Annotated in this window: 215 protein-coding genes, 3 tRNA genes and 3 pseudogenes (2 of these 221 running past the window's edge); 109 read left to right on the top strand and 112 right to left on the bottom strand. The window is 68.8% G+C overall.

Annotated elements, in window-relative coordinates; translation table 11 throughout:
* On the bottom strand, positions 1-209 hold the 5' end (the start) of the coding sequence (locus QNO12_RS11475) for a TetR/AcrR family transcriptional regulator (RefSeq protein WP_257503365.1). The gene continues 340 nt to the left of window position 1, outside the view; only the first 209 of its 549 coding nucleotides appear in the window; the start codon lies at positions 207-209; its stop codon lies beyond the left edge, outside the window.
* A gap of 74 nt (positions 210-283) precedes the next feature.
* Here QNO12_RS11475 and QNO12_RS11470 point away from each other — a divergent pair, with 74 nt between their 5' ends.
* The gene (locus QNO12_RS11470; RefSeq protein ID WP_257503364.1) at positions 284-1,171 is read left to right on the top strand and encodes an alpha/beta fold hydrolase; all 888 of its coding nucleotides are present in this window, start codon (positions 284-286) and stop codon (positions 1,169-1,171) included.
* Between the two features lies 1 nt (position 1,172).
* On the opposite strand, the gene QNO12_RS11465 is transcribed toward QNO12_RS11470, so the two are convergent.
* The 3 genes from QNO12_RS11465 to QNO12_RS11455 all read right to left on the bottom strand — a co-directional run bounded on the left by QNO12_RS11465 (position 1,173) and on the right by QNO12_RS11455 (position 4,878).
* Positions 1,173-2,813, bottom strand: a complete 1,641-nt coding sequence (locus QNO12_RS11465; RefSeq protein WP_257503363.1) for a DNA repair helicase XPB — start codon at positions 2,811-2,813, stop codon at positions 1,173-1,175.
* Positions 2,814-2,874: 61 nt separating this feature from the next.
* The gene (locus QNO12_RS11460) at positions 2,875-4,608 is read right to left on the bottom strand and encodes a helicase-associated domain-containing protein (RefSeq protein WP_257503362.1); all 1,734 of its coding nucleotides are present in this window, start codon (positions 4,606-4,608) and stop codon (positions 2,875-2,877) included.
* A complete protein-coding gene (locus QNO12_RS11455; protein WP_257503361.1) occupies positions 4,609-4,878 on the bottom strand; it encodes a multidrug ABC transporter ATPase in 270 nt (89 codons plus the stop codon). It lies immediately after the preceding gene.
* Between the two features lie 109 nt (positions 4,879-4,987).
* Between QNO12_RS11455 and QNO12_RS11450 the strand changes: the two genes are divergently transcribed.
* Together QNO12_RS11450 and QNO12_RS11445 are read left to right on the top strand one after the other, a co-directional pair.
* Positions 4,988-5,371, top strand: a complete 384-nt coding sequence (locus QNO12_RS11450; protein ID WP_257503360.1) for a cold-shock protein — start codon at positions 4,988-4,990, stop codon at positions 5,369-5,371.
* A complete protein-coding gene (locus tag QNO12_RS11445) occupies positions 5,355-6,032 on the top strand; it encodes a DUF3027 domain-containing protein (protein ID WP_257503359.1) in 678 nt (225 codons plus the stop codon). Before QNO12_RS11450 ends, QNO12_RS11445 begins: the two co-directional genes overlap by 17 nt.
* A gap of 166 nt (positions 6,033-6,198) precedes the next feature.
* Here QNO12_RS11445 and serC read toward each other — a convergent pair whose 3' ends face one another.
* Positions 6,199-7,314 carry a phosphoserine transaminase gene (gene serC, locus QNO12_RS11440; RefSeq protein WP_257503358.1) on the bottom strand — a complete coding sequence of 372 codons (1,116 nt, stop codon included), beginning with the start codon at positions 7,312-7,314 and terminating at the stop codon, positions 6,199-6,201.
* 211 nt (positions 7,315-7,525) lie between these two features.
* Between serC and QNO12_RS11435 the strand changes: the two genes are divergently transcribed.
* The 3 genes from QNO12_RS11435 to QNO12_RS11425 all read left to right on the top strand — a co-directional run bounded on the left by QNO12_RS11435 (position 7,526) and on the right by QNO12_RS11425 (position 10,212).
* Positions 7,526-8,227: an iron-dependent transcriptional repressor DtxR gene (locus QNO12_RS11435; RefSeq protein WP_257503357.1), complete on the top strand. Its 702-nt coding sequence runs from the start codon at positions 7,526-7,528 to the stop codon at positions 8,225-8,227.
* A 256-nt stretch (positions 8,228-8,483) separates the two neighbouring features.
* On the top strand, positions 8,484-9,383 hold the full coding sequence (locus tag QNO12_RS11430; RefSeq protein ID WP_257503356.1) for a M23 family metallopeptidase: 900 nt from the start codon (positions 8,484-8,486) through the stop codon (positions 9,381-9,383).
* A 331-nt stretch (positions 9,384-9,714) separates the two neighbouring features.
* Positions 9,715-10,212, top strand: a complete 498-nt coding sequence (locus tag QNO12_RS11425) for an HNH endonuclease (RefSeq protein WP_257503355.1) — start codon at positions 9,715-9,717, stop codon at positions 10,210-10,212.
* A 6-nt stretch (positions 10,213-10,218) separates the two neighbouring features.
* On the opposite strand, the gene QNO12_RS11420 is transcribed toward QNO12_RS11425, so the two are convergent.
* Positions 10,219-10,719 (bottom strand): MarR family winged helix-turn-helix transcriptional regulator, encoded by a 501-nt coding sequence (locus tag QNO12_RS11420; protein ID WP_257503354.1) that lies wholly within the window; start codon positions 10,717-10,719, stop codon positions 10,219-10,221.
* A gap of 39 nt (positions 10,720-10,758) precedes the next feature.
* Here QNO12_RS11420 and QNO12_RS11415 point away from each other — a divergent pair, with 39 nt between their 5' ends.
* The 8 genes from QNO12_RS11415 (at position 10,759) to QNO12_RS11380 (ending at position 20,712) form a co-directional block, all read left to right on the top strand.
* Complete coding sequence (locus tag QNO12_RS11415; RefSeq protein ID WP_257503353.1) at positions 10,759-11,694, top strand: EamA family transporter; 936 nt, start codon at positions 10,759-10,761, stop codon at positions 11,692-11,694.
* Between the two features lie 190 nt (positions 11,695-11,884).
* Positions 11,885-12,457 (top strand): cysteine hydrolase family protein, encoded by a 573-nt coding sequence (locus QNO12_RS11410; protein ID WP_257503352.1) that lies wholly within the window; start codon positions 11,885-11,887, stop codon positions 12,455-12,457.
* 90 nt (positions 12,458-12,547) lie between these two features.
* Positions 12,548-13,243, top strand: coding sequence for a DnaE2-dependent mutagenesis accessory factor ImuA' (gene imuA', locus QNO12_RS11405; RefSeq protein WP_257503351.1), 696 nt, complete (start codon positions 12,548-12,550; stop codon positions 13,241-13,243).
* Position 13,244: 1 nt separating this feature from the next.
* Positions 13,245-14,801 carry a DNA polymerase Y family protein gene (locus QNO12_RS11400; protein WP_257503350.1) on the top strand — a complete coding sequence of 519 codons (1,557 nt, stop codon included), beginning with the start codon at positions 13,245-13,247 and terminating at the stop codon, positions 14,799-14,801.
* 33 nt (positions 14,802-14,834) lie between these two features.
* Positions 14,835-18,326 carry an error-prone DNA polymerase gene (locus tag QNO12_RS11395; protein WP_257503349.1) on the top strand — a complete coding sequence of 1,164 codons (3,492 nt, stop codon included), beginning with the start codon at positions 14,835-14,837 and terminating at the stop codon, positions 18,324-18,326.
* A gap of 64 nt (positions 18,327-18,390) precedes the next feature.
* Positions 18,391-18,708, top strand: coding sequence for an ArsR/SmtB family transcription factor (locus QNO12_RS11390; protein ID WP_257503348.1), 318 nt, complete (start codon positions 18,391-18,393; stop codon positions 18,706-18,708).
* Positions 18,708-19,268 carry an SRPBCC domain-containing protein gene (locus QNO12_RS11385; RefSeq protein WP_257503347.1) on the top strand — a complete coding sequence of 187 codons (561 nt, stop codon included), beginning with the start codon at positions 18,708-18,710 and terminating at the stop codon, positions 19,266-19,268. The genes QNO12_RS11390 and QNO12_RS11385 overlap by 1 nt, the downstream gene beginning before the upstream one ends.
* Positions 19,261-20,712 carry an MFS transporter gene (locus tag QNO12_RS11380; RefSeq protein WP_257503346.1) on the top strand — a complete coding sequence of 484 codons (1,452 nt, stop codon included), beginning with the start codon at positions 19,261-19,263 and terminating at the stop codon, positions 20,710-20,712. The genes QNO12_RS11385 and QNO12_RS11380 overlap by 8 nt, the downstream gene beginning before the upstream one ends.
* A gap of 151 nt (positions 20,713-20,863) precedes the next feature.
* On the opposite strand, the gene QNO12_RS11375 is transcribed toward QNO12_RS11380, so the two are convergent.
* Positions 20,864-21,271, bottom strand: a complete 408-nt coding sequence (locus QNO12_RS11375) for a hypothetical protein (protein ID WP_257503345.1) — start codon at positions 21,269-21,271, stop codon at positions 20,864-20,866.
* Between the two features lie 108 nt (positions 21,272-21,379).
* Here QNO12_RS11375 and QNO12_RS11370 point away from each other — a divergent pair, with 108 nt between their 5' ends.
* Positions 21,380-22,345: an NAD(P)-dependent alcohol dehydrogenase gene (locus QNO12_RS11370; RefSeq protein ID WP_285177958.1), complete on the top strand. Its 966-nt coding sequence runs from the start codon at positions 21,380-21,382 to the stop codon at positions 22,343-22,345.
* Between the two features lie 69 nt (positions 22,346-22,414).
* On the opposite strand, the gene QNO12_RS11365 is transcribed toward QNO12_RS11370, so the two are convergent.
* Positions 22,415-23,578, bottom strand: a complete 1,164-nt coding sequence (locus tag QNO12_RS11365) for an ROK family protein (RefSeq protein ID WP_257503343.1) — start codon at positions 23,576-23,578, stop codon at positions 22,415-22,417.
* A gap of 148 nt (positions 23,579-23,726) precedes the next feature.
* Here QNO12_RS11365 and QNO12_RS11360 point away from each other — a divergent pair, with 148 nt between their 5' ends.
* From QNO12_RS11360 to QNO12_RS11340, 5 genes are all read left to right on the top strand, one after another.
* On the top strand, positions 23,727-24,767 hold the full coding sequence (locus tag QNO12_RS11360; protein WP_257503342.1) for a sugar ABC transporter substrate-binding protein: 1,041 nt from the start codon (positions 23,727-23,729) through the stop codon (positions 24,765-24,767).
* 92 nt (positions 24,768-24,859) lie between these two features.
* Complete coding sequence (locus QNO12_RS11355; protein WP_257503341.1) at positions 24,860-25,855, top strand: ABC transporter permease; 996 nt, start codon at positions 24,860-24,862, stop codon at positions 25,853-25,855.
* On the top strand, positions 25,852-26,619 hold the full coding sequence (locus QNO12_RS11350; protein WP_257503340.1) for an ATP-binding cassette domain-containing protein: 768 nt from the start codon (positions 25,852-25,854) through the stop codon (positions 26,617-26,619). The genes QNO12_RS11355 and QNO12_RS11350 overlap by 4 nt, the downstream gene beginning before the upstream one ends.
* 53 nt (positions 26,620-26,672) lie before the next feature.
* Positions 26,673-27,539, top strand: a complete 867-nt coding sequence (locus QNO12_RS11345) for a sugar phosphate isomerase/epimerase family protein (RefSeq protein WP_257503339.1) — start codon at positions 26,673-26,675, stop codon at positions 27,537-27,539.
* A complete protein-coding gene (locus QNO12_RS11340; RefSeq protein WP_257503338.1) occupies positions 27,532-28,245 on the top strand; it encodes a nucleoside/nucleotide kinase family protein in 714 nt (237 codons plus the stop codon). Before QNO12_RS11345 ends, QNO12_RS11340 begins: the two co-directional genes overlap by 8 nt.
* Positions 28,246-28,281: 36 nt before the next feature.
* Here QNO12_RS11340 and QNO12_RS11335 read toward each other — a convergent pair whose 3' ends face one another.
* Genes QNO12_RS11335 through QNO12_RS11325 form a run of 3 tightly spaced genes read right to left on the bottom strand, consistent with a single transcriptional unit; the run spans position 28,282 to position 30,725 of the window.
* Positions 28,282-28,929: a response regulator transcription factor gene (locus tag QNO12_RS11335; protein ID WP_257503337.1), complete on the bottom strand. Its 648-nt coding sequence runs from the start codon at positions 28,927-28,929 to the stop codon at positions 28,282-28,284.
* Positions 28,926-30,062, bottom strand: a complete 1,137-nt coding sequence (locus QNO12_RS11330; protein ID WP_257503336.1) for a sensor histidine kinase — start codon at positions 30,060-30,062, stop codon at positions 28,926-28,928. The genes QNO12_RS11335 and QNO12_RS11330 overlap by 4 nt, the downstream gene beginning before the upstream one ends.
* Before the next feature lie 9 nt (positions 30,063-30,071).
* On the bottom strand, positions 30,072-30,725 hold the full coding sequence (locus QNO12_RS11325) for a DUF2306 domain-containing protein (RefSeq protein ID WP_257503335.1): 654 nt from the start codon (positions 30,723-30,725) through the stop codon (positions 30,072-30,074).
* A gap of 108 nt (positions 30,726-30,833) precedes the next feature.
* On the opposite strand from QNO12_RS11325, the gene QNO12_RS11320 reads away from it, so the two are divergent.
* A tRNA-Arg gene (locus QNO12_RS11320) sits at positions 30,834-30,905 on the top strand.
* 218 nt (positions 30,906-31,123) lie between these two features.
* Here the strand turns inward: QNO12_RS11320 and QNO12_RS11315 are convergent.
* Both QNO12_RS11315 and QNO12_RS11310 read right to left on the bottom strand, forming a co-directional pair.
* The gene (locus QNO12_RS11315) at positions 31,124-32,254 is read right to left on the bottom strand and encodes a site-specific integrase (protein WP_257503334.1); all 1,131 of its coding nucleotides are present in this window, start codon (positions 32,252-32,254) and stop codon (positions 31,124-31,126) included.
* Positions 32,255-32,660: 406 nt separating this feature from the next.
* Positions 32,661-35,087 (bottom strand): GmrSD restriction endonuclease domain-containing protein, encoded by a 2,427-nt coding sequence (locus tag QNO12_RS11310; protein WP_257503333.1) that lies wholly within the window; start codon positions 35,085-35,087, stop codon positions 32,661-32,663.
* Positions 35,088-35,184: 97 nt separating this feature from the next.
* Between QNO12_RS11310 and QNO12_RS11305 the strand changes: the two genes are divergently transcribed.
* The 3 genes from QNO12_RS11305 to QNO12_RS11295 are packed head-to-tail and all read left to right on the top strand — an operon-like array spanning position 35,185 to position 41,569.
* Positions 35,185-37,248 carry a type I restriction-modification system subunit M gene (locus QNO12_RS11305; RefSeq protein ID WP_257503332.1) on the top strand — a complete coding sequence of 688 codons (2,064 nt, stop codon included), beginning with the start codon at positions 35,185-35,187 and terminating at the stop codon, positions 37,246-37,248.
* Positions 37,245-38,456, top strand: coding sequence for a restriction endonuclease subunit S (locus QNO12_RS11300; RefSeq protein WP_257503331.1), 1,212 nt, complete (start codon positions 37,245-37,247; stop codon positions 38,454-38,456). Before QNO12_RS11305 ends, QNO12_RS11300 begins: the two co-directional genes overlap by 4 nt.
* A complete protein-coding gene (locus QNO12_RS11295; RefSeq protein WP_257503330.1) occupies positions 38,453-41,569 on the top strand; it encodes a type I restriction endonuclease subunit R in 3,117 nt (1,038 codons plus the stop codon). Before QNO12_RS11300 ends, QNO12_RS11295 begins: the two co-directional genes overlap by 4 nt.
* A 346-nt stretch (positions 41,570-41,915) precedes the next feature.
* On the opposite strand, the gene QNO12_RS11290 is transcribed toward QNO12_RS11295, so the two are convergent.
* From QNO12_RS11290 to QNO12_RS11280, 3 genes are all read right to left on the bottom strand, one after another.
* Positions 41,916-42,626, bottom strand: a complete 711-nt coding sequence (locus QNO12_RS11290; protein WP_257503329.1) for an HNH endonuclease family protein — start codon at positions 42,624-42,626, stop codon at positions 41,916-41,918.
* Between the two features lie 154 nt (positions 42,627-42,780).
* Entirely contained in the window at positions 42,781-44,142 is a 1,362-nt protein-coding gene (locus QNO12_RS11285; RefSeq protein ID WP_257503328.1) for an AAA family ATPase, read from the bottom strand.
* A 188-nt stretch (positions 44,143-44,330) separates the two neighbouring features.
* On the bottom strand, positions 44,331-45,503 hold the full coding sequence (locus tag QNO12_RS11280; protein ID WP_257503327.1) for a restriction endonuclease subunit S: 1,173 nt from the start codon (positions 45,501-45,503) through the stop codon (positions 44,331-44,333).
* A 1,368-nt stretch (positions 45,504-46,871) separates the two neighbouring features.
* Between QNO12_RS11280 and QNO12_RS11275 the strand changes: the two genes are divergently transcribed.
* From QNO12_RS11275 to QNO12_RS11265, 3 genes are all read left to right on the top strand, one after another.
* The gene (locus QNO12_RS11275; RefSeq protein ID WP_374761041.1) at positions 46,872-49,517 is read left to right on the top strand and encodes an AAA family ATPase; all 2,646 of its coding nucleotides are present in this window, start codon (positions 46,872-46,874) and stop codon (positions 49,515-49,517) included.
* A 463-nt stretch (positions 49,518-49,980) separates the two neighbouring features.
* Entirely contained in the window at positions 49,981-51,159 is a 1,179-nt protein-coding gene (locus QNO12_RS11270) for a hypothetical protein (protein WP_257503325.1), read from the top strand.
* Positions 51,160-51,227: 68 nt separating this feature from the next.
* Entirely contained in the window at positions 51,228-53,201 is a 1,974-nt protein-coding gene (locus QNO12_RS11265; RefSeq protein ID WP_257503324.1) for a hypothetical protein, read from the top strand.
* A gap of 108 nt (positions 53,202-53,309) precedes the next feature.
* Here the strand turns inward: QNO12_RS11265 and QNO12_RS11260 are convergent, their stop codons facing one another.
* Positions 53,310-53,489, bottom strand: a complete 180-nt coding sequence (locus tag QNO12_RS11260) for a MerR family transcriptional regulator (RefSeq protein ID WP_257503323.1) — start codon at positions 53,487-53,489, stop codon at positions 53,310-53,312.
* A 119-nt stretch (positions 53,490-53,608) separates the two neighbouring features.
* Between QNO12_RS11260 and QNO12_RS11255 the strand changes: the two genes are divergently transcribed.
* Positions 53,609-54,238, top strand: coding sequence for a hypothetical protein (locus tag QNO12_RS11255; RefSeq protein WP_257503322.1), 630 nt, complete (start codon positions 53,609-53,611; stop codon positions 54,236-54,238).
* A gap of 86 nt (positions 54,239-54,324) precedes the next feature.
* Here QNO12_RS11255 and QNO12_RS11250 read toward each other — a convergent pair whose 3' ends face one another.
* The 19 genes from QNO12_RS11250 to QNO12_RS11160 form a co-directional block, all read right to left on the bottom strand.
* Complete coding sequence (locus tag QNO12_RS11250; protein ID WP_257503321.1) at positions 54,325-54,711, bottom strand: type II toxin-antitoxin system VapC family toxin; 387 nt, start codon at positions 54,709-54,711, stop codon at positions 54,325-54,327.
* Positions 54,708-54,974: a type II toxin-antitoxin system Phd/YefM family antitoxin gene (locus tag QNO12_RS11245; protein ID WP_257503320.1), complete on the bottom strand. Its 267-nt coding sequence runs from the start codon at positions 54,972-54,974 to the stop codon at positions 54,708-54,710. Before QNO12_RS11245 ends, QNO12_RS11250 begins: the two co-directional genes overlap by 4 nt.
* A 546-nt stretch (positions 54,975-55,520) precedes the next feature.
* Complete coding sequence (gene fgd / locus QNO12_RS11240; RefSeq protein ID WP_257503319.1) at positions 55,521-56,531, bottom strand: glucose-6-phosphate dehydrogenase (coenzyme-F420); 1,011 nt, start codon at positions 56,529-56,531, stop codon at positions 55,521-55,523.
* Positions 56,528-57,085, bottom strand: a complete 558-nt coding sequence (locus tag QNO12_RS11235) for a YybH family protein (protein WP_257503318.1) — start codon at positions 57,083-57,085, stop codon at positions 56,528-56,530. Before QNO12_RS11235 ends, fgd begins: the two co-directional genes overlap by 4 nt.
* Positions 57,075-57,989, bottom strand: coding sequence for an alpha/beta fold hydrolase (locus QNO12_RS11230; RefSeq protein WP_257503317.1), 915 nt, complete (start codon positions 57,987-57,989; stop codon positions 57,075-57,077). The genes QNO12_RS11235 and QNO12_RS11230 overlap by 11 nt, the downstream gene beginning before the upstream one ends.
* A gap of 144 nt (positions 57,990-58,133) precedes the next feature.
* On the bottom strand, positions 58,134-58,685 hold the full coding sequence (locus QNO12_RS11225) for a TetR/AcrR family transcriptional regulator (protein ID WP_257503316.1): 552 nt from the start codon (positions 58,683-58,685) through the stop codon (positions 58,134-58,136).
* A gap of 66 nt (positions 58,686-58,751) precedes the next feature.
* Positions 58,752-59,963 (bottom strand): M20 metallopeptidase family protein, encoded by a 1,212-nt coding sequence (locus tag QNO12_RS11220; RefSeq protein ID WP_257503315.1) that lies wholly within the window; start codon positions 59,961-59,963, stop codon positions 58,752-58,754.
* A gap of 92 nt (positions 59,964-60,055) precedes the next feature.
* Positions 60,056-60,997, bottom strand: coding sequence for an ABC transporter ATP-binding protein (locus QNO12_RS11215; RefSeq protein WP_257503314.1), 942 nt, complete (start codon positions 60,995-60,997; stop codon positions 60,056-60,058).
* Positions 60,994-61,779, bottom strand: coding sequence for an ABC transporter ATP-binding protein (locus QNO12_RS11210; RefSeq protein ID WP_257503313.1), 786 nt, complete (start codon positions 61,777-61,779; stop codon positions 60,994-60,996). Before QNO12_RS11210 ends, QNO12_RS11215 begins: the two co-directional genes overlap by 4 nt.
* Positions 61,776-62,381 (bottom strand): ABC transporter permease, encoded by a 606-nt coding sequence (locus QNO12_RS11205; RefSeq protein ID WP_374761043.1) that lies wholly within the window; start codon positions 62,379-62,381, stop codon positions 61,776-61,778. The genes QNO12_RS11210 and QNO12_RS11205 overlap by 4 nt, the downstream gene beginning before the upstream one ends.
* A 266-nt stretch (positions 62,382-62,647) precedes the next feature.
* Positions 62,648-63,667, bottom strand: a complete 1,020-nt coding sequence (locus QNO12_RS11200) for an ABC transporter permease (RefSeq protein ID WP_257503311.1) — start codon at positions 63,665-63,667, stop codon at positions 62,648-62,650.
* Between the two features lie 87 nt (positions 63,668-63,754).
* Positions 63,755-65,362 carry an ABC transporter substrate-binding protein gene (locus QNO12_RS11195; protein WP_257503310.1) on the bottom strand — a complete coding sequence of 536 codons (1,608 nt, stop codon included), beginning with the start codon at positions 65,360-65,362 and terminating at the stop codon, positions 63,755-63,757.
* A 103-nt stretch (positions 65,363-65,465) separates the two neighbouring features.
* Positions 65,466-66,443 (bottom strand): LLM class flavin-dependent oxidoreductase, encoded by a 978-nt coding sequence (locus QNO12_RS11190; protein WP_257503309.1) that lies wholly within the window; start codon positions 66,441-66,443, stop codon positions 65,466-65,468.
* The gene (locus QNO12_RS11185; protein WP_257503308.1) at positions 66,440-66,940 is read right to left on the bottom strand and encodes a nuclear transport factor 2 family protein; all 501 of its coding nucleotides are present in this window, start codon (positions 66,938-66,940) and stop codon (positions 66,440-66,442) included. Before QNO12_RS11185 ends, QNO12_RS11190 begins: the two co-directional genes overlap by 4 nt.
* A gap of 11 nt (positions 66,941-66,951) precedes the next feature.
* Positions 66,952-68,079: an SDR family oxidoreductase gene (locus QNO12_RS11180; protein WP_285177954.1), complete on the bottom strand. Its 1,128-nt coding sequence runs from the start codon at positions 68,077-68,079 to the stop codon at positions 66,952-66,954.
* A 10-nt stretch (positions 68,080-68,089) separates the two neighbouring features.
* Positions 68,090-69,007 (bottom strand): DUF1028 domain-containing protein, encoded by a 918-nt coding sequence (locus QNO12_RS11175; protein ID WP_257503306.1) that lies wholly within the window; start codon positions 69,005-69,007, stop codon positions 68,090-68,092.
* Positions 69,004-69,801, bottom strand: coding sequence for an alpha/beta fold hydrolase (locus tag QNO12_RS11170; RefSeq protein ID WP_257503305.1), 798 nt, complete (start codon positions 69,799-69,801; stop codon positions 69,004-69,006). Before QNO12_RS11170 ends, QNO12_RS11175 begins: the two co-directional genes overlap by 4 nt.
* Positions 69,798-70,334 (bottom strand): hypothetical protein, encoded by a 537-nt coding sequence (locus QNO12_RS11165; RefSeq protein WP_257503304.1) that lies wholly within the window; start codon positions 70,332-70,334, stop codon positions 69,798-69,800. Before QNO12_RS11165 ends, QNO12_RS11170 begins: the two co-directional genes overlap by 4 nt.
* A gap of 180 nt (positions 70,335-70,514) precedes the next feature.
* Positions 70,515-71,012, bottom strand: coding sequence for a YybH family protein (locus tag QNO12_RS11160; protein WP_257503303.1), 498 nt, complete (start codon positions 71,010-71,012; stop codon positions 70,515-70,517).
* A 236-nt stretch (positions 71,013-71,248) separates the two neighbouring features.
* Between QNO12_RS11160 and QNO12_RS11155 the strand changes: the two genes are divergently transcribed.
* A complete protein-coding gene (locus tag QNO12_RS11155) occupies positions 71,249-71,575 on the top strand; it encodes a LysR family transcriptional regulator (RefSeq protein ID WP_257503302.1) in 327 nt (108 codons plus the stop codon).
* Between the two features lie 591 nt (positions 71,576-72,166).
* Here QNO12_RS11155 and ald read toward each other — a convergent pair.
* Positions 72,167-73,264, bottom strand: coding sequence for an alanine dehydrogenase (ald, locus tag QNO12_RS11150; RefSeq protein ID WP_257503301.1), 1,098 nt, complete (start codon positions 73,262-73,264; stop codon positions 72,167-72,169).
* A gap of 140 nt (positions 73,265-73,404) precedes the next feature.
* Between ald and QNO12_RS11145 the strand changes: the two genes are divergently transcribed.
* Positions 73,405-73,878, top strand: a complete 474-nt coding sequence (locus QNO12_RS11145) for an Lrp/AsnC family transcriptional regulator (RefSeq protein WP_257503300.1) — start codon at positions 73,405-73,407, stop codon at positions 73,876-73,878.
* A 263-nt stretch (positions 73,879-74,141) separates the two neighbouring features.
* A complete protein-coding gene (locus tag QNO12_RS11140; protein WP_257503299.1) occupies positions 74,142-75,101 on the top strand; it encodes a hypothetical protein in 960 nt (319 codons plus the stop codon).
* Positions 75,102-75,153: 52 nt separating this feature from the next.
* Here QNO12_RS11140 and QNO12_RS11135 read toward each other — a convergent pair whose 3' ends face one another.
* The gene (locus tag QNO12_RS11135) at positions 75,154-75,768 is read right to left on the bottom strand and encodes a TetR/AcrR family transcriptional regulator (protein WP_257503298.1); all 615 of its coding nucleotides are present in this window, start codon (positions 75,766-75,768) and stop codon (positions 75,154-75,156) included.
* Positions 75,769-75,945: 177 nt separating this feature from the next.
* Between QNO12_RS11135 and QNO12_RS11130 the strand changes: the two genes are divergently transcribed.
* From QNO12_RS11130 to QNO12_RS11120, 3 genes are all read left to right on the top strand, one after another.
* The gene (locus tag QNO12_RS11130) at positions 75,946-76,959 is read left to right on the top strand and encodes an NAD(P)-dependent alcohol dehydrogenase (protein WP_257503297.1); all 1,014 of its coding nucleotides are present in this window, start codon (positions 75,946-75,948) and stop codon (positions 76,957-76,959) included.
* Between the two features lie 94 nt (positions 76,960-77,053).
* Entirely contained in the window at positions 77,054-77,536 is a 483-nt protein-coding gene (locus QNO12_RS11125; RefSeq protein WP_257503296.1) for a DUF6326 family protein, read from the top strand.
* A 161-nt stretch (positions 77,537-77,697) separates the two neighbouring features.
* A complete protein-coding gene (locus tag QNO12_RS11120) occupies positions 77,698-78,393 on the top strand; it encodes a hypothetical protein (protein ID WP_257503295.1) in 696 nt (231 codons plus the stop codon).
* Between the two features lie 255 nt (positions 78,394-78,648).
* Here the strand turns inward: QNO12_RS11120 and QNO12_RS11115 are convergent, their stop codons facing one another.
* From QNO12_RS11115 to QNO12_RS11105, 3 genes are read right to left on the bottom strand one after another with little or no spacing between them, the layout of a single operon-like run.
* Complete coding sequence (locus tag QNO12_RS11115; protein ID WP_257503294.1) at positions 78,649-81,090, bottom strand: GAF domain-containing protein; 2,442 nt, start codon at positions 81,088-81,090, stop codon at positions 78,649-78,651.
* A 12-nt stretch (positions 81,091-81,102) separates the two neighbouring features.
* Positions 81,103-81,783, bottom strand: a complete 681-nt coding sequence (locus tag QNO12_RS11110; RefSeq protein ID WP_257503293.1) for a response regulator transcription factor — start codon at positions 81,781-81,783, stop codon at positions 81,103-81,105.
* Positions 81,784-81,787: 4 nt separating this feature from the next.
* Positions 81,788-82,147, bottom strand: coding sequence for a response regulator (locus tag QNO12_RS11105; RefSeq protein ID WP_257503292.1), 360 nt, complete (start codon positions 82,145-82,147; stop codon positions 81,788-81,790).
* A gap of 136 nt (positions 82,148-82,283) precedes the next feature.
* Here QNO12_RS11105 and QNO12_RS11100 point away from each other — a divergent pair, with 136 nt between their 5' ends.
* From QNO12_RS11100 to QNO12_RS11090, 3 genes are read left to right on the top strand one after another with little or no spacing between them, the layout of a single operon-like run.
* The gene (locus tag QNO12_RS11100) at positions 82,284-83,123 is read left to right on the top strand and encodes an alpha/beta fold hydrolase (RefSeq protein ID WP_257503291.1); all 840 of its coding nucleotides are present in this window, start codon (positions 82,284-82,286) and stop codon (positions 83,121-83,123) included.
* A gap of 27 nt (positions 83,124-83,150) precedes the next feature.
* Complete coding sequence (locus QNO12_RS11095) at positions 83,151-84,050, top strand: alpha/beta fold hydrolase (RefSeq protein ID WP_257503290.1); 900 nt, start codon at positions 83,151-83,153, stop codon at positions 84,048-84,050.
* 25 nt (positions 84,051-84,075) lie between these two features.
* Positions 84,076-84,840, top strand: a complete 765-nt coding sequence (locus QNO12_RS11090; RefSeq protein ID WP_257503289.1) for a DNA-3-methyladenine glycosylase family protein — start codon at positions 84,076-84,078, stop codon at positions 84,838-84,840.
* Here QNO12_RS11090 and QNO12_RS11085 read toward each other — a convergent pair.
* From QNO12_RS11085 to QNO12_RS11075, 3 genes are all read right to left on the bottom strand, one after another.
* Positions 84,736-85,125: a DUF302 domain-containing protein gene (locus QNO12_RS11085; protein WP_257503288.1), complete on the bottom strand. Its 390-nt coding sequence runs from the start codon at positions 85,123-85,125 to the stop codon at positions 84,736-84,738. The genes QNO12_RS11090 and QNO12_RS11085 overlap by 105 nt on opposite strands.
* A 33-nt stretch (positions 85,126-85,158) precedes the next feature.
* Positions 85,159-85,539: a cupin domain-containing protein gene (locus QNO12_RS11080; RefSeq protein ID WP_257503287.1), complete on the bottom strand. Its 381-nt coding sequence runs from the start codon at positions 85,537-85,539 to the stop codon at positions 85,159-85,161.
* A gap of 443 nt (positions 85,540-85,982) precedes the next feature.
* Positions 85,983-88,745, bottom strand: a complete 2,763-nt coding sequence (locus tag QNO12_RS11075; RefSeq protein WP_257503286.1) for a helix-turn-helix transcriptional regulator — start codon at positions 88,743-88,745, stop codon at positions 85,983-85,985.
* Between the two features lie 352 nt (positions 88,746-89,097).
* Between QNO12_RS11075 and QNO12_RS11070 the strand changes: the two genes are divergently transcribed.
* From QNO12_RS11070 to QNO12_RS11060, 3 genes are read left to right on the top strand one after another with little or no spacing between them, the layout of a single operon-like run.
* On the top strand, positions 89,098-89,679 hold the full coding sequence (locus tag QNO12_RS11070) for a small multidrug efflux protein (protein ID WP_257503285.1): 582 nt from the start codon (positions 89,098-89,100) through the stop codon (positions 89,677-89,679).
* A gap of 9 nt (positions 89,680-89,688) precedes the next feature.
* On the top strand, positions 89,689-89,835 hold the full coding sequence (locus tag QNO12_RS11065) for a hypothetical protein (protein WP_257503284.1): 147 nt from the start codon (positions 89,689-89,691) through the stop codon (positions 89,833-89,835).
* A gap of 14 nt (positions 89,836-89,849) precedes the next feature.
* Positions 89,850-90,482: a hypothetical protein gene (locus QNO12_RS11060; RefSeq protein WP_257503283.1), complete on the top strand. Its 633-nt coding sequence runs from the start codon at positions 89,850-89,852 to the stop codon at positions 90,480-90,482.
* Positions 90,483-90,505: 23 nt separating this feature from the next.
* Here QNO12_RS11060 and QNO12_RS11055 read toward each other — a convergent pair whose 3' ends face one another.
* On the bottom strand, positions 90,506-90,943 hold the full coding sequence (locus QNO12_RS11055; protein WP_257503282.1) for a VOC family protein: 438 nt from the start codon (positions 90,941-90,943) through the stop codon (positions 90,506-90,508).
* A gap of 92 nt (positions 90,944-91,035) precedes the next feature.
* Between QNO12_RS11055 and QNO12_RS11050 the strand changes: the two genes are divergently transcribed.
* A complete protein-coding gene (locus QNO12_RS11050; protein ID WP_257503281.1) occupies positions 91,036-91,551 on the top strand; it encodes a hypothetical protein in 516 nt (171 codons plus the stop codon).
* A gap of 26 nt (positions 91,552-91,577) precedes the next feature.
* On the opposite strand, the gene QNO12_RS11045 is transcribed toward QNO12_RS11050, so the two are convergent.
* Together QNO12_RS11045 and QNO12_RS11040 are read right to left on the bottom strand one after the other, a co-directional pair.
* Positions 91,578-92,339 carry a YidC/Oxa1 family membrane protein insertase gene (locus QNO12_RS11045; protein WP_257503280.1) on the bottom strand — a complete coding sequence of 254 codons (762 nt, stop codon included), beginning with the start codon at positions 92,337-92,339 and terminating at the stop codon, positions 91,578-91,580.
* Positions 92,340-92,439: 100 nt separating this feature from the next.
* Complete coding sequence (locus tag QNO12_RS11040) at positions 92,440-92,724, bottom strand: DUF6412 domain-containing protein (RefSeq protein ID WP_257503279.1); 285 nt, start codon at positions 92,722-92,724, stop codon at positions 92,440-92,442.
* 160 nt (positions 92,725-92,884) lie between these two features.
* On the opposite strand from QNO12_RS11040, the gene QNO12_RS11035 reads away from it, so the two are divergent.
* The 5 genes from QNO12_RS11035 (at position 92,885) to QNO12_RS11015 (ending at position 95,713) form a co-directional block, all read left to right on the top strand.
* Complete coding sequence (locus QNO12_RS11035; protein ID WP_257503278.1) at positions 92,885-93,925, top strand: lactonase family protein; 1,041 nt, start codon at positions 92,885-92,887, stop codon at positions 93,923-93,925.
* Positions 93,926-94,010: 85 nt separating this feature from the next.
* Positions 94,011-94,199, top strand: a complete 189-nt coding sequence (locus QNO12_RS11030; RefSeq protein WP_257503277.1) for a hypothetical protein — start codon at positions 94,011-94,013, stop codon at positions 94,197-94,199.
* Between the two features lie 155 nt (positions 94,200-94,354).
* A complete protein-coding gene (locus QNO12_RS11025; protein WP_257503276.1) occupies positions 94,355-94,624 on the top strand; it encodes a hypothetical protein in 270 nt (89 codons plus the stop codon).
* 66 nt (positions 94,625-94,690) lie between these two features.
* Positions 94,691-95,191 carry a DUF6804 family protein gene (locus tag QNO12_RS11020; protein ID WP_306820810.1) on the top strand — a complete coding sequence of 167 codons (501 nt, stop codon included), beginning with the start codon at positions 94,691-94,693 and terminating at the stop codon, positions 95,189-95,191.
* Between the two features lie 312 nt (positions 95,192-95,503).
* Positions 95,504-95,713, top strand: a complete 210-nt coding sequence (locus QNO12_RS11015; protein WP_257503275.1) for a hypothetical protein — start codon at positions 95,504-95,506, stop codon at positions 95,711-95,713.
* A gap of 38 nt (positions 95,714-95,751) precedes the next feature.
* Here QNO12_RS11015 and QNO12_RS11010 read toward each other — a convergent pair whose 3' ends face one another.
* Positions 95,752-96,855: an alpha/beta hydrolase gene (locus QNO12_RS11010; protein ID WP_257503274.1), complete on the bottom strand. Its 1,104-nt coding sequence runs from the start codon at positions 96,853-96,855 to the stop codon at positions 95,752-95,754.
* Positions 96,856-97,014: 159 nt separating this feature from the next.
* Between QNO12_RS11010 and QNO12_RS11005 the strand changes: the two genes are divergently transcribed.
* Together QNO12_RS11005 and QNO12_RS11000 are read left to right on the top strand one after the other, a co-directional pair.
* On the top strand, positions 97,015-98,619 hold the full coding sequence (locus tag QNO12_RS11005) for a glycosyltransferase family 2 protein (RefSeq protein ID WP_257503273.1): 1,605 nt from the start codon (positions 97,015-97,017) through the stop codon (positions 98,617-98,619).
* Positions 98,620-98,868: 249 nt separating this feature from the next.
* Entirely contained in the window at positions 98,869-99,069 is a 201-nt protein-coding gene (locus QNO12_RS11000; protein WP_257503272.1) for a hypothetical protein, read from the top strand.
* Between the two features lie 47 nt (positions 99,070-99,116).
* Here the strand turns inward: QNO12_RS11000 and QNO12_RS10995 are convergent, their stop codons facing one another.
* Positions 99,117-100,289: an epoxide hydrolase family protein gene (locus QNO12_RS10995; protein WP_257503271.1), complete on the bottom strand. Its 1,173-nt coding sequence runs from the start codon at positions 100,287-100,289 to the stop codon at positions 99,117-99,119.
* A gap of 76 nt (positions 100,290-100,365) precedes the next feature.
* On the opposite strand from QNO12_RS10995, the gene QNO12_RS10990 reads away from it, so the two are divergent.
* The gene (locus tag QNO12_RS10990; RefSeq protein ID WP_257503270.1) at positions 100,366-100,476 is read left to right on the top strand and encodes a DUF1731 domain-containing protein; all 111 of its coding nucleotides are present in this window, start codon (positions 100,366-100,368) and stop codon (positions 100,474-100,476) included.
* Between the two features lie 40 nt (positions 100,477-100,516).
* Positions 100,517-100,834 carry a hypothetical protein gene (locus QNO12_RS10985; RefSeq protein ID WP_257503269.1) on the top strand — a complete coding sequence of 106 codons (318 nt, stop codon included), beginning with the start codon at positions 100,517-100,519 and terminating at the stop codon, positions 100,832-100,834.
* Here QNO12_RS10985 and QNO12_RS10980 read toward each other — a convergent pair.
* Both QNO12_RS10980 and QNO12_RS10975 read right to left on the bottom strand, forming a co-directional pair.
* Positions 100,803-101,321: an ATP-dependent endonuclease gene (locus QNO12_RS10980; RefSeq protein WP_257503268.1), complete on the bottom strand. Its 519-nt coding sequence runs from the start codon at positions 101,319-101,321 to the stop codon at positions 100,803-100,805. The two genes, QNO12_RS10985 and QNO12_RS10980, sit on opposite strands and share 32 nt — an antisense overlap.
* Before the next feature lie 65 nt (positions 101,322-101,386).
* Complete coding sequence (locus tag QNO12_RS10975) at positions 101,387-103,141, bottom strand: NAD(P)/FAD-dependent oxidoreductase (RefSeq protein WP_257503267.1); 1,755 nt, start codon at positions 103,139-103,141, stop codon at positions 101,387-101,389.
* A 107-nt stretch (positions 103,142-103,248) separates the two neighbouring features.
* Here QNO12_RS10975 and QNO12_RS10970 point away from each other — a divergent pair, with 107 nt between their 5' ends.
* From QNO12_RS10970 to QNO12_RS10960, 3 genes are read left to right on the top strand one after another with little or no spacing between them, the layout of a single operon-like run.
* Positions 103,249-104,400: an NAD(P) transhydrogenase subunit alpha gene (locus QNO12_RS10970; protein ID WP_257503266.1), complete on the top strand. Its 1,152-nt coding sequence runs from the start codon at positions 103,249-103,251 to the stop codon at positions 104,398-104,400.
* Positions 104,400-104,714 (top strand): NAD(P) transhydrogenase subunit alpha part 2, encoded by a 315-nt coding sequence (locus tag QNO12_RS10965; protein WP_257503265.1) that lies wholly within the window; start codon positions 104,400-104,402, stop codon positions 104,712-104,714. The genes QNO12_RS10970 and QNO12_RS10965 overlap by 1 nt, the downstream gene beginning before the upstream one ends.
* Positions 104,711-106,090 (top strand): NAD(P)(+) transhydrogenase (Re/Si-specific) subunit beta, encoded by a 1,380-nt coding sequence (locus tag QNO12_RS10960; protein WP_257503264.1) that lies wholly within the window; start codon positions 104,711-104,713, stop codon positions 106,088-106,090. The genes QNO12_RS10965 and QNO12_RS10960 overlap by 4 nt, the downstream gene beginning before the upstream one ends.
* 62 nt (positions 106,091-106,152) lie before the next feature.
* Here QNO12_RS10960 and QNO12_RS10955 read toward each other — a convergent pair whose 3' ends face one another.
* On the bottom strand, positions 106,153-106,497 hold the full coding sequence (locus tag QNO12_RS10955) for a histone-like nucleoid-structuring protein Lsr2 (RefSeq protein ID WP_257503263.1): 345 nt from the start codon (positions 106,495-106,497) through the stop codon (positions 106,153-106,155).
* A gap of 239 nt (positions 106,498-106,736) precedes the next feature.
* Positions 106,737-107,594, bottom strand: coding sequence for a LuxR C-terminal-related transcriptional regulator (locus QNO12_RS10950; protein WP_257503262.1), 858 nt, complete (start codon positions 107,592-107,594; stop codon positions 106,737-106,739).
* Positions 107,595-107,903: 309 nt separating this feature from the next.
* Between QNO12_RS10950 and QNO12_RS10945 the strand changes: the two genes are divergently transcribed.
* Positions 107,904-108,251, top strand: coding sequence for a DUF485 domain-containing protein (locus QNO12_RS10945; RefSeq protein WP_257503261.1), 348 nt, complete (start codon positions 107,904-107,906; stop codon positions 108,249-108,251).
* Positions 108,248-109,870: a monocarboxylic acid transporter gene (locus QNO12_RS10940; protein ID WP_257503260.1), complete on the top strand. Its 1,623-nt coding sequence runs from the start codon at positions 108,248-108,250 to the stop codon at positions 109,868-109,870. The genes QNO12_RS10945 and QNO12_RS10940 overlap by 4 nt, the downstream gene beginning before the upstream one ends.
* A 65-nt stretch (positions 109,871-109,935) precedes the next feature.
* On the opposite strand, the gene QNO12_RS10935 is transcribed toward QNO12_RS10940, so the two are convergent.
* Positions 109,936-110,457, bottom strand: a complete 522-nt coding sequence (locus QNO12_RS10935; protein WP_257503259.1) for a methylated-DNA--[protein]-cysteine S-methyltransferase — start codon at positions 110,455-110,457, stop codon at positions 109,936-109,938.
* 271 nt (positions 110,458-110,728) lie between these two features.
* Between QNO12_RS10935 and QNO12_RS10930 the strand changes: the two genes are divergently transcribed.
* Together QNO12_RS10930 and QNO12_RS10925 are read left to right on the top strand one after the other, a co-directional pair.
* The gene (locus tag QNO12_RS10930; protein ID WP_257503475.1) at positions 110,729-114,349 is read left to right on the top strand and encodes an AAA family ATPase; all 3,621 of its coding nucleotides are present in this window, start codon (positions 110,729-110,731) and stop codon (positions 114,347-114,349) included.
* Positions 114,336-114,515, top strand: a complete 180-nt coding sequence (locus QNO12_RS10925) for a hypothetical protein (RefSeq protein WP_257503258.1) — start codon at positions 114,336-114,338, stop codon at positions 114,513-114,515. The genes QNO12_RS10930 and QNO12_RS10925 overlap by 14 nt, the downstream gene beginning before the upstream one ends.
* Before the next feature lie 26 nt (positions 114,516-114,541).
* Here QNO12_RS10925 and mscL read toward each other — a convergent pair whose 3' ends face one another.
* Genes mscL through QNO12_RS10910 form a run of 3 tightly spaced genes read right to left on the bottom strand, consistent with a single transcriptional unit; the run spans position 114,542 to position 115,947 of the window.
* Positions 114,542-114,967: a large conductance mechanosensitive channel protein MscL gene (gene mscL / locus QNO12_RS10920; protein ID WP_257503257.1), complete on the bottom strand. Its 426-nt coding sequence runs from the start codon at positions 114,965-114,967 to the stop codon at positions 114,542-114,544.
* 34 nt (positions 114,968-115,001) lie between these two features.
* Complete coding sequence (locus tag QNO12_RS10915) at positions 115,002-115,334, bottom strand: FmdB family zinc ribbon protein (RefSeq protein WP_257503256.1); 333 nt, start codon at positions 115,332-115,334, stop codon at positions 115,002-115,004.
* 16 nt (positions 115,335-115,350) lie between these two features.
* Positions 115,351-115,947, bottom strand: a complete 597-nt coding sequence (locus QNO12_RS10910; RefSeq protein ID WP_257503255.1) for a 5-formyltetrahydrofolate cyclo-ligase — start codon at positions 115,945-115,947, stop codon at positions 115,351-115,353.
* 95 nt (positions 115,948-116,042) lie between these two features.
* On the opposite strand from QNO12_RS10910, the gene galU reads away from it, so the two are divergent.
* The 5 genes from galU (at position 116,043) to QNO12_RS10885 (ending at position 119,276) form a co-directional block, all read left to right on the top strand.
* Positions 116,043-116,930 (top strand): UTP--glucose-1-phosphate uridylyltransferase GalU, encoded by an 888-nt coding sequence (galU, locus tag QNO12_RS10905; RefSeq protein ID WP_257503254.1) that lies wholly within the window; start codon positions 116,043-116,045, stop codon positions 116,928-116,930.
* Positions 116,931-116,953: 23 nt separating this feature from the next.
* A complete protein-coding gene (locus QNO12_RS10900) occupies positions 116,954-117,583 on the top strand; it encodes a GNAT family N-acetyltransferase (protein WP_257503253.1) in 630 nt (209 codons plus the stop codon).
* A gap of 56 nt (positions 117,584-117,639) precedes the next feature.
* A complete protein-coding gene (locus QNO12_RS10895) occupies positions 117,640-118,527 on the top strand; it encodes a large exoprotein (RefSeq protein ID WP_257503252.1) in 888 nt (295 codons plus the stop codon).
* Between the two features lie 22 nt (positions 118,528-118,549).
* Positions 118,550-119,158, top strand: coding sequence for a flavin reductase family protein (locus QNO12_RS10890; RefSeq protein WP_257503251.1), 609 nt, complete (start codon positions 118,550-118,552; stop codon positions 119,156-119,158).
* Between the two features lie 42 nt (positions 119,159-119,200).
* Positions 119,201-119,276 (top strand) — tRNA-Ala (locus QNO12_RS10885).
* A 44-nt stretch (positions 119,277-119,320) separates the two neighbouring features.
* Here the strand turns inward: QNO12_RS10885 and QNO12_RS10880 are convergent.
* The 4 genes from QNO12_RS10880 to QNO12_RS10865 all read right to left on the bottom strand — a co-directional run bounded on the left by QNO12_RS10880 (position 119,321) and on the right by QNO12_RS10865 (position 124,387).
* Positions 119,321-120,496: an IS481 family transposase gene (locus QNO12_RS10880; protein WP_257524820.1), complete on the bottom strand. Its 1,176-nt coding sequence runs from the start codon at positions 120,494-120,496 to the stop codon at positions 119,321-119,323.
* Positions 120,497-120,688: 192 nt separating this feature from the next.
* A complete protein-coding gene (locus tag QNO12_RS10875; protein ID WP_257502236.1) occupies positions 120,689-121,129 on the bottom strand; it encodes a pyridoxamine 5'-phosphate oxidase family protein in 441 nt (146 codons plus the stop codon).
* A 103-nt stretch (positions 121,130-121,232) separates the two neighbouring features.
* On the bottom strand, positions 121,233-122,309 hold the full coding sequence (locus QNO12_RS10870) for a Glu/Leu/Phe/Val dehydrogenase family protein (RefSeq protein ID WP_257502237.1): 1,077 nt from the start codon (positions 122,307-122,309) through the stop codon (positions 121,233-121,235).
* 179 nt (positions 122,310-122,488) lie between these two features.
* On the bottom strand, positions 122,489-124,387 hold the full coding sequence (locus QNO12_RS10865) for a heavy metal translocating P-type ATPase (protein ID WP_257502619.1): 1,899 nt from the start codon (positions 124,385-124,387) through the stop codon (positions 122,489-122,491).
* Positions 124,388-124,549: 162 nt separating this feature from the next.
* Between QNO12_RS10865 and QNO12_RS10860 the strand changes: the two genes are divergently transcribed.
* The 3 genes from QNO12_RS10860 to QNO12_RS10850 all read left to right on the top strand — a co-directional run bounded on the left by QNO12_RS10860 (position 124,550) and on the right by QNO12_RS10850 (position 126,310).
* Positions 124,550-124,930: a VOC family protein gene (locus QNO12_RS10860; protein WP_257502238.1), complete on the top strand. Its 381-nt coding sequence runs from the start codon at positions 124,550-124,552 to the stop codon at positions 124,928-124,930.
* A gap of 30 nt (positions 124,931-124,960) precedes the next feature.
* Entirely contained in the window at positions 124,961-125,437 is a 477-nt protein-coding gene (locus QNO12_RS10855; protein ID WP_257502239.1) for a YbaK/EbsC family protein, read from the top strand.
* A 69-nt stretch (positions 125,438-125,506) separates the two neighbouring features.
* Positions 125,507-126,310: a methyltransferase domain-containing protein gene (locus QNO12_RS10850; RefSeq protein WP_257502240.1), complete on the top strand. Its 804-nt coding sequence runs from the start codon at positions 125,507-125,509 to the stop codon at positions 126,308-126,310.
* Positions 126,311-126,403: 93 nt separating this feature from the next.
* Here the strand turns inward: QNO12_RS10850 and QNO12_RS10845 are convergent, their stop codons facing one another.
* The 4 genes from QNO12_RS10845 to QNO12_RS10830 are packed head-to-tail and all read right to left on the bottom strand — an operon-like array spanning position 126,404 to position 131,583.
* Complete coding sequence (locus QNO12_RS10845) at positions 126,404-128,338, bottom strand: glycogen debranching N-terminal domain-containing protein (protein WP_257502241.1); 1,935 nt, start codon at positions 128,336-128,338, stop codon at positions 126,404-126,406.
* On the bottom strand, positions 128,335-129,237 hold the full coding sequence (locus tag QNO12_RS10840) for a carbohydrate ABC transporter permease (RefSeq protein WP_257502242.1): 903 nt from the start codon (positions 129,235-129,237) through the stop codon (positions 128,335-128,337). The genes QNO12_RS10845 and QNO12_RS10840 overlap by 4 nt, the downstream gene beginning before the upstream one ends.
* The gene (locus QNO12_RS10835; protein ID WP_257502243.1) at positions 129,234-130,328 is read right to left on the bottom strand and encodes a carbohydrate ABC transporter permease; all 1,095 of its coding nucleotides are present in this window, start codon (positions 130,326-130,328) and stop codon (positions 129,234-129,236) included. The genes QNO12_RS10840 and QNO12_RS10835 overlap by 4 nt, the downstream gene beginning before the upstream one ends.
* A 1-nt stretch (position 130,329) precedes the next feature.
* Positions 130,330-131,583 (bottom strand): sugar ABC transporter substrate-binding protein, encoded by a 1,254-nt coding sequence (locus QNO12_RS10830; RefSeq protein WP_257502244.1) that lies wholly within the window; start codon positions 131,581-131,583, stop codon positions 130,330-130,332.
* Between the two features lie 199 nt (positions 131,584-131,782).
* Between QNO12_RS10830 and QNO12_RS10825 the strand changes: the two genes are divergently transcribed.
* On the top strand, positions 131,783-132,805 hold the full coding sequence (locus QNO12_RS10825; protein ID WP_374761025.1) for a LacI family DNA-binding transcriptional regulator: 1,023 nt from the start codon (positions 131,783-131,785) through the stop codon (positions 132,803-132,805).
* Here QNO12_RS10825 and QNO12_RS10820 read toward each other — a convergent pair.
* Positions 132,792-133,580: an IclR family transcriptional regulator gene (locus QNO12_RS10820; RefSeq protein WP_257502246.1), complete on the bottom strand. Its 789-nt coding sequence runs from the start codon at positions 133,578-133,580 to the stop codon at positions 132,792-132,794. The genes QNO12_RS10825 and QNO12_RS10820 overlap by 14 nt on opposite strands.
* 61 nt (positions 133,581-133,641) lie before the next feature.
* Here QNO12_RS10820 and hutH point away from each other — a divergent pair, with 61 nt between their 5' ends.
* The 3 genes from hutH to hutI are packed head-to-tail and all read left to right on the top strand — an operon-like array spanning position 133,642 to position 138,070.
* Complete coding sequence (gene hutH / locus QNO12_RS10815) at positions 133,642-135,186, top strand: histidine ammonia-lyase (RefSeq protein WP_257502247.1); 1,545 nt, start codon at positions 133,642-133,644, stop codon at positions 135,184-135,186.
* Complete coding sequence (hutU, locus tag QNO12_RS10810) at positions 135,183-136,841, top strand: urocanate hydratase (protein ID WP_257502248.1); 1,659 nt, start codon at positions 135,183-135,185, stop codon at positions 136,839-136,841. The genes hutH and hutU overlap by 4 nt, the downstream gene beginning before the upstream one ends.
* Positions 136,838-138,070, top strand: a complete 1,233-nt coding sequence (gene hutI / locus QNO12_RS10805) for an imidazolonepropionase (protein ID WP_257502249.1) — start codon at positions 136,838-136,840, stop codon at positions 138,068-138,070. Before hutU ends, hutI begins: the two co-directional genes overlap by 4 nt.
* A 25-nt stretch (positions 138,071-138,095) precedes the next feature.
* On the opposite strand, the gene QNO12_RS10800 is transcribed toward hutI, so the two are convergent.
* The 6 genes from QNO12_RS10800 to QNO12_RS10775 all read right to left on the bottom strand — a co-directional run bounded on the left by QNO12_RS10800 (position 138,096) and on the right by QNO12_RS10775 (position 143,194).
* Positions 138,096-138,566: a SixA phosphatase family protein gene (locus tag QNO12_RS10800; protein WP_257502250.1), complete on the bottom strand. Its 471-nt coding sequence runs from the start codon at positions 138,564-138,566 to the stop codon at positions 138,096-138,098.
* A complete protein-coding gene (locus tag QNO12_RS10795) occupies positions 138,563-139,450 on the bottom strand; it encodes an arginase family protein (RefSeq protein WP_257502251.1) in 888 nt (295 codons plus the stop codon). The genes QNO12_RS10800 and QNO12_RS10795 overlap by 4 nt, the downstream gene beginning before the upstream one ends.
* A gap of 116 nt (positions 139,451-139,566) precedes the next feature.
* On the bottom strand, positions 139,567-139,914 hold the full coding sequence (locus tag QNO12_RS10790) for a gamma-glutamylcyclotransferase family protein (RefSeq protein WP_257502252.1): 348 nt from the start codon (positions 139,912-139,914) through the stop codon (positions 139,567-139,569).
* A gap of 65 nt (positions 139,915-139,979) precedes the next feature.
* Positions 139,980-141,251 carry a DUF445 domain-containing protein gene (locus tag QNO12_RS10785; protein ID WP_257502253.1) on the bottom strand — a complete coding sequence of 424 codons (1,272 nt, stop codon included), beginning with the start codon at positions 141,249-141,251 and terminating at the stop codon, positions 139,980-139,982.
* An 18-nt stretch (positions 141,252-141,269) separates the two neighbouring features.
* A complete protein-coding gene (locus QNO12_RS10780; RefSeq protein WP_257502254.1) occupies positions 141,270-142,442 on the bottom strand; it encodes an acyl-CoA dehydrogenase family protein in 1,173 nt (390 codons plus the stop codon).
* Complete coding sequence (locus tag QNO12_RS10775; RefSeq protein ID WP_257502255.1) at positions 142,439-143,194, bottom strand: alpha/beta fold hydrolase; 756 nt, start codon at positions 143,192-143,194, stop codon at positions 142,439-142,441. Before QNO12_RS10775 ends, QNO12_RS10780 begins: the two co-directional genes overlap by 4 nt.
* A 102-nt stretch (positions 143,195-143,296) precedes the next feature.
* On the opposite strand from QNO12_RS10775, the gene QNO12_RS10770 reads away from it, so the two are divergent.
* A complete protein-coding gene (locus tag QNO12_RS10770) occupies positions 143,297-143,722 on the top strand; it encodes a pilus assembly protein CpaE (RefSeq protein ID WP_257502256.1) in 426 nt (141 codons plus the stop codon).
* A gap of 46 nt (positions 143,723-143,768) precedes the next feature.
* Here QNO12_RS10770 and QNO12_RS10765 read toward each other — a convergent pair whose 3' ends face one another.
* Positions 143,769-144,974: an MFS transporter gene (locus QNO12_RS10765; protein WP_257502257.1), complete on the bottom strand. Its 1,206-nt coding sequence runs from the start codon at positions 144,972-144,974 to the stop codon at positions 143,769-143,771.
* Between the two features lie 358 nt (positions 144,975-145,332).
* Between QNO12_RS10765 and nrdH the strand changes: the two genes are divergently transcribed.
* Genes nrdH through nrdF form a run of 4 tightly spaced genes read left to right on the top strand, consistent with a single transcriptional unit; the run spans position 145,333 to position 149,219 of the window.
* Positions 145,333-145,566, top strand: coding sequence for a glutaredoxin-like protein NrdH (gene nrdH / locus QNO12_RS10760; protein ID WP_257502258.1), 234 nt, complete (start codon positions 145,333-145,335; stop codon positions 145,564-145,566).
* A 14-nt stretch (positions 145,567-145,580) separates the two neighbouring features.
* Positions 145,581-146,051, top strand: a complete 471-nt coding sequence (gene nrdI, locus QNO12_RS10755; RefSeq protein WP_257502259.1) for a class Ib ribonucleoside-diphosphate reductase assembly flavoprotein NrdI — start codon at positions 145,581-145,583, stop codon at positions 146,049-146,051.
* Entirely contained in the window at positions 146,033-148,192 is a 2,160-nt protein-coding gene (nrdE, locus tag QNO12_RS10750; RefSeq protein WP_257502260.1) for a class 1b ribonucleoside-diphosphate reductase subunit alpha, read from the top strand. The genes nrdI and nrdE overlap by 19 nt, the downstream gene beginning before the upstream one ends.
* Positions 148,193-148,241: 49 nt before the next feature.
* Positions 148,242-149,219 carry a class 1b ribonucleoside-diphosphate reductase subunit beta gene (gene nrdF / locus QNO12_RS10745; RefSeq protein ID WP_257502261.1) on the top strand — a complete coding sequence of 326 codons (978 nt, stop codon included), beginning with the start codon at positions 148,242-148,244 and terminating at the stop codon, positions 149,217-149,219.
* Between the two features lie 200 nt (positions 149,220-149,419).
* On the opposite strand, the gene cls is transcribed toward nrdF, so the two are convergent.
* The 4 genes and pseudogenes from cls to QNO12_RS17025 all read right to left on the bottom strand — a co-directional run.
* Entirely contained in the window at positions 149,420-150,898 is a 1,479-nt protein-coding gene (gene cls, locus QNO12_RS10740) for a cardiolipin synthase (RefSeq protein WP_257502262.1), read from the bottom strand.
* A 332-nt stretch (positions 150,899-151,230) separates the two neighbouring features.
* On the bottom strand, positions 151,231-152,220 hold the full coding sequence (locus QNO12_RS10735) for an SGNH/GDSL hydrolase family protein (protein WP_308495358.1): 990 nt from the start codon (positions 152,218-152,220) through the stop codon (positions 151,231-151,233).
* 313 nt (positions 152,221-152,533) lie between these two features.
* Positions 152,534-152,701, bottom strand: a pseudogene (locus QNO12_RS17030) (hypothetical protein); the annotation flags it as partial.
* Between the two features lie 212 nt (positions 152,702-152,913).
* Positions 152,914-153,003, bottom strand: a pseudogene (locus QNO12_RS17025) (TetR family transcriptional regulator); the annotation flags it as partial.
* Between the two features lie 215 nt (positions 153,004-153,218).
* On the opposite strand from QNO12_RS17025, the gene QNO12_RS10725 reads away from it, so the two are divergent.
* A complete protein-coding gene (locus QNO12_RS10725) occupies positions 153,219-154,259 on the top strand; it encodes a serine hydrolase domain-containing protein (RefSeq protein WP_257502265.1) in 1,041 nt (346 codons plus the stop codon).
* Between the two features lie 38 nt (positions 154,260-154,297).
* Here the strand turns inward: QNO12_RS10725 and QNO12_RS10720 are convergent, their stop codons facing one another.
* Positions 154,298-155,665 carry a glucose-6-phosphate dehydrogenase gene (locus QNO12_RS10720; protein ID WP_257502266.1) on the bottom strand — a complete coding sequence of 456 codons (1,368 nt, stop codon included), beginning with the start codon at positions 155,663-155,665 and terminating at the stop codon, positions 154,298-154,300.
* A 155-nt stretch (positions 155,666-155,820) separates the two neighbouring features.
* On the opposite strand from QNO12_RS10720, the gene QNO12_RS10715 reads away from it, so the two are divergent.
* From QNO12_RS10715 to QNO12_RS10705, 3 genes are all read left to right on the top strand, one after another.
* Entirely contained in the window at positions 155,821-156,000 is a 180-nt protein-coding gene (locus tag QNO12_RS10715) for a hypothetical protein (protein WP_257502267.1), read from the top strand.
* Positions 155,997-156,740: a hypothetical protein gene (locus tag QNO12_RS10710; protein WP_257502268.1), complete on the top strand. Its 744-nt coding sequence runs from the start codon at positions 155,997-155,999 to the stop codon at positions 156,738-156,740. Before QNO12_RS10715 ends, QNO12_RS10710 begins: the two co-directional genes overlap by 4 nt.
* 69 nt (positions 156,741-156,809) lie before the next feature.
* Positions 156,810-157,769: a Dyp-type peroxidase gene (locus QNO12_RS10705; protein ID WP_306820666.1), complete on the top strand. Its 960-nt coding sequence runs from the start codon at positions 156,810-156,812 to the stop codon at positions 157,767-157,769.
* A 6-nt stretch (positions 157,770-157,775) separates the two neighbouring features.
* Here QNO12_RS10705 and QNO12_RS10700 read toward each other — a convergent pair whose 3' ends face one another.
* On the bottom strand, positions 157,776-158,144 hold the full coding sequence (locus QNO12_RS10700) for a UBP-type zinc finger domain-containing protein (protein ID WP_257502269.1): 369 nt from the start codon (positions 158,142-158,144) through the stop codon (positions 157,776-157,778).
* A gap of 196 nt (positions 158,145-158,340) precedes the next feature.
* On the opposite strand from QNO12_RS10700, the gene QNO12_RS10695 reads away from it, so the two are divergent.
* Entirely contained in the window at positions 158,341-160,914 is a 2,574-nt protein-coding gene (locus tag QNO12_RS10695; RefSeq protein ID WP_257502270.1) for an ATP-dependent Clp protease ATP-binding subunit, read from the top strand.
* A gap of 90 nt (positions 160,915-161,004) precedes the next feature.
* Here the strand turns inward: QNO12_RS10695 and QNO12_RS10690 are convergent, their stop codons facing one another.
* Positions 161,005-161,745 (bottom strand): EI24 domain-containing protein, encoded by a 741-nt coding sequence (locus tag QNO12_RS10690; RefSeq protein ID WP_257502271.1) that lies wholly within the window; start codon positions 161,743-161,745, stop codon positions 161,005-161,007.
* An 80-nt stretch (positions 161,746-161,825) separates the two neighbouring features.
* On the opposite strand from QNO12_RS10690, the gene QNO12_RS10685 reads away from it, so the two are divergent.
* Positions 161,826-162,290: a DUF3817 domain-containing protein gene (locus tag QNO12_RS10685; RefSeq protein WP_257502272.1), complete on the top strand. Its 465-nt coding sequence runs from the start codon at positions 161,826-161,828 to the stop codon at positions 162,288-162,290.
* A 14-nt stretch (positions 162,291-162,304) separates the two neighbouring features.
* On the opposite strand, the gene QNO12_RS10680 is transcribed toward QNO12_RS10685, so the two are convergent.
* The 5 genes from QNO12_RS10680 to QNO12_RS10660 form a co-directional block, all read right to left on the bottom strand.
* The gene (locus QNO12_RS10680) at positions 162,305-162,676 is read right to left on the bottom strand and encodes a VOC family protein (protein WP_257502273.1); all 372 of its coding nucleotides are present in this window, start codon (positions 162,674-162,676) and stop codon (positions 162,305-162,307) included.
* A gap of 80 nt (positions 162,677-162,756) precedes the next feature.
* Positions 162,757-163,224 carry a heme-binding protein gene (locus QNO12_RS10675; protein ID WP_257502274.1) on the bottom strand — a complete coding sequence of 156 codons (468 nt, stop codon included), beginning with the start codon at positions 163,222-163,224 and terminating at the stop codon, positions 162,757-162,759.
* 1 nt (position 163,225) lies between these two features.
* Positions 163,226-163,483 (bottom strand): DUF6510 family protein, encoded by a 258-nt coding sequence (locus QNO12_RS10670; RefSeq protein WP_257502275.1) that lies wholly within the window; start codon positions 163,481-163,483, stop codon positions 163,226-163,228.
* A complete protein-coding gene (locus QNO12_RS10665) occupies positions 163,483-164,265 on the bottom strand; it encodes an FAD-binding oxidoreductase (protein WP_257502276.1) in 783 nt (260 codons plus the stop codon). Before QNO12_RS10665 ends, QNO12_RS10670 begins: the two co-directional genes overlap by 1 nt.
* The gene (locus QNO12_RS10660) at positions 164,262-164,852 is read right to left on the bottom strand and encodes a molybdopterin-dependent oxidoreductase (protein WP_257502277.1); all 591 of its coding nucleotides are present in this window, start codon (positions 164,850-164,852) and stop codon (positions 164,262-164,264) included. Before QNO12_RS10660 ends, QNO12_RS10665 begins: the two co-directional genes overlap by 4 nt.
* Positions 164,853-164,958: 106 nt before the next feature.
* Here QNO12_RS10660 and moaA point away from each other — a divergent pair, with 106 nt between their 5' ends.
* Together moaA and QNO12_RS10650 are read left to right on the top strand one after the other, a co-directional pair.
* Positions 164,959-166,026 (top strand): GTP 3',8-cyclase MoaA, encoded by a 1,068-nt coding sequence (moaA, locus tag QNO12_RS10655; RefSeq protein WP_257502278.1) that lies wholly within the window; start codon positions 164,959-164,961, stop codon positions 166,024-166,026.
* Positions 166,019-166,264, top strand: a complete 246-nt coding sequence (locus QNO12_RS10650) for a MoaD/ThiS family protein (protein WP_257502279.1) — start codon at positions 166,019-166,021, stop codon at positions 166,262-166,264. The genes moaA and QNO12_RS10650 overlap by 8 nt, the downstream gene beginning before the upstream one ends.
* 20 nt (positions 166,265-166,284) lie before the next feature.
* Here the strand turns inward: QNO12_RS10650 and QNO12_RS10645 are convergent, their stop codons facing one another.
* The 4 genes from QNO12_RS10645 to QNO12_RS10630 are packed head-to-tail and all read right to left on the bottom strand — an operon-like array spanning position 166,285 to position 169,988.
* Entirely contained in the window at positions 166,285-166,707 is a 423-nt protein-coding gene (locus tag QNO12_RS10645) for a molybdenum cofactor biosynthesis protein MoaE (protein ID WP_257502280.1), read from the bottom strand.
* A complete protein-coding gene (gene moaCB, locus QNO12_RS10640) occupies positions 166,700-167,689 on the bottom strand; it encodes a bifunctional molybdenum cofactor biosynthesis protein MoaC/MoaB (protein WP_257502281.1) in 990 nt (329 codons plus the stop codon). The genes QNO12_RS10645 and moaCB overlap by 8 nt, the downstream gene beginning before the upstream one ends.
* Positions 167,686-168,876, bottom strand: a complete 1,191-nt coding sequence (locus tag QNO12_RS10635) for a molybdopterin molybdotransferase MoeA (RefSeq protein ID WP_257502282.1) — start codon at positions 168,874-168,876, stop codon at positions 167,686-167,688. The genes moaCB and QNO12_RS10635 overlap by 4 nt, the downstream gene beginning before the upstream one ends.
* A gap of 20 nt (positions 168,877-168,896) precedes the next feature.
* Positions 168,897-169,988 (bottom strand): ThiF family adenylyltransferase, encoded by a 1,092-nt coding sequence (locus tag QNO12_RS10630; RefSeq protein WP_257502283.1) that lies wholly within the window; start codon positions 169,986-169,988, stop codon positions 168,897-168,899.
* 122 nt (positions 169,989-170,110) lie between these two features.
* Here QNO12_RS10630 and QNO12_RS10625 point away from each other — a divergent pair, with 122 nt between their 5' ends.
* The 5 genes from QNO12_RS10625 to QNO12_RS10605 all read left to right on the top strand — a co-directional run bounded on the left by QNO12_RS10625 (position 170,111) and on the right by QNO12_RS10605 (position 173,906).
* Complete coding sequence (locus QNO12_RS10625; RefSeq protein ID WP_257502284.1) at positions 170,111-170,524, top strand: DoxX family protein; 414 nt, start codon at positions 170,111-170,113, stop codon at positions 170,522-170,524.
* Positions 170,514-171,140, top strand: a complete 627-nt coding sequence (locus QNO12_RS10620) for a hypothetical protein (RefSeq protein WP_257502285.1) — start codon at positions 170,514-170,516, stop codon at positions 171,138-171,140. Before QNO12_RS10625 ends, QNO12_RS10620 begins: the two co-directional genes overlap by 11 nt.
* A 70-nt stretch (positions 171,141-171,210) precedes the next feature.
* The gene (locus tag QNO12_RS10615; RefSeq protein WP_257502286.1) at positions 171,211-171,627 is read left to right on the top strand and encodes a DoxX family protein; all 417 of its coding nucleotides are present in this window, start codon (positions 171,211-171,213) and stop codon (positions 171,625-171,627) included.
* A 39-nt stretch (positions 171,628-171,666) separates the two neighbouring features.
* On the top strand, positions 171,667-173,190 hold the full coding sequence (locus QNO12_RS10610) for an ATP-dependent DNA ligase (protein ID WP_257502287.1): 1,524 nt from the start codon (positions 171,667-171,669) through the stop codon (positions 173,188-173,190).
* Entirely contained in the window at positions 173,187-173,906 is a 720-nt protein-coding gene (locus tag QNO12_RS10605; RefSeq protein WP_257502288.1) for an NAD-dependent deacylase, read from the top strand. Before QNO12_RS10610 ends, QNO12_RS10605 begins: the two co-directional genes overlap by 4 nt.
* A gap of 18 nt (positions 173,907-173,924) precedes the next feature.
* Here QNO12_RS10605 and QNO12_RS10600 read toward each other — a convergent pair whose 3' ends face one another.
* From QNO12_RS10600 to QNO12_RS10550, 11 genes and pseudogenes are all read right to left on the bottom strand, one after another.
* On the bottom strand, positions 173,925-175,058 hold the full coding sequence (locus tag QNO12_RS10600; protein ID WP_257502289.1) for a class I SAM-dependent methyltransferase: 1,134 nt from the start codon (positions 175,056-175,058) through the stop codon (positions 173,925-173,927).
* A 93-nt stretch (positions 175,059-175,151) separates the two neighbouring features.
* Entirely contained in the window at positions 175,152-176,420 is a 1,269-nt protein-coding gene (locus tag QNO12_RS10595; RefSeq protein WP_257502290.1) for a sugar ABC transporter permease, read from the bottom strand.
* Positions 176,417-177,223 carry an ATP-binding cassette domain-containing protein gene (locus QNO12_RS10590; RefSeq protein WP_257502291.1) on the bottom strand — a complete coding sequence of 269 codons (807 nt, stop codon included), beginning with the start codon at positions 177,221-177,223 and terminating at the stop codon, positions 176,417-176,419. Before QNO12_RS10590 ends, QNO12_RS10595 begins: the two co-directional genes overlap by 4 nt.
* Positions 177,224-177,307: 84 nt before the next feature.
* Positions 177,308-178,393 carry a sugar ABC transporter substrate-binding protein gene (locus tag QNO12_RS10585; protein ID WP_257502292.1) on the bottom strand — a complete coding sequence of 362 codons (1,086 nt, stop codon included), beginning with the start codon at positions 178,391-178,393 and terminating at the stop codon, positions 177,308-177,310.
* A 307-nt stretch (positions 178,394-178,700) separates the two neighbouring features.
* Complete coding sequence (locus QNO12_RS10580) at positions 178,701-179,960, bottom strand: sugar ABC transporter permease (protein ID WP_257502293.1); 1,260 nt, start codon at positions 179,958-179,960, stop codon at positions 178,701-178,703.
* A pseudogene (locus QNO12_RS10575) lies at positions 179,957-180,760 on the bottom strand (ATP-binding cassette domain-containing protein); the annotation flags it as partial. The gene QNO12_RS10580 and the pseudogene QNO12_RS10575, both read right to left, overlap by 4 nt.
* 150 nt (positions 180,761-180,910) lie before the next feature.
* Positions 180,911-182,005 (bottom strand): sugar ABC transporter substrate-binding protein, encoded by a 1,095-nt coding sequence (locus QNO12_RS10570; RefSeq protein ID WP_257502294.1) that lies wholly within the window; start codon positions 182,003-182,005, stop codon positions 180,911-180,913.
* A gap of 7 nt (positions 182,006-182,012) precedes the next feature.
* Positions 182,013-183,200, bottom strand: a complete 1,188-nt coding sequence (locus QNO12_RS10565) for an ROK family transcriptional regulator (RefSeq protein ID WP_257522888.1) — start codon at positions 183,198-183,200, stop codon at positions 182,013-182,015.
* 60 nt (positions 183,201-183,260) lie between these two features.
* On the bottom strand, positions 183,261-184,499 hold the full coding sequence (locus QNO12_RS10560) for an NYN domain-containing protein (RefSeq protein ID WP_257502296.1): 1,239 nt from the start codon (positions 184,497-184,499) through the stop codon (positions 183,261-183,263).
* Between the two features lie 62 nt (positions 184,500-184,561).
* Positions 184,562-185,545, bottom strand: a complete 984-nt coding sequence (locus tag QNO12_RS10555) for a Gfo/Idh/MocA family protein (protein ID WP_257502297.1) — start codon at positions 185,543-185,545, stop codon at positions 184,562-184,564.
* Positions 185,542-186,891, bottom strand: coding sequence for an O-acetylhomoserine aminocarboxypropyltransferase/cysteine synthase family protein (locus QNO12_RS10550; protein WP_257502298.1), 1,350 nt, complete (start codon positions 186,889-186,891; stop codon positions 185,542-185,544). The genes QNO12_RS10555 and QNO12_RS10550 overlap by 4 nt, the downstream gene beginning before the upstream one ends.
* A 101-nt stretch (positions 186,892-186,992) precedes the next feature.
* Between QNO12_RS10550 and QNO12_RS10545 the strand changes: the two genes are divergently transcribed.
* Positions 186,993-187,847, top strand: coding sequence for a sulfurtransferase (locus QNO12_RS10545; protein WP_257502299.1), 855 nt, complete (start codon positions 186,993-186,995; stop codon positions 187,845-187,847).
* A 138-nt stretch (positions 187,848-187,985) separates the two neighbouring features.
* Here the strand turns inward: QNO12_RS10545 and QNO12_RS10540 are convergent, their stop codons facing one another.
* Entirely contained in the window at positions 187,986-188,927 is a 942-nt protein-coding gene (locus QNO12_RS10540; protein ID WP_257502300.1) for a quinone oxidoreductase family protein, read from the bottom strand.
* A 27-nt stretch (positions 188,928-188,954) separates the two neighbouring features.
* On the bottom strand, positions 188,955-192,983 hold the full coding sequence (hrpA, locus tag QNO12_RS10535; protein WP_257502301.1) for an ATP-dependent RNA helicase HrpA: 4,029 nt from the start codon (positions 192,981-192,983) through the stop codon (positions 188,955-188,957).
* A gap of 46 nt (positions 192,984-193,029) precedes the next feature.
* On the opposite strand from hrpA, the gene QNO12_RS10530 reads away from it, so the two are divergent.
* Entirely contained in the window at positions 193,030-193,866 is an 837-nt protein-coding gene (locus QNO12_RS10530) for an aldo/keto reductase (protein ID WP_257502302.1), read from the top strand.
* Between the two features lie 70 nt (positions 193,867-193,936).
* Complete coding sequence (locus tag QNO12_RS10525) at positions 193,937-195,787, top strand: thioredoxin domain-containing protein (RefSeq protein WP_257502303.1); 1,851 nt, start codon at positions 193,937-193,939, stop codon at positions 195,785-195,787.
* Here the strand turns inward: QNO12_RS10525 and QNO12_RS10520 are convergent.
* Entirely contained in the window at positions 195,784-197,343 is a 1,560-nt protein-coding gene (locus QNO12_RS10520) for a dolichyl-phosphate-mannose--protein mannosyltransferase (protein ID WP_306820683.1), read from the bottom strand. The genes QNO12_RS10525 and QNO12_RS10520 overlap by 4 nt on opposite strands.
* 53 nt (positions 197,344-197,396) lie before the next feature.
* On the opposite strand from QNO12_RS10520, the gene rsmI reads away from it, so the two are divergent.
* From rsmI to QNO12_RS10505, 3 genes are all read left to right on the top strand, one after another.
* Positions 197,397-198,215 (top strand): 16S rRNA (cytidine(1402)-2'-O)-methyltransferase, encoded by an 819-nt coding sequence (gene rsmI / locus QNO12_RS10515; RefSeq protein WP_257502305.1) that lies wholly within the window; start codon positions 197,397-197,399, stop codon positions 198,213-198,215.
* A gap of 109 nt (positions 198,216-198,324) precedes the next feature.
* A complete protein-coding gene (metG, locus tag QNO12_RS10510) occupies positions 198,325-199,902 on the top strand; it encodes a methionine--tRNA ligase (RefSeq protein ID WP_257502306.1) in 1,578 nt (525 codons plus the stop codon).
* A 93-nt stretch (positions 199,903-199,995) separates the two neighbouring features.
* Positions 199,996-200,889 carry a TatD family hydrolase gene (locus QNO12_RS10505; protein ID WP_257502307.1) on the top strand — a complete coding sequence of 298 codons (894 nt, stop codon included), beginning with the start codon at positions 199,996-199,998 and terminating at the stop codon, positions 200,887-200,889.
* A gap of 136 nt (positions 200,890-201,025) precedes the next feature.
* Here the strand turns inward: QNO12_RS10505 and QNO12_RS10500 are convergent, their stop codons facing one another.
* Entirely contained in the window at positions 201,026-202,489 is a 1,464-nt protein-coding gene (locus QNO12_RS10500; RefSeq protein WP_257502308.1) for a sugar porter family MFS transporter, read from the bottom strand.
* A 129-nt stretch (positions 202,490-202,618) separates the two neighbouring features.
* On the opposite strand from QNO12_RS10500, the gene rsmA reads away from it, so the two are divergent.
* Both rsmA and QNO12_RS10490 read left to right on the top strand, forming a co-directional pair.
* On the top strand, positions 202,619-203,458 hold the full coding sequence (rsmA, locus tag QNO12_RS10495; RefSeq protein WP_257502309.1) for a 16S rRNA (adenine(1518)-N(6)/adenine(1519)-N(6))-dimethyltransferase RsmA: 840 nt from the start codon (positions 202,619-202,621) through the stop codon (positions 203,456-203,458).
* Between the two features lie 119 nt (positions 203,459-203,577).
* Entirely contained in the window at positions 203,578-204,501 is a 924-nt protein-coding gene (locus QNO12_RS10490; protein ID WP_257502310.1) for a phosphodiesterase, read from the top strand.
* On the opposite strand, the gene QNO12_RS10485 is transcribed toward QNO12_RS10490, so the two are convergent.
* Positions 204,449-206,029 carry a stealth family protein gene (locus tag QNO12_RS10485; protein ID WP_257502311.1) on the bottom strand — a complete coding sequence of 527 codons (1,581 nt, stop codon included), beginning with the start codon at positions 206,027-206,029 and terminating at the stop codon, positions 204,449-204,451. The genes QNO12_RS10490 and QNO12_RS10485 overlap by 53 nt on opposite strands.
* 158 nt (positions 206,030-206,187) lie before the next feature.
* Here QNO12_RS10485 and mgrA point away from each other — a divergent pair, with 158 nt between their 5' ends.
* The 7 genes from mgrA (at position 206,188) to QNO12_RS10450 (ending at position 211,901) form a co-directional block, all read left to right on the top strand.
* Positions 206,188-207,255, top strand: a complete 1,068-nt coding sequence (gene mgrA / locus QNO12_RS10480) for an L-glyceraldehyde 3-phosphate reductase (protein ID WP_285177918.1) — start codon at positions 206,188-206,190, stop codon at positions 207,253-207,255.
* Positions 207,252-208,175, top strand: a complete 924-nt coding sequence (locus QNO12_RS10475) for a 4-(cytidine 5'-diphospho)-2-C-methyl-D-erythritol kinase (protein ID WP_257502312.1) — start codon at positions 207,252-207,254, stop codon at positions 208,173-208,175. The genes mgrA and QNO12_RS10475 overlap by 4 nt, the downstream gene beginning before the upstream one ends.
* Before the next feature lie 176 nt (positions 208,176-208,351).
* Positions 208,352-208,672 carry a DUF427 domain-containing protein gene (locus tag QNO12_RS10470; protein ID WP_257502313.1) on the top strand — a complete coding sequence of 107 codons (321 nt, stop codon included), beginning with the start codon at positions 208,352-208,354 and terminating at the stop codon, positions 208,670-208,672.
* Between the two features lie 42 nt (positions 208,673-208,714).
* Positions 208,715-209,536 carry an ABC transporter ATP-binding protein gene (locus QNO12_RS10465; protein ID WP_257502314.1) on the top strand — a complete coding sequence of 274 codons (822 nt, stop codon included), beginning with the start codon at positions 208,715-208,717 and terminating at the stop codon, positions 209,534-209,536.
* Positions 209,533-210,216 carry an ABC transporter permease gene (locus QNO12_RS10460; protein WP_257502315.1) on the top strand — a complete coding sequence of 228 codons (684 nt, stop codon included), beginning with the start codon at positions 209,533-209,535 and terminating at the stop codon, positions 210,214-210,216. Before QNO12_RS10465 ends, QNO12_RS10460 begins: the two co-directional genes overlap by 4 nt.
* Positions 210,213-210,950 carry an ABC transporter permease gene (locus tag QNO12_RS10455; protein WP_257502316.1) on the top strand — a complete coding sequence of 246 codons (738 nt, stop codon included), beginning with the start codon at positions 210,213-210,215 and terminating at the stop codon, positions 210,948-210,950. The genes QNO12_RS10460 and QNO12_RS10455 overlap by 4 nt, the downstream gene beginning before the upstream one ends.
* Before the next feature lie 33 nt (positions 210,951-210,983).
* Positions 210,984-211,901: an ABC transporter substrate-binding protein gene (locus QNO12_RS10450; RefSeq protein WP_257502317.1), complete on the top strand. Its 918-nt coding sequence runs from the start codon at positions 210,984-210,986 to the stop codon at positions 211,899-211,901.
* Positions 211,902-212,003: 102 nt separating this feature from the next.
* Here QNO12_RS10450 and QNO12_RS10445 read toward each other — a convergent pair whose 3' ends face one another.
* The 4 genes from QNO12_RS10445 to QNO12_RS10430 are packed head-to-tail and all read right to left on the bottom strand — an operon-like array spanning position 212,004 to position 216,085.
* Positions 212,004-213,785: an ABC-F family ATP-binding cassette domain-containing protein gene (locus QNO12_RS10445; protein ID WP_257502318.1), complete on the bottom strand. Its 1,782-nt coding sequence runs from the start codon at positions 213,783-213,785 to the stop codon at positions 212,004-212,006.
* A 41-nt stretch (positions 213,786-213,826) separates the two neighbouring features.
* Complete coding sequence (locus QNO12_RS10440; RefSeq protein ID WP_308495359.1) at positions 213,827-214,054, bottom strand: hypothetical protein; 228 nt, start codon at positions 214,052-214,054, stop codon at positions 213,827-213,829.
* Positions 214,051-215,553, bottom strand: coding sequence for an SDR family NAD(P)-dependent oxidoreductase (locus QNO12_RS10435; protein ID WP_374761026.1), 1,503 nt, complete (start codon positions 215,551-215,553; stop codon positions 214,051-214,053). The genes QNO12_RS10440 and QNO12_RS10435 overlap by 4 nt, the downstream gene beginning before the upstream one ends.
* Positions 215,554-215,587: 34 nt before the next feature.
* Positions 215,588-216,085: a MarR family winged helix-turn-helix transcriptional regulator gene (locus QNO12_RS10430; RefSeq protein WP_257502319.1), complete on the bottom strand. Its 498-nt coding sequence runs from the start codon at positions 216,083-216,085 to the stop codon at positions 215,588-215,590.
* A 102-nt stretch (positions 216,086-216,187) separates the two neighbouring features.
* Here QNO12_RS10430 and QNO12_RS10425 point away from each other — a divergent pair.
* The 7 genes from QNO12_RS10425 (at position 216,188) to QNO12_RS10395 (ending at position 224,537) form a co-directional block, all read left to right on the top strand.
* A tRNA-Gln gene (locus QNO12_RS10425) sits at positions 216,188-216,259 on the top strand.
* Between the two features lies 1 nt (position 216,260).
* Positions 216,261-217,733 carry a bifunctional UDP-N-acetylglucosamine diphosphorylase/glucosamine-1-phosphate N-acetyltransferase GlmU gene (glmU, locus tag QNO12_RS10420; RefSeq protein WP_257502320.1) on the top strand — a complete coding sequence of 491 codons (1,473 nt, stop codon included), beginning with the start codon at positions 216,261-216,263 and terminating at the stop codon, positions 217,731-217,733.
* Positions 217,708-218,742, top strand: a complete 1,035-nt coding sequence (locus QNO12_RS10415) for a ribose-phosphate diphosphokinase (protein WP_257502321.1) — start codon at positions 217,708-217,710, stop codon at positions 218,740-218,742. Before glmU ends, QNO12_RS10415 begins: the two co-directional genes overlap by 26 nt.
* Positions 218,743-218,758: 16 nt before the next feature.
* On the top strand, positions 218,759-221,461 hold the full coding sequence (locus QNO12_RS10410; protein ID WP_257502322.1) for a cation-translocating P-type ATPase: 2,703 nt from the start codon (positions 218,759-218,761) through the stop codon (positions 221,459-221,461).
* Positions 221,462-221,553: 92 nt separating this feature from the next.
* Positions 221,554-222,045 (top strand): FMN-binding protein, encoded by a 492-nt coding sequence (locus QNO12_RS10405; RefSeq protein WP_257502323.1) that lies wholly within the window; start codon positions 221,554-221,556, stop codon positions 222,043-222,045.
* Positions 222,046-222,054: 9 nt separating this feature from the next.
* Positions 222,055-222,969: an FAD:protein FMN transferase gene (locus QNO12_RS10400; protein ID WP_257502324.1), complete on the top strand. Its 915-nt coding sequence runs from the start codon at positions 222,055-222,057 to the stop codon at positions 222,967-222,969.
* Complete coding sequence (locus QNO12_RS10395) at positions 222,966-224,537, top strand: FAD-dependent oxidoreductase (RefSeq protein ID WP_257502325.1); 1,572 nt, start codon at positions 222,966-222,968, stop codon at positions 224,535-224,537. The genes QNO12_RS10400 and QNO12_RS10395 overlap by 4 nt, the downstream gene beginning before the upstream one ends.
* On the opposite strand, the gene QNO12_RS10390 is transcribed toward QNO12_RS10395, so the two are convergent.
* From QNO12_RS10390 to QNO12_RS10380, 3 genes are all read right to left on the bottom strand, one after another.
* Positions 224,524-225,975, bottom strand: a complete 1,452-nt coding sequence (locus tag QNO12_RS10390; protein ID WP_257502326.1) for a sensor histidine kinase — start codon at positions 225,973-225,975, stop codon at positions 224,524-224,526. The two genes, QNO12_RS10395 and QNO12_RS10390, sit on opposite strands and share 14 nt — an antisense overlap.
* 131 nt (positions 225,976-226,106) lie before the next feature.
* Positions 226,107-226,841: a response regulator transcription factor gene (locus QNO12_RS10385; protein ID WP_257502327.1), complete on the bottom strand. Its 735-nt coding sequence runs from the start codon at positions 226,839-226,841 to the stop codon at positions 226,107-226,109.
* Between the two features lie 77 nt (positions 226,842-226,918).
* Positions 226,919-227,649, bottom strand: partial view of an SDR family oxidoreductase gene (locus QNO12_RS10380; protein WP_257502328.1) — the 3' portion only. Its footprint extends 259 nt past the window's final position; the window shows 731 of its 990 coding nt (coding positions 260-990); the start codon falls outside the window, past its right edge; the stop codon is at positions 226,919-226,921.

Here is a 227,649-nt window from a genome sequence, read left to right as displayed (position 1 = left end):
GCCGCCTGGGCGAAGTCTCTGCGCTCGCTCTCCGCGATCCAGGCGATCACACCCGCGAGCAGGGCATCCCGGGTGCGGAACCAGTTAGAGGTCGATCCTTTGGGCAGTCCGGCCCGCTCGTCCACGCGCGCGTGGGTCAGCGCCCGGATGCCCTGGTCGCCGATGAGCGCGACGGCCGCGTTCAGGGCTTGCTCTCGTGTCCTGCTCACCCGCTCACTTTAGGTGCGGCATCCCCACTACAAAAGTAGTGACACGTCACTACGGAAGTAGTATTCTCGCTGCCATGGGCGAGCAGAGGGATACCGCGGCCATCCTCGAACGAACCGTGCCGGTGCGGGGGCTGAACGTGCACGTGAGAGAGGCGGGTGCCGGAACGCCCCTCTTGCTGCTACACGGCTTTCCGCAGAGCTCTCGCGAGTGGGTGGGCACCGTGCCGCACCTCGCGCCGCTGGGTCGCGTCATCGCGCCGGACCTGCGCGGGTCGGGTCGGACCGATGCCCCGCGCGGATCGTACGGCCCGGACGCGCTGAGCGAGGACGCGGTGGCGCTGCTGGATGCGCTCGGGATCGATCGCGCCGTCGTGGTCGGCCACGACATCGGGGCGCTGACGGCGTTGTCGCTGGCGGTCCGGAGCCCGGAGCGCGTCTCGCGCCTGGTCGTGCTCGCGGTGCCGCCCTTGTACCTGCGCATGACCGGGTCGATGCTGGGCAGCGCGAAGCACCTGTGGTTCCAGTACGCGCTCGCCACGCCCGGGCTGGGCCCCCGACTGCTCAGCGGCGGTGGGCAGCGGCTGCCGCGGTGGCTGTTCTCGGCGTTCGCGGGTCCGGCGGGTGGAGTGCAGGCAGTCGATGTCGAGGACTATCTCGCCGCCCTCCGCGACCCCGACCGGGCCTGGGCCGGGTCACGCGTGTACCGGCAGCTCGTGCTTCCGCTGTTCCTGCGCATCGTGCTGGGCAGGTACCGCACCCGGCTGCCGGCGATGCCCACCCTTGTGCTGCTGGGGGAGCAGGACCGGATTCTGCGCAGGGACGCCCTGGCGGGCGTGGAGAAGTACGCAGCGGACGTGCGCGTCGAAGAGGTCGCCGCGGCCGGGCACTTCCTGGTGGACGAACAGCCCGCCGAGGTCGCACGTCGCATCGCCCGGTTCGCAGGGCTGACCGGGGCCGGGTGAGTCAGGCCGCGATCGCGTGCGCGTCCAGAATCGTGTAGCTGTAGCCCTGCTCGGCCAGGAAGCGCTGGCGGTTCTGCGCGAAGTCCTGGTCGACCGTGTCCCGCGCGATCAGGGTGTAGAAGCTCGCGGTGCGACCGGACTCCTTCGGCCGCAGCAGGCGTCCGAGCCGCTGCGCCTCCTCTTGGCGTGACCCGAACGAGCCGGAGACCTGGATGGCGACGGATGCTTCAGGCAGGTCGATCGAGAAGTTGGCGACCTTCGAGACCACCAGCAGCGTGATCTCCCCTTCGCGGAACGCGCCGTAGAGCCGCTCCCGCTCGTCGACCGGCGTCGCGCCGGTGATCTGCGGGGCGTCGAGGGCCTCGGCGAGGATGTCGATCTGATCCAGATACTGCCCGATGACGAGGATCCGCTCTCCGGCGTGCCGCTCCACGAGCTGGCGGACCACGCCGATCTTGGCGTGTGCGGTGGCGGCGAGCCGGTAGCGCTCGTCGTCGGCGGCCGCTGCGTACTCGAGGCGGTCGACGGCGGGCAGATCCACGCGGACCTCGTAGCACGCGGCGGGGGAGATGAAGCCCTGCGCCTCGATCTCCTTCCATGGGGCATCGAACCGCTTCGGCCCGATCAGACTGAACACATCGCCCTCGCGTCCGTCCTCTCGCACGAGTGTCGCGGTCAGCCCGAGCCGGCGGCGCGCCTGCAGGTCGGCGGTCAGCTTGAAGACGGGCGCGGGCAGCAGGTGGACCTCGTCGTAGACGATCAGGCCCCAGTCCAGCGCGTCCAGCAGAGCGAGGTGCGCGTACTGCCCGGACCGCTTGGCGGTGAGGATCTGGTACGTGGCGATGGTGACCGGCTTGATCTCCTTCATCTGCCCGGAGTACTCGCCGATCTCCTCCGCGGTCAGGGAGGTGCGCTTGAGCAGCTCGTCGCGCCACTGGCGCGCGCTGACCGTGTTGGTCACCAGGATCAGCGTCGTCGTCTTCGTGTCGGCCATCGCGGCGGCGCCGACCAGCGTCTTGCCGGCACCGCAGGGGAGCACGACGACGCCGGATCCTCCCTCGGTGAAGATGTCGACGGCCTGACGCTGGTACGGGCGCAGCGACCAGCCGCTCTCATCGAGCTCGATCGGGTGGGGCGTGCCGGGCGTGTAGCCGGCGAGGTCCTCGGCCGGCCAGCCGATCTTCAGCAGCTCCTGTTTGATCTGCCCGCGCGCCCAGGCGTCGATCACGAACGACTCCGGCGAGGGGCGACCGATCAGCAGGGGCTGAATGCGCTTGTTGCGCGACACTTCGGTCAGGACCGCCGTGTCGGTCGCGGTCAGCAGCAGCCGGCCGTCCTCGTCGCGTTCGATCGTCAGACGCCCGTAGCGTCCCACGGTCTCGCGGATGTCGATGGACACCGATGGCGGCACCGGAAAACGCGACCAGCGCTCCAGCGTGTCCAGCATGTCCTCGGCGTCATGGCCGGCGGCGCGGGCATTCCACAGGCCCAGCCTGGTGATGCGGTAGGTGTGGATGTGCTCGGGCGCGCGCTCGAGCTCCGCGAAGATGGCGAGCTCGTGGCGCGCCGATTCCGCGTCCGGGTGCGCGACTTCGAGAAGCACAGTGCGGTCGCTCTGCACGATGAGGGGGCCGTCAGCCATAAGGATCGATTCTAGCCGGGCAGCGGTGCCATCGGCTCGCGGTGGTGTGCGGGAAAGGGGCTCAGGGTGCGGGGCGCACGCTGACGATGCTCGAGACCGGAAGGGTGCGCTCCACGTCGGCCCCGCGATCGCGACCGCGCAGGCGGCCGCCGCCCAGCCCGGAGGCCTCGAGCGTGAGTGAGCGCTCGGTGCCGTCCGGCATCCGCACCACCACGATGATCGCGGTTTTCAGGCGGACCGCCTGCTCCAGTTCGCGGCCCAGCCACGCGGCGTCCGCGTCGGTCTCGTGTCCGGCGCGGAGGGCGCCGATCAGTCGTGCGTACACGTCGCGCGGTGCCGCCTGTGCCGCCGCCTGCGCGGCGCGCGCGCGGCGATGCAGCGATTCCGGGGCACCCTCGCCGTCCAGGGCGACCACCGGATAGCGAGCGTCCGCGAGCGACCAGTACACCGAGTCGCGGGCGGCCCGTGAGGTGAGCTCGTGACCGTCCCGCACGAAGCCGAGTGGCCGCAGCGCCTGGTCGACCAGGATCGTGTCGCGCAGGCTCGGGTCGGTGGCTTCCAGGCGGGTGCGGCCGGATGCCGCGTCGGTGCGCACCCGGATCAGCCCGTGCCGCGCAGCCGTGCTGTCGATGAGGTAGTCCAGAGGCTGTGGGATGCCGGTCAGCGAGATCTCGCGCAGGAAGGAGCGGATGGACTCCGCCGTCTCACCCTCGGTCATGCCGGCGCCGAGCGATTCGGTGCTGAACCGGTACGTGGATGCCTGGGCGCGGGATTCCCGGACGGCGATGGTGCGCAGGCGCAGGTCCAGCGCGGGTGCCAGCGGACCCGGGGCGATCGCGGTCAGATCCGCCTGCAGATAGACCCGGTCGATCTCGGCCGGGAGGTGCTCAGCGAGCGTCTCGGTGTCGGGGTCTGCACCGGCGCGCAGGGAGGACGTCCATGCCAGCTCGGTGCCGGCCGGCGTGATCAGACCCCACATCTCGGCGATGCGACGCAGCCGCGCTGCGCGCTCGGTCCACTCGGTGTGCAGCGGGTAGGCGGCCGACCACGTGTCCGGAGGTCGGAACCCGCCCTCCGGGGTGCGCAGGCCGGGGGGAAGCGCCTCGCGCAGTCCGACTGCGACGATCGACCAGCGGCGAGTGGTCGTCGCCTCGAGCCACTCGGTTCCGGCGTCGGTGACGACCCACTCGCGGCCGACCGGCACCACCAGGCCGCCCGCCTCGGCGGCGGCGACCAGGTCGTCGATGTCCTCTGCGGAGCCCAGGACACCGGCATCCGTCAGCCGCCGGCGATCGACGGCGCTCACGGCACCGGTGCCGGTGCGAGCCAGCGGCGTGTGCAGTCCCGCGAGCAGGACGTCCGCGAGGATGCCCACCGTTGTGAACGCGCGCTCAGCCGCCGCTGCGGCATCGGCGGGGTCGGCACGGGCAAGGTCGTGCTCGGGCTCGGCCACGAACGCGTCAGGACGCGCCGCTGCCAGCGCCCGCACCCGCGCGGTGACCGCGCCGTAGGGGACGGCGTTCTCGCCGACGAGGGCCAAGGACTTCAGCGGCTCCTCCTCGTGCGCGTCCACCGGTGTGCCCTCGAGGGCTTCGGCGAGCGATACCAGCGCCGTGCGGGGGAGCCGGGCGATGGCGCGCTCCAGGGACGTGGAATCCAGCATCCCCGCGGCCGCGTCGAAGAAGTCGTGCCATGACGCCGCCGGTGCCACACCGCGCTCGGCGAACGTGCGAGCCAGAGCATCGTCGTCGGTGGACGCGAGGCGGATGGCGAGTGCCCGCTCGTCAGAGACCATTCAGTTCCCTCGGTTGGCTCGCGCCCTTCGCACGAAGGTCATGATCAGCAGCGCCACGATCATGAGAAACGCGACGGGAAGGGCGATCAGCGGGAGCAGGGCCACCACGGGCCAGACGCCCTCGGTGAAGTCGGTCACGCCTGCCGGTCGCGCGATGATGACCGCGAAGAAGCAGCCGATCGACAGGACCGCCAGACCCAGCGACATATAGGCCAGAATGCGGTCGAGGCGGCGAATCGGGATGTCCCCGCCTGGGGTGCTCGTACTCATTGGAGTCAGCCTATCGGGTGTCGGGCGTGCCGTAGGCTGTGGGCAGGGCCGATCGGCTCGGGTTCCGCCATGCCCATCGCACGAGGGCGCACGACACAGCGAGGTTTCCATGCCCACCGGCAAGGTCAGGTTCTACGACGAGGAGAAGGGGTTCGGCTTCATCGCGTCCGATGATGGCCAGGACGTCTTCCTGCATGCCACCGCCCTTCCCGCCGGCGTACCGGCACCGAAAGCGGGCACCCGGCTGGAGTTCGGCGTGGCCGACGGCAAGCGCGGACTGCAGGCGCTGTCCGTGCGTGTCCTGGAGGCCCCGCCGAGTCTGGCGAAGCGGGCGCGAAAGCCCGCGGACGACATGGCGATCATCGTCGAGGATCTCGTGAAGCTGTTGGACGGCATCGGCGGCGATCTGCGTCGCGGTCGCTACCCCAGCGGCTCCCACGCGAAGAAGGTCGCGGCCGTGCTCCGCAAGGTCGCCGATGAGCTTGACGCCTGAGCCGATCGACGAGACGACGGCACGCGAGCTGGCGCTCGCCGCGCTGCGTGAGATCACGCCCGCCTCGACCATCGGAGAGCTGGCCCAAAGCACCGTCCACGAGGACGGCGTCCTCACGCTGCGCTTCGATAACCGCATGCAGGGATACCCGGGCTGGTTCTGGACGGTGAGCCTGGCGCAGGTCGAGGACTCCGCACCGACGGTGCTCGAAGTCGAGCTGACTCCCGGCGAGGGCGCGCTGGTCGCACCGGATTGGCTGCCGTGGGCGGAGCGCCTCGCCGAGTACCAGGCGACGCAGGCTGCGCTGGCCGCCCAGGGCCTGGCCACGGACGACCTCGTCGTCGCCGACGAAGATGACGAAGACGATCTCGACGACGTCGACGACCTCGATGCGTCGGACTTCGACAACGACGGCTCGCCCATCCTGCATTCTGGGGACGTGGACGGCGTCGACATCGACGAACTCGCCGATGACGAGGACGACTCGGATGACGACGACGACTCGGATGACGAGGACGACTCGGATGACGACGACTCGGATGAGGACGAGGACTCGGATGACGAGGACGACTCGGACGAGGACGACTCGGACGAGGATGATGACGACGACGACGACGAGTCGGATGCGGAATTCGCGAAGCTGAACCGCTCGCGGTCGTGAGGCGGTAGGCGGCTCGGGGTACGGCGCGCGTTGCGCCCTGCCCGACCGCCGGGGCCTTGCGCGACCACGGGTTCGGCTCGTCAGGAGAGGTCTCGATACGGGCGCGGTGCGCCCTACTCGACCTTGACCCGGTTCGCGTCAACGCTTCGCATTGACCCGAACCGCGTCAACGAACCGCGTCAAGCACGAAGTCGATGCAGCGGATCAGCTGCCGGACATCGTCGGGCTCGATCGAGACGAACGTGGCCACGCGCAGCTGGTTGCGGCCCAGCTTGCGGTAGGGCTCGGTGTCGACAATGCCGTTCGCGCGCAGGGTGGCCGCGATGGCTGCGGCATCCACCGAGTCGTCGAAGTCGATCGTGACGACCACCGGCGAGCGATCCGCCGGATCGGCCACGAAGGGGGTCGCCACCTCAGATGCCTCTGCCCAGTCGTACAGTGCCTTCGATGACTCGTGGGTCCGCTGGTCCGCCCAGGTGAGCCCGCCGTTATCGAGGATCCACTGCAACTGCTCGTCCAGCAGGAACAGGGTGGTCAGCGCCGGCGTGTTCAGAGTCTGGTTCAGGCGGGAGTTGTCCAGCGCGTTCTTCAGGCTGAGGAACTCCGGGATGTACCGGCCGGATGCCGCGATCCGCTCGATCCGCTCGATCGCGGCGGGGGAGACGACCGCGAACCAGAGGCCGCCGTCGGAGCCGAGGTTCTTCTGCGGGGCGAAGTAGTAGACATCCGCCTCGCCGGCCGCGAAGTCGATGCCGCCCGCGGCGCTCGTGGCGTCGATGACCGTCAGCGCGCCCTCGTCGCCGGCGACCCGCGCGATGGGCGCGGCGACGCCGGTCGAGGTCTCATTGTGCGGCCACGCGTACACATCGATGCCGCTTACCGGCTCGGCTGTAGAGCGGGTGCCGGCCGGCACGGTGCGGACATCCGGCGCCTCCAGCCACGGAGCCTTCGCGGCGGCGGCGAACTTGCCGCCGAATTCGCCGAACACCAGGTTCTGGCTGCGGCGCTCGATCAGGCCGAAGGCCGCGGCATCCCAGAACGCTGTCGAACCGCCGTTGCCGGCGATGACCTCGTAGCCCTCCGGCACGCGGAACAGATCCGCGAGGTGCGAACGGACGGCGCCGACCAGGTTCTTCACCGGCGCCTGACGGTGCGAGGTCCCCAGCAGGGCCGCCCCGCGGGTGAGCAGGCCCTCCAGCTGCGCACCGCGCACCTTGGAAGGGCCGCAGCCGAATCGTCCGTCGGCGGGCAGCAGATCGCTCGGAATCACGAGGTGGGGCATCCTCCGATTCTATGGTCGAGAGCACCGCCGCCTTTGTCGCCGTGTCGTTCCGGGACGTGTGAGGCCCTGTCCCGGTTGCGATCACGGCCCGACTCCGGGCTCCGACCGCGAGGAGCCGACGGACGCTCCGCGCGGCCGCGCCGCCGTCGGCCGTGACCTGCGCAGGACTGGATAGGCTGGTCTTGCCCTATTTCCGCGTCTGCGAGGCATGATGACCGACCTGATCGACACGACAGAGATGTATCTGCGCACGATCCTCGAGCTCGAGGAGGAGAACATCGTTCCCCTTCGTGCGCGCATCTCCGAGCGACTCGGTCACTCGGGTCCCACCGTGTCGCAGACCGTGGGGCGTATGGAGCGCGACGGGCTGGTCGTCGTCTCCGAGGACCGCACACTCGAGCTGACCGACAGCGGACGGCAGAAGGCCGTGGACGTCATGCGCAAGCACCGCCTCGCCGAGCGGCTCCTGTCGGATGTGATCGGACTGGACTGGGCCTACGTGCACGAAGAGGCCTGTCGCTGGGAGCACGTCATGAGCGAGCAGGTCGAGCGTCGCCTGGTCGAGCTGCTCGGCCACCCCACCGAATCTCCCTACGGCAACCCGATCCCAGGCCTGGACCAGCTCGGCGATGTGCCGGCCAAGACCTTCGAGCAGGGTGTCATCGGTCTGGTGCGGCGGCTCAATGCCGAGGGCGGACCGATCACCGGCACCGTCCGCCGCCTGGCCGAGCCGGTGCAGGTCGACCCCGAACTGCTCCAGCAGCTGAAGGCGGCCGGCGTCCTTCCCGGTGCGACCGGCGACTACCGGTACAGCGAGGGGTACGTGCTGGTGCAGATGGACGGCAGCGACGAAGGTCTGGAACTGCCCGTCGAGGTCGCCTCGCACATCTTCCTCGTCGACGACCCCCGCTGAGGTCGGTGGCCGTTCCGCCGGCCGGATGAGGGCTTTGGGAGCGGTTGCACACGCCCAGAACCTTGCCAGTTCCGCAGCGTGACATATTCGTTACCTTCAGGTAGCGTGGGGGAGTCCACAGGCGAGAAGCCCGCCGTCGGACGCCACACGGATTGCCTCCCCGGCTCGTCGTCCGCGTGGTCTCACCCGCATCGTGCCCCGACATCGAATGCTGACGAGCCAGTGCCTTTATGGTGCGGAGGCGCCGGAGGAACTATTGGCTGAAGAAATACACTCGCCCGCGAGCGACCCCCAGCGCGCAGAGACCAGTCTCACGCGACGCGACCGCGGACGAACCGGCGCACTGCCGGGAACCAAGACAGCGGCGGCCCGCCGCCCGAAGAAGCAGCGAGCCGCTCGAACGGCACCTGCGGGTCGCGCCTCCGGCAAGAAGGCCGGACCCCTGCGCAGTCTGGTGATCCTCAGCATGGTCGGCGGGCTGATCGCCACCGTTGCCCTCCCCGCCTACGGCTCCTGGCGCCCCGAGGCCGAGGCGGTCACCCTGCAGCAGGTCGCCGCCGACGACGCCCAGTCTCTGCTGGTCGCCTCGGACTCCACCGGAGCAGCGCTCGCCCGCGAGAGCTATTCGGCGACGACGCAGGAGGAGATCGATCAGCGCAAGGCCGAAGAGGCCGCCGCTGCGGCCGCCGCGGCCCGCGCGCGTCTGACCTCGACCGTGTCGGCCGGACTCCCGGTCAACATCGCCCTCGTCTCGCCCGGTAGCGGCGAAGTGCGCTGGCCCCTCCTGAACTTCACCCTCGGTCGTGGACTGTGGGATTCCGGCTATCACCAGGGAGTCGACCTGCTCGCAGCGGGCGGCACGCCCATCTACGCCGCCGCCGCAGGCGTGGTCAGCGTCTCGCAGGAGAGCTATGGCGGCTACGGTGTCGCCGTCACGATCGATCACGTCATCGGCGGACAGTCGGTCAACACGCTGTACGGCCACATGACCTACGGCAGCCGTCAGGTATCGGCGGGACAGTACGTCCAGGCCGGTCAGATCATCGGCCTGGTCGGCAGCACGGGCAGCTCCACCGCCAACCACCTCCACTTCGAGGTGCACATCAACGGCGGCGTCGTCGACCCGTGGGCGTGGCTTCAGGCCAACGCCGGCTGAGCCCGCTCGGCCCGCGCCGAGCCCCGCGTTCCCCGACACGCCCCGACGCGTTCATCCGCTCCTGCGACCCCGCCGCGTTGGGCGTGCGTTAGCCTGAAACCCGACGCTGAAAGAAGCGGAGGGCGCCGATGGACCGCACACCACGCATCCGAACCATGGATGCGATTGGACGCCATGTCCTTCGGCATTGCACGATTCACTGCCGCGGCTCTGCCGTGGCGCCGAGGCGCTGTCTGTAGACAGCGTCTTTTTTCATGCCCCTGCGCACCTCGAAACGTCTCCGTAAGTCGAATCACCGGGAAGCCGTCCCGGCCGTTCGAGAGGATGAGGAATGCGCACTCTGGTGCTCAACGCGGGCTACGAACCGCTCGCCGTCGTGTCGTTCAAACGGGCGCTCGTGCTCGTGATGAACGAGAAAGCCGTGGTCGTCGAGCATGTCGACGGTGATCCCGTCTGGGGTGCGCGGGGCCGCTACGACCGCCCCGCAGTGATCCTGCTCACCCGCTACGTGCGGGTACCCGGTGGCGGGCACGTCCCGGTCACCAGACGGGGAGTGTTGCGCCGAGACGCGCACCGCTGCGGATACTGCGGCAAAGCGGCATCCACCATCGACCACATCCTGCCGAGATCCCGGGGCGGTGCCGACTCGTGGGAGAACCTCGTGGCCTGTTGCCTGCGTTGCAACAACCTCAAGGGCGATCGCACGCCGCAGGAGATGCGGTGGGACCTGCTGATCACCCCGCGACCGCCGCGCGGAGTGCAGTGGACGGTGCGCGGCACGGATCGTACGGATCCGTGCTGGGAGCCCTACCTCGCCCTGGCCGCCTGAGGCCGCTCAGTCGTCACCGAGCACCCGCAGCCAGCGCTCCAGCAGCCGTTCGAGCCGGGCCGCGTCTGCGTGGCCGATCCCGTCGAGCAGGCGGTGCTCGTTGGCCATGTGGGCGGTGAACGCGGCGTCGATCGCCTCGACCCCGTCGGGGGTCAGGGCGATGATGCGCTGCCGTGCGTCGACGGATCCGGCCCGGCGCTCCACGAGGCCGCGCTCCACCAGCCGGTCCACCCGCTTGGTCAGACCGCCGCTGGTGATCATGGTGTGATCGGCCAGGTCTCCGGCACGGCGCGCATAGGGAGTGCCCGAGCGGCGGAGCGCCGCCAGCACGTCGAAGTCCGCCTCGGTCAGGCCGTAGCGGGAGTACACCGCCGCCAGTTCGTCGGTGAGGATGCGGGCGAGCCGGTGCAGGCGCCCGATCACGCCCTGCGGGGACGGATCGAGGTCGGGGCGTTCCCGCCGCCACTCGGCCTGGATTCGTGCGACGCGGTCGGGGGCGGCATCCATAGGGGAAGGATATCTTGCCAGTAAGATAAACTCTCTTCCGTGGAAAATAAATTCGCGCGGATCGGCTGGATGCTGGTGACGGCGTTCGCGCCGATCGCCTGGGGGAGCAGCTACGTGGTGACCCGCCAGCTGCTGCCGCCCGAGTCGCCGCTGTGGGGCGGACTGCTGCGCGCGCTTCCGGCCGGGCTCATCCTGCTGCTGATCGCGCGCCGCCTGCCCACCGGGGCGTGGTGGTGGCGGTCGATGATCCTGGGCGCGTTGAACATGGGCGGCTTCTTCGTGCTGATCTACATCGCCGGTCAGCGACTGCCGTCCAGCCTGGCCGCGACGCTGATGTCGATATCCGCGGTCGTGATGACGCTGCTGGCCTGGGCGATGCTGCGCCAGCGTCCCCGGCTGATCGCGCTGATCGGCGCCGCGGTGGGGCTGGCCGGAGTGGCCGTCATGCTCGGGCTGGGCGGGGGTCCGGTTGACCCGTGGGGTGTGGCCGCGTCGCTCGGTGCGATGCTCGCATCCTCCTTCGGCTACATCCTCACCGCGCGCTGGGGCTCAGCGGTTCCCGCCGTGACGATGGCGTCCTGGCAGTTGGTGGGCGGCTCCGCGCTGCTCATCCCGTTCGCCATCGCCTTCGAGGGCCCCCCGCCCACGCTGACCCTCTCGTCCGCGGCGGGTTTCGCGTACCTTGCGGTGATCGCCACGGCCGTGGCCTACGTCGCCTGGTTCACCGGACTGCGCCGTCTGCCGGCCGGCGTGGTCGGCGTGGTGGGACTGCTGAACCCGGTCACCGGAGTCGTACTCGGCGTGGCGCTGGCCGGCGAAGTCTTCGGCCTCGCCCAGGGCGTCGGCCTCGTACTCGTGCTCGGCGGCATCGTGCTCGGCTCGTTGCCGCCCGTTCGCCGGCGTATCCGGCCTGCGCCGCTGGTCGCCCAGTCGCTCGCGACGGCGCCCATCGCGCTCGCGACTCCTCGCCGGTAGCCGCGCTCGCTGCCTTGGCTCTCGCCGGTAGCTGCCTTTGCTCCCTCCGCTCGCCTGTCGCGAAGTGCGGGGCGTGTCGGCGTGTCGTGACAGGTGAGCGGGGGTAAGGGGATGCCGCGCGGATCGGTGGGCGGCGGAGCGGGAGCTGCGACGCTCGCGGGGCGGGGCGGGGCGTGATGGGATGGGTGTCATGACCCGGGCTCTTCTCGTGATCGACATGCAACGCGCCTTCGACGACCTGGACTTCTGGGGCGCCACGACCAACCCGGACTGCGAGGCCAACGTCGCCGCACTGATCGACGCGTGGACGGGCGCGGGGGATCCGATCGTGGTGGTGCGCCACGATTCGACCTCGCCGCTCTCGCCGCTGCATCCGGACAGCCCCGGCAACGCCCTGGTCGACCCGGTGGCGCGGGTCGAGCCGGCGCTGTCGGTGGCCAAGAGCGTCAACTCGGCGTTCTACGGCGAACCCGACCTGCAGGCGTGGCTGGGCGCACAGGCGATCCGCGAGCTGGTGATCTGCGGCATCCAGACCAACATGTGTGTGGAGACGACCGCGCGCATGGCCGGCAACCTCGGCTACGACGTGACCGTGGTGGTGGATGCCACCCGGACGTTCGACCTGCGAGCGGATGTCGCTGGCCTGGGCGTCGTGACCCGGACGGCTGCCGAGCTCATGGCCACCACCGCGCTGGACCTGCAGGCGGGCGGGTTCGCGAAGATCGCGACCACCGCCGAGCTGATCGGCGATAATCGAACATAATGCACGGTTCGCCCGCTTTCGATGTCGGAAGGCGGCGGTAGCGTTCCTCACGACATTGACCCACTAGAACATCTGTTCTAGCCTGTGGGAGTGAGGGCAGCTGTGCGGAGCGAGGTGCATCCCGAGGGCGATGTGGTCCGTCTGCGCGCCCAGCTCGAGCGGGTGCAGGGGCGGCGGCTGGATGCCCCGGTGCTGCCGGTGCACCCCGCCCTCGCCACCCTCCTGCCCGGAGGCGGCCTCCGGCCGGGATCCGCGTACTCGATCGCGCCGTCCTCATCGCTCCTGTTCGCCCTGCTCGCGCAGCCGTCTCAGACCGGGTCGTGGTGCGGTGTGGTCGGCATGCCGCAGCTGGGCACCGAGGCGGCGGAGCGACTGGGAGTGGACCTGACGCGCCTTGTGCTCATCCCCGATCCCGGATCCCGCTGGCTGGCCGTGACCGCCACCATCGCGGAGGTCCTTCCGGTCGTGGCCGTGCGTCCGTCCGGACGAGCCTCCGACGGTGACATCGCCCGTCTTGCCGCCCGGTTGCGCGACCGCGGTGCGGTTCTTCTCGTGCAGGGCCCGTGGGCGCAGGCCGAAGCATCCATCGGTGTCGCCGACCCCGGCTGGACCGGTCTGGGGCGGGGGCACGGCTATCTGGCCGGACGCGAGCTGACGGTGACGGTGACGAGCAGGCGCACGCCCGTTCCCCGGCGCGGGCGGATGCTGCTGCCGAACGTCGACGGCGCGCTCGTCCCGACGCGGCCACCGTCGGTGTCCTACGTGCCCCTCGAGGCGGTGGGCTGACATGCGCGCCGATGCTCCGGTCCGCAGCCTCGTGCTGTGGTTCCCGGACTGGCCGGTTACGGCACTGACCCGGGACGGCTCCCTGCCCGAACCCCTGGACGCCGCGCTGCCGATCGCGGTGATGGAGCACAACGCCGTCGTGGCGTGCTCGGCTTCGGCGCGCGCGGAGGGCGTGCGGCGCGGACAGCGTCGGCGCGATGCCCAGGCCCGGTGTCCGCGGCTGACGGTGGTCACCGCCGACCCGGTGCGCGATCATCGTGTCTTCGCGCCGATCGTCGCCGGAATCGAAGAGCGTGCACCCGGCGTGCAGATCGTGCGCCCGGGGCTGTGCGCCCTGCGCGCCCGCGGACCTGCCCGCTACTACGGCGGGGAGTCGGAGGCCGCGCGCGTGCTGCTGAGCGCTCTGCGGGACCTCGGACTGGAAGGCACCCGGGCGGGCATCGCGGACGGGCCGTTCACGGCGGAGCAGGCGGCGCGAATCGGCGCGACCGCCGCGGACCCGGTGTTCTTGGTGCCCTCCGGCGGGGCGGCGGGCTTCCTCGCGCCGCTGCCGATCGCGTCTCTGGAGGATCCGGAGATGGCCGGGCTTCTGGCCCGACTGGGTGTGCGGACGCTCGGGGATTTCGCCGCGATGGAGGCCGACCGGGTTCGCGAAAGGTTCGGGGAACGCGGCATCCGCCTGCACGAGCTGGCGGCAGGGCGCGACTCGCGCGCCGTCGAGCCGCGGGTCCCACCCCCCGAGCTGCACCGCGAGGTGGTGTTCGAACCGCCGCTGGAGATCGCCGAGCAGGTCGCGTTCGGTATGCGGATGGCCGCCGATGCGTTCATCGCGGGTCTGGGCGCCCTCGATCTGGTGTGCACCGAGCTGCGGGTCGAGCTGGCCGGGGATCGGGGTGAGCGCAGCGAGCGGGTCTGGCTGCATCCCGGATCCTTCGACGCGGCATCCGTCGTCGACCGGGTGCGGTGGCAGCTGGGGGAGGCGGCCGGCGAGATCGGCAGCGGAGTCGCCCGCGTGCGGATCGAGCCGGCGGCGGTGGATGCCGTATCCCACCACGCCCCCGCCATCTTCGGAGCGGGCACCGACGAACGGGTGCACCACGCGCTCTCGCGCGTGCAGGCGATGCTGGGGCATCGCGGAGTGCTGACCCCGGCGATCGGCGGCGGACGGTGGCTCGCCGAGCGTCAGGTGCTCGTTCCCTGGGGAGACCGGGTCGTGCTGGCCAAGGAGCGCGCACGACCCTGGCCGGGGAGCCTGCCCGATCCGCTGCCGGGAACGGTGTTCGCCACGCCCCTGCCCGTGGAGGTGTCCGCCGAGACCGGAGCGACGGTCGGCGTCGACGAGCGCGGGCGCGTCACCGATGCGCCGGCGATGCTGGTGGAGAGCGGGCGACGGCGGGGGATCGAAGCGTGGGCGGGGCCGTGGCCGGTCATCGAGCGGAGCTGGGATGCCGCGCGCTCCCGCCGCGCGCATCGGTTCCAGGTCGTGGACGCCGACCAGACCGCGTGGCTGCTGGTCTGCGAGAACGACCGCTGGACCGCCGAGGCCCGCTATGACTGAGACCCGTAGGCGCGCGATGACAGGGCCCCGCTGATGGGCTTCAACAACCCGTCCGTTCCCTGGTCGGAGATGGAGCGGCTGCTCAGCGACAAACGCCGCCCGGGCAGCCCGCCGGCGAACGCCGACGGGGGTGACAGCCCGGCATGGTCGCGCAAGCGCGGTCCGTACGTGTCGCAGCAGATCGCCCGGCCCGACGACCCGATTCCCTATGCGGAGCTGCATGCCCACTCGTCGTTCTCGTTCCTGGACGGCGCCTCCTCTCCCGAAGAGCTCGCCGAAGAGGCCGAGCGGCTGGGGCTGCATGCCCTCGCGATCACGGATCACGACGGCTTCTACGGCATCGTGCGGTTCGCCGAGGCCGCCGAGTCGCTTCAGGTCAAAACCGTCTTCGGGGCGGAGCTCTCCCTCGACCTGCTGAAACCGCAGAAAGGCGAGCCCGACCCGGCCGGGTCCCATCTGCTGGTCCTGGCCCGCGGAGAAGAGGGCTACCACCGCCTCGCGGCCGCGCTCACGCACGCGCAGCTGAACGGAGCCGAGAAGGGGCGGCCCGTCTACGACCTCGACGAGCTTGCCCAGCAGTCCGGTGAGGCCTGGGCGGTGCTGACCGGATGCCGCAAGGGCTCGGTGCGTCGCGCGCTCGCCGAGCGGGGACCGGATGCCGCGGCATCCGAGCTCGATCGGCTCGTGACCCTGTTCGGAGGGGATGCCGTGCACGTCGAGCTGATCGACCACGGCGGACCCCTCGACACCCGCGACAACGACCTGCTGGCGGCGATGGCCGCCGAGCGGGGACTGTCCGTGCTGGCCAGCAACAACGTGCACTACTCCGTGCCGCAGCGCCAGCAACTGGCTGCCGCGGTGGCTGCCGTGCGCGCCAACCGCGGCCTGGACGAGCTCGACGGGTGGCTTCCCGCGCACGACGGCGCGCATCTGCGCTCCGGCGCGGAGATGCACGAGCGCTTTCTGCGCTACCCCGGCGCGGTGGCGCGGACCGTGCAGCTCGCCGACGAACTCGCCTTTCCGCTGCGGCGGGCAAAGCCCGCCCTGCCCAAGCAGGAGGTGCCGCCCGGACATACGCCGATGTCGTGGCTGCGCCACCTGGTGTGGGAGGCGGTGCCCCGCAAGTATCCCGACCTGGCGCCGAAGGATCGCACGCGCATCGAGAAGGAACTCGGTGTCATCGAGATGAAGGACTTTCCCGGCTACTTCCTGATCGTGCACGGCATCGTGCAGGAGGCGCGGCGCCGCGGCATCCTGTGCCAGGGCCGTGGTTCGGCCGCCAACAGCGCCGTCTGCTACCTGCTGGATATCACGGCGGTCGACTCGATCGCCTATCAGCTGCCGTTCGAGCGGTTCCTCTCCTCGTTGCGCGATGAGGAGCCCGACATCGACGTGGACTTCGACTCGGACCGCCGCGAGGAGATCATCCAGTGGGTGTACGCCACCTACGGGCGGGAGCGGGCGGCGCAGGTCGCGAACGTCATCCAGTACCGGCCGAAGAACGCCGTGCGCGACATGGCCAAGGCGCTCGGACATTCGCCGGGACAGCAGGATGCCTGGTCCAAGCAGGTGGAAGGATGGGGCGCCTCGCTGGAGACCGGGCCGGACCACGACATCCCCGACCAGGTGATCGAGTACGCCACCGAGCTGCTGAAGGCGCCGCGGCATCTGGGCATCCACTCCGGCGGAATGGTGCTCACCGACCGTCCCGTCGGCGAGGTCGTGCCCATCGAGCACGCCCGCATGGAGAACCGCACGGTGATCCAGTGGGACAAGGACGACGCGGCCTGGATGGGACTGGTGAAGTTCGACCTGCTCGGCCTGGGGATGCTGGCCGCCCTGCAGTACTGCTTCGACCTGATCGACGAGGCGACGGGGGAGCGGTGGGAGCTGGCGACCATCCCCAAGGAGGAGAAGGCGGTCTACGACATGCTGTGCCGCGCCGATTCGATCGGCGTGTTCCAGGTCGAATCCCGCGCGCAGATGGGACTGCTGCCGCGCCTGCAGCCGCGGAAGTTCTACGACCTCGTCATCGAGATCGCGCTCATCCGGCCCGGTCCGATTCAGGGCGGCGCGGTGCATCCGTTCGTGCGGCGCAAGCTCGGCTACGAGGAGGTCACCTATCCGCATCCCAAGCTCAAGCCGGTGCTGGAGCGCACGCTCGGAATCCCGGTGTTCCAGGAGCAGCTGATGCAGATGGCCATGGCCGTGGGCGAATGCTCGGGGGAGGATGCCGATCTGCTGCGTCGTGCGATGGGCTCCAAACGCGGGGTGGAGCGCATCGAGTCGCTGAAGGAGAAGCTGTACGCCGGCATGGCGAAGAACGATCTGGTGGGGGAGGCGGCCGACGCCATCTACGCGAAGATCCAGGCGTTCGCGAACTTCGGCTTCGCCGAGTCCCACTCGCTGTCGTTCGGACTGCTGGTCTACGCCAGCTCGTGGATCAAGCTGCACTACCCCGCGGCTTTCCTGGCGGGGCTGCTGCGTGCCCAGCCGATGGGCTTCTACTCACCCGCGACCCTCAGCGCCGACGCGCGGCGCCATGGGGTTGAGGTGCGTCGACCCGATCTGCTGCGTTCGGGTTCGCAGGCCGTGCTCGAGCCGGTGGACGTCGAGGGGGCGGCCACCGGCGGCTCGGCCGAGGGATCCGGTGGTCGAGTAGCTGCCGGCGCAGCCGGCGTATCGAGACCCGGAGGCGACGCCGACCGCCCCGCACCACCGACGGGGCTCGACGCCTGCACCCACCGCGTGCAGCCGCCGGTCGGGCTGTTCGACCGGAACGAACCCGACGAGTCCGCCGCGCACCGCCGCGACGGCCGGTTCGCGGTGCGGCTCGGGCTGGCCGCGGTCAAGGGCATCGGCGAGGCGGTCGCGGACCGGATCGTCGCCGAACGCGATCGCGGCGGCGCCTACCGGGACCTGCGCGATCTGGTGCGGCGGGCGGGGGTCACCCAGGCGCACCTGGAGGCGCTGGCCACCGCGGGGGCCTTCGACTGCCTCGGGCTCAGTCGGCGGGAGGCGATCTGGCTCGCCGGCTCCGCGGCGCTGGACCGCGCCGAATTCCTGCCCGACTCGGTGACCTCGGTGCAGCCGCCGCTGTTCACCGACCCGACCAGCTACGAGCAGCTCGCCAGCGACCTGTGGGCGACTGGCATCTCCACCGATGATCACCCGATGACGCACTACCGCGCGGGTCTGGATGCGCGGGGCGTGCTGACCTCGAACGAGCTGCGCGAGCACGAGGCCGAGCGCCGGGTGGAGGTCGCGGGGCTGGTCACCCACCGGCAGCGGCCGGCGACAGCATCCGGAATCACGTTCATGAACCTCGAGGACGAGCACGGCCTGGTCAACGTGATCTGCTCGGTCGGAGTGTGGAACAGGTATCGCCGCGTCGTCCGTGACGCCCCGGCGTTGATCGTGCGGGGGATGCTGGAGCGCTCCGTCGAGGGAGTCACCAACCTCGTCGCCGACCGGTTCGAGGACCTGCGCGTCGGGGTCGAGCATCGTTCCCGCGACTTCCGGTGAGGGGAGCGGACTGCGAGGTTCAGCGTCCTTGACATGTGACCATTAGGTCACATATTCTCGTCGCGTGACCGACGATCTCGTTTTCCGTGCGCTGAGTGACCCGACCCGCCGGGTTCTCCTCGATGCCCTGTTCGCCCAGGACGGGCAGACGCTGGGCGAGCTCGAGGCCGGCCAGGAGATGACCCGCTTCGGTGTCATGAAACACCTCAAGGTGCTCGAGGAGGCGGGACTCGTCGTCAGCCGCCGGAGTGGGCGGCAGAAGCTGCACTTCTTGAATCCGGTGCCCATTCGACTGATCCACGATCGCTGGATCAGCAAGTACACGCAGCCGCACGCTTCGGCGTTGGTCGAGCTCAAGAACGAACTGGAGGGATCCGCATGATGGACGAGCGCGAAGGAACCGACGTGGCGCCGCGGCTCACGGACGCCGACGTCCAGAGCGTCAGCACGACCACCCAGCACGTCTACCGGGTCGAGATCGAGGCGACGGCCGCACGCATCTGGACGGCGATCACGGACCCGGAGTGGACGGTGCGCTACGGGTACAGGGGTGCGGTCCAGATGGAGCACCGCGTGGGGGGCGAGTACACGGTGCATAAGCCGGAGGGTCTGCGGATCCAGGGTGACGAGGGGCCGCTTCCGGCGCCGGAGGTGCTCATCACAGGAGTCGTGACCGTGTACGACCCGCCACGGCGGCTGAGCGTTCTGATGCGCTTTCTCGTCGACAGCGAGGCCTCAGCGGAGCCGGCCACGCATGTGCGCTACGAGGTGGATCAGCTCTCCGCCACCCGGTGCTCGCTGACGATCGTGCACGATGTCGAGGGGGCACCCCGACTGGCCGCCGTCGTGAGCGGTGAACTGCGTGACCGCGGCGCGGGGGGCGGGCATCCGTTCCTGCTGCGGGAGCTCAAGCGGCTCCTGGAGAGTCAAGACGATGTCTGATGAGAGCACGCACACCGATTCGACGTCGCAGATATCCCCGCACCGGTGGAGGGCGCTTGCGCTCCTGGCCAGCATGCAGTTCCTTCTCGTGGTGGATCTGACTGTCGTCAACATCGCGCTGCCGCGCATCGGGTCAGACCTCGACCTCGACCCGTCCGGCCTGGTCTGGGTCGTCGACGCGTATGCCCTCACCGCAGGGGGACTGCTGCTTCTGGGTGGCCGAATCGCCGACCTGGTAGGACGACGACGCATCTTCCTCATCGGCGTGACCGTGTTCGCTGCCGGCTCGCTGCTGGCAGGTGTCGCTCCGGCAGCCGGGTGGCTCGTCGCCGGCCGGGTGCTGCAGGGCGTCGGCGACGCGCTCGCCGCTCCGGCGGCTCTCGCGCTGATCGTCGTTCTCTTTCCCGACGGTTCGGAGCGGGCGAAGGCGATCGGTGTCTGGGGTGCGCTGGCGGGAATCGGCGGCGTCACAGGCACCGTCATCTCGGGAGTGCTGACGCAGTTCGCGTCGTGGCGCCTGGTCTTCCTGATCGCGCTCCCCGTAGCCGTTACGGTTCTCGCGCTGCTGCCGCGCGTCGTCGTCGGTGAGAGTCGGATGCGGAGCGCAGTCCCGCCGCGATTCACCGGCGTCGCGGCGGGCACGGTGGGGCTCGCGTCGATCGTGTTCGGCCTGGTGCAGGCATCCACCGAGGACTGGTCATCGCCGAGCGTCTTCCTGCCGCTGATCGCGGGTGCGGTGCTGGTGGGGGTGATGGTGCTCATCGAGCGTCGGAGCCCGGCTCCCGTCATCCCCCTTCGGTTCTTCACCGATCGTGTGCGTCTCACGGCCAACGCGGTCACTCTGGTCAACGCGGGCGCGTTCGTCTCGTACCTCTTCGTACTCAGCCTCTATGTGCAGCGAACGCTCGATTACTCGGCGCTCCAAGCCGGGCTCGCCTACATCCCCATCGGTCTCGCGATCGGAGCCGGTCTCGTGGCGGCGAACGCCGTACTGCCCAGAATCGGGCTGCGCACCACGTTCGCCCTGGGCTGCGCGGTGACGGCGATCGGTCTCGTGGTGACGGTGCTGAGCCTCGGTGCCGATGCCGCGTACGTGAGGGATGTGCTCCCGAGCATGGTGATCGTCGGGCTCGGCCAGGGCATTCTTCTGCCGACCATGACCAACGCGGCACTCGTGAGAGTCGACGGCCAGGATGCAGGCCTCGCCTCGGGGGTCCAGGTGACGATGAGTCATCTGGGCGGCGCCCTCGGACTCGCTGTTCTGATCACTGCCGCGGCACGGCGCAGCAACGCCGAAATCACCGATGGTGCTGCTGCCGACGGCGCTCTGCTGGCCGGCTATGCCACTGCGCTGAGCATTGCAGCAGTGGCGATGCTGACAGCATCCGTCGCCGTCCTGTTGCTCGCCGGCCCGGGAAAGAGGCGCGTCGCAGCGACGCGATGAGATGGGGCGGATGAGTGAGTACCCGCGTGCGCGAAAGGTCGCCGTGTGCGAGTTGGTGTCACGAGACGGCGTCGCTGAGAACCCCGCGGGGTTCTTCACCGAATGGGACGACGAGGTCGTGCTGCCGTGCGAGCCGGAGGAATCGCGCCGGTCACAGGCCTTCGCGGAGGAGATCGTCGAACGGCGCGATCGGGATGATGCCGTTCGCGGCGGCGGCGAGGAGCGGATCTTCGGTGATCAGCACGTCGGCCTGCAGGGAGGCGACGGCGAGGTACTCGGCGGGCGCGGTGTCGTCCAGACCGAGCCGCGTGGCGATCTTCCACGCCACGCCCCGGGACACGCGGTCGCCGAGCAGGCGGATCTTCAGCGAGGCGAGCTGTTCGAGCTGCCCGCGCACGCTGCGCTCTTCGAGTGTGCCGTCGCGCACCTCGGCGTACAGCAGTGACAGCACGTCCGATCGCAGTGCGGCCGGGCCGACGAGCTTGTGCCGGTCGCCGATCGCGGCGTCTTCGCGGATGATGCGCAGCGCTGTGGGTGCGTCGATGCCGTATCTCGTCATCCGTCCATCGTGGCACCGGGGTCAGACGCCCGTCAGTTCCACATCGGCCCGCCGGGTGCAGGCGTACGCTGTGGCCATGTCCCTGCGTCCTGCATGGTCGGCCCTCCGATGAAGGCCGTGGTCTACGACCGCTACGGGCCGCCGGAGGTACTCCGCATCGCGGACATCCCGATGCCGGCGCCGCGCGCGGGACAGATGCTCGTGCGGGTGGTCGCGACGTCGGTGAACCTCAGCGACTGGGAGGGGCTGCACGGGTCTCCCGCGTACGCGCGCTTCGGTGGACTGTTCGCGCCGCGCCGACGGATCCTCGGTTCCGATATCGCGGGCGTCGTCCACGCCCTGGGCGTCGGCGTCACCGGGTTCCGCGTCGGCGACCAGGTGTACGGTGACAACCTGCAGCTGATGGGCGGGTTCGCCGAGTACGCCGTGGCGGACGCGGCGATGTTCGCGATCAAGCCTGCCGAGCTGTCGTTCGCGCAGGCATCGGCGCTGCCGCAGTCCGGGGCGATCGCGGTGCAGGCCGTCGCGCGGGCGCAGCCGGGCGGGCGGATGCTGGTCAACGGCGCGGGCGGCGGAACCGGCGCGTTCGCGCTCCAGCTCGGCACCGCGGCCGGGCTCGAGGTGACCGGTGTCGACAACGCAGGAAAGCTCGACTTCATGAGGTCGCTCGGCGCCGCAGAGGTCATCGACTATCGCGCTGAGGATTTCACCCGGCGTGGACCCTATGACCTGATCGTTGATCTGGTCGCCCGGCGTTCGGTGTTCGCGTACCGCCGCGCCCTCGCCCCAGGTGGGACATACCTGATCGTCGGCGGGACCATGCGCGCGCTCCTGCGCGTGGTCACGATCGGGGCGGTGATCGGGGCGGTGACAGGACGGCGCCTCGGGGTGCTCGCGGTGAAGCCGGGACCGGCGCACTTCGCGCCGCTCGCGGAGCGGTGCGTCGCGGGCGATGTGCGCATCCCCATCGATCGGATGTTCTCCCTCGACGAGGTGCCGCAGGCGCTGGCCCACGTCGGAGAGGGGCGGGCGCTCGGCAAGGTCGTCATCGCCGTCGATCCTCGGTTCGAATGAGAACCGGCAGGACAGTGAGCTCCAGCTCGGGTCCGTCGGCGCTGCGCGGGCGCGAGGCGATGCCGTGGGTCAGCTGCGGACCGCGGGGCGGCGGATGACGGCCTCCAGCGCGGAGGGTTCGAGCACCGTGTCGCTCGCGATGAGGGCGAGGCCGATGACACCCGCCAGCGACCCGAGGGTGGAGCGCGCGACGATGAGATCGCGGGTGACCAGCGGTGTGGCGCGCTGATAGATCCGTTCGCGGATGCCGGCCATCAGGATCTCGTCGCACTCGGCCAGGAGCCCGGAGAGGGCGATTGCGCGCGGGTTGAGGATGCTGACGAGGTCGGCGATGGCGTCGCCGATTACGCGCCCGGCTGCGCGTACCTTGCGGACGGTCTCGATGTCGCCGCGCGCGACGAGGTCGACGATGTCGCGCACCCCTGAGGTGCGGATGCCGATGGCGGCGAGTTCGCGCTGCAGCGCCCAGCCGCCCGCATAGGCCTCGACGCAGTCGAAGCTGCCGCAGCGGCACTCCCGCGGCTCGGGGTCGGTGATGACGGCGCGGGTGTGACCGATGTCACCGGCGGCGCCTTTGTCGCCGCGGATGATCTGTCCGTTGAAGACCAGCCCTGCCCCGATGCCGGTGCCGAGCTTGAGGCCGATGACGTTGTCGAGACGGCGGACGCGGGCCTCGGCGACGGCCCGGGCGTTGGCGTCGTTCTCAACGATGACGGGGGCGGTGGAGAAGGGGGCGAACCACTCCGCGATGTCGAATCCGTCCCACCCGCTCATGATGGGCGGGTTGACGACGCGGTGCGCGGCGAACTCGACGGGACCGGGGACTCCCACCGCGATCGCCCAGATCTCGGCGACATCGGGCAGTTCGCTGAAGGCTTCGAGTACAGCTGAGAGCACCGCTTCCGGGCCCTCCCACACATCGATGCTGCGCTCGACGGATGCCAGGGCCGCGCCGGTGAGGTCGCAGACCGCGGCGGTGAAGCCGGTGGCGCCGATGTCGGCGCAGAGGATCGCCGCCCGGTCGGCGCGGAACTCGAACCTGCTGGAGGGGCGGCCGCCGGTGGACTCGCCTCCCTCGATGGGGGTGAGCAGGCTCGCCGCAGTCAGGGCGTTGAGGCGGTGATTCACGGTCGATCGGGAGAGGCCGGACAACGTCATCACGTCCGTGCGGCTCAGCGCTCCCCGCTCGCGGAACAACGCGAGGATGTCACTCTCGTGGGAACCGACCTCCATGTCAGCCGCCTTCCTCTGTCGTGGCTTACGCCCACTCTAGTGAATGGATGACGGAAAGTGTGCAGACTTTTGTGTTGACCAAACACGAAAGCATGAGTACATTGAGGTGATCGGCACGCAGTGGTGCCCCTAACCTCGAAGGACACTGATGTTCAGCACAGCTCCTCGGCGCCGACTGGTTCTCCTGGCCGCGCCTGTTGCGGTCCTTGCGCTCGCTCTCGCCGGATGCTCGTCGAGCCCCAGCGCAGACTCGACCTCCGGAGACGGCGCGACCAAGATCGCCGCGGTCATCAAGGGACTCGACAATCCGTTCTTCCAAGCGATGGAGGACGGCATCACCGAGACCGCCGAAGCCGCCGGAGTCGATGTCACCGTGCAGGCCGCGGCTGACATCGGCGACACCACCGGTCAGGCCGACAAGCTCACGACGCTGTCCGGCCAGGACTTCGGCTGCTTCATCGTCAACCCGATCAGCGGCACCAACCTGGTGCAGTCGCTCGCGCCGATCGCGGCCGCGGGCAAGCCGATCATCAACATCGACCAGCCGATCGACGAGGATGCCGCGGAAGCCGCGGACATCACCCCGGCGACCTATATCGGCACGGACAACGAGGCCGCCGGCGAAAAGGCGGGCGACTACATCGCGAGCCTGGTCGACGCGGGTGGGGAAGTGGCCATCATCGGCGGCATCTCCGGCGACGTGACCAGCGCCGCTCGCGTGGACGGGTTCAAGGACGCCGTCGAGGGCGCGCTCGAGATCGTGCAGGAGGATGCGGCGGACTGGAAGCGCGAGATCGCGCTCACCAAGGCGACCGACATCATCGCCGCCAATCCCGACATCGTCGCCTTCTTCGCCGCGAACGACGACATGGGCCTGGGCATCGTCAAGGCCGTGGAGAACAGCGGCAAGACCGGGGAGATCGTCGTGGTCAGCGTCGACGGCAACCAGGACGCGCTCGAGTCCGTCGAGGCCGGCGGGCTCGCGGCCACGGTCGCGCAGTACCCGTACGCGATCGGCTCGCTCGGCGTGCAGGCCTGCCAGGTGGCACTGGATGGCGGGGATCTTCCCGACGACATCGAGTCGCCCACCGCCCTCGTCAACGCCGACAACGCCGCGGACGCGATCGCGAGCTTCCCGCAGCCGTTCGAAGGCTTCGACAACCCACTCGCCGACCAGCTCGACGAATGAGGCCTCCCGCGCATCTGGGCCGCACGCTTCGCCCGGATGCGCGGGACAGCCCGCCACCACTCCGTCACACTTCCCGAAGAGACAGGCATGCCGTGACCACGCCATTGAAGACGACGACCATCGAGGTCCCTCCCAAAGGGCTCCGCACGGTCGCGAACGACGCCAAGCATCTGAGCTTCTGGGCCGAGAACGCCGCTCCGGTGGGGCTGGTCCTACTGGTGATCGTGTTCGCGACCCTCAGTCCCACCTTCCTCACCCTCGGCAACATCCAGGCGATGCTGATCGCCGCCGCCATCCTGATCATCCTCGCCGTCGCCCAGTCGTACGTGATCACCACGGGTGGGATCGACCTGTCGATCTCGGCGACGATGACGCTCGGGGCGGTCGGGTTCGGCCTCTCCTGGCAGGCCGGCCTCGGGTTCTGGCTGTCCGCCCTGATCGCGATCGCCTCGTCTGGGCTCGTCGGCCTCGTCAACGGGCTGCTCATCGCGAAGGGCAAGGTGACCGACTTCATCGCGACGCTCGGAACCCTCTCGGTCGCCACCGGGCTGGCGCTCATCCTCACCAGCGGAAAGCCCATCTCCATCACCAGCCTCGACCTGCTGTGGCTGACCACGGGGACAGTCTGGATCTTCGGGTACCCGTTCCTCATTGCCGCCGTGATCGCCGTGATCTCCTGGTTCGTGATGTTCCGCACCCGCTTCGGCCTGCACGTGCAGGCCGTCGGCGGAAGCGAAGAGGCTGCGGTCGCCAACGGCGTCAACGCGCAACGGGTGCGCATCGCCGTGTACCTGATGGCCGCGATGCTCGCCGGCCTCGCCGCCATCCTCCTCGTCGCCCGCGTCGGTGCCGCCGAGCCGGCCATCAACACCGGCTATCTGCTCAACTCGATCGCCGCCGTGGTGCTCGGCGGCGTCGCCCTCACCGGCGGGCGCGGCAAAATCGTCGGCCCGGTGCTGGGCGCGCTGCTGCTGACCGCGCTCACCAACGGGCTCACGCTGCTCGGGGTCTCCCAGTTCTACCAGCCGCTCGCCGTCGGACTCGTCGTCGTCCTCGCGGCCCTTCTCACGAGGTTCCAGAACAAATGACCAACGAAACCGCGGTCGGGAACGACAAGGTCTTCACCGCCGCCAACATCACCAAGTCCTTCGGCGGGGTGCATGCTCTGCGCGGAGCATTCATCACGATGCGCTGTGGCGAGGTCACCGCCCTCATCGGCGACAACGGCGCGGGCAAGTCCACGCTCGTCCGATGCATGTCCGGCATCCACCGCCCCGATTCGGGCACGATCACCCTCAACGGCGAACAGGTGCATTTCGACAGCCCACTCGCCGCGCGCGAGCACGGCATCGAGACCGTGCAGCAGAATCTCGCGCTCGTGGAGGATCTCACCGTGTGGCAGAACTTCTTCCTCGGGCGGGAGAAGACCCGGGGGTTCGGGCCGTTCCAGTTCCTCGACCGCAAGGCCATGCGCGCGACCGCGCAGGAGCTCGTCTCCGACCTGGCGGTGAACGTCCCGCCGGTCACCGCCCGGGTGCGGCGCCTGTCCGGCGGTCAGCGTCAGGCGGTCTCGATCGCGCGCGCGGCAGGCTGGGGCGGGTCGATCGTCATCATGGACGAGCCAACGGCCGCTCTCGGGGTGCAGGAGACCGCCCGCGTCGAGAGCATCATCCGCAAGCTCAAGGAGCAGGGCGTCGCCGTGCTGCTGATCAGCCACAACTTCGACCAGGTGCTTCGGCTGTCCGAGCACGTGTGGGTGATGCGCGGCGGGCTCACCGTCGCCGAGAGGCGTGCCGCAGACACCGACGGCGACGAGCTGGTCGCGCTGATCACCGGCGCCAAGGCCGCGTGATCGCCATCCGTTCGCCCGCCGTCCGACCACCATCCGCAGAAGGAATCCCACCTATGCCCATCAATTCGCTCGGCGTGCACGCGCTCGTCTTCTCCGGAGGGACCACCCCCGACGAGATGACGCGGATCATCGATCAGACCGCCGCGGCGGGCTACGACATCCTCGAACTGTCTTTGCACGATGCGGCCCGCCTGGACGTCGCGGACGCGCGGAAGAAGCTGGATGCTGCGGGCCTGGGCATCGTCTGCTCCCGAGGTCTCGCGTTCGAGGCGGATGTCTCGAGCGACGACCCCGAGGTGGTGGCGCGCGGTGCGAAGCTGCTGCAGGACTCGCTGCAGGTGACGCGTGACCTCGGCGGCACGCACTTCACCGGCGCGCTCTACAGCGCGCTCGGCAAGTACGGTCACGCCCTGACGGCGGCGGGTCGCGCGAACGTCGTCTCGACCCTCAAGGACCTCGCAGTGGAAGCCCAGGGCAAGGGCATGACGCTGGGGCTCGAGATCTGCAACCGCTACGAGACGAACGTCATCACCACCGCGGCGGACGCCCTGCGCCTGGCCGACGACATCGGATGCGACAACGTCGTGATCCACCTGGATACCTACCACATGAACATCGAGGAGGATGATTTCAGCCGGCCGGTGCGTCTCGTCGGAGACCGTCTCGGGTACGTGCACATCGGCGAGAATCACCGGGGATTCCTCGGCAGCGGCCACCTCGACTTCACCGAGTTCTTCCACGCGCTGGCCGACATCGATTACACCGGTCCGATCACGTTCGAGTCGTTCTCCTCGGCCGTCGTCTCGCCCACGCTGTCGAACGACCTCGCCATCTGGCGCAACCTCTGGAACGACGGTCCCGCCCTCGCGCGGCATGCGCGTGCCTTCATGACGAATCATCTCGAGGCGCAGCGTGTCTGAGCAGGGGAGTGGCTTCGCTGTGGCGGGTCCGCCGGGGCACGTGCTCGACAAACTGGTGCGCCGGATCGAGAACGCGGTCATTCCCGGTGCCCGCTATCTGCTGGGTGTGACCGGCAGCCCGGGCAGCGGCAAGACGACGCTCGCCGTTGCGCTCGTCTCGCGCATCAACGAGCGGCGTCCGGGGACCGCGGTGCACCTGCCGATGGACGGATTCCACCTCGCCAACGCGACGCTCGACAGGCTAGGCATCCACGATCGCAAGGGCGCCATCGAGACGTTCGACGGGTGGGGGTTCGTCGCGCTTCTCGACCGGGTAGGTACTGAGACGGACCACACCGTGTACGCGCCGTGCTTCACCCGCGTCGTCGACGAGGGTGTGGCCGGCGCGATCGCCGTTGAACCGCACGCGACGACCGTCGTCGTGGAGGGCAACTACCTGCTGGCAGATCGGATGCCGTGGGCTGGCGTCCGGGATCGCCTCGATGCCGTCTGGTTCTGCGCGACACCGGCGGAGGAGCGCGAGGCTCGTCTCGTAGACCGGCACACGCGGCACGGCCGGAGTGTCGAGGCGGCGACAGCGTGGGCCCGGGAGGTGGATGGCGCGAATGCCGTGCTGATCGAGGCTTCGCGCAATCGAGCCGACCTCGTGCTGTCGGGGGTGACGGGATTGCCGCTGGCGGCGTCGAGTGAGATCAGAGGGCTTTAGACACCCGGCGACGTGCGCAGGGGTGTCGGGTCGGTTTCAGACCCGGTGCGTCTCATATGCCCACATCGCCGCCTCGACGCGGTTGCGGGCACCGAGCTTGAGCAGGATGCTCGCCAGGTGCGCCTTCACGGTGCCGAGACTGACGAACAGATCGGCGGCGATCTCGGCGTTGGTGCGGCCACGGGCGACGGCGCTCAGCACCTGCTCTTCGCGTGGGGTCAGCGGGTCGCTCGGGGTGGCGGCAGAAGCCCGGGGCGCGGCATCCGCGAACGCCGCCAGCAGCCGCACCGTGACAGCCGGATCGATCAGCGCGTCACCGGCGGCGGCCGCTCGCACCGCATCGGCCAGCAGAACCGGCCCGGCGTCCTTGAGCAGGAAGCCGTGCGCGCCGGCCTTCAGCGCCGCGTGCACGTACTCGTCGAGGTCGAAGGTCGTGATCACGACGATCGCGAGCGGATCCCGAACGGCAGGGCCGGCCAACTGGCGGGTGGCCTCGATGCCGTCGAGGTCGGGCATCCGGATGTCGAACAGTCCGACGTCGGGTCGCAGTTCGCCGGCCAGGCGCACCGCCTCCCGGCCCGTCGTCGCCTCGCCGACGACGGCGATGTCCGGCTGCGCGTCCAGGATCAGGCGCAGGCCGGTGCGCACGACTGGCTGGTCGTCGGCGATCAGTACCCGGATCATCGGGTGGCGCTCGCCGTGGGCAGATCCGCCGTCACGGTCCAGCCGCCGTCGGGGTCGGGGCCGGCGATGCAGGTGCCGCCTAGCAGGGCGGCGCGCTCCTTCATCCCCTCGATGCCGAATCCGGAGCCGGCAGCGGAGGCGGGCAGGCCATCGTCATGGATTCGGATGCCGATGCGGTCGGTGCTCGCGGTGACCGTGAGTTCGATCAGGGAGGCCCGCTGCGCGTGGCGGCGGGCGTTGGTGACCGACTCCTGCGCGATCCGGTAGGCCGCGTTCAGCGCGGTTGCCGTCGCGGAGTCGAGCTCGCCGTGGAGGGCGAGGGTCACGGGTGGCTCGCCGTCGCGATTGGCCAGCGCACGCAGCTCGGCGACTCCGGCGGTGGGGGAGCGGTGTGCCGGGGTGTCGTCGCGGAGGACGCGCACCATCGATCGCATCTCCCGCAGGCTCTGGCTGGCTTCGTCCTCGATGACGCGCAGAGCCTCGTGCGCGGGGGCCGGGTCGGTGCCCGCCGTGATCAGGCCCGCCTGGGCGCGCAGGAGGATGGCCGAGACGTGGTGGGCGACGGTGTCGTGCAGATCGCGCGCGAGGTGCTCGCGCTCCTCGAGGCGCACCTGCGCAAGGCGCTGCAGGCGGGCGGCGGCGCGGTAGCGCATGGCCGCGCCGAGTGAGACGCAGACGCCGACGACGGCGATGCCGCCGATCACGTTCTGCAGATCCGCGGCATCCGCCAGGAAGGTGCGCACCATGCTGAGGAGGATGACGGTTCCGCCGGCGAACAGGTGCCGGCCCGACCCCCACCGCACGAGGGCGTAGGTGAGCACGAGCATCGCGACGAGCGCGTAGCTGTCGGTGGGGCGCACTCCGGCGATCTGGCGGACCGTGTCCATCACCACAAGCGCGCCGAATGCGAGGACCACCATCGGCCCCGGGTGGGTGCGCCGCGACAGCAGGGTGGCGATGAGTCCGAGCTCGAGGACTAACGTGGGCCAGCGCCAGGGCAGATCGGGGCGGAGGAGGGCTTCGAGCATCGCCCCGAGCGCCAGGATGCCGACCAGCGCCCAGTCCCGCCAGACCCGGGCGGGCGCGCCGGGCGCCGCCGGAAAGTCCCAGGCTCTGCGCAGGATGCGGGTCACGGCTGAATCCTATGAGGTGGGACGTCGGCGGATGATCCACTCCGCGACGGCGAGGTTGAGAATCCACCCCGCCGTCATCGTGATCGTCTTGGCCGTCGCATCCTGCGCACCGACTGCCAGCACCCACGGCAGTGTGGTGAACACCTGCGTGCCTGCGGCGATGCCGATGGCGTACGCCCGGATCATCCAGGCACGATGCATGGCGAAGTCGCGCCGTAGGACCGTCGCGACTCCCAGCGCGATCGCGGCGACCATGCCGAGGCCGAACACCCACCGTACGAGGGGCAGCAGGCCACCGTCAGTCGCGGGGAGCGCGTAGAACGCCGTCATCCACAAGCCTGATAGGGCGGCGACCAAGCCCATTGGGACCAGGATCCGTCCGCTGAGGCGGTGCCATCGTGGATGCCGACGGCGGAAGCTCGTCTGAAACTGGAAGGCGCCGAGCAGGCAGTAGGTGGTCGAGCCGACGATGTGAAGGATCACCGGCAACGGCATCCCGACGAAGCGGGCGTTGTCGGGGGTGAGTTCCACGCCGGTCGCGAGGGACGCCACGCGGGAGGCCCCGGCGACCACGGGGACGAGGCTGAGAGCGACCAGCCCGAGGGGAATGAGCCAGTCACGGGTGCTTCTGACTCGGGTGGTGCGGGCGAGGGTCTCGGTCATGCCTTGATCGTCCCGGTGCCGGACGAAACCCACATCGGCCGAACGGCCAGTATTGAGGCGGCCGCTTCGTCGGGGAGCCTGCGGCATTCGGCTAAACTGACCCGGCCAGCCTCTGTAGCTCAATGGAAGAGCAGTTCCGTCCTAAGGAAACGGTTGGGGGTTCGAGTCCCTCCAGGGGCACAGTGATTTTTTGCCCCTGACCAGGGATTCTTTCCTTGGTCAGGCCACAGAAGTCGCGTTTTTGCCCACATTTTGCCCACATTTTGGAAACTGCGAGGGCCGGTTCGGGGCAGAAACGAACGCCTTCGCGGGGCTTCGTCGGCCGTCGCGGAACGCCGAAATCGACCATTTTCGACGTCGCGTGCCTCGTCGGAAAACTGAGCAATCTGCTCTCTGGGTTACCGCGGACGCGCGTACCGGGTCTGAGGACCGGTCGGCAGGGCTACGAGCGGCATCGCGTCGTTCAGTCTCGCTGCCACAGCATCCAGATCGTCGTCGAAGAGGTCTGCGTAGGTGTCCAGTGTCATCGCCGCTGATGCGTGCCCGAGCATTCGCTGCACAGCCTTCACGTTCGCGCCCGAACTGATCGCCAGCGATGCGGCGGTGTGACGGAGGTCGTGCGGAGTGAGCCGAGGGATCGACGGATCAAACTCCTGCGCGCGCCGCACCGCGTTCGCGAACCACCCCTTCTCGCCCGAGTTACGCATGTGATTGACTCCGTCGCCGAACAGCAGACCCTCCGGACCCTTGCCGGCGCACGCCTGCTCGATCATGGGAGTGAGACGCTCGGGGTAGGGGACCGAACGACGCTCCTGCGTCTTGGGCGTGCCCACGTGGATCTCGTAGGCGATCATGACGGCGTTCTCCTCGATGACGAAGCGCCGACGCAGCCGGTTCACGCTGCGCACCCGCAACCCCGTCGCCTCACCCCAGCGCAGACCGCAGTACGCCAGTGTCAAGACGAGCGTGGGATGTGCCGAGCACGCTGCCAGCGTCGCCACCTGGTCATGTGAAAGGTAGACGCGGCGCTTGCCCGGCCCGTGCCGAGGGAGGTTCCGGATGTGGCGGGCCGGATTGCTTGCCAGGCGACGATCGTCGATGGCGACGTCGACGATGCCGGCCAGGACCCCCAGCGCGCGAAGGACGACTGTGCGCGACTTCCGCGTCGCGAGATCGGACACCCAATCCTGAACCTCGGAGCGTCGGATCGACCAGATCTCCCGATCTGCCCACGTCGGCGCGACGTGGTTCTTCCACGCCTGCTCGAGCGTCATGTAATAGGACGGCTTCGACATCGGCGGCTGCTTCGATCTCAGCCAGCTGTCCGCGAACATCCGGACCGGAACCCGGGATGACGACGGATCGATGTACTCGCCTTTCGACTTCGACACCGTGACCATGGAGAGGTACAGCTTCGCTTCGCGCATTGTCGTGAAGCCGCGCTTCTCCGCCTGCGTGAGATCAGGCTTGCGATAGCGCACGCGGTAGCGGCGGCCCTTTGTCGTTTCGTACGGGGCGATGCTGCCCATCTCGACCTCCGCTCGTGCCGGCTTGACATCACTATGGGGCCAGTGTCGGACACGGGTCGGATGCCGTCAACGGTGCCGACGACAGATGGGGATAGATGACGGAAGACGTCATCAATTGCCGTTGGGGTGGAGGGGCGCCCTCCGTCCGACGCCGAGAGTGTAGCGATCGGTCGCGCCTCCGTTCTCTCCGCTCACTCCTTGCAGACTCCGCGTTGGCGCGCTCCGCTTAGCAGCCGTTCGACGACGAGCACTGCGCCGCGCCCGATCGCTGAATCGCTAATTGTCAGAGCGAGGGCGAAGACTGAATACCGGCGGAATGTGATGCACCGCGCGTCCGCCAGAGCGGGCGATTCGCCCTCGGCGGCCTGCCGAGGAGAAGGGGATGGCGACAGGCAGACGGCCCCTCTCACTGCTCCGTCAGCAACTCGGCGAGTTCGTCTGCCGTGAGTTCGTGCTCGCGCGAGGCGCGCCCTGCCTGGAATAGGACGCCTTCCGCAGCGAGCCTTTCCGTCGGGTCTCCGCCGGCCTCACCGTCCGACCATCGGAACCCCCCGGACACACGACCGTCGCTCGTGAGAACGCGATACGCGTGCGTGCACTGTTGACAATCGGCGACATGTGCCCCGAGCGGCTGGGCAGCCGTGCCGATGACTTCAGCGAGGGCCCCGTACGTGGTCCAGCGACCCGCCGGGATTGCCTCGAGGATCGCGTGCAGAGGAGCCCAGTCGAACCGAGGTGCGGAGACTGGTTGCCCACGGTGAATAGCGCGTAGGTCCTCGAGAAGACGACCGTCGGGTAGGAACCAGAAGTACCACCCGTTCACCGCTCTGCCGAGTGCGAAAGCGCCCGCTCCGGAGGGAGTCGCGAAGACTTTCTCTCCAATGCGCAATCTGCCGTCTTCCCCTACGACCGCCTCAAACTTGGCGGGATCGCCATGACGGGGTCGAAGCCGAGTGCTGGCCGGAAGCGCCCCACTCTTGACTAGGTCGCGAATGGTCACCTCCGCACTTGCACGAGATTGCGGATCAGCGATGGCTCCGGTGTGGCCCGGTGATACCGGCCAAATGGCGAGCAGCGCGTCCGTGAGCAGGTCGGTCCGCGCGTCGATCGTCGACTCATCCCAATCCGCTCCTTCGACTGATTTCAGAAGTCGACTCGTAAGAAGGAGGGTGTCGTGTTCTTGGAACGCTTCGCGCTTCACCTTCCAAGGCCCGTTCGAGACCTTCGAATTCAGACTCGTTGTCAGGAGCGTCAGATTTCCGAGTCGATGGATGTGGTCCGCGCGAATCGAGGCGCCTGCCTCGTCGTGCACCGGCCAGTTGTCCTCCCACTTCTGCGGAAGGACGTGCTCGATGGGATATCCGCGCCGGGGAACCTGTGGCTGGTTGGTGAAGGAGCGAAAACGGTTCTCCACTGCCTCGAAAATCGCGCGGAGGCGACCCCGATTGAAGCGCCGGTAGACCGGGTCTGTGCGTAGCGCCTCGCGAAGCTCGTCGTCTCCCGGCCAGTATGTGCTCGCTCGGTTGAGTCGCTCGAGGTGAGAACAGACGCGACTCTCCAGTTCCTCGGCCGCGGCGTCGCGGTTCGCCTTGATCACATCCGCGACGATGCGTCCGAGATCGGAAGTTGTTAGACGCAGGAGCAACCGGCGCATGACCCAGCTCTCAAGGATCGCGATCACAGCGTCCGCGACAGGTTGGGGAATCCCGAGACCGGGCTCGTGAAGCCAGATCATGGCTGGCTTCAGGACTTCGATTGAATTGGTTCGCATGCGGTACATGCACATCTCGACCGGCGGTAGCTGCCTGTCGGACTGCTCTGAATGGCGCGTCCACGCTTCGTATAGGTCGGCCTGACTCTTGATAACGGGAAGCAAGACCCTCAGTGGTGTGTCGGATTCATGCTCGACGTACGTCTTGAATCTGGCGAAAGTCGAGAGCGGGCTTATCTCTTCGCCGGCACGCGATGCCAGCCATTGGTTGAAGAACAGCGAACTCCGGCTAACGAAGTACCGGCCAACGCTGACCTCGCGCTCCCAGAAGTCGGTTTCGAACGGCCAATGCTCCGTATGTGCCGTTGCCGTGTCCACTCCCTCCTGCGCTAGCTTCTGGAAAACGAAGTTGCGGATGAGATCTGCCGCGGACAAGGGCGTACCTCGCGCGTTGAGCGTCTCAAAGATCTCCTGCGAATTCTCGCCGGCCGTCAGCGTGATCGTTACGAGGTGAAGCCCTTGTTCCAGCACGCTGACGAGTGCACTCGCGCGCGTGGACCGTTCTTCGGGGATCGCCTCGTCCAACCAGGTGCGGCACGCCCCTACGAAATACGCATGCGCCTGGACAATCCTGCTGCCGGAATGCCGCAACGATCGGTGATCGACAGGCGGTTCCGCGTTCATGACCTCATCAAAGGCCATCGCGTCGCGATTGGTATGCCGAAGCTTGAGTGGACTTTCGCCATCTGCGACGAAGATTGGTTGGTTGTGTGTGAGGTTGGCCAACCGACCCGACAGTATGTCCTCGCCGTACTCATCGAGGACGGCGCCGGCTGCATCCATCAGGAGCTGCAGGGTAGTGAGGCGTTGCTGACCATCAATCACGTTGCTCGCCGGGACTGACCCGTGCGCCGCCTCTTGCGTTTGAAGCACTACGGCACCGAGAAAGTGCGAAGCGGCGGACTGGGAGCCAAGCCTCAGCTCGGCCATCCGCCGAACGTCCTGCCAGAGCGGCGCCCACTGATCATCCTCCTTCCACACGTACGGACGCTGATAGATCGGCACAACAAGATGCTGCGGCAGCCCAAACACCTTCATCGGCGTCTGTAGGTCAGGTTGCATTCTCACATTCTGTTCTACGCCGCGGCCGCTGAGACAACATTCAATACGTCCAGACACGCGCCCAGGGCGTTCGCGGCAGCCCCTGGGCTAAGCCAGGATGAGATTGCCGGCATCCGTGTATGCCTACCTCTGTACCTACTACGCGGCAGGAGTGCCCCTCGTGGTCAACCACGTCAACTTCATCTGGAGTATCGCCGAGTCGCTGCGCGGCCCGTTCAAGCCGTCGGAGTACGGCTCGGTGGCGCTCCCGTTCACGGTGCTCCGCCGGCTCGACGCCGTCTTGGCCGACACGAAGGCAGCCGTCCTTGAGGTCGCGCCGACCGTCGCCGGCGCTCCCGAAATGCTCCAGACGATCAAGCTAACCGGCGCGTCGAGGCACCAGTTCTACAACACGAGCCCATTCGACTTCGCCAAGCTCGTGGCCGACCCGGCCGATCTCCGTGCGAACCTCTCGTCATACCTGGCTGGCTTCTCGCCGAACGTCCGCGACATCTTCGAGCGGTTCGAGTTCGACAAGACGCTGAACAAGCTGGCCGAGAAGAACAAACTGTTCGTGGTGACGGAGAAGTTTGCGCAGGCCGACTTCCACCCGCGCACGGTCAGCAACATCCAGATGGGCCTCGTGTTCGAAGAGCTCATCCGGTTCGCTAACGAAAAGTCGAACGAGACCGCCGGCGACCACTACACCCCGCGTGAAGTCATCGCGCTGATGGTGCAGCTGCTATTCGCAGTCGACGACGACGCGCTGTCGAAGTCGGGCGTGGTGCGCTCCATCTACGACCCGACCGCCGGCACCGGCGGCATGCTGTCGGTCGCGGACGAGTACCTGCGGAAGATGAACCCGGGCATCCAGCTCAGCCTGTACGGGCAGGACTACAACGACGCCTCGTACGCGATCTGCAAAGCCGACATGGTCATCAAGGGCCAGGACGTCGACAACATCGCCCTCGGCGACACCCTCACCGAAGACCACTTCGACGACAAGAAGTTCGACTACGGCCTCTCCAACCCGCCGTTCGGCGTCGACTGGAAAGACCAGCGCGCCTACGTCGACGACGAGCACACCAAGCTCGGCTTCAACGGGCGTTTCGGACCCGGCACACCCTCGGTCAGCGACGGCGCGATGCTGTTCCTGCTGCACCTGGTGTCGAAGATGCGCAAGCCCGAAGATGGCGGTTCCCGGATGGCGATCGTTCTGAATGGATCGCCTCTATTCTCCGGCGCCGCCGGCGGCGGGGAGTCGAACATCCGCAAGTGGCTGCTAGACAACGACCTCGTCGAGGCGATCGTCGGGCTGCCGAAGGACATGTTCTACAACACCGGCATCTCCACCTACATCTGGGTGCTGACCAACCGCAAGACCGCCGACCGCAAGGGCCGGGTGCAGCTGATCGATGGCCGCGATATGTTCACCAAGCTCCGCAAAGGCCTCGGGTCCAAACGCAACGAACTCTCCCCGGAGAACATCGAGACCATCGTCGGCCTGTACGCGGGGTTCGAGGCCGGCGAGCACTCGAAGATCTTCCGCAACGAGGAGTTCCTCTACCGCACCATCACCATCGAGCGCCCGCTCAAGCTGAACTGGCAGGCGACCCCCGAACGCATCGACGCGGTCATGGCGACGAAGGCGATCGAGAAGCTGAGTGATAGGGATGCTGCCGCCCTGCGCCGCACGTTGCAAAACCTCGCCGCCACACCTCCGCTCGTTGAGCGAGCGCCGCAGGCGCGAGACGAAACGCCCGACGCGCTGCTCTGGAAGGACCGGGCGCAGTTCCAGAAGGCATTGAAGGATGCCGGCAAGGCCGAGGGCCTCGCTCTCCCCGCTCAGCTGCTGAAGACCGTCACGACGGAGCTCGGTGAGCAGGACGACACCGCCGACGTGTGCCTCGACGCGAAGGGCAATCCCGACCCGGATGCCTCACTCCGCGACACCGAGAACGTGCCGTGGGACGAGGACGTCGACGTCTACGTCGCCCGCGAGCTGCTGCCCTACGCTTCCGATGCATGGGTCGACCACTCCAAGACGAAGGAGGGTGCGGAGATCCCCTTCACCCGCCACTTCTACAAGTACGTTCCCCCGCGTCCACTTGAAGAGATCGACCGGGACCTCGAGGCCGTAATGGATGAACTGCGCGCGATGCTCGTCGAGGTGGAGCGGTGATTACCGCAGCGTCCACTGACTGGGCTAGAACGACTTTTGGGCGCCTGGCTCGAATCGGGAACGGAGCTGACTATTCCAGTGTCGAAGTCCAAGACGGAGGCTACCCGGTGTATGGGTCCGGGGGCCTGTTTCGTCGGGCATCCGCCTATCTGTTTGATGGTGAATCAGTGCTGTTCGGACGAAAGGGCACCATAGATCGGCCGTTGTACGTCACGGGAAAGTTCTGGACCGTGGACACGATGTTTTATAGCGTCATCGACGACCGGCAGCTGTTGCCCCGCTTCGCCTATTACTGGGCAACCACCCTTCCGTTCGGCGCCTGGGCGACTGACACTGCGCTACCGAGCATGACCTCGACAGCGATCAAGGCGGCACCGATAGCCGTGCCTCCTCTGCCGGAGCAGCGGGCGATCGCGGATTATCTGGATCGGGAAACGGCGCGAATCGACGCGTTCATCGCCAAGAACGAGGAGCTCACCGCCCTCCTCGCGGAACGGCGTGCCGCTGTCATCGCAAGGTTCGTTAGCCGAGGTGTCGAGCGAACAGCCAATTTCAAATCGAGTGGTCTGGAGTGGGCCAGCGAGGTTCCGGAAACGTGGAAGGTTGGGAACATTCGGCGATTCGCATCGATGAAGACGGGTCACACGCCGAGCAGGCAAAACCCCGAGTACTGGCTGGACTGTGAGATTCCATGGTTCACGCTTGCTGATGTGTGGCAGCTACGGCAGGGGCGCCGGAACATGAGTCAGACCAGCGAGAGGATCTCGGAAGTCGGCCTCGCAAATTCGGCTGCCGAACTTCTGCCCGCCGGCACCGTCGCACTGTCCCGGACAGCATCGGTCGGCTTTGCCGGGATCATGTCAGTTCCGATGGCGACCAGCCAAGACTTCTGGAATTGGGTCCCACGGGAGGGTCTGATGTCCGAATACCTTTGGTACCAGTTCCAGTCCATGAAGCCGGAGTTCGAACGGCTCATGACCGGGTCGACGCACCGGACGATTTATCAGGCCGATGCCGCATCGTTCACCGTATTGGTACCGCCGCTGGACGAACAGAGGGCGATCGTCGCGCGGCTCGACGCAGAAACGCACCAAATCGATGCAGCGATGAAGACCGCCCGCCACGGCGTCGGGCTGGCACGGGAGCGTCGTGCCGCGCTGATCTCGGCGGCTGTGACCGGGATGATCGATGTGGGGTTGGCGGCGTGAGTGATGTTGCGGGCGCGCATCTGGAGTCGGCGCTGGAGAACGAGATCGCGGAGCACCTCGCCGCGACCGACTGGTTGTACTCGGCGACTGATGCCGGCTACGACCGGGAGCTCGCGCTGTTCCCCAAGGACGTTCTCGAGTGGCTCGCTGAGTCGCAGCCGACCGAGTTTGCGAAGGTCGTCCGCCCCGGTGACACCGAGGCTCAGCGGAACGCGGCGGGTCGCAGCATCCTGACTCGCGTCGCCAAGTTCCTCGACAATGATCCGTTGAGGAACGGCGGAACCATTCGCATCCTGCACGAGGGCTTCTCGATGGTGCCGCTGCACGGTGGAGCGGTGAAGTTCAAGCTTGCGCAGTTCCGGCCGGCGACGACGAACAATCCGGACACGCTCGATGCGTATGCGAAGATGCGGGTGCGGGTGATGCGTCAGGTGCATTACTCGGCGAAGCACCCGAACAAGGCGCTGGATCTGGTGCTGTTCGTGAATGGCATCCCGGTCGCGACGATCGAGTTGAAGACCGATTTCACCCAGTCGATCGGCAACGCGGTGAACCAGTACCGGTTCGACCGGTCGCCGGCGGGGGAGCCGTTGTTCGCGTTCGCGAAGCGGTCGCTGGTGCATTTCGTGGTGTCGAACTCCGAGGTTCGGATGACTACGAAGCTCGCCGGACCGTCCACCCGGTTCCTGCCGTTCAATCGCGGCGCGGACCACGGCGCGGGCAATCCGGTGAACCCGAACGGTTCGGCGTCCGCGTACTTCTGGGAAGAGATCCTGCAGCGCGACACCTGGCTTCAGTTGCTTGGGTCGTTCGTGCACCTGCAGGTCGAGGTCGATGTCGACCCTGACACGGGTAAGAAGACCCGCACCGAGAAGATGCTGTTTCCGCGTTACCACCAGTGGCGAGCCGTGACGCGGCTCGTCCAGGCGGCGCGTGCTGAAGGACACGGCAACCGCTACCTCGTGCAGCACTCGGCGGGGTCGGGCAAGACCAACTCGATCTCGTGGCTCGCCCACCGCCTTTCGCAGCTCCACGACGAGCAGAACGAGCGGGTGTTCGACACGGTCGTGGTGGTCACCGACCGCACGGTGCTCGACAAGCAGCTGCAGGACGCGATCGCGCAGTTCGAGAAGCAGGCCGGCGTCGTGCAGTCGATCACGAAGGATGCGGGCGAGTCGAAATCGAAGCAGCTCTCCGCGGCGCTGACCGGTGGCAAGAACATCGTGATCGTCACGATCCAATCGTTCGAGGCGCTGATCACCGCGATCCAGACCCTGCCGGAGCTGAAGGGGCGCCGGTTCGCGGTGATCGCGGACGAGGCGCACTCGTCGCAGACCGGGTCGACCGCGGGCGCGTTGACGAAGGTGCTCTCGCCGAGTGAACGCGCGGCGGTCGCTGAAGGTGCGCCGATCGACTCGGACGCCTACCTGCAATGGGCGATGGAGGTGACAGCATCCGCCCCCAACATCTCGTACTTCGCATTCACCGCAACCCCGAAGGCGAAGACCCTCGAGCTGTTCGGCAAGGTCCCGGAGGGCGGAGACTTGCCAGAGCCGTTCGATCTGTACTCGATGCAGCAGGCGATCGAGGAGAAGTTCATCCTCGACGTGCTGCAGAACTACACGCCCTACAAGGTGGCGTGGAAGCTGCAGCATCCCGATTCCGACTACGACGGTGTCGGTGAGGTCGACGAGTCGACGGCGGTGAAGGCGCTGGTGCAGTATGTGCGCCTGCATCCAACGAACATCAGCCAGAAGGCGAAGATCGTCGTCGACCACTTCCGCGCGTTCGTGCAGCCGCTGCTGGACGGAAAGGCGAAGGCGATGGTCGTCACCGGGTCGCGCAAAGAGGCGGTGCGGTGGAAGAAGTACCTCGACAAATACATCGCGGATGCCGGGGTGCTGGGTGTGTGGTCACTCGTCGCGTTCTCCGGCACGGTCGATGACCCGGAGGACGTCGGGGAAGGGCTGACGGAGCGCACCCAGAACCCGGGCGCGCAGTCCGATCTCGCGGAAGCGTTCAAGCCGGCGACGTACAACGTGATGATCGTGGCGGAGAAGTTCCAGACCGGGTTCGATCAGCCCCGCCTGGTCGCAATGTATGTCGACAAGAGGCTCGGCGGAGTGCAGGCGGTGCAGACCCTGTCGCGGCTGAATCGGACGCACCCCGGCAAGGACAAGACGTTCGTGCTCGACTTCGTCAACGAGCCGCAGGAGGTGCTCGACGCGTTCCTGCCCTACTACCGGAAGGCGACGCTGACCGCGACGACGGACCCGAACCTGATCTACGACCTCGTCGGCAAGCTGGACTCGTCCGAGATCTACACGATGGCAGAGGTCGAGCAGGCGTTCGATGCCGCGCTCACCGGCGGACTGAATGCGAACTCGAAGGTGTCGGCCGCGACCGCGCCTGCGGTGGACCGCTTCAACAAGCGGTGGATTGCCGCGGTGCTTGATGACGACAAGACCGAGCAGGACGAGTTGAAGCTGTTCAAGGCGGATGCGGGCCAGTTCGTGAAGTTCTACGACTTTATCTCCCAGGCCCGCAACCTCGAAGACACCGACCTGCCACGCCGGCACTACTTCTTCCGCCGCATCCTGCCCCAGCTGTCGACCGCGACCTACGCGGAACCGGTGGACATCTCGCTGGTGCAGCTCGTGGGCTACAAGATCAACCCCGGCGACGCTGTGAAGCTCAACCTCGAACAGGGGCCGGGCCTGGATCCGATCGCGGCGATTGGATCGGGCGCGATCCACGAGAAACACCGCAGTGGGCTCGAGGAGATCATCCACAAGCTCAACGAACGCCTCGGCGACAAGTACGGTGTCGGCGTCATCGACATCACCATGAACCACATCGTCGGCAAGCTCGCACTCGACGTCGATCTCGCCAAGCAGGCAGAGGTCAACACTCCACAGCAGTTCGCCGAGTCGCCGGCACTGCCCAAGGCGTTCCAGAAAGCCGTCGTCGAGGTGCGAGCGGAAACGCCCGCCTTCATTGACGACCTGCTCGGCGACAGTGGACTGTTCTCGGAGCTGGGGAAGGCGCTGCCAGCCATGCTGTACGAATACCTGAAGAGGAAGAAGTCCTTGGACTGGGGCGGGCGAGCATGAACGTATGGGGCGTTCACAACGACTCATTGCCCTCTAAGTGGCCCTCGACTGGCATCTCATCTTCGTTCGCGGGGCCTCATGCTGAGGTGACGTCTCACCGCGGCATATTGACCGCGTGCGTGGTGGACCGCCGCTACCGCGGGCCGGTAGAACACAGGGGCGATTCTGGGTGACCGTGGCGCTAGTATAGCCCGGCGCTTGCACCCGCCTTCGTAATCGCGCATAGGGCGATTGTGGGGCAAGTCGGGGAACGCAATGCTACGGAGAGATTCGTTGGGGACGGTGGTGCCCGCCGCCTTCGCCGTGCAGATCGCGCTCTGGCCGAGGCGGCCTTCTTGCTCGCGCTTTAGATCTCGAGGAGTTGATCGAAGTACGTTTCGGTCTCCCGTTTCCCTTCACGAATCATCGCCTTTGCCGCAGCGGTGTACTCGGAGTCCCGCATCATATATTTCGCAAGCCACCGTAGGGCCTCCGTGAACTCGGAGCGTGCGATCGCGTGCCGAGCAGTGTCTGCTGTGTCGATCTCATCTAACCGTCGCATCGTGAGTCGAACGCGATTCATCCCGCTGACAACCTCGCTTGCAACCTGACCACGTCGCCCGTTGAGTCGTTCGTGGTCGAGGTGATAGGCCTCGATCGACTCGATCGCTCGCCGGCGAGGAGCTGGCTCTTCGCTGCTTGCCACCACCCTGCCGTCGGTAGCGAAGTCAAGAAGCGCGGGATCGGTCGGTACGGTCGGGTCCAACAGCACGGGAGACTCCCTCCCGATGTCATCACCCTCCCCGACTGCGCGATCGCTTTCGTCGACTATTGGGAATCGATCAAGCTTGCCGCCACTGGTTCCCCCAAGTGCGTCCACTCGACGCTCGTTGCAATACTTACACGCGAAGCGATAGTTGGAGGAGTCAAAGGCAAGCCACCAATAGCCGGGGTGACTGGGCAGCGAGTCTACTCGCCCCTTCGGTCGGTAATGCTCGACATAGAAGTCGTCTCTGACAACTCTCGTCTCGCAGTACCAGCACTTGTTGGAACTGCATTTGGCGAGTTCGGTTGACATGTCTCGCCACACACTCGCCCGCTCTTTCAGAGCTTGCCCCCTGCTACTGCCTGCCTGGCTGGCAGCTCGCACATGCGCCGTTGCCTCAGCCGCCCGGCTGGGCCAACCCGCTGGAATGGTGATCCCAAAAGTGCTTACATATATCACGGGCGCCTCAATCAGTGGGATCCATCTGCTCCAGCACTTCTCGCACCAGACGTTGATAGTCCACCGACTGCTGCCGGGTTAGCGGTTGCAATTCGAGAAGGCGCCTTTCCTGGAGTTTATCCAATTCCATGAGGAATCGGGCATATAGAGGGTCCGGGTGTAACGAAGCAAGCGTCGCGCTTCCCAGTGTCTCATCAAGCTCCTCAAGTTCTCGTTGCTCTTCCGACGTGCGGCTCTCCTGATTCGTCAGATGCTTGCGCCGGTCAAGGTCGCGCACTCGCGCGGGCGAGAACATCGACGGGAACCCAAACAATTCGCTCATCAGCACCCCGCTGACGCCCATTTCAACTGGATCTGTCTCCGGCTGATCTACGCGCACAGTTCCGTCGGCGTTAGGGGAGAGTTGACGGACCTGATTGCGCTTGAGAAGGGAGATCGCGACAGGATCGTGCGAAGCGATGATCATCTGGGTGGCTTGTCGGTCTCCCACTGCTTCATCGATTAGGTCAAGGAATCGTAGACTCCACACCGGATTCAAGTGTGTGTCTGGCTCATCCAAAAGGAAAAGTGACTCTTCCTCCTTCGTGAATCGGAGGAGACCAAGCACCATAAGCAACTGTTGCTCGCCCTCACTAAGCTCATGGAAGGTGACTCGCTGCCCGCTGGAACCCTTTGTCAGTTGCACCCGGACGTCCGAGATCAGATCGGACACGAAGGCACTCTCGAGCGTAGTAAAAAGCTGACGAGCGCCGGAGAGAGACTCATCCGACCTCAACTCGCTGACCAGCGCTTGAAGCTCCGCTTGACCCGGCAGGTACAGGAATAGGTGATCGAGATCTTTGTGCTGGCGAAGACCGGTCGTCACTCTGATCTTCAGAAGTAGGGGCGCAAGTGAAGAGGCGTAAAGGGCGGTCAAGAAGGATCGTACGACCCCCTGTGCACCCCAGAAGTCAGCTTTGCCTTTTCTGTTCTTCCTGCTGGCGGCCCAAGATGGCTCCTTCAGGACGAAGAGAACGCTTTCGACGCCCGTGATTCCGAGTTCGCGTCCAAGGAATGGGAACGCAGAAAGGGATCCATCAACAAGAAACGACAGAAGCACAAATTGACTGTGGATGGGGCGCCCATAGATCATCCGCTGGTGCGCCCCTTCAACCTGTCGCATCATGTCGTCCCGGAACTTAGCGAGCGGCTTTTCGAAAATCGCCTCAAGGCGGTTGCTAGGTCCAGAATAGTACGCGAACACCGTGTCGGGTAGCACGCCTCGAAGGTCAGATACCCATGAGGCCTTCTTGCCATCAATCGACAGGGAGGATGAGCCATTGATCTGGTTCGCGAGGTCGATCCTCTGATTGCGGATGAGGTACGTCAATTCATAATCAAAGTCTGACCGCGCGCCGCTGGAGTCAAGGTCTCGAAACACTGTTGTAATTGCCTCGATTAGGTTCGACTTACCAGCGCCGTTGAGGCCCGCCAATACTGTTGTATGAGACTCCGGATCGAAGGATATTTCGAAGTCTACGAGATTCTTGTAGCGAGGAAGCCGGACCCGTAGAAGCCTCATCGGACCGCCACAATCCTCTCCTGCGAGTGGTCGTATGCAACAACACCTTCGTCAATCAGTTGCGCCAACCTGTCAAAAAACAGATGTGCTCTTGATGCGTCGAACCCAGCGTCGTTGAATGCCGTTTCTGGCGAAACACCCGAAGCGTTTTCGCGAACCACTTCGAGCAGACTCTTTGGCTTACCCAATTCCGCTCCAATGCGTTCTGGTAGATTCAATGCGACCGGCCGTAAGGTGCCTGGATCAAATGCGATTTGAGCCGACGTCTGGCCCTCGATCGCGTTCGCTATCACCCGTCTGCGGGCAGGCCCAATCGCGCCGAGTGCGTCGCGGGTCACTGACGCGGCCTGGTCAAGTTTTCTCAGCTTCGATTTCAACTCCAAGGCTTGCTGCTGCTGTTCTTCCCAAGATGGTGCGTCAATTCGTAAACGCCGGAGCTCTCGCATGTAGATGGTTCGAATCGTGGCCCCTTGGCCGAGCGTTTGAAGAAAAGGCCTCGCGTGGACCAGGACGAGTTGTAGCCAGTCCGGATCCAGGTCGTCTCCGCAAACCCAGTTAGCGAAGTCTTGACTTGTGCACATAGGAAGTCCCAGCTGCACGACGTAGCCGATCGACGCGGTTCGACTGAGAGAGACGGTGCCAACGGGAAGTACTACTGCAGACGAGTTTGCGATTCCTTCCTCGGTGACGGTGCGTGCGGTCTCGGTGACAATCTCGCCGTCGTTGTCTCGCGCGTCCGCGATCCCTAACCATGGAATGCCTCCGTTCCAATATGCGGAGTTGGAGCGACTCGGCGTATGCCCCGTTTTCAGTTCGGCGATCTCGGAAAGCAGCGGACTGTCGCTATCGTTTCCGACGGAGATCAGTGTGCGACTCTCGTCAGGGCGAGAACCTCGGAGAACACGCGTAAAGAGCGCTTCGCGTTCTGAGACGCTCTCAACGAGAGCTTGCTCGAGGTCTGATTGAGACTCGTCCAGGGAAGCTAGAAGGCGGAACGCGGCGCGAGCGATCTCGGGCTGCTCATCGAACGGAGGAACCGAAACTTCTGCTGAGAGAACGTCCTCTCGACGGATGCCGGGGATGTGTCCACGGGCGGCACGCCTCCACACGGGTGAGAGGCCCGTGAGGGCAAGCCGAACGTAGTCGAGGTCCAGTGGCTCGTGTGGCACGAAAGCAGCTATGTCACGGCCAATGCATGCCGCGGTCCCAGGCAACACTTGGCCAGCAGAGGACCCCTTCATGACGACAAAGATGCTTCGTTCCGGAGCCCAACGTGTCGGCTCGCTAGTCCATCTTTCGATCTTGAAAGCGCCATTCTCGAATTGGTGCGGACCGCTAATGTACGGCCAGCCGTTGCCGTCGTCATTGAGTAGGTCAGCCGAAGGGGACTGGCCCGAGACTAGCGCGCCAAGATCGCCTAGCAAGGCCCGCGGCCATCTCAGCTCAGTCGAAGGGGTCGTTGCCACGCTTCACATCCTCGAGGAGAGCAAGCGCCGAAGCAAAGGGCCGCGCCATGCCATCTAGAATCGCGCTGAACTCTCGCGCTCGGTCACATAGGGAACTGAACACACCGCCGAGCGAACGCAGAGCCTCGACCACCAGGAACCTGACCTTATCGCATCCACCCAGGCGATGGTCTCGTCGTGCGCAGGGTCGGCAGTCGTAGAGGTGTAAGACCTCTCTGGAGGCACTCCGTCGCAGAGTCCACCCACACCGGGGAACCGCGTTGACCTGTTGTTCGTCCACCGGCGTTCGATACTTTTCGAGATCTCTTCGTCGTCGTGGCGGGGCTCCTCATCGAGCTCTGGCACCTGGATGAAGTATGTCTGCTTCTCGTCGTTGTCACGTTGCGCGCGATACATGGCCGTCAGGCGCTGCTGTCCGTCAAGTAGGTGCTCAGTGACCGTCTCTGCAGTACCAAGTGCCTGTCTCCGACATGTGTCACTTGCGCCACGCCCCGCGGAAGATCGCTGATGATCGTGACGAGCATCGAGGCGAGGCCACGCGCTTCGACTCCGGGGGAACTCCACGCTCAAAAGTTGGCAATCGCAGCTGGCCCGGTCGATGCTTACACCAGTGCTTGATTGTGCGCTTCTGCGCTTCGCGACGGGCGCCCTCCTGTGCCTTCTCCTTGAATCCCAGGATGCGGGCGGCCCACATTAGGTCTAGCTCCAAACACCGTGCCGGAGGCCGCGGAAACCTAGACACAGAGAGGGACCGATGAAATCCAAGCCCGGAGGCGACGACGAAGAGCGACCCGGTGCCGGCCATCACTCCGACGCTGAGCCCTGATGCGACCTCACCCCCGAACACCGACAGATAGACCACGATGCACGCAGGCACCCGCGGTGGACGACACCCTTTGAAACCACTTTGCGACAGTTACCTGCAACGCAGAAAAATCCCTGGATAACCCGGAAAACCTAGCCTAGCCTGGCGCCATGCGCGGAGGGCTGGAGCGATGGAAGAGGGGTGTCGAATCCCGTGGGGTTCGGCATGCGATCTCGTACGCTCTCGAGGGCACATGCGACGCCCACATGCCTTACCCGACGGGCGCCGAAGCGCTCGAGGCGTATGGCGCAGCATCCGATTCAACCGTCTCTCGGTTCATCGTCGACAACGGCGTCATCACGTCCGACGAACTCACAGCCGGCGGACTTCGTGTCTGGCTTACCGGGCACGACCCGGCCACGGGGGAGGAGCGAGGCCACCAGCGGCTGAGCCCCGACGCTGACCTGCTGCTCGATGGGACCCTCAATCACCCGAAGTCGTACAGCATCGCGGCGCTGCTGCATCCCGAGCTCGCGGGCGAGTTCGAGGCGCTCCAAGACCGGCTGCGTGAGCGCATCCTGCTGACGTGGCAGATCGAGCTCAACGCGCGGCGCGGGCATGGTGGGCTCGTTCGCGAGGAGATCACGCGTATCGAGGTCGTCGAGCTGCAGCATCGTCGATCCCGGGCGCTCGACCCGCACATTCACCGTCACCTGTGGTTGAACATCAAGGTGCTCGGTGCGGACGGCAAGTGGTCGAACCTCGACTCGCGCGTCGCGATGAAGCTGCACACCGTCGTCAACGCCGAGGGCGAGCTCGCCGCCCGCACAGACCCCGCGTGGATCGCCGCGCTCGCGCGCCACGGGTACACGCTCGACGACGCGGGGGAGATCACCGAACTCGCCGGCGCCGTGCGCCCACTCTCGCGCCGCTCGGCGCAGATCGAGGCCAACCGCGCGCGTCTGATCGCGGAGTGGTCGGCGGCGCACCGGGGATCGGCGCCGAGCGTCGACCTGCTCCATCAGATCGACCGGCGCGCGTGGGCGGTGGCGCGACCGAACAAGCCGGCTGACCTCGACGAGATGTCGTGGGAGTCGCGCGTCCGTGACGAGATCGCGGCGATCGATCCGAGCCTGATCACCGCGCGTGCACCGATTGCAGTCGCTTCGACAGACCTGCACGCGCTCGATCTGGAACTGCTCGCTGCGGCGGCGATTGTGGATGCGGACCAACGGTCCACATCATGCGGCGGGCGGTTCAGCACATTCGACATCCGCGCTGGCGCAATACGCGCACTCTCGCGGACGGGCATCGCTGTCGAGCGCAACCAGCTCGACGACGTGATCGTCGAGGTAACGACGCGCGCCGCGAAGGCCGTCTATCGGCTCGTTGCCGACGTTCCACCAGCGCACGTAAAGGCCTTCATGGCGACCGAGACAGTGCGGGCCAAGGTGCGCCTCGCCGGACGCCTTGATGTGCTTGCCCGGCCGGGGCGCTCGCTCCTGCCGAATGAGTTGTATCGGTTCGCGCCCAACGAGGACATCTCGACGCTGGATACTTCGCAGGGCGTTGCGGCGTGCGCTATCGCCGGTACTGGCGGGCTCGTGACGGTCACAGGCCCCGCTGGCACAGGCAAGACGATGATGCTGCGTGTTGCGCTCGCAGCGCTCGGTGCGCAACGGCGGCGGATGCTCGTCGTCGCTCCGACCCGGAAGGCGGCGTCGGTGGCGTCTCGCGAGGTGGGGGCTGCAGCATCCAGTATTCATGCGCTGCTCGCCGACCACGGCTACCGGTGGGGTGCCGATCAGGCTGGTGCCAAGGTGTGGTCACGACTGCGCGTGGGGGAGATCGACCCCAGCACGGGCGTCGCGTATGGCGGGCCGGCGCAGTATGTGTTGCGTTCTCGCGATCGAATTGTGGTCGATGAAGCGGGCATGGTCGATCTGCAGACGGCGAACGTGCTCGCCGATCTTGCGATCGAACAGGGGGTAGGGCTCGCGTTCGTCGGGGACCCGCACCAGGCGCTGCCGGTCGGACATTCCGGTGCCATGGGTTCGGCGATTCGGCACGCAAATGCCGCGGTCGAGCTCGACACGGTGCATCGGTTCCGGGATGCCGAGTACGCGGCGCTCACGCTGCGGCTGCGCAACACGAGCGACCGCGAGCATGCGCTGCCGGTCGCCGGTGAGCTGGCGGAACGCGGTCATGTCGTGCGGGTCGATCATCATGATGCAGCCCGTGAGCGGATGATCGACGCTTATTTCGAGTGGCACGCGCGTGGCAAGCGGGTGACGTTGGTTTCCGGTACCAACGCTGAGGCTGATGCCATCAACGACGCGATCCAGCAGCGGCGAGTCGATCACGGCGAGCTGGATCCCGCCGCGGCCGCGTGGGGGATGGGGGAGCAGCGCATCCTCGTCGGCGACACCGTCCAGACCCGCCGTAACGACCGGCTCACGGGCGTCGAGAATCGTGCGCAGTGGATCGTGCGGGAAATCCGCGAGGAGTTTGTCGATCTTGTGTCGGTTGGCGACAGCGGCGAGTTCCGGCGGGTGTCTGCCGAGTATGCGCGTGAGCACCTGCAGCTCGCCTACGCGTCGACAGTGCATGGCGTGCAGGGCGACACTGCCGACGCCTCAGTGGTCGGGCCGAACGTGGACGCGGCGGGCCTGTACGTCGGCCTCACACGCGGGCGGGTGCACAACATCGCGATCGTGGTCGCCCGGACGGATACCGCCGCCCGCGAGTGTCTCGCCGAATCGATGCAGCGCGGCACGCCGGAGCTGACGATGCAGGACGCTGTGCGCGCGGCCCAGGCGGAGATGCGGCGCGCGGCGCGAGCCCGCGACTTGGCGATGTGGACGGGGCCGGTTGTTGGGTCGCCGAATGCCGCGCGTGGGATCGGGATCTAGCGGCGTTCGATTTCGCGGGGGCGCAGCGCGCAAGCCTTCGGGCGGGCTATCCGGGACAAGAAGGGGCTGACGCCGTCTTTTGTCGTTAATGCAGCGCGAAACCACCTCGGACCAGCAGGCAAAGATCTTGCATACTGGTGGACGATCTGCTCGAGGTACGCGCACGCGCAGACGCTCACTGTGATGCTCCGCGGTATCCGCACGAGCAGGAGCACGCCGGATGGTGAAATTCTCGATGTGACCACGGATGCTGACCTCTTGGCTGACGTCGTGGAGTTCGGGATCTCAGTGACCGACATACTGGTCGATCTACTAAGGAAGCGCGGGTTCGAGCGACGTCATGGCGCCTCTTAGACGATGCGCGTGAATCCGTGCGCGGAGGGACCGACATGCGGGCGGTAACCGGGGGCCGCAGGCTGGGGTCAGACGCCGCGGTGTCGGACTGTTCCGGGAGGATCGTGGGGTGACATCACTCAATCCCGTCTTCGACGATCGTGAGCGAACTGATCCGAGTCCCGCGTCGCACTCGGAGGATTCGGCGGCGTTCCTCAATCGCGTTGCGGGAGGGTACTGGGACCAGATTCGAGACCTCGTCGAAGACTGGGCTTCACGCGTCCCGGATGCGGCCAGGCGAGACATCGTGGCGCGTCTGCGTTCCTCTAGCGACCGCCAATCGAGAGCCGCCTTCTGGGAACTGTACCTTCACGAGACTTTCGTGCGAGCGGGTTACGAAGTCGAGCTGCATCCGTCGGTCGAAGGGCCCCGCCCTCCCGACTTCCGCGTGACGCGCGGTGAAGAGCGCTTCTATGTCGAGGCAACCTGCATCTTCGGCGCTGCGACGGGTACTGGGGCGATCGCCCGGCGGCAAGACCTCTACGACGCGGTAGACCGTATTCATAGTCCCAACTTCTTCCTCTCGATCGATGTAGAGGTCATCGGGTCAGACGCCCCGGCAACCAGCCGGTTGAGGCGGGATCTTGAGCGTTGGCTCGCCGGTCTGGACCCCGATGCGACTGAGCTCGTGCTGGGTCGCGAGCGGGCTGGCGAGTACTTCCTGTGGGAGGAGCAAGGCTGGCGGGTTTGCTTCCGCCCGATTGCCGTGCGCGCAGACGCGCGTGGCGCGCCGGATCATCGAGTGCTCGGCGTGTTCGGTTCTGGGGAGGCCCAGTGGCTCGATGACGCGTCAGAATTGCGCCAAACGATTCGATCAAAGGGGAACGCGTACGGCGCGCTCGATGCACCCCTTCTGATTGCGGTAATGATCGGTACCCCGTTCCATGATGAGGAAGACGCGATCAGTGCCCTCTACGGCACTTGGCAGATCCAGTTCAACCCCAACGACTCCAATGATGCCCGCTCCGTCCGCGCTCGCGATGGGTACTGGGGTTCACTGGGCGATTGGAAGCACACCCATGTGAGCGGAGTACTCCTCGCTCACAGCATCGCTCCGTGGCGCGTCACGCAGGAAGTACCGGAACTGTGGCACCACCCGCTCGCCGCGGACGAGATCACGGCACTTCCGATCTGGCGATCCGCAGAGCTCGCTGATGATCGCATCCGTCACATCGATCCCGCAGCGGAGTTGTGCGACTTCTACTCTCTCCCGGCGCCCTGGCCCCAAGGAGAGCCGTTTCCGCGGTAGCGCGCAAAGCGGAAGTATTGCCGCACCCTAGTAGACCCCCTGCGAGACACGGCCGATAATCTCGGCTCATGGAAGAACCAGCGCCACGCGATCGGATCAAGTTCTACGGTCCGGGCGATCTCGCGAATTATGTGATCGCAGAGGAGGCCGTGGCCTTGCTCAGGGCGCAGCCAGAGGCTGGGAGGATCGCTTCCCTCAACGATGCTCTCGAGATCCACAATGCGCTTGAGTTCGAGAGGCACGACATCCTCCCGAGTGTTCTCACCCCGCAGGAACGTGCGACGCTCGCGTCGCGGGCCAAAGCGCTCCGTGGACAGCTCGCTGGCTTCTTCGCGACGATCGACGACACGAACGTCGTCGAGCAGTTGGCCGGCTTCGACCGCGAGTACGTGCATGATCTGCTCCAGTTGATCAGCAGATTCAAGATTGCTAGGAACGTGGGTGGGCAACGGCTATTCGATGCGCTCGTTAGCGCAGGCGTACCGCTATGGGCGATGCTCGGGGACAAATCGTTCGTGAAGGGGCACGACGGGCGACTCCGAGCGATGCTGCTGTCCGATGCCAGGTACGGCGAGCTCCTGGTGAACGCTCACTTGCTGCGGAGCGGGTCCAGCGTGTGCTTCTTGCCGGAGACCCTGAGCGCTGACGATTCGCAGCAGATGCTCAAGAAATACATCGATAGCGAATCGCCTCATCTCAACTACATCGAAGCCATCGCAAATGCGCACGACAACGCTGGCATCGGACTCACCCCGAAGGTCAGGCTCGCAGCACAGCGCCGCGTGGTCGAGCTCACCCAAGCGCTTTTCGCTGACAGATCGAACGTGGTCAGCGGCATCAGTTACGCGGTCGGGATTGACCCGGATCAAGAGGAACCGCTGCGGGATCGGGTCGAGCGCGCTGGTGCCAGGCGGCTTTATCAGCGCACATTCGGCGGCCGGTATCTGAAGTCGTCGATGGGTCGGGACCAGGTTCTGGCCAACTTCACGACGATCATCGGATACATGCACGAGCGAGGACTCCTGGCGTTGCCTTCGTTCCGGAGCGAGATCGGCGTGTTGGAAGGACTGCGGGTAGCGGGGAAGGACACGTACCCGCGAGGGGCCGCGTATAAACACCGTGACAGCTTGACGATCCTCGCCACCGAGGCTTACTACGACTTCCTGCTAAAGGAGGGGACGAAGGTCGAGGATGTCATCGCCTGGTACTTTGGCGACTACATCGCCGAGGCTTTCGGGATCACGGGCTTTGATTTCGCACCCTCGACTGCGACCGGGACCTTCCTCGAACGATGCCGGCACCTCTGCGCGGAGATGGAGAGCATCGCCAAGCAGTTCACCCTCTACTGCGAAGACGGCGAGATCGACCGGGAGCTGCTCGAGATGACATCTGCGCCGCGCCCCTGGGAGAAGATCCCGAGCCTCGTCAAGCGAAAGTACTTACTCAAGAACGGCAACGAAGACTGCGACACCGCCCTGCGACTACTTTTCAGCGATCAGGCGAGAATCAACTTCATCAATAGCGACCTCCGCGCGCCAAGCTTCGTGCAGTTGGTCCTGGATAACCACGTCAATTACGAGGACCTGCACCACTATCAAACAGGGCCCGTCGACTGGCTTGTTTCAGCTGGCCTTGTGTCGGTCGACGACGGCACCGTCGGCTTCAGTTCTCTGCCGAAGATCCTTGTCCTGAAGGACATCAACACGTATGAGGCAGGCCCCTTCGGGCACTACCAGCGGGAAGAGGCCGCCGCTGAAGACCTGGCTGGAAAGGGGTGGCTCAATTTCAGTTCAACTCTGCTCAGCCCGGCCGAGGCGAGCTACTTCAACTTCGTCCTCAACAAGAGCGAGTTCACTGACGGACACGATCTGCGTAACAGATACCTCCACGGCACGAATCCCAACCCTCGCGACGAAAAAGCTCACCGGGAGGCGTACATGCAATTGCTCCGACTGACGCTCGCGCTCTTGCTGAAGATCCAAGACGACTTCGCACTGCACTCGGGCGAGGCTGCCGATGCAGCTCGAGCGCGAGCAGCATGAGATACGGTGCGCGCTCTCGCACGGCGAACAAGTCCGCCCGCTAGCCGAGTCGACAGTCGGTGCCGCCACCGGGCCACCGGTTCATTGATGCACTCCGTTTGCTGCTGTTCAAGCATCGACGCCGAACGCGCGGAGCAGCGGGACGCGGGGGATCATGCGGCGCGGACCGAGCTGGACCGTGGGGATCGTCCCGTTCTCAATGCCGAGCTTGATCGTGCGGTAGTCGACGCCGACGAGCTTGGCGGCATCCTTCATCGTAAGAGCAAGGTGCTCCGGTGAGTGGTTCATAGCCCTTCCCTTCCTTGAGCCAGCAGTGTCAGTCTCCCTTCGTCGCAAGCTAGCACAGATGTGAGCCAAGATCGACACTCTTCTTCGCGAATCGCCGGCGACCTGGAATAGTGGCCTCTATGGCAGACGTCGAGGCATATGACATCAGCGACGAACGAATCGATCTCGGCAGCCGCGTGACGCTTCCGAAGTCCTGGCATGCGCGCGTGTCGGGGGAGCAGGACGTCCCCGGCACGATCACCGTGCGCGTGGAGTGGGATGCGGCGCTCGGCCGCACTGCCGTCGTGTTCGCCGCTCTCGAGCGCGAAGGAGAAGGCGTCGACATCACCAGCCAGATGCTCCGCGAGGTGCGCACGCACTGGATCATGACGAGATCGGCGCTCGAGGTCGTCACGGTCGGCGTCAGCGGAGAGGGTGAGGGCGGCCGCGACCGCATTCCGGTGCGTGAGTTTCTCAGCCGCGTTCAGGCGGAGGAGGGGCGCGAACCCTTGGAGTCCCTGTACGCCGCGATCGCCGTCTATCGCGTCGCGACGGCGATCAGCTACCCCCCGCTCAAGCTCGTCTCCGACACTCTCAAGATCAGTCAGAGCACCGCGACCCGCCTCATGACCCGCGCCCGTGATGCGGGTCTCGCGCCGGAAGTGCGGATCCAGGAGCCGCGGAGGGCGCCGGCGGTCGACCCGTACAACGACCCGAGCCGCCCGCACTACGGACCGTCTCGGCCTGGCCGTCCGTCGATCGGTCTATGACGAGCGCCGTGCGCACGGCGTACCGTCACGCGTTGCCGATGGATGCGACATTGCGAGCCGGGACTTCGTGGGCGGCCCTCCCGCCCTCACGCTGGGGCGACCACCCGGATCCCGGCCGTCGCGGCGGCTCGGGCGAGCTCGTCATCGTAGGTGACGATCTCGTCGGCACCGATCCTCAATGCGGTCGCAAGGTGTATCGCGTCGTTCGAACGCAGCGGAGCATGAGTGCCGGCAGCGAGCAGATCCCCGCGCGTCACGTCGACCAGACTCACCGCATCGAGCACCGCCGTGATCGCATCGATCGAGATGATCGCCGGATGCCGGCCCGCGGCACAGTGCAATTCGGTGTGCAGAAGCCACGACGCCGCCAGGCGTCGAGAGGAATCAATGAGCGCGGCGACGAGCGCTTCGGACTCGGTCTCCTCGATCACCAGTTTCATCGCGGCCGAGGTGTCCAGGTAGGCCACCGTCACCAGCGGCCTCGACTGTCTTCGAGCAGCTCCCGCGTACTCACTGGCGAAACCGCTCGCGTGATGTCTGCCAGCGCATCACTACCGGTGCGGGCCGGCCTTGCCTCGCCTCGTGCGATCAGCCCGTCAAGCGGATCGCCTCCCACGGGCACGATCAGAGCAGCCAGGTGGCCGTTGTTACTGACCAGCACCGATTCGCCTGCCTCAACCCTGCGCAGGATCTCGCCACTGCGGTTGCGCATCTCGCGATGTGTCACGGTCTCCATGGGATACAGTGTAGCGCGCTGTAGCACACGCGGCGCAGCATGAGCATGCCCTCTCGATGACGGCGGCCTCGCTGAGGTTCAGGAACCTCCTGCCCACCCCGCCCTGAATGTCCGACTCCCTAGATTGACCGTCCAGCTGTGCTTAGCACTCTGCACTTCACGCGGGGAATCTGATCTCTTCATTGAGCAATATGCTCAAAATCGCCGTGTCGGAATTTGCCCTCAGATGTTGAAAAATGACGGACTTCGCCGAATGCCTCTGAATGCACGGCAGAACGGCCCATTCTTGCCCACGTTTTGCCCACATTCTGTTTGCGGATAGCTGTTTTCAGACGTAGATCGATGTCGCTACGATCGCAAACAGCCGCGTAATTCCGCGGAATTTGCCGCTCAACGTCGCAGAGCACAATGCTCAAAACGTGTTCGAGTCCCTCCAGGGGCAAAGTGTTGTACCTCTGACCAGGTATTTCTCTTCCGTCAACCACATAGAATTCGGTTTTGCTTCTCGACCGCTTTCGTCCGCCCGCGTTCGTTACCTCCGTGTCCTCAGCCGAATTGAGCCCTGATCCGCGGAAGGATCTCGGCGCCGTAGAGCTCGAGGAACGCCGCCTGGTCGGGGCCCGGCGCGTGGAAGACCAGGTGCCGGAAGCCGAGATCGACGTAGCGCGCGATCCGTTCGACGTGCTCGTCGGGGTCGTCCGACACGATCCAGCGGGATGCGGCGCGCTCGATCGGCAGGGCATCCGCGAGTCGTTCCATTTCGACCGGATCCTCGACGCCCATCTTCTCTTCGGGCGTCAGGGCGAGTGCGGCCCAGTGCTGCGTGGCCGCCAGCGCACGGGCGTGCTCGGTGTCGAACGAGACCTTCATCTCGATGAGCGTGTCGACGGACCCTTCGACCCGAGCGCCCTTGGCGAGTCCGTCGGCGAAGGCGGGCATCAGCGTGTCGGTGTAGAGAGAAGGCGCCTTGCCGGACGTGGTGATGAAGCCGTCTGCGATACGACCCGCCAGGCGCGTCGCGGCGGGCCCCGAACCGCCGATGTAGATCGGCACCGGAGTGTCGGGCCGGTCGTAGATCGTGGCGCTCTCGGTCGTGAAGTGCTCGCCGTGATGGGTGACCCGGTCTTCGCTCCAGAGTTGCTGGATGAGCAGCACGGCCTCCTTGAGCCGCGCGAAGCGCTCCTTCATCTCCGGCCACGCGAAACCGAGCGGGGCCTCGTTGAGCGACTCTCCCGACCCGACCCCGAGCACAACGCGCTCGGGGAACATCACACCGAGCGTCGCGAACGACTGCGCCACGACACCGGGGTGGTAGCGGAAGCCCGGGGTCAGCACGGAGGTCCCCATGACGATCCGCTCGGTCTTCGCCCCGAGAGCCGCGAGCCAGGGGATCGCCGCCGGTGCGTGTCCGTCGGTGTGCTTCCACGGCTGGAAGTGATCGGAGACGAAGACCGAGTCGAAGCCGGCCTGCTCCGCGAGCACGCCGAAATCGAGCAGTTCTCGCGGGCCGAACTGCTCGGCCGAGGCCTTGTAGCCCAGGGTCAGCGGGCGGGTCATCCTTCGCGCACGCCTTCGCTGGTCACCCGGAGCGGCGTGATTCCCGGACCGGCACCCAGTCCGCGCTCGCCGGGAGTGTCGCCGAAGGCCGGGCGCGGTTCGTCGGCATCGGGCAGCGGCGACGCGTGGAAGTGCCACATCTTCCACACCGGGTTGCCGTCTCCGTCATCGCGCTGGTAGATCTCGGTGGCGCGGAGCCGGTTGGCCACTTCTTCGTCCTTGATCTCCCACGTCGCCGATCCGGTGCCCTCGGAACCGATCGCACGCATCGGGAACACTCCCTCGCAGGCGAGCCAGGCCATGTCGCCGGAGACGGTCAGGCGCATGATCTTGATCTCCGGGTATCCGGTGATCTCGATCTCGCGCTGGTACCACTCCCACAGCGCGGTCTTCTCGTCGATCCCGAAGTAGGGATGTCCGTTCGCGTTGAACATCAGGTAGCTGTCACCCGTGGGATACACCGACTGCATCTGCGGAATGATCAACTGGTGGTTGGCCTCCCACCAGTCCTTGTGGAGCGTGAGGATCTCTTCGCGGTCGGTCTCAGCGGTCATCGGTTCTTCCTGTCTCATTCGGGGGTACATGCGGGAGGGCGGAAAGCGTTGCGTCGGCGAACAGCGCCTCGGCCTGCGCGAAATGCGGTGTGAGGAGGTCCACGACACGGCGAGGGTCTTCGAGCATCGGCATGTGGCCGATGTCGGGGAGCAGGATCTGCGTGGTTTTCAGCCGCCTGGCCATCTCCAGGCCGAGCGCGGGCGTGCAGGTGCCGTCGAATTCACCGGTGACGACGAGCGCGGGACACGCCACGTCGGCTGCGCGATCCGTCGAGTCCGAGAAGACGGTGGCCGACCACACTCGCTTCACCGTCTCGACGTCATTGGGGTTCGACAGACGTATGCCGTGATCGATGAGTGCACGATCGGCATACGGGCCGAACGTGATCTCTGGGAACACCTTCTCGAAGGTTCCCGGGATTCCGTAACGGTCGAACAGGTCGATGACGGCGACGGCGTCTGCGCCGTCGAAATTGAGGGAACTGCCCAGCCCCGTGATCGAGACGACCTGCTGCGGCCGGCGGGCGGCGAGGCAGACCGCGAGCGATCCGCCCAGCGATCCACCGACCACGTGGAGCGGTCCTTCCCCGTGAGAGTCGATCACCGCTTCGATGTCGGAGAGCCATTCGTCGAGGCCGAAATCGCCGCACGGTGCGGAGTCGCCGTGGGCGCGCAGGTCGGGCATCAGGTACGTGCGGTCGGCAGGGAGGAGATCGACGACATCGAACCAGATCGCCCCACGCGTATTGATCGGATGCAGGAAAAGCAGCGGAACCGCCGACTCGTCGGTGCCGTCCTGGATCCACCCGGCCAGGTGGCCTGCGGGTCCCTCGACGGCCAGCATCCGTCGCGTGTCGACGGCTCGGTCGCCGGCGAGCGGACGCTGCGATCCGGTCTGTGTCATGGCTCAAAATTACGAAGCGCAGGGCCCTTGGAGCAAGGCGATTCGGGCAAAAACGTAATCCCGTTACAGACTCTTCACGCGGCCGCAACAAACCGCCGAGACCGGCGGTTTCGGCGGTCCACGGCGCCGGGAGAGCGACGTGCGTCAGGCGCGATCAGCGGGAGACGCCAGGAGCGCGCGCAGGTCGCCGAGCGCCCGCTCGACCTGTTCCTTCTCGCCCGAGATCAGGTAGTCGACCATCAGGCCGCGCAGCGCAGCGAGGATCATGCGCGCCAGGCCAGCGCTCCGCTCCGGATCGCCGCCTTCGGCTTCGATGCTGTCGGAGAAGTAAAGCGACCAGTTCTCTATCGCGCTCGCCGCGAACTCCTCGAACTGCTCGGGAGCCTCGAAACGGCGCGAGGCCAGGTGGAAGAAGAGCTGCAGGTCTGTGAGGTGTTCCATGTAGTAGGCCCACCACCGGTCGATCGCCTCTTCCAGGGAAGCGGGGGGCGGAGTGGTCAGCTCCTGGATCGTCTGCTCGCGCACGAGCGACATCACGCGCCCGAGAAGCTCGTCGCGGCTGCCGAAGTGGTACACCAGCATTCGGCTGGAGGTGCCGAGCTCTTCGGCGATCGTGTTCAGCAGGAAGCCGTCGGGTCCTTTGGCGCGGAGGATCTCGGCGATCGCGGGCAGCATCCTCGCGGCGCGTGCCGTCATCGTGGTCCCCTCCCCGCCCCGTGATGACCGTGACACCGGGACGACGCGGACGGGAACGCCCCCATGTTACCGAGCGTCGCTCTCGATCCGGAGGCGCCGTATCGCCAATTCGGCGAGGAGCTCAGCGGCATCGACGAGAACGCCGTCGTCGAACAGGGCGCGAGCGGAGTGATTGGTCTCGGGCGGCAGGGATGCGGCCGCATCCTGCGCACCCACGAAGACGAACGCGCCACCCGTGAGATCGAGGAAGTTCGAGAAGTCCTCCGAGATCATCTCCGGGTGCACCAGGTCCTCATATCGGTCAGGACCGAACAGCTCGGTGACGATCGAGCGCACGAGCACGGCATCCGAGGCGCTGTTCACCGTCGGATACATGTCGGGGCCGGGCGTGACGGATACGTGCATGCCGAGCGCGGTCGCGGTCGACTCGGCGAGCGCTTCGAGTGAGGACTGCAGTTCGCGCAGCGCGGGGACCGTGGTCGCGCGCAGGCTCACTCGGACCGTCGCGGAATCGGGGATCACGTTCGCCGCAGTCCCCGCTTGGAACGCTCCCACGGTGGCGATGAGCGGCGAATCAGCGCGGGTCCGCTGGGCGATGTGGCTCTGGATGGCCTGCACGATGAGTGCTCCGGCGAGGATCGGATTGCTCGCCGCGTGGGGCCGTGCCGCGTGCCCGCCGCTGCCGAACACCTCGATGTCGAGGTTCACGGTGCCGCCCATGAGGATGCCTGGCTTGGTCGTGAATACCCCGGTCGGAAGGAACGAGAACACGTGGATGCCGTAGGAGGCGATCGGCGTCGCCCCCGTGATCTCGAGCACGCCTTCGTCGATCATCGCGGCGGCCCCGCCGTGACCCTCCTCTCCCGGTTGGAAGATCGCGATGACCTGGCCGCGCACGTCCTCCCGGCGTGCACAGAGCAGCCGGATCGCCCCGACCAGAGCGCTCATGTGCAGGTCGTGCCCGCACGCGTGCATGGCGCCATTTGAGGAGGCGAAGCCCGCTCCGGAATGCTCGATCACGGGCAGAGCATCCATGTCGGAGCGCAGCAGGACACTCGGCCCGGGCAGGGCGCCGTCGATGATGACCGCGAGCGACGACAGCGACGCGCCGCGTACGATCCGAACTGGCAAACCATCGAGCTCCGCTTCCAATGCGGCCTGAGTGACGGGCAGATCGAGGCCCACCTCCGGAATGCGGTGCAGAGCGCGGCGAAGGGCGACCAGGTCGCCGGTGGTGTCGGAAGTTGCGGATCTTCGAGCCGCGCGCAGGTCGGTCATGGGTACTCCTCAGTAGTGCGATGCGATTGAAAGCGCCTTGTTTCGATGCGCGCCGAAGCGCGGTGGTTCACGTGCAGCTTGGTTCGATGCGCTCACGCGGCCGCGCGGCTGCAGGCGACGCGGTGGCCGGTCGCGATCTCGTTCAGACCGATCTGATGTTCGTCGCACGACGGACCGGGCACCGGGCACGGGAGGTCGGCGACGCTGCGCCCGACGGAGAGCGTCCGGTCGATGCTGAACGAGCTGGGGTCCCACACGGCGCGAGGGTCGCTCGGCGGCACAGCGTCGATGAGCGCACGGGTGTACGGATGCCTCGGAGCGTCGAGCACCTGCGCCGCGGTTCCCTCTTCGATGATCTGCCCCAGGTACATGACGACGATGCGGTCGGCCAGGCGCCGAACGCTGCCGATGTCGTGGCTCACGAGCAGATATCCGACGCCGGTCTCCTGCTGAAGCTCGGCGAGAGTGCCGATCAGCCGGGTGCGGATCGTCTGATCGAGGCTCGCCGTCGGCTCGTCGAGAACGACGATGTGCGGTTTGGAGACCAGCGCCCTCGCAATGCAGACACGCTGCGCCTGCCCGCCGGAGAGATCGCGCGGATACCGCGTCAGGTACTCGCGGTCGAGTCCGACCCGCTCGAGGAAATCGGCGCCTTGCGCGCGAATCTCCAAGCGGCTCATGTATCCGAGGCGCACCAGCGGCTCCGCGAGGGATCGCGCGACCGACCACATCGGGTCGAGCGACTGATCGGGATGCTGGAACACCATCTGGACGCGCGGGTCGTCGTCGGCGGGATAGCCGGTCTTCGGCGCAGGTCGTGCGGCTGTGTCGTCCGACCACACCACTTTTCCGGCCGTGGGCTTCTGCAGGCCGGCGAGCACACGTGCGGTGGAGGACTTCCCGCTGCCGGACTCGCCGACGACCGCGAGCGTCTCGCCTTCGCTGACGGAGAGCGAGACACCGCGCACGGCGTGTACTTTCGCCCCGCGCTGCGAGTACGTGATCGAGACGTCTTCCAGGCTGACTGTTCTCATGCGTGCGCCCCCTTCGTCGTGCCGGTGCCTTCGGCCGCGGCAACGAGCTCGCGCGTGTACGGATGGTCGGCGCCGTGGAAGATCGCATCGACATCGTTGATCTCGACGATCCGTCCCTTCAGCATGACCACGACGCGCGAGCACATCTGTGCGACGACACCGAGGTCATGAGTGATGAGGAGCACGCCGCGATTGCTGTTCGCCGTGGTGGTTTTCAGCAACTGCAGGATCTGCGCCTGCACCGTGACATCCAGTCCCGTGGTGGGCTCATCCGCGATCAGCACCTTCGGTTCCGACGCGAGCGCCAGCGCGATCATGACGCGCTGATTCATCCCCCCGGAGAGCTGGTTGGGGTAGGCCCGACTGACCCGCTTCGGATCGACGATCCCGACCTGCTCGAGGAGCCCCTCGATCTCGGAGGTCAACGCCGTTCCCGGCCGTCGCCCGAGATGCGTGAGCAGCCGGGTGAATTGGTTGCCGATGCGCATCGTGGGGTTCAGGGCCGCTTTGGCGTTCTGGAACACGATCGAGATCGGCGGGCGGGCGACCACGCGTCCATCCGTCATGAACACATCTCCATCGAGCGACGCCGTGCCCGCGACCGGTGTGATCGCACCGGGGAGGAGCCCGGTGAGGGCGAGCGATGTCATCGACTTACCCGAGCCCGATTCGCCGACGAGCCCGACGATCTCGCCGCTGCGGACCTCGAACCCGACATCGTCGAGGATCTTCGCACCGGAGGGTGCTGTCGCCGTGAGGCCGGCGAGGTGAAGGGTGGTCATCGGATCATCCTTTCGAGGCGGTCGCCGATCATCTGGAAGGCGGATGCGGCGGCCAGGATCATCAGACCGGGGAAGAGGGCGGTCCACCAGGCGCCGAGGAGCACGTCTCCCGTGCCTTCGGCGATCATCGCGCCCCATTCCGGTGTCGGCGGCTGCACTCCGACGCCGAGGAACGAGAGCCCGGCGATGTCGAGGATCGCCCACGCGGCGATCAGCGGCGCCTGCACGAGCGGGGCGCGGAACGAGTTGGGGAGCACGTGCTGGACGGCGGATACGAGGGTCGTGGAACCGCTCACCTTGCTCGCGGCGACGTAGTCGGTGGAGCGTACCTCCAGCGCCTGCGATCGCGTGAGCCTGATGTACTGCGGGATGAAGGCGATGGTCACGCCGATCGCTGCGTTGATCGCGCTGTTGCCGAGCGACGCCGTGATGATGAGCGCGAGGACGAACGAGGGGAACGCCATCAGCATGTCGGTGATCCGCATCACGACGACGTCGAACCAGCCGCCGATCGCGGCGCTCAGGGCGCCGATCACGCTTCCGAGGATCAGGCCGATCAGCGCGACGCTCAGAGCGAGGGTCAAGTCGATCTGGGCTGCCATCATGGTGCGGACGAAGACGTCGCGGCCGTACTGATCCGTGCCGAACGGATGCGGCCAACTGGGTGGTTGGAGGGCGAGATCCGGCTGGGCGACCGTGCCACTGCCCTGGAAGATCGGGGCGACGAACGACAGCAGCACCATCAGGGCGATGATGACGATGCCGGCGACGAAGCCGGCGTTTCCGGTGCGCATCGCCCAGAGCCGGTTCGGAGTGCGGCGCTTCGCGCCGCTCGGCGCGGGGAGCGGGGCCTGCGTGTTCTCGAGAGTCATGCTGCCGCCTTGAACTGCACTCGGGGGTCGACGAAGGTATAGAGGATGTCCAGCACCATGTTGAGCGTCACGTAAACGATCCCGACGATGAGCGCGAAGCCGCGCAGAGCGTTGAGGTCATGGGACTGTAGCGCCTGGTAGGCGTACTGCCCGATGCCGGGCCAGGAGAACAACTGCTCGATGATCACGTTGCCGCCGAGGAGGAAGCCCGTGACGATGCCGATCGTGGTGAGGACCGGCAGGAGCGAATTGCGCAGGCCGTCTCGAAAGAGGATCGACGCGGGCGAATAGCCGAACGAACGCGACGTGCGTGCGAAGTCCGATGCGAGAGCGCGGATCGTCGCGGCCCGGACGACCTTGATGATCGAGGGCGAGGCGACGATCCCCAGGATGATCGCCGGAAGGGCGATCGTGGAGAGCGAGGCCGCGAACAGCGCGAGGTCACCGGTCAGCAGTGAGTCGACCGTGTACATGCCGGTGATGCCGGGCGGTGGCGCGAAACCGCGGGGGAGTCGCCCGATCGGGCTCGGGAACCATCCGAGCGTGTTGCAGAACAGGACGATCGCCAGGAGCGCGATCCAGAACGTCGCGGTCGAGGATGCCGTGATCGTGACGATGCGCGCGATGAGGTCGGGGATCCGCCCCTGTCGGGCGGCCGCTGCGACGCCGAGCAGGACGCCGATGACCAGTGCGACGAGGAGGGCCGCGAGGCTGAGCTCAAGCGTGGCCGGCAGCCGGGTCATCAGCTCTTGCAGGACCGGCTGCCCGGTGCGAGTCGATGTACCGAAGTCGAACTGGGCCAGGCCCGCGAGGTAGGTCCCGAGCTGCACGATCAGCGGCCGGTCGAGGCCGAACTTCTCGCGAAGCGCCTCCACCTGAGCCTCAGTGGCGTACTGCCCGGCTTGGACGCGTGCGGCATCGCCGGGCAGCATCTGGGTCACGACAAAGATGACCAGTGCGATGCCCAGCATGCTGACGAGTGCGGTCAGCACCCGGTTGACGATGAATCGGGTCATGACGACTCCTCTCGGCGAAGACGGATGGCGGATCTGTGAGCCGGCGGTGCGGGCAGGGCTCAGAAGACCTGCCCGCACCACCGCGCATCAGTCTTCGAACGTGAGGTACTCGAAGCGCGGGAACTGGTCGTCGGGCCGGGTGAGGCCGGTGAGACCCTCGGCGGCGACGATCACCTGGTCGCGTGTGTACAGGTAAGCCCACGGTGCTTCGTCGAGGGCGATCTGCTGAGCGGCCTGGGCGAGTTCGGCGCGGCTCTCGGCAGTCGGCTGGAGCATCGCTTCGGCCAGCAGGGCATCGAACTCCGGGTTGTCGAAGCGTGCGTAGTTCGTGAACGCGTCCGACTTCAGCAGGAAGTTCATCTGGTAGACCGCGTCTTCACCCCACGAGTACCAGCTGCCGAGGAAGAGCTGCATCGTCCCGTCCGACAGCGCCGTGTTGTACGCGGCATCCGTCATCTGATCGACCGTGATTTCGATGCCCGCCTCGCCGAGCGCACTCTGGATGAAGGTGGCGGCCTCGACCATGGTCGGGTCGGAAGACGTCGTCGAGAGCTTGAGGCTCAGTCCTTCGGCGCCTGCTGCTTCGAGCAGGGCCGCGGCCTTGTCGACATCCGTCCCGTAGGCGACCTGAGTGCCGTCGTCGTCGAGCGCGCCGATCATCGGATACGGAACCGGGCCGTAGGCCGTTCCCGCGAACCCTTCCATGACCTGCTCGCGCAGGGCATCTGTCGGAATCAGGTAGGAGATGGCCTGGCGGACGCGGACATCCTGCAGCGGCGCGTAGCCGAGGTTCATGCCCATGTACACGAGGTCGGATGACTCCGTGCCGTATACCGTGACGCCCTCGGTGCTCTGCGCCTCCGATGCCAGTGCGGGCGGAAGCCCGAACGAGACGTCGATGGATTCGTTCTGCAGGGCAAGGAACGCCTGTTCGGGGCTGGGCATGTTCTGAAGCGTCACCGTCTCCGGGGCGCTGCTCATGTCGGTGATCGTGTACTCGGGGTTCTTGGTGAGGATGATGCTCTGGCCAGGGGTCCATTCGGAGACCTCGTACGGGCCGGACGCGACCGAGTTCGTGGCGAAGTAGTCCGTGGCCCACTCCTCCTGGCTGTTTTCCAGGGCGGCGTCCTCGCTGAGGATGCCGAAGGTCTGGAACGACAGGAACTTCTCCAAGACCGGCGACACACCCGTGGTCACGATCTCCACAGTGGTGTCATCGACGGCGCTGATGCCCGTCGAAGGATCGGCGATGTTCAGGTAAGTGCCGAAGACGCCGGTGTAACCGGCATCCGACAGCGAACGCTGAAGCGTGTAGACGACATCGGATGCAGTGAGGTCATCCCCGTCGGAGAACTTCAGGTCGGGCTTGATCGTGATCGTGAGAAGCGTGCCGTCCTCGTTGTACTCCGCAGAGTCGGCGATCGCGGGAACGTACTTCTCCACGCCGCGCAGGTAGCCGTCGACCTCTTCGTACTCCTGGTTGAACAGCGTCCCGTAGATGTTGGCGAGGACGGCGTACCCTGTCGGGGCTTTGAACTGGATGGGATCGAGGCTGTCGACGTCGCCGTATCCAACGATGATGTCGGTGCCCGCTTCAGTGCTGCCTCCCTGCTGGGGGGTACTGCACCCCGCAAGCACGAACAGAGATGCCGCGGCGAGCAGGGGGAGCGCACGCCTCGTGGTGTGAATTGCCATGGGCCAACTTCTCCTAGGGGTTCGGTGGTGCGGGAGCGGGATGTGGTGCGGTGTGTGGGTTGCGGGTTGCGGGTTGCGGGTCTGCGGTCTCAGGCGGGGGAGATCAGTTGCGGTGAGAAAGACCGAGCATGCGTCCCGCACGCTCGACCTGGCCGACGAGATCGTGGCTCTCGACGGGCATGAGGGCGACCTCGTCCGCCCCGGCAGCGCCGAGCGCCTCGATCGCCGCCAGAGCCGTGGGGCCGTCGCCGCAGATCGAGACGCGGTCGATCCAGCTGTCGGGCATCTCGGCGAGCAGCTTCTCGCGACCGCCCGCCGCCAGGATCGCGTCGAGCTCATCGCTGATGCCGGCCGCTTTGCTCAGCTCGCCGGAGCCGAGCGAGAGATAGTCGGCGACCACGGGCCGAGCGGCCGCTCGCGCCTCTTCGACGGTGTCGGCGAGCGAGAAGACCGCGAACGCGGTGATCTTCGTGTGCCCGCGCCCGGCGGCCGTGGCAGCAGCATCGATCACCCGGCGGGAGTTCGCGACGAACTCCGGCGTGCAGAGCACCGACATGAGCACGCCGTCTGCGATCTCACCCGACAGTGCGGTCATCTTCGGGCCGGTCGCGCCGATGTAGATGGGCGGCGGGAACTCGGGAGGGAACGTCAGTTTCACGCCATCGAAGGTGAACCGCCCCTCGGACGTGAGAGTCTCGCCCTCCAACAGCGCCCGTACCGAGCCGACGGTCTCACGCATCGCGCCGAGCGGCGCGCTCTGCGGCTGGCCCATCTGCTCGAGCCAGAACTTCACACCGGAGCCGAAGCCGAGCGAGAAGCGGTGGGGGTAGGCGCCCGCGAGGGTCGCCGCCTCCATCGCCGACAGCGCGGGGTGGCGGACATAGATCGGGAGCAGCCCGATGCCCACGTGGATGCGCTCGGTCGCCCCGAGGACGACCGCAGCGCCCGAAACGCCACCGGTGAAGAAGTAGTCCTCGCTCACCCAGACGCTGTCGAATCCCGCGGATTCGAGCGCTTTCGAGGTTTCGGGGAGCAGGACGGGAGGCAGCGTGCTGCCGAGGACGAATCCGATCGAAGTCATGCGAGAGTCTCCTGGTTGGGTTGGCCGGTGATCAGGTGGGCTGGGTCGAAGCGGGGCAGGCCCTCGACGAGCGTGCGGGCGGATCCGCCCACGTCGAGAGCGGTGATGAGACCGTCACGGTGTCGGAACACATCGACGCCGTGGCATCGCCATGGGCGTCCGTCTGTCGTGGATCCGCTCTCTCGCCAGAGCACGGCGACCGCGGAGTCGCCTTCGATCACGTCGACGAGCTCGAAGATGAGGTCGCCGAAGATGGTCTCCTGGAATCTGAAGTATGCGAGGGCGATCGTCGGGCCTCGCAGGATCGGGTACGACGGGAACCGGACGGCGATCTGCGGATGCATGAGCTCTGGTAGTGCGTCCGCGCGCCCAGCGAGGAAGTGGCCGTAGAACTCGCGCACGGGCGACGGCATCCGTTCGAGGAGATCGGTGTTCCGTGAGGCGTCCGCGGGCGCATCGCGTCCGAGCAGGGCGGGGGTCTCTCTCTGCGTCGACATCTGCTCCTCCGTCAATTCCGGGCGATCCGGTAGCCGCCGTCGAGTGGGATCACTACGCCGGTGAGCGAGTCGAACTCGGGGCGGCACATCGCGACGACGGCGTCGGCGACCTCCGCGCGCGACACGAATCTGCCCAACGGTGTGTTCTGAAGGTCGCGAGCGATGGCATGCGGATCGATCGCGTCCATCACGGGCGCGCTCTCCACGATCTGCCCCGGTGAGACCGCGTTGACCGTGATCTCCGGAGCGAGCTCGATCGCGAGCGTCGGCGTCAGCGCTTCGAGCACCGCCTTGCCGAGGCCGTAGTTGCCGTGACGGTGCCTGCTCGCCGAGCTGGCAGATATGTTGATGATCCGTCCGCGTCCCGCTTCGCGCATGCCGGGCGCGACCAGACGCGAGAACTGTCGAGCCACGCCGGCATGCGCCTGGAGGGATCCGAGGAACGCATCATCATCGGCGGCCACGACGGGCGCGGCATCCCACGGGCCGAAGTTGTTGATCAGGATCGTCACCGGTCCGCCGAGGCGGTCCGCAGCTGCCAGCACGATGTGCTCGGCGGCATCCGGGGTCGTCAGGTCACCGTGGACGGCGACGACGGAGGCTTCGCCGACGGCGTCCGGAAGATCGATCCGCTCGCGGCGACCGTGCACGGCGACCGAGGAACCGAGCGCTGCGAAGTGAGCGGCGATCACCTGCCCGAGGCCGGCCGAGGCGGCGGTGACGAGCACGCGTTCCTCCGACCAGGCCCGCTGGGGAAGCGCCCGGGCGGCGATACCGCCGGAGTGGTGCTGCGGCGTGGGGAACTCGCCCATCCAGAGCGTCCCGAGGTCGGCGTCATCCGTGTAGACGGCCAGCTCGATGAGGGCGTCGTGTGAATGGGAGAACAAGAAGAGCTTGCGCGATGCCGGGCGACCCGCGTCGCATGGAGCGATGACGAGAGTGCGCTCGTCGTTGCTGAGTGAGGTCAGTCCGGAGCGCTGAGCTGCCGTCAGGGCGTCGATCACGACGCGCAGCGTCTCGCGCAATTCAGCGACGGTGCCTCGTGCCCCGTCGATGTCCAAGACCGTCTCGTCTGTGCACAGCGCCTCGACGTCGGCGCTGCCACCGCGGAGGGCGGACGTCATCCGTGCGCGTCGCACGGTCGCAGTCTCAGACATCGGCCAGGTAGGCGGCGGCGGACTTCGGGAGGATCGCCGCGGCATGCAGATTGTCGACGTACTCGCGCAGGATGCCGCGACGCTCGACGGCACTGCGAAGAGCGGCCGACGCCCCGGCGTCGTCGCCGGCTCGGGCAAGCAGGACGCCCTTCCAGAGCGTGGGCTCCGGGTCTGCGCCGATGGTCTCGGCCGCCGTGTCGAGCGCCAGGATCGCGGCCTGCAGCGCTTCCCCGGTAGTCGGGGTGTCGCGTGAGAGCAGCCCCGGGGTGAACACCGCATTGCCGAAGACGGTGTGCGCGCGGCTCAGGCCGACCAAGCGGCGGAGCTCGACCAGGGGAAATTCCGCGTCGTCGACTCGGACGTCCATGATGCGGTTACTCCACGGGCGTGCGCCCGCTGTGCCGTCGACCACGACGAGGGATGCGGACATCCTTCCGCGGGCGTCGCCGCCTGCGGCTTCTGCGGCATCCATCGCCGCGAGGATCTTGTCGGCGAGGTCTCCGGACGCGGTGACGTAGGCATCCAGCATCGCGGGCACCACATCGCCGTTCGCGAGCATGTTGCCCAGCACGACGACCTGGTCGCCCGCCAGATCGCCACGGTGCGCCACGCAGCTGTCGCCGGTGAACCGCGCGGTGGTCCCGGCCGCGTCGATCATCGCGACCTGGCGCAGTTCGCGCTCAGGGTCGGCCGTGACCAGCGCGGCCATCGCCTCTTCAGCGCTCGCGCCATCCGCCATCGACGCCAGCCCATCGGGGCCGTACGCCGGCTCTACGAACGACTGCGTCGCCACGGCGCCGACGCCTGCTTGGGCGAACGTGACCACCCGGCCGAGCGCGAAATAGTGCGACTGGCTGGCGACGCCGAGCTGGCCGGTCTCGGGGTCCCTCGCGACGATGGAGTACGTCATCCCGCGTTCACCTCGACGCGTGCGAGGTGCTGCGTCAGCAGGGCGATCACATCGGCGGGTGCTTCGAGCATCGGGAGATGCCCGATTCCCGGCACGATCACGTGCGGTGCACCGAGCTGCTCGGCCATGTACGCGCCCGCCTCCGGGGTGCAGGTGACGTCATGCTCGCCCGTCACGATGGTCGCGGGGCAGATCACGTTCTTCGCGTGCGATCGGACGTCGGTCGCACCGGCCGCGAGCCAGACGCGGCGCACATCGTCCGGTCCGTTCGGATTGGTGGTGGCGAGCGTCTCATCGATCACCTGGCGCGATGCGTACGGTCCGAGCGACGACTTCGGGATGACCTCGCTGAACATCTCCGGCACCGTCATGGTCTCCAGCGACGAGATCACGGCGACGGCCTCGCGGTTGGCGCTGAACAGCTGGCTGCCGAACGCCATGAGCGAGATCACGCGGTCCGGGACGACGCTCGCGATGAACGTTGCGAGAGGTCCGCCGAGCGAGCCGCCGACGATGTGGAATCGCTCGACCCCGGCCGCGTCGACGGCGGCGAGACAGTCTTCGACCCACAGGTGCGCCGCGTATTCACTCGCCGCATCCGAATCGCCGAATCCGCGCATGTCGGGCACGATGCAGAACCGATCCGCAGCGAACGCCGGGACGACGTGCGCCCAGGCCGCGCCGCGCAGGTTGATGGGGTGGATGAAGAGGATGGGCGCCAGCTCCGAGGCCGGGTCGCCGTACGTGTTGACGGTGAGACGCCCCGCGGGGCGCTCGAGCACGATGCGCGTCATTTGCCCACCACGCTGATGGGTTCGACGCCCGGGACGAAGCCGAGGCCACGCTGGTCGGTCGTGTCGTCGAATGCGGGGCGCGGGCTGTCGCCGGCGGGAAGCGGCGAGCAATGGAAGTGCCACATCGTCCAGGTGGGGTTTCCCTGTCCGTCATCGCGCTTGTAGATCTCCGTGGCCCGCACGAGCCGCGGAGCGTCGGAGGCCTCGACATCCGCTTCTGCGGCATCCGCTTTCACCCGGCTCGGGAACACACCCTCCGCGCAGAGGTAGGCGAGATCGCCGACGACGTCGAGTCGCATGATGACCACTTCGGGCATCGCGATCTCGAGTCGCGTGCTGTAGAACTCCCACAGCTTCGTCTTCTCTTCGAGATTGAAGTACGGGTGTCCGTTGAGGTTGAACATCAAGTAGGCATCACCCGTGGGGAACACCTTCTGCATCCGGGGGATGTCGAGGCCGGCGTTCGCCTCCCACCAGTCCCTGTGGAGCTCGAGGATGGTGGCCTTGTCGTCGTCGAGGGTGGACTTCGTCACGTGTGGTGGTCCTTTCTGGTTCGGACCCCGGTGTTGCAGGAGCCGGGGCCTGCTGTCACGAGCAACGTAATGCGATTACGTATCCGTGCGGTGTCGTTCTGTTTCGGCGCAGTAACAACCTGGCCGCGGGGTGCCGTCCGGGTGGTGCGATCTCACCCGGACGGCGGGTGTTGAGCAGACCTACTGGTCGGCGGTCACGGAGAAGCTCTCGCCGTAGGGCAGGTAGCCGAGGCCACCGCGAGAGTTGTAACTGTCGCCGAACGGCTGTCGCGGGCGATCCAGCGGCGAAGTGGGTGAGCAGTGGAAGTGCCAGATCTTCCACTCGGGGTTTCCATCGCCGTCATCGCGCTGGTAGATCTCCGTCGTGCGGATGAACTGGTTCGGGGCCGTCGCGGTCTCGAAGTTGCCCTCGCACACGAGCCACGCCATGTCGCCCTTGACCGTCAGTCGCCAGATGTGCATCACGGCGGGCAGCTCGCGGGGGGTGTCCTTGAAGTACTCCCAGAACGCAGTGAGCTCTTCGCGACCGAAATACGGATCGCCGCTCAGATTGAAGTTGAGGAACGAATAACCGGACGGGAAGCACTCTCGCATCAGCGGGATGTCCCATTTGTGATTGGCCACCCACCAGTCGCGGTGCACCTTCAGAATCGCCTCGCGGTCCTGCTCTTCGGTCACGGAAACCCTCCTCGATAAGTCGAAAGTGGCGATGATTTCATCGCTTTGGGTTTAACGTAATTGGATTACGTTTCCGTCACGTGTCGAAGTCGTGTCGGCCAGATCAAGCTGTGCATTCCGGTCTGGAAGCGGTCGTGTATGCGCATTCGCGCGCCCCACGTCGTGGTCATCGCGCGTGATCGTCGGGAAACACGGCCTTCACAAGAGCCTGCCAAGCTCGCCTCGGAGGGAATCTCATGCTCGACTATCTGAACGTGCTCAGAACATTCGTGGCTGTAATGGAGTGCGGCACGATGGCCGAGGCGTCTCGGCAGCGCAGGTACACCGCCGGCGCGGTGACGCGTCAGATGGGATGGCTGCAGCAACATCTCGGGATCCGGCTGTTTGAGCACGAAGGGAGATCCATCCGGCCGACCACCGAGGCTCAGCAACTCGTCGATGCCGCGCGGAGCGTGATCTGCGAGGCGGATTCGTTCGATCGGAATGCCCGGAGCCTGGTGTGGGTGGGCGAAAAGCTCGTGCCGGGTCGAGCCGGGCCTCGTCGAACATCGAATGGGACGTAGCTCCCCACGAGAAGCCCGGCGCCAACAGTGGTGGGGCTGTTGGAATCAAAACGACGATTCGCTGAAATTTGCGGCCTGCACGTTTCGTGGGGGTGGTCACAGGCATTCGGCATTCAGCTTCAACACGCGCGCTTCATTCGCCGTCGACAGCGATCGGTTGATTACAGCGTTCCCGCAAAGCGGAGGTACCTGTGACCGCTGAACAAAGCAGGTCACCAAACGCGCCACTAAAGGGGACGCTCGGTGACCTGCCAATACCGTTCAAACTCAGGGACGAATGACGCTGACGACTGGAGCTCTGCTCGATCGGCCGCGGTCAGTTCGCGGCCGTCCGAAATCCAGGCGTCCCGCGGTCGTATGCTCGGCCAACGTCGGTCGTAGTGGAAGTGTGACTCCCACTGTTCGACCCAGGCGGACAATCGATGTTGGAGCAGCGCTGAGTCCGAGAGATGCTGGCGTGGTGCTGTCGTCCCGCGAATCCCAAAGCGGGGTGCTGCTACCGCAGTCGGGAAAAAGCCGGAGAGTTCTCACGGTCCCAGTTCCGTTCAACGTCGCTCCCGCTTCGCCGCAGCGTGATTGCGGTGCAGCTGCTCAGGCGACCATGGCGAGGTCGAACGCGGCGGCGACGCCGGCGTTGCGGATGTCACCGCCTGTCACGTTGACGCCGGCGCGTAGAGCGGCGTGTGCCCGCGTGGCTGCCTCCCAGCCGAGGTCGGCGATCGCGGCGACATAGGGCAGCGTGGCGTTAGTAAGAGCTCTTGTGGCGGTGTGTGGCACTGCTCCCGGCATGTTCGCCACGCAATAGTAGAGCGTGTCGTGTACTTCGAAGGTTGGTGCATCATGGGTCGTCGGCCGCGATCCTTCGAAACATCCGCCTTGATCTATCGCGATATCGACCAAGACTGCGCCGGGCTTCATGGTGGTGACCATATCGTCTGTGACGAGCTTCGGCGCGGCAGCTCCCGGTATCAGCACTGACCCGATCACCAAATCGGCATCGGCGACCTGTTCAGCGATGTCGAGGCGAGTGGACGGGCGCGTTTGAAGTGCGGCGCCATATCGGTGCTCCAGCTCGCGCAGACGCGGGAGCGAGATGTCGATCACCGTTACGTCAGCGCCTAGGCCGATCGCGTTGGCAGCAGCGTGCTCGCCGGCGACTCCGCCGCCGAGCACGACGACTTTCGCCCGCGGTGTTCCCGCGACCCCTCCCAGGAGCGTTCCCCGCCCCCCAGATGCGCTCAGGAGGCTGTACGACCCGACGGAAATCGACAGACGCCCAGCGACCTCGCTCATCGGTGATAGCAATGGCAGCGACCGATCGACGAGCTGTACCGTCTCGTAAGCGATCGCGGTGATTCCCGACGCGACTAAGGCGTCCGTTAGTGGCCGGTCCGCGGCCAGATGAAGGTAGGTGAAGAGAGTCTTGCCGGGGGCGAGGTGGCGGAACTCCTCAGCCACGGGTTCCTTGACCTTCACGATCAGCTCGGCGTCGCCCCACACGTCGTTGGGATCCGCGACCAACGTTGCTCCCGCCGAGCGATAGTCGGCGTCCGGAATTCGCGAACCTAGGCCGGCGCCCGACTGGATGAGTACACGGTGGCCTCGTGAGACGAGCGCATCCACCCCGGGGGGAGTGATGCCGACGCGGTTCTCATGGTTCTTGATCTCTGCGGGGATGCCAATGCGCATGGTGCTCCTTGTGTTGGAATAACCCAAGATTCGCACTCGGTTCGGCCGACGCATTCGCCACCGAAGAATTCACTGCAGATCGCACGCCGAACTGTAGAATCATCGAAATCAACTTGCGGCGCTGAGGGGGAACGAAGATCGTGCGGAACGAGGCGCTGGATCCGATCGATGCGACGTTGGTCAATGAACTTTCACGTGACGCGCGTGCGACCAATGCCCAACTTGCAAACAGTGCGGGCGTGGCCGCATCGACGGCGCATGCTCGCTTGCGCTCGCTCGAATCGCGACAGGTCATTACCGGGTATCACGCCGCCATCGACCAAGCTCGTTTGGGGCGCGGTCTACAAGCAATGATCGGAGTTACCCTGCGGCCCGGTTCGCGCCAAGAGAGCATTACAGCGTTTGCGGAGGCAGTGCAGCGACTGCCTCAGGTCATTCAGACATTCTTCGTCGGTGGCAGTGACGACTACATCGTGCACGTGGCGGTCCAGAACTCCTCCGCTCTCCGCGCGATGGTGGTAGAGCACATCTCGGGACAACCGAGCGTGGCATCAACCCGGACGAGTGTGATTTTCGCGCATCACCGCAACGCGGTCGTCAGCGGATTCGACTGACTTCTGCCACGCGAGAGATATGCGGTAGAACACCGCCAAGCCAGGCGGAAGGGCGGTTGCTGTGTGCGGCATCCGCTCCGGCGCGTCGCGGTCTGCGGGGGATTCGCGCCGTCGGCAGCGGCCGAACTCGCGAACCCACGAGCAACCACTTGCCGAAAGGATGCCGCCGGTCCCGCTCTCTCGGGCTACTCCACCGAGAGGATTGGCCGCACACCAGCGGCTTCGGCGTGGGTCAGCGTGGCGCTGTTTCTTGTCGTGGTCGCGTGGGGGAGGGGGAGCAGCGCATCCTCGTCGGTGACACCGTCCAAACCCGCCGCAACGATCGGCTCACGGGCGTCGAAAACCGTACGCAATGGATCGTGCGCGGCAGCCGCGAGGAGTTCGTCGATCTGGTGTCGATTGGCGACAGCGGCGAGTTGCGGCGAGCGTCTGCCGAGTATGCGCGGGAGCATTTGCAGCTCGCCTACGCGTCGACGGTGCATGGAGTGCAGGGCGACACAGCCGATGCCTCCGTGGTCGGGCCGGATGTGGATCGCGGCGGGCCTCTACGTTGGTCTCACTCGCGGCTGCACAAAGTCGCGATTATGGTCGCGCGAACGGATGCCGCCGCTCGTGAGTGTCTCGCCGAGTCCATGCAGCGCGGCACACCGGAGTTGACGATGCAGGATGCCGTGCGCCCGGCTCAGGCGGAGACGCGGCGCGCTGCGCGGAGTCGCGAGGCCGCGATGGCGACGGGTCCGGTTGTGGGGTGCCAAATGTGGGGCGTGGGATGGGGATGTAGCGGCGTTCGATTCGCGCCGCGCTCAGCGGGCAGGTGCTCGGCCAGGCTTTTCGTGCGTAGCAGGAGCCTGCGTCCTGTGCTGGAAAGCCAGATATCTCTCAGCGGCGCGGTGCCGAACGGCATTCGTCTGCGCGTGCAGGGCGGTCGCAATTCCATTCCGGATTATCGGATTCAGCTGCGCCATCGGAGCATCTGTCAGGCGCTCGACGTGAAAATCCTCAAGCGCGTTTCGGACGCTCATCGCGACGATCAGAGCGGACCCCTCATCTTGCGCGGACAGGGCCGGAACCGCGAGTCTGTCGTCCATCTGCACACGAAACGCTCCCGCGCGGGAGAACCATCGGGCAACTTTCGGTCTCTGATCGCGCTCTCGACCGTGCATCGGTTCCGTGGACGTTCATGGATCGGCTTCTGCGACCGTCAGCGTCGCCCGCGAGGTTGACGATCGGGTTCGGGCGGCGGTGCAGAGCCCTCGCCGCCGACCGTCAGCGTCGCTATGCGGAGGCTCTCAGGGGCTCGAGCGCGGCCAGGACGAGGTCGAGGCCGAAGATGAACTCCTCCGCCGGGTCGTAGCCGGCAGCGACGAGCCCCAAGGCGGACTCGTTGAGGAAGGGGAACTGATCAGGAGGAAGCTGAGGCAGGTAGACCTCCTCGGTCATGTCCGCGAGTTCGTCGGCGGTGTCGAACGGAAGGCTGGCCTCCTGCAGGGCGTGACCGTAGACATAGCTGTTGAGCAACCAGTTGGCGTGCGTTGCCATCAAGACTGAGAAGCCGGCCTTTCGCAGGCAGGCGGTGACCGCTTCGCGGTGGCGGAGGTTCGCGGGCCCGGGCTTGGTCCGCGACTCCATCAGGGCGATCGCCCAGGGATGGCGGGCCAGAACCCGTCGTGTCGATAGCGCCTCCCGTCGCATCGCCGACTGCCAGTCGGCTTCTTCGGGCGGGGGTTCGATCTCCTGGAACACGATGTCGATCATGGCGTCCAGCAGGTCGTCCTTGCTCGCCACGTAGTGGTAGAGCGACATGGCGCCCGCGCCGAGCGCGCCGGCCAGGCGGCGCATGCTCAAGCCGTCGACCCCCTCGCGGTCGGCGAGCCGCACCGCCTCCGACACCACCCGCTGCTTGCTCAGCCCCGCGTCTGATGCCGCTGGGCGTTGTTCCTTCGCAGACACACGTCTCCTCGCTCGCTAGAACCGCTTGACAAATCGTACAGCGTACGGCGATAGTACATCGTACGACGTACGGCGTACGAGCCAGCGAGGGTCGCGGCTCCGTGTGAGGAGGCTTCTGTGGGAATCGAACTGCGACTGAATGCGGGAGAACACCCGGCGACCATGCGGGCCGTCGTCCAGCACCGCTACGGCCCGCCTTCAGTGCTGGCGTTATCCGAGGTTGGGGTCCCGTTGCCCCGTCGAGGCGATGTGCTCGTCAAGGTGGGCGCGGCCTCGGTGCATCCTGGCGACTACTTCGTCCTGACCGGGAAGCCGTACATGGTGCGTCTGGTGTTCGGGCTCCGCCGGCCACGCCACGGCATCCCCGGCATTGACCTCGCCGGCGTCGTGGCGGCGGTCGGAAGCGATGTCACCGCCCTTCGCCCCGGCGACGAGGTGTTCGGATGGAGCACCGCGGGAGCGCTCGCGGAGTACGCCTGCGTCCCGGCGGACAACCTGGTGCCGGTGCCCGGCAACGTGTCGGTCGTCCACACGGCGGCGGTGCCCACGTCGGGCATGACGGCGCTGCAGGCGTTGCGCAAGATCGCGAACGTCGGGCCAACCCAGACGGTGCTGGTCACGGGCGCGTCCGGCGGCGTGGGCTCCTTCGCCGTCCAGATCGCCAAGGCTTTCGGCGCCGAGGTGACCGGTGTGTGCAGCACCCGCAACATCGACTTGGTCCGCTCACTCGGCGCCGACCACGTCGTCGACTACACGAGGACCGACTTCACCCGGAGCGACAAGCGCTACGACGTCATCCTCGACAACGTGGAAGCCCAGCCCCTGGCGGCTGTCCGCCGAGCGCTGACGCCCACCGGCATCCTGATCCCCAACAGTGGACGGGGTGGCCGCTGGCTCGGCCCCATCCGTCGGATCGTCAAGGCGCGCCTGCTGTCCGGGTTCACCCGTCAGCGGCTGAAGCCCTTCACGTCGATCGGGAAGCGTCAGGACCTGGTCACCCTGGCCGACCTGCTGACGACGGGGCAGGTCAGGGCCGTCATCGATCGCACCTACGCGCTCGATGAAGCTGCCGACGCCCTCCGCTACGTCGCGGCCGGCCACACCCAAGGGAAGGTCGTGATCACCGTCTGAGGACCGAGCCAACGAGAAGGACTCAACCCGTGCGAATGCACGCTCAGACTACGCCGCTCCGGCGGAAGGACCGCTCCTCTTGAAAGAAGAACCGATGACCATCCGAACGAAAACCTTGCTCGACAACCCGCCGGTCTCCGTGCAGGCCAAGCTCGCCGCCGCATGGACCAGCCTCATGTTCCTCGTCATCTACATCGACTACTTCCACCTCTACCAGCCCGGCGAGATCGACGAGATCAGGGGTGGCGTCATTTTCGAGTTCGACATCAGCGCAACATTGATGTCCATCTTCTTCGCGATCATCGCGATCCCGGCCGTGATGGTGATGCTCTCCATGACGCTGCCTGCCCGGGTGAACCGCGTCACGAATCTCGTCATTGCATCGCTGTACATCCCCGCCGTGGGGATGAACTTTTTGGGGGCGCCCTCGGATTATGCCTTCTACTACGCCCTCACCATCGGAGTCGAAGTGCTGATCCTGGCCTTCATCCTGCGCTCCGCCTGGAGGTGGACTCAAACCCCCGCCGTTCCCGCCGGTGTTGCGACGACCGACCTTCGACAGGGCCTTCGACAGTAGGCATCCGTTGGAGTCCTGCGGCGTGAAACCGCCTCGCTGTACACCGGACCGACCGGTTACAAGCTCAGCCGCGGAACGGGCAGCGGACCTGATGGTGAAACGAAGATCCCGCAACTGCTCGACAATCCGCCGGTCAAGCGACCGCAACCAAGGAGTATGAGATGACATCACCGAAGAACACCGCCACCACCCCAGCCCGCAGTGGGTTCGCTCAAGGACGGCTCGTCGGTGCCGCGGCGATCGGGTTCGCGGTGTTGTGGGTGACCGAGAACGCGTTGTTTGCGGCAACGGTCCCGCCGACCTACGGCGCGCCGATCGAGGAAGTGCTGGCCTACTACGCGGCCAACCGCAATACGGTCGCGATCGTGTCCGGTCTGGTGGCCCTGTACCTGCCGCTGCTGCTCGTGTTCGTGACGGGCCTGCACGGCCTGGTGGAGCGGCGCGGAGGAGCAGGCGCGGACTGGTCGCGCCTCGCCCTGGCCGCTGGCGCGACGCTGTCGGCCATCTTCGTGCTTTTCAACGTGACCCAGATCGGGCTCGCGCTCTTCGCCGGCGGGCTGGACGAGCCGACGCCCGCTTTCGAGCTCGTCTGGCAGATTCACGCCGCGGCGTTCGGGCTGGCGCTGCCGATGATCGGCACCACCTGCATCGGCGTGGCCCTCGCCGCACACGCGAGCGGGCTGACTCCGGCGTGGCAGCGCTTGCTGGGCCTGGGGGGCGGGAGCCTGCTGCTGGCAGCGGGGCTCGGCAATCTCGCGATCGCCGACGGCTCGGCGCTGATCTTCGTCGGGCTCCTGGGGTTCGCCGCCTGGCTCGTCTGGCTGCTCGCGACCGGCGTGCGCCTCATCCGGTCGTGACCAAGATGGGGCGGCGCCGAGGTCGCGCGCGAGATGTCCGCGTGTTCGGCATGAATCGTACGAGAACGCCGAGATTCTCGTGCATGTGCTTGATGAGCGAGAGCGGGTTCGACACATGTCGCCACAGATGAAGGCTATCCGTCCGGTTGCCGGGAAGAAGGGAGAGCGGCAGCGATCGAGGAGCGGATGGCTTGCAATAGCTGGCCTATCGAGTTATCCGTCACCGGAATCCGCCCAAACAACACCTTCAGGCCACTACCGCCCGTCCGACGCACCCAAAGGGATGCGTGCGACGATCCGCGTGCCGCCCCGCACAGGACTCACGATTTCGATCGTTCCGTAGCTCGCCTCGATGCGGTCTCGGAGCCCGGTCAACCCGGTGCCACGGGACGGGTCCGCGCCGCCCACTCCGTCGTCTTCGACTGTGAGGATCAGCTCGTCGGCGTCGCCAGAAAGTGCGCACGACACGCCGACATGCGTCGCCTGCGCGTGCTTGACCGCATTGGTGATCGCTTCGGCGACCGTGAAATACGCCGTTGTTTCGAGAGCCACCGGCAATCGGGGAATGACGAGGGCGAGATCAACGGGGATGGGGGTTTCGGCGGCGAGCGACTCGATACCGGCGGCGAGCCCGTTGCGGCTGAGTGCTGCGGGCAGGATGCCGCGGACGACGTCCCGCAGCTGCCGATTGGCTTCTTCGGCGTGCGCGAGCGCATCGGCAAGCAGCGCGGTGACCTCGCCCCGGGCGGTCGCGGCATCCCTCGCCAGCTTGAGGAGGAGGATGGTGTGCACGAGGCGTTGCTGCGCGCCATCGTGAACGTCGCGCTGCAGTCGTCGTCGAGCGTCGTCGGCTGCGGCGATCACGCGCGCGCGGGATTGCGTGAGCCCTGCCCGATGCTCGGCGTTGGCGATGGCCGCGGCCATCAGATCGGCGAACGGTTTCAGGCGGTCTCTGCCATCGACCCGGCTCGGCGAGTCGGAGTCGACCGCGAGCGCGCCCCAGCTTTCGCCGTTGACCAGGATGGGTGCTTCGGCATGGTGAGCCCCGGCGGTCGGCTGCAGTCTGATCTCGGCCATCACGCGTGCGTCACCGAATCCGCCGACGGGGTCGCGGACGACCTCGGCTGATGAGGCGTTCAGAACACGGGCTGCCTCTTTCACGACCGCGTCGAACACCGTGGGCAGCGGTGATTCGCGTGCGACGAGCTCGGCGACATGGCGCAGGGCTGCCTGTTCATCCGCGAGGCGGCGAAGGATCTCTCGGGCTTCGGCGTTGGCGATGGCCGCCCAGGTCAGTTGGGCGAAGCCCTCCAGACGTTGTTCGGTGTCGTGGGGGAGAGGTGCGGTCTGGGATGTCGAGACGAAGGCGCCCCAGAGACGGTCGTCGATGAAGACCGGAACCCCGACGCCGGCGCGAATGCCGTACCGTCGAACGATTTCGGCGCTCGGCATCGCGTCGAAATCGTCAACGCGAACGGCCTTCTTCGTCCGTGCCACCCGATCGGAAAGCGATCCGGGCGGGTGAACGACCCGGACGCCGATCGGGACAGGGCCGCCGTGCGTCGCGACGGCCACGATGGTGTCGGCGCTTTCGAATTGCAGGAGCGTGACCTCTTGTCCGCCCAATTGGTCGGATGCCGCCCGGCAGATCACCGCGAGGATGTCGTCCAGGGGTCTCGCCCGCGGCGCTCCACGGGCTGCGAGTTCGGCGATACGGCGCAGGGACGCCTGCTCGTCGATGAGTTCGCTCAGATGCTGCCGGTTCGTGATCGCGAGAATGATGCGGCCGGTGACTTCACTCAGATCCGTCAGAAATCGGGTCGTCTGGCTCGGTAACGCGGGCAGGGTCGTCTCGACCGTGAACGCGCCGACCCGCTCTTGCTGTGCCGTGACGGGGAATGTCACGGTCTGCGTCGGACGGATGGACGAGTCGGTGATCGACACGACCGGGTTGGTGGCGGTTACCTCCACGCCGCCGAGAGCGGTCAACGTGGCGTGCTCTATCCCGCCCAGTGTGGCCGCGTACTCCACCAGGCGCGTGGCGATGTCCGTGATTGTGCCCTCGTCGGCGTCGTGCTGGATCGCACGCATGGTCTCGTCGTGTTCTGCCACAGCCCGCAGCTGGTTTCGTGCCTCGATGCTGTCGAAAGAGGCGGTGACCAGCTGCGCGAACGCGGCGAGCAGCGTCTCCGTCTCCGGCGGCAGCGCGCCGAGAGCCGAGCTGACGAAGAACATGCCCCAGGTCCGGCCTTCCACGATGATCGGCACCGCAACTCCTGCCGCGATCCCGAACCGCGCCGCCAGTTCGGCATCCGGCTGGCTTCGGTAGTCATCGACTCGACACGGCCGGCCGGTACCGACCACGCGGTCGGGGAGCGTGTCGGCTTCGAAGACGATGCGCATGCCGGCATCCGCGGGGCCGTCCGGCGAGGCCAGCACGAGCAGCTCTCTGGACCCGACGAACTGGGTCAGGGTGACGGGTAGGCCGTGCACCTGCCGTGACGCCTCGCGAACGATCACGGCGATGACATCCACGTCTGCTCCCGCGCGGGCGATCAGGTTCGCGACGTCACGCAGAGCGCGTTCCTTCTCGACCAGGCTCCGGATCTCGTCGCGCTCGATCCGGGTTCGGATCAGGCTCGGCTTGTGTTCCGCGCTGGCGCTGCCCGGTTGGATGCGCTCTGGAACGTCGCCCATGTCGACAGAGTCTCAGGCTCGTTGGGCGGTCAGGTATCGGAGCACAGCGCGGACGCGCCGGTGGTCGGCGCCGTCGGACGGGATGGACAGCTTGCGGAAGACCGCGGTGACGTGTTTCTCCACTGCGGCGTTGCTGATGAGCAGCGCCTGTGCGATTCCTTGATTGGACAGGCCCTCCGCCATGGCGGCGAGGACGGCCCGTTCTCGCGGCGTGAGCGGGGCAAGCGGTTCTGGAATGGAACGTGGCCGGAGCATGCGCACGACGACCTCCGGATCCAGAGCGCTCCCGCCCCGGGCGACCCGCATCACCGCTTCGACGAAGTCGTGGATGTCACCGACCCGCTCTTTCAACAGGTAGCCGACACCCTCGGGCCGGTCCCCGATCAGCTCGATCGCGAACTCCGGCTCGCAGTGCTGAGTGAGGAGCACCACGCCCATGGTCGGAACCCGTTCCCGCAGTTCGATCGCCGCCTGCAGCCCGTCGTCATCTCGGCGTGGCGGCATCCGGATGTCAACGACCGCGACGTCGGGTCTGTGCGCGAGAGTCTGGGCCAGGAACTCCACGGCGTTGCCCGCCTCCGCAACCACGCTCAGTCCACCGTCGGTGAGGACGCGGACGACACCCTGCCGGAAGAGAAAATCGTCCTCTCCGACGGACACCCGCACCGGCTGGTCCTGGATGTCGATGCTCATCGCCCTATTCGTCCTCGAGGAAGGAGCGAAGCAGCGCGCGGGACAGCTCGGTCTTGGGGATGAACGCCGCGGCGCCGGCAGCGGTCGCCTCTGCCGCTGTCGTCGCGTCGCTGTCGGACGAGGTGAGGATCACACGGATTTGCCACGGCGCCTCTGCCAGGATGCTGCTCAGTTCCAGGCCGGTGCCGTCGGGCAGACCGATATCCACGAGCGCGACGTCGGGTCGGCGCTCTGCTACATGTCGCAACGCTTCGGTCACGCTGCCCGCCTCACTTTCGGGTCGGTAACCCCAGTCAGTGAGCATTCTCCTCGCCAAGTCGCGAAAGCGCTCGTCATCATCGACGATCAGGACTGTCACGGCCATGCTCCCATCGTGCGACCGACGAGAGCGACCGACTGTAGGGTTTGCCGGAAATCTTCTCGGGTTCGCCGTGATGCGGCGGCGCCGGCCGGCGGGCGACGCTGACTGCGTCACCTACTTCGAGCCCGAGGAGCACACTGTGAGCACCATCACCGTCGGCGAAGAGAACTCCGCGCCGATCGACCTGTACTACGAAGATCAGGGCAGCGGCCGACCGGTCGTGCTCCTTGCGGGGTGGCCCTTCGACGCCCGCTCGTGGGAGCCGCAGCTGCACCCGCTGCTGGACGCGGGATACCGAGTGATCGCCTATGACCGCCGTGGCTTCGGTCGATCCAGCGCGCCCATCCAGGGGTACGACTTCGACACCCTCAGCGCTGATCTGGATGTCGTGCTGCGCACCCTGGATCTTCGCGACGCCACGATCGTGGGCTTTTCGCTGGGGACCGGCGAAGTGGCGCGTTACATCGGCCGGTTCGGCACCGAACTGCTGGCCAGCGCGGTTCTCATCGAGAGCCTGACACCGACCTTCATGCTCAGCGACGAGAATCCGAAAGGAGTCGATGCGGCGGGGGTGTCCGGCGTGCAGCAGGCGATCCTGGCGGATCGGTTCGCGTGGCTGACCGGGATGATGACCAACTTCCTGAACCTGGACGAGTACCAGGGCACGCTGGTCAGCGAGGACACTGTCCGTGCGCTGTGGTCCACCGGCGCTGATGCGTCTCCGTATGCGACCTGGGCGTGCCCGCACACCTGGCTGGAGGATTTCCATGCCGACCTGGAACGGTTCGACGTGCCCGCCCTGATCATCCACGGCACCGCCGACCGCATCCTGTCGATCGACGGGCAAGGTCGCCGCGCGCACGAAGCCCTGCCGGCGGCACGGTACATCGAGATCGAGGGCGGACCGCACATCAACCCCGTCACCCACACCGCCGAGGTCAACCGCGAACTCCTGCGCTTCCTCGCCGACCCGTCCTGACCGACCCGTCACGACACGGCTGAGACCATGTTCGACACGTTCACCGCCCGACCGGTCGACGTCGCACGCGGACCCATTTTCACGCTGACCGGAGGCGAAGGCCCTCCCATCCTGCTGCTGCACGGATACCCGCAGACGCACCTGATGTGGCACGCAGTGGTCGAGCACCTCACCGGCGACCACACGGTGGTCGTGGTGGACCTGCCCGGTTACGGTGGGTCGTTCCGGCCCGAGACCGCCGCTGATCACGGCACGTACTCCAAGCGGGCCATCGGGGACGACCTGGTCGAACTGATGCACATCCTCGGCTTTCCCGCCTTCGCGGTCGCCGGGCACGACCGTGGCGGCCGGATCGCCTACCGGATGGCGCTGGATCACCCGGACGTGATCTTCGCCGCTGGGGCATTCGACGTCGTGCCGACCGGCGAAGTCTGGTCCCGCGCCGATGCCCGGATGGCCCTGACGTACTGGCACTGGGCGTTTCTCGCGCAGCCGGCACCTCTCCCGGAGGATCTGATCAACGCGAACCCCTCCGCGTTCTTCGACCACCACGTCCGCACGCTCGGACTCGGGCGCACCGCACGCCGGTACCCCGAAGAGCTCATGGCGCAGTACCGTGCTCTCTTGGATGACCCGAGCGTCGTTCACGGCATCTGTGAGGACTACCGCGCCGGCGCGGGAATAGACCGGGAGCACGACGACCACGACAAAGCGGACGGCCGTCAGATCCGCTGCCCGCTGCTGGTGCTGTGGAGCGCGCCGGGTGCGCTGCCCAAGTTCTACGGGGATGTGCTGGACATCTGGCGCCCCTGGGCCAAGGATCTGCGCGGGCGCGGCCTGGACGCCGGACATTTCCTCGTCGAGGATCAGCCCGAGCAGGTCGCGCAGGAGCTTCTGCATCTGCTCTCCAGGCGGCGGGTGCCGTGACGAGGTCGCAGGCCGGGGTCATCCCATGACTGTGCCGTCCGTCGCTGCCGGCTATGCCGTCCTGGGCCGCACCGACCCGGTCCTGGACCGCTTGATCAAGAAGGTGGGCACTCCCGACCCGTTCGCCTTCCCTGACGAGGGACGCACGACAGGCAACAACTTCGCCGGGATGGTCCTGCACATCGTTGCGCAGCAGATCTCGATCAAGGTGGCGCTCGTGCTGTACGACCGGCTGATCGCTGCCCTCGACGGTCCGCCGACACCGGGTGGCGTTCTCGGCCTGGACGTGGACCACCTCAGGGCGATCGGGATGTCGCATTCCAAGGCCGCGTACCTTCACCACCTGGCCGACGCGGTCGTGGCCGGAGATCTCGCGATCGATGCTCTCGACGCGGTGGGCGATGACGACGTCATATCTGCGCTCACTCGCGTGAAAGGGATCGGGCCGTGGAGCGCGGAGATGTTCCTGATCCACCAGTTGAAGCGACCGGACATCCTGCCGGCTGGAGATCTCGGCATCCGCACCGCAGTGCGACGCGCGTACGAGCTGACCGACCTGCCCCTCATCGCCGACGTGCGCCGGCCAGGCGCCGCGTGGTCTCCCTACCGGACTCTCGCGTCCACTCTGCTCTGGCGATCTCTGTTAGCGGCAGGGAACGGGCGACAGCCCGCGGGGCACATCCGCTCAGCGGCTGATGGAGACGGCGAGGTCCTCGAGGAGGCCGGAGAGCTTGTCCACCGGCACGTGCGAGGGATCGAGGGCGAATCGCTCGACGATGTCGCTCGGTGAGGTGTACGCCGCTTTCGTGCTCCCGTCGTCATCCCAGATCAGGATGCGCAGCGGCAAGTCGATTCCGGCCCGAGCGTCGTACTGCATGAACGTCGTCCCCAGCGTCGGATTGCCGAAGATCGCCACGATCTCATCGGGCAGCGCGAGCCCCGCCTCGCGCGCGGCGGCGGCGTGATCGATCACGGCGAAGACCTTGATACCGCGCTCCTCCAGCTGGACCAGCAGTCGCGCAAGAACGTCATGCACCGAGCCGGCGCAGGTGTGCTCAACGAATCGATCGTCCATCCGTCCTCCTCAGAGCAGATCGCGCGCCGGCTGTCACGGCTCCAGAGTGGCGATGGGCTTGCCGGTCTCCACGATGTAGGTCGACAGCATCCTCCCGGTGTCGGGGCCGAGGTCAGTCGCGTTGTGGGGGACTCCTGGGGGGATGAGGAAGCCGTCGCCGGCGCTCAGGATCTGGGTGGCGGCGTCTTCGCGTTCCATGCGCACCTTGCCGGCGACGATGTAGCCGACCTCTTCGCCGGGATGGTGGTGCCATCCCGAGGACACGTCAACGGGGATCTCGGTGAGCACTTGAACAATGTCTCGTCCGGGGATCGATGATGAGGCGTGCTGGATCTCGGTCCGCTTCAGCCTTCCGCGCAGCTCGTCTGCTGCCTGCCCGGCGGTGACATCGGGAGTGGATGGTGAATCGGTCATGATGTCTTCCTTCTCGACGACTCGGCGAACGCGTTGACCAGGAGTCTTCGCGGCCTCGGCCGCAACCGCGCGCCGGTCAGCCGGAGAAGATTTCCGGAGAACCCCACGCTCGGCACCTGCGCTCGCGCGCCGGTCGCGCGCCCCGCCCGCTGCAGCGTTCGTCGGCACCGACCGTACGTGTCGCAGGGCTGCTGAGACTCTGACCCGGTCGGTCGACGAGTCGGTGGTATTTGTTGACGGACCACTTCGTCAAGGGAGTCCCCGATGCTCGCAGCGGGCGATCGTGCTCGATGCGCCGGCCGCGGCCGTGCGCGACGACCCGCAGCAGCTGCTCGACTTCCTCGTCGTCTGACGACGCCGCGGGGCGCGCCGAGCGCCGGGCGCAAACTCACGACCGAGCTGGACCGCGACCAGCACGACGCTCAACACCTGCTCGCACCGCCTCAGCGGTTCACGAGTCCGGGAAGCGGCAGGTCCCTGAGCTGCCGACGGGAGCTGATGCCGAGCTTGCGGAAGATGTTGCGCAGGTGGGCTTCGATCGTGCGTGGGCTCAGGAACAGTTGCGTGCCGACCTCGCGGGACGTCGCGCCGTTGGCGACCAACCGCGCGATGTGCAGTTCGTGGGCCGTGAGCGCGTCGGTCGGCTGAGCGGCTCGTGTGCGCGGGTGCCCGCCGGTGGCCTGCAGTTCGCGGGCGGCGCGCGCGGCGAACGCTTCGGCCCCCATGTCCGACAGCAGATCGTGTGCGGTGCGCAGCTGCTCGCGTGCGTCGTGACGCCGGCCCTCGCGACGCAGCCACTCTCCGTAGACGAGGTGCGTGCGGGCGAGCTGGGTGGCCATCTTGGAGCGTGCAAGCTGCTCGATAGCCTCGCGAAAATGCTCCTCGGCCTCCGGCGCGGTGCTGGTGAGCGCTCGGGAGCGCGCCGCGAGCCCGAGCGCCCACGGGGTGGCGCAGGCGACGGCTCGTGAGGTGAGTTCCTCCAGCGCCTGGGCCGCACTCTCCGGCCGACCGGCCCGGCAGGCCGCTTCGATGAGTTCGGAGTGGGCGAGATTGCTGTGCCTGAGCTCGTCGGATTCGAATGCGCGCGCCGCGGCGGCCTGAGCCGCCGGGTAGTCGCCGAGGCCGTTGTGCTGCACCGCCATGGCGTACTCGGCCAGAAAGACCTCGGTGCCCGGCCCGCGCGCGGCCGCTTCCTGCTCAATGATCGCGTGGACCTGGTCCGTCTCGACGGGATCGCCTCGCCAGGCCGCCAGGATCAGCTGGGCGTGCAGCAGGGGCACCGCCGTGGTGGCGGACCCGATCTCTGTCTGCTCGGCGGCTTGCGCGAACTCACCGGAGAGCACCAGCATCACCGACTGGACCAGAAGTGCGGCGGGGAGCGTGGCCAGCGCGCCGGCCTCGCGCGCCAGCCGAACGTGGCGGGCGGTCAGCGCGAGAACGAGTTCGTCGTCGAAGACGGCCATCGCCGTTCGGCTGGCCAGCCATCCCCACCGGCGCAGGTCGGCATCGCCGACGGCGTCCCGATCCGATTCGTCCTGGCAGAACGCCGCCAACGCCTGCCGCAGGCGGGGCGCGCCCGCGGTGTACCCCTCCGTGAACGTCGTCACCAGTCCATCCAGCAGCAGATCCGCCGGCCGCGGCGGCCCGGGCGGCGCGGGCGCGGCGCGCGCGGCTTCGGCGACATCCCGCACGCTCGGGCCGGAGCCGACACCGCCGGTGACGATGGCCGCATCCAGCGCATCCAGGTAGGTCTCCCGGGACAGCGCCGGATCGAGCGGGGCAAGGCTGCCGGCGGCACCCAGCAGCATCCGCAGCCCCTCGCCGCCGCGCGCGCGGTGGAACCCGATCCGAGCGTGCAGCAGTTCCAGCCGAGCCTGCTGGAGCGCATCGAGTGGGCCGGCGGCGGCGCGCGTGAGCAGCTCACCCGCGGCCTCGGTCGCGCCGGCCTCATGGGTGGCGAATGCGGCTTCCAGGGCCCGACCCGCACGCGCGGCCGGTTCTGGGCTGAGTCGGGCGGCGTACGCCATGAAGGCCGCCGAGGCGCCCAGCCCGCCACGCGCGCGGGCGCGGCCGGCTGAGCGCTCCAGCTCTGCGGCGGCATCCTCGTCGGTGCCCTGCACCGCCTGCGCGCGGTGCCACGCGCGACGGTCGGGGTCGGTGGCCGGATCGGTCGCGGCAGCCAGCGCGCCGTGCGCCCGGCGCTGCTCGGGCGGTGTCGCGTCCCGGTAGACCGCCGAGCGGGCGAGCGGATGCCGGAACCGAACCTTGTCGGCGATCTCGAGCAACCCGGCGTCTTCGGCGGCCGCGGCCGCGCCGTCGTCGATGCCCAGCTGAGCGGCGGCGCGCCAGAGGAGGGCGACATCCCCGGTGGGCTCGGCGGCCGCGACCACGAGCAGCAGCCTCGTGTCCGCAGGCAGGCTGCCCGATCGACGTCGGAAGCTCTCCTCGACGCGGCGTGGGACATCCAGGACGCCGGGCAGTTCGAACCCGCCCGTCAGCTGCGCCGGCGAGGCGCTCAACGGAAGCTCCAGCAGCGCCATCGGATTGCCGAACGATTCGGCGACGACACGCTCGAACACCCGGTCATCGAGCGGCATCGGCAGCGCGGATGCCAGCAGCGCACGCGCATCGGCCTCCTCCAGTCCGTGCAGTCGCAGGACGGGCAACCCGGCCAGTGCTGTCAGCTCCGGCCCGGGTTGATCGCGTGCCCGATCGCGCACCGCGAAGACCAGCGCGATCCGCTCGGCAGCGAGACGTCGCGCCACGAATGCGAGAACCTGTGCCGATGCTTCATCCAGCCACTGCGCATCGTCGATGAGGCACAGGAGCGGCCCCTCCTCCGCGACCTCGGCCAGCAGATTGAGAGTCGCCAGACCGACCAGGAAGCGGTCCGGGGTCTCACCGCCCTCCTGCCCGAACGCCACACTCAGCGCGGTCTGCTGCGGATCTGGCAGGGCGCTCGCGCGGTCCAGCAGCGGCGCGCACAACTGGTGCAGACCTGCGAACGCGAACTGCGTCTCGGACTCCACCCCGACCGAGGTCTCCACTCGGAACCCGGATGCGTCCGCTGCGCGGCGGGCGTGCTCGAGCAGCGCGGTCTTGCCGATTCCGGCATCCCCGTGCACGACCAGCGCTCCGCTCTGCCCGGCGCGTGCCCGGGAGAGGAGTCGGTCGATCGCTTCGAGCTCGGCGCGCCGGCCAATCAAGTGCCCCAGTGTCGTTCCTTTCAGCGGATGCCGGCACCGCACTAGGCACTCATCACCGACGCGAACGAGGTGGTCCACACCTTAGCGTCTCCGAATACCCGGCAACGGGGACGGGTGTTCTACGGACGCGATGCCCTGGTGGGCGGTGTCAGCCTGGCGGTGCAGCGAAAGGCCCAGACGCGCAGAACGTCCGGCCCGGCAGCGAGCGGGAGCCCCGCAGGCGACCGCGAGACCAAGTTCGTGGCCCCAGCGCGATTTGACCCGGTTCTGAGAACACGGTTTCTCCTGGAACCACCGCCCCAATCGCTCGAGCCGAAAACCCGAAACCCGATACCCGAAAGGACGATCCGAAATGAATCCGATCCAAGACCTCATCATCCGCTTCCAGGAACTGGTCGCTCAAGTGCCCGAGTTCATCCAGCCGTTCATCGTCATGCTGGCCGGCGCCGTCCCCTTCATCGAGGGGGAGCTGGGGGCGACCATCGGCATCGCCGGCGGTCTCAATCCCATCCTCGCGGCGGTCGCGGCCGCCGGCGGCAACTTCCTCAGCGTGCTTGTCGTCGTGCTCCTCACGTCGCGCGCCCGCACCGCCGTCGTGAACCGGACCCGAGTCCCGGTCGGGGTCGCCGCGGGGGCCGCGGGCTCCTCTACGAGCGGTGGGGACGAGTTCGCCGCCCCGCTTGCGCAGGCGGACGCCAAGCCGCAGTCCAAGGGTCGGGCGCGCTTCAACAGGTGGCTCATCCGCTTCGGCGTTCCCGGTGCCAGCATCCTGGGCCCGCTGGCGATCCCGACCCAGATCACCTCCGCGATCCTGGTCGCCGGCGGCACCTCCCGCGCCTGGGTCCTGCTCTGGCAGGCCGTTGCGATCGTCCTGTGGACGACGGTGAGCACCGTCTTGGTCTGGGCCGCGCTCACCTTCCTCGTCGGGGTGTGAGCGAACCTGATGCTCCGGCAGATCAAGCACGCCATGTACCGCCCGCAACCCGCCGACATCGAACTGCCGGCGACGGTCTCCATCGATCTGAGTCATCTCGTCGTCGTCGCGGTCGCGGCCTCGATGTCCATGGCGCAACCCCCGACATCCGGCTGAACAGGAGGCAGGACATGGAGCAGGTCACACCCGGCGACGGGCATGCGCTTGCGCGCTATCGATGGTGGCAGCAGTTCTCGCGTTCGCTGTTCCATCTCCGCCTCCGCATCGATGCCGCCACATTCGAAACCTGGTCGGTCGATGTCCGAATCGGAGGCGATGAGGATGGGAACGTGCACGCCCAGCTCTATCGCGACGGCGTGAACGTGGCCCGATCCGCGCTGCCCGCGGCGTTCCCCGTGCCGGGAGGCGTCATCGAGGTGGCCGCCAGCGCCTACGGTCTCAAGCGCTGTGACTACGTCACCCCGGACGGGGCCCGACGCCAACTCGTTCCGGACCCCGCGTCCGCCGAGGGTCGACGCGCGCACTTGGACCGGACACGCCCCGGCTTCAGCCGTGCTCTCGGGACCGCCTCGGTCGTCGTGCTCATCGTCGCGCTTGTCGTGGGTGTGCCACAGGGCATCGAGCAGATCACCACTATCCCTGTCGTCGCCGACACCATCGGCACGTTCATCAGCCCCTTCCAGCTTCCGGCATGGGCGAACATCTCGCTCGTCTTCGTCGCGATCGCCGCCAGCACCGAGCGGGCCCTCCGGTTGCGGCACAACTGGCTGCTCGACGGCAGCCTCTTTGAGGGCGGCGAGTGAGCACAGGGCCGAGACGGTCCGCGTCAGGTCCTGTTCAGCTCCTCGGCGAACATCACGATGATGCCACTCGGACCCCGGACGTAGGTCAGCTTGTACACGTCCTGGTAGGTGGCCACACCGCGCAGGGGGCGGCATCCGTGTCTGGCGGCGATCTCCAGGGCCTCGTCGATGTCATCGACTGAGAACGCCACGCGGTGCATACCGATCTCGTTCGGACGGGTGGGCTCCGTGTCGATGGCTGCCGGGTGGATGTACTCGAACAGCTCGATGCGGCCGTGACCGTCCGGGGTCTGAAGCATCGCGATCCGAGCGTGGTTGCCGTCCACGCCCACGGCGGTGTCGGCCCAGTCGCCGCTGACCGTGTCCTGGCCGATGAGCGAGAGACCGAGGTCGGTGAAGAACGCGATCGTCGCGTCCAGGTCGCGCACCGCGATGCCGATGTTCTCCAGTGTGATGGGCATGCCCTGCACGCTACCCAGCCGGTTCGATCGGCTCCAGTGCCGCCCGTAGGGTTGTCGAGGACATCGCAGCAGATACCGTCCCCGGGAAGGCCATGGCAGACACAGATCACATCGGACTGCTCGAGACCCCGATCGGCGGGCTGTCGCGAGCAGAGCTGCGGAGCGAGCTGTCTGCACGCGGCATCCTTTTGAACGCGCACGCCGAAACCCTGCTGGCCGACGCCGCTTTCGACCAACAGCCCCGTCGGGTGATCGCGGTCACGGAGCGCACGGTCGCCGCCCTCGGCCGCCCCGAGGGTGCCCACCTCTCCGAGATCTTCGCGCTCGCACGTGAGGGGGGCCTGCTGCTGTGCCCACCCGACGCGGGACCCTATCTGCGTCTGGCGCTGACCGACCAGGACACGTCGCCGGATTCGGTGATGTCCGCCGGCAACGCACCCACTGGGTCCCTCACGGTCGCCGCCGAGCCGCTCAGGGCGGACGACGAGTTCCCGAAGGGCTTCTACCTCCGTGTGGTCGACGGCCGACCTTGGCTGCGCGGCTACCGATGCGATGACGCGCACACCTGGTCCGCTGAGGACCGCTTCCTCTTTCGCGTGCCGGCATAGGCGGAGCGCATGCTGGGCGGTCCGGGTCAGCCCGCCGTCGGACCGGCCGGCCGCACGGGGTAGATCCGGCGCAGGATCACCCGCTGGACCAGCGTCCACGTGACCGTCACCAGGAGGTACAGCCCGGCGGCGAGCGGGACGAAGATCGCAGCCACCGCGCTCGCGAACTGAAGGAGGCCGACGAGGCGAAGCGCCCCGACGGAGCCCGGTGCGGTGGATTCGACCGCCGGCTGCGGTCGCAGGATGCGCCGCGTGATCTCGGCGACGGCGGCGATGGCGGCGATCAGAACGACGAACACGGCGCCGGTGCCGAACGTCACCGCGCCCGTGCCCAGCTCCGCGATGAGGCTGGTTCCCAGCGGTACACCCAGGAGCGGCTCGGTCAACAGACCGTTCGGATGACCGGCGATGGAGGTGTGCAGGAAGAGCGCGTAGATCACGCCGACGACCGGAGCCTGGATCAGCACGGGCAGGCAGCCGGCGAAGGGGGATGCCTTCTCGTCGGCGTAGAGGCGCATCGTCTCGCGCTGCAGGCGCTCGCGGTCGTTCTTGTGTTTCCGCTGAAGCGCGATCAGCTTCGGGGCCAGACGCGCGCGGGTCTGCTCGGCTTTGGCCTGGGCGACCCCGGTGGGGATGAGGATGGCGCGCACGACGAGGGTGAGCAGGATGACGGCGACCGCTGCGGACGCGGCGCCGGTGATCGGGTGCAGGAAGGCAGCGAGCCCCATCAGCAGCGCATACGCGGCATCCAGGGTGGCGGCGATGGGTGGCAGTGCGAAAAGGTCCACGGAATGTCCGTTCGTCGATGTCAGAGGTAGGCGCGGAGCGGCCACGTGGGACATCGACGGACACGGAACTGCGCCCGGTCGGGCGAGCGTGCGTCGAGGACTAGGCGGCCGAGGCCGCGAGACCGGGAGCTCGAGAGCGGGGGTGGCCGGCGGCATCCGGATCGCTCTGCGACATCGGCGCGGAGACGTCGGCCGTCCGGCGCGGACGCGCCAGTGACGCCGAGACGGACCGCGGGAGCGTGATGGCCAGCACCACGGTGAGGATCAGGGCCGCAGCCGATATCACCGCGACGGCGACCGTCACCGCGGCGGGGTCGGACCCGGCGGCGAGGAGACCGAGCGAGGTGAGCAGGACCTGCAGGAATGAGCCGATCATGTCCGCCATCGCACCCTCCCGCCGTTCTGGATGCCGTCACGCTAACACGACCGCACCGTCCACCGACCGGGATCCGGCGACCGCCGTCGTTGCGCCGGCGCAGCTGCGGCGGGTGTGCGCCGTCCCACCGATCCTCGCGGCGCACGCGGTCAGGTCATAGCATCGGGGGATGGCGGACTCCTCACTCGTGCTCGTCGCAAACGCCGGCGACGGCAGCATCAGCACCTTCCGGCTGGAGGACGGCTCGCTCCGGCGCCTGGCGGTGACCGCGGGGCTTGCGGGCTGCTCGACCTTCGCGGTCGATTCGGCGCGGGACCTGGTCTACGCGGCGGTACAGGACAGCGGGCAGGACGGACGGGCAGGCATCCTGACCCTCCGCCTGGATCGACGGACCGGCGCGCTCGAGGCGGGCCCGCGCCGGGATCTGCCGGGGGGCAAGCTGAATTACCTCGCCTTGTCCCGGCACGGCGCCGGACTGCTCGGCGCCTCCTACGACGGTGGGTACGGGATCAGCTGCCCGATCACCGACGGTGTCGTCGGTGACCCCGTCTCGCGGGTCGCCTTCCCCAACCTGCACTCGGTGCTGCCGAGCACAGACGGCAGGTTCGCCTACTTCGTCTCCCTCGGCGCCGACCTCGTGGCGCAGTACGCACTAGGAGACGATCTGCGCCTGGCGCCGCTCGAACCGGCGACGGTCGCCGCGCCGGCCGGAAGCGGTCCGCGTCATCTCGTGCTGAACGACGCAGAGGACGCGCTCTACGTGCTCACCGAGTTCTCCGGCCAGGTGCTGCACTTCGCCCGCGACCCCGACTCCGGAACGCTCGGGCTGCGGGACGCGACCGACGCGTTCGACCCGTCGACGGGTCTGCGCCACAGTCGATTCGGCGCAGACCCGACGGCGGAGCACCTCATCTGGGGCGCCGACCTGCATCCCGGCGCGGACGGCCGCTACCTGTGGTGCTCGGAACGGACCGAGAGCACGCTCGGCGCCGTCGCGGTCGCCGACGACGGCTCGGTGTCTGCGCCCGACCGGTTCGTGACCACCGAGCCGCAGCCGCGCGGCTTCGCGGTCAGTCCCGACGGTGCTCACCTGGTCGCGGCGGGGGAGCGGTCCACGACCATCTCGCTGTACGCGGTGACGGGCGATCGGCTGGAGCTGCTGCAGCGGGCGGAGACGGGTCGCGGCGCGAACTGGGTCCGCTTCGTCTGAGCCCGCGCCGCTCGGGTCTGCCGTCGGCGCTGCCCGCGCGGTTCGGGATGCCGGGACGCGTCGTGTTCGGCCTACGCTGATGATCATGTCGACCGAAGGATTTGCCGCGTCCGCCGATGACGACCGTTCGCGGGCGCACGTTCCCGGCCCGGACGATCCCGGCCTGCCCGAACTGGAAGAGGACGAGACCATCGCGCCGCGCCCCGAGGAGGAGGTCGCCGACGTGCTGCGGGCCCGACCGGACCTGGAAGATCACAGCGAACGTCCCGAGTGACGGCACACCGCCCGGAGCGGTGAGCCGCCCCGCCGGCGTCCCGGCGCGATGCTGAACCACGGCTAGCGCATCGTCGGCGGATCGTCCAGCCCCCACCTTTCCGGCCCACCCCGTTCTAAACAGGTCTCACCCTCGCGAAATCAAGGGAGATGAAGATGGCCGAAGTTCCTCAGCCCGTCAACGACAACAGCATCAAGGTCCGCCAGCTGACCCACTATCAGTTCTCCTGGGTCGCGGGTGAGCCCGCCGAAGAGGGCACGTTCACCCTGCAACTGGTCCTCGATCAGGGAGCATGGGAGGAGGTCCTGACCGTCGACGCCGACGACGCCGATGTGCTGCAGGATCTGCTCGTGAACACGAGCGATGTCCATTACGACATCGACCGGCGCACGCTCATGTTCGGCGTCACCAAAGTCGGGCACTGATTCACGGATGCCGGTGCACGGCCTTCCGGGCCGGCACCGGCATCCCCGCTCCCGGGGCTGGGCCGAATGGACAAGCCCGTCGTGATCACCGAAGATCGCTACGGCGCTCCGATCGACGCGGCCTTGCAGTACTGCGGTGGCGGCGTCGGTCTTGCGGCGTCGGCATCCCCGGCTCCGGCCGGCGGCCCGCAGACTGATCCCCACGGAACGGACACCACACCCATGGCCCCATCGACACCGGCCGCCCCGGAGTTCCAGCGCAATGCGTTCGCCCCGGGGATCCTCGCCGCCATCGCGTGTCTGGCGGGAATCGCGCTGGTGGGCCACGAGTACTACCTCGCCGTCCAGTTCGTCATCGCCATCCTCGCGGTCATCGTCGGGTGGTTCGCGATCCAGGCGGGGCAATGGTGGTGGGCTCCGGTGATGCTCGCGATCGCGATCCTGTGGAACCCGTTCTACCCGTTCGCCTTTTCGGGACCCTGGTGGGCTGCCGCGCACATCGCGGCGGCCGCCGCGTTCCTCGCCGCCGGCGCGACCGTGCGGACCCGCCGGAACCCGACCCGGTAGCCGGCCCGGCCGGGCACCGCTGCGGCACGGCGATCGTCCTCGGCCTGACGTTCGCCGCGCGCGGCGGCTGAACGACGCCGGCCCGCGGGCATGAAAAAGCCCCGACCGTTACCACGCGGCCGGGGCGAGACGGATGAGAAGTCCGCCTATCCCCTCCAGCATACCGCGCCGGACCACCGACCCGGACGATCCGGCGACCCCGGCCGTGGAGTGGACCGCATTGCCGTCAACCCCGTTGCGCGGCGTCCGGTGTCGCCGGAGGCTGGAGGGCAACGATGCAGACCGGAAACGATGCAGACCGGAGGAGAACTGATGAGCAGCGAATCGCAGTCGCAAGAACCCGCGCAGGACGAAGAACCAGCGCAGAATGAGCAGATGCCCGCCAACGAGGATCTCGAGGAGCCCAGCACCGAGAAGCCGCCGGAGGAGCAGCCGAAGGCCCCCGACGCCGGCGACCCGGAGCCCAGTCATCAGGCGGTGGGGATCGGCGTGATCGGCCGCCCGCTGGTCGATCCCGAGTAGCTTCGGCCTGCGGAGTCGCGAAGACCGAACGGGTCCGGTCAGTCCTCGTGCAGGCGTCGCAGGGCGCCGATGACGTCCCGATGCCAGCGTCGCGCGGAAGCCAGCGCGCCGGTGAAGATGGCGGTGTCGTGGGTCACCCCCAGATACTGGACCGCACTCGCCTCGACCCCGGCGGCCCGGAGCCGGGCCGCGTAGGCGGCGCCGTCACCCCGCAGCGGGTCGTACTCCGCGGTCAGGATCACCGCTTCAGGCAGACCCGCATGCGACGCGGCGAGCAACGGTGAGGCGAGGGGGTTGCGCCGATCGGCTTTCTGCGCCAGGTACGTGCGAGCGACCGAGCTCAGCTCGCGCAGCGCGATGAAACGGGGGATGCCGAGGGCCCGCGTGGCGCGCAGGTCCAGGTGCCGACCCGTGAGGTCCGTGACGGGCACCTCCAGCAGCTGCAGGCGGATCGGCAGGCTCGTCCGGTCACGGTTGGCCAGGGTCAGCGCTGCGGCGATCGACCCGCCCGCTGAGGTGCCGGCGACTCCGACGCGGTCCGGATCGATTCCCAGGTCCGCTGCGTTCCGGTGCAGCCACACCAGTGCCGCGTGCGCCTGTTCGATCTGCGTCGGAAACCGGTGCTCGGGGGCCAGGGCGTAGTCCACCGCGGCCATCGCGACACCCGCCTCGGCCGCGCGGCGGCGGTTCGCGGCATCCGTCGTCGGATAATCGACCCCACCGATCCGGAACGCTCCACCGAAGAAGCTCAGCCACGCCGGCACCGGCCCGGCGTCGGCCGCGTCGGGATAGTAGATGCGCACACGCACGGACGGATGCCCGGGGACGGGCACCTCGTGCTCGGTTGTGCGAACGTCCGGACCGGGCGTGCCGACGCTCTGCAGCTCTTTGCGGTCCCACGCCAGTGCGGCCCGGCGGTGTCGGGCGCGTGCCTTCTGCGGGTCGGCGCGACCCTGCGGCGTGCGCCGAACCGTCGACGGGTCGGTGGAGGCGGGCGTGGCATCGGTCGTCGCCGCGCCGGCGCCCCCCCACAGCAGTGCTCGCCAGCCGGCCACGCGTTTGCGGGCTGCTTCGAGGACCTGGCCGATCAGGTAGCGCCGGTGCACGCGCAGCCGTTCGGAGAAGAACGGGTCCAAGGGCATCGGGCGCTCCTCGAGAGTCGGGCTTCGATCCTACCGAGCGTGCCCGTCCCCGGCACCCGCGATCACGTGCGTCCTGGGCGCGTATGGCACCGGGCGCGGCGGCACGATGAGATTGAATACGGGTATGACCAATCGATCATTCCCTCCCCGCACGGTGTCGTGCCCGTGCGAGTAAGCGTCGTCGTTCCGGTGTTCAAGCCGGGACTGGGTTTCGACGAGCTGATGGAGTCCTTCGACCGGCAGAGCCTCGGACCGGACGATTTAGAGGTCCTTCTGTGCGATGACGGCTCGGGCAGTCCGACTCGAGAGCGTCTGGAACAGATCGCGCGCGCGCGTCCCCACGTCCGTGTCCTGACGCTGCCGCACACCGGGTGGCCCGGAACGCCGCGCAACCACGGCATCGAGGCCGCGCGCGGCGAGTACGTCTTCTTCGCCGATCAGGACGACCGGCTGTTCGATGACGCGCTTGAGCAGCTCTGCGACTACGCCGACCGCCACGCATCCGACGTGGTCATCGGCAGGGAGGTCGGCGTCGGACGGCGGATCCCGCGGGGGATCTTCCGTCGCGACATCCCGCACGCCGTGCTCGGCAAGGACCCGATCCTCGAGTTGCTCACGCCCCACAAACTGTTCCGCACCTCGTTCCTGCGATCCCACGGCATCCGGTTCCCCGACGGCCGCGTGCGGTTGGAGGATCACCTCTTCGTGATGCAGGCGTATTTCCGCGCCCGCACCATCTCGGTCCTGGCAAGTCAGCCCTGCTACGCGTGGGTGAAGCACCCGGGCAGCGCCAGCGCGTCGCGCATCGACCCGGTGACGTATTTCCCGCACCTGGAGGCCGTGCTGGACCTGGTCGAGGCCAACACCGAACCCGGCACCCTGCGGGACACGCTCCTGCGGCACTGGTATCGCGGAAAGATCCTGGGCCGCCTGGGCGGACGGCGCATGCTCCGCTACCCGGCGGACTATCGCGACCTCTTCCTGGACGTGGTCATCCCCATCGCGCAACGCAGATTCACGCCCGCCGTCGAGGCGGGGCTGGCCTTTCCCCTCCGAATCCGATCGGCGCTCCTGCGTGCAGGGGAGCGGGAGGGCCTGCTTCACCTGGCCGAGTTCGACGCCGAGTTGGACTGCCGCGCCGAGGTGACCTCCGCCCGCTGGACGCGCGCGGGAAAGCTGGAGTTGACCGTCGAGGTCCGCGTGCTGCGCGAGGACCGCGATGCTCTGATCTTCGACGTGCCGGAGACGAACGCGGAGTCCTCGGCCGGGGCCGGTCGCGAAAGGACGTCCCGCCCCGCGATCTGGCGGGCTCCGGCCGGGATCAGTGACAATCTGCCGAGCCCCGACGTCCTCGACGCGACGCGCGACCTGCGCCGGGACCGGGTCGAGGTGCTGGTCCGCGACGTCGACGGCAGCGAGCGGCGCATCCAGGCGCGACCGGCGCAGACCCGGCTGCCCGCGGTCCTCACCCTCGACCCGCTGCGTTTCTTCGGCCGGAGCGACATCTCCACCGGCGGGCAGCTCGTCACGCAGGTGCGGCACGCCGGGTGGAGCTTCGACGTGCCGCTGCGAGCAGAACACACCGTGCTCGACGGCCTGGGCGCTTCGCCGTTCCTGGCGGGACGGACCTGCCGGGTGGTCGCGGGCGAGGACGGCAGCGTTCAGCTGCGGCGCGAGTGGCCCGGGGGCCGTCTGCGGGATCTCGCGGCCCGCGCGATCCGTCGCGCGCTCGGATCCGTGCGCCAGGCGCTCCACCGACGGTGATCGGATGCCGCGCCCGCACGCTGCGGAACACGTCGACGCGGCGCGGGGGAGATTGCCCCGGGGGCGTCATGCCCCCCGACAACGCCCCCGGAGGATCCCAACGTAACCCGCGCACGAGTTCGCGCCGCAAACGGCGCCGAGGGGTTGACTCGCCATCCGTATTCCGATAGTCGGATCCGATGACCGAGGCCTTCCGCCCAGCGGGGATCTGAGTAATGTCGCAGTGAAAAGGTGACAGGAGGAAGCCGGATGCCCGAGTCCACGACATCCCCGCCCGAAGATCTGCGCGGCACCGCCGACGAGCGCATGGCCCAGCTTGCAGAGTGGGACGCAACGGGGGGCGCGCTGTCTCCGGAGTGGCTGCGCCGTCAGCTGGATGCGACGCTGGCGGCGTGGGCACAGGACGAGACGACGCTCGACATCGAGAAGGACGCGCACACCGATTTCTGAGCGCGGGCACGTCCCGCACGACCGCTCCGGCACACCGCTGGGTGCACTCAGCTGCTCAGCGCCGAGCGGTACGGGCGGAAGAACTCCCGCAGCTCCTGCACATAGAGCTCCGGCTGCTCGAACGGGGCGAAGTGACCGCCGCGGTCCGGTTCCGTCGCACGTGCCAGATTCGTCATTCGTTCCAGCCATGCGCGCGGGGGCCGGACGATGTCGGCGGGGAAGATGGAGAACCCGGACGGGACCTCGACCCGGCGGGACAGCTGCTCGGCGGAGATCGACGCGTTGCTGTGGTACATCCGCATCGCCGAGCCGATGTTGCCGTTCACCCAGTACTGGGTGAGCAGAGTGAGGATCTCGTCCTTCGTGAAGCAGCGTTCCACGTCGCCGTCGCAGTCGCTCCAGCTGCGCAGCTTCTCCACGAGCCATGCCGCCAACCCGACGGGTGAGTCGATCAACCCGAACGCTGCGGTCTGTGGTTTGGTGCGGTGCATGGCGGCGTACGCGCCCTCCGCACCGGCCCACGTGGCCGCATCATCCAGCCAGTCGCGCTCGTCTTGTGTCAGCTCAGACCGGTCGCCGGCGAAGAACGGAAGTCCGGCATCCATCCGGTGCACCGCGATCACACGATCCGGGTGATCGAGCGCCAGGAAACGACTCACACCGCTGCCGATGTCGCCGCCCGCCGTGACGAACCGGTCGTAGCCGAGGAGGGTCATCAGCTCGGACCATCGGTCCGCGACGTCGGGAGAGGTGAGCGGTCTGGTCGGACGCTCGGAGTATCCGTAGCCCGGCATGTCGGGGACGATCACATCGAAGGCGTCGTCCGGGTCGCCGCCGTGGGCACCGGGGTCGGTCAGCAGCGGGATGACCTTGAGGTAGCGCCAGAAGGAGTCCGGCCAGCCATGGGTCAGCAGCAGCGGCAGCACCGGGCGGCTGCGGTCGGCGGCTCGGGCATGCACCAGATGGACGCTTGATCCGCCGAGTTGCGCGCGGTAGTGCGGCAACCGGCCGATCGCATCCTCCTGCGCGTCCCAGTCGAACTCGTCGGCCCAGTACGCCACCAGTTCGCGCAGGTAGGCCAGGTCGGTGCCGAGCGACCACCCATCGCCTTCCGCGGCGTCCGGCCAGCGAGTCGCGCGCAGCCGTGCGCGAAGGTCGTCGATCACGGCCGGATCCGCGCGGGGCGTGAACCGTTCGAGCTGATATGCCTGTTCCGCCATGAAAGCAGAGTAGCCCGCGCGACCGGACGTCGGCAGCGCTGCGCCGAACCCGACGCCGTCAGGACCGCCCGCGAACGTGGCCGGTGCGCGGTGGGTGCTGCCGGAGCGCCTCACCGCGGCCGGGTACGCGTTCTCGCAGCCGGACCTGCGCGGGGCGCTGCGATCACTGGTCCCGGGTGCCGGCTGAACCCTGGTGCTCACGGCCGCGGCATCCGATCATGGGTGTCATGAGTGCACACGAAACCGTCGTGCGGATGTGGCGCGGAGCGGTGCGGAGCGAGGATCGGGACGCCTATGTCGACTACGTCGAGCGCACCGGGATGCGCCAGTACCGCGCCACCCCGGGGAATCTGGACGCCTGGCTGCTCACGCGCGAGCGGGGCGACGGACTGACCGAGATCCTCACCGTGTCGCGGTGGGAGTCGTTCGATGCGATCACGGGGTTCGCGGGCGCGGATGCCGAGCGGGCGGTGTTCTATCCGGATGATGACCGCTACCTCGTCGAACGCGACCTCACCGTGCGGCATTACTCGCAGGCGGGGTGAGGTCGCCGTCGCCGGCGGCCCTCAGCAGTGCGCGGATCGGCGGCGGCGCATGCTCCAGCGGCACCGCCTGGGCCATCAGCCGCGCGTACCGCAGCTTGTTGCCGCTGCGGCCGCTGAAGAACCGGGCCAGTTGCTGCTCCGGGGTGCGCGACCGCTGGGCGGGCTGACGCTGCAGGCGGCGCAGCGAAGCGAGCTCACCCTGCCCGGCGATGAGAGCCACGACGGCGGGCACGCCGAGTGCATCGATGAACTCCGCCTCCAGGTCGGGGTCGCAGACGAACACGGTCTTGATCACCCGCTCGAAATCCCGCCGCTCGGCGATGTCGACCAGGCCGATGACGCGCTCATCCGCATGCGCGGCGGCGGCGCGGGCCGCGCCCTTGGAGCCCCCCACTGCGACCACCACCGGAACGCGCAGACCGAGCCGTCCGGCGATGGTCTCCACGGCGACCCGGTCGCTGTCTCCCTCGACGATGATGACCGCCATGGCAGCGAGGTTATCCGGCGCCGCGACCGCGTGGGTGGCGGCGGGCTGATGCTGAGCGGGCCGGGTCACCCGCCGACGTGGGCGCCGAGGTGCGCGTGCACGGCGGAGATCACGACGGAGCCCTCACCCACCGCCGACGCGACGCGTTTGACCGACCCACGTCGCACGTCGCCGACGGCATAGAAACCCGGCACCGACGATTCGAACTGCGTCGGCGCGCCCTCGGCGCCGAGCCAGGCACGACGGCCGCCCTCTGTGAGCACCTCCGCTCCGGTGATGACAGATCCCCACTTGTCACGCAGCACTTCCGGCGCCAGCCACTCGGTGTGGGGGCGCGCGCCGATCGTGATGAACACTGCATCCGCCGGCAGTTCCAGGCGCTCCCCGGATTCACTGCGTTCGAGGATGACGTGATCGAGCCGGTCGGTGTCGTGGGCGCCGGCGTCCACGACCCGCGCGCCGGTGATCAGACCCACGCCCGCGGCATCCAGCTGGTCGATCAGGTATCGCGACATGCTCTCCGCGAGCGAAGGCCCGCGCACCACGAGCGAGACCGACCGCGCATAGCGGGCGAGGTGCAGCGCCGCCTGCCCCGCGGAGTTGCCGCCGCCCACCACGAGCACCGCCCGCCCCGCCTGTGCGCGCGCCTCGACGGAGGAGGCACCGTAGAACACCGACGCGCCGACGTACGGCCGCAACCCGGGCGCCGCCAGGCGACGGTAGCTGACCCCTGACGCGAGCACCACCGAGCGTGCACGCAGGCGACCATCGCCATCGACCTGCAGCTCGAAGCTTCCATCGGACACCGCCATGCCCACCACGCGGCGGGTGTGCGCGAAGCGGGCGCCGAAGGTCCAGGCCTGCTGATATGCCCGTTGCGCGAGTTCGGTGCCGGATACCCCGCGTGAGAACCCGAGGTAGTTGCGGATGAGGGAGCTGGACCCGGCCTGTCCGCCGATCGACCCGGCCTCCAGCACCACCGTGTCCAGGCCCTCGGATGCCGCGTACACGGCCGCAGCCAGCCCAGCCGGTCCGGCGCCGACGATCGCCACGTCCACGACGCCCTCGGGAAGGGAGGTGTCCAGACCGTACGAGCGGACCAGGGCGGCATCATCGGGGTCGATCAGCACGGCACCGTCTGCGGTGCGCACCAGCGGCACGGCGTCGTAGTCGATCCCCGCGTCCGCGAGCAGGGCCATCGCCTCGGGCGAGCCGGGATCCAGGTGTTCGGCATGGATGCCGCCGCGCTCCATCAGCGTGTGCAGCTCGTGGGTGCGCGGCTGCGCCTGGTCGCCGATGACGGTGAACCCCCGCCGCCGCTGCCCACTGGAGAACTCCCACTCGTGGAGGAAATCCGTGATCGCCCGGTGGAACGATTCGTCTGCCCGGTCCATGGGTCGCACGACGTAGTAGTCGATCTGCACGAGCGAGATGAGTTCGAGCACCGCGGCGGTCGTGTCGCGATTCGCCCACGAGCCCCACTCGATGACCAGGCCGCGCCGGACGTTGGGGAAGCGGCGGCGCGCGGCGGCGAAGACGTTCTCGTGACCGTGGGCGGGTGAGGCGTCGTCGGAGAGCACCAGCGCCAGGTCCCCGCCGGAGGCATGCAGGTCCTCGATCGCCGTGACGCCGCTCTCCGCCGCGCCGGCGTCGAGAATGCGATAGTCCCGCGCGTAGCGGCGGTTCAGCGGGTCGACCACCGCTCGGCGGAGCCGGTCATCGCCCGACACGACCAGGATCGCGGGCAGACGTGGCGTCGCCTCACCGGGGTTCATCCCGGCTTCGTGCACCGTGTGGCCGTCGGAGGATCCCGAGTCCATGCGCGAAGCATACGCCGGCGTGCCCTCCAACGCGCCGGTGACGATTTCCGCCCGCTACGATTCCGGAAAGAGGCCCGACGCTGCCGTCAGGCCGGAGTGGGGAGTCAGTGACCATTCACGTGCGCATACGCGCAGAGCGCGCGCCCGGCGAGAAGCGCGTCGCCGCGACACCGGACAGCGTCAAGAAGCTGCGCGCCGCGGGAGCCTCCGTTCAGGTGGAGTCCGGCGCCGGTCTGGGCTCCCTGCTGACCGATGCCGCCTATGCGGCCGCGGGCGCCGGCATCGTGGCAGACCACGCGGCCGTCGAACCCGGGACCGTGCTGTTGCATGTCCGCCCGCTGAGCGCAGACGAGACCTCCGCTCTTCCGGCCGGCACCGTGACCGTCGGGACGCTGGACCCGTTTCAGCACCCCGGCTCGGTGACGGCCGCCCGCGATGCGCGCGTGACGACGTTCGCGCTGGACATGCTGCCGCGCATCTCTCGGGCGCAGTCCATGGATGTGCTCTCCTCACAGGCGCTGCTGGCCGGCTACCGGCTGGTGACGCTGGCCGCCGACGCGTTCGGTCGCATGTTCGGCATGACGATGACCGCCGCCGGCACCCTCGCCCCGGCCCGGGTGCTCGTCCTCGGCGCGGGGGTGGCGGGTCTGCAGGCCATCGCCACGGCCAAGCGGCTGGGCGCAGTCGTCTCGGCCAACGACGTGCGCGCGGCATCCGCCGACGAGGTCCGCTCGGTCGGCGGCACGTTCATCGACCTGGACCTCGGCACGGCGGAAGCCGGCGGGGGCTACGCGAAGGAGCTGGCCGAAAACCGGGCGCGGCGCCAGCAGGAACTGCTCGCACCCCACATCGCGGCATCCGACATCGTCCTGACCACCGCCGCCGTCCCGGGTCGAGCGGCTCCGCGACTGGTGACCGCCGACATGGTGGCGGCCATGAGGCCCGGCTCCGTGCTCGTGGACCTCGCCGCCGAATCGGGCGGCAACATCGAAGGGTCCGTGCCGGGGGAGTGGCGGACCGTTCCCGTGCCGGGAGGGGCGGTCACGCTGATCGGCGCCCGCGACATCCAGTCCGACCTCGCGCCGGACGCCTCCAAGCTCTATGCGATGAACTGCGCGAACTTCACCGCGCTGATCATGAAGGACGGTGACCTCATGCTCGACTTCGACGATGAACTGGTCTCGGGAAGCGTGGTGACCCACGATGGCGCCGTGCGCAACGAGCGGGTCGCCGCGAGCATCGAGGGGGTGCGCGCCTGATGGACGGTTTCGCTCTCCTCACCATCACGATCCTGGCCGTGTTCCTCGGCTTCGAAGTCGTCTCCAAGGTCTCCAGCACGCTGCATACGCCGCTGATGTCCGAGGCGAACGCGATCCACGGGATCATCCTGCTCGGGGCCGTTCTGGTGGCCGGACAGGCGGAGGACCCCCTGGCCCTGGCCCTGTCGATCCTGGCCGTGCTGCTGGCGACGATCAACGTCGTGGGCGGCTTCGTGGTCACCGACCGGATGCTGCTGATGTTCCGGGCAAAGCCGCGCGCAACGCGGAACACCGGCGCGGGGGTGGGCGCGTGAAACTCCTGCCCCCCGAAGTCGTCACGGTCTGCTACATCGTCGCGGCAGTGCTGTTCATCCTCGCGCTCAAGGGACTGAGCAACCCGCGCACCGCGCGACGGGCCAACCTGTTGGGCGCGGCGGGGGCGGCGCTGGCGATCCTCGCCTTCGGGCTCAGCGTCGAACTGCGCAACCTCGGCTGGATCCTCGGTGCCATCGTCGTCGGCTCCGTGATCGCTGTGATCGCCGCTCGTCGCGTGCAGATGACGCAGATGCCCCAGCTGGTCGCCGCGTTCAACGGCGTCGGCGGCGGGGCGGCCGCCCTGGTCGCGCTCGTGGAGATCGCGCACAGCGAGAACCCCTGGACGTTGGGCGTGGTCGCGGTCACCGTGCTGATCGGCGGCGTTTCGCTGACCGGCTCGTTCGTGACCTTCGGCAAGCTGCAGGGGATCATCACGACGCGGGCGGTCACCTTCCCGGGGCTGCGCGTGCTCATGGTGGTGCTCGTGCTCGCCGCCCTGGCCGCCGGTGCGGCGCTGATCGCGACCGGCGACGCGGTGTACGCGTACTTGCTGCTGGCCGCGGGGCTGATTCTGGGGGTGCTGCTGGTGATGCCGATCGGCGGCGCCGATGTGCCGATCGTCATCTCGTTGCTGAACGCCTTCACCGGCCTGGCCGTCGCGGCATCCGGCCTGGTGCTGTCCAACGTGCTGCTCCTGATCGCCGGCACCCTGGTCGGAGCGAGCGGCACGATTCTGACGATGGCGATGGCCAAGGCGATGGGCCGCACGGTCACCGGAATCGTGTTCGGCGCCTTCCGTGCGCATGCGGCCGGTGGCGCCGCCGCGTCCGCGTCGGATCGGCCGGTGCGGACCATGGAGGCTGACGACGTCGCGATCCTGCTCGATTACGCGCAGCGGGTCGTCATCGTGCCCGGGTACGGGCTCGCGGTGGCCGGCGCCCACCACGCCGCCGCCGAGCTGGCCGAGCTGCTGCGCGACCGGGGAGTGGACGTCGTGTTCGGCATTCACCCGGTGGCGGGGCGGATGCCGGGGCACATGAATGTCCTCCTGGCCGAGGCCAACGTGCCCTACGACGCACTGGTCGAGATGGACGAGGTCAATCCGCGGTTCAAGACGACCGATCTGGTGCTGGTGATCGGCGCCAACGACGTCGTCAACCCGGCCGCCAAGACCTCGCCCGGCTCGCCCATCTACGGGATGCCGATCCTCAACGTCGCCGAGGCACAGCAGGTGGTGTTTCTGAAGCGGTCACTCAACCCCGGGTTCGCCGGCATCGAGAACGAGCTGTTCTTCGATTCCAAGGTCTCGATCGTGCTGGGCGACGCGAAGCAGACGCTGACCAGAGTGCTCTCGTCGGTCAAATCGACCGCCTGAACCGCGTTCGGGCGGTGAGTCGCGGACGGTTCGCACCCGCGCGAGGCCGACCCGAATCGCCCTCAGTGCGCGGCTTCGTACGCTTCGATCACCGCTGCCGGGACCCTGCCCCGTTCGGAGACCTGGAAGCCGTTGTCCTTGGCCCATGCGCGGATGGCGCTGTAATCCTGCTGCCCGGGCCGACGGCGACCACGGGAGTCGGACGAGGCTTTCCGCGACGAGGAGATGGAGCGGGCGGCGGATACGTACGGGGCAACCGCGTCACGCAACGCAGCCGCATTCTCGGCTGTCAGGTCTATCTCGTATGCCACCCCGTCGATCGAGAAATGGACCGATTCACCCTCACCCACTTCGAGGAGGGTTCCGTCCAGGTCATCAACCAGCTGGTGAACAATTCTTCGCGCCATGGTTCAAGAATACGCTCCGTCGCCCGAATTTACTATCGGCAATCCGGCGGGTCGTATTCCGACTGAATTCGAACGCAAATGCCTATCCGGTGCCGAATGCGGTGTCCAGAGTCCAAAGTCCTAAATGTCTTGCCGCCGCGTTTCGAATCCGCGACTTTACGATTCAGGCTCCCTGCGACACTGCGGAAGAAGGGCTGCTGCCGCCTTTTACTGCGCGCGTGAAGTCCGGCGCGCAATGGTCACGGGAGAATGCCGGCCCGGCGAGCTTTCGCGACGGCGGCGTGACGGGTCGAGGCCTCAAGCTTCGCCATCGCCGCTTGCAGATAAGACTTCACCGTGCCCTCTTTCAGAGCCAGACCGGAAGCGATCTCGGCATTCGTGGCACCCAATGCGACACGGGAGAGCACATCGATCTCGCGCGGCGACAACGCGATCGCGAAATCCGCCGGTGTGCCCGTGTCGTCGTTCGATATCGCGGCTATGCGCTTTTCCAGAAGCTCGAGGCGTTTCCGTAGATGGACGTCTTTGACGACCGAGGCGATACTGCGCAACTCCGCGTAGCTCTCCCTCAACTCTTCCCGGGCCGCGGCATCCAAACCCCACGTGTCAGGGGCCGGCGGAACCAGCGCCATGCGGCGTTCCACCTCGTCGCGGATCCGCAGTTCGCTGCTGAGCGCGTCGGCGACGGTGAATGCCGGCCGGGTGACCATGTCCCCGACGGGCACCTCGGACCAGGTGCCGCAGTACAGCACTCCGCGGGCCGTGCCGCCGACCAGAACCGGGATCGCGAAGAGCGTCGCGATCCCCTCGCCGAGCACGGCACGGTCGTAGTCATGGGTGATGTTGCGCGAGGTCCGGTAGTCCAGAGCCAGCCGCGGGCGCTTCTCGACCAGGGCGCGACCGCCCAGACCCCGGGTCGCATGCACGACCAGCCCGTCCAGGCTCCGCGTGCGCGTTCCTGCCGTCGCGGTGACCGCAACCGCACCGTCACGCTCGAGCCCGCCGAATGCGACCGGGAAGGCGGTCTTGCGGGTGAGGTCCGCGACCGCACGCGCAACCAGTTCGGTCTCTGTCTCGGTGCCGGTCCGCGCGGCCACAGATACCTACTTCCGGGGGTGACGATGTGATCACCGCTTTTCGTAGCGTCGACGATACCATCGCGGCGAAGCGAGGTCGGCAGCCGCTGGGACAGGTTTCAAAGGAGAAACTCCCATGGTCGGATACACCTCGGAATGGCGTCGGAGTCTGGATGACCCGACCGCGTTCTGGACCCCGCCGTCCTCGGCGCCGTGACCGTCGCTGTGCGCGGCGCGCTCGGGGCTCGGCAAAAAGCTCGCTGAGCGTTTCGCAACACCTCGCAACACCTCGCAACACCAAAGAAGCAAGGCACAAGGCAAGGAGGCCACATGTCCGATCCACGCATTGACACGGCTCCACCCGGTATCGACTACATCGCCGTGGAAGAGTCGCCGCAGTTCCGGGAACTGAAGCGCACCCAGCGCAGCTTCATCTTTCCGCTGTCGATCGCATTTCTGCTCTGGTATTTCGCATATGTCCTGCTGTCGTCCTTCGCGCCGGATTTCATGGCGCAGCGGGTTTCCGGCGACATCACGATCGGGCTGCTGCTCGGACTCGGCCAGTTCGTGACGACCTTCGCGATCACGATGGCGTACGTGTGGTTCGCCAATCGCAAGCTCGACCCGAAGGCCGAGGCGATCCGCGAAGAACTCGAGAAGCGTGAGGCGGCAGCATGAACGACATCTTCGGTTCCATCCATGCGGCGGTTCAGACCGTGGAGAACAACCCGGTTCTGAACATCTCGATCTTCGCGGCTTTCGTCGCGGTGACGCTGTTCATCGTCATCCGCGCCAGCCGGAACAACAAGACCGCTGCCGATTATTATGCGGCCGGTCGCTCGTTCACCGGTCCGCAGAACGGCTTCGCGATCTCGGGCGACTACCTGTCCGCCGCCTCGTTCCTCGGAATCACCGGCGCCATCGCGATCAACGGCTACGACGGTTTCCTCTATTCGATCGGGTTCCTGGTCGCGTGGCTGGTCGCGCTGCTGCTCGTGGCGGAGTTGATGCGCAACACCGGCAAGTTCACGATGGCCGACGTGCTGTCCTTCCGGCTCAGGCAACGTCCGGTGCGGATGGCCGCTGCCATCACGACGCTCGCGGTCTGCTTCTTCTACCTGCTGGCTCAGATGGCGGGTGCCGGCGGACTGGTGTCGCTTCTGCTCGGCATCAACGAGCGCATCGGGCAGTCCATCGTGGTCGCTGTCGTCGGCATCCTCATGATCGTCTACGTCCTGGTCGGAGGAATGAAGGGCACCACCTGGGTGCAGATCGTCAAGGCGTTCCTGCTCATCGGCGGTGCCCTGGTGATGACGGTCTGGGTCCTCGCGATCAACGGCTTCAGCCTGAACACGCTGCTGGAAAGCGCCGTGGCCGCGGCGGTGACAGACCCGAAGGACGCGATCCTCGGCCCGGGCCTGCAGTACGGCGCCAACCCGTGGGACTTCATCTCGCTGGCCATCGCCCTCGTGCTGGGAACAGCCGGCCTGCCGCACGTCCTGATGCGCTTCTACACGGTCCCCACCGCCAAGGAAGCGCGGCGTTCCGTCGTGTGGGCCATCTGGCTGATCGGCGTCTTCTACCTGTTCACGCTCGTACTCGGCTACGGTGCTGCCGCTCTGGTCGGGCCGGAGACGATCGCCGCGGCGCCCGGGGGTGTGAACTCGGCGGCGCCGCTGCTCGCGCTCGCGCTCGGCGGACCCGTGCTGCTGGGCTTCATCTCGGCGGTCGCGTTCGCCACGATCCTGGCAGTGGTCGCGGGCCTGACCATCACCGCGGCGGCGTCCTTCGCGCACGACATCTACGCGAACGTGGTGAAGAAGGGTGACGTGCCGCCGGACGGGGAGGTCAAGGTCGCGCGGCGCACCGTCGTGGTGATCGGCATCCTCGCGATCATCGGCGGCATCGGCGTCCAAGGGCAGAACATCGCCTTCCTGGTGGCCCTCGCCTTCGCGGTGGCCGCGTCGGCCAACCTCCCGACGATCCTGTACTCGCTGTTCTGGCGGAAGTTCACCACGCGCGGCGCGGTGTGGAGCATGTACGGCGGTCTGGCCGCGGCGATGATCCTCATCTTCTTGTCCCCGGTGTTCTGGGGGGCGGAGACGAGCGTGTTCAAGAACGTCGGCGTGGCGATCTGGCCGTTGAACAACCCCGGAATCGTCTCCATCCCGATCGGGTTCTTCCTGGGATGGTTCGGCTCGGTGCTCTCCCGCAAGGCGGAGGATCGGCGCCTGGCGGCAGAGATGGACGTGCGCTCCCTGACCGGATTCGGCGCGGAGAAGGCCACCAATCACTGACGGCCATGAGTAAGTGCGCGGCCCCGGGGCGGGGGATCCCCGGGGCCGCGCGGCGCGCGGGCGGCCTACTCGCCCGCGGCCCGTTCCAGATCCAGCAGGAACGCCTTGACCTCGGCATGACCGCCGTACTCGCCGATCGAGCCGTCGGAGCGGACGACCCGATGCACCGGCACGATGATCGAGAACGGCGTCGTCGCGCAGGCGGTGCCCACCGCCCGGGCCGCGCGCGGGCTGCCGGCATGCGCGGCGACCTCACCGTATCCGGCGGTCTCGCCGTACGGGATCCGGCGGACCGCCTCGAGGGCGGCGCGGGTGAACCCGCGGACGAGCCGCCAATCGAGCGTGAGCTCGAACTCGCGGCGCCGCTGCGCGAAATACTCGTCGAGCTGACGGGCGGCGTCCTCGGCCGCGGCGTCATCGTCGGAGCGGTCCAGGGGTGCGCGCAGCGCGCGGGTCAGACGCTCCAGCTCCTGCTCGAGCGCGCCGCGCAGCGGGTGCAGGGACACGATTCCCTCGTCCGTCGTCACGATCAGGACATCGCCGATCGGGGTGGAGTGCGAGGTGAATCGAGTGCTCGAGGCGGTCATGCCACCATCCTGGCGCGAGCCGCTCGGAGCGTGCGCAGGCGTCCGCTGGTTGCGGATGATCAGCGCCGATCCCGCGCTGGGGAGGAATCGCAGATCAGGTGGCGAGTCGCCAATCCGGCGAAACTCGGGAAGGCTGCTCAAGCCAACGGCCCGCGGCGCTTAGTGTGGCCGTGTGTGGCGAGCAGAAGGCAGCGCCGTTATCGGCGCAGACGATGACGCTCCCTCGGTGACCCCGGGCGACCTCGGTCTGTCCGAGCCCGGGGTGACGGTCATGCACGTCGCGGAACCCGAGCGGGACCGCCTGCGCGCGCTGGCGGCGGAATTGGGCGGCCCGTCGACGCTGCTGCACTTCGACGACGCGAACAGCGGCGGCATCGAGATCACCAAAGCGCACCCCGGCAGCCTGCCGCAGTTCATCACCGGACGGTCCACCTTGCTGTCCAACCTGTTCCGCGATGAGGTCGCACTGCGCAACGCGCGCCTGGCGGCGGAGCGGATCACCGCCAAGAACGTCGAGCTGCGCACCGCGCGCGGCATCGAACCGGTCCATCTCGCCGTCGGCCTGGCCTCCTGGCGGATCGGCGGACTGGCGTGCACGGCGCCCGTGCTGCTGCGGCCGCTCGGCATCCGTCGGCACCACTCCGACTTCGAGCTGAAGCTGCACGGGACCTTCATCGTCAATCCCGAGTTCGTCCGCGCCGCGCGCACGCACTTCGGCATCGAGCTGGACGGTGTGGCGCTGGCCACCCTGGCGCACGAGGACGGTGTCTTCAAACCTCAGCCAGTGATCGACCACCTGCGAGCGCTGACTGCGACGATCGACTCGTTCACCGTCCACCCGCGTCTGGTCGTCTCGACCTTCGCGGATGTCGGCGCCGCCATGGCGCGGGATGCCGTCAACCTCGACCACCCGGTGCTCAACGCGCTGGCCGGCCACCCGGAAGACCGCAAGACCGTGTCCCTCCGCAGGCCCGCTCCGCCGGTGCCGAGCCCGGACGAACGCGCTCCGGCATCCGACACGCTCCTGCTCGATGCGGATGCCGAGCAGGAGGGCGTGCTGGCGCGGATCGCGGCCGGGCACTCGCTGGCCGTGCACACCCTGCCGGGCACCGGCGGAACGCAGACGATCATCAATGCGGTCGGCTCGCTCGTGCGGGACGGCAAGCGCGTCCTCGTCGTCAGCGCACGCCGTTCCACCCTGGACGGGGTGCGCCACCGCCTGACCGGCATCGGGCTGCAGGGGCTCGCGGTGTCCCCGCGCAACGTGCAGCGAGACCTGATTCGCGCAATCGGTCGGAACGAGAAGGCCGTGCAGCCCAAGGTGGGCGAGATCGATGACGCGCTGGTGCGCCTGAGGGGGGTGCTGCGGGACTACCGCGGCGCGGTCACCACGCCGCATCCGGCGCTCGGCGTCTCGGTGCTGGACGTGCTGCGTCGGCTCGCCGAACTGGCCGGTGCCACCCCCGCCCCCACCGCCCAGGCTCGCTTCGACATCGACGTGCTCGTCAAGCTGGCGCCCGCCCGGGCCAAGGCGGCGGCCGCGCTGGCCGCGGCGGCGCGCCTGGGCGAGTTCCGGTTCGGGCCCGGGGACTCGCCGTGGTACGGCGTCTCCTTCGCCACCACCGGCGCCGCCCGCGCCGCGCACGCACTCGCCGGCCGGCTCCACCGTCAGGATGTGCCGAACCTCCTCGAACGCGGCTACGAACTGATCGCGCAGACCCGGATGCGGCCGTTCCAGACGATCACCGAGCTGGGCGCGTACCTGCGCGTGCTGCAGGGCATCCGGGATTCACTGGATCGGTTCAGTCCGACCGTGTTCGAGCGGCCGCTGGGCGAGCTCATCCAAGCGCACGGTCCGCGCCGTGACGCGCCGTCTCTGACCGGAGCCCAGCGCCGTCGGCTGCGTCGGCTCTCACGCGAGTACGTGCGGCCCGGTGTGCACATCGCCGACATGCACGAGGCGCTGGTGCGGGTGCAGCAGCAGCGCACCGAGTGGCAGCGCTTCGTCGAGGCCGGCGTCGGGCCCGCAGTCCCGCTGGGCCTGTCGGACGTCCAGGTTGCGTGGCAGCGGGTCGAGGCGGACCTCGCCGAACTGGACGGCATCGTCGGCCGCGGCGGCGCTGATCGTCTGGCTTCGCTTCCGGTCGCACGCCTCGTCCGCACCCTGGCGGGCCTGGCCGCCGACTCCGACGTGTTCGACAACCTCGTCGAGCGCGCCACGCTGCGCTCCCAGCTGGCTGCGCTCGGTCTGGAGAGCCTGCTCGCTGAGCTGTCCGTCCGCCACGTTCCCGAAGACGCGGTCGGCACCGAGCTGGAGTACGCCTGGTGGCAGTCCGCGCTGGAGTATCTGCTGCGCAGCGACCGAGCCCTGCTGGGTGCGAACACCGCGGTCGTGGACCGCCTCGAGCGCGACTTCCGGCTGGTGGATGAAGCGCACGCTGCGGCATCCGGACCGCTGCTGGCAGCCCAGCTGGCCACGCAGTGGCGCATCGGGATCGTGGACGAGGCCGCCGAGGCAGCGGCGCTGAAGCGTGCACTCCGAGACCCACGAACGACGCCCGCCGATCTGGCCGCAGCAGCACCGGTGCTGCTGCGCACACTGGCCCCGGTGTGGCTGGCTTCGCCCTACGAGGTGCCCCAGATCCCGGAGACGCTGGGATTCGACGTCGTCATCCTCGCGGATGCCGCGGCGCTGAGTCTGGCCGAAGCGGTGCCGGCACTGCGGCGCGCGCAGCAGGTGGTGGTCTTCGGCGACCCGGTGACCCAGAAACCCACGCCGTTCCGCCTGTCCTCCGGGATCCCCGAGGACAGCGACCCGGTTCGCGGACCCTTCGACGAGACGAGCGTGTTCGAGCGTCTCGCCGAGCTGTTCCCGGTGGAGACGCTGACGCACAGCTACCGCGCCGGCGGCGAGGACCTGGCCGAACTGGTCAACGACGCGTTCTACGGCGGGGAGCTGGTCTCGCTGCCGTGGGCGGGGTCCTATCTCGGGCGCGGCAGCCTGAGCGTGGACTACGTCGAAGGCGGCACGGGTGCACCCGACCCGGTCAGCGGAGCGGTGGAGAGCCCCGACGCGGAGGTTGCGCGCGTGGTGACGCTCGTGGTCGAACACGCGGTCAACCGCGGGAACGAGTCGCTGATGGTCGTGACCGCCAGCGCGAAGCACGCCGAGCGGGTGCGCGCGGCGGTCGAGGCCGCCTTCGCCGGACGCTCGGATGTCGCGGACTTCGTCGCGCGGGACACCGCCGAGCCCCTCGCCGTGCTGACCCTCGAGGAGTCCGTGGCGGAGAGTCGCGACCGGGTCATCTTCTCGCTCGGATTCGGCCTCACCAAGCACGGCCGGGTGCTCAGCGACTTCGGCGACCTGTCCACTCCGGACGGCGAGCGTCTGCTCACGGTCGGGATGACACGGGCGCGCCGCTCGATGGTGATCGTGTCCTCCATCCGCCCGTCGGCGTTCGACGACGGCCGACTCGAGCACGGCGCGGCGACACTGATGAGCATCCTCGGCGGCATCGCCTCCCGCGCCCGGCAGGCGCGTCTGGAAGACCTGGCCGACCCGCTGACCTTGGCGCTGGCGCGCGAACTGCGCCGACTGGGCATCTCGGTCGATGTGCACTACCGCGGTCTGCTTCCGCTCGTGGCGCAGTACGACGGCCGCGCGGTGGTCGCCGAGAGCGACCCCGAGACGATCGGCGAGTCGCTGCGGGAGTCGCTGCGGCTGCGCCCGCAGATCCTCCGCCGGCTCGGCTGGCACTACGTGCGCGTGCACTCGTTCGACCTGTACAGCGACCCCGCCGCCGTGGCGGCCCGGATCGCGGCGCTGCTCGGCGTGCCGCCGGAATCGTCCACGGCCGACACCGAGACGCAGCCGATCGATGTCATCGAATAGGCGACAGCGGATCGAGCGGGTCCCCGGCGCGCGCCGCGCCAAACTCACCCCCGCGCCGGGCACATCCGCGGAGCCGGCCGAGCCGGCGGACGACACCGAGCCGGGCCTCGCCACATCCGGCCCCAACGACGAACAGCTGCGCCGCGACGTCCCACCGCACTGGTGAGGCGCGCACCACGCAGCGGCGTCGACTCAGGCGCGCGGCGGGGGAGTGCTCTGACGTTCCAGCAGGTCGCGGATCTGGACCAGCAGCTCCGACTCGGTGGGCAGCGGCTCGTCGCCCTCGGTGACCCCGGCCTTGGCGGCGCCACGCTCGCGCAACCGGTTCATCGGGACCACGAAGACCAGGTACACGACCAGCGCGACGGCGAGGAAGTTCACGATCGCGCCGAGGATCGCGCCGAAGGAGAACGTCGCAGTGCCGCCGAGGAGCGTCGGAACGGTCACCTGCAGTGCCGTGTCCAGGCTGTCCGACGCGAAGAACAGGCTGATCAGTGGATTGATCAGCGCCGAGACCAGAACGTTGACGATTGCCGTGAAGGCGGCGCCGACCACGACCGCTACGGCGAGATCGATGACGTTCCCGCGCAGGATGAACTCCTTGAACCCTTGGATCACGTGAATCACCTGGCCTCACTTCGGCCGAAGCCGATTAGGTTCCTGACGGTGCAGGGGAGGCCTTCGCCTCCGGCTTCGATGATGCCCCAGAGGAGGACGACTCGCTAGGACCGGAGGACCCACCGGCCGAAGAGGTGGCGGGCTCGGAGCTCTTCTTCTCCCGGCCCCCGCCGGAGCCCTTGCCGTCGGCGGCGCGGGAATCGGTGCGGTAGAAGCCGGAACCGTTGAAGGTCACCCCGATCGATCCGTACTCCTTGCGCAGGGTGCCGCCGCACGCGGGGCACTCGGTCAGGGTCGGCTCGGCGAAGGACTGCACGGCATCGAAGCGGTGGCCGCATTCTTTGCAGGCATAGGCATAGGTAGGCATAGGTGCTTTCGGACGATCAGGGCCGGGCAGGCGAAAGGACGAGGGTCTGAGTGGGGGTGACGACGCCGGTCACCGGCTGGTCGTGCAGGTCGCGGGGGACCTCGTCGAGGAGCTCGGAATCGTAGATGACCGCGTAGACGGGCGGGCATCCCTCCATCGAACCGATCGTCTTGTCGAAGAAGCCGCGACCCCAGCCCAGGCGCATGCCGTCCCGGTCGACGGCGGCCGCGGGGATCACGAGCAGATCGACGTCGTTGACCGCAATGGGGCCGAGCAGCTCGCCCACCGGCTCGGGCAGCCCGAACATCCCCTCGGCGATGTCGAAGTCCGGGTGCGCGACCGACCAGTCCAGCAGGCCGTCGGTGCGGGTCACCGGCAGGAGCACGCGGATGCCGCGGCGCACCGCCGCGTCGACGAACTCGCGCGTGCCGGGTTCGCTGGGAGTGGACAGGAAGCACGACATGGAGCGGACCCCGAGGGAGTCCACCAGTGCGTCCAGCTGTTCCCGGATGCCGGCTGCAGCGGAGTCCTTGGCAGGCTGAGAGAGCAGCTGGCGCCGCTCACGCAGCTCCGCGCGCAGAGCGCGCTTGGCCGTTGCGATGTCGTCGTGCATGGGTTGATTCTAGGCGCGATTACCATGCGCCGCGGCCGAGGGCAAGGGGAGCAGGTCGCACGGCGGAGGGGGGCGCCGTCAGTAGAGTATGAGCCATGCCCCCTAAGCCCATGAAGGCCGTGATTCCCGCAGCCGGCCTCGGTACCCGTTTCCTGCCCGCGACGAAAGCCATGCCGAAGGAGATGCTCCCGGTCGTGGACAAGCCGGCCATCCAGTATGTGGTGGAAGAGGCGGCGCAGGCGGGCATCAACGACATCCTGGTGATCATCGGACGCAACAAGAACGCGATTTCGAATCACTTCGACTCCGTTCCCGAGCTCGAGGTCAAACTGCGCGACAAGGGCGACGCCGACCGGCTTCGTCGGGTGATGGCCTCCAGCGACCTCGCGGACATTCACTTCGTGCGTCAGGGTGAGCCTCGCGGGCTCGGGCACGCCGTCTCCCGCGCCCGGGCGCATGTGGGTGAGTCGCCGTTCGCGGTGCTGCTCGGCGATGACCTGATCGACGAGCGCGACGCCCTGCTGACCACGATGATCGCGCAGCACGAGCGCAGTGGCGCGACGATCATCGCGCTCATGGAGGTCGATCCCGCCCAGATCCACATGTACGGCGCCGCAGCCGTCGAGGCGACCGACGACCCGGATGTCGTGCGCGTCGTCGGTCTGGTCGAGAAGCCCCCGCGTGAGGACGCTCCGTCCAATCTCGCCATCATCGGCCGGTACGTGCTGACCCCCGCGATCTTCGACATTCTGGAGCGCACCGAGCCCGGCAAGGGCGGCGAGATCCAGCTGACCGACGCGCTGCAGGAGCTCGCCACGGACGCCGAGGGTCCTGGCGTGTACGGTGTCGTTTTCCGCGGACGTCGCTACGACACCGGGGATAGGGTGGACTACATCAAGGCCATCGTGCAGCTCGCCGCCGACCGTGAGGATCTGGGTCCTGAGCTGCGTCCCTGGTTCAAGGAGTTTGCGGCGACTCTGTAGCGCCGCACGTTCGAGGGGGTGTCGTGGATCTGACGACTCCTGTCCGGCACGGGAACGTGGCGATCCGCCTCGTTCGGCCTCGCGACGCGCGCACGCTGCAGCACGAGCTGCTCTCCAACCGTGCGTGGCTGCAGCCGTGGGAGGCGACCAGCCCGGACGGGCCGGTCTCGTTCGACATGCGCACCGGTGTGAGGCGACTGCTGCAGCAGTACCGCGACGGCACCGGCATCCCGTTCGTGATGGAAGACGGCGGGGAGATCGCCGGTCAGCTGAACGTGTGGGGGATCGCGCGCGGGTCGCTGGCGTCGGCGACCATCGGCTACTGGGTCAGCGAGCGGTTCGCAGGGCGCGGCATCACCACCACGTCGGTCGCACTGGCGACCGACGTGTGCTTCAGCGAGATGCGACTGCATCGGATGGAGATCTGCATCCGGCCCGAGAACCAGGCCAGCCTGCGCGTCGTGGCGAAGCTGGGCTTCCGGTACGAGGGACTGCGGCGGCGGTTCATCCACATTGACGGTGACTGGCGCGACCACTATGCGTTCGCCCTGACGCGCGAGGACGTGCCCGAAGGCGTCCTGCAGCGCTGGGTGCAGGGGCGTGCACCGGCGGACGCCGCGACGGTGCCGCCCAGCGATCGTTCGCGGGCCTGAGACGACACGCCGCAGGATGCCGGGGCGAGGGCGCACCGTCGCCTACCGTTGACCGCATGGGCGGGCAGGTACTTGGCGGGGGAGTCATCGTGCTCGTCGCCGTGCTCCTGTGGATGGTCTATCTGCTGCCGTCCTGGCACAGTCGCCGCCAGTTCGACGCGGCCGAGCGCAACGCCGTGCGGCTCAACCAGGCACTGCGCGTCCTGGCCGAGACGAGCGAGACGCCGCACGAAGTCCGGCTCGAACTCAACGCGCGCACCGCACTGGCCCAGCAGCGTCTTGCTCGCCGGGCGGTCGCCGAGCGCGAGCAGGCCGCTCTCGAGCAGGCCCGGATCGATCTGGCGCAGGCCCGCGACGAACGTGCCGCAGCGCGGTCGCGGCCGAGCGCCCGTCGGGCACGCGCCCGCCGTCGCACCCGACTGGCGCTGACCGTCCTCGGACTCGTCGGCGTCGGCGTCTCGGTGTGGGGCGCGTGGGAGGTCGTGGCGACCGGTTCGCAGCTGATGCTGTGGTCCGGAGTCGCCGCCGCGACGATGTCCGGACTGCTGCTCGTACGCATGACCCGCGTCGGGGCGCGCGCGGTGAACCGCGTCGCGATCGAGGACGCCTCGGCACGCGTGCCACGGGTCATGCAGGATGTGGAGCTGACCGCGACCCCGCGCACCGGCTGGGCGCCGCGTGAGCTGCCCCGCCCGCTCACCGTCTCTGCCGGATCGCGCGCGGCGGCGATGCTGGATGCCGCTGCGGCCCGAGAGGCGCTGCGTCAGGCCGCGGTCGAGGAGGCCGCACGCCAGCGCGCCGCTGAGCTCGAGCCGCCGTCGATCGCCGCTGTACGCGCGGCGCGGGAGAGCGCCGAGGCGTCGCCGTATGCGGCGATGGGCAGAGTCGACGACGCCGAGATCGAAGCGCACGTGCGCCGGCTCCTGGCCAGCCGGGCAGGCTGAGCGCGTCCCGCTCGTCCCGACGATGTTCTACGAGCCTGCCGAGCGCGACCGAGCCCGGCTGCCGCATGATCCGTTCAAGGCGATGATCGCACCGCGGCCGATCGGCTGGATCTCGACGCTGGACGCGCAGGGCAGCCCCAACCTGGCGCCGTACAGCTTCTTCAACGCGGTGTCCGACAACCCGCCGCTGGTGATGTTCTCGAGCGCGGGCATGAAGGATTCGGCATCCCACGCGCTGGATCGTGGCGAGTTCGTCTGGAACCTCGCCACCTTCGACCTGCGTGAGGCGATGAACCAGTCCTCGACGACGCTGCGGCGCGGCGAGTCCGAATTCGCGTTCGCGGGCATCGAGGCTGCGCCGTCCCGCCTGGTCGCGCCGCCGCGGGTCGCCGCCAGCCCCGTCGCGCTGGAGTGCACGGTGACTCAGACGCTGCAGCTGACGGATGCCGCGGGCGGGCCGATCGACCGCCATCTGGTGATCGGGCAGGTCGTGGGCGTGCATCTGGACGAGCGGTTCATCCTGGCGGACGGACGGGTGGACACCGCCGCCATGCGCCCGATCGCCCGCAGTGGCTACCGCGATGAGTACTCGGTGCTGGACGCGCTGTTCCATCTGCCGCGCCCGGACTGAACGGGCAGCCGGCAGCCAGCGTGATAGCCTGTCGGAGGTTCAGGGCCTGTGGCGCAGCTGGTAGCGCACCTCGTTCGCATCGAGGGGGTCAGGGGTTCGAGTCCCCTCAGGTCCACCATGTGATGTCTCGCGACATATGTCTCATATGTCGCGAGACATCTGTCATTTGTGGGGCCAGCGGCCGGGTGGGGTGAGTTGGTTGCGCCAGTAGCCCTGGGCGGGGTTTATGTGGTGTTCGCTGAGGATTTCGCCGGTTTCGAGGTGGGTCACGGTGACGGTGGTTTCGTCGCTGATCGCGAGGATGCGTTTGCCGGTGTGGTGTCGTCCGATGCCGAGGTGGTGCATGCGGCCGGCGCGTCGGATGCTGACGTGGCCGTCGGTGTCGACGCGGTCGTAGCGCAGCCGGTATCGGTCGGGCAGTCGTCCCTCGGCAGGGAGCGCTTTGGCGGTCGCTGCGTATGCCTGTGAGGGAGTTGCGCGATCCAGGGCTCGGTGCGGGCGGTGGTTGTTGTATGCGACGCGGAACCGGTCCAGCTGTGCTTGGAGCTCGAGGATCGTGGTCGCGGTGGGCTGCTGGGCGAGCCAGCGCTTCTGGGTCTGATGGAACCGTTCGATCTTGCCCTGGGTCTGCGGGTGTCCGGGTGAGCCGTTCTTCTGCTTGACCCCGAGGACGGGCAGGAGGTGTTCGAACGCGTTGCGTCCTCCGCCGAACCGTGCCGTATAGACCCTGCCGTTGTCGGTGAGAGTCGAGGCGGGGATCCCGTGTTTGTCGGTCGCAGTCAGGAACGTGGTCACGACATCGTCACCGGTGACGGGGGTGTGGGCGGTGCAGGACAGCAGGAGCCGGGAGTGGTCATCGAGCCAGTTCAGGATCTCCATGTCGGTTCCGTCGTTCAGGCGCCAGTGGGTGAAGTCGGATTGCCAGGTCTCGTTCGGTTGGGCGGCTTCGAACCGGACGTACGAGGAACGCGGGCGCTTACGCGGCTCCGGGGTGATCAGCCCTGCTCGAGTCAGGATGCGGTGGATCGTCGCGTGTGACGGGGCGTGCAACCCTTCGCGGTCCAGATGCCAGGAGATCGTGACCGGCCCGGCATCGAACCCGCGAGCGATCAGTTCAGCGCGGAGCTGTACGACGCGTTCGACAACCTCGGGGGGTGTCGCGTGCGGATTCGTCTTCGGTCGCCGCGACTGCGGATCGACGGCGTCGATACCGTCCTCCCGGTAACGGGCCAGCAACCGATGAAGCTGCCTCCGCGACAACCCATACTGCTCGGCCGCCGCGGCCACGGTGAGCTGCCCAGCGACGATCTTCAAGACCACGACCCGATGCTTCGACATGCATCGGACTGTGACCTATGACCCGAGACATGAGCGACACATCACCTGTGACATATGTCGTGAACCCAGGCACCCTCAGGTCCACCAATGAAATGAGCGCCCCCTCGTGGGGCGCTCATTGTCGTTAACGGGCGCAGTGACTCGTACCCTCTGCGGACCGGCGGTGATTCGGGCGCGGGCAGCCGCGGACGCTCACCAGGCCAGCAGGTGGGTCGGCGTGAAGTCGATCCTCGTGCTGAACCTCTCCGCGATCGCGTCCGCCGGCATGCCGTAATCGGCGATCGCCTCGGCGTACTTGCCGAGGTACGGTTCGCGGAACCGACCAAGCCACTCCACGCCGGTGCCCGGGGCGAGGTGCGCGTCGCCGCGCAGCACGACCACGTCGTCTCCGAACTGTCCACCGGCGTCGAGGTGGACGAGCACCGGGGAACCCCGCCGGATGTTCTCCACTTTGTGCGAGTCCGGCTCGCTGAGGATCGTCAGCACGCCGTCGTGCCAGAAGAACCAGACCGGCACGGCGCGTGGTGAGCCGTCCGCCGCGAGGGTGACGATCCAGGCGATCAGGTCACGCTCCAGCATCCTGAGTGCTTTCACGTGCGTCTCATCCGTATCGTTGAAGATGCTCGTGCCCATCTCGTCTCCTCATCGACACCGTGTTGAGGGCGAGGGTACCGCGTCGAGCGGGCCGGCCGCACGGGCGAGCCGGACGCTGCCGGCGCGGCGCCGCCGGTGACGCCTAACCCGCGAACGCGTGCTGGCGGGCACCGGCGGCGAGGCGTTCCGCGGCCAGGCCCTCGGCCGCCTGCAGAGGGGTGACGCTGCGCGACTCGGCCTCGTCGAAGACCCGGCGGACGGTGTCGCCGATCGCCGCCACGCGAGCCAGGATCTCGTCCCGACTGCCCAGCTGCTTCGCGTCGAGGTCCAGGTAGATCACCCCACCGGCGTTGACCACGAAATCGGGGGCGTACAGGATGCCGCGGGCAGCCAGCCGGTCAGCGCCGGAGTGATCGGCGAGCGGGTTGTTCGCCGGTCCGCACACGGCGCGCGCCTCGAGCGCGTCGATGACCTGGTCGGTGAGCAGCCCGCCGATGCCGGCGGGGACGAACACGTCGGCCGGCACCAGGTGCTCCTCGCCCGGCGTGATCCAATCGGCCCCGAGCTGCAGCGCGAGATCCCGCTTGGCGGGGTTCACATCGGTGACGGTCAGCCGCGCGCCCTCCGTGCTCAGGCGCACGGCCAGCCGGCTGCCCACCTGTCCCATGCCCGAGATCGTGATGCGGCGGCCGGCGACATCCGGGGAGCCGGTGATGCGCTCGAGCGTGGCGCGCAGCGACTCGTACACGCCCAGGCTGGTGGGGCCGGCCGGTTCGCCGGAGCCGCCGCCGGCCTCGGGAAGCCCGACGACGTGCCGGGTGCGCTCGCTGACGGTCAGCATGTCGGCCGTGGTCGATCCCACGTCCTCGGCCGTGCGGTACAGCCCGTCCAGCAGCTCCACCGCATCACCGAGGTCGAGGAACGCCGCGCGCCGACGCTCGGCGTCCAGGACGGAGTCGGGCGGCAGGGCGATCACGGACTTGCCGCCTCCGGCATCCAGTCCGGCCGCCGCGTTCTTCAGCGTCATGGCAGCCGACAGCCGCAGGACATCGCCGAGCGCGTCGCTCCAGTGCGGGTAGCTCCACAGACGCGCGCCGCCCAGCGCTGAGCCCAGCACCGAGGAGTGCAGCGCGACGGCGATGAAGAGCCCGCTGCGTCGACCGGTGAGCGTTTCGACGCGTTCGTGCGCGAAATCGGGCAGGGGCAGGGTCGCAGACATGTTGGTCCTCGTCGATCAGCCGCCGCGGCGTCTTCGTGGGAGCCCGGCGGGAGCGTGCGGATGGCGGCGTTGCGCATCCACCCCTATTGGACCACCACTGAGCCGATCGTTCAACGTGTCACTGTGCACCTGAGCAATGTGCTCACAGAAGCAGCCTCCGCGTGCGTGATGGCGCAGGATCAGGCGCGATCGTGGTCGGGCAGTCCGACGTCCACGGCCTGCGCCGACGCGTCCGCCTCCGGTTCGTCGAAATCGGAGGACGGCCCGCCCAGCGCACGCAGCGCGTACAGGATCGTGGTCAGGTCGACCAGTTCCTGCACCAGTGCCCCGACCACCGCAGGGATGACCCCGGTGGTGGCCACCAGCATGAGTCCGACGCTGAGCAGGATGCCGATCCAGATCGCCGTGTAGGCCACCCGCAGGGTGTGGCGCCCGATCGAGACCGCGTCCACGACCTTGGCGAGCGAATCCTTCAGGATCACGGCGGCCGCGGCATCCCCCGCCGCGGTCGCACCCTTCGCTCCCATCGCGATGCCGATGTCCGCCGCGGCGAGCACCGGCGCGTCGTTGACACCGTCGCCCACCATCAGCACGGGCCGCGGGCGCATCTGCGCCGCGAGGTGCACCTTCTCCGGGGGCAGCAGCTCGGCGTGCACCTCGGTGATTCCCACCTCGTGCGCGATGGCCTCCGCGGTGGCCTGCGCGTCGCCGGTGAGCATCGCGATCCGCTCCACCCCGTGCGCGCGCAGCCAGGCCACCACCGCGCGGGACTCCGGCCGCGGGTCGTCTGCCAGGACGAGCACGCCGGCGAAGCGTCCGTCGATGGCCACGTAGGCGGCCGCCTGACCTGCAGCCAGCGCCATCCGCGAGGTCTCCGGCGCGAGGGCGGCGATGTACGCCGGCTTGCCGACCACCACGACGCGCCCGCCGATCGTCGCGGTCACGCCGTTGGTGGCCACCTCGCCGGCCTGTGACGCGCTCTGGACGGGCACGCCCCGCTCCGCGGCCGCACGTCGGATCCCATCGGCCAGCACATGGCTCGAGTACTGCTCCGCGGAGGCGGCCAGGCCGAGCAGGACGTCGGGGTCGATCCCGTCCACCGCCCGGACCTCGACCAACTCGGGTCGGCCCTGCGTGAGCGTCCCGGTCTTGTCGAACGCCGCGGACTGCACGCGTGCGAGCTGCTCGATCACCGCTCCGCCCTTGACGATGATCCCCGCCTTCGCCGCCCGCGAGAGCCCGCCGAGGAACGCGACCGGCGCCGCGATGAGAAGCGGGCAGGGCGTGGCGAGCACCAGGACCTCGGCGAACCGGGTGGGGTCGCCCGAGATGCCCCACGCCGCACCGGCGATGACGAGCGACACGGCGGTGAACGGGACCGCGAACCGGTCCGCGAGGCGCACGACCGGCGCACGCGACTCCTCGGCATCCCGCACCAGCGCCACGATCTGCTGGTACTGGCTGTCGGCGCTGCGGCGCACAGCGCGGACCCGTACCGCCTGCGAGCCGTTGACGGCGCCGGAGAGGACCTCATCGCCGGCGTGGCGGGTCACCGGAAGGCTCTCCCCGGTCAGTGAGGACTCGTCGAACGAGCCGGAGTCGGTCAGCAGCAGCGCGTCCACGGGTACGATCTCGGACGGGCGGATCAGCAGCACATCGCCGACCCGCACGTCGTCGGCTGCGGCATCCGTCACTTCGTCCGATGTGTGATCGCCGGGATGGACGATGACATGGGCGATCTGCGGGGAGCGGTCCAGCAGCGCGGTGAGCTCGCGTTTCGCGCGACGGCCGGCGTAGTCTTCGAGCGCTTCACCGCCGGAGAGCATGAGCACGATGATCAGCGCCGCGACGTACTCGCCGACCGCGAGGGTCGCGACCATTGCGACGACCGCCAGCACGTCGAGCCCGACGTGGCCGCGCAGGACGTCCCGCACCATGCCGATCAGGGTCCACACGATGACCGCCGCGACGTACAGAGTGGCCAGCCACCGGCTCGCGCTCTGCCTGTCCGACAGGTCCAGGACGAGCACCGCGATGCCGACCACGACTGTGGCGGTGATCACCGGGTACCGGGCCATGACGCGGGGGATGCGGCGCACAGGATCAGCCTGGTACACCCGAGCGCCCACCGCCAGCGGTGCCGTGCGGACCGGGGCCGGCCGATCCCCTATCGAGCGGTGTGCGACGGGAGTACCGTCTGCGCCAAGGAACCCGAAAGACACACGCACGAGGGGATAGTGATGTTCGAAGATGCACGCGGCATGGCCGCGATCGCCGCGTCCGATCTGGCCCGCGCCCGGTCGTTCTACGAGGGCGTGCTGGGATTGACGCCCGAAGAGATCCAGGAGGATGCCGAGACGGTGATCTATCGGCTCGCGGGGGTGCCGCTGCTGGTCTATCGCTCCGGGTTCGCCGGAACCGCGAAGAACACCGTGTTCGGCCTGCAGACCAGGGATCTGGCCTCCGATATGGCATCCCTCCGCGCGAACGGGGTGGAATTCCTCGAGTACGACTTCCCTGGCCTGAAGACGCAGGACGGGGTGGCCGAGATGGGCGGGGAGCGCGCGGCGTGGTTCGAAGACAGCGAGGGGAACATCCTCGGGCTGTTCGAGCGTCGCTGACCGGTCCGCGGCATTGCCTAGGCTGGTCCGGTGACTGATCAGCTCCCCACGCGCAGCCGCATCGTCCAAGATGCGCTGCGAACCGCTGGCATCACCGGCGACATCGTCGTGCTTCCGGATGCCGCGGCCACCGCGCCGCTGGCCGCCGCCGCACTCGGCGTCGAGGTCGGCGCCATCGCGAACAGCCTCGTCTTCTGGTCCGACGGCGAGCCGCTGCTGGTCATGACCAGCGGTGCGCACCGCGTGGACACCGCAGCCCTCGCCGAGCGGCTCGGCCGCGCCAGCATCCGCCGAGCCAGCGCCGAGCAGGTGCGCGAGGCGACCGGCCAGGCGATCGGCGGGGTCGCCCCGTGCGGGCATCCCGCGCCGCTGACCACCGTCATCGACGCCGACCTCGCCGCCTTCGAGCAGATCTGGGCGGCCGGCGGGACGCCGCATACCGTCTTTCCGATGACCTTCGAGGAACTGGTCGCGCTGACCGGCGGAACGATCACGACGGTGGTGTGACCGGCCGGTCCGCGGGTCCGCACCGGCATCGCGACCGGGCCGCCCCCTGAGCGACGCTAGGGTCGGAGCGTGAGCCCCGACGCGTACACCCACGGCCACCACGAGAGCGTCCTGCGTTCGCACCGGTGGCGCACGGCCGAGAACTCCGCCGCCTACCTGCTGCCGCTGCTGGCTCGCGGGTGCACTGTGCTCGATGTCGGGGCGGGGCCGGGAACGATCACGGCCGACCTGGCCGAGCGGGTGGCGCCGGGGCAGGTGGTCGGCCTGGATGCCGCCGCCGGGGTGGTGGCGACGGCGGATGAGCTGCGTTCCGAGCGCGGACTGGACAACCTGTCCTTCGAGGTCGGTGACGCGTACTTCCTGGCGGTCGCGGATGACAGCGTCGACATCGTGCACGCGCATCAGGTGCTGCAGCATCTGGCCAGGCCGGTCGACGCGCTCCGGGAGTTCCGGCGGGTCGTCTCGCCCGCAGGAGCGGTCGCGGTTCGTGATGTGGACTACGAAGGGGTGATCTGGTACCCGCAGGTGCCCGCCTTGGACGAGTGGATGGAAGTGTATCTCCGGGTCCACCGGGGGATGAGCGGGGATCCCACCGCCGGGCGCCACCTCAAGGCATGGGCCCGCGAGGCGGGGTTCACGGACGTGACGGCGACCGCCTCGGTCTGGCTGTTCGAGAGCGACGAGGACCGGCAGTGGTGGGGCTCGGCGTGGGCAGAGCGAGCCGTCGCCTCGTCCTTCGCCGAGAACGCCCTCTCGCTGGGCGTGACCGACCGGTCCGGCCTCGCCCGCATCGCCGAGGCGTGGCGCCTGTGGGCGGCCTCACCCGATGGCTGGCTGCTCATGCCGCACGGCGAGGTCATCGCCCGCGGGTGAGCCGAGCAGAGCCCGGCGCGGTGCGCGGTGCGGGGCCGTCCGAGACGGCCGGTGCTCTTCGCAGGCCGCGGACGGGAACCGGGTCGCCCCTCCTCAGTGGCTCGCGGAGAGGAACTCGAACGCGGTGACCGCGGATGCAGCCGACCACGCCTGCGGGCGGCACGCGGCGGGGTAGGGCAGCGGAACGGTCGTCGGGCCCGGGACGCTGCCGCCGGAACCGGCCGGATCTCCGCTGTGCAGCTCGGGCACGCGGTAATCGAAGCCCGCTGCGGCGGCCAGCATGTTCTCCACGACGTCCTCGGCCGCCTCGGCCAGGCCGGCGCGCTGCATGCCGCGGGCGATGATCGCGGTGTCGTGGATCCACACACTGCCGCCGTGGTAGCTCAGCGGCCAGTACCCGTGGGCGCCCGTCGACATCGTCCGGATGCCGAAGCCGGACAGCATGCTCGGCTGGGTCAGAAGCGCGGCGACGTCGCGTTCCTGGTGCGGTTCGAGCAGGCCCGTCCCCAGCAGGTGTCCGATGTTGCTGGTGAGCGCGTCGACACCGCGCCCGCTGGCATCCAGCGCGATGGCGGGGTAGTCGCCTTCGGGGGTGCTCACCCAGAAGCGATCGGCGAATCGCCGCCGCAGACGGGCGCCCCACGCGCGGGCCGCGTCGCCCCCGCTCTCGCCGTAGGCATCCAGGATGCGCGCGCCCGCCATCACGGCTTCGTAGGCATAGCCCTGCACCTCGCACAGCGCGATGGGACCCTGTGCCAGAGCGCCGTCGCGCCACTGGATGGAGTCACCCGAGTCCTTCCAGCCCTGGTTCGCCAGGCCGCGGCCGGTGCCGTCGTAGTAGGACACGAACCCGTCGCCGTGGCCCATGATCCATGCCAGACATCTCTGCATCGCCGGCAGGAGTTCCCGCACGTCCGCCTCCGGCAAGCCCGCATCGACGGCGTCGCCGAAGAGCCCGACCCACAGCGCCGTCGCATCGACGGATCCGTAATAGACCGGCGGCAGCGAGAACCCCTCCCCGGGTATGTCGAAGGCTTCGGCTCGCAGTTCGTGCAGGATCTTGCCGGGTTCCTCCGCCGTGGCGGGATCGACGCTGCGGCCCTGTCGGCGCGCCAGAACCCGGAGGGTGGATGCCGCGAGCGTCGGATTCGCGTGCAACGCCAGCCGCGCCGCCCACAGGGAGTCGCGTCCGAACAGGGTGAAGAACCAGGGCGCGCCGGCGGCGTAGAACTCGTCGTCGGGGTGATCCGGGAGCGCGAGGCGCAGCGCATTCAGATCAGTGAGAGCCGTGGCGAGCCACCGCTCGGCGCGGTCGTCGATCGAGCCGCCCCCGTACACCGCGGGTGGCGGGGGAGTGCTCCCGGACCGGACCACCAGGGCGTCGTCGGTCATGCGCACGCCCCACGCCACAGTGACGGAACGCCCGGGCGGGATCTGCACTGCCCAGGTGACCACCACCGCGGTGTCGGCCTCGATCGAATCCGAAACGCGGACGCTCCCGTCCGTTTCCAGCTCGATCCGTCGCGGCCCCGCGGTGAGCACGACGGTCCCGGCACCGCCGGGGCGTTCCGACCACGCCCGCGACTCCGGCATCCCCGCCTTCACCGCGTGCATGGGGGAGAACTCCGGGCGCAGCGTGAGGGTGACCTCCGCGTCGATCGGGTAGGTCAGGTGCGAGGTGATCTTGATCTGTTCGGTGACTCTCGCCTCATCGACGGTCCGCTCCCGAAGAAGCCGCATCTTCGGGTCCGCGCTGAGATCGTCCAGGCCGCGCAGCAGGCCCTCGAAGACCACTCGGGACGCCTCGTGCGCGGACATGCCGAGCCACTCGGCATCGCCTCCGGTCACGGCGACCGCCGCGGTCCGGATGAAACGCGTGTCGCCGTGGTAGATGCCGTCGATCGCGCCCGCGCCCACGTTGCCGTCGGCGCGGGACCACACCTGCGTGGGCGCGCGCAGGGCGACCACCCCGTCGTGAAGGAACGGCTGCAGTCCGCGTGCGGGCATGGCGAAGGTGCGCTCGGTCATCCCTTGAGCGCTCCTTCGGCGGTGTTCATGATCTTCTTCTGGAAGATGAAGAACATCACCGCAACCGGAATCGTCATGATCGCGGCGGCGGCGAGCTTGAGCGGGTACTGGTTTCCCTGTCCGAGCTGGCCGGACGCCAGTGAGGCCACCCCCTTGGTGAGGGTCGTCAGCTCCGGCGACTGCGTCGACACGATGAAGTGCCCCAGCTCGTTCCACGATCCCTGGAAGGAGAGGATCACGATCGTGATCAGCGCCGGTCGGGCCATCGGCAGCACGACCGACCAGAAGACGCGGAACGTGCCCGCCCCGTCGATCCGGGCCTGCTCCTCGATCGCGGCCGGGATCGACTCGAAGAAGTTCTTCATGATGAACACGCCGGCGGCATCCACCAGCAGCGGCAGGATCATGCCCACGTACGAGTTGTAGATGCCGATCTGGTTGAGGACGAGGAACTTCGGGATCAGCAGCACGACGCTGGGAACCGCCATCACGGCCACGACCAGGGCGAAGATGACGCCGCGTCCGCGGAACCTCAGACGAGCCAACGCGTAACCGGCCAGGGACACGAAGAACACCCGGCCGAGGGTGACGCTGATCGTCACGATCGCCGAGTTCATCGCCCACAGCGGGAAGTCGCTGCGCGTGAACAGGCGTTCGTATGCGGCCAGCGAGAACACGCTCGGGATGAGGGAGATGGGATCGGCAGTGGCCTCGGCATCCGTCTTGAACGACGTGGCGACCTGGACCAGGAACGGGTAGATGTAGATGATCGCGAGCACGATCAGGACGGAGTACAGCACGACTTGGCCCCAGCGGGCGCGAGCGGCCCACCTCCGGGTCCGCTGCGGGGGCGCGGGCGGTGCGACGGCGGCCGTTTCCGGTACGGCGGTGACGGTCATGAGGTCTTTCCCTTCACCTGGTATTGCCGCGCTCGGCGCTTGGACACCGGCCGGTCGCGCAGCGCCCACCGCTGCAGGGCTGCGAAGAAGATGATGATCAGGAACAGGATGAACGCGATCGCGGCGCCCTGCCCCCAGTCCTGGTTGATGAAGGCGGCCTGGTAGGTCAGGTACGCCGGGGTCACCGTCGTCTTGGCAGGGCCGCCCTGGGTCCCGGTGTAGATCTGGTCGAACACCTGCCAGCCCCCGATCAGACCGAGGGTGAGCACCGTGAACAGCGTCGGGCGCAGCTGCGGGAGCGTGATGTGCCAGAACCGCTGCCAGCCGGTGGCGCCGTCCATCATCCCCGCCTCGCCCAGTTCGACGCCGACGTTCTGCAGCGCCGCGATGAACAGCAGCATCATCGTTCCGCTGGTCGTGAAGATCGCCATCAGGATGAACGCGCTCATCGCGATCGAGGGGCCGGCGAGCCACTCCCACCACGAGATGCCGAGGAATCCGCCGCCCGTCAGCGCTTCGGGACCCTTCCGGACGCCGACGCCGCCCAGTGCGACATGAACGATGCCCCGCGGATCGGCGAACCAGTTCGGCCCGTTGATGCCCACCCACGAGAGCACCTCGTTGATGACGCCGGTGGTGGAGAACAGGAACAGCCACAGCACGGTGATGGCCACCGAGCTGGTCACCGACGGAAAGTAGAACGCCGTGCGGAAAAAGCCGCGGCCGCGCAGGATCGCACGATTGACCAGCGTCGCCAGGAACAGGGCCAGGATCGTCTGCAGCGGAACGACCAGCAGCACGTACCAGGCGTTGTTGCGCAGCGCGATGCCGAAGTTCCGTTCCGGAAGGCCGCCTCCCGTCGTCACCGCCGCGTAGTTGTCCAGCCCCACGAATCCGACGCTCGGAGACAGCGGGCTGCCGCGCCCTGACCAGTCGGAGAAGCTCACCCACAGCGCCATCAGCACCGGGATGAACAGGAAGACGCCGAGGATGACGATGATCGGCGCGGTGAACAGCCATCCGGCAAGTCCCTCGCCGCGGCGGATCCCGGAGAACCGGCCGCGGCGAGGGGTGCTGACCTGGGCGGTCATGTCAGCCGACCACGGCCTCGAGGTTGGTCTGCACCGAATCCAGGATCTCCTGCGGGTTCCCGTTCTTCAGCGACTCCAGCTGTGCGTTGAAGTCCGCGATGACGTCGGTCGCTCCCTCCACGGTGGGCGGGAACTGGGCGTAGTCCGCGCCGGTCAGGAATGCACTGAGGTCGGGGTTGGCCTCCGTCCACGCATCTGCGGCGGACTGGATCGACGGCATCGGCCCGAATGCCTCGGAGAAGGCCAGCTGCTGATCGGTGGAGGTCAGGAACTCCACCAGGCTGAGCGCGGCCTCCTGGTTCGGGCTGTCCGCGGCCATACCCCAGCAGTTCGTGAACTGCAGCGTGCCCTGGCCGGCGGGGCCGGCCGGCAGTTCGGCGACGGCGTACGCGACATCCGGGTAGTCGGCGCTCAGTGCGCCGGTGATCCAGTTGCCCTCGATCACCATCGCGGCCAGCTGGTTGCCGAACGCCTCACCGCCCCAGCTCGCCCCGATGTCGGTCGAGAAGGCGAACGTGCCGTCCTGCAGGCGTGCCTGCACGTACTCCAAGGCCTCGACGTTCTCGGCGCTGTCGGCCACCGGCTCGCCGTCCGCGAGCAGACTCCCGCCGGCCTGCGCCATGAAGGTTCCGACCCGCTGGTACTCCGGGCCGAACGCCAGACCCACCGCGCCACCCGTCGTCAGCGTCTTGGTGACGGCGGTGAGGTCCTCCCAGGTCGCGGGAATGTCCGCCTCGGTCAGGCCGGCTGCGGCCCACAGGTCGGTGTTGATGATCAGGGCGAGCGTGGAGAAGTCCTTCGGGGCGCAGTAGAACTCGCCGTCGAGGGTGAAGTTCTCCACCAGCGACGGGTAGAAGTCGTCTTTGTTGTCCAACTCGTCACCGTAGGCGACCAGAGATCCGTTGCCCGCGTAGCCGGCCAGCGCCTCGGGAGCCAGGTAGAACAGATCCGGCGGGGAACCGCCGGCGAAGCCCTGGGACAGCTGCTGCGGAAGGTCGTTGGCCACCGAAACCGTCGCCTCCACGCCGGACTCCTCGGACCACGCCGCGACGGCATCTTCGACCGCTGCCGTCTCCGCCTCGCCGCTGGAGCCGATCAGGATGGTGAGCGCGTCGTCCGAGGAGGTCAGCCCGCCTTCGCCTCCGGAGTCGCCGGTGTCATCGAATCCCGAGCCGCCGCCGCATCCGCTCAACACCAGTGCTCCTGCGACGACGAGCGCACCGGCACCCGTCAGCGCGCGTGTCTTGCGTGTCATGTCCGTCTCCTTTGATAAACACCGCAGTGACCTCAGTGGGGGCGAGGTCATCGGACCCTTCTTTTTGTCGTTCCGATCTTTGAACGATCAAACTGATCGCTTGGAGGAACGTTAAGAGCCGCGCCGCGGGAGTGTCAACCCCCTGCGCTGTACTATGCGGTAACGATTTGAACGTTCCGATGCATGAAGATCCGGGGGAATGATGGCCAAGCCGCCGACGGTCGAAGACGTCGCGCGCGCGGCGGGCGTCTCGCGGCAGACCGTATCGAACGTCCTCAATTCGCCGGGCATCGTCCGTGAGGCGACCCGGGAGCGGGTGCAGCGGGCGATCGCGGATCTCGCCTATCGTCCGCACGCGGCCGCGCGTCGCCTCCGCACGCGGCGCAGTTCGACCCTCGGCGTGCACTTGGACCCCTACTCGGGGGGGATCTCCGGCGTCATCCTCGACCGGTTCGTGCACGCCCTCACGGAGCGGGCGGGCGAGCGTGGCATGCGCGTGCTCATCTACAGCGCACGATCCGCCGACGAGGAGATCGCCCGGCTCGGCGATCTCATCGACGGTGCCGAGATCGACGGAGTCGTGATCACCGGCACGTTCTTCGGCGACCCGCGCACGGGCTGGCTGATGCAGCGGGACGTGCCGTTCGTCTCGTTCGGCCGGCCGTGGGGCGGCGATGACGTCTACAGCTCGGCGCACACCTGGGTGGACGTGGACGGCGCCGCCGGGACCCGAGCGGCCACGGCGCACGCGATCGCGACCGCCGGGCCGCGGGTCGGCTTCTTCGGATGGCCCCCGGACGGCGGCACCGGCGACGACCGGGAGCGGGGATGGCGGGAGGCCATCACGCAGGCCGCCGCCGACGGCCCGCGCTTCGAGGCGACCGAAGGGCTCGCCCGCGCTCGCGACGTCATGGCACAGGTCTTCGCCCGTGCACAGACCCTCCGCGAGCTGGATGCCCTGGTCTGCGTCAGCGACTCGCACGCGGTCGCGGCGCACCTCGCCGCCGCCGACGCCGGCCGGCGCGACCTGCCGGTCTTCGGGTTCGACAACACCCCGGTCGCCGAGGCCCTCGGGATCTCGAGCATCGAGCAGTCGCCCGAGCTGGTCGCCGCCGCCGTCCTGGACGGCCTGATGGGAACGACGGGTTCGGCGGTGGAGCTGCGCGACCGCGACACGGCGCCGGCGCACGTGCTGGTGGAGCCTCGCCTCATCGTCCGCTAGCGCCGCGACCACCGATCCGGCGCCCCAGCTCGGCGGCGGCGGGTGCGATGAGGTCGGCCAGCGCGGCGACCTGCTGCGGGGTGTCACCGGGATAGGTCACCGCAAGCGCCGCGATCGGCCACCCGGTGTGGTCGCGCACCGCGACGCCCACCGAGCGCAGGCCCAGTGTGACCTCGCCGTCCTCGGTGGCGTAGCCGTCGGCGCGCACCCGCCGCAGCACATCATGCAGCTCGCGGGGGCGGGCGGGACCGCGCCCGGTCCGATCGGCGAAGGATGCGGCATCCGGGTACAGCGCCCGCACCTGCTCGCGCGGCAGGGCGGCGAGCATGGAACGTCCTGACGCGGTCAGATGCGCGGGCAGGCGGACGCCGACATCGGTCACCAGCGCCGGGCGGCGCGGCGCGCGCTCCTCGACGAGGTACAGCACGTCCCGGCCCGTCATCACGGCCAGGTGCGCGCTCTCGCCGGACCGGTCGGCCAGCGCCGCGATCAGCGTCCGGCCGAGCAGCGCGAGCGGCTGCTGCCGGGCGTACCCGCCAGCGAGCTCGAACGCGGCTGTGCCGAGTCCCCAGCGACGCTCTGCGGGCAGGTGCACGACGTAGCCGTGCTCTTCGAGGGTGGCAAGCAGGTGGTAGACACTCGATCGCGGCACGCCCAGCTGCGCCGCGATCGTGCGGGCCGCGATCGGCCCGGGCTGACCGGCCAGCAGCGACAGGATCCGCAGCGTCTGATCGGCGGCCGGCACTTGAGGGTGCGGCGAAGAGGTGTCTGGCATGACAGACACAGGATGGCACGGTCCTCTGTTTCCCGCGAGCCCGCGGGTGTGGAATCAACCCATGAGCAGCCTCACCGACACCGCGGTCGTCGTCGGCGCCGAGCCGATGCGCGCCGAACAGGTCGTGGCGGTCGCCCGGCACGGGGCGCGCATCGAACTGGATGCCGGCGCGCTGCGCGCGGTTGCGGCATCCCGTGCCCTCATCGAGGGACTCGCCGTGGACCCGAAACCGCGCTATGGCATCTCGACCGGCTTCGGCGCGCTGGCCACGACGTTCATCGCAGCCGACCGCCGGGCTCAGCTGCAGTCCAGCCTCATCCGCTCGCACGCCGCCGGGACCGGAGCCGAAGTGGAGCGCGAAGTCATCCGCGCGCTGCAGCTCCTGCGCCTGCGGACGCTCGCCACCGGGCACACCGGGGTGCGGCCGGTCGTGGTCCACACCTACGCGGCGATGCTCAACGCCGGGATCACCCCGATCGTGCGGGAGTACGGATCGCTCGGCTGCTCAGGCGATCTCTCCCCGCTCGCGCACGTGGCGCTCGCCGCGATGGGCGAAGGCGATGTCCGAAACGACGCGGACGAGGCGGTGCCGGCCGCGGCCGCACTCCACGACGCGGGTATCGCCCCGCTGGTGCTGCGCGAGAAAGAAGGGCTGGCGCTGATCAACGGCACCGACGGGATGCTGGGGATGCTGCTGCTGGCACTCCACGACCTGTCGATCCTGCTGGAGACCGCCGATGTCGCGGCCGCGATGTCCATCGAGAGCCAGCTCGGCACCGACGCGGTGTTCGCTGCCGGCCTGATGGATCTGCGCCCCCAGGTGGGGCAGGCGGCATCGGCGGGCAACCTGCGTGCGTATCTCGGCGGCTCGCCGATCGTGGCCTCGCACAAAGGACCGGAGTGCACACGTGTGCAGGACGCCTACTCGCTGCGCTGCGCACCTCAGGTGCACGGGGCCGCGCGGGACACCGTCGAGCACGCGCGCACGATCGCCTCGCGAGAACTGATCTCGGCCGTGGACAACCCGGTGATCACCGACGCCGGCGGCGTGGAGTCCAACGGCAACTTCCACGGTGCCCCGATCGGCTATGTCCTGGACTTCCTGGCCATCGCCACGGCCGACGTGGCCTCGATCTCGGAACGGCGCACGGATCGCGCGCTGGACCCCGGGCGCAACCAGGGGCTTCCTCCGTTCCTGGCGCACGAGGTCGGCGTCGACTCCGGGCTCATGATCGCCCAGTACGCTGCGGCCGGGATCGTGTCGGAGCTCAAGCGACTCGCGGTCCCGGCATCCGTCGATTCCATCCCCTCCAGCGCGATGCAGGAGGACCACGTCTCGATGGGGTGGGCGGCCGCGCGCAAGCTGCGCCGCGGGATCGACGGGCTCGCCCGGGTGCTGGCCATCGAAGTGCTCACCGGCGCTCGCGCGATCGACCTGCGCACACCCCTGCAGCCCGGTCCCGCCACCGGTGCGGTGCGGGATCTGGTGCGCACGGTCGCGCGGGGGCCCGGCAGCGATCATCACCTCTCGCCCGACATCGAGGCGGTGACCGCTCTGGTGCTCTCCGGCCAGGTCGTGCGCGCCGCAGAAGGAGCACTCCGATGAACCCGGTCACCGATGCCCGCACCGTCCGCGCCGCGCGCGGCAACGTCCGCACCGCGAAGAGCTGGGGCGCCGAAGCGGCCAAGCGGATGCTCATGAACAACCTCGATCCCGAGGTCGCAGAGCACCCGGAGGATCTCGTCGTCTATGGGGGGACCGGCAAGGCAGCCCGCAGCTGGGCGGCGTACGACGCCATCGTGCGCACTCTGGACGAGCTGGAGCCGGACGAGACCCTGCTGGTGCAGTCCGGCAAGCCGGTGGGCGTGTTCCGCACCCACGAGTGGGCACCGAGGGTGCTGATCGCCAACTCGAACCTCGTCGGCGACTGGGCCACCTGGCCGGAGTTCCGCCGGCTCGAGCAGCTCGGTCTCACCATGTACGGGCAGATGACGGCGGGTTCGTGGATCTACATCGGAACGCAGGGCATCCTGCAGGGCACCTACGAGACCTTCGCGGCCGTGGCCCGGTCCCTGGGGCGCGACTCGCTTGCGGGCACGCTGACCCTGACCGGCGGATGCGGTGGCATGGGCGGCGCGCAGCCGCTGGCGGTCACGATGAACGGGGGGGCGGTCCTGATCGTCGACGTGGACGAATCCCGCCTCGCGCGGCGCGCGGAACACGGGTATCTCGACGAGTACACGACCGACCTCGACGAAGCCGTCGACCGTGTGGTCGCGGCCAGGAACGAGGGCCGCGCGCTCAGTGTGGGAGTGGTCGGAAACACCGCACTGGTCTTTCCCGATCTGCTCCTGCGCGGCACCCCGATCGACATCGTGACCGATCAGACCAGCGCGCACGACCCCCTGGCCTACCTGCCGGTCGGGATCGATGTCGCGGACTGGCGCGCCGAGGCGGAACGTGATCCCGAGGGGTTCACCGCACGGGCGCGCGGGAGCATGGTCAAGCAGGTCGCGGCGATGGTCGGCTTCCAGGATGCCGGTGCGGAGGTCTTCGACTACGGCAACTCGATCCGCGCCGAGGCGCAGCTGGGCGGCTTCGCCCGGGCGTTCGAATTCCCCGGGTTCGTGCCGGCGTACATCCGCCCGCAGTTCGCGGAGGGGCGGGGTCCGTTCCGCTGGGTGGCCCTCTCCGGAGACCCGGAGGACATCCGCAAGACCGACGCGGCGGTGAAGGCGCTGTTCCCGGACAACGCCGGCTTGGTGCGCTGGCTCGACAAGGCCGGCTCGACCGTGCACTTCGAAGGGCTGCCCGCCCGCATCTGCTGGCTGGGCTACCAGGAGCGGCACCTCGCCGGACTGAAGTTCAACGAGATGGTCGCCTCCGGGGAACTGGCCGCCCCGATCGTGATCGGGCGCGACCACCTCGACGCGGGATCGGTCGCGTCGCCGTACCGCGAAACGGAGGCTATGGCGGACGGCTCCGACGCCATCGCGGACTGGCCGCTGCTGAACGCGCTGCTGACCACCGCGTCGGGCGCGTCTTGGGTCTCGATCCACCACGGGGGAGGCGTGGGCATCGGGCGCAGCATCCATGCCGGGCAGGTGACCGTCGCGGACGGCACGGTGCTGGCGGCGGAGAAGCTGGCCCGCGTGCTGACCAACGACCCCGGTACCGGCGTGATGCGACACGTCGACGCCGGCTACGACCGCGCGAAGGACGTCGCCCGGGAACGCGGGCTGAAGGTGCCGATGCTGTGAGCGGCGCAACCCTGATCACGAACATCGGCGAGCTGACTACCAACGTCGCCGCGGACGGTGACCCCTGCGGCACGCTGCACGACGCCGCAGTGCTGATCGAGGGCGACCGCATCGTATGGGTCGCCGCCCCCCTAGACCGCGAGACTGCATCGGGTGCTCGAGACAGCGGGCTTGCGCCACAGTCTCGAGGCGCGGATGCAGTCTCGCGGGGACGGATTGAGGTGGTGGATGCTGGTGGCCGAGCGGTCATCCCGGGCTTCGTGGACAGCCACACGCACCTGGTGTTCGGCGGAGACCGCGCGGACGAGTTCGAGGCGCGGATGGCAGGCGAGCCGTATGCTGCCGGGGGCATACGGCGGACCGTGGCCGCGACCCGGGCGGCGAGCGACGACGAGCTGCGCCGACGTCTCGCCGGTCTCGTCGCCGAGCTGCACGCGCAGGGGACGACCACCTTCGAGGTGAAGACCGGGTACGGCCTCACCGTGGCGGACGAGGCACGGCTCGCCCGGATCGCCGCCGAGGTCACCGACGAGGTGACCTACCTGGGCGCGCACGTCGTCCCGACCGAGTACGCCGACCGCCGCGACGAATACGTCGAGCTGGTGTGCGGCGAGATGCTGCAGGCGTGTGCCGCGCACAGTCGCTGGATCGACGTGTTCTGCGAGCGCGGGGCGTTCAGCCCCGCCGAGAGCCGACGGATCCTCGCGGCGGGTATCGCGCGCGGGTTGCAGCCCCGCGTGCACGCCAATCAGCTCGGATCGGGCGAGGGGGTGCAGCTCGCGGTCGCCCTGGGCGCGGCATCCGTCGATCACTGCACCTTCCTCGACGATGACGATGTCGCGGCCCTCGCGGCGAGCGGAACGGTCGCCACCCTACTGCCCGGCGTGGAGTTCTCGACCCGGCAGCCTTACCCCGACGCGCGGCGCCTGCTCGACGCCGGGGTCACCGTCGCCCTTGCCAGCGACTGCAACCCCGGATCGAGCTTCACCAGCTCCATGCCGCTGATGATCGCGCTCGCCGTGCGCGAAATGGGCATGACCACCGCGGAGGCGGTGTGGGCGGCCACCGCGGGGGGCGCGCGTGCGCTGCGGCGCGACGACGTCGGCGTCCTCGCACCCGGCGCGCGGGCGGATCTGGTCCTGTTGGACGCGCCGACGCGGACGCACCTCGCCTACCGGCCGGGTGTGCCGCTGATCCGAACCGTGTGGCGCGGCGGCACCGCGGCCTGACTGCGACCGTCGCAGCGCGGCGTGCTCAGCGCGGCGTATCGAAGGTCCAGTCGACGGGCTCTTGCGGCGCGACGTGGTCCCAATCCGGAGCGTCCCACCGGAAGGTCGCGACCGCGCAGGTCGGCATGTGCTCGATGCCGTCATCCGACAGGCTCGCGGCCAGCGCGCTCATCCCGGGGTCGTGGGCGACCACGATGACCTGCCGCGCACCGCTGCCGGCGGCCTTCTCGAACAGCGTCCGAGCGGGTGCGCCGTACAGCTCCGGGTCCAGGTTCACCGCGACATCGAAGGCCGCGCCGAACGCCTCGGCGGTGGTGCGGGCGCGCAGCGCGGTGCTGGAGAGGATGAGCTCCGGCCGGAAGCCGGTCTCGGCCAGCGCGCGCGCCATGCGCGGCGCGTCCCGCATGCCCCGGTCGTTCAGCGGGCGATCATGGTCGTCCAGATCCGGGTCGCCCCAGTCGGATTTCGCGTGTCGCACCAGCACAAGGCGGATCATGCGCGCACCCCCACTCCGGCGAGCAGCTCCAGGACGCACAGCGCCGCCAGCCGCACGGTGCGTTCATCCGGCGTGTCGGCCGTCGCGTCGACCTCGACGATGTCCGCGGAGACCACCCGCGGATCGGTCGCCGCCGCCCGCGCCAGCGCGCGCAGCTCCCACGCGGCAAGGCCTCCCGGCAGGCTGGCGGGACAGCCGGGGGCGACCGAGCGATCGCAGACATCCACGTCGATGTCCAGGTGGATGCCGCCGCCTCCGGCCCCGGCCACCTCGAGCGCTTCGGCCATGACGTCCGCGACGCCTCGGCGTCGCACGTCGTCCAGGGCGATGACCGTGATTCCGTAGTCCGCGGCACGCCGGGCGTACGCGGCCGAGTTGGCGAAGTCGGCGATGCCGATCTGCGCCACGCGGCGCGGGTCCAGCCCGTCCTGGATCAGCCGTCGGACGGGGGAGCCGTTGGAGACGCCGTCGCGCAGGTCGAAATGCGCGTCCAGGGTGATCAGTCCGGTCGCACCGGTTCCCTGCGCCACGGGGTAGGTCGCGCTGTTGTCGCCGCCCAGCGCGACCACCAGGCCGCCGCGGTCGCGCGCATCTGCGGCCAGGGCGCGGACGGCGGCCTCGCCCTCGGGACCGTCCGGCTCGGCGATGTCGCCGGCGTCCGCGACGCGCAGCGTCCCCAGGTCGACCGGCCCGGCCATCAGCGCCGCGCTGTACCGGCGCAGCGCCGCCCGCACCGCGGCGGGCGTCTGATGTGCGCCGGTCGGCGAGAGCGACGTCCGCCAGGTCGGAACGCCCATGAGCACCGCGTCGAGGGGACCGTCGAACGAATCCGGCGCGAGCCAGTCGCCGGCGCGCGGCCAGAGATCCTCGGAGGAGAGTGTCACCCCTCCGACGGTACCCCGTGACGTCGCAGTGCGGTCCGCGGCGGCGCGCCCGAGTCAGCCCGCGCCCTGGTCAGCCGGTCGTGGTCAGACCGTGACGTCGTCAGACGGTGACCTGGTCAGATCGTGACGTAGACCCAGGCCGGCCGACCGCTGGCCAGCCGGACCTCGACCCTGCGGTACAGCTCGACCTGGTATTCGTCCGCGGCGTCCAGTTCGTCCTGACTGACCCGCAGAACCTTGCCGATCACCTTGTCCAGCTCGTTGCCGGTCGCGCGGACGATGGGGTGCACCGATGCGCCGGATCGGTCCACGGTGCGCGGGTCCTCGATGTCGGCGTAGTCCACCGTGAAGCCCGGCAGGACGTCATCCTCGCCGGTCAGCAGCCGTCCGAACGTGTCCAACTGCACGACAGGGCTCTGCAGGGTGCCGTAGCTGAACAGCAGCTGTTGGGGGCGCTCGACCACGCACCCAGGGTAGCGCTCGGGTCGGCGTCAGCCGTTGACGTTTCGCAACATGTCGCCGAGCGTTCTCAACCCAGCAGCGCGTGCGCGACGGTGAAGATCACCACACCCGCCAGCGCGCCGACCACGGTGCCGTTCAGCCGGATGTACTGCAGGTCGCGGCCCACCATCAGCTCGATCTTCTCCGTCGTCTCGGCGGGGTCCCAGCGGTCGACCGTGTCGGTGATGATCGATGCGATGTCGTGCCGGTAGCGATCGACGAGGAACACCGCGGCCTCGGTGACCCATCCGTCCACACGGGCCTGGAGCGCGGCATCCGTGGACAGACGTTCGCCGATCTCGCTGAGCGCCTGCGCGGCGCGGCGGCGCAGGCCGCTGTCCGGGTCGGCCAGCGATGCGAGCAGGCCGGCCTTGGCGGTGTTCCACGCTTCGGAGGCCAGCTCGCGCACGCGCGGGCTGTCGAACAGCGTGGCCTTGCTCTCCTCGAGCCGCGCCATCGTGGCCGGATCGCTCTGCAGGTTCTCGGCCAGTCGATTGAGGTACCCGTCCACGGCGATGCGCGCCGGATGCTGCGGATCGGCGCGCACCGCCGCGACGAACTTGACGGCTTCGTTGTAGACGGTGTCATCCACCAGGCGCTGGGCGATCGAGGGAACCCACGACGGCAGACGCCGCGAGACCAGTCCGGAGAAGGATTCGTGGTTGGCGGTGAGCCAGGTCGAGATGCTGTCGACGCCGAGGTCGACCGCGCCGTGATGGGCGCCGGAGTCGACGATGCGGCCCAGCCATGCGCCCAGCGGCGGGCCCCATTGCGGTGCGATCAGGTGCTCGCGGGCCAGGTCCTCGATGACGTCGTTGACATCATCGTCGCTGAGGGCGCGCAGCACGCCGGCGGCCATCAGCGCCACCTCCTGGCCGACCCGTTCCGCGTGCGCGGGCGCGCTCAGCCATTCCCCGAGCCGAGCCGCGATCGCGGTCTCCTCGAGCTTGGTGCGCACCACATCGCCGCGGAGGAACTCCGTCTCGACGAACTCGCCCAGGGTGTGGCCGATCTCGTCCTTGCGGCTGGGGATGATGGCGGTGTGCGGGATCGGGATGCCGAGCGGATGCCGGAACAGCGCGGTGACGGCGAACCAGTCGGCCAGTGCGCCGACCATGCCGCCCTCCGCGAACGCGCGGACGTACGCGAGCGCCGGCACCTGCTGCTGGAAGGCGAAGGCGAACACGAACAGCACCGCCATGAACACGAGCGCCCCGAGGGCGACGCCCTTCATGACCCGCAGCCCGCGGCGGCGTTCCTGGTCGGCGGGGCTGAGCAGGGCCGTCGGAGTTCGCGTCATCGGATCACCGGTTCCGTGTCATTGTTCGATCGGCCCGAGCCAGGCGCTCGCGACCGTCGCGTGGGCCGATTCCGGATCGGACGGGTGGAACAGTCCAGCCAGCACATCGCGGTAGAGGCGGCCGAGCTCGCTGGAGGAGAAGTACGACGAGCCGCCCGCCACGAGGATCGCATCGTCCACGACGCGCTTGGCCATGGTGACCGCCCGGTGCTTGACGCCGGACAGCAGCGAGAACCAGCGCGCCCCGTGGTCGGCGCGGTCGTCGATGTCCCGGCTGATCGCGGCGAGCTCCGGGGGGAGTGCGTCATACGCCAACGCCATCTCGGCGATGCGCCACCGGATGTCCGGATCCTGGCTGTATGCCTTGCCGGTCTTCTTGGATCGGCGCGTGCCCGCCGTCTGCACCGCCAGATCCAGCGCGCGGCGCGCGATGCCGGTGTAGACGGAGGCGAGCAGCACCTCGAACACGCTGAAGATGCCGAAGACGATGGGGTCCGGACTGGGCCCGGGATCGATCCGGCGCACCACCCGGTCGGCGGGAGAGATCGCGCCGTGCAGCTCGGTGGTGCGGGACTGCGTGCCGCGCATGCCGAGGGTGTCCCAGTCGTCCCGGGTCAGCACTCGGCCCTGCTCCTGCTCGGAGCGGGGCACGAAGGCGTAGACGAGCTTCGGGGCGTCCGGCGAGGCGGTGTCCAGGCCGTGCAACCCGATCCAGGTCCACACCGGCGCGAGCGAGGTGAAGATCTTGGTGCCGGTGAACGCGTACGAGCCGTCCGATCGGGCGGCGGCATCGGTGTCACTGCCGAACAGCACCAGATCGTTGCCCGCCTCGCTGATGCCGAAGGCGAAGACCTCGCCGGCCGCGGCGCCCTCTTGCACGAACCGAAGGTCGGTGACGCCCCGATCCGCGAGCACCTTCGCCACACCGGTCCACACCAGATGCATGTTCACGGCGAGGGCGGTGGCCGGGGCGGCTCCGGCCAGGCGCTGCTGGAGCACGGATGCTTCGGCAAGACCCAGGCCTGCGCCGCCGAGGTCGGTGGGCACCAGGATCGAGAGGTATCCGGCATCCGTCAGATCGGCCAGATCCTGCTCGGGGAAGGTGTTCTCCCGATCGTGGTCGGCCGCGCGGGCGCGGAGCCGCTCCAGCAGGTCGTCGGGCAGGTAGAGCGCGGGGTCGAAGCCGATCATGCCAGCGCCCCGAGAAGCTGCGCGATCGTCGCGTCGGGTTCGTCCCGGTGCGGCGAGTGGCCGGCGCCGGCGACGACCGACATCGAGAGCATGGGGTTGCCCAGCACCTGTTCGGCGAGCTGTCCGGTGAAGATCGAGAACACCGCCGGGTCGGATCCGATCACGTGCGTGGGGACGGTGAGCGCGGACGCGGCATCCCGCACATCCCACGTCGCATTCTGAACGCTGGTCTGCTCGACCGCCCATCGGCTCGCCTGCTGGGCGGACACGGCCTTCAGCTCGATGTCCTGCTCGTGCCAGCGCGGGTGCTCGGCGCGCACGGCCGCCGGGGTGGGATCGGCGAAGGAGCGCTCCTGGCTCTCGCGCACCGTGTCGCGGTCGGCGGGGGCGAGGTGGATCGCCGGGTCGACCAGCACGAGCCGGCGTGTCCACCCCGGGTCGGCGGCACTGGCGACGGTCGCCGCGGCGCCGCCGAGGGAGTGTCCGACGACCAGGTTCCAGGGCGACACGCCATCGGGCCGGGTCGCGCCCACATCGGCCGCGTACGCGGCGATCGTGTAATCCAGGGCGCGCGGCGCGACGCCGTGACCGCGCAGATCCACGGCGTGGGCCCGCCACCCCGCGTCGGCCAGCGCAACGCCGAAGCGCCACATCAGCGCGCCGTTGGAGCCCAGGCCGTGGATGAGCAGTGCGCGCCGGGCTGCGTCGGGCGATCCCCACGACAGCCGGGGGAGGGTGACGGGTGCGGGCATACAGCAATGCTACGGACGGATGCCGGACCTCGGGCGCCCGGGCGCCGCTCGCCGCCGATGCGGTTCGCCCCATCCGCGGGCATCCGGCCGCACAATGGAGGGGTGATCTCGACGGAATCGGCCGCGGCCCTGCGCGATGCCGGCCTGGTGTGGCATCCGCGCTCGGGTGACCGCTTCCAGCTGGACGAGCCCGAGTTCGAAGCGGACGTCTTCACGGTCAGCGAGATGACGATCGAGCCGCGCGAGTACTCCACCGGGCGGATCCTGTCGTTCAACGGCACGACGGAGTGGGCGCTGGATTCGGTGGCCCTGGAGGACGCGCTCTGGCTGCCGTCGGAGAGTCAGCTCCGCGAGCTGCTGCGCGGCGCGTTCCGCACGCTGCGGCGTCTGCCGGACACCCACGAGGTGGAGATCGTCCTGAATCGGCCCGAGCAGCCCCAGGAGCAGGAGGTGCTGGTGTTCCAGCATCCGGAACCGGCCGACGCGTACGCCATGGCCGTCCTGGAGCTGCTGCGCCGCATCGCCTGAGCGATCGTCGGCGGCGGTCGGACTCGGGGGCTGCCTCGGCGCCGGCTCAGGTGATGGTGCCGACCGGTTCGGTATCCGGGATGGGGCTGGGATCGCGGTGGCGCAGGTCGGGGAAGGCACGGACGCACGCGACGGCCACGACGGTCCCGGCGATCGCGAACGCCGCCGCGGCCCAGTAGGCGCCCTGTGGGCCGGTGCCGTCGATGAGGAACCCGGCCACCGCCGAGCCCGCGGCCGCGCCGATCAGCTGGCCGGTGCCGATCCATCCGTACGCCTCGGCGGTCTCGCTGAATTTGACGCTGACGCTGGTCATGGCGAACAGCACGGCCAGCGCCGGTGCGATGCCGATGCCGGCCAGGAAGAGCGTGCCGCCGAGCCACCAGATGTTCAGCGAGACGACGGTCAGTGACAGGCCGACGGCCACAATGCCCAGTCGCCGGGCCATCGCCCACGGCCCGATCGGGATGTGCCCGAACGACAGTCCGCCCGCCAGGCTCCCGATCGAGAAGACGGCCAGCACGAGCCCCGCCTCCAGGCCGCCGTGATCGAAGGTCGCGACGACCCCGGCCTCCACCGCCGCGCAGGCGCCGATCAGCAGGAACCCGATGACGGTGGCCAGCAGGACCGGCGGCTTGGCCAGCACCTTTCCGATGCTGCGGCGGCTGCGCGGGATCCGGACGCGGCCGACCTCGGGGGAGAGGATGAACCACGCCCCGCCGCTGATGAGGATGGCCACGATCAGCAGGAGCGCCGGCACCGTGCCGGCCTGGGTGGCCACCAGGGTGATGACCACCGGTGCGACGATCCAGATGATCTCCTGCAGCGACGCGTCCAGCGAGAACAGCGGCGTGAGCTGTCGCGAGTTGACCAGCTTCGGGTAGATGGTGCGCACGGCGGACTGCACCGGAGGCGTGGAGAGCCCGGCGATCAATCCCAGCACCATGTAGACGGGGACGACCGTCTCGACCAGCGCGAGGACGGTGATGGCGACCGCGCAGACCGCGAGGGTCGTGGTGAGCACGCGGCGCATGCCCCAGATGCCCATCCAGCGGCTGGTGACCGGGCCTGCGATGGCCTGTCCCACGGACGTGGCGGCCAGGACGAGCCCGGCCGCGCCGTACGAGCCGGTCACGAACTCGACGTGCAGCAGGATCGCCAGGCTGGTCATGCCGTTGGGGAATCGCGCCGTCAGCTGCGCGGCCATGATCCGGCCGACGCCGGGCGTGCGCAGAAGATCCCTGTACCCGGCCACCCGTCAACGGTATCCGTCGCGCCGCCCGGCCGCGACACGCGGGCGACACGCCCAGCGTGCATTTCACCGCCCGATCCGTGTCCGAACCCGGCGCTACGGTCGTGCCTGTGGACAGATGTGCCCGCGGCATCCGAAACCGGCGTGATTCAGGGTGTTTCCAGGTTCCGGACGGATCCGCCTCCTGTGGATGAAACGGTGGACAACCTGTGTTGTATCTGTGGAGAGCGGTGCAAAACTACACGGATGTAACTACTAGCCCTTGTGGTGCTATCCAATGTCCGTACCCATATGTAGTATTGGACTCCCGGCGGGGGACCACCGGACGAAACACACGATTTTGAGGGAGAACGGGTCACACATGTCGATCACCGTCTACACCAAGCCCTCCTGCGTTCAGTGCACGGCGACCTACCGCGCACTTGATTCGAAGGGCATCGAATACGAGGTCCTCGACCTCTCGCAGGACCCCGCGGCCCTGGAACAGGTCAAGGCGCTCGGCTACCTACAGGCGCCGGTCGTCGTCACCGACGAGGACCACTGGTCGGGTTTCCGTCCCGACAAGATCGACGAACTCGCCGGTCGTCTCGCCTAGCGTCTGGAGGAAGAATGGTTCCTGCGGCCGCCGTGCATCAGCGCAGCGCGACCGAGGGAACCGGCCAGATCGCGCCGCTGCTGGTGTACTTCTCGAGCATCTCCGGCAACACGGCCCGCTTCATCGACAAGCTCGGCATGCGCGCCGTGCGAATCCCGCTCCACCTCTCTGATCCACCTCTGATCGTCGACGAGCCCTACGTGCTGGTGACCCCCACCTATGGGGGCGGCCAGGGAAAGGGCGCGGAGAAGGGCGCCGTACCCAAGCAGGTCATCCGGTTCCTCAACGACGAGCAGAATCGCAGCCTCATTCGCGGCGTGATCTCCGCGGGCAACACCAACTTCGGCGAGCACTTCTGCTTCGCCGGAGAGATCATCAGCCGCAAGTGCTCCGTGCCGCACTTGTACCGGCTGGAAATGTTCGGCACACCCGAAGACGTGGATCGCGTGAGCGAAGGATTGGAACGATGGTGGAAGCTGCAGTGAAGGAAGAGAAGGCGTTCAACGCGGACGCGCGATTCGAGGGTATGGACTACCACTCGCTGAACGCGATGCTGAACCTGTACGACGCGAACGGCAAGATCCAGTTCGATGCGGACAAGCGCGCCGCGCGCGAGTACTTCCTGCAGCACGTCAACCAGAACACGGTCTTCTTCCACACGCTGAAGGAGCGCCTCGACTACCTCGTCGAGAAGCAGTACTACGAGCCGGCCGTGCTGGAGAAGTACTCGTTCGATTTCATCCAGGAGCTCAACGACTTCGCGTACTCCAAGAAGTTCCGCTTCGAGACCTTCCTGGGCGCCTTCAAGTACTACACCAGCTACACGCTGAAGACCTTCGACGGCAAGCGCTACCTCGAGCGGTTCGAGGACCGCGTCGTGATGACGGCTCTGGGGCTGGCCGACGGTGACGAGAAGCTCGCGAAGGATCTGGTCGAGGAGATCATCTCCGGCCGCTTCCAGCCGGCGACACCGACGTTCCTCAACTCGGGCAAGGCGCAGCGCGGCGAGCTCGTCTCGTGCTTCCTGCTGCGCATCGAAGACAACATGGAGTCCATCTCGCGCGGCATCAACTCGTCGCTGCAGCTGTCCAAGCGCGGCGGCGGCGTCGCCCTGCTGCTGTCGAACATCCGCGAGGCCGGAGCGCCGATCAAGCAGATCGAGAACCAGTCCTCGGGCATCATCCCGGTCATGAAGCTCCTCGAAGACAGCTTCAGCTACGCCAACCAGCTCGGAGCCCGTCAGGGCGCCGGCGCGGTCTACCTCAGCGCCCACCACCCCGACATCATGCGGTTCCTGGACACCAAGCGCGAGAACGCCGACGAGAAGATCCGCATCAAGACGCTCTCGCTGGGCGTCGTCGTGCCGGACATCACGTTCGAGCTGGCCAAGAACGGCGAGGACATGTACCTGTTCTCCCCGTACGACGTCGAGAAGGTCTACGGCGTTCCGTTCGGGGACATCTCCGTGACGGAGAAGTACCGCGAGATGGTCGACGACGCGCGGATCAAGAAGACCAAGATCAACGCCCGCGAGTTCTTCCAGACGATCGCGGAGATCCAGTTCGAGTCCGGCTACCCGTACATCATGTTCGAGGACACGGTGAACCGGGCGAACCCGATCAAGGGCCGGATCAACATGTCCAACCTGTGCAGCGAGATCCTGCAGGTCAACACGCCGACCACGTACAACGAGGACCTCTCCTACAAGGAGATCGGCAAGGACATCTCGTGCAACCTCGGCTCGATGAACATCGCCCTGTCGATGGATGCCGATGACCTGGGCCGGACGGTCGAGACGGCGATCCGCGCGCTGAGCGCGGTGAGCGAGCAGAGCCACATCGCCTCGGTCCGCTCCATCGAGGACGGCAACGACCGCTCGCATGCGATCGGTCTCGGGCAGATGAACCTGCACGGCTACCTCGCCCGTGAGCACGTGCACTACGGGTCCGAAGAGGGCATCGACTTCACGAACATCTACTTCTACACGGTGCTGTTCCACGCCCTCCGGGCCTCGAACAACCTGGCGATCGAGCGTGGTCGCGCGTTCGACGGCTTCGCCGACTCCACCTACGCCAGCGGAGAGTTCTTCGACAAGTACATCGAGCGCGCGTGGGTTCCCGAGACCGAGAAGGTCAAGGAGCTGTTCACCGGCAAGCACATCCCCACCCAGGAGGACTGGGTCGCGCTGAAGGCGTCCATCCAGCAGCACGGCATCTATAACCAGAACCTGCAGGCCGTTCCCCCCACCGGCTCGATCTCCTACATCAACAACTCCACGAGCTCGATCCACCCGATCGCCTCGAAGATCGAGATCCGCAAGGAAGGCAAGCTCGGTCGCGTGTACTACCCGGCCGCCTTCATGACCAACGACAACCTGGAGTACTACCAGGACGCGTACGAGATCGGCTACGAGAAGGTCATCGACACCTACGCCGCGGCGACGCAGCACGTCGACCAGGGACTCTCGCTGACGCTGTTCTTCAAGGACACCGCCACCACGCGCGATATCAACAAGGCGCAGATCTACGCGTGGCGCAAGGGCATCAAGACGATCTACTACATCCGTCTGCGTCAGATGGCACTCGAGGGCACCGACATGACCGAGTGCGTCTCGTGCATGCTCTGACCGGTCTGCGGTTGCCGAGTGGCCAGATGAAGCGAAGGAAGAAGAGAAGATGACCCCCGAGAAGCTCAAGCTTCTGGACCACGTTCAGGCGATCAACTGGAACCGCATCGAGGACGACAAAGACGTGGAGGTGTGGAACCGCCTCGTCAACAACTTCTGGCTGCCCGAGAAGATCCCGCTCTCCAACGACATCCAGTCCTGGAACACGCTGACGCCCGACGAGCAACTGCTCACGATGCGCGTGTTCACCGGTCTCACGCTGCTGGACACGGTGCAGGCCACGGTGGGCGCGGTCTCGCTCATCCCCGATGCGATCACCCAGCACGAGGAGGCCGTCTACACGAACATCGCGTTCATGGAGTCGGTGCACGCCAAGAGCTATTCCTCGATCTTCTCCACGCTGTGCTCGACGAAGGAGATCGACGAGGCGTTCCGGTGGTCGGTCGAGAACCCGAACCTTCAGAAGAAGGCTCAGATCGTGATGGAGTACTACCAGGGCGACAACCCGCTCAAGCGCAAGGTGGCCTCCACGCTGCTGGAGAGCTTTCTGTTCTACTCGGGCTTCTACCTGCCCATGCACTGGTCGTCGCGGGCCAAGCTGACCAACACGGCCGACTTGATCCGCCTGATCATCCGCGACGAGGCCGTGCACGGCTACTACATCGGCTACAAGTTCCAGAAGGGTCTCGAGCGCGTCAGCCAGACCGAGCGTGACGAGATCAAGGACTACACCTTCTCGCTGCTGTACGAGCTGTACGACAACGAGGTGCAGTACACGCAGGACCTCTACGACGGCGTCGGTCTGACCGAAGACGTCAAGAAGTTCCTGCACTACAACGCCAACAAGGCCCTGATGAACCTCGGCTACGAGGCGATGTTCCCGTCATCGGTCACCAACGTGAACCCGGCGATCCTGTCCGCGCTCTCGCCGAATGCCGACGAGAACCACGACTTCTTCAGCGGGTCCGGTTCCTCGTACGTGATCGGCAAGGCCGAGGCGACCGAGGACGACGACTGGGACTTCTAGAAGTTCCCGATCACGCCCCGCCCGTAAGGGCGGCTGACAGGCCCGGACCCGCAGGATTCTGCGGGTCCGGGCCTCTTTCGTGCCTTCTCTCGATGACAGAAGAGGGTGAAGCGGGGTGGTCCGCCTACCGGAATTCGGCATCGGCGTGGCACTGGGGTGGTGCCACTGCGTGCCACAGGGAGAGCTGTCGCTGCCGAGTGTCAGTTGACGGCGGAGGTGAGTCGCGCGACACCGTCGAGGAATGTCGCCTTCCCGGGTTCGAGCTTCCACTCCTCGAGGGTGAGTTCGCGCCCCGAGTCGCGATACCCCTGCTCGACCGCACGCATGTCCCGAACGAATGACTCGCCGAGCACCATCAGCGACGACTCCGAGTTGAGGCTGAACGAGCGGATGTCCATGTTGCTCGACCCGATCACGGCGATGTTGTCGTCGATGGAGAAGTGCTTGGCGTGCAGGATGTACGGCGCGGGGTAGAGGAAGATGCGGACCCCCGCCTCGAGCAGTTCGCTGTAGTACGAACGCTGGGCGTGGTACACCAGTCCCTGGTCCCCGATCTCGGACACGAACAGCTGCACCTCGAGGCCGCGCTGGCACGCCGTCGTGATGGCGTAGATCATCGGTTCGTCGGGGACGAAGTACGGGCTCGTGAGGATGACCTTCTCCGTTGCTCCGTGGATGAGCGAGAGGAAGAGCCTGAGGCCATTCTCGGTGCCGTAGCCCGGTCCGCTCGGAACCACCTGGCAGACCAGGGAATCCGGCGACGAGTCCGCCACGACCTGGTTGGCGGGAACGTGCTCGTTGTCGAGGAGCTCGTCGACCTCGATCAGCCAGTCCGACATGAAGATGGCGTTCACCGCCGCCACGGCGGGACCCTCGAGGCGTGTCATGAGTTCCTGCCACTGCAGGCCGCGCTTGATGTTCTTGGGCGAGTCGTAGTTGCGGTTGATCAGGTTCTGCGAGCCCATGAAGGCGACCCGGCCGTCCACCACGACGAGCTTGCGGTGGTTGCGCAGATCCGGGCGCTGGTACTTGCCCTTGAACGGCATCACCGGCAGCATCCACGCCCACTTCACTCCGATGCGGTCGAGTTCCGCGAACGTCTCCTTGCTCTTCGGGACCTTGGCCGACGAGATGTGGTCGGCGAGCAGTCGCACCGAGACGCCGCGGGCCACGGCCCGCTCCATCGCGCTGAAGAAGTTGTGGGTGGTGTCATCCCACGCGACGATGAAGAACTCGACGTGAACGAACCTGGCCGCCGTGTCCACCTCCGCAGTCATGGCGTCGATCGAAGCCTGATAGTCGCCGATCAGTGTCGCCTTGTTACCCCGCATGGCCGGCAGGCCGGTCAGCAGCTGATTCTGCTGCGTCACCCGTTCGAACCACCGTGGCCAGTCCAGATTCGGCGACGGCAGGTCGAGGTCGGTGGCCCTCTTCTCGATGATCTCGTTGATGCGAGCCTGTTCGTTGCGGCGTTTCGGCGGCAGCTTGAAGTTGCCGATGAGGAGGAAGAACAGGAGACCGAACAGCGGCAGGAGGATGATCAGGAGGATCCACGCCATCGCCGCGGTGGGCTTGCGGTCGCGCGGGATGAAGATCAGCGCGGCGATGATGATGGCCACCTGGATGAGAATGGCGATCCAGGCGAGGCCGGGTCCCAGTACAGGGCCGAGAAGATTCATGCGAGTCCGATCTTCGTGCGGTTCGTCCGTACCGTCTATTCAGCTGTCCGCTCGCACTGTGAGCTCGCGCCCGTGGACGATGAGTGCCTAGATGACGAGGATATCGACGGCCAGGAGGGCTTTCGAGAGCCAGGGCTGAGCGGACAGCAGTGAGAGCTGGCCCAGCGCGTTGAGCACCAGGATGATCGCGTCAAGAACCAGGAGCTCTCCGGCCCGACCGGCCCGGCATCGAACCCGCGAGCGATCAGTTCAGCGCGGAGCTGAACGACGAGTTGGACGACCTCGGGTGGCGTCGCGTGCGGATTCGTCTACGGGGTGCGCCAGAGCGTCATCTACCGCTGGGCCGCAACTGCGGCCAGCAGTCCGCCTTCCGCGAATGCCAACTGCGCAAAGCGCTCGCCCATCAAACGATGGGTCTCGGCATCCGGATGCAGCGCGTCCGGCAGCGGCAACCTGGCCGCGTCATCCGCACCATACAGCTCGCGGCCGTCGAGGTAGAACAGGTTCGGGTCGGCCTCCTGTCGCTCCCGAACGATGCGCTCCAACTCTGCTCTGATCACCGTCAACGTCAGCTTTCCGGCCGCAACCTCCGCGGGGCTGCCGGTCGCCCGGAAACGCACCGCACCGACGGCAAGAGCATCCGGATCGAACCCAGCCGGCCCGGGGGTGTCCTCGTGAATTTCGCAGAAGATCGGCGATACCACCAGCAGCGGGGTCGACGGATGCCCGTCCCGAATCGTGTCCAGAAACCCGTGGACCGCCGGCCGGAAAGCCCGCATACGCATCAGATCAGCGTTCACCAGGTTGATCCCCACCTTCAGGCTGATCAGGTCGGCCTCGGCGTCGCGCATGGTGCGCGCTGCGAACTGGTCGAGCATCGCGCTCCCGCCCAAGCCCAGGTTGACCAACTCGAGCCCGGACTTTCGCGCCGCCACCGCCGGCCAGATCCCGGTCGGGCGCGCCGCATTCGACCCGTGACTGATCGAGCTGCCGTAGTGCAACCACACCGGCCGGTCCGAACTCGGTCGCGGCTCGACAACGGCGTCCGCGCGCAGTTCGACCAGCTCAACCTTCTCGTTGTGCGGAAGCCACAGTTCAACCGACTTCATCGCATCCGCCAAGCCGTCGAACCGGGCCGTGCTGACCGCTCCGGCCACTCGCTCGGCGGCCCCGGTCGACATGTCGAGAGTCACGGTGTTGCCGCCGGACGTGGCGGAGAGCCCAACCACCTCGCCGTCCACGACGAGCTCGACCACGCCATCAGGCCGCAGCGGCAGACCCGCGTAGGTCGTGCGGGAGCGCAGAAGATCGAGCTCGATCACCGTCGCCCTCGTGGTGAAGGCGATCCGCACCCCCGACGACTGCGCCTCCACCATTGCCAGCTGCGGGTCCGCGCCCTGCTTCAGCGCCCAGGCCGGAAGGCGGTGCGGCAGTTCGCCGCGGTCGGTGTGCTCAAGTTCCGCCGCGCCGCGGATGAGGTCGGCGGTGATCGGGATGCTCATCAAAGGGTGAACGGACATGCGTCCTCTCTCGTTCAGTCGGTAGTCGGCCAGTTGTGCAGCAGCGCATCAAGCGCGTCGATCATGCGATCCCAGCTCGCTGCGGCGCCGGGAGCGCTGTGGCTGAAGCCTCCGCTCAGTTCCAACGCCACAAAACGCGAATGGTGCTGCCGATCATCCGGATCGCATGCACCTGCTCCATCTCAGCCAGCGGGTATGCCCGCAGAATCGCGCGGATTCGCTGTGGCTGACGGGCGCCCGCGCTGGCGATGGCGGTTTCGCGATCGAGCGGATGCTGGGCGGCTGCGAACCGGCCGGGGTGGGTCGCGGCAAGGTCGCGGTACGCGTCGGCGAGGCCGCGGAGTGCGTCTTGCCGGCTCGCCCGGCAACAGCATCCGACACTCTCTCGTCGATCTCTTCCAGGGCCAGCAACGCGATTCGCGTCCTGAGGTCGTCGTAGCCCTGCAGGTGAGAGTAGAGGCTCGCGGGCTTCACTCCGAAGCGCCGCGCAAGCTCGGCGATGGTCACCCGCTCGAAGCCGATCTCATCGACCAGCTCGAAACCTGCCTGCGCCAAACGGTCGCCGGTAAGCCCCGCTCGTGCCATTCGGCCGCTTCCTTCCCTCGACCCAACTCAAACCTAGGGGTCATAGGAGAGAGCCTGCGGTACGTAGCAGGGGCCAGAGCGAGTCCGCCGCTGAGGACCTTTCGCGCGGGTGGGGGAGAAGTAGCGTAAGAGGCACATCCCGCCGGGTCCGGCATCCTCTTTTGGACTCGATCGGCATGAGTTTTCACCCCATCCCCGCCGTCACGGAGTCCGCCATGACCATTCCCCTCACCCCCGAAGCGCTGGACGCCGCTATCGCAGCGGAGTCGTTCACCGGCGTGCTCACCGTCGATGTCGGCGACCGGCGCACGCTCGAGCGCTGCGAGGGGTTCGCGAACCGCGCCCTCGGCGTGCCGAACACCCCGAGCACCCGCATCTCGGCCGCGAGCGGCAACAAGGGCGTCACCGCGCTGATGATCATGCGACTGGTCGAGGACGCCACGCTCGGCCTGCAGGACCGGGTGCGTCCGATCCTCGGCGACGACCTGCCTCTGATCGATGACGCGGTCACGATCGAGCACCTGCTCACGCACACCTCCGGCATCGGCGACTACCTTGAAGAGGACGGCGACGGAGAGATCGACGACTACGTCTTCTCCATTCCGCTGCATCTGCTCGCAGAAACCGAGGCGTTCCTGCCCGCCCTCGACGGCTTCCCACAGAAGTTCCCGCCCGGCGCACGATTCTCTTACTGCAATGGCGGGTATGTGGTGCTCGCGCTCATCGCCGAGCGGGTGGCCGGCCGCGGTTTTCATGAACTGGTCCACACCGAGGTCTGCGATCGGGCGGGGCTCACCGGCTCGGGATTCCTCCGCTCCGATGACCTCCCCGGGGATGCTGCGCTCGGCTACCTGGACGAGCAAGGCAACCGCACCAACGTGCTGCATCTCCCGGTCAGAGGCAACGGCGACGGCGGGATGTACTTCACTGCGGACGACCTGCACCGGTTCTGGAACGCATTACTGGACGGCCGGATCGTGTCGCCGTCTTCCCTGGCGGAGATGATTCGTCCTCGCTTCGACGTTCCGTCGGAGCACAAGCGGTACGGGATGGGGCTGTGGCTCGGCCGCCGCAACTCCTCGCTGATCCTGGAGGGCTACGACGCCGGCGCATCATTCCGGTCCACCCACATCCCCGAAACGCGCACCACGGTGACCGTACTCGGCAACAGCTCAGAGGGCGCCTGGCCGGTGATCTACGCCCTCGCGGACGCCATGGACGGGACGGTTCGCGGGAAGTTCGCGGACGAGAGCTGACGGGAGGAGGTGCAAGGCTCACCCCGCAAAGCGCGGGCTCACCAGCCCTTCGGGCCGAGAGACCCCGCCGGGTACTCCTCGAGCGGGACCTCGTCCTTGCGCCACGCGCTGATCACCGGCTCGAAGATGCGCCAGCATTCTTCTGCCATGTCGGCTCGCACCGAAAGCAGCGGGTCGCCCTCGACGATGCCCTGCAGCACCTGGCCGTAGGGCAAGAGGTCGCCGAGCTCCTTCTTCGCGACCAGCGTGCTGCGCTCGAGGGTGAACGGATCGCCACTCCCGTTCATCGTCAGCCCCAGTTCCACCGCCCCGGACTTGAGGTCGAGCATGATGGAGTCCGGGGCCGGTGCGCCGCCGAATCCGGGGATCTCCGGGACCGGCCGCAGGCGCACGCGCACCTGCGTGGTGTATTTCCCGAGCGCTTTGCCCGACCGCAGCACGAATGGCACGCCCCGCCACCGTGCGGTGTCCACCTCGAGCGTCACCTGCGCGAGCGTCTCGGTCTTCAGCGCCGGGTCCACACCCGGCTCGTCCGTGTAAGAAGGCAGCGAACGATCGCCCACCTTGCCGGCCGTATAGCGTGCTCGGTGGCTGGAGGCTGCCGGGTCGTCGCCCCAGACGTGGGTCGCGCGCAGGATCTGGGCCGCGTTCGATCGCAGTTCCACTTCGTTCAGCCGCGGTGGCTGCTCCATCGCAATGAGCGCGAGCACCTCGAGCAGGTGGCTCTGCAGCATGTCGATCAGCGCACCGGCGCGGTCGTAGTAGCCGCCGCGTCCCTCCAGGCCCAGCAGCTCGTCGTACACGATCTCGATGCGCTCGATGCGGCGGCCGTTCCACACCGACTCGAAGAACTGATTCGCGAAACGCAGTCCGAGGATGTTGAGCACCATGGACATCCCGAGGAAGTGATCGATGCGGAACACCTGCTCTTCCGGCACGAGTTGCGCGATGAGGCGGTTCAGAGCGCGGGCAGAAGTCAGATCCGTGCCGAACGGCTTCTCGAGGGCGAGCCGGGTGCCTGCGGGGAGGTCGAGCTGCCGCAGGGCCGCGCACACGCGGGCGGTGACGGCCGGCGGCAGGGCGAAGTAGATGATCGGCGTGTGGTCGCACGCCTGGATCAGGAGGCGCAGCTGTTCGGGGTCGGTGACGTCGGCGGTGATGTACCGTGCCGACTCGAGATACCGGTCGGCGTTCTGTGGATCGGTGACCTGTCCGAAGCTGTCTCGGATCAGCTGCCGCCACTGCTCGTCGGTGCGTTCCTCCTGCGCGGCGCCGAGCACCTGCACGTCGTAGTCGTGCGCGGACAGCAGACTCGCCAGCCCCGGAAGCAGCAGACGCTTGGTCAGGTCGCCGCCGGCTCCCAGGATCAGGATGCTGACGCTCTCCGGCACATTGCGCTTGGTCACAAGCCGAGGGTAGGTCGCGCTCGCCTGACGCGACGCCCCCTGGTGCGCACGCGCCGCCGGTGCTAGTTCCGCGCGCTCTGCTTGTTCTCGCTGGGGGTCATCCGCGTCCGGCGCACGGTTGTCCCGCCGCCCGCTCCGGGCGTACCGTGTCGGGCATGCAGCCGAAGGCGCGGGCAGCCGCGGTCGTGATCGCCACCGCCGCGGCGGCCGTGGGGATCGCCGCCCTGCGGCGGCGGCGACGTGCCGCCGAGTACCAGTACGAATACGGTTTGTCCGCGGTGCACGCCCGTGCCGCCGCGGTCTCGGGTCGGTCCCCCGGCGGGGAACGGCCGTGAGCGGAGACGAGGAACAGCCGCCCACCCCGCCCGTCACGCATCCGCCCGCGAACGAGAAGACGCCGCCGATCACGCGCCCGCCCGCTGCGCCCGCCGAGCCGCGGCCGGCCCCGGCGCCGGGCGTCACCCGCACCGCGCTGATCTGGATCGGGGTGGCGGTCATCGCACTGTCGTTCGTGGCGTCCTTCCTGGGCGCAACGCTCGCACGCTCGGCCGAGTCCGCGCCGGTCTCGGAGCCCCTCACCACGCCCACGGCGACGAGCGAACCCAGCACGGACGAGTATGAGGACGCGCTCGAGGAGATCCTCCCGGCAGGTGCCGCAGTCCGCGCCGGGTCCGGTGTCCCGGCCGCCGGCAAGGGCGACGAGGGCGAGGTCTACATCGACATCTCCACCGCCGATCTCTATCTGTTCCAGGACGGGGAGTGGGTGAACGTCGGCAACATCCGCGCCGCGGCGGCTGAGCACCTCACCGGCCAGACCGGTCCCGAGGGCGCGGCCGGCGAGCCCGGCTCTCCCGGCGAAGCGGGTGCGCCAGGTGCGCCGGGCACCCAGATCTCCCTCGGCGTCGGCACACCGGCGAATGATGCGTGCGAGACCGACGGGGACATCTTCATCGACACCGAAGTCGTCGCCTTCTACCAGTGCGCGGCCGGCGCGTGGATACGCTTCGGGCCGTCCGCGGGCGTGGCGCCCGCCCCGCTGCCCACCCCGACCACCGACCCCGGGTCGGACGGCTGATCGATCACGTCTGCGGCGGCATCCGGCGGGGAACGCCGCCCCGGGAGTGGGCGCTCCTGTACTGCGACCATGAGCATGGGGGACACCCACGATCGCGTGCCGATCCAACCGCAGAGCATCGGCGCCCCCCTCTCGCGCGCCGCCGTCTTCCTGACCGGGGTGCTCACGGATGCCGATGGGGCGGCCGAGCGGGTGAGGGCCGTGCTCGGCGACGTCGGGGGTATGGTCCGCACCGTGGGCTTCCGCGATCTCGGTGGCCGACTCTCGTGCAACGTGGGCATCGGTCACGACGTCTGGTCGGCCGTCACGGGTCTGCCGTTGCCCGCCCAGCTGCACCCCTTCGTGGCCGTACGCGGCCGTGCCCACTCGGCGCCGGCCACGCCGGGTGATGTCTTCTTCCACATCCGTGCAGAGCGCGCCGACATGTGCTTCGAGTTCGAGAGACTGCTGCTGCACGCCCTCGGCGATGCGGTCGCCGTCGCCGACGAGACGATCGGGTTCCGCTACTTCGACTCCCGCGACCTGCTCGGCTTCGTCGACGGCACGGAGAATCCCACCGGCTCCGGAGTGATCGAGTGGACGCTCGTCGGAGACGATGATCCTCCGCACGCGGGAGGCAGCTACATCGTGGTGCAGAAGTACCTGCACGATCTGGACGCGTGGCAGGCGCTGTCCACCGAGGTCCAGGAGCAGATCATCGGGCGGACCAAAGCGGACAACGTCGAGCTGGACGATGCCACTCTCCCGCGCCCATCACACAAGGGCCTGGCGACGATCGTCGACGCGAACGGCGAGGAGCACGACATCCTGCGCGACAACATGCCGTTCGGCCGCCCCGGTCAGGGCGAATTCGGCACATACTTCATCGGCTACTCGAAGGACCTGTGGGTGATCGAGCAGATGCTGAGCAACATGTTCCTCGGCCGCCCGGTCGGCTCTTACGACCGGATCCTGGACGTGTCCTCCGCTGTCACCGGGGGAACGTTCTTCGCTCCCGCGAACGACGTCCTGGACTCGTTCTCGGATTGAGGCGACTCAGTCCGCCTCGGCCGCGGCCTCGAGGATTGCTCGCCAGTTCGCCGGCACCCGATCGGCGGGACCGGGGACGGTCTGGCTCAGCGGGTGGCTCTCCGGCGGCGCGAGCCGCGGACCGCGCGCGTATTCGTTGGCAACGTAGTCCCAGAACCAGTCCTCACCGGGTTCGAAGCTGCGGATGATGCGGTGCCCCGTGGCGCGGAAGTGCTCTGTCGCGTGCTTGTTCAGGGAGTCGTCACAACAGCCGATGTGCCCGCACAGCGCGCAACGGCGCAGATGCACCCACCACGAGCCGGTCTCGTCGCATTCCACGCAGCCATCGCCGCTGGGCGGAACGCTCGGATCGATGTAGTCCGACAGTTCGGTCATGATTGCTCCTCGCCGGAGGATGTGGCCTTCCCGCGATGCTACCGAGAGACGGACGACAGCGTGTGCGAAAGCGAACCGCCCCGCGGATGCTGGGAATACCCTCGGCGGTAGATCGTTTAAGTTGATACGAGTTGGCTCAAGTACCTAAACTTGACACAGCAAGACTCAAGTTTCATCAGGAGAGATTCCAGAGACAATGCCCCAAGACTTCACACCCCAGGATGCCGAAAACGGCTCGAGTGCGTTCGACGAGTTCCTTGCGCGCTACCTCGATGGTGAGCGCGCCCGCGCGTCGCGGTCCATCGACCTGACGCGCTTCCTGAGCCTGCGCACACAGCAGTTCCTGCAGCAGGCCGGCGCCTTCGCGCTGGAGCGCGGCCAGCGTGAGCTGGACGCCCTGCACGTGCTGCGCATCCTCGTGAGCGAATCGCCCGCCAAGGACGCGGTGCAGCGCATCGGCGCCGACCCGGCCGCGATCGCGCGCGCCGCCGAGCAGCGCCTGCCGCAGTCATCCGACCCGGCCGACGTCGAAGGCGCCGTGATCACCCCGTCCGTGCAGCGCGCGCTCTTCCACGCCTTCCAGGTGGCGCGCTCCTCCGGCTCGACCTACGTCGACCCCGAGCACCTCTTCTTCGCGCTCGTCCTCGGCCAGGACGCCCCGGCGGGGCAGATCCTCGCCCAGGCCGGCGTCACGGCGGACGCGCTGCTTCAGGGCGCGCGCCAGACCGTGTCTCCCACCGGCGAGCCGGTGACCGAGCAGGGTCAGGATGCCGCGGCCTCCCAGACGCCCATGCTCGACAAGTTCGGCACCGACCTGACCGCGCGTGCACGCGCGGGTTCGCTGGACCCCGTGATCGGCCGCGAGGACGAGATCGAGCAGACCATCGAGATCCTCAGCCGGCGCACGAAGAACAACCCCGTGCTGGTCGGCGAGGCCGGTGTGGGCAAGACCGCGATCGTCGAGGGCCTCGCCCAGGCCATCGTCGCCGAGGCGGTGCCCGAGCAGTTGCGTGACAAGCGCGTGATCTCGCTCGACCTGCCCGCCATGCTGGCCGGTACCCGGTACCGCGGCGACTTCGAAGAGCGCCTGACCGCCACGATGGACGAGGTCTCCAGCCTGGCCGGCGAGCTCATCCTCTTCATCGACGAGGTGCACACCGTCGTCGGTGCCGGCGGCGGCGGCGAGGGTGCGATGGATGCCGGAAACATCCTCAAGCCCCGCCTGGCCCGCGGTGATCTGCACCTCGTCGGTGCGACCACCCTCAAGGAGTACCGGGTCATCGAGAAGGACCCGGCACTGGAGCGCCGGTTCCAGCCGGTCCGCGTCGCGGAGCCGAGCCGAGAGGATGCCGTGCTGATCCTGCGCGGACTGCGGCCCGCCTATGAGCAGCACCACGCGGTCACGTACACGGATGACGCTCTGCGCGCGGCCGTCGAGCTGAGCGACCGCTACGTCTCCGACCGCGTCCTGCCGGACAAGGCCATCGACCTGATCGACCAGGCCGGCGCGCGTCTGCGCCTCCGGCTGGGCGTCAAGGTGGATGTCTCGGCACTGATGGCCCGGCTCGCCGAGCTGGAGGCGGACAAGAACGCCGCCGTCGGAGCGGAGAAGTACGAAGAGGCATCCCGCATCCGCGACCAGATCGCGGAGGTCCAGGAGCGTCTGAACCAGGCCACCTCGCAGCCCGCCCCGACCGCGGTCGTGGACGAGCCGGAGATCGCCGCCGTGATCAGCCGCGCCACCGGCATTCCGGTTCAGCGGCTCACCGAGACCGACCGCGAGCGCCTCGCCGCCCTCGAGGACGAGCTGCACGCGCGGGTGATCGGCCAGGATGACGCGGTCACCGCGGTCGCCAAGGCCGTGCGTCGCAACCGCACCGGCATGGGCGACGCCCGCCGGCCGGTCGGATCGTTCCTGTTCCTCGGCCCCACCGGCGTCGGCAAGACCGAGCTGGCCAAGGCCCTGGCCGCGAGCCTGTACGACGACCCCTCCACGGGCACGGGCACAGGTGGCAACGTGATCCGGTTCGACATGAGCGAGTTCGGCGAGCGGCACACCGTATCGCGGCTGGTCGGCGCCCCTCCGGGATACGTCGGCTACGACGAGGCCGGTCAGCTGACCGAACGTGTGCGGCGCAACCCCTATTCGATCGTGCTGTTCGACGAGATCGAGAAGGCGCACCCCGACGTGTTCAACCTGCTGCTGCAGGTGCTCGATGACGGCCGCCTGACCGACGGTCAGGGTCGCACCGTCGACTTCCGCAACACCGTCATCGTGATGACCTCGAACATCGGAAGCGAGTTCCTCGCCTCCCGATCGGGTGCCATCGGGTTCGTCGCAGATGGTGGCGGGGAGACCGGGTTCGGCAGCGAGAAGGATCTGCGCGACCGCGTCATGGGCAAGCTTCGCGAGGCGATGCGACCTGAGTTCCTCAACCGCATCGACGAGATCGTGCTCTTCCGCAAGCTGGCCCGAGCGCAGCTGCGCGAGATCGTGCGGCTGATGCTCGGGGCGACCGAGCAGCGGCTGGCCGGACGCGAGGTCACACTCCAGGTCACGGACGCCGCGATCGACTGGCTGGTGGACAACGGCTACGAGCCCGAGTACGGCGCTCGCCCGCTCCGCCGCCTCATCCAGCGCGAGGTGGATGACCGGATCGCCGAGCTGTTCGTCAACGGCGAGCTTGTCGACGGCGGGGCTGTCACCGTCGACGCACGGGACGGCGCAGTCATGGTCTCCCGCGCACAGGTGCTCCCGGTCGCTGCCTGATCATCCCTGCATGACAAGAACGTGCGCCGCAATCGCGGCGCACGTTCTTTCGTGTCCGAGGGGCCGGTGCGTCCGCGGGCCGGACACGGCTCAGTGCTCCACCGGCTTCTTGTCCAGAAGCGACCGCGCGAGAACCGTCGACCCCGCCACGGCCGCCGGCATCGTGGCGACCGCTCCGAGCGGCACCAGGAAGCACAGCTGGGTGGCGACGCCGAACCCCAGCACGCGGGCACGGTTGGCTCTCATGAGCACGCGCCGCTGTGCGCGCTGCACACCCCGAGCGGATAACGCGCGCGACGAAAGCTCCTCGGCCAGCAGCCAGCCGGTCAGCAGCACGGCCAGCACCGCCCCGAGGACTCCGCCGACGACGGGGATCAGCCCCACCAACGCCGCGCAGACGGCAACCAGCACACCACGCAGGAACAATCCGACACCATCGCGCACCGACCGCCAGAAGCCCGCATCGGCGTCGATCTCGGCATCCCCGAGGTCACGCTCGACCGACCGCCAGATCCGGTCGTAGAACGGCTCGCCCACGATCAGAGTCAGCGCGGTGAACGAGACCGCCACGAGCACGAGCGCAGCGCCCACCATGGCTGTGCCGATCGTGACGCGCACGACCGTCGCCCACAGCCCCGGCCAGCCATCCGCCCACGGGGTGATCGCGACGGTGAGCCCGGGCAGCGCGACACCGAGGGCGATCAGTCCGGCCAGCAGTACCGCCGCGACGATCCCGGCGGGGATCAGTCCGAGCGCCATGAGGCCGGGCCTGCGACGCCAATAGGCGAACCCGCGGCCGAGCAGCCCCATCCCTCCGATGAACTCGCGCATCGCTGACAGCCTACGGGCGCGCGGAGGCGGGTCCCGGACCCGCGTAGGCTCGTACGTTCCGCCACCCGCAGAGGAGACCTGTGTTCCGCGCACCCCGAACTCTGTTCCGCACGCTCGCGGTCGCCGAGGCCATCTCATGGACCCTGTTGATCACCGGGCTGATCATCAGGGCGACCCTGGACGTTCCCCTCGCCGTGACGGTCGGCGGCGGCATCCACGGATTCGTCTTCCTCTCCTATGGGGCCACTGCCATCCTGGTCGCCAAGAATCAGCGGTGGGGCGTCGGGCCGACGGCGATCGCCGTGGTGAGCGCGATCATTCCGTACGCGACCATCCCCACCGAACTCTGGCTCGACCGCACGGGACGGCTTTCCGGGGCGTGGCGGGTCGCGGAATCCGATGATCCGCGCGATGCCGCATGGCACGACCGCCTCATGCGGGTGCTGCTGCGCCGTCCGTGGATCCTGGCACTGCTGATCGCCGGGGCCGTGATCGCGGTCTTTGTGGTGCTGCTGGTCCTGGGTCCGCCGGGAGGGCGCGAATAGCAGCCCCGGCCGGGTCAGTCGCGGGCAGGCAGCTGCTGCAGCGTCCAGGTGTTCCCGTCCGGATCGTCGAAGGTCACGAAACGACCCCACGCCTGGTCGTCCACGCCGCTGGCCTCCACGCCGAGCGAGCGGAGGTGCGCGAGCGCCTCATCGGCATCCGGCACGACGACCTGGATCGTGTTCTGCTGCCCGGGTGGAAGGTCGATACCGAGGCCTTCGCCGAACGCGATCGAGCACGCCGATCCCGGGGGCGTCATCTGCACGAAGCGGAGCCCGTCGAACGGCACCTGGTCATGATCGGCTGAAAAGCCGATCATGCCGTAGAAATCCTTCGCACGATCGACGTCCGTCACCGGCACGACGACGAGTTCGATCTTCCAGTCCATGTCGCTGCCCTTCCTCCGGCGCGGGTGCGCCGGGGCCCACTGTAGGGACCACCGCGGACACGTCCGGTCCGGATCCGCGGTCAGAGGGACCGGAAGCGCCGGAGGGTCTCCGCCGCGACGGCATGGTCGATGACATCCGGTTCGCCCGACATCGTGATGGTGCCGACGAGTTCGCCCGCGACGAAGATCGGCACCGCCCCGCCGTGCGCGCGGAAGAGGTCGTGGTCGAGGTCGGTTCGTTCCGCGAACGGCGTGCCGGCCGCTTCGTGCCGCCGTCGCACCAGCAGCGAAGGCTCGCCGAACCGTTCCGCCACGGCTGCCTTTCCGGCGAGCCAGACATCGTTGACCGGGCCGGTGGCGCCCAGCTTGGCGAGGAAGACCTCGTCTCCGCGCAGCACGATGCGCACGGCGAGATTGCCGCCGTGATTGCGGATCATCTCGACGGCGAGCAGGCCGAGCGTGACGGCGTCGTCGTTGTCGAAGGCGGGGCGGTCGAACGGGGGGACCGCCTCGAGATCCTCGATGGTGAACACCGGAAGATCGGGCATGTCAGCGGCTCACCTCCAGGGCGCTGATGCCGGGCATGCCGAACCAGACGCGACCACCGTCGCCTTCGACGAACGTCGCCAGCACACTGTCGCAGTGGCTGCAGCGGGCGACCGTGCCCATCGCCGTCGCGTACACGACTGCGACCGCGATCATCCCGTGCGTGCCGCACGTGGTGCAGCGGGCCTCCGCCGTGGTGGCATCCCACCCGAGCATGTCCACCAGGCGTCCGGCCAGGACGTTTCCATCCAACTTCGTCATCACGAGCCTCCGAATCTCTCGGTACGGACGCTGCCGGGCCGGTGCCCGGACTCGACCAGCCACCCCGCCACCGTCTCCACGAACGGCGTCGGGCCGCACACGAACACCAGCGGGTCGGATGCCGCGGGCAGCGTCGCCGCGTCCAGCACCTCGCGGGTGATCCGGCCGGGACCGGTCGGCCACCCCTCCGGAACCTGTCTGGTGTAGACGAAATCCAGCCACAGCGCGGGAGCGGCGGCAGTGAGCTGCTCCAGCTCGGCGCGGAAGAACACGTCCTGCGGCGTGCGTGCCGAGTACAGCAGGCGGAACTCGGTCGCATCGTCCGCTTCGGCGTGCGCGCGGGCCATCGCGAACAGCGGGACCACGCCGGAGCCGCCGGCGATCAGCTGCACCGGCCGGGACGGTTCGCCTGCCGGTGGGGGCGTCCACACGAAGTACGCACCGAGAGGCCCGTGCATCTCCACCTGGTCCCCTTCACGCAGGTCGTGCACCAGGAACGGCGAGACTTCTCCGTCGGGCAGCTCATCGACGGCGAGGAGGACGCGTGTGCCCTCGCCCGAGGAGGCGATCGAGTAGGACCGGGTGGCCTGGTACCCGTCGGGTGCGGTCAGGCGGACATCCAGGTGCGATCCGGCGTCGTTGCCCGGCCAGGTCGGCACCTCGAACGCGATGCGCCGCGCCGTCGGGGTCTCCGGCCGGGAGTCGGTCACGGTCGCCGTGTGCCAGCCCGCCCGCCGGTGCGCCTTCGCGGGGGGCGCATCCGCCGGAGCCGGCCCGCTCACCAGTACCGCTCCTCCAGCCATGGGTCACCGTGCAGGTGGTAGCCGTTCTGCTCCCAGAACCCCGGGTCGTCGTCGGGCATGGTGACCAGCCCGCGCACCCACTTCGCGCTCTTCCAGAAGTACAGGTGCGGTACCAGCAGCCGTGCCGGCCCGCCGTGCTCCGGATCCAGGGGCTCCCCGTCGGCCTCGAACGCGACCCAGCTCTTGCCGTCGAGCAGATCCTCCAGCGGGAGGTTGGTCGTGTAGCCGCCGTAGGAGTGGGCCATGACGTACTCGTGTTCGGTCTGGACGCTCTTCCAGATCTTGTCCAGCGGAACGCCCCGCCAGGGCATCTCGAGTTTGCTCCAGTGCGTGACGCAGTGGATGTCGGTGGTGATGTCCTCCACGCCCAGTGCGCGCAGCTCGTCCCAGCTCCACCGGTGCACGCCGTTCTCGGTGCGGATGGAGAACTCCCAGTCGGCGGTGTCCACGTGAGGGGTCGGCCCGGCCGAGAGCACCGGCCAATCCGCGACGAGCGTCTGGCCCGGGGGGAGCCGCGGATCGCGGTCGCCGCGTCGGCCGGAAAAGCCACGAGTGATGAAAGACATGGGAGAGCCCCTTCCCGTTTGGGGATCACACTAGTGACGCGACCCTGCCGCTGTCACGGGACTCCTGCATCGCCCCGTCACCGAGCGGTGCGCATAGGCTGAAGTCATGTCGACCCTTCAGCTCGGGATGCCGCGGATCCACCGCGATCCTTCGAGCGCGCCGGATACGACCGGGCGCCCGGACACGCCCGATCTGGTCGATCGCTTCGGCCGCGTCGCCCACGACCTGCGCATCTCGGTCACCGAGAAGTGCTCGCTGCGCTGCACCTACTGCATGCCCGAGGAGGGCCTGCCCAGCATCCCCAAACGCGACCTGCTCACGGCCGATGAGATCGCGCGCCTGGTGGGCATCGCCGGACGGGATCTCGGCATCCGCGAAGTGCGATTCACCGGCGGGGAGCCGCTGACCCGCGCCGACCTGGTCGAGATCGTGGCACGCTCGGCCGCGGCGGCGCCGGGGCTGGATCTGTCGATGACCACCAACGGCATCGGCCTGGACAAGGTCGCCGAACGCCTGGTCGGAGCCGGGCTGGGGCGCGTCAACATCTCGGTCGACACGATCGACCGTGAGCACTTCGCGCGGCTGACGCGCCGCGATCGCCTCCCGGCGGTCCTGGCCGGCATCGACGGCGCCGTCCGTGCCGGACTGGGCCCGATCAAACTCAACGCGGTGCTGATGCGCGAGACGCTCGATGATGCTCCCGCGCTGCTGGCCTGGGCGGTCGAGCGCGGGCTGCGTCTGCGGTTCATCGAGCAGATGCCGCTGGACGCGGACGCGGCCTGGCGCCGGGCGAACATGGTCCCCGCCGCCGAGCTGCTGGACGTGCTGTCCGGGCGGTTCGGTCTGACCGAGGCGGGGCGCGACGATCCGTCCGCGCCCGCCGAGGAATGGCTCGTGGACGGCGGCCCCGCCACCGTCGGCATCATCGCGTCCGTCACGCGGTCGTTCTGCTCCGCCTGCGACCGGACCCGGGTCACCGCCGAAGGAACGGTGCGATCGTGCCTGTTCGGCGACGACGAGACCGACCTGCGCACGCTGCTGCGCGGCGGAGCGAGCGATCAGGACATCGCCGACCGGTGGCGTGCGGCGATGTGGGGCAAGCAGGCCGGGCACGGCATCTCCGATCCGGGCTTCGTGCCGCCGGAGCGTTCGATGGGAGCGATCGGTGGCTGAGGTCCGGGTGCGGTACTTCGCGGCGGCAGCGGATGCCGCGGGACGCGTCGACGAGACGCTCTCGGTGCCCGGTGCCACCGTCGGCGACCTGCGGGAGCTGCTGGTCACCCGCTACGGCGAGGCGATGGCGCGGGTGCTGCGCTCCGGCTCGATCCTGGTGGACGGCGTGGTCAGTCGCGACCCGCAGCGCACGCTCGGAACCGGCGCGGACGTCCTGCCCCGCTTCTCCGGCGGCTGACCCGCGGTCGACGGGGCGGGCTACAGGCCGACCCACTCCGTCGTGCCGGCGGCGAGGTGCTGCCGCTTCCAGATCGGCGTGCGCTCCTTGACGAGGTCCACCAGCTGCGCGCACACCGCGAACGCGTCCGCGCGGTGCGGCGCCGAGACCGCTGCGACCAGCGCCACGTCGCCGATCGTGAGGGCGCCGACGCGGTGCACGGCCGCCACGCGCAGACCCGAGGCCTGCGCGATCTCGGCGCAGACGGCGGCGAGGAAGCCCTGTGCGTCCGGATGCGCCTCATAGTCGAGGGCATGCACCGACTCCCCGTGGTCGTGATCGCGCACGACGCCTTCGAAGACGACCAGTGCGCCGTCGGCGGCGGTCATCACGAACGCCTCGGCCGCCGCACGGTCGATGGGCTGATCGGTGATCAGGGCGAGGTAGCGCTGCGGGTCACTCATGTCCGCCGCCCTCGGCCTGATCCAGCACGTGCGCGAGGAGCGGCTCCAGGACCCCCAGGCCGTCACGGACTCCGCCGGTCGAGCCGGGCAGGTTGACGATCAGTGTGCGGCCCGCCATGCCCGCGACTGCGCGGCTCAGCGCGGCCGTCGGCACGGCCGCGCGTCCGGCCGCGCGGATGGCCTCGGCGATGCCGGGCAGTTCGAGGTCCAGGAGCGCCCGCGTGACCTCCGGGGTGCGATCCTGCGGATGCAGCCCGGTGCCTCCGGTGGTGAGCACGACATCCGGCGCGTCCGCTACGATCCCGGCCAGCGCGGGCCCCACCGCGGCATCCGCTGTCACCGACGCGTCACTGACGGTGAACCCGCGCTCACGCAGCCACTCGACCAGGAGCGGGCCGGTGGTGTCGGCGCGGGTGCCCGCCGCGGCGGCGGTGGAGGACACCAGGACCTCCGCGCGTCGTCCCAGGCCGATCGGCGCCGGTGGGTTCTCCGACTCGGGATGCCGCGCCCCGCCGTCCCGGGACCACTCGCCGTGCTTGCCGCCGGACTTCTCCAGCAGCCGGATCTCGCCGAGCTGCGCGCGCGGATCGACCGCTTTGATCATGTCGTGCAGCGTGAGTCCGGCGATCGCCACCGCGGTCAGGGCTTCCATCTCGACCCCCGTGCGCGCCGTGACCGAGACCGTCGCGTCGATCAGGATCGTGTCCCCGTCGAAGTCGAAATCGATGGTCACCGAATCCAGGGGGAGGATGTGCGCCAGCGGGATCAGCTCGCTCGTGCGCTTGGCGCCGGCGATGCCGGCGATGCGGGCGGTGGCCAGCACGTCGGCTTTGGGCAGGTCGTCCGCGCGCACCAGCCGGAGGACCTCCGCGGTCGTGGTCAGGCGGCCGGCCGCCCGCGCGACGCGACGCGTGACCGGCTTGGCGCCCACGTCGATCATGCGGGCGCGGCCATTGTCATCGAGGTGGCTCAGCGTGCTCATAGGTCAACGGTATCCACCGTGGCGCCGGCCGGGAGCACGGTGACATCCGCAGGCACGTCGATCAGCACATCCGCGGCCGCCAGGGCCGCCACCAGATGCGATCCCGCACCGGCCACGGTCGCCACACGGTCGCCGTCGGTGAGGCGTCCGCGCAGGAACTGCCGGCGCCCGCTGACCGACTGCAGGGGCGCGGCGAGCACGCGCGGGGCGCGAGCGGCGGGGGGCAGCCCGGCCAGTTCGCGCAGCAGCGGTGCCACGAACAGTGCGAAGCCGAGCTGGCTGCTGACCGGGTTGCCGGGGAAGCACACGACCGGGACGGTCCGGTACCGGGCGTACGCCTGCGGACCGCCCGGCTGCATGTCGACGGTTCCGACGGTGGCGCCGAGCGGCTCCAGCAGCTGCCGCACCGGCTCGTGGGTGCCCATCGAGATGCCGCCGCTGGTCAGCACCAGCTCGGCCCCGGCGGCGATCGAGCGGTCGATCACCCTGCCCAGCTGTGCGGCGTCGTCGCCGGACAGCTGCAGGTCGACCACCTCGGCGCCGGCTGCGGACGCCGCCGTGGCGATCGCGATCCCGTTCGCGTCCGGAAGCCGGCCGTTGCGCAGCGGCGTGCCCGGCGGGACCAGCTCGTTGCCGGTGCTGATGACCGCCAGTCGCACGCGGGCGCGGACGGCCACATCCATCAGGTTCGCCGCGGCCAGTGCGGCGAGGTGGCGCGATGCCAGCCGGAGGCCGGCCGGCAGCAGCACCTCTCCGGCCGCGAGATCCGACCCCGCCTCGCGCACGTGGTCCCCGGCATCCCGCCCGCGGAGGATCTCCACGACACCGTCCGTGAGCCGGGTGTCCTCCACCGGCACCACCGCGTCGGCGCCCGCCGGAAGCGGCGCGCCCGTCATGATCGCGATCGCGGAGCCTTCGGGCAGCGCCGCCGGATCCACTGCGCCCGCCGCGATCTCGCCGAGCACCGGCAGCCGGACCGGGATGCGGCGCAGGTCCGCGGCGTGGACGGCGAACCCGTCCATCTGGGAGTTGCGGAAGCTGGGCAGCGCGATCGGGCTGCGCACGTCGTCGGCGGTCACCCGACCGGCGGCCAGGGCGAGCGGGACGTGCTCGAGCGGCCTGGTCAGCAGCGGCGCGAGGTGGTCCCGGATGATGGCGGCGTACTCCTCGACGGCGATCCGGTGCATGGCTTCAGTATCGCGTCTGCTCAGTAGCGGGCGAGTGTCGGATCGACGGTGCGCGACCAGGCGTCGATCCCGCCGGCCAGGTGCCGCGCGCGGGCGAACCCCGCCTCCTGCAACCGGTCCAGCGCGCGCGCCGAACGCACCCCGAGGTGGCAGTACACGACTGTCGGAGCCGCGGGATCCAGCTCGGCCAGACGCTGCTCCAGCAGGCCGAGCGGAATGGCGACGGCGCCCGGCAGCGTGCCGAGGGCGACCTCATGCGGCTCTCGAACATCCAGCAGCACCGGCCGTTCGCCCGTCGACTCCGCCAGCAGTGCGGCCAGTTCCCGCGCCGAGATGGACGGATCGGATGCCGCCAGGGCGGGCCGGTCCGCGAAGCCCGCGGCATCCCTGTCCGGATCGCGCGCGTAGTGCAGCTCCTGCGTGGTGCCGCTGAGCGCGTCGAAGAGGAGCACGCGGCCCAACAGCGGCCGGCCGAGTCCGGTGAGGAGCTTGAGGGCCTCCGTCGCCATGAGACCGCCGGTGACGGTGCAGACGCTGGGCAGGATCCCGGCGATCTCGCACGTGTCGGCCTCGGTGTCCGGACCCCCGGGGAACAGGTCGCGATAGTCGGTGCCGGCCCATGCGACGCCGACCTGGCCGCCCCAGCGCAGCGCCGAGCCCCACACCAGCGGGATGCCGGCCGCCGCGGCGGCGTCGTTGGCGGTGAAGCGGGTCTCGTTGTTGTCGGTGCCGTCGATGAGGATGTCGGCTCCGGAGAGCATCTGCGCGGCCGTGGCAGCGGTGAACGACCCGCGCAGCGCGACGATGTGCGTCTGCGGAGACTGAGCCCGGATCGTGTCGGCCGCCGAGTCCACCTTCGCGCGGCCGACGTCGGCTGCTCCGTGCAGGATCTGACGGTGCAGGTTCGTCTCATCGACCAGGTCGTCGTCGATCACGGTGATGGTGCCGACGCCGGCGGCCGCGAGGATCGGCAGCACGGCGCTGCCGAGCCCGCCGGCGCCGATGACGACGGCGTGCGCTGCCGCCAGCTTCTGCTGGCCCTCCTCGCCGAAGCCGGGCAGGATGCGCTGACGCGCGTATCGAGGGGCGTTCGGATCCGATGAGCTCGCCACCCCGTGATTCTTTCACCGATCCCGGGGCGAAGGCCCGGGAGCCGTCCGCGGGCTCCGGTTGCACCCGGTCCGTTCGCCGGTTCACCGACCGCACCGCGGCGACCTCGGGTACCGTCGAAGCCATGAGTTCGTCCTCGGCGCGCACTGAGACCGTCCTCGCTGCCGCGCGCTGGGCGCTGGCCGGGCTCTTTGCGGCGGCCGGCGCGTCCCACCTCGCCTGGGGTCGACGCGGTTACCGCATCGTGGTGCCGGACTGGGCGACACGGCTCACCACGCTGGACAAGGATGCGATCGTGGTCGCCTCGGGCGCAGCAGAACTGATGCTCGCCGGGGCGCTGGTCGCGCTGCCGAGGGAGCAGAGGACGGTCGGCGGGCTGGTCGTGGCGTTCCTGGTCGCGGTCTTCCCCGGCAACATCCACCAGTGGCAGACCGGCAGGCCGGCGCCGATGCTGCGCACCGATCGGGCGCGGTTCGCTCGCCTGCTTCTGCAGCCGCTGCTGATCGCCTGGGCTTGGAGGAGCACACGTGCCGAATGACACACGACTGAGTTATCGCGTTTTCGGAACCCCGGGCGCGGAGCGCCTCGTGGTGCTGGTGGGCAGGGGAATCGCGGTCACGCTCGATCCGCACCCGACCGAGACAGCCGGACGCGACATCTGCGTGCTGGCCGTCGCGCTCGCCGGCGGCGAGATCCTGGACTCGGGCACCTACGGCAGCGAGACCCCCGCCGAGAGCACGGCGAGCTCTCTCGCCGATCTGATCCACGAGTCGCTGGCCGCCATTCAGAGCGCGCGCGGTGGTGCCGTCGTGCGGACGGCGGCGGTGGTCGCGTACCGCGACGGGGTGGATGTCGCGCTGCGGGCTGCGGTCGGTCTGGGCAGCACGGTCGACAGCGCGGCCCTCGTCGCCGTGGCAGCGCCCGCAGCGCCGCTGGACCGGGACGATTTCGGCAGTCTGCTGGGAGCGGTGTCCGCGCAGACGCTCATCCTCAACGGCGTCGGCGAGCGATCGGCCGGCGAGGCGGACGCGCTCTGGTACCAGGATCAGATGCCCGCGGCCCGGGCGGAGATGGTCCCGGTCCGCACTGCGCTCACCCTGCCGGCGGTGTGGGGCCGCGTGCTCGCACACGTCGCGCCGGGCACCGAACGCTGATCCGCGCCCCGCGCCGCAGATGATCGGTGGTGCGCGCGACAGGGGCCGGCGCAGCGGGCAGACTGGGCCGATGAGATCATCCGGCATCCCGCGATCCACACCCGCTCGCACGATCGCACGGTGGGCTCTGGGCGGCGCCATGGTGTTCGCCGGCGTGTCGCATCTGTTCTGGGCGCGCCAGGAGTTCCAGGCGCAGGTGCCGGACTGGACGGGCCGCGTGATCGACAAGGACGGCGTGGTGGTCGCCTCCGGTGTCGTGGAGATCATGCTCGGCACCGCTCTGGTGGCGCTGCCGCGCGAGCGCAGCCGCGTCGGGATGATCCTCGCGGCGTTCTTCGTCGCCGTGTTCCCGGGCAACATCGAGCAGTACACGAAAGCCAAGGACGGATTCGGGCTCTCCGATGACCGGAGCCGGCTGATCCGTCTGTTCTTCCAGCCTGTTCTGGTCGCGGTCGCACTGTGGAGCACCCGCCCGGCCAGAGGCTGACCGGCCCCGGCTGTCGGGTGGGAGTGGAAGGATTCGGGGATGCTGCTGCACGATGTCGTCGTCACGGCCGATGCCGTGGCATCCACCTCGTCGAGGCTGACGAAGACCGACGCCCTCGCCGGGCTGCTGCGCCGCCTGGAACCGGACGAGATCGTGCCCGCGGTGGGGTTGCTCATGGCACGTCCGCGACAGGGCCGCGTCGGCGTCGGCTGGCGGGGTCTGGCTGCGCCGGCGGTCGCCCACGCGACCGAGCCGACCCTGTCCGTTCGGGATGTCGATGCCGCCCTGGAGCGGCTTGCCGCCACTTCCGGCAGCGGGTCCGCCGCCGTCCGCCGCGCCGCCCTGGACGGCCTGCGCTCTCGCGCCACCGCGCAGGAGTGGGACTTCCTCACGCGGGTGATCCTCGGCGAGCTGCGCACCGGCGCCTTGGGGGGTGTCCTGCTGGACGCGATCACGCGCGCGTCGGGCCAGGACGCGGCCGTCGTCCGCCGGGGGGCGATGCTCTCCGGCGACCTTGGCGAGGCAGCGCGGATCGCCCTGGCTGGCGCGCCCGGTGAACTCGGCGACGTCGGCCTGGTCGTGGGTCGGCCGGTGCTGCCCATGCTCGCCTCGACCGCCGGCTCCGTGACGGAGGCGATCGCGCAGATCGCGGCCGCGGCATCCGTGGAATTCAAGCTCGACGGTGCGCGCATCCAGGTGCACCGGTCCGGGGATCAGGTCGGCGTGTACACGCGCAGCCTGGCCGACATCACCGCTCGCGTGCCGGAGATCGTCGCCGCGGCCCGCGCGCTGCCCGTGCACGACGTCATTCTGGACGGCGAGACGCTTTCGCTCGACGCCGACGGAGGGCCGCGTCCGTTCCAGGACACCATGGCGCGGTTCGGCTCGGAGGCGGTCAGCGCGACGGTGCTGCGACCCTGGTTCTTCGACGTCCTGCACCTGGACGGGCGCGACCTCATCGATGAGCCGCTGCATGTGCGCCTCGCCGAGCTGGAGCGCATCGCGGGGGAGTGGCGGGTCCCCGGCGTGGTCACCGCCGATCCCCAGGCGGCCGAGCAGGTTTCGCGCGACGCGCTCGCCGCCGGGCACGAGGGCGTGGTCGTCAAAGCCCTGGACTCGCGCTACGCCGCCGGACGGCGGGGCAAGAGCTGGATCAAGGTCAAGCCGGTGCTGACCTACGATCTGGTCGTGCTCGCCGTCGAGTGGGGGTCCGGGCGGCGGACCGGGATGCTCTCCAACCTGCATCTGGGTGCGCTGGACCCGACCGGCGAGTACGGCCCGGCGGGCGGCTTCGTGATGGTCGGCAAGACGTTCAAGGGGCTCACCGACGCCGTGCTGCGCTGGCAGACCGAGCACTTCCCCTCGATCGAGACCTCCCGCACCGCGAACACCGTGCACGTGCACCCGGTGACGGTCGTGGAGGTCGCGATCGACGGCGTGCAGCGCTCGCCGCGCTATCCCGGCGGCGTCGCCCTCCGGTTCGCGCGGGTCAAGGGGTACCGCCCCGACAAACGCCCCGACGAGGCGGATACCATCCAGTCGCTCCGCGAGCTGCTGCGGTGATTGACGTCGCTGCGGCGGGGCAGCAGCGCATCGTCGTGCTGACCGGCGCGGGCATCTCCGCGGAGAGCGGCGTGCCCACGTTCCGCGATGCGGGCGGGCTGTGGGAGGGCCACAGCGTCCAGGACGTCGCGACGCCGGAGGGCTTCGAGCGGGATCCTGCCGCGGTGCTGACCTTCTACGACGCACGACGCCGGGCCGCCCAGGCCGCCCGGCCCAATCCGGCACACCGGGCGCTGGCCCAGCTGGAAGCCGCGCGGGGCGAGCGCGTCCTGATCGTCACCCAGAACGTGGACGATCTGCATGAGCGCGCCGGTACCCGCAACCTCATCCACATGCACGGCGAGCTGCGTCGGGCGCTGTGCACGCTCTGCGGCACGCGGCACGCCTGGTCCGGCGATCTCGCCGGCCGGCCGCCGTGCCCGACCTGCGGCGAGCGGATGCTGCGTCCCGACGTGGTCTGGTTCGGCGAGATGCCGTACGACCTGGATCGGATCGAGAACGCGGTCGTGGCCTGCGACGTGTTCGTCTCGATCGGGACATCCGGTGCGGTGTACCCGGCCGCGGGCTACGTCGCCCTCGCCGCCGCGTTCGGCGCGCGGACGATCGAGCTCAATCTCGAGCCGAGCGAGTCCGCGGTGCCCTTCGACGAGGTCCGCACCGGCCGCGCGAGCGAACTGGTTCCCGCGTGGGTCGACGAGGTCCTCGCGGGCGGGTGAGGAGCGGGTGCTGCCCGGTCAGCCGCGCGTGGACACCGTGACGGTGAACTTCTTGTTCCGCGCGACCTGCCGGGTCCGGCCCACCAGCCGCTCCAGCGCCCCACGGTACTGCAGCGGCGAGTTCCACACCGTCCACAGCTCGCCTCCGGGCTGCAGGACACGGCCGGCCTCGGCGAACATCGGCTCCGCGACCCCGTCCGGCACCGCGGTGCCGGTGTGGAACGGCGGGTTCAGCGCGATGAAGCTCGCGCTGGCATCGGGCCGCGACGCGAGACCGAGATCGCGCACCACCGTGACCCGGTCGGCGATCCCGTTCGCGGCGGCCGTGGCCGATGCGGAGGCCACCGCGACCGCGGACTGGTCGGTGGCCAGCACGGTCGCCTCGGGATTGCAGAGGGCGAGCCAGGCGGCGATGACGCCGGTGCCGCAGCCGAAATCGATGATGTCGCCGCGGGCGACCGGGCTCGGGGTGCCGAGGTGCTCCAGGAGGAACCGGGTGCCGATGTCGATCGAGGTGCCCGCGAACGCGCCGCCGAACGCGCACACGGTGAGCGGCTCGTCCAGACCCGGCACCGCGTGCGCGCGCGTACGCGGCTGCGGATCGGACGCCGGCAGCGGGCGGCGAGCGATGAGCACCCGGGACTTCTGGCGGGCGTGCGTCACATCCACCGATCCGAACGACCGCCGCAGCACCTCGTTCATCGCCACGGTCATGTGCTTGATGCGCCCGCCGGCGAACACGACGACCTCGGGATCCGCGTGCGCGGCGATGAGCGCGGCGATGTCATCGAGTGCGTCCAGAGCGCGGGGGAGGCGCACCAGGACGACGCGAGCGCCGGTGAGCAGCTCGGAGCCGAACGGGAGCGAGCGGAATGCTCCGGCCAGACCCGCGCGGTCGGCGTTGGCGCTCAGTGCGCGCTCTGCGGAGAGAAGGTCCTGGTGGACCCGGATGCCGGTGGCTCCGGCGTCCGCAGCGCCCAGAGTCAGCGCGCCATAGGAGTCGCCCACGATCACGAGGCTGCCCTCCGGTGCGTCCGCGCGAGCGGCGGCCGATTCGTCGAGGAGGAGGCGGTCGGCGGCGTCGATCGCGAACAGCTCGGCGGATTCGACGTCGGGCCAGCGGCGCAGGGCGTCGGGGGAGTAAGAAGGCATCCGGACAGTCTCGCCTACTCGACTGGGAAGTCCGCCCCAACGGGTGCGGCCGGGACCCTCCCGGCCCCCGGCCGCACCCGTTCGGCGCAGCGGTCAGACGCGTGCTCCTCCGGACCTGAGCCGCGAGAGCGCATCCACGGTGGCGGCCAGGATCAGCACGCCGCCGGTGACCAGCAGGTTGATGCCGGCGGGAAGGTTCAGCAGCGCCAGACCGTTCGAGATCACCGCGATCACGAGCGCTCCGATCGCCGCGTGCATGAGGCGGCCGCGTCCGCCGAACAGGCTGACACCACCGACCACGGCTGCGGCGACGCCGCTGAGCACGATGTCGCGCCCCACGGTGGCATCCACCGACCCGACCCGGGCGACGCTGAACAACGCGGCCGCGACCGCGAGCGATGAGCAGATCACGAACGCCCACCACTTCACCCAGCGCACCTTCACACCCGAACGGCGCGAGGCTTCGGCGTTGCCGCCGATCGCGTAGATGTACCGGCCGAACTTCGTCCGGTCCAGCACGAAGGTCCCGATCCACAGGATCAGCAGGACCACCGGCACGATGACGGGAACGCCCTGCACGGGGTTGACCGACTGACCGCGATCCTGGTTGAGGACGAACACGAACGCTCCACCGAGCACCGCGATCACGGCGAGCTTGATGTACACGAGCGAGACCGCACGGTTGGGTACGCCTGCTCTGGTGCGCCGGGCGCGGTCCCAGAACGCGGTGCCGCCCGAGATGACCAGCATGATGAGCAGCATCGCCCATCCGCCCCAGACCGGGAGCCTGCCGTTCTGCAGTGCGATCAACTCCGGCACCTCGAGACGGAAAAGGCCGCCGGGACCGATGATCACCAGGGCCAGACCCTGGAATCCGAGGAACAGACCCAGCGTGACGACGAAGGACGGAATCCCCACCCGGGCGACGAAGAAGCCGATGAGCGCGCCGGTGACGAAGCCGAACCCGAACCCGATCAGCAGGGCGAGCGGCCATGGCACGCCGAACTGCGCGTTCAGGACGACGAACAGCGCCATACCCACGCCGCCGGTCACGCCGGCGGACAGGTCGATCTCGCCGAGCAGGAGGACGAAGACCAGCGCCATGCCGAGCACCACCAGCGGCGCGGCCTGGTTCAGCAGGTTCGCGAAGTTGCGCTCGGTGAGGAAGAAGGGGCTCAGCGCCGCGAACAGGGCGCTCAGCACGAGCAGCCCGCCCACGGCGGGCAGCACCCCCATGTCGCCGCCGCGGACCCGCTGCCACCAGGCGCGCACCTGGTCGCCGAGGCCGCCCTCCACACCGCTGCCGATCATGTCGCTGGCGAGCGGATCCGGTGCGGCCTCGGTTCGAGTCGTGCTGGTCATTCCGCGACCTCCGTCACGATCGTCGAGGTTCCGGTGTGCTGGATGCCGCCGAGGGTCTTGGTTCCGGTGATGTAGCCGACCACGTCGTCGCGGGTGGTGTCCGCGACGTTGACCTGGGCGACCATCTGACCGAGGTAGAGCACCGCGACGTCGTCCGCGACCTGGAAGACGTCTGCCAGGTTGTGACTGATCAGGACCACCGCGACGCCCTGCTCGGAGAGCCGCTGGACCAGGTTGAGGACCTGCTCGGTCTGCGCGACGCCGAGCGCCGCGGTCGGCTCGTCCAGGATGACGACGCGTGCCTTCTTGAGGACGGCGCGCGCGATCGCGACCGTCTGACGCTGCCCGCCGGAGAGCGAGGAGACCTTCTGCCGAACGGACTTGACCGTGCGGACGGACAGCCCGCGCAGGGTGTCGGACGCGTCCTTCTCCATGCGTCCCTCGTCGAACGTGCCGAAGGTGAGCTCCTCGCGGCCGAGGAACATGTTCTGCACGATGTCGAGGTTGTCGCACAGTGCGAGGTCCTGGTAGACGACCTCGATGCCCAGATTCGCGGCATCCCTGGGGGCGTGCAGGTCGCGGTGCTGCCCGTCGATGAGGACCTCGCCCTCGTCGTACGGCTGGACGCCGGCGAGCCCCTTGATGAGGGTCGACTTGCCGGCGCCGTTGTCACCGACCAGCGCGGTCACCTTGCCGGGATAGACCTTCAGGTCCACCCCCTTGAGGACGTTGACAGGGCCGAAGGACTTCTTCACACCGACCAACTGGATGATCGGCTCTGCTGCTGTGATGGTCTCTGACATACTCGCTTCCTTGCGCTGACGAACAGGAGCGCGGAGGCGCCGCGCCTTCGATGACGCGACGCCCCCGCGGCTGTGGCGGTGGGGTTACTCCGTGACTCCGAACTCCTCGCAGGCTGCCGCGACATCGGGCGTGCAGACGTCATCGAAGGAGGCGTCGCCGGCGGCGATGACATCCTTGACCTCGTTCGGCCCGACCAGGATCGGCGTGACCTGGATGTACGGCGTGCCGTCATCCAGCTCCGCGTCGGTGGACACCTCCTCGCCGCTGAGCAGCGCGACCGCGACCTCGACAGCGGCATCAGCCTCGTCCTTGACCGGCTTGTAGACCGTGGCCGTCTGCCAGCCGAGCAGGATGTTCTGCAGACCGGCGACGTTCGCGTCCTGGCCCGACACGGCAACGCCCTGGAGGTTGTTGTCCTGCAGGACCTTGATGACGCCCGCCGCGTTGGTGTCGTTCGCCGCCCACACGCCGTTGACCTGTCCGCCGAGCGAGGTCAGCGCCTGCTCGAAGCTGGTCTGCGACTTCGCCTGGTCCCAGGCCCCCGGGGGCTCGGCCGCAGGCACGACGCCCGCTTCGGCGAGCACCTCGTCGGCGCCGTCATGGAACATCTTGGCGTTGCCGTCGGTCGGGTCTCCGCCGATGTACACCACGGTCGCCTCAGCGGGCGCGACACCGGCGGCCTCGAGGCCGTCGAGCACAGTCTGGCCCTGCAGGCGGCCGACCTCGACGTTGTCGAAGGACACGTAGTAGTCGGCACCCGAGAACGGCCGGTCGTAGGCGATCACGGGAATGCCCTCGGCCTTGGCCTTCTCGGCCACCGCCTCCGCCGCGCCCTGGTAGTCCACCAGCAGCATGACGCCGCAGCCCTGAGTCAACTGCTGGTCGGCGATCGTGGAGAACTTGTTCACGTCTCCCTGGGCGTTCTGGATGTCCACCTCGAAGCCGGCACCCTCCAGACCCTCCTGAAGGTACTTGCGGTCGAAGTTCTCCCACCGCGGCGATGAGGCCGCGTCGGGAAGGATGACGCAGGCACGGCCGGCGGCGTCACCTCCGCCGTCGCCGCCGGTCTCGCTGGGCGTCGCGCCGCCACCCGAGCCGGCACAGCCGGCCAGGAGCAGCGCGGCCGCGCCGGCGAGGGCGGCTGCGGAGAGGATTGAAGACTTCTTCATCTTTCGCCTTTCGTCTTTGAAGATGCGAACGCCGGGCAACACCCCCGCGTGGTTCGCGCTTGAGGAAGATCTTGACGACAACGCGCCTTGGCGTCAAGACATGAACGTAACGCTTTGGCAACAGCCGCGAGTGAGCCCCGCGGACCGTGATCATGGCATCCGGACCTGCGGTCGGAATGAACGAATTGCGTGATGTGAGCTACGCGAACCGAGCAGGATGCTCAACTACAGGGGTCGAGACCGGGAATCCGGGGCTCCACGAGTTTTTCACTTGAACGCATGAACCGGTCCGGCTGGCGCTCCGGGGTCATGCCCGCCCGACTGCGGTCCGCTTGCGCCGGGACAGCGAATCGACCGTGACCGCCAGCACCAGCACCACGCCGGTGACCATGAACTTCACCGATGAGTCCAGATTCAGCAGTGTCAGCCCCGACGCGATGGACTGGATCACCACGATGCCCAGCAGCGCCGCGAACGCGGTGCCGCGTCCGCCGAAGAGGCTGGCGCCCCCGATCACGGCTGCCGCGATGGCGTTGAGGTTGACGTCGCCGGCGCCGGAGCTCTGGTTGGCGGCCGCGAGTCGAGCCGCTGCCAGGATGCCGCCGACCGCGGCCAGAGTGGAGCAGAACACGAACACCGAGATGTAGATGCGGTCCACCCGGATCCCGGCCCGCCGCGACGCCTCGACCGAACCGCCCACCGCGTAGACCGCGCGTCCCCACCGCGTCCGGGTGAGCGCGAAGTTCGCGATCACCACCAGCGCGAGGAAGAACACGAACATCACGCCGACGCCTCGGGACAGGTTCAGATACCACGAGGCGACGAGCAGGAAGGCCAGCAGCGCACCGCTGCGCAGGGCGATCTCGAGGTAGCTCTGACTGACCAGATTCGCTGCCGCGCGCTGGCGCGCGCGGTGCGTGAGGATCCACGCGTATCCTCCCGCGGCCACTATCGCCAAGGCGTAGGAGGCCCACGCGGGCAGGAACATCTGCTGAGCGAATTGGACCAGCCACGAATCGAACGGCAGATTGATGGACCCGTTCGGCCCCAGCACCCACAGCTGCAGACCGAGGAAGCCGAGCAGACCGGCCAGCGTGATCACGAAGCTGGGCAGGCCGAACCGCGTGTAGAGGAACCCGTAGAGCAGCCCGACCAGCGCACCGGCCGCGACGGCGGCGACCAGCGCGAGGAGCAGGTTCCACTCCAGCTGCACGAAGCCCACCGCCAGGATCGCCGCGGCCAGCCCGGAGACGGAGCCCACGGACAGGTCGATCTCGCCCACGAGCAGCACCAGAACGATCCCCAGCGCGATCGTGCCGATCGCCGCGCACTGCATGGTGAGGTTCACGAGGTTCGTGCTGGAGAGGAAGACGGGGTTCAGCGCCTGGAACACCGTCCAGATCAGGACCAGCCCGACGATGACCGGAAGCGATCCCAGATCGCCGCCGCGCACCCGGGTCAGCAGCAGCGCGACCGCGCCGCGCACACTGCGCGGGTTGAGCACGCTGGCGTCGGCGGGATCGGTCATCGGCGCTGCCGCTGCCGGATCCTCACGGACCGACTTCATGCGCCGCCGGGAGCGTTCCGCGTCCCGCGGCGGCTCTTGTCGGTCATCCGGATGATCTCGCCCTCCGGCGCCGGGTCGCCGTCGGGCCGGTCGGCCGCGCGGCGGCTGACCGCGTTGTCGGTCGCCCCGGTGATCGCGGCGATGAGCGTTTCGCTGGTCACGTCGGCGATGTTGTAGACGCCGTTGTTGCGCCCCAGGCGCAGGACGACCACCCGATCCGCGACGGCCATGACGTCGGCCATGCTGTGACTGATCAGGACCACGCCGTGCCCCCGCTCCCGGAGACGCTCGATGAGGTTCAGCACCTCGGCGGTCTGGGCGACCCCGAGCGCGGCGGTGGGCTCATCGAGGATGACCACTCGGGGATCGCCGATCAGCGACCGGGCGATCGCGACGGTCTGACGCTGTCCGCCCGAGAGCGAGGCGACCGGAATGCGCACCGAAGGGATCTTGGCCGACAGCTCCCGCAGCAGCGTCCAGGTCTGCTGCTCCATGTCCACCTCGGCCAGAGTGCGTCCGGTGCGCAGTTCGCGGCCGAGCCACAGGTTGGCGACCACGTCGAGGTTGTCGCACAGCGCCAGATCCTGGAACACCGTGGCGATGCCGAGTTCCTGCGCGTCGGCGGGGCTGGTGATCTCCACCACGTCGCCGTCGTACTCGATGATCCCCGAATCCGGCGCGTGGACCCCGGAGAGCACCTTCACCAGAGTGGACTTTCCGGCCCCGTTGTCGCCGATCAGAGCGACGACTTCGCCCTCGTTCACCCAGAAGTCCACGTCGGTCAGCGCTCTGACAGCGCCGAACCGCTTCGCGATGCCGCGCATGGTCAGCACGCGCTCGCGCGCACGTCCGGTGCGGGCCGCAGGCAGCGACATCGTCACGTCCTCATCCTCGGGGGGTCGTTTCGAAGAACCCTACCCGCGGTCCGCGGCGCTCGTGTCCGCACCGGCTCACTCCGCCGGGAGCCCGGCCGCCGTGCACGCCGCGCGGTAGGCGGGGGTGCAGATGTCCGCGATCGTCCAGAACCCGTCCGCGACGACGGTGCTGAGGATGTCGTCGACCGTCACGGCGACCGGATCCAGCAGGGTCGTCGGGGTTCCGTCGATCTCGAGCGGGGCGGTGACCTCCTGGCCGTGCAGCAGCGCGACGGCGACTTCGGCGGCCAGCTCGGCCTGCGGCTTGATCGCCTTGTACACGGTCATGTGCTGGTCGCCGGTGAGGATGCGCTGGATCGCGGACAGTTCGGCGTCCTGGCCGGTGACCACCGGCCACGGGGTGACGTTCGCCGCCTTCAGCGCCGAGACCGCGCCGCTGGCGGTCCCGTCGTTCGCGGCATAGACCCCCACGATGTCCGGCCCGTACTGCGAGATCTGGCCGGTGACCCACTCCTGGGCCTTGTCCGGGCTCCAATCGGGTGTGGCGTACTCCGCGAGGATGCGCAGCCCGGCCGCGTCGATGACGCCGTGCGCGCCCTCGGCGAAGCTGGTGGCGTTGCTGTCGGTGGGGGATCCGTTGACCATCAGGATGCCGCCCGCCAGCTGACCCCGCTCGGTGAGCGCGTCGACGAAGGCGCTGGCCTGCAGCTGGCCGACCTTCTCGTTGTCGAACGACACGTAGTAGGCGATGTCGCCGCCTGCGACCAATCGGTCGTAGGAGACCACCGGAACGTCCTGCGCGTTCGCCGCAGCCACGATCGTGACGGCGGCGCCGACGTCGACCGGGTCGAGGACGAGCACGCCCGCTCCCGCGGCGAGGGCGGACTCGGCCTGCTGCTGCTGCTTGGCGGCATCCTGATCGGCGTTGGTGTACAGCACCTTGTAGTCACCGAGCTGCGCGATCCGCTGCTCGAAGAAGGGGCGATCGAAGGTCTCGTAGCGCGCGGTCTTGGCATCGGGAAGCAGGAGCGCGACTGTTCCCTGCGCCCCGTTCTCGCCGTCGGTGCCTGCTGCCGCGCACCCCGTGATGGCCGCGCCGGTCAGGGCGATCGCGACCAGCGTGGCGCCGGCCCGTCCCACGACGCGTCTGGCCGACGCACGGAGGGACATGGCGCGCCTAGGCCGTGAAGGGCAGAGCGTCGGCTTCGACGATGACGTGATCCAGGGCGATCGTGATCGCTCCGCGCGTCTCGGCCCACTCGCCGAACGACGCGCCGACGATCTCCGGCAGCCCGTTGGCCGAGGCGAGCGCGGTGCGCTCGAGCGAATGCCGCATCGGCGCCATGAGGATCTCCCCGGCCTGCCCGAGCTCGCCGCCGACGACGATCAGCTCGGGGTCGAACAGGTTGCACAGACTCGCCGCGGCGATGCCGATGTGGCGTCCGGCGTCGGCGATGACCCGCCGCGAGCTGCCGTCGCCGGCATAGGACGCCTGAATCAGATCGCTCAGACGCTGCATCCCCTCGCTCGGCGGGAACAGCGACAGCAGCGCGGGACCGCCCGCGTAGCTTTCCAGACAGCCGCGGTTGCTGCAGCGGCAGATCGGGCCGTTCTCGTCGATCGTGACGTGCCCGATCTGACCGGCCTTGCCGTTCACCCCGCGGAACAGATCGCCCCCGACGACCAGTCCGGCGCTGATGGTGTGACCGACGCGGATGAACACGGAGGAGGATGCGGAGCGTGCACTGCCTTCGCGCGCCTCGGCGAGTCCGGCGAGGTTCGCCTCGCTGTCCACGAAGACGGGGCGGCCGATCCGGGCGGTGAGGCTCTCGGCGACGTCGATGCCCTCCCAGCCGCGGAGCAGCCCAGGGGTGGCGACCATCCCACTGCGCGGGTCGATGGGGGCGGGCAGGGCGAGCCCCACGGCCAGCAGCTCCGCGACGGTGCCGCCGAGGGTCTCCATCATGTCGCTGAGCAGGATGCTGAGGCGATCCAGCTCGGCGTCGTGACGATGATCCAGCGGAAGGGGGAGTGTGGTCTGGGTCACCACCGTGCGGGTCGCGTCGGCGATCGCGATGTGCAGCTGACGTGCGCTGAAATGGACGCCGGCGACCAGACCGAGCTGCCGGGTCAGCGACACCAGCGTGGCTCGGCGCCCGCTTCGCGAGGTGATCGAGGTGTGCAGCAGCCCCGAGGCGGTCAGCTCCTTGACGATGTTCGACACGGTCGCGGGGGAGAGTCCGGTGCTCCCGGCCAGTTCCACCTGTGTCAGTCGCCCATGCCGTTTCAGCGACTCGACAAGCCGGGCTCGGTTCGCTTCACGGAGTGAAGACTGCGAGCCAGGCGGGGCGATGCGTCGGACCACAGTCGACACTGTACCGGACGGTTTTGGCGGGGACGAGGAGTTCCGCGGCGCCGCCTCGGGCTACTCGCGGAGGCGCACGAGTCTTTCGTGTCCGGTCTCCTCGAGCTCGGCGATCGACTCGCGCGCCTTGACGAAGTCCGAGAAGGACCGGTAGCCGAGGGCCTTCTCGCTGAAGGAGGGGTCCATCCGCCGCATGTGGGTCTTGACCGCTGAGCTGTGCAGCCACTCGGCGTCGTCGTCCTTGTCGTGCCCGAGCCGGAGCGCCCGCTCGAGCAGACGCGTGGCGACCTCCTGAGGGTCCTCGGAGGGCTCCTCCACTGTGGCGACCGAATCGGCGGCGTCGACGTTCGCCGCGACGGTCGTCGAGGACGCACGGCGGTTGGTCCGCTTCGGCGGGGTGGCCGGCCCCAGCGCGTCGATCAGGGATGCCTCCACGGCTGCGGCGTCGGCTTCGGCGGTCTCCGGGACGGCGGCCGGGGAGTCGGCGTCCACCGGCGGGGTGGTCTCCGCAGGGTCGGCCGCGGCATCCTTCGCCGGAGCCTTGCGTCCCCCGCGTCCGCCCCTGGTCTTGGGAGCGGCGGCGGCGGGCGCTTCGGCGGCGGCTTCGGCGGTGACCTCCGCACCGGCGGCGTCGGCTGCCGCCTCGGCCGCTGCGGCCTTGGATCGGGACCCGGACCCGCGGGACGGTGTGCGCGAACCGGACTCCTTCGCCACGGCCGCGACACGGGCGGGACGGGGGACACCGGGCAGGGAGTCGTAGGCTTCGAACTCGTCGCAGGCGGCCGCGAGTGACTTCGCGGTCGATCCGGCGACACCCACGGCGACCACGTACCGACCGAGGCGGCGGCAGCGCTGGGCGAGCGGGACGTAGTCGGAATCGCCCGCGACGATCACCACGTGCGTGAGATCGGGAAGCCGGAACATGTCCTCCACCACGTCCACGGCCAGGCGGATGTCCGCGCCGTTCTTGGCGTAGGCGGCCGCGGGGAACAACTGCACCAGGTCGACGGCGCGGGCCACCAGCTGAGTGCGGTAGACCGCGTTGACGGGTGAGGACCAGTCCGCGTACGCGCGCGTGAGCACGAGGGTTCCGAACGATGCCGCGTAGTCGATGATCGCGCCCACGTCGATCGTCGCCGCGCTCAGTCGCTCCGCGATCTCCGGGTCCTCCGGCGTCTCGATGATGCGCTGGCGGTCACGGCCATAGGAGTTGCGGCCGTGGACGCGGTCGTACCAGGAGATGACGATGTTGTCGAAGTCCAGATAGACGGCGACGCGGGCGTTCTGCGAGTCGGGCATGAGTCCAGTCTGACAGGCGGTTCCCGACGTCAGCTGTGCGCTGGCCCGGTGCGCCGGTCCGCTCAGCGCTCGCCGGGGTACTGCAGCCCGATCTGCCGGCGGATCTCGTCGAGGGTCTGCATGATCGCCACCGTCTCGTCGATGGGCAGGATTTCGCTGTCACTGCGCCCCTCGGCGACGTACTGCTCGGCGGCGATCGCCTGGTACTGCATCCCGCGTCCGTCGACCTCGGATTCGAACGATTCCCGCACGCTGCCGTCGGGGGCGACCAGACGGAACGAGGTCGGGTTGTACCAGACCCGGTCGATGTCGATCCGCGCCTCGGTCCCCACGATGTGAGCGGTGTTCGGGCCGGCCGCGTGGGATGCCGAGATCGAGGTCGACAGCGCGCCGGAGGCGTGCGCGAGGATCGTCGCGACCTCGCCGTCCACGCCCGTCGGGCCGAGCGTCGCCGCCGCGGTGACCGAGACAGGAGCGCCGAGGATGTCCCACGCGAACGAGATGGGGTAGATCCCCAGGTCCAGCAGAGCGCCGCCGCCCAGCTCGAGTGCGTTCAGGCGGTGGCCGGGGTCGGTCGAGATCCGCTGAGTGTGGTCCGCGAAGACAGCCCGCAGATCACCCAGCGCGCCGCTGCCGACCAGTTCACGGATGCGGATCATGTGCGGCAGGTACCGCGTCCACATCGCCTCCATCGCCAGCAGACCGGTTCCCGCGGCCGCATCGCGTACCGCCGCCGCCTCCGCTCCGGTCAGCGTGAACGGCTTCTCGACGAGCACGTGCTTTCCGTGCTCCAGGGCGAGGATCGCGTTCTGCGCGTGCAGCGGATGCGGCGTGGAGACGTAGACGATGTCGACATCCGGGTCTGAGACCAGCTGCTCGTAGGAGCCGTGCACGCGCGGGATCCCGAATTCCGCGGCGAACCGTGCCGCGGAATCCGCGGAGCGCGATCCGACCGCCGTGACGTTCAGCCCGGCGGTGCGCAGATCTCTCGTGAAGGCGTGGGCGATACCGCCCGTGGCAAGGATTCCCCAGCGCAGTCCAGTCATCCTCCGAGCGTACCCACCGCCGACCGCGCCGCGACGCGGGTCGACGTCAGGGCGGCATCCAGATCCCGCAGGATGTCGGCGGGATCCTCCAGCCCGGGCGACAGGCGGATCGTGGTGGCACCGATGCCGGCGTCGGCGAGCTGGCGCGGCGTCAGATGGCTGTGCGTCATCGAGGCCGGGTGGGCCACCAGGCTGCGCGCGTCGCCGATGTTGGCCACCAGCCGCACGACCTCCAGTCGCCCGATGAATCGCTCCACCAGTGCGAAATCCGCGTCCGGATCTCCCGTCGAGTGCAGGTCGAACGAGAAGACGGACGCCGCGCCACGCGGCAGATACGTGCGGGCCAGCACGTTCCAGGCGCTGGATTCCAAGCCGGGGTGATGCACGCGGGCGACGGCGGGGTGGCTCTCCAGATAGCGTGCGGCGGTCAGGGCGGTGGCTGCGTGTCGCTGCATCCGCAGGTCCAGCGTCTCCAGCCCCTGCAGCAGCTGGGAAGCGTTGAACGCCGATAGCGAGGGACCCAGGTCGTGGACGTACTTCGTCTTGACCAGCGCGATGTACGGGGATCCGGTCGCACCGAACCGGTCGATCAGGCTCCCGCCCGGGACGCGACGGTACGGCTGCGTCAGCTGCGGCCAGCGCGCGGGATCGGCGGTGAAATCGAAGGTGCCCAGGTCGACCACCACTCCGCCCAGCGACGTGCCGTGTCCGCCGAGGAACTTCGTCGCCGAGTGCACGACGATATCGGCGCCGAAATCCCCGGAGCGCTGCAGATAGGGAGTCGCGACGGTGTTGTCGATCACGAGTGGGACGCCGGCATCGCGCGCGATCCGCGCCACCGTGCGCATGTCCAGGACCTGTGCGATGGGGTTGGTCACCGACTCGGCGAACAGCGCACGCGTGGTGGGACGCACCGCGGCCTGCCACGCGTCCGGGTCGTCCTGGTCGACGAACGTGACCTCGATGCCCCAATCGGCGAAGGTGTCCTGCAGCAGGTCGACCGTGCCCCCGTAGAGCTGCTTTGCCGCCACGATGTGCTGGCCCTGTTTCGCCAGCGCGAGCAGAGCGACCGCGACCGCCGCCTGCCCGGACGCGACGCCCGCGGCTGCGACCCCGCCCTCTAGCGCGGCCACCCGCTCCTCGAAGACCAGAACGGTGGGATTGGCGGCGCGGCTGTAGATGTTGCCGTCGCGGCGGAGGGCGAAGCGGTCGCGGGCCTCACTGAGCGAGGAGAACTCGAACGCGTTCGACTGATAAATCGGCGGCACGGCGGTGTTCTCGGCGACGCCGGGCCGGTAACCCGCCTGCACCTGCGCCGTCGCGAAGGAACGGGGGGTTTCGGGCATGACCCCATTCTGGCCGCGACGACACGCGCAGCCCGCGCCGTGTGTCGAACTGTTGCACGCGGCGCTGCGCCGGTGTCCCCGTGCGGGGGCACCATGGGGCCATGGCGCTTCTGATCTCACCGCCCGAGCTCGTCGACCTCCACGACTCCGGTGCCCCCGTCCGTCTGCTGGATGTGCGCTGGCGGCTGGACCGTCCGCAGGGCCGCCCGGACTACCTCGACGGGCACCTGCCGGGCGCGGTGTACGTGGATCTCGATCACGAGCTCGCGCGCAAGGGGGAACCGGCCGAGGGGCGGCATCCCCTGCCCACCCGCGAAGCGCTCCAGGACTCGGCCCGGCGCTGGGGGCTGCGCGCCGGCGAGACGGTGGTGGTCTACGACGACGTGCAGTCCGTCGCCGCCGCGCGGGCATGGTGGCTGCTGACCCGCTGCGGCGTCGACGATGTGCGCGTCCTGGACGGCGGGTTGCGCGCGTGGATCGCCGCGGACCTGCCGCTGGAGACCGGCGATCTCCAGCCGCCGCGCGGAGACATCACCCTCACCGAGCCGACCGGCGGGATTGCCACGATCGACCAGGTCGCGGCATGGCCGCGCGCCGGGGTCCTGCTGGACGTCCGCGCACCGGAGCGCTACCGCGGTGACATCGAACCCCTCGACCCGGTGGCCGGTCATGTGCCGGGGGCGGTCAACCTCCCGACCGTCGTGCACCTGGAGGCAGGACGCTTCCGGGATCCCACTGCCATCCGCGCCGCCTTCGCCGCCGCCGGCGTCGCGGAGGGCGCTCGTGTCGCGGCGTACTGCGGCTCCGGGATCACGGCGGCGCACACGGCGTTGGCGGGGGCGCTGGCCGGCATCGAGGTCGTGGTCTTCCCCGGGTCGTGGAGCGAATGGTCCAACACCCGCGGCCGCCTGATCGCGACCGGTCCCACCCCGCAGGGGAACGTCGGCCCGGCATGACCGACCCGGGGTCGGGGCGCGGGTGAGCGAATGTGACGCCGCGTGCGCGCGGCGGGTCTGGACGACCTGCAGATGAGACGGCGGCGAGGGCGCGGGGACGTGCCGCGCCCATCCGGTCTCGCGAGGGGCCGACGGGGGTCAGGGAAGGAGGGTGATCTTGCCGTCGACGCCGTCCTCGACCGCGCGATGCGCGGCGGCGGCGGCCTCCAGCGGGAACGAGGGACCCAGCTCCACCGAGAACCGACCGGCCGCCAGCAGCGCAAGGGTCACCGGCATCGCCTCGCGCCGCCAGCGCTGCTGGATCTCGGTCAGTGGCCGCGGGCTGCCGCCGGAGAACGCGCGGATGCCGAAGGACGCGGCATCCGCTCCGCGCACGAGCGTGGCGATGCGGTCGCGATCGGCCACGAGCTGCACAGAGACATCGAGCGCTTCGTCCGTGCCGGCCGCGTCGATGGCCGCCGTGATACCCTGCGGTGCCACCGCGCGCACCCGGTCGGCCAACCCCTCGCCGTAGGCGACCGGGATCGCTCCCAGCTCGCGGACGCGGTCGAATCGTCGCTCGGACGAGGTCGCCACGACCGTCGCGCCCCACAGCACCGCGTACTGGATGACGGCCTGCCCGACCGAACCGGATCCGCCGTGCACCAGCAGCGTGTCGCGGCGGCCGACGGCGAGCGCGCGCAGCGTCTGGTACGCGGTGCCGACCGGGATGCCCAGCGCCGCGCCGACCTGGGCGCTGACTCCCGGCGGGCGCGGCTGCGCGTCCGTCTGGGGCACGACGATCTCGGACGCGTACGTGCCGGACGCACCGAAGACGATCACCTCGTCGCCGACGAGGAAGCCGTCGACGTCGGCGCCGACCGCGGAGACAACTCCGGCCGCGTCGCTGCCCACCCGGCGCGGTCCGGTCAGCTCCGGCGAGGCGCGCCGGCCGGCGCGGAGCTTGGCGTCGATCGGGTTGACCCCGGCCGCCTCGACCCGCACGGCGATCTCGCCGGCACCGAGCGGGGGTATGGTGACCTCGGTCCGGGTGAGGACCTCGGGCCCGCCGAATTCGGTGTAGACGATCGCTGTGGCCATGGCGGACACCTTTCTCTTGCCGAAACCCTATTCCCGCAGCGACTTCTGGATCCGCTGCAGCGACACCGCCTCGGCGGTGCCGAGCTGCTGCGCGAACAGGCTGACCCGATACTCCTCCAGCAGCCACCGGCTGCGCTGGATGGCCGGCGGGGCATCCGGTGACAGCGGGATCGAGCCGCCGGCATCCGCATAGACGGTCGCGGCCCGCTCGAACTCGGTCATCCGCTGCCGGTCGCGGCCGGGGTTGTCCGCCAGTGCGTTCACCCGCTCCCGTGCGCCCTGCAGATACCGCGGCACGTGCTGCAGCCTGGTGACGCCGATGCGGGAGATGAAGTCCGGGAAGACCAGGCCGGCCACCTGTCCGCGCACGTCGTTGAGCGCGCCGAGCAGGGTGAGCGAGTTCTGCGAGCGCACCGCCCGATCGACCTCCCGCGCGATGGTGAGGATGCGCGCGGCCAGCGACACCGTCTGGAACGTGGAGTCCACCACGGCGGACGAGAACGTGTCGCGGGCACGCTCGAAGCCGGCGCGGGTGCGCACCGCGCCCGATCCTGGGGTCTCGTCCAGGACGGCGTCGGCCACCGCCAGGCGCGCATCCTCGATGAGGGCTTTGGCGGAGGGATAGGGGGATGCCGCGAGCGCGAGCTTCTCGGCCGAGGTGAGGTGCTCCAGCACGTAGGAGGCGGGGGAGGGAACGGCCAGCAGCAGCAGGCGGCGAACGCCCGCGCGCGTGGAGCGCTCCGCGGCCTCGGGCGTGGCCTCCACGCGAAGGGCGACGCTGGATCCCTCATCCACCAGGGCCGGGTACCCGCGCACCACGCCGCCGGCCACCTTCGTGTCCACGACGGCGGGGAGCTCGCCGATGTCCCAGTCGGTGATGTCCGTCCGCGGCTGCACTCCGGCCGCCGCTCCGGCCGGACCGGAGGGCGGTGCCACCGCGCCCGGTCCGGGGCGATCGGGCTCGGCCCGCGCGTTCAGCGAGCGGGTGAGGGATTTCTCCACGGAGTTGCGGGCGCGGTCCGAGAACCGCTCCTGCAGGGCGCGCAGATCCCGGTCCGCACCGAGTGGGCGCCCGCGCTCGTCGACGACGCGGAACTTCACCAGCAGGTGCACGGGCACGCGGTCCAGGTCGAAGTCGGCCGCGGTGACCGGCTGGTTCGCCACCCGTTGGATGCGCACGGCCAGCGCCGCGCGCAGCGATGTGGCGGGCAGTCCGGCGTGCGCCTCCGGTCCCTGACCCTGCAGTTCCTCGGCGAACCGCGCGGCCCAGTCCGCCGCCGGGACGACGTGGCGGCGGATCGATTTGGGCAGGGAGCGCAGCAGCGCGGTGATCAGCTCGTCGCGCAGGCCGGGAACCTGCCAGTCGAACCCGTCCGGACGTACCTGTGCCAGCAGCGCGAGCGGGATGACGGCGGTGACGCCGTCATCCTCGGACCCGGGCTCGAACCGGTAGCTGAGCGAGAGGACCTGGTCCTGCTGCCGCCAGCGCGCAGGGAAGTCGCGCTCGTCCGCCCGCGCCGCATCATCCAGGAGGTCGGCCTCGGTCATGTCCAGCAGATGCGGGGTGCGCGCCGCGGCATCCCGCCACCACGCCTCGAACGATCGCACGTCGAAGACGTCACGGGGCAGTCGCGCGTCGTAGAAGGCGAACACCGCCTCATCGCCGACCAGGATGTCGCGGCGGCGCTCCCGCTCCTCGATCTTCTCCAGGCGGCGGCGCAGCTCCAGGTTGCGCCGTTCGAAGGCGGTGAGTCGCTTGTCCAGCCCGGACGGGTCCCATTCGCCCTCGACCAGGGCGTGACGCACGAACAGCTCACGGGCCAGCGGCCGGTCGAACCGGGCGAGCTGGGCTCGGCGCCGGGGGATGATCTCCACCCCGAACAGGGTCACCTTCTCGTAGACGGATGCCGCGCCGGCCGTCTTGGACCAGTGCGGCTCGCTGAGCTGACGTTTGGCGAGGTCACCGGCCAGCTGCTCCGCCCATGCCGGATCGATCGCCGCGACCGTCCGGGCGAACAGCCGCGACGTCTCGACCAGCTCTGCGGCCATCACCGCGGACGGGCGCTTCTTGCGCAGGCCGGAGCCGGGGAAGATCGCGAACCGTGCCCCGCGCGCGCCGAGGTACTCACCGCCCTGCGCACGTTTGGCCTCGCTGCGCCCGCCCGTCGAGCGGGCCGCGACCGGCTTGGCCGCGCTGCGCTCGTCCAGGATCCCTATGTGCGAGAGCAGCCCGGACAGGATCGCCTTGTGCAGGTCGTCGGCGTTCGCCCCGGGGGCGGCGGACGGCTGAGCGGAGGCGGGTGCCTTGCCGTCGCGCTGTCCGCCCATCAGCGTCCGCAGCTGCCGGTGCACGTCGACCCACTCGCGCACCCGCACATAGTTCAGGTACTCCGAGCGGCACAGCCGCCGGAAGGCGCTGGAGCCGAGCGCGGACTGCTGCTCCTGCAGATGGTTCCACAGGTTCAGCAGCGTGACGAAGTCGCTCGTCGGGTCCACGAACCGGGCGTGCAGCCGGTCCGCTTCCTCGCGGCGATCCTCGGGGCGCTCCCGCACGTCCTGGATGGACATCCCGGCCACGATCGCCAGCACGTCGCGGGCTACGCCGGTGCGCCGCGCCTCGATGAGCATCCGGGCGAAGCGGGGGTCGATCGGCAGCCGTGAGATCTCGCGACCCAGGTCGGTCAGTCGGGTGCCCGTCCCGGCTGCCGCCCGCCCCTCGGCGCCGCGCCGTGCGCGTGCGTCGCCGGACGGACGGACGGCTCCCAGCTCCAGCAGCAGGTCGATCGCCGCCTTGACCCCGCGCGAATCGGGGGGAGTCAAGAACGGGAACGAGGCGATGTCGCCGAAACCGAGCGAGAGCATCTGCAGGATGACCGAGGCCAGGCTGGTGCGCAGGATCTCCGGCTCGGTGAACTCGGGGCGCTTGTCGAAATCGTCCTCGGAGTACAGCCGGATCGCGATCCCCGCTGCCGTGCGGCCGGCCCGGCCGGCCCGCTGCTGGGCGGATGCCTGCGAGATCGCCTCGATCGGCAGCTGCTGGATCTTCGTGCGATTGCTGTAGCGGGAGATGCGCGCAGTGCCGGTGTCGATCACGTATTTGATGCCGGGCACGGTCAGGCTCGTCTCGGCGACGTTGGTGGCCAGGATCACCCTCCGCCGCACACCGGCGACCTTCGAGCGTTCGAAGACACGGTGCTGCTCGGCCGCGCTGAGCCGGCCGTACAGCGGCAGCACCTCGACCGGAGCGGAGGCCTTCGCGTACATGCCCGAAACGGCATCCATCGCGTCCCGGATCTCCGCCTCACCCGGCAGGAACACCAGCACGTCGCCGGGGGCTTCGCGATCCAGTTCGCGCAGCGCGGCCGTGATCCCGTCGACCTCGTCGCCGGCGCTGGACGTGTCCGCCCTCCGCTCGGCGTCGCCGGGGGACCGCTCGGCCGCCCCGGCGTCGGGACCGCGGTAGCGGATCTCCACCGGGTACGTCCGGCCGGAGACTTCGATGATCGGGGCCGGGTTGCCCTCGGCGTCGGCGAAGTGCGTGGCGAAGCTCTCCGGATCGATCGTCGCGCTCGTGACGATGACCCGCAGGTCGGGGCGTTTGGGCAGCACCTCGGTGAGGTAGCCGATGAGGAAGTCCACGTTCAAGGAGCGCTCGTGGGCCTCGTCCACGATGATCGTGTCGTAGCGGCGCAGCAGCCGGTCACGGTGGATCTCGTTGAGCAGGATGCCGTCGGTCATCAGCGTGACGCGGGTGTCCTCCTGCACCTTGTCGGTGAAGCGGACCTTGTATCCGACCGTCGTGCCCAGCGGCACCTCGAGCTCTTCGGCGATGCGCTCCGCGATCGTGCGCGCGGCGATCCGGCGCGGCTGGGTGTGCGCGATCCGACTCCGGCCCAGCTCGAGGCAGATCTTCGGAAGCTGGGTCGTCTTGCCCGAACCGGTCGCGCCCGCGACGATCACGACCTGGTGATCGCGGATCGCGCGCGCGATCTCGTCCCGCGCCCCGCTGACGGGCAGCTCCGGCGGGTAGACGATGACGGGTTCGGGCGCGCGCATAGCCTTCGATCGTACCGCCGCCGGTCTCAGCTCTTAGGCTGGACGCATGACGATTCCCACGGTTCAGCTCAACGACGGCTTCGACATCCCCCAGCTCGGGTACGGCGTGTTCAAGGTTCCGCCGGCGGACACGGAGCGCGCCGTCACCGAGGCGCTCGAGGTCGGCTACCGCCACATCGACACGGCCGCGATCTACGGCAACGAGGAGGGCGTGGGCGCCGCGATCCGCAAGAGCGGCATCCCGCGGCAGGAGCTGTTCGTCACCACCAAGCTGTGGAACGACCGCCAGGCCGGCGACGAACCGGACGCGGCGATCCGCGAGAGCCTGGACAAGCTCCAGCTCGAGCGCGTGGACCTCTACCTGATCCACTGGCCGGCACCGGCGAAGGACAACTATCTGCACGCCTGGGAGAAGCTGATCGAGGTGCGCTCGGCCGGACTGGCGCGCAGCATCGGCGTCTCCAACTTCCTGGTGCCCCACCTCGAGCGCATCGTCGCGGCGACCGGTGTGACGCCCGCGGTCGACCAGATCGAGCTGCACCCCGCCCACCAGCAGCGCACCGTCACCGACTGGGCAGCAGCCCACGGCGTGCGGATCGAGGCGTGGGGGCCGCTGGGGCAGGGCAAGTACGACCTGTTCGGCATCCCGGCCGTCGCGGACGCGGCATCCGCGCACCGCAAGACGCCCGCACAGGTCGTGCTGCGCTGGCACATCCAGAAGGGCAACATCGTCTTCCCCAAGTCGGTGCGTCGCGAGCGGCTCGAGGAGAACCTGGACGTGTTCGACTTCGCGCTCTCGGATGCGCAGATGCGGGCGATCGATCAGATCGATCCGGGCGACGGCTCCGGTCGGGTCAGCGCGCACCCCGACGAGGTGGAGTGAGCGGCGCCGCCGGCCGCGCTGCGCAGCGGTAGCCCTCCCCAGCGCGCGCCATGCGTCGTAACGTGAGGGGATGAATCCGCGCCTGGAGGAGTCCGCCAGCCCGTATCTCAGAGCCCACGCGGGAAATCCGGTCGCCTGGTACGCCTGGGGCGAGGAGGCCTTCGCCGAAGCCCGCCGCCGGGACGTGCCGGTGCTGGTCTCGATCGGCTATTCGACCTGCCACTGGTGTCACGTGATGGCACGGGAGTCCTTCGCCGACGACGCGACGGCCGCGGCGATCAACGCCGATTTCGTCGCGGTGAAGGTCGACCGAGAGGAGCACCCCGAGGTCGACGCCGCGTACATGTCGGCCGCAGCGGCGTTCACGCCGCACCTGGGCTGGCCGCTGACCGTGTTCGCGACGCCCAGCGGCCGCCCGTTCTACGCCGGAACGTACTTCCCCCCGGAGCCGCGTGCGGGCATGCCCTCCTTCGGCCAGGTGCTGGCCGCCGTCCGTGAGGCGTGGACGCAGCGCCGGGGCCAGGTGGACGGCACCGCCGATGCGGTGGCACAGGCGCTCGCCCAGGCGCAGCAGAGCACGTCGACGGTGGCGGAGCTGCCCTCCCTCGCTGATCTGGCCTCGGCGGCCGCGGCGATCGCGGCACGCGAGGACCGCGAGTACGGCGGCTTCGGCGACGGCGACCCCGCGACGCCGAAGTTCCCGATCGCCACCGCGCTGAGGTTCCTGCAGAGTCCCGCCGTGCGCAGCGCCGAGCCCGCGGCATCCGCCGTCGCGGAACGGGCGCTGAGCGCGATGGCCGCCTCGCCGCTGCGCGATCCGGTGGAGGGCGGATTCTTCCGCTACGCCACCCGACGAGACTGGACGGTCCCGCACTACGAGCGGATGCTGACCGACAACGCCCAGCTGCTCGAGGTCGCCGTCGACGCCGGCGACGAGAGCACGGCGCGCGGCATCGCGCGGTTCCTCACCGACGTCCTGCAGCAGCCCGCGGGCGGGTTCGGCGCCGCGCAGGATTCCGAGTCGTGGATCGACGGCGTGCGCAGCGAAGGTGGGTACTACCTGCGGGATGCCGCCTCCCGGGCGGACATCGAGCCGCCCGCCGTCGACGGCAAGGTCGTGACCGGGTGGAACGGCCTTGCGATCGCAGCCCTGGCCCGCGCGGGGGCGCGCCTGGACGAGCCGGCGTGGATCGAGTCGGCACGCTGGGCCGCGGACGCCGTGATCGGCGCGAACATCGACGCCCGCGGCCGGCTCGTCCGCGCCTCTCTGGACGAGATCCCCTCCCGGGCGGCGGCGACCCTCGCCGACTACGGGCAGTTCGCCGTCGGGCTGGCCGCACTGGGCGCGGCCACCGGCGAGGTCGTCTATGCCGTGCGGGCGCGGGATCTGGTCCAGGCCTGCACCGGCGAACGCGGGCAGCCGCGCACACCGGGCGGCGGTGACCCCGTGCTGCGCGCACAGGGCATACACAGCCCGGATGCCGCATCCGACGGCGACGAACCGTCCGGTCACGCCGCGCTGGCCGACGCGGCGCTCTCGCTCTGGCAGCTCGGCGCAGCCGATGAGCTTCGCCGTTTCGCCGAAGACGTGGTCTCGGCACATGCGGCAGCAGCGCTGGCGCAGCCGATCGCCTACGGAGCGCTGCTGCGCGTTGCGGCCCGGCTCGCGCAGGCGCCGCACCAGCTGGTCGCAGTCAGCGACGATCCGACCGCGCCGCTGGTGCGCGCCGCGCGGCCGATTCCGGCGGATGTCCTGGCGATCGTGACGGACGCCGGGTCGGCGCAGTGGGCGACGGCGGGCTTCGCGCTGTTCGAGGGCAAGGTCGCGCTGGGCGGCCGGCCCACCGTGTACGACTGCCGCGACTTCGCGTGCCGTCTTCCGGTCACCGACCCGGCGGAGCTGGAGCCGGCCCGGCGCTAGACCCAGCCCGGCAGCCAGTTGTGGGCGCGCCAGAAGTCGTACGGCACGAGCATGCCGGTGAGGATCGGATACCAGAACGCGGACAGCACCGTGGCCACCAGCAGGAAGACCAGCACCATCCGTTGGCCGCTCAGCCGTCGGTACAGATCGGCGTGGCCCGCCCCGGACAGGTCGCGCAGGGAGAAGGTGAGTGCCAGCAGCAGGAACGGCAGCATCGCGATCGTATAGAACTGGAACATCGTCCGCTCCGGGTACAGCAGCCACGGCAGGTAGGTGACGGCCACCCCGGTCAGCACGACCGCGTAGCGCCAATCGCGGGTGCGGACGAACCGGTATCCGAGATACAGGACCGCGGCGACACTCGCGAACCAGATCAGCGGATTCGGCATGCTGTAGATGTTCTCGATGCACCCGTTCGCGAAGGAGCACCCGCCCTCCCCGTACGGCGTGGTCTCGGCGTACATCGACGTGGGTCGCAGCAGCAGAGGCCACTGCCATGCCGGACTGGCGTAGGCGTGCGCCGAGCTGAGCTCGACGTGGAAGTTGTAGATGGACCGGTGGTACAGCCACAGGCTCTGCAAGGCCGAGGGCACCCAGGACCAGAACCCGGTCACCGGAGCCAGGTCGGCGGCGTGACGGTCCCACCCGCCGTCGGTGGCCAGCCAGCCGATCCACGAGGCCACGTAGACGACCAGGGCGATGGGCACGAACATCACGAAGGTCGCCGGTCCCTGCCGGAGAGCGGCATCCGTCGGCCAGAACCCCACCCCGGCGCGGCGCCGGGCGAGGGCGTCGGTGACCACGAGGTAGATGCCCAGCCCGGCGATCACGTACACCCCGGACCACTTCACCGCCGTGGCCGCGCCGGCCGCGGCACCCGCGGCCATCACCCAGGGGCGGCTCCACAGCACCGGACCCCACGCCGGGCGCTCGCCGCCCGCCGAGCGGGCCGCCACCAGCGCGGCGAGCCGGACCACGTGCTCGCGCCGATCGAGCAGGACGAACCAGAACGCCAGCAGCACGAAGAAGGTCAGGAAGATGTCCAGCAGCGCGATCCGACTCAGCACGATCGCCAGGCCGTCGATGGCCATCAGGTACGAGGCCACGGTCGCGAAGGCCACCGACCCGGTCAGGGTCTTCGCGACGAGGTACAGCAGGAGCACTGTCGCCGTGCCGAACACGGCAGTGGTGATCCGCCAGCCGAACGACGAATCGGCGCCGAAGATCGCCATGCCGACGCCGATCAGGAACTTCCCCAGCGGCGGGTGCACGACGAAGCTGCCCTGCGAGGAGAAGCCGTCGGTCTCGCCCGTCACAAATGCCGCGTTGGCCCCGTCGGGCCATTTCGCGGCGTAGCCGAGGACCCACTGCGCCCACGCGTCTTTGACGTAGTACGTCTCATCGAACACGAGCGCGTGCGGATGTCCGAGGTTCCACAGCCGGAGGATCCCCGCCAGCAGTGTGACCAGCGCCGGCGCCAGCCAGGCCCACCGTCGCGCCACGCGGGGATCGGCCGCCGCGCGGGCCGTCCACCGGTCGTAGAAGGACGGCCGCATCCGGGGGAGCAGAGGAACGGTCGCCGGCACAGGCACCAGCCTAAGGTGGGACCGTGATCATCCTGGCTGCGACCCCGATCGGCAACCTCGGCGACGCGTCGCGTCGCCTGGTGGAAGCCCTGGAATCGGCGACCGTGATCGCGGCGGAGGACACCCGCACCACGCAACGGCTGCTGGCGGGTCTGGGCGTGGCCAACCGCCCGCGGCTGATCGCCCTGCACGATCACAACGAGAAGGAGCGTGCCGCCGAACTGGTCACCCTCGCCCGGGAACAGGACCTGCTCGTTCTGAGCGACGCCGGCATGCCCACGGTGAGCGACCCGGGATACGGGCTGGTGGCCGCCGCCGCGGCAGCCGGCGTTCAAGTCACCGTGATCCCCGGTCCCAGCGCGGTGCTGGCCGCACTGGCGGTGTCGGGTCTTCCCACCGACCGGTTCACGTTCGAGGGCTTCCTGCCGCGCAAGCCCGGAGACCGCCGGGCCGCCCTGCGCGCGCTGGCCACGGAGCGGCGGACGATGGTCTTCTTCGAATCGGCGGCGCGGGTCGCGGCATCCCTCACCGACATCGCCGCGGCGCTGGGCGCCGAGCGCCGCGTGGCCGTGTGCCGCGAGCTGACCAAGCTCTACGAGGAGGTCGTCCGCGGAACCGCCGGATCTCTGGCCGAGTGGGCCGCCGCTGGGGTGCGCGGCGAGCTGGTCCTGGTGGTGGAGGGCGCCCCGGCCGCGCAGATCTCCTTTCCGGATGCGGTCACCCAGGTACTCGAGCTGGTGCGCACCGGCACGCGGCTCAAGGATGCCGCCGGCGAGGTGTCCGGTCACACCGGGCACTCCTCGCGCGAGCTGTACCAGGCCGCTCTCGCGGTCAAGAACTGACCGCGAGAGCGGATCGGCGCCACGAGACCGACGCCGACGCACCCCGTCGCGCGGCGTCCATGCCGTCACGCGGGGGGAAGGCCGCGTTGAGCCCAACTAGAATCTCCTGGTGAGCACCGGGGAATCCTTTTACATCACGACGCCGATCTACTATCCGAGCGACGTGCCCCACATCGGCCACGGCTACACCACCGTGGCGGTGGACACGCTGGCCCGCTGGCACCGCCAGGCCGGCGATGACACCTGGATGCTGACCGGCACCGACGAGCACGGACAGAAGATGCTCCGTGCCGCCGCAGCCAACGGTGCGACGCCGCAGGAGTGGGTGGACCGGCTGGTGGCCGAGTCATGGCATCCGATGCTCGAGACGCTGAACGTGGCCAACGACGACTTCATCCGCACCACGCAGGAGCGGCACGAGGAGCGCGTGCAGAAGTTTGTCCAGGCGATCTACGACCGCGGTTACATCTACGCGGGCGAGTTCGAGGCGCTCTACTGCGTCGGGTGCGAGGAGTTCAAGACCGAGTCCGAGATCGTCGACGGCACCGGCCCGTTCGAGGGTCTGAAGGTCTGCGTGATCCACTCCAAGCCGCTGGAGCTGCTGCAGGAGAAGAACTACTTCTTCAAGCTCAGCGAGTTCCAGGACCGGCTGCTGGAGCTGTATCGCACGGCGCCCGACTTCGTGCGGCCCGAATCCGCCCGCAACGAGGTGGTCTCCTTCGTCAAGCAGGGACTGAAGGACCTGTCGATCTCGCGGTCCACGTTCGACTGGGGCATCAAGGTGCCGTGGGACGAGTCGCACGTGATCTACGTGTGGGTGGATGCGCTGCTGAACTACGCCACCGCGGTGGGCTACGGGTCCGACCCTGAGGAGTTCGCCCGCCGCTGGCCGGCCTATCACGTCGTCGGCAAGGACATCCTGCGCTTCCACGCGGTGATCTGGCCGGCGATGCTGATGGCCGCCGGCGTCGAGGTGCCCAGGGGCGTCTTCGCGCACGGCTGGCTGCTGGTCGGCGGGGAGAAGATGTCCAAGTCGAAGCTCACCGGCATCGCCCCGAGCGAGATCACGGATGTGTTCGGCTCGGACGCCTACCGCTTCTACTTCCTCTCCGCGATCGCGTTCGGACAGGACGGCTCGTTCTCATGGGAGGACCTGTCCGCGCGCTATCAGGCGGAACTGGCCAACGGGTTCGGCAACCTCGCCTCGCGCACGACGGCGATGATCGACAGGTACTTCGAGGGCATCGTGCCGCCGGCGGGGGAGTACACCGAGCAGGACCTGGCGATCCAGCGGACCGTGGCCGACGCCGCAGCCGCTGCCGACGCGGCCATGGCGCGGTTCCGCATCGACGAGGCCATCGCCGCGATCTGGACGATCGTGGACGCACTGAACGGCTACATCACCGAGAACGAGCCGTGGGTGCTGGCCAAGGACGACGCGCAGCGCGTCCGCCTGGGCACAGTGCTGTACACCGCCGCGGAAGGGCTGCGTGCCATGGCGGTGCTGATCTCCCCGGTGACGCCGATCGCCAGCGAGAAGCTGTGGGTCGCGCTGGGCGCCGCCGACACGCTCGGCCGTCTGCAGGACCAGCCGATCCGCGAGGCGGGACGCTGGGGCATCCTTCCGCCGGGCGCCTCGGTGAGCGCGCTGGCGCCCCTGTTCCCGCGCGTCGAGCAGAGCGTGTGACGGAAGCGGCAGCATCCGTGTCCGCACTTGGCAGCTCCGTGTCCCCGATGTTGTTGCCCGCGGGGGCCTCAGGCACCGCTTTTCGGGACACGCATGAGTGAGCCGGCCGACCCCAGCGCGTACGTGCGCGAGCGCCACAACGACGGCAAGCGCGACATCCGCCGGCCCGCCGCGCCGGAGCCGCTGCCGGTGGCCGTCTACGACAACCACGCGCACCTGGAGATCGCGGATGGCGACGAGCCGCTGAGCCTGGACCAGCAGCTCGCGCGGGCGGCGGCGGTCGGAGTGGCCGGGGTGGTGCAGGCGGGCGGTGACATCGACTCGAGCCGCTGGTCGGCGTGGGCCGCGGCATCCCACCCCGGGGTGCTGGCGGCGGTGGCGATCCACCCGAACGAGGCCCCCGCGTACGAGGCCGCGGGGCAGCTGGATGCCGCGATCGCCGTCATCGACGAGCTGGCCGCTCAGCCGCGCGTGCGCGCGATCGGCGAGACCGGCCTGGACTTCTTCCGCACCGAGCAGGAAGGGTTCGCCGCACAGTTCCGCTCATTCGAGGCGCACATCGAGCTGGCCAAGACGCACGGCATCGCGATGCAGATCCATGACCGTGACGCCCACGACGCGGTCCTGGAGACCCTGGAGCGGGTCGGAGCACCCGAGCGCACCGTCTTCCACTGCTTCTCCGGCGACGCCGCGATGGCCACCCGGTGCGCGGAGCGCGGGTACTACCTGTCCTTCGCGGGAAACGTGACCTTCAGCAACGCGCAGAACCTCCGCGACGCGCTCAAGGTCACGCCGCGGGATCGGATCCTGGTCGAGACGGACGCGCCGTTCCTGACCCCCACCCCGCACCGCGGTCGCCCCAACGCGCCGTATCTGGTCCCGGTGACGGTGCGCTTTCTGGCCGTCCAGCTCGAGATCGAACTGGACGAGCTGTGCGCGCAGCTGGCCGCCAACACCCTCGAGGTCTACGGGTCCTTCGCGGACTGAGGGCTACTCGTCCTGATCGTCGAGGCGCTTCTGCTCCTGTTCCTCCAGGCGGTCCTTCTCCCGCTGCGCTGCCTCACGCTCCTCGCGGACCCTCTCGTGCTCGGGCTTGTTGTTCGTCATGGGTCGGATCTGCTCCCTACTCGGCGGTCTTCGCCGGCTTCGGGGTCTTCGCGGCCCTAGCCGGCTCCGTGTCGGTCATCGACTCCAGGGTGCGACCCTTCGTCTCGCGCACGAACCTGAGCACGAAGAAGATGGCGACCAAGGCGAAGAACGTGTACACGCCGTAAGCCAGGCCCAGTCCGACCGATGCCAGCGCCGGGAACGTGGTCGAGATGACGAAGTTGGCCGCCCACTGCGCCGCCGCGGCGACCGAGAGCGCGACCGCGCGGATGCGGTTGCTGAACATCTCGCCCAGCAGCACCCAGACCACCGGCCCCCAGGATGCGCCGAAGAACACGACATACAGGTTCGCCGCCAGCAGCGCAGTGGTTCCCGCGGCGCCCTCGAGCATCGGCTGGCCGTTGACGATCGGCGCCGTGGCGAAGACCACCGCCAGCACGGCGAGGCACACGAACTGTCCGATCGCGCCGACCAGCAGCAGCGGCTTGCGTCCGACCTTGTCGATCAGCAGGATCGCGACCACCGTGGTGACGATGTTGGTCACCGAGGTGATCACGGTGATGGTCAGCGAGTCCTGCTCGGTGAAGCCGACCGCCTGCCACAGCGTGGAGGAGTAGTAGAAGATCACGTTGATGCCGGTGAACTGCTGGAGCACGGACAGGCCGATGCCGACCCAGACGATCGGCAGCAGCCCGAATTTCGACCCGTGCAGGATCGAGAAGCGCGGCCGGTCGGACTTGCCCTCGACGGTCTTGAGGATGTCGGTCGTGGTCTTCTCGACGTGCCCGCCCACGTAGCGGGTGAGGACGTCCTTGGCGCGCTTCATCTCGCCGCGTGCGATGAGGTAGCGCGGCGACTCCGGGATGGTCAGCGCGAGGGCCCCGTAGATCAGGGCCGGGATCACCGCGGAGACGAACATCCATCGCCACGCCTCGGCGCCCAGGAGCCACGGTTCGGTCGAGCTTCCTGCGGTCGCCACGATCGCCGCGTCGGTCAGCAGCGCGACGAAGATGCCGCTGACGATCGCCATCTGCTGCAGCGACCCGAGCCGCCCGCGGTGCTCGGGCGGCGAGACCTCGGCGATGTAGGCCGGTGCGATGACGGATGCCGCGCCCACCCCGAGGCCGCCGACCACGCGCCAGAACGACAGATCCCAGATGCTGAACGCGAAGCCGCAGCCCAGCGCGCTGATGATGAACAGCGCCGCTGCGATGAGCATGACCCGGATGCGGCCGTACCGGTCGGCGATGCGCCCGGCGAACCAGGCGCCGACCGCACAGCCGATCAAGGCCGACGCGACGGCGAAGCCGAGCAGGAACGGGCCGGCGTTGAACTGCTCGCCGATGGCGCTGACGGCGCCGTTGATCACGGCCGTGTCGAAGCCGAACAGGAACCCGCCGAGAGCGGCGGTGGCTGCGACCAGAATGACGCGGGTGATGGGGACGGTGATGTGGGGATCGGATGTCTGGGCCGAACTCACGGGGGGCCTCCTCGTTCGAACCTGCTGCGGGCGTCCTCGCCCGCTGCGCCCACACTTGCGCGCCCGGCGCGGCCCTGTCAAGGGCTGGCGGACGCGGGCGCGCACCCTCGCCCGGCTAGGCTGGAACGCATGCCCGTGACACTTCTCGGCGCGGCCGAGATCCGCGCGCTGGCCTCCGAACTGGATCTGACCCCGACCAAGAAACTGGGTCAGAACTTCGTCGTCGACGCCAACTCCGTCCGGCGCATCGTGTCCGTCGCCCGGGTGCAGCCCGGCGAGCGCGTGGTCGAGGTCGGCCCGGGGCTGGGCTCGCTGACCCTGGCGATCCTCGAGACGGGCGCGGCGGTGACCGCCGTCGAGATCGACCACCGCCTGGCCGCACGCCTGCCGCAGACGGCCGCCGCGCACGGCGTGCCGGAGGGAATGCTCGAGGTCGTCGACGCGGACGCACTCCGGATCACCGCCCTGCCCGGCGACCCCACTGTTCTGGTGGCCAACCTGCCCTACAACGTCTCGGTGCCGGTGCTGCTGCACCTGCTGGAGACCTTCCCGGGAATCCAGCGGGGCGTGGTGATGGTGCAGGCAGAGGTCGGCGAGCGGCTCGCCGCCGCGCCGGGCTCCAAGATCTACGGCGCACCCAGCGTCAAGGCCGCCTGGTACGGCCCGTGGCGGCTGGCCGGCACGGTCTCGCGCCAGGTGTTCTGGCCCGTGCCGAACGTGGACAGCGTGCTGGTCGCGTTCAGCCGCGATGCGCAGCTGCGGGGGACCGAAGCCGAACGGCTGCGCACCTTCCAGATCGTGGATGCCGCGTTCCAGCAGCGGCGCAAGATGCTGCGGCAGGCCGTGTCGGGGGTGTTCGGCTCAGCGGCCGCGGCATCCGTCGTTCTGGAGAAAGCCGGAGTGGCACCCACTGCGCGCGGCGAGGAACTCGGCGTCGAAGAGTTCCTGCGCATCGCCCGGGCCTCATAGGTCCCGATTCGGAACTGTTCGCGCGCCGGTCCCAGGGTGTTCACGAAACATCCCGGTAACATTTGCCTGGGTTCGCCACAGTGGTGGATGCGCGCCGTCGGCGCCGAGGGAGAGGTCCCATGCACACCGCGGAGTATCCGGCGCCCGAGCGCGTCCTGCTGCACCTGAGCGATACACATCTGCGCGCGGCGGGTTCACGTCTGTTCGACCTGGTCGATGCGACCGATCGTCTCACGCGTGCTCTCGGCGTCATCGAAGCATCCGGGATCGCCCCGGATGGCATCGTCTTCACCGGCGATCTGGCCGATCTCGGCGAGGGCGCGGCGTACTCCGAGCTGCGCCGGCTCATCGAACCGTTCGCCCAGCGCCTGGGTAGCAGGGTGTTCTGGGTCATGGGAAACCACGATGATCGTGCCCAGTTCCGCGCGCGCCTGCTCGACGAGCGTCCCGGCGCCGATCCGCTGCCCGTCGACCGGGTGGATGAGCTGGACGGGCTGCGGCTGGTGACCCTCGACTCCAGCGTCCCCGGCTTCCATCACGGCGAGATCAGCGATGCGCAGCTGGCGTGGCTGTCCAATGTGCTCTCCACCCCGGCGCCGCTGGGGAGCATCCTGGCCATGCATCATCCGCCGGTGCCCAGCGTGCTTCCCCTGGCCAGCAGTGTGGAGCTTCGCGATCAGAGCCGCCTGGCGCGCGTGCTGCGCGGGACCGACGTGCGAACGATCATCGCCGGGCACCTGCACTATTCGACCTTCGCGACGTTCGCGGGCATCCCCGTGTCGGTCGCCTCATCGACCTGCTACGCGCAGGATCTGACCGTCCCGGTCGGCGGAACCCGTCCCCAGGACGGTGCCCAGGCGTTCAATCTGGTGCACGTCTACGACGACACCGTGGTGCACTCGGTCGTGCCGGTCGACGCGCCGCACACCCTCGAGCACATCGACGCCCTCGAGGCGCGGCGCCGCCTCGAGGATGCCGGTGTGGTGCCGTTCAACCTGCGACGGTCCGCTCCGCCGACGGAGCCGATTCCCGTTCTGCGCTGACGTCCGTCCGCTCCCACGGAGCCGGAATCGGGAACATGCGCTGCAGGATGTCGGTGAGGGTGCGCACGCGCAGCTCCTCGGGCATCTCCGCCTCGCCGCCGTCGTTCAAGCAGAACATGTCGACGTCCTGCCGGCGGGCCAGACGCTCCATGCCGGCCAGCGACGCGGCCAGCGTGGTCTGGATGTAGCGCACGTGCGGCCGCGTGGTGGCCACGGCGCGCCCGGTGAACTGCGCGTAGTAGTGGTACAGGCTGTTGGTCACCGAGATGTCGGTCGCCGAGCGGAAGCGCGAAGCGGCGGTGCGGGCGAAGTCCGCGGCGAACTCGCGCTCGAGCTCGGCCAGGACGCTGCGGCGCAACGGCGTCGCGCAGTGCTCCAGATCCCGGGTGATGGTGCGGCCGAACCGCTGCCTGAGCAGATCGCGGTTGATGCGGAGGGCGTTGTCGTGACCGCTGCGGCTCGGCGAGGTCGGCCCCGCGCCGATCCGCACGCCGCACTCGACGAACCGGGTCAGGCCTGCCGCCGAGAAGAACAGCTCGGGATCGACGGAGCGGCCGAAGAACATGTCGTCGTTCGAGTAGAGGAAATGCTCGGCCAGCCCGTCGATGCGGTGCAGCTGCGCCTCGACGGCGTGGGAGTTGTGGATCGGCAGCACCGAGGTGTCGGCGAAGAACTCCTCACTGCGCACGATGGTCACGCGCGGGTGATCCAGCAGCCAGGCCGGGGCGGGGGAGTCGGTGGCGATGAAGATCCGCCGGACCCAGGGCGCGTACATGTGCACGCTGCGCAGCGCATAGCGCAGCTCGTCGACGTGACGGTATCGCGCCGGTCCGTCATCGCCCTCGCCGACCACGTACTCGGCCATCTGCGCCGCGCGCTGGCGCTGGAAATCGTTGGAGGACCCGTCCACCCACGAGAAGACCATGTCCACGTCCTCGGTGACCTCGGCCGGATGCACGTCGAACATGCCGCTGATCGTGCGCCACCGGCGCCCGCAGCGCTCCACCTCGGTGAAGGGCAGGTCCGGCGTCGGGGTGAATCGCCGGGTCAGCGCGTTGTCGTGCGGCGCCTCCACGAGCTCCTCGCCGAAACGCCAGAACTCCAGACGGATGCCGAGCTCGTGGTTGTAGCGCAAGCCGCCCGTCGCGCTGATCCGCGGGCGATACACGCGGATCGAGGTCGGTGCGGAGGATGCGGCATCCACGTCGGCGACCAGCATCGGCGCCTGCGCCTTGCGCTTCACGTACAGCGGCTCCGGGACGCCGCCCAGGGCGGCCAAGGCGTTCTCGGCGTGCGCGAGGTCCACGACCAGGGCGAGGGTGCGCAGGTCGTGCCGGATCAGCAGCACCGGGACACCGGCGGCTTCGAGGGCCTGTGCGGTGAGCAGGAGGTCCGCGGTGCGCGCCTCCTGAGGGGTGGTGTGCTCATGGCGCAGCCGCAGCACGCCCTGATCCAGGACGATGTCGTCGCGCTCGAGCAGAGCGGTCCAGCTGCGGGGGTGAGCGGGCAGAGCGGCCAGCGTCGCCATAGGGCCTCCTAGGGAAGAGACCTACTCTAATCCGCTTCGGTTTCGGCGACGTTTCCGGCAGCAGGGCATTGACACCGCCACTCGGACCTGCATCCCGCCCGACGCGGGCTGATCCGGCATCCCGTGACCGCGCGGCCTGCCGGGGCTAGGCTCGGGGCGTGACCGATGCATCGCGTTTCCGCTCCGACATTCGAGACATCCACCGTCCGTACACGGCGGCCGCAGACCGGTATTCCGCGACGGATTATCGGCAGGTCGGCGCGTCCGGGCTGTACCTGCCGCCGCTCTCACTGGGACTGTGGTGGAACTTCGGCGACAACATCCCGTTCGACCGGCAGCGCGAGCTTCTGCGCCACGCGTTCGACAAGGGCATCACGCATTTCGACCTGGCCAACAACTACGGACCTCCGCACGGCAGCGCCGAGACCAACTTCGGTCGCATGATGCGCGAGGATCTCCGTCCGTACCGCGACGAGCTGATCATCTCCTCGAAGGCCGGCTGGGACATGTGGCCGGGACCGTACGGCGACCTGGGCTCGCGCAAGTACATCCTCGCCAGCGCCGACCAGTCCCTGACCCGGATGGGCCTGGACTACGTCGACATCTTCTACTCGCATCGCGTGGATGCCGTCACGCCGATCGAGGAGACGATCGGCGCTTTGGACACGCTCGTGCGGCAGGGCAAGGCGCTGTATGTCGGCATCTCCTCGTACAGCGCCGAGCGCACCGCGACCGCGGCCGCCGTGGCCCGCAGCCTGGGTACGCCGCTGGTGATCCACCAACCCGCCTACTCCATCCTGAACCGGTGGGTCGAGGACGGCCTGACCGGTGTGCTCACGCAGGAGGGCATGGGTGCGATCGCCTTCACCCCGCTGGCTCAAGGCCTGCTGACGAGCAAGTACCTCGGCGACGGCACGGCCGAGCGCGCCCAGCAGCGATCCTCCCTGCCGCACTCGACGCTCTCCGAGCACGGGCTCGCGACGCTGCGTGCGCTGGATGTCATCGCGAAGGAACGCGGACAGACCCTCGCCCAGCTGGCGATCCAGTGGGTGCTGCGCGACCCGGTGGTCTCCTCGGCACTGATCGGCGCATCGCGGACCGAACAGCTGGATGAGAACATCGCCGCGCTGCAGGGCCCGGCATTCTCGACCGAGGAGCTCGAGCAGATCGACATGCTCTCGGACGACATCGCCGTGGACCTGTGGGCGGAGTCGACCCAGCTGTGAGTTCGCCCGCCGCCACCGGCCGCGTCCATGCACGCGCGCCGGGAAAGCTCAACCTCTTCTTCGAGGTGGGCGACGCGCAGGAGGACGGCTATCACGAGGTCGCCTCCGCCTATCAGGCCGTCTCGCTGTACGAGGACGTGTGGGCCGAATCGGCGGAGGACTTCTCGGTCACCGTCTCCGGAACCGTCGATCTCTCCGGCGTCCCGGCCGACGACCGCAACCTGGCGCTGCGCGCCGCTCGGCTGGTCGCGCAGAAGATCGGCTACGCCGGAGGCGTGCATCTGGAGATCGTCAAGCACGTGCCCGTCGCCGGGGGCATGGGCGGGGGCTCGGCGGATGCCGCGGCCGCACTTGTGGCGTGCGATGCCCTGTGGGGCGCCGACCTCGGCACTGCGCAGCTGCACCAGCTGGCCGCACGACTGGGTGCGGATGTCCCGTTCGCGCTGATGGGCGGCACCGCGATCGGCACCGGTCGCGGCGACCAGCTCAGTCCGGCGCTGGCGAAGGGCAGGTTCGACTGGGTCGTGGTCCCGGCCGACGCCGGCCTGTCCACCCCGGAGGTCTACGCGCATCTGGACGTGCTGCGGATGAATCCCGACGTCCTCCGCGCCCCCCGTACTCCCGCCGTCCCTCCCGGCGTGCTGCAGGCCCTGCGCGCGGGCGATCCGGTCTCGCTGGCCGAGCGGGCACGCAATGACCTGCAGACCGCCGCACTCTCGTTGCGACCCCCGCTGAGGGACGCGCTCGAACTCGGCGAGGAGGCCGGCGCGCTGGTCGGACTGGTCTCCGGGTCGGGGCCGACGCTGGCCTTCCTGGCGAGCGACCCGGAGTCGGCTCTGGAACTGCAGGTCGTCCTCTCCGCGGCCGGGTACCGCGCTCTGCACGTCCACGGGCCGGTGCACGGTGCGCGTCTGGCTTAGCTGACGCCGGACGTCCGTCCGGACGGTGCGCTGCGACCACGTCCGTGCGAACTGCGCCACTTCGGGCCCAGTGTCCGTGGGGTTCGCTACGCTCGAAGGCGGTCGGGACCCCGGCCGCTGTGACGAGCCCCGAAGCGCTGCCCTGCACCGAGGACGCGTTTCCTGGAAGGAAATCCATGCAGGCGCGACTGAACGGCACCGTGATCGCCGAGGCCGAAGACGATGACCTCATCCGGATCGAAGGCAACTGGTACTTCCCTCCGGACAGCGTCAACCACGAGTATCTGCAAGAGAGCCCGACCCCGTACACCTGCGCGTGGAAGGGCGAATGCCAGTACTACTCGGTGGTCGGCGACGACGGCGTCCTCCAGGACCGGGCATGGAGCTATCCGGAGCCGTACCCCAGCGCGATCGAACGGGTCGGCAAGGACTTCTCCGGTCACATCGCGTTCTGGAAGGAAGTCGAAGTCGCGGCCTCACCCCGTCCCGGGCAGTGAACACGTCGATGAGCGAGTTCGCCACCTGATGGAGCAGGCGCCGTGATCGAATTCCGATCCGCCTCCAAGGAGTTCCCCGACGGCACGCGCGCCGTCGAGGACTTCAACCTCGTCATCCCGTCCCGCAAGACCACGGTCTTCGTCGGCTCATCCGGTTGCGGCAAGACGACGCTCCTGCGGATGATCAACCGGATGGTCGAGCCGACGGGCGGGGACATCGAGATCGACGGTGACAGCATCCTGACACAGGATGCCGTCAAGCTGCGGCGGCGAATCGGCTACGTGATGCAGAATTCCGGGCTGATGCCGCATTTCACCGTCCTGGACAACGTCGCCACGGTCCCGGTGCTCAGCGGCGTGCCCAAGAAGCGGGCGCGCGAGCAGGCTCTCGCCCTGCTGGACACCGTCGGGTTGGACCGGGCGCTGGCGGGACGCTACCCCAGTCAGCTGTCCGGCGGGCAGCAGCAGCGCGTGGGCGTGGCCCGTGGGCTCGCCGCCGACCCGAACATCCTCCTGATGGATGAGCCGTTCGGTGCGGTGGACCCGATCGTGCGGGCCGACCTGCAGCAGGAGCTGATCCGGCTGCAGCGCGAACTGGGCAAGACGGTCGTGTTCGTCACGCACGACATCGACGAGGCGTTCCTCCTCGGCGATCAGGTGGTGATCCTGCAGAAGGGCGCCCGCATCGCGCAGGTCGGCTCGCCCAGTCAGATCATCGAGGACCCCGCCGACGATTTCGTGGCGAGCTTCATCGGCACCGACCGCGGCCGGCGGGCGCTGACGCTCAAGCAGACCGAGCGCGGGACGGTGGTGGTCGACAGCGACGGGCGCACCCAGGGGGCGATCGTGGGAGGCACCGCGTGAACTGGGTCGGACAGAACCTCGATCTGATCTGGGAGCTGGCGCTGGTGCACCTGCGCCAGTCCGTGATCGCGCTCGTCCTGGGGTTCGTGCTGTCGGTTCCGCTGGGCTGGCTGGCCTGGCGCTACCGCGCCGCGCGAGGCGGCATCCTGGCCGTCACCGGACTGCTGTACACCATCCCGTCGCTCGCCCTGCTGCCCATCCTGCCGGTGCTGCTGGGCACCCCGATCCTCAGCGAGATCAACCTGATCCTCGCGCTGACGATCTACGCCATCGCGCTGATGGTCCGTTCGGTCGCTGATGGGCTGGCCTCGGTCGACACGTCGACGAGACTGGCGGCGACGGCGCTGGGCTACGGCGCCGGCCGCCGCTTCTTCGCCGTGGACTTCCCGCTCGCCGGACCGGTCATCCTCGCGGGTCTGCGGGTCACGGCCGTCAGCACCATCGCTCTGGCCACCGTCGGCGCCCTGATCGGCATCACCAATCTCGGATACCTGTTCACGAACGGTTCGCAGCGCCGCATCATCCCCGAGGTCCTCGCCGGCATCCTCGCCGTGCTGCTGATCGCCCTGGTGATCGACGGCCTGCTGATCGCGGCCGGGCGGGTGCTGATGCCGTGGACGCGGACGCAGCGGCGGCGCGCGCGGCGCGGCGCGCCCGCGCTGGAGGTGAGCGTCGCGTGAACCTCATCGTCGATGCGATCTCGTGGATCTTCTCGGGCGATCCGGGCCGCGGCCTCGCGCCCATCCCGGTGGCCCTCGCTCAGCAGCTGTTCTACACCTTCCTCTCCGTGCTGATCGCGGCGGCGATCGCCATCCCGCTGGGCTGGCTGATCGGCCACACCGGAAAAGGCCGCGACGTCGCAGTCGCGCTCTCGGGTGCGGCCAGGGCGATCCCGTCGTTCGGTCTGCTCGTGCTGCTGGTGCTGCTCATCGGAGTGCTGCGCACCACCGAGGCGGCGGTCATCACGTTCGTCCTCCTGGCGATCCCGTCGATCCTCGCGGGGGCGTACGCGGGATTCGAGGCGATCGACCGCAGGGTGATCGACGCCGCGCGATCGATGGGCATGACCGAGTGGCAGATCCTCTGGCGCGTGGAGGCCCCGCTGGGCCTGACCCTGCTGATCGCCGGTCTGCGCTCGGCCACGCTCCAGGTCGTCGCGACCGTCACGATCGCCGCCTACGTCAACCTCGGTGGGCTGGGGCAGTACATCCTGGCCGGCATCCCGCTGCGACGATTCGAGGTGGTCCTGGGCGGCGCGCTGCTCGTCGCCGCGCTCGCCCTCGTCCTGGACGGCGTCTTCGCGCTGCTGCAGCGCGCCTCCGAGCCGGCCGGCATCCGTGCCGCGCAATCCGAAGATCGTTCTCGTCCGAACAGATCGGCGACCGCTCGCGCCGCCGCCACCGCTCGCGCCTGAAGTCACACAGTCCCCAACCCCGAAGGAAACATCATGTTCACAGCACGCAAGTCCCGGGTCGCGTTCGCCGCGGCCATTCTGGCGGGCGTCGCGCTCGTCGCGACCGGCTGCTCGTCGGGTGACCCGCTCGCGGACGACACCGGAGCCGCGGAAGCCGGCGGCGACGTGATCGCCATCGGCTCGGCCGAGTACTACTCGAACGCGATCATCGCCGAGATCTACGCGCAGGCGCTCGAGAACGCCGGCTTCGAGGTCTCGCGCGACGGATTCAACGCCGGCCAACGCGACAGCTACATGCCCGCCGTGGAATCCGGCGAGATCACGCTCATCCCCGAGTACACCGGAAACCTCCTCCAGTTCTTCGACCCCGAGACCGAGGCGCGCACCTCCGAGGACGTCTACGCCGCGCTGCCGGACGTGCTGCCGGAGGGGCTGTCCGTGCTCGAGCAGTCCACCGCCACGGATCAGGACTCGTACACGGTGACCAAGGCGTTCGCCGACGCGAATTCGCTGGTGGAGATCGGCGACCTGGCGAGCGTCAGCACGGCGCTGACGCTGGGTGGACCGCCCGAGCTGGCCGAACGCCCGTACGGCCCCAGCGGCCTGCTCGAGACCTACGGGGTGACCGTCGGGTTCTCGCCGACGGCGACCACCACGCTGGACGCGCTGCTGGCCGGCACGATCCAGGTCGCGAACATCTACACGGCCGACCCGGCCATCCAGACGAACGACCTCGTGGTCCTCGAAGACCCCGAGGGACTGTTCCTCGCCTCGAACGTCGTTCCGCTCGTGAGCGGTGAGCTGCCGGACGGTGCCGCAGAGATCCTCAACGCGATCAGCGCCGCGCTCACGCCCGAGGGGCTGGTGGCGCTCAACGTCCAGAGCACTGTCGATGAGCTGAACCCCGACGAGATCGCCACGCAGTGGCTCACTGAGAACGGGTTGATCTAAGCCGCGGCGATCCCCCGCGAGACGGGATACGCGCCACCAGACCGGGATCCACGGACTCGGGCTCGCGGCGCCTATCCCGTCTCGCGGTGCAGGCGGGACCGGTCAGTGGCCGAGCGATTCGCCGAGCTCGAGCCAGCGCTCCTCGAGGTCGCCGAGGTCGGCTTTCATCGTCTGCAGTTGAGCGTTCCGCTTGCCGATCGCGACGTAGTCCGACTGGTCGTGCGCAGCCAGGTCGGCGTGCGCGGCCGCGATCCGCTGCGTCAGCTTCGTCATCTGCCGCTCGATCGCGCTGAGCTCCTTCTCGGCGGCGCGCCGGTCGGCCCCGGCCAGGCCGGCGCCTGTGGCCGGCGACGACGAGAGCGCCGCGGCGGGCGCATCGCGTGCGGCCGCGCGGCGGCGCAGGTACTCCTCGACACCCCCCGGCAGGTGCCGCATGCCCTGCCCCTCGATCGCGTACTGCTGGTCGGTGACGCGCTCGATCAGGTACCGGTCGTGCGAGACGACCAGCAGCGTTCCGGGCCATGAGTCCAGCAGGTCCTCGAGGGCGGCGAGCATGTCCGTGTCCAGATCGTTGGACGGCTCGTCCAGGATCAGCACGTTCGGCTCGTCCAGCAGCACCAGCAGCAGCTGCAGGCGCCGCTTCTGCCCGCCGGAGAGGTCGCGCACCGGCGTGGACAGCTCCGAGGAGCGGAACCCGAGCCGTTCCAGCAGTTGGGTGGGAGTCAGTTCCTTGCCGCCCGTGACGTACGAGGTCTTCTGCAGCGCCAGCACGTCCCGGACCCGCTCGTCCGCGTACTGATCCAGTTCGGTCAGGCGCTGGCTCAGGGTGGCCACCTTCACCGTCTTGCCGCGCTTGACACGTCCGGACGTCGGCTCCACCGTCCCGGCCACCAGGCCCAGCAGCGTCGATTTGCCAGCACCGTTCGGTCCCAGGATGCCGGTGCGCTCGCCAGGCGCGATGCGCCACTCGACGTCCTTGAGGATCGGACCGGCGCCGTAGTCCACGCCGGCGTCGAGCAGGTCCACGACGTCCTTGCCGAGGCGTGCGGTGGCGAGTTTGGCCAGTTCCACGTTGTCACGCGGCGGCGGCTCGTCCTCGATCAGCTGGGTGGCCGCCTCGATGCGGAACTTCGGTTTGGAGGTGCGCGCCGGCGCCCCGCGGCGCAGCCACGCCAGTTCCTTGCGAAGGATGTTGCGGCGTTTGGTCTCGGCCACGTTGGACTGGCGCTGTCGCTCGACACGCTGCAGCACGTACGCGGCGTAACCGCCCTCGAACGGATCGACCGTGCCGTCGTGGACCTCCCACATGCGCGTGCACACGGCATCCAGGAACCACCGATCGTGGGTGACCAGCAGCAGGCCGCCCGCGTTGCGCGCCCACCGCTGCGCGAGGTGCTCGGCGAGCCAGGCGATGCCTTCCACGTCCAGGTGGTTGGTGGGCTCGTCCAGGGCGATGACGTCCCAGTCGCCCACGAGCAGACGGGCCAGACCCACCCGTCGGCGCTGACCGCCGGACAGGGCGGACACGACGGTGTCCAGCGGCACGTCCCGCAGCAGACCGTCCAGCACGTCGCGCACGCGTGCGTCACCGAGCCACTCGTGCTCGGGGCGATCGCCGACGATCGCGTGGCGCACGGTCTCGTCATCGGGCAGGTCGTCGTCCTGGGCCAGCATCCCGACGCGCACGCCGCCGCGCATCGTGACACGGCCGGAGTCGGGCTGCAACCGGCCGGTCAGCACCTTCATGAGGGTGGATTTGCCGTCGCCGTTGCGTCCGACGATGCCGATGCGGTCGCCGCCGTCGACTCCCACGGTCACGTCGTCCAGGACGACTTTCGCGGGGAACTCCACGTGCAGGTGCTCGCCGCCGAGGAGATGGGCCATCCTCCCAGCCTAAGCGGCGGTGGGCGCCTGGCCTGCCGCCGCTAGGTGCGGCGGAGCCGCGGATCCGGCGGCGGCGGCACCGCCTTGGCCGCGATCACGGCCGCCAGGGCGACGGATTCGCGCCCGCGCCGGGTCTCCACGACGACGGTGTCGGCATCCTTCGATCGCAGATAGCCGAGCGCATCCGTTGCCCCGCCGTCCCCGAGCAGGGAGCGGACCACGACGCGCGTGCCGATCGGCGCGTGCCGCAGGAACTCGGCCGGGTTCACCAGCTGCCGACCGCGTAGTCCTTCAGGAAGACGCCGAAGATGTCCTCGCCGGCCTCGCCGCGCACGATCGGGTCGTACACGCGCGCTGCGCCGTCTACGAGATCCAGCGGCGCGTGGAAGCCCTCCTCGGCGAGGCGCACCTTCGTGGGGTGCGGGCGCTCGTCGGTGATCCAGCCGGTGTCGACGCTGGTCATCAGGATGCCGTCGGTCTCGAACATCTCGCGGGCGCTGGTGCGGGTCAGCATGTTCACGGCCGCCTTGGCCATGTTCGTGTGCGGGTGGCCCGGACCCTTGTACCCGCGACCGAACACGCCCTCCATGGCGCTCACGTTCACCACGTATGTCCGCCGGGCCGGACTGGCCGCCAGCGACGGACGCAGCTGCGATACCAGCAGGAACGGGGCGGTGGTGTTCGCCAGCTGCACTTCCAGCATCTCCAGCGGATCCACCTGCTGCACGTGCTGAGTCCACGAGTTCGAGTCCTCCAGGTCCGGCAGCAGCCCCCCGGCGTCGATCGCCGTTCCGGCGGCGAGACGGTCCAGCGAGCTCGAGCCGGCAGCCATCGCCTGCTCGGTCAGCTCTTCGGCACGCGTGGCCGCCGCGGCCAGGATCGGATGTGCGCTGACGGACTGGGCCAGGGCGAGCGGGTGGGCATCGTTGGTGTGCCCGAACGTCACCAGCTCGGGCAGCGGGCCGTCCGGCAGCGGCGCCAGCTCCGCGTCGACCAGGGGCTGGTACGCGCCGGGAGAGCGTCGCACCGTTTGGGTGGCGTTGTTGATGAGGATGTCCAGCGGTCCCTGCGCGGCCACGGATTGGGCCAGGCCGATCACCTGGGCAGGATCGCGCAAGTCGATTCCCACCACGCGGAGCCGGTCGATCCACTCCGCCGAGTCGGGCAGGCTGGTGAAGCGGCGCACGGCGTCGCGGGGGAAGCGCGTCGTGATCGTCGTGTGCGCGCCGTCGCGGAGCAGCCGCAGGGCGATGTACATGCCGATCTTGGCGCGGCCTCCGGTCAGCAGCGCGCGGCGGCCGGTCAGGTCCGTGCGCGCCTCCCGCTTGGCGTGGCTCATCGCCGCGCAGGTCGGGCACAGCTGGTGGTAGAACGCGTCCACGTGCGTGTACGGCTGCTTGCAGATATAGCAGGCGCGCGCTTTGATCAGCGTCCCCGCCGAAGACGAGCCGGAGGTGATCGCCAGCGGAATGCCGCGCGTCTCGTCATCGATCCGGTCGGGTGCGCCGGTGGCGGTGGCCGCGACCACCGAGCGGTCCGCGTCGGCGATGAGCGCGCGCTTCTCCAGCCGTCGCACCTTCTTGGCCGACTTGAACATGTTCGCCGTGGCGTGCCGCACGGTCCGGTAGTCGGGATGCTGCTGATCCACCTCGTCCAGCTGCGCAAGCACCCGCAGCGTGATCGCCAACTCGGACGGGTCGATGCCGCTGGGGCCGTGATCGGCGGATTCGGGCGCGGGCGAGGCGGGTCGCTGATCGGAGAAGGGCACACAGAATTCTACGCCCGGACGCCTGTGCGTCCCCTCAGACGTCGAACCCCAGGCTGAGCTTGCGCAGCAGTCCCGCCAGACGCTCGCGATCCGAGCGGGACAGTGAGGCCAGCAGCAGAGCCTCCGCGTCCACGAGGCGGGTGATCGCGGCATCCACGCGGATCCGGCCGTCCTCGGTGAGGGTCACCAGGATGCTGCGCCCGTCGTCCGGGTCGGCCTCACGGTGCACGAGACCTCGTCCGACCAGTCGGTCGATGCGGTTGGTCATCGTTCCGCTGGAGACCAGCGTCTGCTGCAGCAGCTGCTTCGGGCTCAGCTGGAACGGCTCGCCGGCGCGGCGCAGGGCGGACAGCACGTCCCAGTCCCACGGCTCGAGGTCGCTGCGCCGGAAGGCGTCGCGACGGGCACGGTCCAGGTGGCGGGAGAGCCGATCGACGCGCGAGAGCACCTCGAGCGGCGAGAAGTCCAGGTCGGGACGCTGCGCCGTCCACGCTCCGACGATCCGGTCGACCTCGTCCGTCTCCTGAGCCATGTCCTCATTATCGTGGTCGGCCGCCCCGCCGGCACGCGGAGCTTCAGCGGGCGTCTGGCAGACTTATCGGGCGGCCGCTCCCTGTGCAGGCGGGGGTCGCGGTCCGCCGTGGTGTAATGGCAGCACGACAGCCTTTGGAGCTGTTAGGTCTAGGTTCGAATCCTGGCGGCGGAGCATGTCCGAGAACATCACCGCGCCCCAGCTGGCCGTCATCATCCTCGCCGCGGGTCAGGGCACGCGGATGAAATCGAGTCTGCCGAAGGTTCTGCACCGGATCGGCGGGCGTCCGCTGCTCGGCCACGTCCTGGACACCGCGCGCGCGCTCGACCCGCAGAAGGTGCTGGTCGTGGTCCGGCACGAGCGCGACCTCGTCGCCGATGTCGTCCTGGACATCTCACCGGAGATCGTGGTCGTCGATCAGGACGAGGTCCCCGGCACGGGTCGCGCCGTCGAGGTGGCACTGGCTCAGCTGCCCGACTTCAGCGGCGATGTGCTGGTGCTCAGCGGCGATGTGCCGCTGCTGGATGACCAGACTCTGGCGCGCTTGATCCGCACCCACCGCGAGAGCGGTGCCGCGGCCACCGTGCTCAGCGCCGTCGTGGCCGACCCGACCGGATACGGCCGTGTCATCCGCGACTCGGCCGGAGGCGTGCAGCGCATCGTCGAGCAGAAGGACGCCACCGACGATGAGGCATCCGTCACCGAGATCAACGCGGGGGTGTACGTGTTCCAGGCGGAGCCGCTGCGCCGGCACATCGCCCTGGTCGGCAGCGCCAACGCCCAGGGCGAGCGTTACCTGACGGACGTGGTGGCGCTGTTGCGCGATTCGCGCTTGGCGGTGGGTGTCTCGCAGGCGACGGAGGCGACCGCCGCGCTCGGGGTGAACGATCGCGTCCAGCTGTCCGAAGCGGCGCGGCTGCTGAACGCCCGCACGGTGCGCAGGTGGCAGCTGGAGGGGGCGATGATCCTCGACCCGGCCACCACCTGGATCGATGTGACCGCATCGCTCGCGCCGGATGTCACGGTGCTGCCGAACACGCACATCCTCCGCGCGACCTCGATCGCCGCCGGCGCCACGGTCGGGCCCGACACCAGCCTGGTGGACTGCGAGGTCGGCGAGAACGCGTCGGTGACGCGCACCGATGCGACTCTGGCCGTCATCGGCGCCGGCGCCACGGTCGGCCCGTTCGCGTACCTGCGGCCGAACACCGTCCTGGGCGACCGGGGCAAGATCGGCACGTTCGTCGAGACCAAGAACTCCACGATCGGCGAGCGCAGCAAGGTGCCGCACCTGTCCTACATCGGCGACACCACGATCGGCACGGGCGTGAATCTGGGGGCCGGGGCGATCACCGCCAACTACGACGATCTCACCAAGCACCGCACCCAGATCGGCGACGAGGTCCACACCGGGTCGCACAACGTGTTCGTGGCGCCGGTTAGGATCGGAGCAGGCGCGAAGACCGGGGCCGGCGCGGTGATCCGAAAGGACGTGCCGCCCGGGGCACTGGCGCTCAGCGTGGCCCCCCAACGCAACGTCGAGGGATGGGTCGAGACCAACAGAGCGGGAACCGGCGCGGCGGACGTCGCGGCCAAGGCCCGGTCGGCACAGAAGGCAGACGATGGCGCGCAAGCGGAAAACGGTTGATCTCGATCGCGATAACGACATCGCCCCCGGTCTGGTGGCCAAGACGAAGAAGCGCCTGGTCGTCGCCGGTGGGCGCTCGCACCCGGCACTTTCCAGGGACGTCGCCGCGGCCATCGGGACCGAGCTGGTGCCCACCGAGTACCGCACCTTCGCGTCGGGCGAGATCCTCACCCGGTTCGAGGTGTCCATCCGCGGCTGCGACTTCTTCCTGATCCAGAGCTTCGGCCCGCCGGTCAACGAGTGGCTCATGGAGACGCTGATCATGCTGGATGCGGCCAAGCGCGCGTCCGCGAAGCGGATCACCGTTGTCGCGCCGTACTACCCGTACTCGCGCCAGGACAAGAAGAGCCGCGGGCGCGAGCCGATCAGCGCGCGTCTGGTCGCGGATCTGCTCAAGACCGCCGGAGCAGACCGCGTGATGAGCGTCGACCTGCACGCCGCGCAGATCCAGGGGTTCTTCGACGGCCCCGTCGACCACCTCTTCGCCAAGCCGGTGCTGCTGGAGTACTTCCAGCGCACGCTCTCGCCGGAGGACCGCGCAAAGCTGACCGTGGTCTCGCCGGACACCGGCCGCGTGCGGGTGGCCGACACCTGGTCTGACAGCCTCGGCGCCCCGCTCGCGATCATCCACAAGCGTCGCGACCCGAAGGTCGCCAACCAGGTCACCGTGAACGAGATCGTCGGTCAGGTGGAGGGCCGGGTCTGCCTCCTCGTCGACGACATGATCGACACCGGCGGCACGATCGTCAAGGCCGCGGAGGCGCTCAAGAAGAGCGGCGCCGAACGCGTCATCGTCGCGGCCACGCATGCGATCTTCAGCGACCCGGCCTCGGAGCGCCTGCAGTCGGTGGCCATCGACGAAGTGGTCGTCACCGATACCGTGCCGATCCCGGAGCACAAGCTGTTCCCCGCGCTGACGATCCTGCCGATCGCGCCGCTGCTGGCTCGGGCCATCCACGAGGTGTTCGAAGACGGGTCGGTCACGAGCATGTTCGACGGGGCCGCATAGCGCGGCGGGTGCATCCATGACACTCCCGGCACAGGCAGCGACCCTGGCCGTCGATCGTCCGTTCGCACGGACGGTGCCGGAGGTCGAGCGCGCACTGCGCACGGACACCGCGGGTCTGACCGCCGTCGAGGCGGCAGCGCGTCTGCAGGACGTCGGGCGCAACGAATTGCCCCCGCCGCCGCGCAGACCCGCGATCCTGCGTTTCCTGATGCACTTCAACGACACGCTGATCTACATCCTGCTGGGCGCCGCTGCCGTCAAGGCGATCATGGGCGACTGGCTGGATTTCTGGGTGATCATCACCGTGGCGGTCATCAACGCCGTGATCGGCTTCGCCCAGGAAGGCCGCGCAGAGTCGGCGCTCGCCGGCATCCGCGGAATGCTCTCCGCCGACGCTCGCGCCCGTCGCGATGGTCGGTGGATGACCGTGCCCGCTGCTGAGCTGGTGCCGGGCGATGTCATCCGCCTGGCCCCGGGCGACAAGGTGCCGGCGGATGTGCGCCTCTTCCAGGCGGTCCAGCTGCGCATCGACGAGTCCGCGTTGACCGGCGAATCCGTGCCCGCATCCAAGGCGGTGGACCCGGTGCCCCTGGAGGCCGGCGTCGGAGACCGAGCCTCCATGGCCTTCTCCGGCACCATCGTCTCTGCCGGGCAGGGCCGGGGGATCGTGACCGGAACCGGCACCGCGACCGAGATCGGAAAGATCCAGGAACTCGTCGGGGATGCCGGCTCCCTGGCCACCCCGCTGACCAAGCAGCTGGATGACTTCGGCAAGAAGCTCACGCTGGTCATCCTCGGCATGGCGGTGCTCATGCTCGTGATCGGACGGTTCGGGCACGGGATGCCGTTCGCCGAGCTGATCTCGGCGACGATCGGCTTCGCGGTGGCAGCCATCCCGGAAGGGCTGCCCGCGCTGGTGACGATCACCTTGGCGATCGGCGTGCAGCAGATGGCGCGTCAGAACGCCATCACCCGCAAGCTGCCGGCCGTCGAAGCGCTGGGTTCGGTGACCACGATCTGCTCGGACAAGACCGGCACGCTGACCAAGAACGAGATGACCGTGCGGCGCATCGTCACACCCGTCGGCGACTACGAGGTCACCGGCCTGGGCTACGACCCGGACGGCGAGATCCTCGCCGACCACGGGCAGCCGCCCGGCGCAGACGTGGCGGCCATGCTGTCGGTCGCGACGCTGTGCAACGACGCGCATCTGGTCCGCGACACCGCGGACGGGGGCTGGAGCCTGGTCGGGGAGCCCACCGAAGGCGCGCTGAAGGTCGTCGCGCTGAAAGGCGGTGTCAGCTCCGCCGGCATCCGGCGGGTCGATGTGGTGCCGTTCGACTCGGCGCACAAGCTCATGGCGACCCTGGACGAGGCAGCGGACGGCTCGCGCGCCGTTCTGGTGAAGGGGGCGCCGGACCGTCTGCTGGAGCGATCGACGAGCCAGCGCGGTGCGGCCGGCCGGGAGCCGCTGGACGTGGAGCGCTGGGATGCCGAGGTCGCAGAGCTGGGCGGCGCAGGGCTGCGGGTGCTGGCAGCGGCCCGCCTGCCGGTGGATCGGACCCGCGAGGTGGTCAGCCTGGACGATCTGCACGGACTGGAGTTCCTGGGCGTCTGGGGCATCCTGGACCCGCCACGCCCGGAGGCCGTCGACGCGATCGCGGACTGCCACGCCGCCGGCATCCGCGTGAAGATGATCACCGGCGACCACGCCGGCACCGCCCTGGCGATCAGCCGCGAGATGGGCATCGTGCACGACGCCGACGCGCGCGTACTCACGGGGGCCGAACTTGAGGCGATGACGCAGGAGCAGCTGAAGGCGGTGGTCCGCGACGTCGACGTCTTCGCCCGCACCAGCCCGGAGCACAAGATCCGCATCGTCCGCGGTCTGCAGGCGCATGGCGAGGTCGTGGCGATGACCGGGGACGGGGTCAACGACGCCCCCGCGCTGACGCGGGCCGACATCGGGATCGCGATGGGCATCAAGGGCACCGAGGCGACCAAGGAGGCCGCCGAGATCGTCCTCGCGGACGACAACTTCGCCACCATCCGCGCGGCGGTCCGCGAGGGGCGCCGGATCTACGACAACCTGCGCAAGTCCGTGGTGTTCCTGCTGCCCACCAACGGTGCGCAGGCACTGGTCATCCTCGTGGCGGTCGTGTTCGGGCTCGCGCTGCCGCTCACACCGGTGCAAGTGCTCTGGGTCAACATGGTGACCGGGCTGACGCTCTCGCTCGCTCTCGCCTACGAACCGGCCGAGCGGGGCATCATGACCCGGCCGCCGCGCGCCCCCGGCGGGTCGATCGTCTCCGCCCGCGAGCTCGGGTTCGTCTTCCTCGTCTCGCTGCTGATCGGCGGCGCCACGCTCGGGGTGTTCTACGGCGCGGTCGCGGGCGGCACCGATATCGCCTATGCGCGCACCGAAGCGGTCGCGATGCTGGCGCTCGGACAGCTCGCGTATCTGTTCAACTGCCGGTTCCTGAGCCGGTCCAGCCTGACCGTCGACGTGCTCCGCGGCAACCCGGCGGTGTGGTGGTCGGCGCTCGCGCTGGTGGTGGTCCAGCTCATCTACACCTACGTGCCGTTCATGAACGACCTGTTCGGCTCCCGTCCGCTCGCGGTGTGGTCTTGGGGCCCGCCGATCGCGCTGTCGATCGTCATCTTCCTGGCGATCGAGGCTCTCAAAGCGCTCCGCCGGGGCCGGCGCGGGCGGGGGTGACCTGTTCAGGCTGCGTTCAACGACGCTCCATAGGTTGGTCGGGAACAGTTCTCGCATCCGCACCCACCGTCAGGCATCGCAGGAGGACCACCATGATCCGCACCGACGCAGTACCGCGCCCCCTCCGCATCGGGGCAGGCGTGGCCGCCGTGGCCGCGACGTTCGCCCTCGCCGGGTGCGCCCCCACGGACGCCGGGGGCGGCACCGAGGCACCCGCTGCCGGCCCGAGCCGAAGCTCCGCCCCGGGCTCGGGCGCCTCCGAGCCGGCAGCCCCGTCCGGGGACAGCACGTACGCGGACGGCACGTACACCGCCGACGGCTCCTACGCCACACCCGAATCGGTCGAGACGATCACGGTCACCGTCACCCTGGAGGACGATGTGATCGCGGAGGTGTCCGTCGTCGGGGATCCCCAGAAGCGCGAATCCGAAGAGTATCAAGGGCGCTTCATCGGCGGGATCGCCGACGCCGTGGTGGGAAGGGACATCGACGAGATCGCGGTCAGCAGGGTCGCCGGATCGTCGCTGACCAGCGGCGGCTTCAACCAGGCGATCGAGACGATCAAGTCCGAAGCTGCGGCGTAGCGGCTCGCCATGGCACCACCGGATGACGCCGGACGGTCTGCCGGCGCCGCGAGGCCTGCCGTCTGGCGATTCGACGCGATCGGCACCCGCTGGCAGATCGAGACACCCGCGCCGCTCGACGCACGCGCCCGCGCGGCCGTCCTCGGCGTGATCGCGGAGTTCGACCGACAGTGGTCGCGATTCCGCAGCGACTCGCTGGTCGCGGCGCTGGCCGGCGGCGCGGCGGCGGTGCCGGCACCGCCCGATGCCTCCGCCATGCTCGACGCGTTCGATGCGCTCAGCGCGGCCACAGCCGGCGCCGTCAACCCACTGGTGGGAGCCTCGCTGGAGGCGCGCGGGTATGACGCCGGGTACCGTCTGGTCGACCGGGGCGCCGCACCCGCGCCGGCGAACTGGCAGGACGTGCTCTCGTGGGATGGCGGGATGCTGCGCCTGACCGAGCCGGCCGTCCTGGACGTCGGCGCCCTCGGGAAGGGGCGTCTGGTGGATCGGGTCGCCGAGGCGCTCGAGCCGTGGACGCGGGACGGCCTGGTCGTCGACGCGAGCGGGGACATGGTCGTGCGCGGCGGCCCGCACCGCATCGGACTGGAGCACCCGTACGACGCGCGGCGCGCGATCGGGGTCGTCGAGGTGACGGATGCCGCGCTGTGCGCCTCGGCGACGAACCGGCGCAGCTGGGGCGAGGGCCTGCACCACGTGCTGGATGCGCGCACGGGGGAGCCGGTGCGCACCATCGCGGCCACCTGGGCGATCGCCCCGGCTTCGCAGCCGAGCCCCGCGATGCGCGCCGACGCGATCGCCACCGCACTGTTCTTCGACGGAGGCCCCCAGCTGGCCGCGCAATGGCGTGTCGAGTGGGTGCGCATGAGCACGGACGGCCGCGTCGAGTGGTCGCCCGGCAGTACGGCAGAGTTGTTCGCGTGATCGGAACCTTCACCTCGCTGTGGAATCGCGTCTTCGCGGTGCTCGGACGCGTCTCGATGTACCGGCTCGCGCTGCTCGCTCTGGGCGCACTGTCCGTCCTGGCGCTGATCGCCTCGGTCTTCGGGCTGGTGGCGCCGACACCGGTGGAGCTGCTGGTGACGGCCGTGGTGCTGACCGTGGTGTGCGCCGGTGTGGATGCCGCCGCCCAGGCGGTCGTGCGGCTGCCCTGGCGGCTGGAGTCCTCGCTGATCACAGCGGCGATACTGCTGTTCGTGCTGCGCCCCACGCTCGATCCGGCCGGGCTGGCCGGGATCGCGCTCGCCGCGGCCGCGGCATCCCTCTCCAAATACGTGCTGGCCTGGCGCGGACGGCACATCTTCAATCCGGCCGCCGTGGGCGCGACCGTGCTGACCGTCGTGGCTGTCGCGGTGCCCAGCCTGGGGGCATCGTCGTGGTGGGTCGGCACGCCGGTGCTGGCCGGGCCGGTGATCCTCCTCGGCCTGGCGGTGCTGGTGCGCACCGAGAAGGTGCGCGTCATCGCGGTCTTCGTCGTCGCTGCGGTGGCGGTCGGCGTGCTGCGCACGTCGGCGCAGTATCAGGCCGCAGGACTGCCGGTGCAGATCGGCGATGTGCTGTGGCCGCTGCTGTGGTCCTCGCCGATCCTGTTCCTCGGCGCATTCATGCTCTCCGAGCCGCTGACCCTGCCGCCGCGCCGGTGGCAGCAGTTCACCGTCGCCGGTCTGGTCGGCGTGCTGGTGGGGTGGCCGATCGACCTCGGTGCGATCAGCCTCGGCCAGGAGCGCGCTCTGCTGATCGGCAACCTGCTGGCGTTCGTGTTCGCGTTCTCCGCCCGCTCGGCGGTGAAGCTGGCCCTGGAGTCGCGCGTGCTGCTGACTCCGACGGTGCACCTGCTGACCTTCCGGGCGCGTCGCCGTCTCGCATTCATCCCCGGTCAGTACCTGGAGTTGGACGTGCCGCACCGCCATCCCGACGCGCGGGGGACTCGCCGTGAGTTCAGCATCGCCTCGGCACCCGAAGACCTGCCGCTGCTGTCGGTGGCCTTCCGCGAGGTGCCCGGCGCGAAATCGCAGAGCTCGTACAAGAAGGCCCTGGCCCAGATCTCCACGGGGGATGCTCTGGCCGTCACCGGAGTGTGGGGAGATTTCGTCCTCCCGAAGAAGCCCACCAGCGCGGTGTTGATGGTCGCCGCCGGCATCGGGATCACGCCGTTCGTCTCGCAGCTGCGGCATGCGCGCCTTGCCGGCGAAGACCGCGACGTCGTCCTGGTGTACGTCGCCGCCGAAGCGGCCGAGCTCGCGTTCCGCGAGGAGCTGGAGGCATCCGGTGTGCCGGTCGTGGTCTTCACGCGCGACCAGCCGCGGGACCTGCCGCGCCACTGGCTGTGGGCCCGCGGTGTCCGCCTCGACGCGGAGGGCCTGCTGCAGGTCGTGCCCGACATCGCCGCCCGCCACGCCTACATCTCGGGTCCCGCCGGGCTGATCGCGGAGCTCGCTCCCGCGCTCGAGCGGGCGCGCTCCATCACCACCGACGCCTTCAGCGGGTACTGACCTCCGCAGCGGCAGCGGGCGGGGTGACCGGCAGCCGCACCTCGAACGTGGTGTCTCCAGGGCTGCTGCGCACGGTCAGAGCGCCGCCGTGCGCGGCCACGATCGCCCGCGCGATGGAAAGGCCCAACCCGGTGCCGCCGGTCTGGCGGGCGCGTGAGCGGTCGGCTCGGGAGAACCGGTCGAACAGCTCGTCGGCGATCGCCGGATCCACGCCGGGACCGTCATCGTGGACGCGGATCACGGCATCCGTCCCCTCGCGCGCCACCGTGAGCGTCACGTGGGTGCCCGCCGGCGTGTGCGTGCGCGCATTGGCGAGCAGATTGCCCAGCACCTGGTGCAGCCGGGCGGCGTCGCCCGTGATGACCACCGGCTCCTCGCCGACATCGAGCTCCCACCGGTGATCCGGGCCCGCAGGGCGCACATCGGCGATCGCCTCGATCGCCAGTCGCGACAGGTCGACGGTGCCGTAGACGAGCTCCTGCCCTTCGTCCAGTCGGGCCAGCAGCAGCAGGTCCTCGACGAGCCGGGTCATCCGGATCGACTGCGCCTGGATGCGCTCCAGCGACGTCACGGTGTTCTGATCCTCCGACGCGGCATCCCCGTGGCGCAGCGCGCGCAGCGACAGCTCGGAGTAGCCGCGGATGGAGGCCAGCGGCGTGCGCAGCTCATGGCTGGCGTCGGCCACGAATCGACGCATCCGCTCCTCGTTGCGCTGGCGGGCGTCCAGCGACTCGCCGACGTGGTCCAGGAGCGTGTTCAGCGCGTGCCCGACGCGTCCGATCTCGGTGTGCTCGTCCGTCTCATCGTCCGGCACGCGCTCGGTGATCGAGACGGCGCCCTCGGCCAGCGGCAGGGCGGCCACGCGCGTCGCGGTGTCGGCCACTGCACGCAGCGGCTTGAGCCCTGCGCGGATCACGAACGCGATGGCCGCGGCCAGCAGGAGCAGACCTCCCGCGGTGACCAGGGTGATGGTCGTCAGCGTGGCCGCGATCGTGCTGCGCACCTCCGAGACCGGCAGTCCCGCGATCCCGATGAAGTTGTCTCCCTGCACCAGGCGGATGCGGTAATCGCCGATGTCATCCCCCAGCGAGATGGTCGTGAAACCGCCCTCGTCGATCGCGTCCACGACACCGGCGATCTGGTCGTCGCTGAGACGGACGACCTCGCCGTCGCCGCCGATGTACGCGCCGGACACCCCGCCGCTGACCGACTGGACGACGAAGAGGAAGCCCGGTTCCTGCGGACCTTCGGCCAGTACGTCGAATGCATCCCGGACGGTGAGCGGGAACTGGGGCGTCTGCAGGGACTGACCGGCCTGCTGGGCGGCGTTCTCCAGGCGGGCGTCGAGGTTCGCTTCCAGGACGCGGCCCAGGGCGGCGCTGGTCGCGATCGCGACGATCACCAGGATGAGGGAGACGATGCCGATGACCGTCGCCATCAGACGCGTCTGCAGACTCCACCGATGACGTGCGCGCCGCGGCGCAGGGGGCGGTGCCTCGTCACGAGCGTCGTCGTCGGCGTCCGTCGGGGGCGCCGCGAGCGGTACCGGACCCGTGGCGGGGGCTGCGGTCACTGCGGGGCCTTGATCATGTACCCGACGCCGCGAACGGTGTGGATCAGCGGTTCGCGACCCTGGTCGATCTTCTTCCGCAGGTACGAGATGTACAGCTCCACGACGCTGGAGCGTCCGCCGAAGTCGTAGTGCCAGACGCGGTCGAGGATCTGCGCCTTCGACACGACGCGACGCTGGTTGCGCATGAGGAAGCGCAGCAGCTCGAATTCGGTGGCGGTCAGTTCGATCTGGTCGCCGCCGCGCTCGACCTCGTGGCTGTCCTCGTTCAGGGTGAGGTCGCCGACGCGCAGGATCGGCTCGGCGTCGGCGGACTGGGCGGTGCCGGCACGACGCATCAGCCCGCGCAGACGCGCCACGACCTCTTCGAGGCTGAACGGCTTGGTGACGTAGTCATCCCCGCCGGCCGTGAGCCCCGCGACACGGTCGGCCACGGCGTCCTTGGCGGTGAGGAAGAGCACGGGCACGTCGTTGCCCGAATGGCGCAGGCGCTGCAGCACGGCCATCCCGTCGAGGTCGGGCATCATGACGTCCAGGACCATCGCATCCGGCTGGAAGTCGCGCGCGGCCTGAAGCGCCTCGAATCCGGAGCCGGCGGTGCGGACCTCCCAGCCCTCCATGCGCAGCGCCATGGACAGCAGATCGGTGAGCATCTGCTCGTCATCCACGACGAGCACGCGCAGGGCGGTGCCGTCCGGGCGGCGGAGTGCGGGGGCGAGAGCTGTGGCGGCCATGAGGCCATTGTGCTCGCTCACCTATGCAGTTCCTGTGGAGCCAGCTATGCAGTGGCTGTGAGATCCGGCCGGAGGGGTCAGGAGCGGGCGTAGGCGGCCAATCCGTCGAAAACGGCGTCCCGCTCCGCGTCCACGGCCTGTTCCGCGGGGTGCGCGTCGAAATGGGCGAGAATGCGGCGCGCACCCTCGTCGAACGTGATGGTGGTGCGGAACTCGGGGACCAGCGCGGTGACCTTGCCGATGTCGAAGAGCATCGAATGCGACTTGTCTCCGAGCAGGCCCGGCCCGAGCTCCGCAGAGCGGGCGGCGATCGCCTCCGAAGCGACGTGCACGAAGTCCGGGTCCGGCACGCCGGCGGCATCCGCCAGCCATCGGTAGATCTGGTTCCAGGTGGGCGCGTGAGTGCCGGTGATGGTGAAGGCCTCGCCGATCGCGGCCGGGTTGGCGAGCAGGCCGGTGAAGCCCACCGCGAAGTCGTCGCTGTGGGTGAGCGTCCACAGGCTGGTCCCGTCGCCGTGGATCACCACGGGCTTACCCCGGCGCATGCGGGAGATGTCCGTCCAGCCGCCCATCGTGGGCAGCAGCCGCTCGTCGTACGTGTGCGACGGACGCACGATGGTCACCGGGAATCCGCGATCGCGGTATGCCTCGACGAGAAGATCCTCGCAGGCGATCTTGTCGCGGGAGTACTGCCAGAACGGGTTGCGCAGCGGCGTGGACTCGGTGACGGGAAGCCGTTGCGGCGGCTTCTGATAGGCGGATGCCGAACTGATGAACACGTACTGACCGCAGTGCCCCTCGAATCCGG

It is taken from the genome of Microbacterium sp. zg-B185 (assembly GCF_030246885.1).
Taxonomy (GTDB): Bacteria; Actinomycetota; Actinomycetes; order Actinomycetales; family Microbacteriaceae; genus Microbacterium.
The sequence above is the reverse complement of the archived record's forward strand: the minus strand, read 5'-3'. Positions and strand labels throughout refer to the sequence as shown.

Coding starts and splice junctions, on each gene's coding strand:
- QNO12_RS11470 (WP_257503364.1), top strand. CDS start 284: ATGGGCGAGCAGAGGGATACCGCGGCCATCCTCGAACGAACCGTGCCG.
- QNO12_RS11465 (WP_257503363.1), bottom strand. CDS start 2,813: ATGGCTGACGGCCCCCTCATCGTGCAGAGCGACCGCACTGTGCTTCTC.
- QNO12_RS11460 (WP_257503362.1), bottom strand. CDS start 4,608: ATGGTCTCTGACGAGCGGGCACTCGCCATCCGCCTCGCGTCCACCGAC.
- QNO12_RS11455 (WP_257503361.1), bottom strand. CDS start 4,878: ATGAGTACGAGCACCCCAGGCGGGGACATCCCGATTCGCCGCCTCGAC.
- QNO12_RS11450 (WP_257503360.1), top strand. CDS start 4,988: ATGCCCACCGGCAAGGTCAGGTTCTACGACGAGGAGAAGGGGTTCGGC.
- QNO12_RS11445 (WP_257503359.1), top strand. CDS start 5,355: ATGAGCTTGACGCCTGAGCCGATCGACGAGACGACGGCACGCGAGCTG.
- serC (WP_257503358.1), bottom strand. CDS start 7,314: ATGCCCCACCTCGTGATTCCGAGCGATCTGCTGCCCGCCGACGGACGA.
- QNO12_RS11435 (WP_257503357.1), top strand. CDS start 7,526: ATGACCGACCTGATCGACACGACAGAGATGTATCTGCGCACGATCCTC.
- QNO12_RS11425 (WP_257503355.1), top strand. CDS start 9,715: ATGCGCACTCTGGTGCTCAACGCGGGCTACGAACCGCTCGCCGTCGTG.
- QNO12_RS11420 (WP_257503354.1), bottom strand. CDS start 10,719: ATGGATGCCGCCCCCGACCGCGTCGCACGAATCCAGGCCGAGTGGCGG.
- QNO12_RS11410 (WP_257503352.1), top strand. CDS start 11,885: ATGACCCGGGCTCTTCTCGTGATCGACATGCAACGCGCCTTCGACGAC.
- QNO12_RS11400 (WP_257503350.1), top strand. CDS start 13,245: ATGCGCGCCGATGCTCCGGTCCGCAGCCTCGTGCTGTGGTTCCCGGAC.
- QNO12_RS11395 (WP_257503349.1), top strand. CDS start 14,835: ATGGGCTTCAACAACCCGTCCGTTCCCTGGTCGGAGATGGAGCGGCTG.
- QNO12_RS11385 (WP_257503347.1), top strand. CDS start 18,708: ATGGACGAGCGCGAAGGAACCGACGTGGCGCCGCGGCTCACGGACGCC.
- QNO12_RS11380 (WP_257503346.1), top strand. CDS start 19,261: ATGTCTGATGAGAGCACGCACACCGATTCGACGTCGCAGATATCCCCG.
- QNO12_RS11375 (WP_257503345.1), bottom strand. CDS start 21,271: ATGACGAGATACGGCATCGACGCACCCACAGCGCTGCGCATCATCCGC.
- QNO12_RS11370 (WP_285177958.1), top strand. CDS start 21,380: ATGAAGGCCGTGGTCTACGACCGCTACGGGCCGCCGGAGGTACTCCGC.
- QNO12_RS11365 (WP_257503343.1), bottom strand. CDS start 23,578: ATGGAGGTCGGTTCCCACGAGAGTGACATCCTCGCGTTGTTCCGCGAG.
- QNO12_RS11360 (WP_257503342.1), top strand. CDS start 23,727: ATGTTCAGCACAGCTCCTCGGCGCCGACTGGTTCTCCTGGCCGCGCCT.
- QNO12_RS11350 (WP_257503340.1), top strand. CDS start 25,852: ATGACCAACGAAACCGCGGTCGGGAACGACAAGGTCTTCACCGCCGCC.
- QNO12_RS11345 (WP_257503339.1), top strand. CDS start 26,673: ATGCCCATCAATTCGCTCGGCGTGCACGCGCTCGTCTTCTCCGGAGGG.
- QNO12_RS11335 (WP_257503337.1), bottom strand. CDS start 28,929: ATGATCCGGGTACTGATCGCCGACGACCAGCCAGTCGTGCGCACCGGC.
- QNO12_RS11325 (WP_257503335.1), bottom strand. CDS start 30,725: ATGACCGAGACCCTCGCCCGCACCACCCGAGTCAGAAGCACCCGTGAC.
- QNO12_RS11315 (WP_257503334.1), bottom strand. CDS start 32,254: ATGGGCAGCATCGCCCCGTACGAAACGACAAAGGGCCGCCGCTACCGC.
- QNO12_RS11310 (WP_257503333.1), bottom strand. CDS start 35,087: ATGCAACCTGACCTACAGACGCCGATGAAGGTGTTTGGGCTGCCGCAG.
- QNO12_RS11305 (WP_257503332.1), top strand. CDS start 35,185: ATGAGATTGCCGGCATCCGTGTATGCCTACCTCTGTACCTACTACGCG.
- QNO12_RS11290 (WP_257503329.1), bottom strand. CDS start 42,626: ATGTCAACCGAACTCGCCAAATGCAGTTCCAACAAGTGCTGGTACTGC.
- QNO12_RS11275 (WP_374761041.1), top strand. CDS start 46,872: ATGCCTTACCCGACGGGCGCCGAAGCGCTCGAGGCGTATGGCGCAGCA.
- QNO12_RS11265 (WP_257503324.1), top strand. CDS start 51,228: ATGGAAGAACCAGCGCCACGCGATCGGATCAAGTTCTACGGTCCGGGC.
- QNO12_RS11260 (WP_257503323.1), bottom strand. CDS start 53,489: ATGAACCACTCACCGGAGCACCTTGCTCTTACGATGAAGGATGCCGCC.
- QNO12_RS11255 (WP_257503322.1), top strand. CDS start 53,609: ATGGCAGACGTCGAGGCATATGACATCAGCGACGAACGAATCGATCTC.
- QNO12_RS11245 (WP_257503320.1), bottom strand. CDS start 54,974: ATGGAGACCGTGACACATCGCGAGATGCGCAACCGCAGTGGCGAGATC.
- fgd (WP_257503319.1), bottom strand. CDS start 56,531: ATGACCCGCCCGCTGACCCTGGGCTACAAGGCCTCGGCCGAGCAGTTC.
- QNO12_RS11235 (WP_257503318.1), bottom strand. CDS start 57,085: ATGACCGCTGAGACCGACCGCGAAGAGATCCTCACGCTCCACAAGGAC.
- QNO12_RS11230 (WP_257503317.1), bottom strand. CDS start 57,989: ATGACACAGACCGGATCGCAGCGTCCGCTCGCCGGCGACCGAGCCGTC.
- QNO12_RS11225 (WP_257503316.1), bottom strand. CDS start 58,685: ATGACGGCACGCGCCGCGAGGATGCTGCCCGCGATCGCCGAGATCCTC.
- QNO12_RS11220 (WP_257503315.1), bottom strand. CDS start 59,963: ATGACCGACCTGCGCGCGGCTCGAAGATCCGCAACTTCCGACACCACC.
- QNO12_RS11215 (WP_257503314.1), bottom strand. CDS start 60,997: ATGAGAACAGTCAGCCTGGAAGACGTCTCGATCACGTACTCGCAGCGC.
- QNO12_RS11210 (WP_257503313.1), bottom strand. CDS start 61,779: ATGACCACCCTTCACCTCGCCGGCCTCACGGCGACAGCACCCTCCGGT.
- QNO12_RS11205 (WP_374761043.1), bottom strand. CDS start 62,381: ATGGCAGCCCAGATCGACTTGACCCTCGCTCTGAGCGTCGCGCTGATC.
- QNO12_RS11200 (WP_257503311.1), bottom strand. CDS start 63,667: ATGACCCGATTCATCGTCAACCGGGTGCTGACCGCACTCGTCAGCATG.
- QNO12_RS11195 (WP_257503310.1), bottom strand. CDS start 65,362: ATGGCAATTCACACCACGAGGCGTGCGCTCCCCCTGCTCGCCGCGGCA.
- QNO12_RS11190 (WP_257503309.1), bottom strand. CDS start 66,443: ATGACTTCGATCGGATTCGTCCTCGGCAGCACGCTGCCTCCCGTCCTG.
- QNO12_RS11185 (WP_257503308.1), bottom strand. CDS start 66,940: ATGTCGACGCAGAGAGAGACCCCCGCCCTGCTCGGACGCGATGCGCCC.
- QNO12_RS11175 (WP_257503306.1), bottom strand. CDS start 69,007: ATGACGTACTCCATCGTCGCGAGGGACCCCGAGACCGGCCAGCTCGGC.
- QNO12_RS11170 (WP_257503305.1), bottom strand. CDS start 69,801: ATGACGCGCATCGTGCTCGAGCGCCCCGCGGGGCGTCTCACCGTCAAC.
- QNO12_RS11155 (WP_257503302.1), top strand. CDS start 71,249: ATGCTCGACTATCTGAACGTGCTCAGAACATTCGTGGCTGTAATGGAG.
- ald (WP_257503301.1), bottom strand. CDS start 73,264: ATGCGCATTGGCATCCCCGCAGAGATCAAGAACCATGAGAACCGCGTC.
- QNO12_RS11125 (WP_257503296.1), top strand. CDS start 77,054: ATGACCATCCGAACGAAAACCTTGCTCGACAACCCGCCGGTCTCCGTG.
- QNO12_RS11120 (WP_257503295.1), top strand. CDS start 77,698: ATGACATCACCGAAGAACACCGCCACCACCCCAGCCCGCAGTGGGTTC.
- QNO12_RS11115 (WP_257503294.1), bottom strand. CDS start 81,090: ATGGGCGACGTTCCAGAGCGCATCCAACCGGGCAGCGCCAGCGCGGAA.
- QNO12_RS11110 (WP_257503293.1), bottom strand. CDS start 81,783: ATGAGCATCGACATCCAGGACCAGCCGGTGCGGGTGTCCGTCGGAGAG.
- QNO12_RS11105 (WP_257503292.1), bottom strand. CDS start 82,147: ATGGCCGTGACAGTCCTGATCGTCGATGATGACGAGCGCTTTCGCGAC.
- QNO12_RS11095 (WP_257503290.1), top strand. CDS start 83,151: ATGTTCGACACGTTCACCGCCCGACCGGTCGACGTCGCACGCGGACCC.
- QNO12_RS11090 (WP_257503289.1), top strand. CDS start 84,076: ATGACTGTGCCGTCCGTCGCTGCCGGCTATGCCGTCCTGGGCCGCACC.
- QNO12_RS11085 (WP_257503288.1), bottom strand. CDS start 85,125: ATGGACGATCGATTCGTTGAGCACACCTGCGCCGGCTCGGTGCATGAC.
- QNO12_RS11080 (WP_257503287.1), bottom strand. CDS start 85,539: ATGACCGATTCACCATCCACTCCCGATGTCACCGCCGGGCAGGCAGCA.
- QNO12_RS11070 (WP_257503285.1), top strand. CDS start 89,098: ATGAATCCGATCCAAGACCTCATCATCCGCTTCCAGGAACTGGTCGCT.
- QNO12_RS11065 (WP_257503284.1), top strand. CDS start 89,689: ATGCTCCGGCAGATCAAGCACGCCATGTACCGCCCGCAACCCGCCGAC.
- QNO12_RS11060 (WP_257503283.1), top strand. CDS start 89,850: ATGGAGCAGGTCACACCCGGCGACGGGCATGCGCTTGCGCGCTATCGA.
- QNO12_RS11055 (WP_257503282.1), bottom strand. CDS start 90,943: ATGCCCATCACACTGGAGAACATCGGCATCGCGGTGCGCGACCTGGAC.
- QNO12_RS11050 (WP_257503281.1), top strand. CDS start 91,036: ATGGCAGACACAGATCACATCGGACTGCTCGAGACCCCGATCGGCGGG.
- QNO12_RS11040 (WP_257503279.1), bottom strand. CDS start 92,724: ATGGCGGACATGATCGGCTCATTCCTGCAGGTCCTGCTCACCTCGCTC.
- QNO12_RS11035 (WP_257503278.1), top strand. CDS start 92,885: ATGGCGGACTCCTCACTCGTGCTCGTCGCAAACGCCGGCGACGGCAGC.
- QNO12_RS11030 (WP_257503277.1), top strand. CDS start 94,011: ATGTCGACCGAAGGATTTGCCGCGTCCGCCGATGACGACCGTTCGCGG.
- QNO12_RS11025 (WP_257503276.1), top strand. CDS start 94,355: ATGGCCGAAGTTCCTCAGCCCGTCAACGACAACAGCATCAAGGTCCGC.
- QNO12_RS11020 (WP_306820810.1), top strand. CDS start 94,691: ATGGACAAGCCCGTCGTGATCACCGAAGATCGCTACGGCGCTCCGATC.
- QNO12_RS11015 (WP_257503275.1), top strand. CDS start 95,504: ATGAGCAGCGAATCGCAGTCGCAAGAACCCGCGCAGGACGAAGAACCA.
- QNO12_RS11010 (WP_257503274.1), bottom strand. CDS start 96,855: ATGCCCTTGGACCCGTTCTTCTCCGAACGGCTGCGCGTGCACCGGCGC.
- QNO12_RS11000 (WP_257503272.1), top strand. CDS start 98,869: ATGCCCGAGTCCACGACATCCCCGCCCGAAGATCTGCGCGGCACCGCC.
- QNO12_RS10995 (WP_257503271.1), bottom strand. CDS start 100,289: ATGGCGGAACAGGCATATCAGCTCGAACGGTTCACGCCCCGCGCGGAT.
- QNO12_RS10985 (WP_257503269.1), top strand. CDS start 100,517: ATGAGTGCACACGAAACCGTCGTGCGGATGTGGCGCGGAGCGGTGCGG.
- QNO12_RS10980 (WP_257503268.1), bottom strand. CDS start 101,321: ATGGCGGTCATCATCGTCGAGGGAGACAGCGACCGGGTCGCCGTGGAG.
- QNO12_RS10975 (WP_257503267.1), bottom strand. CDS start 103,141: ATGGACTCGGGATCCTCCGACGGCCACACGGTGCACGAAGCCGGGATG.
- QNO12_RS10965 (WP_257503265.1), top strand. CDS start 104,400: ATGGACGGTTTCGCTCTCCTCACCATCACGATCCTGGCCGTGTTCCTC.
- QNO12_RS10955 (WP_257503263.1), bottom strand. CDS start 106,497: ATGGCGCGAAGAATTGTTCACCAGCTGGTTGATGACCTGGACGGAACC.
- QNO12_RS10945 (WP_257503261.1), top strand. CDS start 107,904: ATGTCCGATCCACGCATTGACACGGCTCCACCCGGTATCGACTACATC.
- QNO12_RS10940 (WP_257503260.1), top strand. CDS start 108,248: ATGAACGACATCTTCGGTTCCATCCATGCGGCGGTTCAGACCGTGGAG.
- QNO12_RS10935 (WP_257503259.1), bottom strand. CDS start 110,457: ATGACCGCCTCGAGCACTCGATTCACCTCGCACTCCACCCCGATCGGC.
- QNO12_RS10930 (WP_257503475.1), top strand. CDS start 110,729: ATGCACGTCGCGGAACCCGAGCGGGACCGCCTGCGCGCGCTGGCGGCG.
- QNO12_RS10925 (WP_257503258.1), top strand. CDS start 114,336: ATGTCATCGAATAGGCGACAGCGGATCGAGCGGGTCCCCGGCGCGCGC.
- QNO12_RS10915 (WP_257503256.1), bottom strand. CDS start 115,334: ATGCCTACCTATGCCTATGCCTGCAAAGAATGCGGCCACCGCTTCGAT.
- QNO12_RS10910 (WP_257503255.1), bottom strand. CDS start 115,947: ATGCACGACGACATCGCAACGGCCAAGCGCGCTCTGCGCGCGGAGCTG.
- galU (WP_257503254.1), top strand. CDS start 116,043: ATGCCCCCTAAGCCCATGAAGGCCGTGATTCCCGCAGCCGGCCTCGGT.
- QNO12_RS10895 (WP_257503252.1), top strand. CDS start 117,640: ATGGGCGGGCAGGTACTTGGCGGGGGAGTCATCGTGCTCGTCGCCGTG.
- QNO12_RS10890 (WP_257503251.1), top strand. CDS start 118,550: ATGTTCTACGAGCCTGCCGAGCGCGACCGAGCCCGGCTGCCGCATGAT.
- QNO12_RS10880 (WP_257524820.1), bottom strand. CDS start 120,496: ATGTCGAAGCATCGGGTCGTGGTCTTGAAGATCGTCGCTGGGCAGCTC.
- QNO12_RS10875 (WP_257502236.1), bottom strand. CDS start 121,129: ATGGGCACGAGCATCTTCAACGATACGGATGAGACGCACGTGAAAGCA.
- QNO12_RS10870 (WP_257502237.1), bottom strand. CDS start 122,309: ATGTCTGCGACCCTGCCCCTGCCCGATTTCGCGCACGAACGCGTCGAA.
- QNO12_RS10865 (WP_257502619.1), bottom strand. CDS start 124,387: ATGGCCCGGTACCCGGTGATCACCGCCACAGTCGTGGTCGGCATCGCG.
- QNO12_RS10860 (WP_257502238.1), top strand. CDS start 124,550: ATGTTCGAAGATGCACGCGGCATGGCCGCGATCGCCGCGTCCGATCTG.
- QNO12_RS10845 (WP_257502241.1), bottom strand. CDS start 128,338: ATGACCGAGCGCACCTTCGCCATGCCCGCACGCGGACTGCAGCCGTTC.
- QNO12_RS10840 (WP_257502242.1), bottom strand. CDS start 129,237: ATGACCGTCACCGCCGTACCGGAAACGGCCGCCGTCGCACCGCCCGCG.
- QNO12_RS10835 (WP_257502243.1), bottom strand. CDS start 130,328: ATGACCGCCCAGGTCAGCACCCCTCGCCGCGGCCGGTTCTCCGGGATC.
- QNO12_RS10830 (WP_257502244.1), bottom strand. CDS start 131,583: ATGACACGCAAGACACGCGCGCTGACGGGTGCCGGTGCGCTCGTCGTC.
- QNO12_RS10825 (WP_374761025.1), top strand. CDS start 131,783: ATGATGGCCAAGCCGCCGACGGTCGAAGACGTCGCGCGCGCGGCGGGC.
- QNO12_RS10820 (WP_257502246.1), bottom strand. CDS start 133,580: ATGCCAGACACCTCTTCGCCGCACCCTCAAGTGCCGGCCGCCGATCAG.
- hutH (WP_257502247.1), top strand. CDS start 133,642: ATGAGCAGCCTCACCGACACCGCGGTCGTCGTCGGCGCCGAGCCGATG.
- hutU (WP_257502248.1), top strand. CDS start 135,183: ATGAACCCGGTCACCGATGCCCGCACCGTCCGCGCCGCGCGCGGCAAC.
- QNO12_RS10800 (WP_257502250.1), bottom strand. CDS start 138,566: ATGATCCGCCTTGTGCTGGTGCGACACGCGAAATCCGACTGGGGCGAC.
- QNO12_RS10785 (WP_257502253.1), bottom strand. CDS start 141,251: ATGACGCGAACTCCGACGGCCCTGCTCAGCCCCGCCGACCAGGAACGC.
- QNO12_RS10780 (WP_257502254.1), bottom strand. CDS start 142,442: ATGATCGGCTTCGACCCCGCGCTCTACCTGCCCGACGACCTGCTGGAG.
- QNO12_RS10775 (WP_257502255.1), bottom strand. CDS start 143,194: ATGCCCGCACCCGTCACCCTCCCCCGGCTGTCGTGGGGATCGCCCGAC.
- nrdH (WP_257502258.1), top strand. CDS start 145,333: ATGTCGATCACCGTCTACACCAAGCCCTCCTGCGTTCAGTGCACGGCG.
- nrdI (WP_257502259.1), top strand. CDS start 145,581: ATGGTTCCTGCGGCCGCCGTGCATCAGCGCAGCGCGACCGAGGGAACC.
- nrdE (WP_257502260.1), top strand. CDS start 146,033: ATGGTGGAAGCTGCAGTGAAGGAAGAGAAGGCGTTCAACGCGGACGCG.
- nrdF (WP_257502261.1), top strand. CDS start 148,242: ATGACCCCCGAGAAGCTCAAGCTTCTGGACCACGTTCAGGCGATCAAC.
- cls (WP_257502262.1), bottom strand. CDS start 150,898: ATGAATCTTCTCGGCCCTGTACTGGGACCCGGCCTCGCCTGGATCGCC.
- QNO12_RS10725 (WP_257502265.1), top strand. CDS start 153,219: ATGACCATTCCCCTCACCCCCGAAGCGCTGGACGCCGCTATCGCAGCG.
- QNO12_RS10715 (WP_257502267.1), top strand. CDS start 155,821: ATGCAGCCGAAGGCGCGGGCAGCCGCGGTCGTGATCGCCACCGCCGCG.
- QNO12_RS10705 (WP_306820666.1), top strand. CDS start 156,810: ATGAGCATGGGGGACACCCACGATCGCGTGCCGATCCAACCGCAGAGC.
- QNO12_RS10700 (WP_257502269.1), bottom strand. CDS start 158,144: ATGACCGAACTGTCGGACTACATCGATCCGAGCGTTCCGCCCAGCGGC.
- QNO12_RS10695 (WP_257502270.1), top strand. CDS start 158,341: ATGCCCCAAGACTTCACACCCCAGGATGCCGAAAACGGCTCGAGTGCG.
- QNO12_RS10690 (WP_257502271.1), bottom strand. CDS start 161,745: ATGCGCGAGTTCATCGGAGGGATGGGGCTGCTCGGCCGCGGGTTCGCC.
- QNO12_RS10680 (WP_257502273.1), bottom strand. CDS start 162,676: ATGGACTGGAAGATCGAACTCGTCGTCGTGCCGGTGACGGACGTCGAT.
- QNO12_RS10675 (WP_257502274.1), bottom strand. CDS start 163,224: ATGCCCGATCTTCCGGTGTTCACCATCGAGGATCTCGAGGCGGTCCCC.
- QNO12_RS10670 (WP_257502275.1), bottom strand. CDS start 163,483: ATGACGAAGTTGGATGGAAACGTCCTGGCCGGACGCCTGGTGGACATG.
- QNO12_RS10660 (WP_257502277.1), bottom strand. CDS start 164,852: ATGTCTTTCATCACTCGTGGCTTTTCCGGCCGACGCGGCGACCGCGAT.
- moaA (WP_257502278.1), top strand. CDS start 164,959: ATGTCGACCCTTCAGCTCGGGATGCCGCGGATCCACCGCGATCCTTCG.
- QNO12_RS10645 (WP_257502280.1), bottom strand. CDS start 166,707: ATGAGTGACCCGCAGCGCTACCTCGCCCTGATCACCGATCAGCCCATC.
- moaCB (WP_257502281.1), bottom strand. CDS start 167,689: ATGAGCACGCTGAGCCACCTCGATGACAATGGCCGCGCCCGCATGATC.
- QNO12_RS10635 (WP_257502282.1), bottom strand. CDS start 168,876: ATGCACCGGATCGCCGTCGAGGAGTACGCCGCCATCATCCGGGACCAC.
- QNO12_RS10625 (WP_257502284.1), top strand. CDS start 170,111: ATGAGTTCGTCCTCGGCGCGCACTGAGACCGTCCTCGCTGCCGCGCGC.
- QNO12_RS10615 (WP_257502286.1), top strand. CDS start 171,211: ATGAGATCATCCGGCATCCCGCGATCCACACCCGCTCGCACGATCGCA.
- QNO12_RS10610 (WP_257502287.1), top strand. CDS start 171,667: ATGCTGCTGCACGATGTCGTCGTCACGGCCGATGCCGTGGCATCCACC.
- QNO12_RS10600 (WP_257502289.1), bottom strand. CDS start 175,058: ATGCCTTCTTACTCCCCCGACGCCCTGCGCCGCTGGCCCGACGTCGAA.
- QNO12_RS10595 (WP_257502290.1), bottom strand. CDS start 176,420: ATGACCAGCACGACTCGAACCGAGGCCGCACCGGATCCGCTCGCCAGC.
- QNO12_RS10590 (WP_257502291.1), bottom strand. CDS start 177,223: ATGTCAGAGACCATCACAGCAGCAGAGCCGATCATCCAGTTGGTCGGT.
- QNO12_RS10585 (WP_257502292.1), bottom strand. CDS start 178,393: ATGAAGAAGTCTTCAATCCTCTCCGCAGCCGCCCTCGCCGGCGCGGCC.
- QNO12_RS10580 (WP_257502293.1), bottom strand. CDS start 179,960: ATGAAGTCGGTCCGTGAGGATCCGGCAGCGGCAGCGCCGATGACCGAT.
- QNO12_RS10570 (WP_257502294.1), bottom strand. CDS start 182,005: ATGTCCCTCCGTGCGTCGGCCAGACGCGTCGTGGGACGGGCCGGCGCC.
- QNO12_RS10560 (WP_257502296.1), bottom strand. CDS start 184,499: ATGCCCGACTCGCAGAACGCCCGCGTCGCCGTCTATCTGGACTTCGAC.
- QNO12_RS10555 (WP_257502297.1), bottom strand. CDS start 185,545: ATGACTGGACTGCGCTGGGGAATCCTTGCCACGGGCGGTATCGCCCAC.
- QNO12_RS10550 (WP_257502298.1), bottom strand. CDS start 186,891: ATGCCCGAAACCCCCCGTTCCTTCGCGACGGCGCAGGTGCAGGCGGGT.
- QNO12_RS10545 (WP_257502299.1), top strand. CDS start 186,993: ATGGCGCTTCTGATCTCACCGCCCGAGCTCGTCGACCTCCACGACTCC.
- QNO12_RS10540 (WP_257502300.1), bottom strand. CDS start 188,927: ATGGCCACAGCGATCGTCTACACCGAATTCGGCGGGCCCGAGGTCCTC.
- hrpA (WP_257502301.1), bottom strand. CDS start 192,983: ATGCGCGCGCCCGAACCCGTCATCGTCTACCCGCCGGAGCTGCCCGTC.
- QNO12_RS10530 (WP_257502302.1), top strand. CDS start 193,030: ATGACGATTCCCACGGTTCAGCTCAACGACGGCTTCGACATCCCCCAG.
- QNO12_RS10525 (WP_257502303.1), top strand. CDS start 193,937: ATGAATCCGCGCCTGGAGGAGTCCGCCAGCCCGTATCTCAGAGCCCAC.
- QNO12_RS10520 (WP_306820683.1), bottom strand. CDS start 197,343: ATGCGGCCGTCCTTCTACGACCGGTGGACGGCCCGCGCGGCGGCCGAT.
- QNO12_RS10505 (WP_257502307.1), top strand. CDS start 199,996: ATGAGTGAGCCGGCCGACCCCAGCGCGTACGTGCGCGAGCGCCACAAC.
- rsmA (WP_257502309.1), top strand. CDS start 202,619: ATGCCCGTGACACTTCTCGGCGCGGCCGAGATCCGCGCGCTGGCCTCC.
- QNO12_RS10490 (WP_257502310.1), top strand. CDS start 203,578: ATGCACACCGCGGAGTATCCGGCGCCCGAGCGCGTCCTGCTGCACCTG.
- QNO12_RS10485 (WP_257502311.1), bottom strand. CDS start 206,029: ATGGCGACGCTGGCCGCTCTGCCCGCTCACCCCCGCAGCTGGACCGCT.
- QNO12_RS10470 (WP_257502313.1), top strand. CDS start 208,352: ATGCAGGCGCGACTGAACGGCACCGTGATCGCCGAGGCCGAAGACGAT.
- QNO12_RS10450 (WP_257502317.1), top strand. CDS start 210,984: ATGTTCACAGCACGCAAGTCCCGGGTCGCGTTCGCCGCGGCCATTCTG.
- QNO12_RS10445 (WP_257502318.1), bottom strand. CDS start 213,785: ATGGCCCATCTCCTCGGCGGCGAGCACCTGCACGTGGAGTTCCCCGCG.
- QNO12_RS10430 (WP_257502319.1), bottom strand. CDS start 216,085: ATGGCTCAGGAGACGGACGAGGTCGACCGGATCGTCGGAGCGTGGACG.
- glmU (WP_257502320.1), top strand. CDS start 216,261: ATGTCCGAGAACATCACCGCGCCCCAGCTGGCCGTCATCATCCTCGCC.
- QNO12_RS10415 (WP_257502321.1), top strand. CDS start 217,708: ATGGCGCGCAAGCGGAAAACGGTTGATCTCGATCGCGATAACGACATC.
- QNO12_RS10410 (WP_257502322.1), top strand. CDS start 218,759: ATGACACTCCCGGCACAGGCAGCGACCCTGGCCGTCGATCGTCCGTTC.
- QNO12_RS10405 (WP_257502323.1), top strand. CDS start 221,554: ATGATCCGCACCGACGCAGTACCGCGCCCCCTCCGCATCGGGGCAGGC.
- QNO12_RS10400 (WP_257502324.1), top strand. CDS start 222,055: ATGGCACCACCGGATGACGCCGGACGGTCTGCCGGCGCCGCGAGGCCT.
- QNO12_RS10390 (WP_257502326.1), bottom strand. CDS start 225,975: ATGGCGACGGTCATCGGCATCGTCTCCCTCATCCTGGTGATCGTCGCG.
- QNO12_RS10385 (WP_257502327.1), bottom strand. CDS start 226,841: ATGGCCGCCACAGCTCTCGCCCCCGCACTCCGCCGCCCGGACGGCACC.